This window comes from Streptomyces venezuelae, assembly GCF_008642275.1.
GTDB classification, from domain to species: Bacteria; Actinomycetota; Actinomycetes; order Streptomycetales; family Streptomycetaceae; genus Streptomyces; species Streptomyces venezuelae_E.
In genome coordinates, this window is the sequence record NZ_CP029189.1 from 4,867,783 (window position 1) to 5,094,914 (window position 227,132).

Sequence of the window (227,132 nt, forward strand, 5' to 3'; positions counted from 1 at the left end):
TACACCTGCGCCGCCAGCGCGGGCGACAGGTCCGCCTGCCGTACGCGGGCCAGCGCGTCGGCGACCGTCGCGTCCGGCCGCAGCACGATCGGCTCGGTGGTCATCAGGCCGCCCGCGGTGTTCTCCTCGTAGGACAGCAGGCGGCGCACGTCCGCCGCGTCGTCCGGCTGCATCAGCGTCAGCAGCCGCTCCTTGTCGTCCTCCGGCAGCTCGGACAGCAGGTCGGCGGCGTCGTCCGGGTCCATCGCCTCCAGGACGTCGGCGGCGCGCTCCTCCTTCAGCTTGCCGAGGATCTCCACCTGCTCGTCCTCGGGCAGCTCCTCCAGCACGTCCGCGAGCCGGTCGTCGTCGAGGGCGTTGGCCACCTCGGCGCGCCGCTTCGGCGTCAGGTGGTGCAGCACGTTCGCCACGTCGGCCGGGCGCATCTGCTCGAAGGTGGCGACCAGGTTCTCGGCGCCCTGCCCGTGCTCCTCCAGCGAGAAGCCCGTCACCGCCGACCACTCCACCGTCAGGGCCTCGCCGCGCCGGCGCAGCGCTCCCGACTTGCCCTTCCTCACGAAGATCCGGTCGATCTCCCAGTCCCGGCGGGCCGGCAGCTGCTGGATGGCCACGTCCAGGACGGTGACCTCCTCGCCGCTCGCGACCAGCGTCACCCGCCGGTCCAGCAGCTCGCCCAGGACCAGGCGTTCGGTCGGGCGCTGCTCGAACCGCCGCATGTTGATCACGCCGGTGGTGATGACCTGGCCGGACTCCACCCCGGTGACCCGGGTCATCGGCAGGAAGATCCGGCGCCGGCTGACGACCTCGACCACCAGGCCCAGCAGCCGCGGCGGTCGGCCGCCGACCCGGAGCATCGCGACGAGGTCGCGGACCCGGCCGACCTGGTCGCCGTTGGGATCGAAGACGGGCACACCCGACAGATGCGAGACGAAGATCCGCGGGGCGCCTGCAGCCATCCGAGCGCCTCCTAGTGCGTCGATCAAGAGTCGTGCCGCCCCTCAGGCTAGCCCGTGCCGCCCGGAAGCGTCCTGGTGGGGCGGTCCGGCCGGGGGCGGGCGAACAGCGGGGAGCGGTCGCGGGCGGCGACGTACGGGCGGGTACGCTGCCTGCTGCTCGCAGACGACCGACGAGAGGCACCCGCACGTGACCGCCTACTTCCCCGCCGCGCGGCTGCGCCGGGCCGCCTTCATCGGGGTGCTGTGCGCGGGCCTCGCCGTCACCGGTACGGGCTGTGGGGAGGACCCCGACGAGGGCACCAACGGCGTCGGCAAGCTGTCCGCGGACAAGATCGAGGCGAAGGCGAAGGCGGCCGCGACGGAGGCCGACTCGGTGCACCTGTCCGGCACGCTGGTGAGCGGCGGCAAGTCCTTCACCCTCGACATGCGGCTCAAGGCGGACGGCGGATCCGGCGAGGTGAAGTCCCACGAGGACACCTTCCAGCTGCTGCGCGTGGGGGAGCAGCTGTACCTGAAGGCGAGCGCGGCGTTCTGGGGCCAGTCCGACTCGGCCGGCAAGCTCGGCGACAAGTTCGTGAAGGTGCCCGAAGGCGACCCCTCGTACAAGCAGTTCCGCGGGTTCACCGACATGGACGTCCTGCTGGACGGGCTGCTCGGGCTGCAGGGCAAGCTCGCCAAGGGCTCGTACACCAAGGTCGGGCACACCCGTGCGGTCCAGGTCACGGCGGACGCGGGCAAGGGCGGCAAGCTGTCGGTCTCGCTGGAGGGCACCCCGTACCCGTTGATGATGGAACGCGCGGGCGGTGCGGGCCGGGTGGAACTCGCCGAGTGGGGCAAGACGTTTCCGCTGGAGGCACCCGCGCAGGACCAGACCGTCGACTACGGCTCCCAGCTGCCGACGACCAAGGACCAGGGCGGCGCCCCCGCCCCGGCCCCCTCCAAGGGCTCCGGCCAGGGCGCGAACCCCACCAAGCCGTAACGCTCCGCGGGTCGGCGGATCCGGTGGCGGTCGGGCCCGGCGCCGCCACGGCCGCCGGCCGGAGGCCGTCCTCCCCAGCCCGCCGACAGGCTAACGGCGCTTGAGCAGCAGCTTCGGCAGGCCCGCCGGGATCGCCCTGCGGGTCGTCGCCGGGGACGGCAGCGGGGTCGCGGCGAGCGAGCCGTCCGGGAGCTGCCCGCGGACCGTTTCGGGCTCCAGCCGCAGCAGTCGGCACTCCCGGGCCCACCGCTCGGTCATGTCCTCCGAGTCGGCGGCGTTCAGCCGCTTGCCCTTGAGCTCGGCGACCGCCGCCGCCCACTCCTCGCCGCGGGGCGGCAGCTCCCGTACGGTCGCGGTCCAGGCCACCAGCCGGCCGCCCTTGTCCTTGCTCCGTACGGTCACCTCGGCGCTCGCGCCGTCCGCCAGCCCCGGGAACGGCTGCTCGCCGGGCCCGTCGCCCAGCACATGGGCCGCGCCGTCCACCCAGGCGTGCCACAGGGCGCGGTCGGCCCCGCCGCCGCGCACCCAGATCAGGCCGGACTTCTTGGTGGCCTCCTCGACGAGGGCCAGGTCGAGCGCGCTGAGAGTCATGCCGACAGGGTAGGGGGTCGCTCCCCGCCCGCGGGCGGGCGTCCCGGTCCGCAGGACCCGGACGGGTGCGCCTCAGAGCCAGCCGTGGCGGCGCAGCGCGCGGTGGATGGTGAAGCAGGAGGCGGCGATCGCCACCATCACCATCGGATAGCCGTAGCGCCAGTGGAGTTCCGGCATGTGGTCGAAGTTCATCCCGTACACGCCGCAGATCATCGTCGGCACGGCGATGATCGCCGCCCAGGAGGTGATCTTGCGCATGTCCTCGTTCTGGGCGACGGTCGCCTGCGCGAGGTTGGCCTGGAGGATCGAGTTCAGCAGCTCGTCGAAGCCGACCACCTGCTCGTGCACCCGCGCCAGGTGGTCGGCGACGTCGCGGAAGTACTTCTGGATGTCCGGGTCCACCAGCCGCATCGGCCGTTCGCTCAGCAGCTCCATCGGACGCAGCAGCGGCGAGACGGCCCGCTTGAACTCCAGCACCTCGCGCTTGAGCTGGTAGATGCGGCCGGCGTCGCCTCCGCGCGCGCTGCCCTTGGAGGGGGCGGCGAAGACCTCGCTCTCCACCTCGTCGATGTCGTCCTGCACCGCCGCCGCGACCGCGATGTAGCCGTCGACCACGTGGTCGGCGAGGGAGTGCAGGACCGACGAGGGGCCCTTCGCGAGCAGGTCCGGGTCGTCCTGGAGGCGGTGGCGCAGCCCCCTGAGGGACCCCTGTCCGCCGTGCCGGACGGTGATGACGAAGTCGGGGCCGGTGAAGCACATCACCTCGCCGGTTTCCACCACCTCGCTGGTGGCGGTCAGTTCGGCGTGGTCGACGTAGTGGATCGTCTTGAAGACCGTGAAGAGGGTGTCGTCGTAACGCTCCAGCTTCGGCCGCTGGTGCGCGTGCACCGCGTCCTCCACGGCCAGCGGGTGCAGTCCGAAGGTGGCGGCGATCCCCGCGAACTCGGCCTCCGTCGGCTCGTGCAGGCCGATCCAGACGAAGCCGCCGTCCTCGCGGACCCGGCGGATCGCCTCACGGGGCGTCAGACACGCCGGACCCAGCACCCGCCGCCCGTCGCGGTACACGGCGCAGTCGACCACCGCGCTGCTCGCCGACGGGTCGCGGGTGGTGTCGTAGCCGGGCTGTACGGGGGTGGCCCTGCGCAGGGCGGGACGGACGGCCGCACGCAGGTAGGGCAGCATCGACATGGCAGGCTCCTTCTCGCGCACGGCTGCGGACCGTACGGGTGGGAGACCCTCCACCGCGAGCGGGCGGGCAGGCCCGGGCAGCGGGAGGGAACAGGACGGGAGGACAACGTTCTGCCGTCGCTCTTCTACTGATCAGCGGATCAGACGGATCGAGCAGATCAAAGGGGGCGGGATGCGCCCGTCACAGAAGTGGAAGAGCGATTGGTACTGCACGATCGACTTCGGTCCACCGCAGCCCCACCTCCTCCGGCCGGTCCCCCGTGAGGGACGTCCTGTCGCCGGGGCGCTGAAACACCGCTTCTGCGTGCGGCCCCGAACAGCTGTCAACACTATCAGCCGACGGATGGTCAAGACCCGCCCTTTACCCGCCTGATACGAGTTCTATGCTCGCTTCATGGCAGAAATTCTGGCCCTCGTGGAGGCCCGGCTGCGGACGGCGTTCGGTGAACCCGACGCGCGCGCCGCCGTCACCTTCCTGGGCACCGACCGCATCGAGGTACTCCGTTTCGCCGAGGGCGACCTCGTCCGGTACGCGACCCTCGGGATGTCCGCGCACCCGATGACCGATCCGACCGCCGTGGTCGCCGACCCCGTACGGGGCCCGCGCGCCGAGCTCGTGCTGACCGTACGGGCAGGCCTGGCGGCCACCGACAAACTCCTGCGGCCGCTCGCGGTGCTGGCCGCGTCCCCCCAGGTCGAAGGGCTGGTCGTGGCCCCGGGGGCCTCGCTGGACGTGGGTGAACCGCTGTGGGACGGGGCCCCCTTCAGCTCCGTCCTCGTGGCGGAGCCGGGCGGTCTGGTCGAGGACCTGGAGCTGGACGAGCCCATGGATCCGGTCCACTTCCTGCCCCTGCTGCCGATGACGGCGAACGAGGCCGCCTGGAAGCGGGTGCACGGAGCGGCCGCCCTCCAGGAACGCTGGCTCGCGCGCGGGACGGACCTGCGGGACCCTTTGCGTAGCGCCGTAGCCCTGGACTGAGGGCCCCGGACGGGTGAGCGTGCCTTGACGGGGGGCCGGGCGGGGAGGAGCGTGGCTTCTTATGAGGGGTGAACCAAGTTGCCCGAAGTGCGGCGGCCGGGTCAGGGCGCCCGGACTCTTCTCCGACTCCTGGCAGTGCGCGCTGCACGGCGCCGTCCACCCCCTGCAACCCGTCATCCCGCCGAGCGTCGAAGGCCTGAGCGTGGTGTCGCACCGGGCCCGGGTACCGGTGTGGATGCCGTGGCCGCTCCCGGTCGGGTGGCTGTTCACCGGGGTCGCGTCCGCCGGTGACGACCGCAGCGGCGGCCGGGCGACGGCGGTGGCCTGCTCCGGCCCCGGCCCGCTGGGCGGGATCGGCGAGCTGCTGCTGATCGCGGAGGAGCTGGGCGTGGGCCTCGGCGCCCGGTACGCGGGCATCGACGGCGTCGACCCCGGCTCGTCCATCGACGTGTCGGCGCCGCCCCACGCCAAGGTGGTCGCGGCGGGGCGCCCCACCCCGCTGTGGCACGTGAACGGCGGGCCGGACGACCGCGCCGTCTTCGCCGGCGAGGCGCGCGGCCTGTGGCTCTGGGCGATCGTCTGGCCGGAGCAGTCCGGCCTGCTGATGTACGACGAGCTCGTCCTCACCGACCTGCGCGACGCGGGAGCCGAGGTCGAGCTCGTTCCGTGCGGGGCCCTGAGCCCCCGCATCCTGGGCCCCGCCTGAGGGCTTGAGGGGTCCGCGGCCCGGTTATCCTGGAGTGTCCCCCGTACGTGCGACCCCTGGAGCAAGGCTGTGCGCATCGACCTGCACTGCCACTCCACGGCTTCCGACGGTACGGACACCCCCGCCGAACTGGTGCGCAACGCCGCCGGTGCCGGGCTGGACGTGGTCGCGCTGACCGACCACGACACCGTGCGCGGATACGGCCAGGCCCTCGCGGCCCTGCCCGCCGGCCTGACGCTGGTGACCGGGGCCGAACTCTCCTGCCGGCTGGACGGGGTCGGCGTGCACATGCTCGCGTACCTCTTCGACCCGGAGGAGCCCGAGCTGGCCCGGGAGCGGGAGCTCGTGCGCGACGACCGCACCCCGCGCGCCCGCACCATGATCGCCAAGCTCCAGGACCTCGGCGTCGACGTCACCTGGGAGCAGGTGGCCAGGATCGCCGGTGACGGCTCGGTCGGACGCCCGCACATCGCCACCGCCCTCGTCGAGCTGGGCGTCGTACCGACCGTGTCGGACGCCTTCACGCCCGACTGGCTCGCCGACGGCGGCCGCGCGTACGCCGAGAAGCACGAGCTCGACCCGTTCGAGGCGGTGCGCCTGGTCAAGGCGGCCGGCGGAGTCACCGTCCTCGCGCACCCCGCCGCCGTCAAGCGCGGCCGGTGCATCTCCGAGTCCGCGATAGCCGAGCTGGCGACCGCGGGTCTGGACGGCGTCGAGGTGGACCACATGGACCACGACGCGGACACCCGTGCGCGGATGCGCGGCCTGGCCGCCGAGCTCGGCCTGCTGGCCACGGGGTCCAGCGACTACCACGGCAGCCGCAAGACCTGTCGCCTCGGGGAGTTCACGACCGACCCCGAGATCTACGGCGAGATCACGCGCCGCGCGACGGGAGCCTTCCCGGTGCCGGGCGCCGGCGGACGCGAGCGCTGACCGGCCGGATCCGGCCCGCTCCACCCGTCCCCCTTTTCTTCTTCGCGACACCCCTCTCTTCTGCAAGGCATCACTGTGTTTGATTTCGCCGTCTTCGGATCCCTTTTTCTCACCCTTTTTGTGATTATGGACCCGCCGGGGATCACGCCGATCTTCCTGGCGCTGACCTCCGGCCGCCCCGTCAAGGTGCAGCGCCGGATGGCCTGGCAGGCCGTCTGCGTGGCCTTCGGCGTCATCGCGGTCTTCGGCATCTGCGGCCAGCAGATCCTGGACTACCTGCACGTCTCGGTCCCGGCGCTGATGATCGCCGGTGGTCTGCTGCTCCTGCTCATCGCGCTGGACCTGCTCACCGGCAAGAACGACGAGCCCAAGCAGACCAAGGACGTGAACGTGGCCCTGGTCCCGCTCGGCATGCCGCTGCTGGCCGGGCCCGGCGCGATCGTGTCCGTGATCCTGGCCGTCCAGAAGGCCGACGGCGCCGCCGGGCAGGTCTCGGTCTGGGCCGCGATCGTGGCCATGCACGTCGTGCTGTGGATCACCATGCGCTACTCGCTGGTGATCATCCGGGTCATCAAGGACGGCGGCGTCGTCCTCGTCACCCGGCTCGCCGGCATGATGCTCTCGGCGATCGCCGTCCAGCAGATCATCAACGGCGTGCTGCAGGTCGTCCAGGGCTCCTGAGGTCCGGCCGCTCACGCGAACGCCCCCGCACCGGGACCGGTGCGGGGGCGGAAGTGTCTTCGTGCGGTGCGTCAGCAGGACGCACTCTCGGCCGGTCGGATCAGGATGCGCTGGCCGACGGCTGCGGCCTGCTGCACGATCCGGTTGACGGAGGCCGCGTCGACGACGGTGCTGTCCACGGCGGATCCGTCGACGTCGTCCAGGCGCAGAATCTCGAAGCGCACGGGGCTTCTCCCTTCGTCAGTGTTTCTCCTTGCACTGGTCCAACGAAGTGTAGGCCGCAATCATTCCCTACGCTAAGGAAATTTTTTCACTGGCTAACTACAAGCTGGTGCAGGAGTCCCAGAACGCGGCCAGTTCGCGCGCCGTCGTGACCGGGTCCTCGGCGTTGGGCGAGTGATCCGTCCCCGGCACGACCACCCGCCGCGCGTCCAGGCGCCGGGCCGTCTCGTCCAGCAGCGGCACCGGCCAGGCCTGGTCCACGGCCCCGGACAGGACCATCTTCGGCAGGCCGACCCGGCTCAGCTCCGCCACCCGGTCCGGCTCGCAGATCAGCGTCCGACCGGTGACGACCAGCTGCTCGGGGACGGTGGCCAGCCACCGCTCGCGCAGGAAGTGCGCGAGCTCGGGGGAGTCCGCGGCCGCGTCCTCGGGATCGTGGGCCCGCATCGCCTCCCAGATCCCGGGCATGTCGTCGCCCATCGCCTCCAGCGCCGCGACCAGCAGCTTCGTCCGTGCCTGCTGCTCCTGCGAGATGGCGGCCGGGCCGCTGCTCATCAGGGTGAGGGAGGCGAAGGGCGAGGAGTCGCGCAGCACGGCGGCGCGCGAGATCAGCCCGCCGAGCGAGTGGCCGACCAGGTGCACCCGGTCCCCGCCCAGCGCGCGCACCTGCGCCAGGACGTCCCGCCCCAGTTCCTCCAGGGCGTACGGGGCCTCCTCGCGCGGGCCCGGACTCTCGTGCTGGCCCCGGCCGTCCACGGCGACGACCCGGTAACCGGCGGCCGCCAGCGGCTCCAGGAGGCCGATGAAGTCCTCCTTGCTGCCCGTGAAACCGGGGACCAGCAGGGCGGTGCCGCGTACGGGCTCGCCGGCCTCGTGCACGGCGAAGGAGCCGCGGTCGGTGGCGAGGAGGTACGCGCGGGCGGCGGCGGGCAGCGTGAGACGCGGGGGCTTGCTCATGGCCCGAGGTTACCGGCCCGTACGGTGTCCGGCGCGGCCCGGGCACACCGATGGCCCCGGCCCCCCGGGAAGGGGGCCGGGGCCATCGGCGGGGTACTGCGCGGGGCCTACGCCTCGGGCGCGGCCACGGCCTTGCGGGTGCGCGTGCGCTTCGGCTTCACCGGGGCCTCCTCGGCCACGGCGGCGGCCTCGGCGGCGACCGGAGCGGCCTCCGCGACCTTGCGGGTACGGGTGCGCTTCGGCTTGGCCGGGGCCTCCTCGGCCACTGCGACCGCGACGGCCTCGGCGACGGCCGGAGCGGCCTCCGCGACCTTGCGGGTACGGGTCCGCTTCGGCTTGGCCGGAGCCTCCTCGGCGGGAACCTCGGCGACCGGGGTCACCGCGGCGGCGGCCGGAGCCGCCTTGCGGGTGCGCCGGGCCCGGACGGGCTCGACGAGCGGCGCCATCTGGAAGTCCGGCTCCGGGGCGGTCTCGACGACCTTGCGGGCACGGACGCGCCTCGGCGGGGCCGGAGCCTCCTCGACGAGCGGGGTCACCGGGGTCACCGGACCGGTCTTGCGGGTCGGGACGCGCCTGGGCCTGGCCGGAGCCTCCTCGGCGACCGGGGTCACCGGCGCGGCGTCCGAGACAGGAGCCTCGACGGCCGACGCGGCCTCGACGGCCGGCGCGGCCTCGGCGACCGGCGCGGCCACGGCGCTCTGCACCGGCACCGCGGCCACACGGGTGCGGCGGCGGCGCGGACGGCGCGGCTCGTCGGCGGCCGGGGCCGCAGGAGCCTCGGGAGCCTGGGCCGGGGCCGCCGCGGCGGTGGCCTCGGCGCCCTCGGCGAGCTCCGCCCCGCCCCGGGTACGGCGGCGCTGGCGCGGCGTACGGGTACGGGCCGGACGCTCCTCGGTCACCACGGCCGCGGCCGCCGGACCGGAGCGGCCGCCACGGCCACCGCGGCCGCCGGTCTCGCCCAGGTCCTCCAGCTGCTCGGCCTTCAGGCCGGCCCGCGTGCGCTCGGCGCGCGGCAGGATGCCCTTGGTGCCGGCCGGGATGTTCAGCTCCTCGAACAGGTGCGGGGACGTGGAGTACGTCTCCACCGGGTCGTGGAAGTCCAGCTCCAGCGCCTTGTTGATCAGCTGCCAGCGCGGGATGTCGTCCCAGTCCACCAGGGTGACGGCGGTGCCCTTGTTGCCCGCGCGGCCGGTGCGGCCCACGCGGTGCAGGAAGGTCTTCTCGTCCTCCGGCGTCTGGTAGTTGATGACGTGGGTCACACCCTCGACATCGATGCCGCGTGCGGCGACGTCGGTGCACACCAGCACGTCGACCTTGCCGTTGCGGAACGCGCGCAGCGCCTGCTCGCGCGCGCCCTGGCCCAGGTCGCCGTGGACGGCGCCGGACGCGAAGCCGCGCTTCTCCAGCTGCTCGGCGATGTCGGCCGCGGTGCGCTTGGTACGGCAGAAGATCATGGCCAGGCCACGGCCCTCGGCCTGCAGGATGCGGGAGACGAGCTCCGGCTTGTCCATGTTGTGCGCACGGAAGACGTGCTGCGTGATGTTGGCGACGGTCGCGCCCTCGCCGTCCTCGGAGACGGCGCGGATGTGGGTCGGCTGCGTCATGTAGCGGCGGGCCAGGCCGATGACCGCACCCGGCATGGTCGCCGAGAACAGCATCGTCTGACGCTTCGCGGGCAGGTACGCCATGATCTTCTCGACGTCGGGCAGGAAGCCCAGGTCGAGCATCTCGTCGGCCTCGTCCAGGACGAGGGCCTTGACGCGCGAGAGGTCGAGCTTCTTCTGCCCGGCCAGGTCGAGCAGGCGGCCCGGGGTGCCGACGATCACGTCGACGCCCTTCTTGAGCGCCTCGACCTGGGGCTCGTACGCGCGGCCGCCGTATATGGCGAGGACGCGGACGTTGCGGACCTTGCCCGCGGTGAGGAGGTCGTTGGTGACCTGGGTGCACAGCTCGCGGGTCGGAACCACCACGAGGGCCTGCGGGGCGTCGGTCAGCTGCGCGGGGGTGGCGCGGCCGGCCTCGACGTCCGCCGGGACGACGACCCGCTCCAGCAGGGGAAGGCCGAAACCGAGCGTCTTGCCGGTTCCGGTCTTGGCCTGGCCGATGACGTCCGTGCCGGAAAGGGCGACGGGAAGGGTCATCTCCTGGATCGGGAAGGGGGACACGATGCCGACGGCCTCAAGGGCCTCGGCCGTCTCGGGGAAAATCCCGAGGTCTCGGAACGTAGTCAGGGTGCTGCCTCTTCTGTGAGACGCGGCGCGAGGCGGCGAGGGGGGTCGTACCGTGCCGTGCTTGCAGTACTGCCACGTACGAAGCTGCGCGGGACCACTAGCCTTCGCTCAAGCGCTTCTGCCGCTGAGGGGGCCCCTCGTGGTAGGCGGTACGCATGAACGTACGCACCTCACCGAGGGCGGTCGGTTGGAGCCGATCGGGCCACCGACCGGGCATCCTCATTCGGATGGCCCGCCGAGTATTCGGCAGGCGCATTACCACTGTACCCCGGAATCGCGCAGGTGTGTCGGGTGAATTCACCGGGTAGGCGCGTTTAGCTGGACAGGCAAGGATCCGGCGCGGTGACTTGGAGGGCCATTCGGCGGGCTATTGTGCGGAGCATGCCGACCGTAGAAAACGCCTCGCCCGCCGACGACAGCGCCCCCGCCGAAGCCGTGGGCATCGCCTCCCAGGACTGGGCCGCCGCCTCTGCCTCGCCGCAGTACCGGGCCGCCGTCGTGGACCTGCTCGGCGCGCTCGCGTACGGAGAGCTCGCGGCCTTCGAGCGCCTGGCGGAGGACGCGAAGCTCGCGCCCACCCTGGACGACAAGGCCGAGCTCGCCGCGATGGCCTCCGCCGAGTTCCACCACTTCGAGCGGCTGCGGGACCGGCTCGCGGCGATCGAGGTCGAGCCGACCGCCGCCATGGAGCCCTTCGCGAAGGGCGTCGACGACTTCCACCGCCAGACCGCGCCGTCGGACTGGCTGGAGGGCCTGGTCAAGGCCTACGTCGGCGACTCCATCGCCAGTGACTTCTACCGCGAGGTCGCCTCCCACCTGGACACCGACACCCGCGCCCTCGTGCTCGGCGTGCTCGACGACACCGGTCACGGCAACTTCGCCGTCGAGAAGGTCCGCGCGGCGATCGAGGCGGACCCGCGCTGCGGCGGCCGGCTCGCGCTGTGGGCCCGCCGGCTGATGGGCGAGGCCCTCTCGCAGGCCCAGCGCGTGGTCGCCGAGCGCGACGCGCTCTCGACCATGCTGGTCGGCGGCGTCGACGGAATGGCGGCCGGCTTCGACCTGGCGGCCGTCGGCGAGATGTTCACCCGCATCACCAAGGCGCACACCAAGCGGATGGCGGCCCTCGGCCTCGCCGCCTGAGCCCACGGCAGCCGCAGCCGGCCGCGAAGCCCCGTAGCGCTCCACACGCCGGCCCCGGCGCGCACACCGCGCGCCGGGGCCGGCGTACGTGGTGCGGAGGTCGTGGTGCGGGGGTCGTGGTGCGGAGGTCGTGGTTCAGGGCCGGCGCTCAGGGGTCGGGGTCACCCCCGCGACGGGAGTGAAAACGGAGTCCTGTGGGACGGCCTGCGGGGCCCTGCGGCCGGACGGAGCAGCAGGGACAGGACCACGGCCGACACCAGCACCGCGCCGATCAGCGTCGCGGTCAGGGTGTTGTGCCCGGGTCCCAGTGCGAAGTGGGTGAGATAGGCCCCGAACAGAGCCCCCAGCACCCCGCTGACCAGGACCACAGTGCGGGAAGGCAACCGGCGCGTGAGCACCCGGGCGGCTGTCGCGGACAGGGCGAGTCCCAGGAGTGCGGAGCCGAGCACTTCCATCAGCAGCATGAGGTCTCTCCCATACGTCAGGGCAAACCGGGTCACTGCGGTCCTACCCGAAGCGGAAGAAACAGAAACGGCCCGGTGGGATCAACCACCGGGCCGTTTCCAACAGTTCTCAGAGCGCGCCGAAACCGACCTTGCGCACGCTCGGCTCGCCCAGGTCGACATACGACAGGCGGTCGGACGGCACCAGGACCTTGCGGCCCTTGTTGTCGGTGAGGCTCAGCAGCGGCGCGGTGCCGGACAGAGCAGCGGTGACGATGCTCTCCAGCTCCTCGGCGCTCAGGTCGCTCTCCAGCACGATCTCCCGGGGTGCGTGCTGCACGCCGATCTTGACCTCCACGGCTTTGTCCCTCCGACGATCCGGTTCGCGCGATCAGCCGCGCCGTACGCGGTCCACATTAGCCCGGTGAGGGGACGCGGAACGCGCAGAGCGGACACGCTCGCAGCGAACAGCGGCCCCCGGGGGGCGGCCGGCGCCACGCGCGCCGGTCCCTGGCAACCGGTCCCTCAGGACTCCGTGCCGTGCAGCGGGAAACCGGCGATACCGCGCCAGGCGAGCGAGGTCAGCAGGCCGACCGCCGTCTCGCGGGCGACCGGGCTCTCGCTGGAGAGCCAGTAGCGGGCCACGACCTGCGAGACCCCGCCCAGACCCACGGCGAGCAGCATCGACTCGTCCTTGGACAGGCCGGTGTCCTCGGCGATGACGTCGGAGATGGCCTCGGCGCACTGGAGCGAGACGCGGTCGACGCGCTCGCGCACCGCCGGCTCGTTCGTCAGGTCGGACTCGAAGACCAGCCGGAAGGCGCCGCCCTCCTCCTCCACGTACGCGAAGTAGGCGTCCATGGTGGCCGCCACGCGCAGCTTGTTGTCCGTCGTCGAGGCGAGCGCGGTGCGCACGGCCAGCAGCAGGGCCTCGCAGTGCTGGTCCAGCAGGGCCAGGTACAGGTCGAGCTTGCCGGGGAAGTGCTGGTACAGCACCGGCTTGCTCACACCGGCCCGCTCGGCGATGTCGTCCATGGCCGCCGCGTGATACCCCTGCGCGACGAAGACCTCCTGGGCCGCGCCCAGCAGCTGGTTGCGCCGGGCTCGGCGCGGCAGTCGCGTGCCCCGCGGACGCGCTGCCTCGGTCTGCTCGATGGCTGTCACGCCGCCTCCCACTTTCTCTAAGAACACAGTGCGCTCTGCGCCGCGCCGCCATCGTACTTTTCGGTAACCGAATCTGGAGGGTCCAAGCCGAGTTTTCTCGCGGTACGGACGGCCCGGAGGCGCTGGTCAGCGGTTTGATCAGCAGGGTGATCAGGGGTTTGGCCGGTGCTCGGTCGGCTGGCGGTCAGCGGTAGTCGTCCTCGTCCAGCGGCACCACCCGTGCCTGCTCGACGGCGTCGCCGTCCGTGACCCCGTCGGCCGTCCGCTCGGTGATCGGGTCGTCCTCGTCCGGCCGGAGATCGGCCAGCTGCTCCGCCACATCAGCCTCGGGCGCCTCAGGATCGAGGGATTCCGGAAACTGTTCCCGGAAGGTGTCCGGCTCCGCAGGGTCGACAGTCATGCCGCTCCCCTCGCTTCCTTGTGTTCACTTACGAGCCTAGGAGGATCGCGGAGGCACCGCTATGCGGATCCGCTTGAATTTGTGACCGTGAACACAAGAAGTGGAACGTGATCGTCTCGTAACATTGCCCGCATGTCTTCGACCGAGCTGCCGGGCGTACGGTCCACCACAGAGCTGTCCTCCCAGGTGAGAGGCGTTCGGGTGGCCGAAGGGGAGCAGCTGCGCACCACTGCGCTGCCCGGCCTGGAACTGGCCGTCCGGGCCCGCCCACCACTGCGCGCGGGGCTGCCACCCGCTCTGTTCGTGCACGGACTCGGCGGTTCCTCGCAGAACTGGTCGGATCTGATGGCACAGCTGGCCGACACCGTCGACGGCGAGGCCCTCGACCTGCCGGGCTTCGGCTGGTCACCGCCACCCGGGGACCGGGACTACTCCGTCACCGCCTTCGCCCGCGCCGTCATCCGGCACCTCGACGCCGCCGGACGCGGCCCGGTCCACCTGGTCGGCAACTCCCTCGGTGGAGCCGTCTCCACCCGCGTCGCGGCCGTCCGGCCCGACCTGGTGCGCACCCTGACCCTCATCTCGCCCGCCCTGCCCGAGCTGCGCGTGCAGAAGTCGGCCGTGCCGACCGCGCTGCTCGCCCTGCCCGGCGTGGCCGGGCTCTTCAACCGGCTGACGCAGGGACTCAGCGCCGAGCAGCGCACCCGCGGGGTGACGGGGCTCTGCTACGGGGACCCCTCCCGGGTGACACCCGAGGGATTCCGCAACGCCGTCGAGGAGATGGAGCGGCGGATGGCCCTCCCGTACTTCTGGGAGGCGATGACGCGCTCCTCGCGCGGCATCGTCGACGCCTACACCCTCGGTGGCCAGCACGGACTGTGGCGGCAGGCGCAGCGGGTCCTCGCGCCCTCGCTGCTGGTCTACGGTGGCCGGGACCAGCTGGTCTCGTACCGTATGGCGCACAAGGCGGCCGCGGCCTTCCGCGGTTCGCGGCTGCTGTGCATGCCCGAGGCAGGACATGTGGCGATGATGGAGTACCCCGAAGCGGTCGCCGCCGCGTTCCGGGAGCTGCTGAGCGACACCGGAACGGGTGCCAGTGACCGATATACCGAAGACGGCAGAGGCTGAGGACCGTGGGACGACATAGTCGCAAGGGCCCTGCCCCAGCTCCGGCTCCGGCACCCGTCCGGCCGCAGCCGGAGCCGCTGCCCTACGAGGAACCGCCCGCCGCGTACCGGCCCGAACCGACCGTCACCCACCAGGGGTACGTGTCCCAGGACCGGCCCTACGCCGACGCGCGGACCGGGGGCCACCCCCAGCAGTACGAGTCCGGCGGTGCCTGGGGGGTCGGCCCCGACTCCGTGTACGGGGACTGGCACGGGGTGCGGCGCCCGCACGAGGCCACCGCCGCCACACCGGCCCCCACGGCGTTGCGTGACTGCGACACCCCGGCCTTCGGTACCCCCGCGGTGGGCTTCCCGCAGGTCACCCTGGCGCCGCCGGCCGCGTTCGGCACGGACCCCGATCCCGTCACCTCCACCGGCGCGCAGCGCCGGGTGCCCGGTCCGCGCAAGCCCGTCGATCCGGTCCCGCCCGTGTCCGCGTCCGCATCCGTAGGCGCACCCGCCGACGCCGATGCCGACGTTCCCGCCGAGGATCCGCCCGGCTCCGGCCGCGGCCGCAAGGCCCGTACGTTCACGGGCATCGCCGCCGTCGCCGTCACCACGGTCCTCGCCGTCGTCGTCGCCGGCCAGATGGCCTCGGACGCGGACGGCGAGAAGTCCGGCGCGCAGGCCGCCGTCGGCGACAGCCGCGCCGACGCGGGCGCCTCCCGGTCGGACGACCGCGCGACGCCGCAGGGAGCCATGCCCGCCGGGCCCGCCGCACCGGCCGCGGTCGCACCCGAGGCGGAGCTGACGTACGAACAGAAGATGGCCGTGCAGTTCCCGCTCGACGCGAAACTCGCCGGGCCCGGGACCTTCGACACCGTGCCCGGTGTGGCCAAGGCCCCCGGCAAGGGCAAGCTCGTGCGCTACCGGGTCGACGTCGAGCAGGGCCTCGGCCTGGACGCGCAGCTCTTCGCCGAGGCGATCCACCGCACGCTCAACGACGACCGCAGCTGGGGCCACGGCGGCACGAAGACCTTCGAGCGGGTGCCGGGCGGCAACGCCGACTTCGTGATCACCCTCGCCAGCCCCGGAACCACCGGGGTCTGGTGCGCCAAGTCCGACCTCGACACCGTCGTCGGCAACGTCTCCTGCGACTCGGCCAGGACCGAGCGGGTCATGATCAACGCCTTCCGGTGGGCCCAGGGGTCCGAGACCTACGGCCCGGACCAGATGTTCATCTACCGCCAGATGCTCATCAACCACGAGGTCGGCCACCGGCTCGGCCACGACCACGTCAACTGCCGCACCCCGGGCGCGCTCGCCCCGGTCATGCAGCAGCAGACCAAGTCCCTCAACATCGACGGCATCCAGTGCAAGCCCAACCCATGGGTGTTCCCCGAGAGTTGACCGACGCGCCGCCCTCCCCGCCCGCCCGTCGGGCGGGGATCCGCGTTGACAATCCGTCCGATCATCGGCAATCGTTCTCCGCATGTCGCACCGCCACACCATGACCGCGAGCGCCGCCATAGAGCTGGCGCTGCTTGGTGTGACCGCGCACAGCGTGGCCGACATCCTCTGTCGCTGACGCCTGCCCGCAAGCGCCGCGACCCCTTTTCAGGTTCCTTCGCCGCGCCCGGGCGTACGCACGCCCGCAGGCGCGGCTTCCTCATGCTCCGGTACCCCGTCGGTACCGCCGCCGACCGCTGCCCCTCGCGTGGCCTTCCCGCCTTCCTTCACGCCGAGAGGTCTTCACACCCATGTCTTCCGCCGGACCCGACCGTCATCTCACAGCGCGCCGCGTGGCCGCCGTCGCCGTCAGCCTCGTACTGGCCGGGGGCGCCGCGGCCTGCGGGCCCGAGGGCGGTGCGGACAAAGCCGGTTCGGGCGACAAGCCGGGCGCCGCGGGCGTCCCGCAGAAGGGCGGCACCCTGACCGTCCTCAACTCCGAGCCGCAGAGCGACTTCGACCCCGCCCGGCTCTACACCTCGGGCGGCGGAAACGTTCCCTCGCTGGTCTTCCGCACACTGACCACCCGCAACCGCGAGGACGGCCCGGCCGGCACCAAGGTCGTGCCCGACCTGGCCACCGACACCGGAAAGCCCAACGCCGACGCCACCGAGTGGACGTACACGCTCAAGGACGGGCTGAAGTACGAGGACGGCACCCCGATCACCACCGCCGACATCAAGTACGGCATCGAGCGGTCCTTCGCCGCCGAGCTCTCGGGCGGGGCCCCCTACCTGCGGGACTGGCTGGTCGGCGGGGAGGCGTACGAGGGTCCGTACAAGGACGGCGGCAAGGGACTCGACTCGATCACCGTGCCCGACCCTAAGACGATCGTCTTCAAACTCCGCAAGCCCGAGGGCGAGTTCCCCTTCGTCGCCACGCAGACGCAGTTCGCGCCCGTCCCCAAGGCCAAGGACACCGGGGTCACGTACGAGGAACACCCCGTCTCCTCCGGCCCGTACAAGGTCGTCAAGAACGACAACGACGGCGAACACCTCACCCTGGAGCGCAACGAGCACTGGGACGAGAAGACCGACGAGGAGCGCAAGGCCTACCCGGACAGGATCGACGTCCGGTCCGGTCTGGACGCCGCCGTCATCAACCAGCGCCTGACCACCAGCTCCGGCCCCGACGCCGCCGCCATCACCACCGACACCAACCTGGGCCCGGCGGAGCTCGCCCAGATCGGCGCGAACAAGGAGCTCGCCGGACGCGTCGGCACCGGCCACTTCGGCTACGTCAACTACCTGGCCTTCAACCCGAAGGTGGCCCCCTTCGACAACCCGAAGGTCCGCCAGGCCATCTCCCACGCCGTCAACCGCACCAGCGTGATCAACGCCGCCGGCGGATCCGCGCTGGCCGAACCGGCCACCACCTTCCTGCCCGAGCGCGAGGCCTTCGGCTTCACACCGTACGACCACTTCCCGGCGGGGAAGACCGGCGACCCGGCCAAGGCCAGGCAGCTGCTGGCGGAGGCGGGATTCCCCGACGGGATCACCGTCACCCTGACCCACTCCACCGCGCAGAACCGCCAGACCAGCCCCGAGGTCGCCACGGCCGTGCAGCAGGCCCTCGGCGCCGCCGGGATCACCGTCAAGCTGGAGGGCCTGGAGAACAACGCCTTCAACGAGAAGCGCTGGGACGTCAAGAACACCCCCGGCTTCTTCCTCTCCCGCTGGGGCGCCGACTGGCCGTCCGGCGCCCCCTTCCTCGCGCCGATCTTCGACGGCCGGCAGATCGTCACCAACGGCTCCAACTACAACCACGCGCAGCTGGACGACCCGGCCGTGAACGCCGAGATCGACGAGATCGCCAAGCTGACCGACCTCGCGGCGGCCGGCAAGCGCTGGGGCGCACTCGACAAGAAGATCGGTGAGCAGGCCCTGGCCGTGCCCCTCTTCCACCCGGTCTACAAGCGGCTCGTCGGCAAGGACGTCAAGAACGTCGTGATCAGCGACTGGACCGGCGTCCTCGACATCTCGCAGGTCTCCGTCAAGTGAGCGTCGCCCTGAAACGCCCCGTACCGCAGCAGCCGCTGCCCGCGCCCGGGGCCACCACCCCGGGCGCGGGCACCGCGCGCCAGGTCTGGCGGCGCCTGCGCCGCCGGCCCGCGGCCCTCGCGGCCGCCGGGGCCATCACCCTGCTCGTCCTCCTCGCCCTCGCCGCACCGCTGGTGGCCCAGCTCACCGGACAGGACCCGAACGCCTACCACGACGACCTCGTGGACTCCGCGCGCGGCGGGGTACCGCTCGGCTCCTTCGGCGGGATCTCCGCCGACCACCTGCTCGGCGTCGAGCCGGGCACCGGGCGCGACCTGCTGACCCGGCTGCTGTACGGGGCGCGGATCTCGCTGCTCGTCGCCCTGGGAGCCGTCCTCGTACAGACCCTCGTCGGGGTGGCGGTCGGACTCGCCGCAGGACTCGGCGGCCGGCTCACGGGCCAGCTCATCGGCCGGTTCACCGATGTGATGATCGCGCTGCCGATGCTGGTGATCGGCATCGCCCTCACCGCGGTCGTCCCGCCCGCCTTCCCGCGGCCACTGCTGCTGATCCTCGTCATCGGACTGCTCGACTGGGGCGGCACCGCCCGGATGGTGCGCGCCCAGACCCTCGCCCTGCGCGGTCTCGACTTCGTCGACGCCGCCCGCCTCTCGGGCAGGAGCACGCTCGGCATCGCCCGCCGCGAACTGCTGCCCTCGCTCGCCGCACCCGTCATCACCTACGCCGCGATCAAGGTACCCACCGCCATCGTGGCCGAGGCCTCGCTGTCCTTCCTCGGCGTCGGCGTCAAGCCGCCCACGCCCTCCTGGGGACAGATGCTCTCCAGCGCGCAGACCTGGTTCCGCGCCGACCCGGCCTACGTCCTGCTCCCCGCCGGACTGCTCTTCGTCACCGTGCTCGCCTCCACCGTGCTGGGCGACGCCGTCCGCACGGCCCTCGACCCGCGCGAAGGCTCCCGCCTGCGGGTCGGCACCAGAAAGGAGCTCCGGGCGTGACCCGCTTCCTCCTCAAACGGACCGGCGGCGCGCTGCTCGTGCTGCTCGCCCTGTCCGTCGTCGTCTACGCACTCTTCTACCTCGCCCCCGGCGACCCGGCCCGCCTCGCCTGCGGAGAGCGCTGCAACCCGGCGCAGATCGCCCAGGTCCGCGAACAGCTCGGGCTCGACGAGTCCGCCCTCACCCAGTACCTGCACTTCCTCCAGGGGCTGCTGGCCGGCCGGGACCACTCCGGCGGCGCCGGGCAGGTCCTGCACTGCGACGCGCCCTGCCTGGGATTCTCGTACCAGAACGACCAGCAGGTCACCGCCCTGGTCCTGGACCGGCTGCCCGCCACCCTGTCCCTGGCGCTGGGCGCGCTGGTGATCTGGCTGGTCGTCGGCGTCGGCACCGGACTGCTCTCCGCGCTGCGCCGCGGCGGAATCACCGAGCGGGTCCTGACCGTAGTGACCCTCGCCGGGACCGGCACCCCCGTCTTCATCCTGGGGCTGCTGCTGCTCATGACGGTGTGCGCCTACCTCCAGTGGCTGCCGTTCCCGACGTACGTGCCGCTGACCGAAGACCCCGAGCAGTGGGCCTGGAACCTGCTCCTGCCCTGGGTGACGCTCGGCTTCTTCGAGAGCGCCAAGTACGCCCGTCTCACCCGCAGTTCGACCCTGGAGACGCTCGCCGAGGACCACATCCGGACCTTCCGCGCCTACGGGGTGGGGGAGCGGGCCGTCGTCACCCGGCACGCGGTGCGCGGCGCCGTGGCCCCCGTGATCGCGCTCAGCGCCGTGGACTTCGGCACGATGATCGGCGGCGCGGTGCTGACGGAGTCGCTGTTCGGGATCCCCGGCCTCGGCAAGACGCTCATCGACGGCGTACGGGTCGTGGACCTGCCCGTCGTCGTCGGCGTCGTCCTCACGATCGGCACGGCCGTGGTCCTCGCGGGCGCGGTCGCCGACCTGCTGTACGCCGCCGCGGACCGAAGGGTGACCCTCGCATGACGCACGCACTGGTGGAGGTCACCGGCCTCGTCGTCGACTTCCCGGTCGGCGGATCGGGGGAGCGCCTACGGGCCGTGGACGGGGTCTCCTTCACCCTGGAGGCGGGCCGCGCCCTCGGCATCGTGGGCGAGTCCGGCAGCGGCAAGTCCACCGTGGCCGCGGCCCTGCTGGGCCTGCACCGCGGTACGGGCGCCCGCCTCGGCGGCACCGTCCGGGTCGGCGGCACGGACGTGGCCACGGCCTCGCCGGCCGAACTGCGCCGACTGCGCGGCGGAACCGCCGCCATGGTCTTCCAGGACCCGCTGAGCTCCCTGGACCCGTACCAGGCCATCGGCGACCAGATCGCCGAGGTCCACCGGATCCACGCGGACGTCTCCCGGCGGGCCGCCCGGGCCCGCGCCGTCGAGGTCCTCGACCGGGTGGGCATCCCGGACGCGGCACGCCGCTCCCGGGCGAGGCCGCACGAGTTCAGCGGCGGCATGCGGCAACGGGCCCTGATCGCGATGGCACTCGCGTGCGAGCCGCGGCTGCTGATCGCCGACGAGCCGACCACCGCCCTGGACGTCACCGTGCAGGCACAGATACTCGACCTGCTGCACGGGCTGCGCGAGGAGCGCGGGCTCGGCCTGCTGCTGGTCACCCACGACGTGGGGGTGGCGGCGGAGAGCGTGGACGAGGTGCTGGTGATGCGGGGTGGCTCCGCCGTTGAGCGGGGTCCGGTGGCTTCCGTGCTGGCCGCACCGGCGGAGCCGTATACGCGTGCGCTGCTGGCCGCCGTACCGAGGCTGGACGCGCCGCGCCACTCCCGGGGCTCCGCCCCGGACCCCGCGCCTCGAACGCCGGCGGGGCTGGGAGAGTCCCCGGCGGGGCAGGAACCGGCGGACGTGCCCGTCGTCGAAGCCGTCTCCCTGCGGCGGGAGTTCGGGCGGGGCCGGCGCAAGGTCGCCGCCGTCGCCGGGGTGTCCCTCGCCGTCCACGCGGGCGAGACCCTCGGGATCGTCGGCGAGAGCGGCTCCGGCAAGAGCACGCTCGGGCGGATGCTCGTCGGACTGCTGGAGCCCGGCTCCGGGCAGGTACGCCGCGACGGCGTCCCGGTCACCGGCATCGCGAGCGGCGTGCAGATGGTCTTCCAGGACCCGGTGGCCTCCCTCAACCCGCGCCGCAGCATCGGGGAGTCCATCGCCGACCCGCTGCGCGCGGCCGGGGAACGCGACGAGGCGGCCGTCCGGGCCCGGGTGCAGGAGCTGCTGCTGCGCGTCGGGCTGGAGGCCGGGCACCACGACCGCTACCCGCACGAGTTCAGCGGTGGCCAGCGCCAGCGGGTCGGCATCGCGCGGGCGCTCGCCCCCCGCCCCCGGCTGATCGTCTGCGACGAGCCGGTGTCCGCCCTCGACGTGACCACCCAGGCGCAGGTCACCGCCCTGCTGGCGGAGCTCCAGCGGGAGCTGGGCATCGCGCTGGTCTTCATCGCGCACGACTTGGCGGTGGTCCGGCAGGTCAGTGACCGGGTGGCCGTCATGCGGGCCGGGGAGATCGTCGAGGAAGGTCCCGTGGACGAGGTCTACGACCGCCCCGCCCACCCCTACACCCGGCAGCTGCTGGCCGCCGTACCGGCCCTGGACCCCGCGCTGGCGGCCGGCCGCCGCAGGACGCGGCAGGAGGTCCTCGCGTAGCGCGGCGCCGGCGGCCCGGGCCCGTCCCGAGGCTGTACTTCTAGCGTGCTCGAACGCGAACCGTACGGGAAAGTTACGACTCTTCACCCCTTCCGGTGGCGCGACGGACAACCGTCCGTCGCGCCACCGGCGTATCCGCTTGAGTTCTCCCGCGGCGGGTCGCCTGACCGAACGGCGACCGCCTGAACGGGAGATCGGGGGTGCCACTCGTGCGGATCGGACTGCTCACGGAAGGTGGTTATCCGTATGCGACGGGAGAGGCCAGGCTGTGGTGCGACCGGCTCGTGCGCGGTCTCCCGCAGCACGAGTTCGAGATCTACGCACTGAGCCGCAGCGCCGAGCAGGAACGCGCCCGGGTGCCGCTGCCCGAGCACGTCACCCGGGTCCGGACGGCCCCCCTGTGGGCCCCCGCCGACGACGGACGGACCTACTCCCGACGGGAACGCCGCCGGTTCGCCGACTGCTTCAAGGAGCTGGTCCGCGGGATCTGCGCCGGCGAGCCGGAGCCCTTCGCGGCCGGGCTGTACGGGCTCGCCGGACTCGCCCGGGAACAGGGCGGGATGTACGCGGCCCTGCGCTCCGAGTCCGCGGTGCGGGCCCTGGAGTCCGCCTGCCGGGCGCCGGGCGCCGCACGAACCGTACAGACCGCGCAGGTGGCCGACCTGCTGGAGTTCGTGGACGAACTGGAGGTCATGCTCCGGCCGTTGTCCCTCGACTGGTACGGGGAGGACACCCGGGGCGGCGGCGGTCTCGGCGGGACCGACATCTGTCACGCGGCCGCGGGCGGCGTGGCCGCACTCCCCGGACTCCTGGCCAAACGCTTCTTCGGGGTCCCGCTGCTGGTCACCGAGTACGGGGTCCAGCTCCGGGCCCACTACCTGTCCCAGCTCGACACCCGCGGCGAGCGGGAGACCCGCCCCGCCGTACGGGCCCTGCTCACGGCCTTCCAGCTGCGGCTGGCCACCGAGATCTACGCCCGGGCCGACTTCCTGACCCCCGGGAACGCGCACGCCCGGCGCTGGCAGGAGCGGTGCGGGGCCTCCCGGGAACGGCTGAGGACCGTCTACCCCGGCATGGAGGCGGACCGATTCACCACCGTCGGCGAGGCCCCCGACCGCGGGGACCCCGACACGCTGGTGTGGGTCGGCCGGATAGAGCCCGCCAAGGACCTCATCGCCCTGCTGCACGCCTTCGCCGAAGTCCGCCGGGCCGAGCCCGGCACCCGGCTGCGGATCTTTGCCACGGCCGAGGCTCCCGGCTACCTCGCCGACTGCCGCTCCCTGGCCGCCCAGCTCTTCCCCGACGAGGCCGCCGACTCGGTCACGGCCGGGGAGAACCCGGTCACCTTCGAGGAGATCGGCGGACCCGACGCCCCCACCACCGCCGACGCGTACGGCTCCGGGCGCGTCGTCGTCCTGTCCTCCGTGATCGAGGGCTTCCCCGTCACCCTCGCCGAGGCGATGCTCTGCGGGCGCGCCACCGTCTCCACCGACGTGGGCGCGGTCTGCGAGGTCATCGGGGGCACCGGGCTCGTCGTCCCGCCGCGCAACCCCCGCGCGCTCGCCGAGGCCTGCCTGTCCCTGCTGCAGGACCCCGAGCGCGCGCAGCGGCTCGGCGCCGCCGCCCGGGCGCGGGCCCTGGAGCTGTTCACCGTCGAGCAGAACGTGGCCGCCTTCGAGGAGATCTACCTGCGGCTGCTGGCCAAGGGCTCCGTACGGCCCGGCGGCGAGATCCCCTTCGCCCGGCCCCCGGAGGCCAGGGTGCCGGGCCACTGGACCAGCCCGACCTGGGCTCCCGCCCCGGAGCCGTCCTCGGAGGCCGCCGTATGACCACCGCCGACCCCCGACTCCCGGCTTCTTCAGACCCGACGGCGGCATTCTCCGCCCCGTTCTCAGCCTCGCCGGCCTTTGAGACGCGGGGTCCGGGGCGGAGCCCCGGCAGCGGTGCCGCAGACGTGATGCCGACGTCCCGTGTACGGTCCGGCGCGGCGCCGTTACCAGGGGCGCTGCCAACGGACCCCCGCGCCTCGAACGCCGGCGAGGCCGAAGCCGCACAGCGCGGGAGCGGGATCGCCATCGGCGGGGCCGGGACGGGTGCGCGGCCGGTCCGGCGGCGGGGCGGCGGGGATCCCGTCAAGGCCCTGCTGCACCGGCACCGGGAGCTGTGCGAGCGCGCGGTGGACCCCCTGGAGATCGCCGCCGGGCTGGAGGCCCACGGCATCACCGACCGCACCGCCGCGCGGTTCCGGCACCGGGACGTCTTCTCGCTCGCCGAGGAGCTGTACGCGCGCAGCCCCCACGAGGAGGTCACCGCCGCCGCGCCCACCCTGGGCCCGGCCGGCCCCGCCGCGTTCCGCGGCTTCGGCTACGCCCTGCTGCCCGCCGCCCTCGCCTGCGCCGCGGCCGCCGCCGGGCAGGCGTGGGCCGGGGCCGCCGCCGTGGCCGCCGTCGCCGCCGCCCTCGTCCTGCCCGGGCGGCCCGCCGGGGGCCGGTTCCCCTACGTGGCGCACGTACTGGCCGCGGCCGTCGCCGGCTGGGCCGTCTACCGGCACGGCACCGCCCTCGCCGTCGGCCTCGCGCTGGCCGTCGTACCCGGGCACCTGGCCGCCGTCGCCTTCGCCGCCGGGGCGCGGGCCCGGCTCGACGCCAGCCGGGGCCTGGAGGACTTCGCGGACCGGGCACGTCCGCTGCTGCTGGCGGCCGTCGCCCTGTTCACCGGGGCCGCCGCCGCGGCCGCCGTGCTCGCCGGGACGCCGCTCCCGGTGGCCGTGCCCCTCGCGCTGCTGCTCTTCCTGACCCGGCTCCTGCTGCGGCACGGAGCGCACCGCGTACCCGTCGGCGCGGCCCTCGCCCTCGCCCTGGTCCCCGTCCCGGAGGCGGCCCTCGCCGCCGCGCCGCGGCCGGACTCCTCGTGCACGCCGTACTCGCCCTGGCCCGCGCCTCCGCGCATGCGCGGCCCTGACGTCCGCCGGACGTCCCCAGACCTTCGGAGCCGACGCCGAGGCGCTTTGCCCGTACCCCGCCCCACCCACCCGTCCATCCGTCCGCAAGGAGAAACAGACATGACCGGCCAGCCAACCAACCAAGGGGTCACGCGATGAGGGTGCTGCTGATCGGAGCCAACGGATACCTCGGCCGCTACGTCGCCGACCGGCTGCTCGCCGACCCCGCCGTCCAGCTCACCGCGCTCGGCCGCGGCGACGACGCCGACGTCCGCTTCGACCTCGCGACCGGCAGCCCCGGAGCGCTGACCCGCTTCCTCGACGCCGTCCACCCGGGCGTCGTCATCAACTGCGCCGGAGCCACCCGGGGCGGGGCCCGGGAACTCACCCGGCACAACACCGTCGCCGTCGCCACGATCTGCGAGTCCCTGCGCCGCAGCGGCTGCGGGGCCCGGCTCGTGCAGCTCGGCTGCGCCGCCGAGTACGGGCCCAGCCAGCCCGGATCGTCCACGGCCGAGGACGCCGTGCCGAGACCGGGCGGACCGTACGGCGTGAGCAAACTGGCCGCCACCGAGCTGGTCCTGGGCTCCGGGCTGGACGCCGTCGTCCTGCGGATCTTCTCGCCCGTCGGTCCCGGCACCCCCGCCGGCTCCCCGCTGGGCCGGCTCGCCGAGGCCATGCGGCGCGCGATGCAGGCGGGCGACGGCGAGCTGAAGCTCAGCGGGCTCGGCGTGCAGCGCGACTTCGTGGACGTACGGGACGTGGCCCGGGCCGTGCACGCCGCCTCGCTGTCCGCCGCCCAGGGTGTGGTCAACATCGGCACCGGCCGCGCGGTCCGGCTGCGCGACGCGGCCGCGGTCCTGGCCCGGGTCGCCGGGTACGGGGGCGCCCTGCACGAGCTGGACGTCCCGCACGGACCCCAGCAGGCGCACGGGCACCCCGGCCGCCCGGCCGGACTGGCCGGCATCGGATCCCCGCGTTCCGAGGCCACCGCCGAGCAGATGGCCGCCACGGCCCCGCAGCCGTACCCCTACCCGGACGGCTGCGGAGCCTGGCAGCAGGCGGATGTCCGTACGGCCCGGGACCGGCTCGGCTGGCGGCCCCGGATCAACCTGGAGGAATCCCTCGCGGACATCTGGATGGAGGCGGCGTGCCGCATCTGACGACGCCGCCCGGGGCCATGACCGCCGCCGCGACCGAGGCCGGCCGCCTCGGTCTCGGCATCCCCGGCTACGCGCACCCGCTGCTCGCCCCCGTCGAGTGGGCCGAGCTGACCCGGCCCGGCACCCCCTTGCACTGGGCCGTGCTGAACGTCGCGGACGGCCCGGGCGGCCGGCCCGACCCGCACTGCACGGAAGCGGCCGCGAGGCTGCGCCGGGCGGGCGGCATGATCCTCGGCCATCTCGCGATGCGAGACGGATCACGGTCCTTCGGTGAGCTGGTCTCCGACGCCCACCGCTTCCGCGACTGGTACGGGGTCGGCGGCTTCTACCTGGCCGGAACCCCGGCCGACAAGGCCGAACTGGCCTCGGTGAGCCGGGTCGTGGACTCCCTGCGAGGTCTCGGAGAGGACCTGCGGATCGTGCTCGGGCACGGCACGCATCCGTACGAGGGCTACGCGGAGGCCGCCGACCAGCTGGTCACCTTCTCCGGAGCCTGGTCCGACTACCGCTGGTCGCAGGTGGCCGAATGGACCGCGGACCATCCGGCGGAGCGGTTCTGCCACCTCGTCCACGGGGTGCCGCGCGCACACCTGGAGGAGGCGATGCGGATCGCCCGCTGGCAGGGGGCGGGCACGATCTGGTTCACCGACCGGCTCGGGACGCGCGGCAGTGACCCCTGGGCCTCCATGCCCGCGTACTGGGACGAAATCGTCTCACGGATCGGGACAGGTGTCTTGGAATGAAGACGGCCGTGGCAGTGTTACGGAGAGAACAACCATTCAGTTCGCTCCCTGCACCTGCGGGGATGCTCCCACCTCCGGAGTGCCCGTGTCGCTGCCACCGCTGGTCGAGCCAGCAGCTGAGCTCACCGTTGACGAGGTCCGTCGGTATTCGCGGCACCTGATCATCCCGGACGTCGGGATGGACGGCCAGAAGCGCCTGAAGAACGCCAAGGTGCTGGCCGTGGGTGCCGGCGGTCTCGGCTCGCCCGCCCTCATGTACCTCGCCGCGGCCGGTGTGGGCACGCTGGGCATCGTGGAGTTCGACGAGGTCGACGAGTCGAACCTGCAGCGCCAGATCATCCACAGCCAGGCGGACATCGGCCGCTCCAAGGCCGAGTCGGCCCGCGACAGCGTGCTGGGCATCAACCCGTACGTGAACGTGGTCCTTCACGAAGAGCGGCTCGAAGCCGAGAACGTGATGGAGATCTTCAGCCAGTACGACCTCATCGTCGACGGCACGGACAACTTCGCCACGCGCTACCTGGTGAACGACGCCTGCGTGCTGCTGAACAAGCCGTACGTGTGGGGCTCGATCTACCGCTTCGACGGCCAGGCCTCGGTCTTCTGGTCCGAGCACGGCCCCTGCTACCGCTGCCTCTACCCGGAGCCCCCGCCGCCGGGCATGGTCCCGAGCTGCGCCGAGGGCGGCGTGCTGGGCGTGCTCTGCGCGTCCATCGGGTCCATCCAGGTCACCGAGGCGATCAAGGTCCTCACGGGTGTCGGCGAGCCGCTGGTCGGCCGCCTGATGATCTACGACGCCCTGGAGATGCAGTACCGCCAGGTCAAGGTCCGCAAGGACCCCGACTGCGCGGTCTGCGGTCCGAACGCGACCGTCACCGAGCTCATCGACTACGAGGCCTTCTGCGGCGTCGTGTCGGAGGAGGCCCAGGAGGCGGCCGCCGGTTCGACGATCACTCCCAAGCAGCTCAAGGAGTGGATCGACACCGACGAGCCCATCGAGATCATCGACGTCCGCGAGGTCAACGAGTACGAGATCGTCTCGATCCCGGGCGCGAAGCTGATCCCCAAGGGCGAGTTCCTGATGGGTACCGCCCTCCAGGACCTGCCGCAGGACAAGCGCATCGTCCTGCACTGCAAGACGGGTGTCCGCAGTGCGGAAGTCCTCGCGGTCCTGAAGTCCGCGGGCTTCGCGGACGCGGTGCACGTCGGCGGCGGCGTCATCGGCTGGGTCCACCAGATCGAGCCCGAGAAGCCGGTCTACTAGACCGGACGCCGGACGCCGGACGCCGGACGCCGGGCCCACCCGCTGTGACCCGAAGGGGCCGCACCTCGATCGCGAGGTGCGGCCCCTTCGGCGTGCGCGACTTCGGACCCGGGCCAGGACCCGGACCCCGGGCCGCGGACCGGATCAGGCGGGCGTCGGCTGCTCCGGCACCCCGGTCGGCGCCGTCGGGTCCGCGGCCGCGGTGCAGACGGTGCCCGACGCCGGGGCCCTGCCGTCCAGCAGGTAGGTGTCGACCGCCTTCTGCACGCACGGGTCGCCGCTGTTGTACGCGCCGTGCCCCTCGCCCTTGTAGGTGAGCTCCACGCCCACGCCCGGGCCGAGCCGCTCCACCATCTTGCGGGCGCCCTCGTACGGGGTGGCCGGGTCGCCGGTGTTGCCGATCACCAGGATCGGGTCGGAGCCCGGCGCCGAGACGTCGGGGGTCTCCCAGGTGCCCGGGACCGGCCAGCCGGTGCAGGACAGCATGGCCCAGCCGAGGAGGTCCCCGAAGACCGGCGACGCGGCACGGAACTCCGCGAGCTTGGCCTTCGTCTGCTCCAGGGTGTAGCGCTCCTTGTCGTCCACGCAGTTGACGGCGGTGTTGGCCGCGCCGATGTTGCTGTAACGCCCTTGCTGGTCACGGCCGTTGAGGGCGTCGGACAGGGCCATCAGCAGCTGGCCCTGGCCGCCCTCCGCCTCGTCGAGGCCCTGTTCCAGCAGCGGCCACAGCTCCTTCGAGTACAGGGCCTGGGCGATGCCGTTGGTCGCCTGGTTCTCGGTCAGCATCCGCTCCCCGATGCCCGGGATGGGCTTGGCGGCCAGCGCCTTCTGCAGCTTGATGATGCCGGCCTCGATCTCCTGGGGCGTGCTGCCCTGGAGCCGGCACTCGTCACCGCGGTCCACGCAGTCCTGGGCGAAGTTGCCGAGCGCGAGCTGGAAGCCCTTGGCCTGGCCCAGGGCGCTCTGTTCGGCCGTCTTGGTCGGGTCCACGACGGCGTCGAAGACGGCCCGGCCGACGTTCTTCGGGAAGAGGTGGGCGTAGACCCCGCCGAGCTCCGTGCCGTAGGAGATGCCGAAGTAGTTCAGCTTCTCGTCGCCGAGGGCCTGGCGGATGCGGTCCAGGTCGCGGGCGGCGTTCTCGGTGCCGACGTGGGGGAGCAGTGCGGCGGAGTTCTTCTTGCAGGCCTCCTGGTACTTGCGGATGTTCTCGACGAAGGCCTTCTCCTGCTCCGGGGTCTCAGGGGAGGAGTCCTCGGCGAAGTACTGGTCCAGCTGCTTGTCGTCCTGGCACAGGACGGGGTCGCTGCCGCCCACCCCGCGCGGGTCGAAGCTCACCAGGTCGTACCGGGCGCGCAGGGCCTCGTACTCCTTCGCGGCGCCCGGCAGCGTGCTGATCCCGGAGCCGCCGGGGCCGCCGAAGTTGAAGACCAGCGAGCCCAGCCGGTTCTTCTGGTCCCGCGCCTTGGCCCGGATCAGGGCGATCGGGATCGTCTCGCCCTCGGGTTTCGCGTAGTCGAGCGGGACGTCGAGGGTGGCGCACTGCCAGTCCTTGGGCGGGGCCTGACCACCGCCCTGGGCGGCGGTCGGGGCCTCGCAGTCGCCCCACTTCAGCGGTTTGACCTCCGGGGTGCCGTCGGCCGTCGTCTTCTTCCCGTCGCCGTCCCCGGAACAGGCGGCCGTGGCGAGCAGCCCGGCGGCGAGCGTGGCGGCGGCGGTGACCCGCCAGGCGTGTGTCGGCATGTCCCCATCCTGTGCGCCCCGCGGCGACCCCGCCCGTGCGCTGACCCGAACGGGGGGCGTGCCCGCCCGGTCCCGTCGGCCCGGGCTCCGGTCAGTAGCCGTACACGCTCAGCTCCGTGATCGCGGCGAACAGGTGCTCCCAGGTCTCGGCGGAGGGGGAGCCGTCGGCCTGCGCCCCGGGGTCCAGGGCCCGCACCGCCTCGTGGAAGGCCCCGATGCCGTCCTCGGCCGGGTACGGGGACCAGCAGGCGCCCATGTACCGGCGCACGCTCTCCAGGAGCCCGGTGAAGGCCGCCACGTCCCGGGCCAGCGGGATGACGGACTCCTGGTACATGCGCACCTCCCCGGTGACGCGGTGGACGCCCACCAGGCCCGGGTCCGTGTACCCGAAGTCGAAGGTCCCCAGGTGCAGGAGGTCCTCGTCGCCCGCCTCCGGGGCCGTCGAGGTCAGCGGCCGCAGCAACTCCGGGGCGGCCTCGAACGAGCTGACGCCCGCGGCCCAGTGGCGCGGCAGTCCGACCTCGCTCAGGAACTCCCGGGTGGCCCGGTGCTCCAGCGCGTCCGGGAGCTCTTCGCCGGGGACGCGGGTGACCCGTGCCTCGCCGAAGGTCCGGGCGAGCCCGGCCGCGGTGAGCGGACCGGAGCCGCGCGTGCCCGGGCGGAACCACGGGGCGTCCTCGGCGGATTCCCAGGAGCCGGTGTCGGCGCCGCCCCGGGGCCAGCCGGCGAGCGCGGCGGCGTTCTCCTCCACCACCACGACCCCGCGGTCCTCCACGTACAGGTACCGGCCGCCGCCGAGCGGGACCGGCTCCTCCCAGGTGCCGGGGCAGTGCAGCAGCCGGCCATCCTCGTCCGGGTCGAACAGCCGGGCGCCGTCGGGGTCGTCCCCGTCCCGTCTCACGGCCTCCCCGTCGGCCGGTGCGGGCAGCCGGCGGCCCGTGTCCAGGTCGAACCAGGTGTCCTCGCACCACAGGGCCCACACCTTCAAGGCCGCGCCCCCGTCGAGGTCGTACACCTCGGCGGTGTGGTCGCCGCTGAGGTTCGGTTCCGCCACGTAGGCGCCGACCGGCCGCCACCAGGCCCACACCGTCCGCCAGGGCAGTCCCGGTTCGGCCTCGGCGACGCGGGCGGCGTAGTCGTGGTGCCCGAGCACGGTCGCGGCGAAGTGCAGCCAGGAGGCGAACTCCGCGCGCCCCACCCCGGCCCGCCCGAAGACGGCCTCGGCCTGCGTGAACACCTCCCGCCCGACGCCCCCTTCACCGGCGGACCCACCTCGCAGAGCCGCCCGGTCCGCACGCAGCACCGCGGCCGGATCGTCGAACGGGCAACGGCTGTCCAGGTCTTCACTCATGGACGCATGCTGCCACCCATCTCGGACATCGCCCCCGCCGGGCGGCTCTCCCAGCCGCGCCGGCGTTTGAGGCGCGGGCGCGAAGCGCCGTAGCGGGTACGGGAGCGCCCCGGTGCCGAATCCGCCGGCCGGAGCCGGAGCCGGAGCCGGAGCCGGAGCCGGAGCCGAATCCGCCGGCCGGAGCCGGAGCCGGTGCCGAATCCGCCGACCGGAGCCGGAGGCTAGATGGCTTCCTTGCGGGTCAGGAAGTTGAAGGAGATCCATCCCGGCAGCACCGGCAGCCAGAAGGTCATCAGGCGGAACAGCAGCACCGCCGAGAAGGCGACCTCCTTCTCCAGCCCCGCCGCGATCAGACCGAGGGTCAAGGTGGTCTCCACCGCACCCATACCGCCCGGCGTCGGGGCCGCCGAGCCCAGCGCGTTGCCCGCCAGGAACACCACGGCGATGCTCGCGTAGCTGATGGCCTCGCCGCCGCCGAACGCCCGGATCGACGCGTCCAGGCACATCACGAAGCAGCCCGTCAGCAGCAGCATCCCGCCGATGCCGGTCAGCAGCTTCTTCGGCCGCTGGAGCACGTCGAGCATGCGCGGCACCACGCCCGCGAACAGCGCCCGTACCCGGGTCACGACGAACTTCCGCAGGAACGGGACGGCCGTCACCACCAGCACCAGTACGGCCACCGTCAGCAGACCCGCGATGACCGCCCGGGACGGGGTCATCTCCGGGGTCTTCTCGGTCCCGGTCAGATAGCCGAAGGACAGCAGCAGCACGATGTGGCTGGCCAGTCCGAACAGCTGGGAGGCGCCCACGCTCGCGACGGCCAGCCCGGGCCGGACACCCGCCCGCTGCAGGAACCGGGTGTTCAGCGCGACACCGCCGACGGCCGCCGGGGCCACCAGCTTCACGAACGACCCGGCCACCTGCGCGATCACGGTCCGCAGGAACGACACCCGCTCCGGCACGAAGCCCAGCAGGCTCATCGCCGCCGCGAAGTACGTCAGTGCCGAGAAGGCGAGCGCCGCCCCGACCCAGCCCCACTCCGCGTCGGCGATGATCGTCGCGAAGTCCACGTGGGCGAGCTGCGTGAGCAGGAAGTACAGACCGAAGGCGCCCGCGATGAACGAGACCAGTGTCCGCGGCCGGATCCGTTCCAGCCGGGCCGGCTCCACCGGCGCCTGCGGGCGGATCAGCAGTACCTGGTGGCGGATCTGGGTCAGCAGATCCTCCTCGCGGGCTCCGTCCAGCGCGTCCTCCAGGGCCTTCTTCTCGGCCTTGCGGTCGGCGGCCGCCGAGGCGGACACCGGGGTCGCGGAGGCCGCGGACTCCGCCTCGCGCGCCGCCTTCGCCGCCCGCGAGGACTCCAGCACGGCCTCCCTCTGCCGCTCCGCACGCTCCCGGGCCAGCTTGCGCAGCGTCGCCCGGGTGGAACGGCTCAGCGCGATCGGCTGGAGCAGCGGCAGACAGTCCGCCACCGCGTCCGGGCCGAGCACCGACACGGCCGAGGCCACCGCGCGCTCCGCGCCGACCCGCAGGCCGATCGTGGTCAGCAGCTGGGCGATGTCCATGCGCAGGACCAGATCGCCCGCGGCGATCTCACCGCCGCGCAGGTCGGTGAGGATGACATTGCCGGAACGATCCACCACGAGGGCGTCCCCGGTGAGCCGGCGGTGTGCGATCCGCCGCGACTGCAGGGCCCGTACCTGCTCCCACGTGTGGTGGATCAGCTCGTCGGTGATCTCCTCGTCGGCGAGCGCGTCGAGGGGCCGGACGTCCAGGTGCTCGTACACGAGCATCACCGCGTCCGGACCGAGCTCGGAGGTGGCGATCAGCTTCGGCGCGTTCGCACCGGCCGCGATGGCCGCGTACGCGAGGAGCGCCTCCTGCTCCAGCGCCTGGCGCAGCGACTGCAGGCTGCGCCCGGTGGTGATGCCGCGCAGGGTGAGCCGGCGCCAGACCCGGTAGAAGAAGCCGTGGGCCTGCTGCTCGCGGTCGACGATCGTGACGTCGAGCGGAGGCCCGTCCTCCAGGGTCACGTGGTAACGCCGGCCCCGGTCGTTGGCCTCGGAGGGCTCGGGGCCCTCGGGCATCTCGGCGCGCATCGCGCTGACCGGCTGGAAGCCGACCCGGCGCAGTCCGGCGAGCAGGTGCTGTCCGGTGGGGCGCACGTTGGGCGAGCCGACGGCGTACAGGGTGCCGTAGGCGACGCTCCAGCCGATCAGCACGGTGAGGATGATCGAGAAGGGGGTGGTGTACCCGTTGACCAGCATGGCGAAGGCGTTGAGCAGCAGGACCACCCACAGCGCGACGCGCCAGTGGGGTCTGCGGGTCATGCCGACGGCGGTCATGTACGCGATGACGGGCGCGAGGTAGCCGTGCACCGGGTCGGTGAGGGTCCCGCCGGCCGCGGGGCGGGTGAGAGCGTCCTGGATGGTTTCGGGGGCGGCCTGCGAGACCCACAGGTCGGTGGCGAGGGTGACGCCGTGCGCGAGGACGGCCGCGAGCACACCGTCGGCGATGCGCAGCCCGTCGCGTTTGATCAGCCGCTCGATGGCGAAGGCGACGGGCAGCAGCAGCACCGCGATGCTCGACACCAGCGCGGCGACCTTGATCAGCAGGGCGGGGGCCTGGCCGGTGCCCTTGCTGATGTCCTCCTCCAGACCCACGGTGGTGCCGTGGGCGAAGGCGGCGACGGCGAGGAGCACGGCGATACCGAGGATGCCGACGAGCAGGCGTACGAGGTCGGACGGCCGGTGCACGCGGGCGGCGAGCAGCGGTTCGTCGACCTCGACCCGGTCGGCGTCCGTGGTGGCGTGGCCGTGCGGGCCCCCGGCTTCGGCGGACCCGGCCCCGGCCGCCCCGGCTTCGGTGGCCTTCGCTTCCGCGGCGGGCTGGGCCTTGGCCCTGGCCCTCGCCCCGGCCCCGCCGTTGCGGCCGTCGGGCCGCGGGGGCTCCGGACGGGGCTCGGGGACGGGTTCGGGGCGGGCGGCGCGGCCGTCGTCAGGGCGTGCGCCGTCGTCGGTCGCCGCGCCGTCCGGAGGGCTCACACCCTGCTCCTTCGTCGTCACATCCGTCTCTTCTTGATCACGTATCACCAGTCACCGCCCGGAAGATGGTGGCACGGACCGACGGGCCGGCGGGGCATCAGGGTGCGCGCCGGTACGGAAGCGAGACTTCCGCCGCAGCGCGGCCGACGTACTGCACCATGTGCCGAATGAGTGAGGAGCTGCCCGCCTACGCGGAGCACGTACTGGAGGTGGCCGAGCGTATTCCGCCCGGCCGGGTGATGACGTACGGGGACGTCGCCGAGTGGCTCGGCGAGGGAGGACCGCGCCAGGTCGGGCGTGTCATGGCCCTGTACGGGGGAGCCGTGCCCTGGTGGCGCGTGGTGCGGGCGGACGGCCTGCCGCTGCCCGGCCACGAGGTGCGCGCCCTGGAGCACTACCGGACGGAGGGCACCCCGCTGCGCCTGACGGCGGGCGGCGAGCCGCGGCTGGACATGCGCCGGGCGCGCTGGGACGGGTCCCCCGGACAGGACGGCGGACAGGACGGCACGCGCGACGAGGCTCACACCTGACAGCTTCGGCCATGCGGGGCCCGGACGGGCGATCGGGCGACGGCCCGAACGCCCGTCCGGGGTACCCGGGGGGACTGCGCGGCGTCGGCCGGTTGCCGTAGCGTTGCCTCTTCGGCTTCCGCGGCGGCATCCGCGCGAGCCGTCACGGCAGCACCGCCACACCCCGCAGACCCACCAGGACCGGCACCCCACGTGATCACCTCTTCCTCCGACCGCACCGAACGGCGGCGTACGCGGACCCCCGACGCGTACCGCCTCGTGCGTACCGGGCCGGAACGGGTGGATCCCCCTGTGCTGGACGCAGCGCAGCGTGCGGTGGTTGACCACGCCGGCGGACCACTGCTGGTCCTCGCCGGACCGGGCACCGGGAAGACGACCACGCTGGTCGAAGCCGTCACCGCCCGGGTGGAAGCGGGCGCCGACCCCGCCCGGATCCTCATCCTCACCTTCAGCCGCAAGGCGGCGGTGGAGCTGCGCGACCGGGCCGCGCTGCGCCTCGGCGGCGCCCGCGCACCGCAGGCCACCACCTTCCACTCCTTCTGCTACGGACTGGTCCGCGCCCACCAGGACTCCGACCTCTTCGCCGACCCGCTGCGCCTGCTGTCCGGCCCGGAGCAGGACGTGATGGTCCGCACCCTCCTGGAGGGCCAGCGCCGGATCCGCTCCATCCGCTGGCCGGACGACCTGCGGGCCGCGCTGACCACGCGCGGCTTCGCGGACGAGGTCCGGGCCGTCCTGGCACGCGCCCGCGAGCTGGGGCTGGGCCCCGCGGCCCTGTCCTCGTTCGCCGACCGCATCGGCCGCCCGGACTGGAAGGCGGCGGCGGCGTTCCTCTCCGAGTACCTCGACGTCCTCGACATGCAGGGCACGCTGGACTACGCGGAACTCCTGCACCGGGCGGTGCTCCTCGCGGAGCGCACCCCGTCCCTCGCCTCCGCCTACGACGCGATCTTCGTGGACGAGTACCAGGACACGGACGCCTCGCAGCTGCGGCTGCTGCGCGCCCTGACCGGTCCGGGGGGCACGCTGGTCGCCTTCGGCGACCCCGACCAGTCGATCTACGCCTTCCGCGGCGCCGACATCAACAACGTCCTGGACTTCGAGTCGGCCTTTCCCGGCGCGCGGGTCAAGGCCCTCACCGTAGGCCGCCGCTCCGGTGCGGCCCTGCTGGCGGCCACCCGGCTGCTCACCACCCGGATGCCGGTTCCGCGACTGCCCGCCGAGTCGGTCCGCGCCCACCGGAACCTCGCGCCGGTCCGGGACGGCGGGCGGGTGGAGGTCTTCACGTACCCGACGGCGGGCGCCGAGCTGGACAACATCGCCGACATCCTGCGGCGGGCCCACCTGGAGGACGGGGTGCCCTGGCAGGACATGGCCGTGCTGGTCCGCGCGGGCGGCCGCACCCTCCCGGCGATGCGCCGTGCCCTGATCTCGGCGGGAGTCCCGGTGGAAACGGACGGCGCGGACACCCCCCTGCGCCACGAACCTGCGGTCAGCCCCCTGCTGACGGCCCTCCGCGTCGCGGCCACCTCGGCCGACGCCGATGCCGCGGCGCCCGGTCCGGTGGGCGGCTCCGACGGGGCCGAGCCGGGTTCGGGTGGCGCCGTGGGAGCGGGTGCGGAGGCTGTTGCCGGTCTGCTGGGCGGTTCCGACGGGGCCGAGGCTTCGACCGGCTCCGTCGGCACGGCGAGGGACGCGGGCCGGGGGACGGCCGGCGACACCGTCGGGCCGGTCCCCGGCAACCCCGCCGGAGGCGACCAGGTGGGCGAGCCGGCTCGCACGGTCGGGGCGGGTGGGCGGGAGACGTCCCCCGCCGGAGCCGAGCCCGACGCCGTCGACGCGGGTCCGGCGAACCCCGCCGACCCCGCCGGAGCCGAGCCCGACGCCGTCGGCGCGGGCCCGGGGCTGAGCCCCGCGAGCCCCGTCGACCCCGCTGGAGGCGACCCTGTCGGGGGCGAGACCGACGCCGTCGACGCGGGTCCGGGGCCGAGCCCCGCGCACCCTGCCGACCCCGCCGGAGGCGACCCCGCCGGAGGCGTCACGGTCGAGGCCGCGCTCACCCTGCTCGCCTCCCCCCTCGGCGGGATGGACGCCGCCGACCTGCGGCGTCTGGGCCGCGCCCTGCGTGACGAGGAGCGGGCCGCAGGCGTCAAGGTGCCCGCGCCCTCCGACGTACTGCTCGCGCGCGCCCTCGCCGAGCCCGAGCGGCTCACCGCCCACGACCCCGCCTACGCCCGCGGAGCGCAGCGCCTCGGCCTGCTCCTGCGCAAGGCCCGCGAGCTGCTCCAGGGCGGCGGCACCGCCGAGGAGGCCCTGTGGGTCCTCTGGGACGGCACGCCCTGGCCGCAGCGGCTGGAGCGCAGCGCCCGCCGCGGCGGCGCGGCCGGCCGCAACGCCGACCGCGACCTCGACGCGGTCTGCGCCCTCTTCGACACCGCCGCCCGCGCCGAGGAGCGCACCGGCGGCCGCGGCGCGCTCAACTTCCTCGAACAACTGGAGGCGGAGGACATCGCCGCCGACCTGTTGACGGCCCGCGCCACCCGCTCCGAGGCCGTCCGGCTGATGACCGCCCACCGCTCCAAGGGGCTGGAGTGGTCCCTCGTCGTCGTCGCCGGCGTCCAGGAGGGCCTGTGGCCCGACCTCCGCCGCCGCGGTTCGCTCCTGGAGGCCGACCGCATCGGCCGCGACGGCCTCGCCGAGCCCCTCACCCCCGGCGCTCTGCTCGCCGAGGAGCGCCGCCTCTTCTACGTCGCCGCCACCCGCGCCCGCGACCGCCTCGTCGTCACCGCCGTCAAGGCCCCCGCCGACGACGGCGACCAGCCCTCCCGTTTCCTCACCGAGCTCGGCGTCCCCCCGCGGGACGTCACCGGCCGCCCCCGCCGCCCCCTCGCCGTCGCCGCGCTCGTCGCCGAGCTGCGCGCCACCACCGTCGACCCCGACGCCTCGCCCGCCCTGCGCGACGCGGCCGCCCGCCGCCTCGCCCGCCTGGCCGCGCTCACCGACGACGAGGACCGCCCGCTGGTGCCCGCCGCGCACCCGCAGCGCTGGTGGGGCCTGTACGAGCCCACCCGCAGCAGCGTCCCCCTCCGCGACCGGGACCGGCCCGTCGCCCTGTCCGGCAGCGCCCTGGACCAGCTCGCCAACACCTGCTCCCTCCAGTGGTTCCTCGGCCGCGAGGTCAAGGCCGACACCCCCTCCACCGCCGCCCAGGGCTTCGGCAACGTCGTGCACGTCCTCGCCGACGAGGTCGCCTCCGGCCGTACCCCCGCCGACCTGGCCGTCCTCATGGAACGCCTCGACTCGGTGTGGGACGCCCTCGCCTTCGACGCCCCCTGGAAGTCCCGCCAGGAGAAGGACAACGCCCGCGCCGCCCTGGAGCGCTTCCTGCGCTGGCACACCACCGACCGCGGCGGCCGCGAGGCCGTGGCCACGGAGCACGAGTTCGACGTCACACTCGAAGCCGGCGAGGTCGCCGTCCGCATCCGGGGCTCCATGGACCGGGTCGAGTCGGACCCGCAGGGGCGTGCGTACGTCGTCGACTTCAAGACCGGCAGGTCGGCGCCCACCAGGGACGAGGTCGCCCGCCACCCCCAGCTCGCCGTCTACCAGCTCGCCGTGCGCGAGGGGGCCGTCGACGAGGTCTTCGACGGGCACCGCCCCGAGCCGGGCGGTGCCGAACTCGTCCAGCTCCGGCAGGCCGCGCCCCAGAAGGAGGGCGGCGACGCGGCGCCCAAGGTGCAGGCCCAGCAGCCGCTCGACGGGGAGTGGGTCGGCGACCTGCTGGCCACCGCCGCGGGCCGGGTCCTGGACGAGCGGTTCGCGCCCGCGGCGGGCCGCCACTGCGACCACTGCTCCTTCCGCAGCTCGTGCAGCGCCCGCCCGGAGGGCCGCCAGACGGTCGAGTGACCACCGGGGGCCGGCGCCGGAGCACGGCGGCCGAAGCCTGTCGGCCGCCCTGTCGATCCGGCCGTCGGCCGGGCCGTAGACCGGCCCGTAGATCCGGCCCGTAGATCCGGCCGTCGGTCGGGGCTGTCGGTGGGGGCGGCTAGCCTTTTTACGTGCCCGCGCGTCCGCCCGCCCTCTCCGACCCCGAGCAGCTCAAGGAGCTCCTCGGGATCCCTTTCACGCCCGAGCAGATGGCCTGTGTCACCGCCCCGCCCGCCCCGCAGGTCGTCGTCGCGGGCGCCGGCTCGGGCAAGACCACCGTCATGGCCGCCCGCGTCGTGTGGCTCGTCGGTACGGGCGCGGTCGCGCCCGAGCAGGTGCTCGGACTGACCTTCACCAACAAGGCCGCCGGCGAACTGTCCGAGCGCGTACGCAAGGCCCTCGCCCAGGCCGGCATCAGCGACCCGGACCCCTCCCCGGCCGACGCCGACGCGGCCGGCGGCGAGCCGCGCATCTCCACCTACCATGCCTTCGCCGGACAGCTCCTGAAGGACCACGGCCTGCGCATCGGCCTGGAGCCGAGCTCCCGGCTGCTCGCCGACGCCACCCGCTTCCAGCTCGCCGCCAAGGTGCTGCGCGAGGCCCCCGGCCCGTACCCCTCGCTCACCAAATCGGTCCCCGACCTGGTCGGCGACCTCCTCGCCCTCGACGCGGAACTCTCCGAGCACCTGGTCGAGCCCGAACGGCTGCGCCTGTACGACACCGGCCTGCTGGGTGTCCTCGCCGGCACCAAGCTCACCAACGAGGACCTCCGCAAGGTCCCGGAGGCCGTGCGCGGCCGCCTCGAACTGCTGGAACTCGTCGTCCGCTACCGCGCCGCCAAGCGCTCCCGCGACCTCTTCGACTTCAGCGACCAGATAGCCCTCTCCGCGCAGCTCGCCACCACCCGGCCCGAGGTGGGGGCGCTGCTGCGCGAGGAGTTCCGGGTGGTCCTGCTCGACGAGTACCAGGACACCTCCGTCGCGCAGCGGCTGCTGCTGTCCGGCCTCTTCGGCGCGGGCTCCGGCCACGCCGTGACCGCCGTGGGCGACCCCTGCCAGGCGATCTACGGCTGGCGCGGGGCCTCCGTCGCCAACCTCGACGACTTCCCGGAGCACTTCCCGCACGCCGACGGAAGCCCCGCCACCCGGCTCTCCCTCAGCGAGAACCGGCGCAGCGGCGGCCGCCTGCTGGACCTGGCCAACGGACTCGCCGCCCCGCTGCGCGCCATGCACGAGGGCGTGGAGGCCCTGCGGCCGGCGCCCGGTGCGGAGGCCGCCGGACAGGTCCGCTGCGCCCTGCTGGAGACGCACGAGCAGGAGCTGGACTGGCTGGCCGACTCCGTCGCCCACCTGGTCCGTACGGGGACGGAGCCGCGCGAGATCGCCGTACTGTGCCGCTCCGCCAGGGACTTCGCGCAGATCCAGGCCGTGCTGGTGGACCGGGACGTGCCCGTCGAGGTCGTCGGCCTCTCCGGGCTGCTGCACCTGCCCGAGGTCGCCGACCTCGTCGCCGTCTGCGAGGTCCTCCAGGACCCGGGAGCCAACGCCTCCCTCGTCCGGCTCCTGATCGGCCCGCGCTGGCGGATCGGTGCGCGGGACCTGGCCCTGCTCGGCCGCCGGGCGCGGCTCCTCGTGGGCCGCGCGCCCGCCGGGTCCGACCCGGACGAACGGCTCGCGGCGGCCGTGGAGGGCGTGGACCCGGCGGAGATCGTGTCACTCGCCGACGCCCTGGAGACCTTCCTCGACGGCGCCGGACAGGCCCCCGACGACCTCCCGTTCTCGGCGGAGGCCCGGATCCGTTTCGCGCACCTCGCCCAGGAACTGCGCGACCTGCGGCGCTCACTGGCCGATCCGCTGATGGACGTCCTGCACCGGGTGCTGACGGCCACCGGCCTGGAGGTGGAGCTGTCGGCCTCCCCGCACGCGCTGGCGGCCCGCCGCCGCGAGACGCTGTCGAACTTCATGGACGTGGCGGCCGGGTTCGCCGCCCTGGACGGGGAGGCCACGCTGCTGGCCTTCCTGGCGTTCCTGCGTACGGCCGCCCAGTACGAGAAGGGCCTGGACCACGCGCTGCCGGGCGGCGAGAACACGGTGAAGGTGCTCACCGCCCACAAGTCCAAGGGCCTGGAGTGGGACGTCGTGGTGGTCCCGGACCTGTGCGCGGGCGGCTTCCCGAAGGAGAAGCCCCCGGAGGCCTGGACCTCGTACGCGAAGGTGCTCCCGTACGCGCTGCGCGGCGACGCCCCCACCCTGCCCGAGGACCCGGCCTGGACCTCGGCGGGCCTGAAGGCCTTCAAGACCGCGCTCAAGGACCACAAGTCGGTGGAGGAGCTCCGCCTCGGCTACGTGACCTTCACCCGGCCGCGCTCCCTGCTGCTGGCCTCGGGCCACTGGTGGGGTCCGAGCCAGAAGAAGCGCCGCGGCCCGTCGCAGTTCCTGGAGGCCCTGTACGAGCACTGCGCGGCCGGTTTCGGCGAGATCGAGGCCTGGGCGGAGGAGCCCGAGCCCACCGCCGAGAACCCGGCGCTGTCCGGCGAGTCCACCGCGGACCACTCCTGGCCCCTCCCGCTCGACCCGCACTCCCTCACCCTGCGCCGGGCGGCGGCCGCCCTGGTGGAGTCCTACCTCGCGACCCCGCCGCCGCAGGAGGAGGAGTACCTCTGGCCCCCGGACTGCGAGGAGCCGTGGCCGGCCGAAGACCCCTGGGAACCCCCCTCGACGACCACCACCAGTCCCGGGGCCTTCCCCGTCGGTCCCGGGCCCGCGGGACCCCGGCCCGACGACACCCGGCGTCCAGAGCCCTGGACCGACGGCACGCGGCCCGAAGACCCTTCCACCGCCGGCACCCGGTCTGCCGGACCGGGCGTCGCGGCCTCGGCCGACGGCACCCCGCGTCCGGGGCCCCGGCCCGACGGCATCCGGTCCGCGGAGCCCCCCGCCGACGGGGGCACGCAGCCTGCCGGGTCCGGCGTCGCGGCCTCGGCCGACGGCACCGGCGCGCCGTCCGCGGCCGCGGCGGGGGCCGGCGAGGCCTGGACGACCGCGGTCGCCGGGCCGGGCTCCGACGACCTCTGGGCCGGCGGGACCTGGGTGCGCCCGGGGCGTGGCATCCCGTCCGCACCGCATGCCGCCGACGCCACCGGGGCGGCCTTCGACGACCCCTGGGCGGGCGAGGCCTGGGCCGAAGTCCTGCCCGGGGACGGCGCCGCCACGCGGGCTCCGCACGGGGTCCCGGGCAGCGCCCCGGTTCCGGGAAGGGGCGGGGCGGGGGACGAAACCCTCCCGCCCGGCCCCGCCGACCCGCCGTACGACGACGACCTCTGGGCCGCAGCCGCGCCCGCGCCCGGGGCTGCCGCGCGCCGCGTCCCCGCCGAGGGGCAGCCGTACGGCGACGACCCCTGGCCGGAGGACGACCTCTGGCCGGAGGCCGACCTCTGGGCCGGGGAAGCCGGGTCCGCCGCGGGCGCGGCCGTGCCCATGTCCGTTCCCGGCCTCCCCGCCGGAGGCGAAGACGCCCGGGCCATCGCCTCCTGGGACCGCGATCTCGACGCCCTGGAGGGCGAGCTCCGCCGGGCCCGCGCGGCCGTCCGCGACGTCGAGCTGCCCTCCGCCCTGTCCGCCAGCCAGCTGCTCCGGCTCGCCGCCGACGAGCAGGGCTTCGTACGCGACCTCGCCCGCCCCATGCCCCGCCCCCCGCAGCCCGCCGCCCGCCAGGGCACCCGGTTCCACGCGTGGGTGGAGTCCCGGTTCGACGAGCTGCCGCTGCCCTTCCTCGACGTCCTCGACCCCGTCACCGACCTCCCCGGCGCGGGCTCCGACCAGGAGATCGCCGACGAGGCCGATCTCGACTCCCTCAAGGCCGCCTTCGAACGCAGCCCGTACGCGGACCGGCCGCCCCACCGTATGGAGGCCCCGGTCCAGCTCACCCTCGCCGGCCGGGTCGTGCGCGGCCGGATCGACGCCGTCTACCGCAACGAGGACGGCTCGTACGAGATCGTCGACTGGAAGACCGGCCGCACCACCGAGGCCGACCCCCTCCAGCTCGCCGTCTACCGCGTGGCCTGGGCCGAGACCACGAACACGCCGCTCGACCAGGTCTCCGCCGCTTTCCTGCACGTGCGCAGCGGCCGCGTGATCCGCCCCCGAAACCTCCCGGACCGCGCCCGCCTTGAGCGGATCCTCCAAGGGGAACCGGACCCGGACGGTGACCACCAGGCGGACAGCTAGGCTCGTGGGCATGAGCGACACCCCGCCGGACAGCGTCGTCCGCACGTACATCGACACCCACCGCGCCGCCTTCCTCGACGATCTCGCCGAGTGGCTCCGCATTCCCTCCGTCTCGGCGCAGCCCGAGCACGCGGTCGACGTACGCCGCAGCGCCGAGTGGCTCGCCGCCAAGCTCAAGGAGACCGGCTTCCCCGTCGCCGAGGTGTGGGAGACGCCCGGCGCGCCCGCCGTCTTCGCGCACTGGCCGAGCGAGGACCCGCACGCCCCGACCGTGCTCGTGTACGGGCACCACGACGTGCAGCCCGCGGCCCTCGCCGACGGCTGGCACACCGACCCGTTCGAGCCGGTGGTCCGGGACGGCCGCATGTACGGGCGCGGCGCCGCCGACGACAAGGGGCAGGTCTTCTTCCACACCCTCGGGGTACGGGCGCACCTGGCGGCCACCGGCGCCGCAGCTCCCGCCGTGCACCTCAAGCTCCTCATCGAGGGCGAGGAGGAGTCCGGCTCCCCGAACTTCCGCGCCCTGGTCGAGGCCCGCGCCGCCGAGCTCGCCTCCGACGTCGTGATCGTCTCCGACACCGGCATGTGGTCCGAGACCACCCCCACCGTCTGCACCGGCATGCGCGGCGTCGCCGACTGCGAGATCGACTTCCACGGCCCGGACCAGGACATCCACTCCGGTGCGTTCGGCGGGGCCGTGCCCAATCCGGCCACCGTCGCCGCCCGGCTGGTCGCGGCGCTGCACGACGCCGACGGGCGGGTCACGATCCCCGGCTTCTACGACGGCATCGCCGAGCTGACGGACGCGGAGCGCGCGCTCATCGCCGAGCTGCCCTTCGACGAGTCCGAGTGGCTGCGTACGGCCAAGTCCCACGCGGCCGCGGGCGAGGCCGGCTACTCCACCCTGGAGCGCGTCTGGGCCCGCCCCACGGCCGAGGTCAACGGCATCGGCGGCGGCTACCAGGGCCCCGGCGGCAAGACCATCGTGCCCGCCTCCGCCCATCTGAAGCTGTCGTTCCGCCTGGTGTCCGGCCAGGACCCGTACGAGGTCGAGGCGGCCGTCCGGGACTGGGTCGCGGCCGCGATCCCGGACGGGATCCGGCACTCCATCACCTTCGGCGCGCCCACCCGGCCGTGCCTGACCCCGCTGGACCACCCGGCCCTGCAGTCGGTCGTCCGGGCCATGGGCCGCGCCTTCGGCGAGAAGATCCGCTTCACGCGGGAGGGCGGCTCCGGTCCCGCCGCGGACCTCCAGGACGTCCTGGACGCGCCCGTCCTCTTCCTCGGCATCTCGGTACCGTCCGACGGCTGGCACGCACCGAACGAGAAGGTCGAGCTGGACCTCCTGCTCAAGGGCGTCGAGACGACCGCGTACCTCTGGGGAGACCTGGCCGCCCACCACCGCACCACCGCCTGACACCTGACGCACACGCCTGCCGTACCGAGCCTGCCTGTCCCACCACCGGGGGAGTTGGAAGTACCTGTGAGCACCCATACCGAGCGCCCTCTCACCGAGCGCCCTCTTTCGCTCGCCGCGCCCAGCGGGATCGACCGCGCCGCGCACCACCGCCTCGACGAGGCGTGGCTCGCCGCGGCCTGGAGCCACCCGACGACCCGAGTCTTCGTCGTCTCCGGCGGCCAGGTCCTGATCGACGACACCCCCGACGGCGGCACGGGCATCGTGATGACCGCGGCCTTCGAGGCCCCGGTCACCGAGACCCACCGCTACTTCCTGGGCACCGACGAGGACGGCGTACGGTACTTCGCGCTCCAGAAGGACGCGCTGCCCGGCCGCATGGACCAGTCGGCCCGGCCGGCGGGCCTGCGCGAGGCCGGGCTGCTGCTGTCCCCGCGCGACGCGGGGCTGATGGTGCACGCGGTGGCGCTGGAGAACTGGCAGCGGATGCACCGCTTCTGCTCCCGCTGCGGCGAGCGCACGGTGGTCGCGGCCGCCGGGCACATCCGCCGCTGCCCGGGCTGCGGCGCCGAGCACTACCCGCGCACCGACCCGGCGGTGATCATGCTGGTCACGGACGAACACGACCGTGCGCTGCTGGGCCGCCAGGTGCACTGGCCGGAGGGCCGCTTCTCCACGCTGGCGGGGTTCGTGGAGCCGGGCGAGTCGATAGAGCAGTCCGTCGTCCGCGAGGTGTGGGAGGAGGCGGGCGTCCGGGTCGGTGAGGTCGAGTACGTGGCCAGCCAGCCGTGGCCCTTCCCGTACAGCCTGATGCTGGGCTTCACGGCCCGCGCCACCACCTCGGAGATCACGGTGGACGGCGAGGAGATCGAGGAGGCCCGCTGGTTCTCCCGCGAGGAGCTGCGCGCGGCGTTCGCGTCGGGCGAGGTGCTGCCCCCGTCGGGCATCTCCATCGCCGCCCGGCTGGTCGAGCTCTGGTACGGCGAGCCGCTGCCGAAGGCGGCCGCGTAGCCTCCGGCACCCACCCGGCGGGAGACAGCGGAGGGCCCCCGCCGTGGCGGGGGCCCTCCGCTGTACTCCGGTCCCGGCCGTTCCCGGCCGTTTTCACCCGGTCCTCGGGTCCTCGGGTCCTCGGGTCCTCGGGGCCTCGCGGCCTCGGGGACGATCAGACGGCGAGTGCCTGCTTGACCTGGGCCAGGCTCGGGTTGGTCATGACGGACTCGCTGCCCCCGGCGGACTTCACGAGGACGGTGGGAACCGTCTGGTTGCCGCCGTTGGCCTTCTCCACGAACGCGGCGGACTCCGGGTCGAGCTCGATGTTGATCTCGTTGTACGCGATGCCTTCCCGGTCCAGCTGGGTCTTCAGCCGACGGCAGTAGCCGCACCAGGTCGTGCTGTACATCGTGACGGTGCCCGTGTCCTGCATGCTGCGCTCTCCTTCGTGAGGGCTCGGTGGTCCGAGTACTCGAACGTACGGGACCCTGCGGCCATTCCCGTACGGCCGCCCTTGCGCACCCGGTGTGACTGATACGACTGATACGTGCTGCCTGTGGACAAATTTCCCGCCCGGCTCACCGGACCTGGCAGCATGGCGGGGTGACATCAGCAACGCACTCCTCACCGTTCCCGGGCGGCCAGGCCTCCGCCGACTCGGCCGACGCGGTGCTCCTGGGCCTCGACCCGGAGCAGCGTGAGGTCGCGACGACCCTGCGCGGGCCGGTGTGCGTGCTGGCGGGTGCCGGTACCGGCAAGACCCGCGCGATCACCCACCGCATCGCCTACGGTGTCCGGTCCGGGCAGCTCATGCCCGCCAGTGTGCTGGCCGTCACCTTCACCAACCGCGCCGCGGGCGAGATGCGCGGACGCCTGCGCACCCTGGGCGCGGGCGGGGTCCAGGCTCGCACCTTCCACTCCGCAGCCCTGCGCCAGCTCCAGTACTTCTGGCCGAAGGCGGTCGGCGGCGAGGTGCCACGGCTGCTGGAACGCAAGATCCAGTTCGTCGCCGAGGCCGGCGCGCGCTGCCGTATCCGGCTCGACCGCAACGAGCTGCGGGACGTCACGGGCGAGATCGAATGGGCGAAGGTCACCCAGACCGTCCCCGCCGACTACCCGGTGGCCGCCCTCAAGGCGGGCCGCGAGGCCCCCCGGGACCTGGCCGAGATCGCCCAGATCTACGGGACGTACGAACAGCTCAAGCGCGACCGCGGCATGATCGACTTCGAGGACGTGCTGCTCCTCACCGTCGGCATCCTCCAGGACCGCCACGACATCGCGGAGCAGATCCGCGGCCAGTACCAGCACTTCGTCGTCGACGAGTACCAGGACGTCAGCCCGCTCCAGCAGCGGCTGCTGGACCTGTGGCTCGGCGAGCGCGACAGCCTCTGCGTCGTCGGCGACGCCAGCCAGACCATCTACTCCTTCACCGGCGCCACCCCCGACCACCTGCTGAACTTCCGCACCCGCTACCCGCAGGCCACGGTGGTCAAGCTGGTCCGCGACTACCGCTCCACCCCGCAGGTGGTCCATCTGGCCAACGGGCTCCTGAACCAGGCCAAGGGGCGGGCCGCCGAGCACCGGCTGGAGCTGATCTCGCAGCGCGAGACCGGCCCCGACCCCGTCCACACCGAGTACGCGGACGAGCCCGCCGAGGCCGAGGGCGTCGCCCACCGGATCCGGGACCTGATCGCCGCGGGCGTCCCGGCGGGCGAGATCGCCGTGCTCTACCGCATCAACGCCCAGTCCGAGGTCTACGAGCAGGCCCTCGCCGACGCCGGGGTCCCCTACCAGCTGCGCGGAGCCGAGCGGTTCTTCGAGCGCCAGGAGGTCCAGAGGGCGATCCTCGCGCTGCGCGGAGCCGCGCGCTCCGGCGGCAACGACCCGCTGCTCGACGACGTCGTGGAACTGGGCTCCCAGGTGCGGGCGGTGCTCAGCTCCACCGGCTGGGCCGCCGAGCCGCCGGCCGGTTCCGGCGCCGTGCGCGACCAGTGGGAATCGCTGGCCGCGCTGGTCCGGCTCGCCGAGGACTTCGCCCGCGGCCGGCCTGGGGCCACGCTGGCGGACCTCACGATCGAGCTGGACGAGCGCAAGGCCGCCCAGCACGCCCCGACCGTCCAGGGCGTCACCCTGGCCTCGCTGCACGCGGCGAAGGGTCTGGAGTGGGACTCCGTGTTCCTCGTCGGGCTCACCGACGGCATGATGCCGATCACCTATGCGAAGACCGACGAGCAGGTCGAGGAGGAACGGCGGCTGCTCTACGTCGGCGTCACCCGGGCGCGGATCCATCTGAGCCTGTCCTGGGCGGTCTCCCGCGCCCCCGGCGGCCGGGCCTCCAGACGCCCCAGCCGCTTCCTGAACGGCCTGCGGCCGGGCTCCGCGGCCCGGGGAGCCGGAGCGGGCTCCGGGGTCGAACGCGGGGTGCGCAAGCGCGTGCGCCGCGGTCCGGCGCTCTGCCGGGTCTGCGGCAGGACCCTGACGGAGGCCGGCGAGCTGAAGCTGATGCGCTGCGAGGACTGCCCGTCCGACATGGACGAAGGCCTGTACGAGCGGTTGCGGGACTGGCGCGCGGTCCAGTCGAAGGAGCAGGGTCTGCCCGCCTACTGCGTCTTCACGGACAAGACACTGATGGCCATCGCGGAGGCCGCGCCGTCCGAGGCGGGGGAGCTCTCGATGATCTCCGGAGTGGGCGGTCGTAAGCTTGACCGGTACGGAGCCGAGGTCCTGGCCATCTGCGCAGGTCAGGAGGTTGGGGCTGGGCATCCTGACGACGCGTAGAAAATCGTCGGAAAAATAGTTTGCACATGCCCAGCGAAGACCCATAGGTTCTTAGCAACGGAAACGGTGGCTTCTCCGAAGCCCTGGATCCGTGCTGTACTTATCCGAATACGTATGGGACAGGCCCCCGGGCCGAGTCCCCGAGACGCCGAGAGGAGGCGAGACCAGTGACCAGCTTCATGACCTTCACCGAAATGACCGATCGCTCGGTCGACGCTTCCTGCCTGCTCGGTTCCGTCTCCACCCTGGGTACCGGTGTGTCCGCGATTTCCGCCGACCGCCCCGCCCTGCTGGCGATCCTTCCGGTCAGTGAGCGCAATGAGCGACCGACCAAGGCACCGGTGGCAGTGCTGGCAGCAGAAGCGCAGGCGCATGGCGCCTATGGATTCGCTGCCGCAGCCGGTGCCGGATCCCAGAAGAAGCAGACGAAGCAGCAGCACCACCTGATGTGGGCCTTCCGCGGGCTCGAACCCTGGAGTGATCCAGCCTGATCGCATGATCAGGCCGGCGCCTTCAGGGCCGCGGAACCCCACCCGGGATCCGCGGCCCTTCTGTTTTGTCCCGAACAGGGACGACGGAACGAAGGGGCCACGGGACTGGCAGCCAGGTACCAGCCGAACCCGGCCAACCGGCCGGAACGACTAGCCGAACAAGACGAGGAAGAAAACACCGTGCAACTCGAAGCGCACGCCCCGTCCGTACCGCAGACCCAACTGATCTCCCCGCCCGCAGTCCCGGAGGACCACGCCTTGACCCCGCTCACCGCGCTGACCGCGCTCGACGACGCCATCGAGAACCTCGGCGTACCCGTCCCCTGCCGTACCTTCGACCCCGAGGTCTTCTTCGCCGAGTCCCCGGCCGACGTCGAGTACGCCAAGTCCCTCTGCCGCACCTGCCCGCTGGTCGAGGCCTGCCTCGCCGGAGCGGTCGAGCGCCGCGAGCCCTGGGGTGTCTGGGGTGGCGAGCTGTTCGTCCAGGGTGTCGTCGTCGCCCGCAAGCGTCCCCGTGGCCGTCCGCGCAAGAACCCGGTTGTCGCGGCATGACCGCCATCGGAACCATCGACCGCCCCCTGACGCACGACCCCTTGAAGCAGGCCCTCATGACCTCCTACACCACGAGCGAGCAGCCCCACGGCGCCGCCCACGCAGACTTCATCACCACCGGCGCGATCACCTCGCGTCAGAACAGGACCCGCGAAATGCAACTCATCCCAGAAGCCCTGGCTCGCGCCCATATGGACGAGCGCATGCGTGAGGTGGACGCCGAGCGTCACGCCGTGCGCCTGGTCGCCGCCCGCCGCATGCAGCGGCGTGCCGAGCGCGTCTCCATGCGCGCCCGGCGTGCGCTGGCCATGGCCGTCATGCAGTAAGAGCTGAAAGCAGCATCCCCCGGGGGGACCGGTCCGCACGGACCGGTCCCCCCGGTGCGTTGCGCGGGCCTGGCCGCCCGGACGGGGATATCGTCTGGAGGTGGACCAGCCGACTCCCCGCCCCGGCCCGTCGGGATCCGAGGCCCAGCCCGTCGTCTGCACAGGCTGTGGCGCCAAGTCCCCGGGCGAGATCCCACCCACCTGGACCTGCTCCGTGGAGAACGGGACCAGACAGTACTTCTGCGTCGACTGCGCGCGCGCCAACCTCCGGGCGATCGAGGGCAGGCTCGACTCGTCCTGGTGGTGACGCCCCTACGCGATCACTCGGCGGAGGCGAACCCCGGCAGCCAGGTGTCCAGTTCGTCCCGCAGCCGCACCGTCGCGCCCAGCTGGCACAGCACCCCGATGGTGCTCAGCGTCACGCGGTGGATCAGCAGATAGGACGGCGGCAGGTTGATCTGCCGGCCCAACTGGTGCGCGGGGGAACGGGGATCGGCGATCCGCGCAGCCTGGCCGCGCAGCCACGGCCGGGTGAAGGTGAACTCCTCCGCCTCGGCGGGCTCGATGATCGGCTTCAGGTAGTCCAGCACCGCGCCGGGATCGAGCTCGACGGACTCCCTCACGAACCCCTCGGCGCGCAGGTGCCCGTAGACCCCCTCGGCGTCACCGTCCAGCGTCATCCGCAGCGACCTGCCGATGGGCTTGGGCCAGCCCCCGGGCAGCCGGTCGACCGTGCCGAAGTCCAGGACGCCCAGCCGCGTCCGGCCGTCCGCCCCCGGTATCAGACGGAAGTTGCCCGGGTGCGGGTCGGCGTGCAGCAGGCCGGTGCGCGCCGGACCCGAGAACAGGAACCCGGCCAGCAGCTGTCCGGCACGATCCCGCTCCTCCTGCGTCCCGTCGGCTATCACCTCCGACAGCGGGGTCCCTTCCATCCACTCGGTCACCAGCACCTGGTCGCCCTGGTGCACGACGTCCGGCACGACCACGTCCGGGTCGTCCACGAAGGCGTCCGAGTGGGTCCGCTGGGCCTCGGCCTCCAGCTCGTAGTCGAGCTCCTCCGCGACCCGGTCGCGCAACTCCTTGATCAGCGGCTTGATCTCCATCCCCGGGATCAGCGGCCCCAGCAGGCCCGCGAACCGGCTCAGCTGCTTCAGGTCCGACAGCAGCGCCTCACCGGCGCCCGGGTACTGGACCTTGACGGCCACCTGCCGGCCGTCGTGCCACACCGCCCGGTGCACCTGCCCGATCGAGGCCGCCGCGGCCGGCTTGTCCTCGAACTCCTCGAACAGGTCCCGCCAGTCCGCGCCGAGACGGTCCGTCAGCACCTGGTGCACCGTCGCCGCGGGCAGGGGCGGAGCCGCCTCCTGAAGCTTGGTCAGCGCCGCCCGGTAGGGCCCGGCGACCTCCTCGGGCAGAGCCGACTCGAAGACCGACAGGGCCTGCCCGAACTTCATGGCACCGCCCTTCAGTTCCCCGAGGGTGCGGAACAACTGCTCGGCGGTGCGCTGCTGGAGCTCGCGCGCCACGATCTCCGCGGACTTGCCTCCGATCCGCTTGCCCAGCCCCCACGTGGCCCGGCCCGCCATGCCGAGCGGCAGCGCGGCCAGCTTGACGGTACGGGTGACCGCCTTCCGGGGAAGATCAGACATACGCCCCTCCAAGTCCCAGACAGCTGCGCCGCGAACGGCGATTCAGGAAGGGCTCCGCCGCCCCGACAGCCTCAACGCATCCTGTCATGGCTGTCGCGGGCGCCACCCGCCCGATCCTCCTGCGGTGACCCGCCCGCACCGCAGGGGCAGTCCGGATGCGGGGGGACCGGGGTGGACTCCCAGTGCAGTGCGGGCAGCGCCGCCTCCCAGCGGGAGGCGGTGGACGCGGGCAGCTGTCCGTCGAGGAAGGCCAGCGCGTGGGCCGCGGCCAGCCCGGCCACCGCCGTGGACAGGCCCAGGTCGCAGGACGCGCCCGCGCGGCGGCGGTGGGCCGAGCGCCACTGCACCAGCATCCTCGGCCAGGCCGCGTCCCGGTCCACGCGGTCGCGCTCCATGCACCCCGCGCAGGCCGTCGACCCCGGCAGCACGAGCGGACCCACCAGCCCCGTCCCCTCCAGCACCCCCGCGTACAGGTGCGGGACGCCCGCGGCGATCCAGTCGGCCGCGGTGTCCGGATCGGGGGCCCAGGCGTGCAGCCCGTCCCGGGGCGCGACCACCACCAGGGCCAGTCCCGGCTCGGCCCCCTCCTCTTCCCCGGCCCGCGGGCCGGGCCCCGGGGCCGCCCCGCGCACCAGCCTGCCCGCGGACTCGGCCCGCGGCCGGCCCACACTCCCGGGATCCAGCCCGCCCGGTGCCACGTCCGCCGGCTCCACCCGGCCGCCGTCCAGCACCTCCACCCGGCCCACGCCGGCTCCCGCCAGGACCGCGGCGATCACCGCCCCCACCCGGCCGCTCCCGCGCACCCGGACCCGTATGGCCCGGCGGGCCGCGATCCCCCGTAAGTCCCCGCCGGGCTCACGGTGGACCAGGGACAGCGAACCCAGGTCGGGCCCCAGCCGCTCCACGGTCTCCGGATGCCCCCGCAGGGCCTGGGCCCGCGGGCCGCCCGCCGTGGCGTCGTCGAGCAGCCCCGCCCCGGCCAGCGTCCTGACCACCTCGTCGGCCCGGCCGTCCGGCAGCCCCATCCCCGAGGCCTCGGCCCGCAGCAGCTCCATCCCCCGGGTGCCGTCGATCCGGTCGATCAGCGTGCCCGTCGCCGTGTCCACGGGGCCCAGCACCACCGCGTGGGCGGGCGTCACCCCGAACTGAACCGTCTGCAGATCCCGCCATGCCCGCGCCAGCGCCGGCTTCACCTTCGGATACATGTTCCGACCCCCTCGATATCCGGTGCGCATGCGCGCCACCCGTTTCCCGCTCTTCCGCAACAGTGCCCGCCCCCCGGAATCCATGCCGGAATTTGTCCACAGGTGCGAGGTATTAGGCATATGAGATGAAGGGAAATGGGGTTCCGGAAATCGGCCGCGAATCCCTCGTGTTCGAACCGCGGACGGGCGGGACTTCCGCCACCACGACCGGGTACCGTCGTGGCGTGTCCGCCGACCCACCGCAGCGCGCCGTCGAAGTCCGCCGGAGCGCGCGCCGCCGCAGGACCGTATCCGCCTACCGCGAGGGTGACCGTACGGTCGTGCTCATCCCTGCCCGGATGTCCGAGGCGGAGGAGCAGCGCTGGGTGGGGGTCATGCTCGACAAGCTGGCCGCCCAGGAGAGCCGGCGCACCTTCGGGGACGCGGAACTCACCGAGCGGGCCGCGCAGCTGTCCGAGCAGTACTTCGACGGCCGCGCCCGCCCCCGGACGGTCCGCTGGGTCACCAACCAGAACACCCGCTGGGGTTCCTGCACCCCTGCCGAAGGCAGCATCCGGCTCTCGCACCGGCTCCAGGGGATGCCGGAGTACGTCGTCGACTACGTGCTCCTGCACGAGCTGGCCCACCTCCTCGTACCGGGCCACGGGCCCCGCTTCTGGGAGCTGCTGGAGGCCTACCCGCGCACCGAGCGGGCCCGCGGCTACCTGGAGGGCGTGGTCGCCGCCGAGCGGCTGCCGAAGGTCCCCGCCGCCCGCGAGGAATGACCCCGCCGGCCCGCAGGCCGCCCCGCGTGCCGCACGCAGTGTTTTGTACCGGGTCGGTACCGGCTTGGCCGGATGTCGGCAATTGCCGTTAGCCTGAGCGCCACGCATTCACAGTCGGGATGGGGGACGGTCGTACGTATGGCCAGGGAATTCCAACGCGGCCACAAGGCCAAGATCAGTGATCTCACGGCGGGCACCGATCTGTACGTAGGTGTCCAGATCGCAGGATCCGGACTCGCCTTCGACATCAGCTGTTTCGGCCTCGACGCCAACGAGCAGCTGTCGGACGACCGTTACTTCGTCTTCTTCAATCAGCCGAAGTCGCCGGAAGAGTCCATTCAGCTACTCGGTGCGCAGTCGGGCGACACCGAATCCTTCCGGGTGACGCTGGACCGCGTTCCGGCATCCATCCACAAGCTGTCCTTCACCGCCACCATCGACGGTGCCGGACAGATGTCGCAGATCGGTCCCGGCTACATCCGGATCGTGGCCGGCGGCGAAGAGGTGGTCAGGTACGCGTTCACCGGCTCGGAGTTCACCACCGAGCGGGCCGTGATGCTCGGCGACTTCTACCTGAAGGACGTGTGGCGCTTCGCCGCCGTCGGCCAGGGCTTCGACGGCGGCCTCGACGCACTGCTGCGGAACTTCGGCGGCGAGGTCGCCGAGGACCCCCAGCCGGCGCAGCAGGCCCCGGCCGCGGCCTCGCCCGGCTTCGCCCCGCCGCCGCAGGCGGCCGCCCCGGCCCCGGCCTTCGGCGCCCCGGCCCCCGCCCCGCAGGCCCCGCAGCCTCCGGCCCCCGCGCCGTCCTTCGGCGCGCCCGTGCCCGCGCCCGGCGCCGTACCGCAGCCGCAGTACCAGCAGCCCGCGGCCCCCGCCCCGGTGCACGCCGCGCCCACCATGGCCGCGCCGCTCGCCCCGCCGGCCCCGGCCCCGTACGGCCAGCCGCCGCAGCCCTCGTACGGCCAGGTGCCGGGCCAGTACCCGGGCCAGGTCCCGCCGCCGGCCCCGGCCCCCGCTCCCTACGGGCAGCAGCCGGGCTACGGCCAGGTCCCCGGCCAGCCCCCGGGCCAGTTCCCGGGACAGCAGCCCGGCTACGCCCCGCAGGGCGTGCCCGCCGCCGGTGCCGGTCTCGCCGCCGCGCTCCAGCCGTACAAGGAAGCCCCCACCGGCACCCGCTGGACCCCGCAGAACCAGCAGCTCATGCGGGTCGACCTGGCCATGGGCGGCCAGGCCGTCCTCGCCCGCCAGGGCAGCATGGTCCTCTACCAGGGCAAGGTCGACTTCAGCTACAAGGGCGCGGGCTTCGCCGGCCGCATCGTCGGCAATGCCACCGGCCAGGAGATGCAGCTCATGCGCTGCACCGGCCGCGGCCAGGTCTTCCTCGCGGAGAACGGCGCCCACCTGCACGCCATCGAGCTCCAGGGCGACGCGATCTGCGTCTCCGCCGAGGCCGTCCTCGCCTTCGACGAGTCGCTGCAGCACGAGGTCCGCCGCATCGAGGGCCACGGCATCCCCGGCGGCGCCCTGTTCACCATGCAGTTCCAGGGCACCGGCACGGTCATCGTCAAGACGCACGGCGTCCCGGTCGTCCTGCCCGTCACCCCGACCACCTTCGCGGACAGCAACGCCATCGTCGCGTGGTCGGCCGCCTCGCAGGTGATCCTTTCCAGCCAGGTCCGGCTGCGGCGCAACGCCTACCCCGGCCACAGCGGGGAGACCGTGAACCTCCAGTTCCGCGGCGCTCCCGGCAACTTCATCGTCGTCCAGCCGTACGAGGTCTGAGGGAGCCCGACATGAACGCAATGAACCAGCAACTCGCGGGCTTCGCCCCGACCCCCGTCACGGCCCGCATGGAGAACCACGGCCGGGCCATGCTCAAGGTCGCCATGCAGAGCGGCCAGGACCTCTTCGCCCGCACCGGCTCGATGGTCGCCTACGAGGGCTTCGTCCAGTACGAGCCGAACCCGCCGGCCGTCCGCCAGATGGCCTCGCAGTGGATCACCGGCGAAGGCGCGCCGCTGATGAAGTGCACCGGCGACGGCCTGCTCTACCTGGCCGACTACGGCGCGGACGTGGTCGTCATCAACCTCAACAACGACTCGCTCTCGGTCAACGGCACCAACCTGCTCGCCTTCGACGCGCACCTCCAGTGGGGCGTCGAGCGGGTCAAGGGCCTCGCCAAGTTCGCCGGCCAGGGCCTGTTCAACGTGCAGATCGCGGGCACCGGGTGGGTCGCCCTGACCTCCCGCGGCACCCCGATCGTGGTCGACTGCGGCCGCGGCGAGGACGAGACGTACGTCGACCCCGACGCGCTCGTCGCCTGGTCGCCGAATCTCAAGGTCAAGGGCAAGCGCAGCTTCAAGGCCTCGTCGATGATCGGCCGGGGCAGCGGGGAGGCCTACCAGATGGCCTTCTCCGGCCAGGGCATCGTCGTCGTACAGCCCAGCGAGGACAGCACCGACCGGCTCCGGGCCCGGGGCTGAGGGGGAGCGGACACATCATGCAGAGTGCACTTTTCGCCCACGCAGAGGCGCAGTCCCAGGAGCGGTACGCGATCCAGAACCCGCAGCTGCTGCGGGTCTCGCTGACGGGCTCCGACGACGTGCTCGCCCGTAAGGGCGCCATGGTCGCCTACCAGGGACTCATCGACTTCGACGGCGAGTACCAGACCACGAGCCAGCGCAATGCCCGCCGCCGCACCGGCGAGGGCCTGGACCTCATGCGCTGCTCCGGGCAGGGCACGGTCTACCTGGCCAACCTGGCCCAGTACGTCCACGTCGTCGACGTGGACCAGGAAGGCCTCACGGTCGACAGCAGCTACGTGCTCGCCCTGGACTCCACCCTGCACACCGAGGTCATCGCGGTGGACAGCCAGTACGGGATCTCCGGCTCCGGCAAGTACCAGCTCAACATCTCCGGCCGCGGCAAGGTCGCGCTGATGACCTCCGGGCAGCCGCTGATGATGCAGGTCACGCCCGACAAGTACGTCAACGCCGACGCGGACGCGATCGTGGCCTGGTCCACCTCGCTGCGGGTCCAGATGCAGGCCCAGACGCACTCCAGCGGCGTGTGGCGGCGGCGCGGCAACACCGGCGAGGGCTGGGAGCTGAGCTTCCTCGGCACCGGGTTCGCCCTGGTGCAGCCCAGCGAGGTGCTGCCGCCGCAGAACGCCCAGCTCGGCCAGGGCGTCGCCGCGCAGTTCGGCATGGGCCAGCACGGCTCCCACGCGCAGAACCAGAACAACGCCTGGAACTGATCCCTCCCGGCACGGCGAAGGGGCGGTCCCCCCAGGGACCGCCCCTTCGCCGCATCCGCACCGGCTCCGGGGCCTCAGCCGCCGAGCCGGGCCAGGGTCGCCTCCAGCAGCCGTACGACGGACGCGTCGGCCACCGCCGCCACCTCCTCGTACGGGAACCAGCGCAGGTCCAGGGACTCCTCGCTGATCTCCGCCACCGCACCGGCCGGCGCCAGCGCCGCGTACTGCACGTCCAGGTGCCAGTTGCACGGAGCCGGGATCGGATGCCGGTCCAGGCGCACCGGGCCGCCGTCCAGCAGGGTCAGCCCCGACGCGATCCCCGACTCCTCGCCGGCCTCGCGCAGCGCCACGTCGGCGAGGGTCCGGTCACCGGGCTCGCAGTGCCCGCCCATCTGGAGCCACATGCCGAGCTTCTTGTGCAGGGTCAGCAGTACGCGCCCGCGCGCCGGGTCGATCACCAGCGCGCTGCCCGTGACGTGCCCGGCCGTACAGGGCTTGTAGACCCCGTCCGGGTGGGCCGCCAGGTGCTCCAGATACAGGTCGCGCAGCTCCGTCTGGTCCTCGTACGCCTTCAGGACGAGGACCGCGTCTTCGTGCAGGCTCACTGCTTCTCGTCGCCGTCCTGCTCGCGCTTCCGGGCGGCTTCGCCGAGCATCTTGTCGATCTCGGAGAAGTCCAGCTGCTCGCGGTGCACGAACCCGTCCGGGTCGTCCAGGTCGGAGGCCGTCGGCAGCATGTCCGGGTGCTCCCAGAGGCCGTCGCGGCCGTCCACCCCACGCGCGTCCGTGAGCGAGGCCCACAGCCGCGAGGCGTCGCGCAGTCGGCGCGGGCGCAGCTCCAGGCCGATCAGCGTCGCGAAGGTCTGCTCCGCCGGGCCGCCCGAGGCGCGCCGCCGGCGCATGGTCTCGCGCATCGCGTCCGCCGAGGTCAGCCGGGGCTTGGCGGCCTCGTGCACCACCGCGTCCACCCAGCCCTCGACCAGCGCGAGCGCGGTCTCCAGGCGGGCCAGGGCGGCCTTCTGCTCGGGGGTGTCCTGCGGCTGGAACATGCCGCCCTGCAGCGCTTCCTGCAGCTGCTCCGGGTTGGACGGGTCCAGCTGGCCGACGACGTCCTCCAGCTTCGAGGTGTCGACCTTGATGCCGCGGGCGTAGCCCTCCACCGCGCCGAACAGGTGCGAGCGCAGCCACGGCACGTGGGCGAAGAGCCGGGCGTGGGCCGCCTCGCGCAGGGCCAGGTAGAGCCGCACCTCGTCGGAGGGCACGCCCAGGTCCTTGCCGAAGCCCTCGATGTTCAGCGGCAGCAGCGCGGCCTTCCCGGCCGGACCCAGCGGCAGCCCGATGTCCGTCGATCCGACGACCTCGCCCGCGAGGGTGCCGACGGCCTGGCCGATCTGCTGGCCGAACATGGCGCCGCCCATGGAGCGCATCATGCCGAGCAGCGGGCCCGCCATGGCCTGCATCTCCTCGGGCAGCACGCCGCCCATGGCCGCGCCGACCCGCTCCGCGACCGGGTCCACGAGCTCCTTCCACACCGGGAGGGTCGCCTCGACCCACTCGGCGCGGCTCCAGGCCACGGCGGTGGTCGCGCCCGAGGGCAGCGAGGTCACACCGTCCAGCCAATGGTCGGCGAGGCGCACGGCCTCCTCGACGGCGGACTTCTCGGCGACGCCGACGCTCGTGTCCTTCACACCGTCCGCGGTGCCCTGCGCGACGGTCTGGCGGGCGATGTCCTTGGCCATGTCCCAGTTCACGGGACCGCCCTCGTAGCTCAGCATCTGACCGAGCTGCTGGAAGGCCGCGCCGAGGTCGTTCGGGTTCATCGCACCGAACATCGCGGCGAACGGGTTGTCCGCTCCCGGAGCGCCCGCCCCGCCCGGCAGACCCATGCCGGGGAACCCGAAGGGATTCGCCGGGCCGCCCTGACCGCCCTGGTTGCCCTTCTTCTTGCCATCGTCGCCGTTCTCCGGCTCCTCCGGCGGAAGGCCGAATCCGAATGGGGTGTCGCTCACGGGTTTCCTCGGCTCGTAGGGCCGCCGGCGGGAGCCGACGGGCAATGGTCCGACAACACCACCCAGCGTAGACACCGTGGCCGTATCCGGGCTCGGTGCTCCGCCGACTCCTGGGCTGCGGCAGGATGGACATCACCTGGTGGGTACGCGTCACGACGCGTCCCTACTGAAGACAACCGCTGGAGACGCCCGGTGAGTTCCCCAGATCCGCAGTTTCGCGCGATGCACGACGACGAAAACAGCTCCGAGCACGGTGACGGCGCCCACGGCGTTCGCCAGCCGCGAAACCCGGAGGGAATCCGCCGGCGCAGCCCGGTGATCGCCGTGACCGGCGCCGCCTCGGGAGTCGGCGCGGCCCTGGTGAGCCGCCTGGCCTCCTCCGAGGAGGTCAAGCAGGTCGTCGCCATCGACGAGCGACGGGGGGACTGCGCTGCCGCGCAGTGGCACATCCTCGACGTGCGGGACCCCGCGATCGCCGAGAAGCTGCGCGGGGCGGACGTCGTGGTCCACCTCGCGCTGGACCTCGACCTGGAGACCGACCCGGCCGCCCGTACGGCATACAACGTGCGCGGCACCCAGACCGTGCTGACGGCCGCCGCCGCGGCCGGCGTGCACCGGGTCGTGCTCTGCACCTCGGCGATGGTCTACGGGGCCCTGCCGGACAACGACATCCCGCTGTCGGAGGACTCCGAGCTGCGGGCCACCGCCGAGGCGACCGGTGTCGGCGACCTGCTGGAGATCGAGCGGCTCGGCCGCCGGGCCCCCCGCGCGCACCCCGGGCTGAACGTCACCGTGATCCGCCCGGCCGTCCTGGTCGGCGGCACGGACACCGCCCTGACCCGGTACTTCGAGTCCCCGCGGCTTCTCGTGGTGGCCGGGTCCCGTCCCACCTGGCAGTTCTGCCACGTGGACGACCTGGTCAGCGCCCTGGAGTACGCGGCCCTGGAAAAGGTCGAGGGCGAGCTGGCCGTCGGCTGCGAGGGATGGCTGGAGCAGGAGGAGGTCGAGGAGCTGAGCGGCATCCGCCGGATGGAGCTCCCCTCGGCGGTGGCCCTGGGAGCGGCGGCCCGGCTGCACCGGATCGGCCTGACCCCGTCCCCGGCCGGGGACCTCGCCTACACGATGCACCCGTGGGTCGTCAGCGTCAGCGGACTGCACGCGGCGGGCTGGCGGCCGCGCTGGACCAACGAGGAGGTGCTCGCCGAGCTCCTGCAGGAGGTCTCGGGCCGCCACACGGTCGCGGGCCGCCGGCTCGGCCGCCGGGACGCGGCCACGGCCGCCGGAGCGGCCGGCGCGACGGTGGCCCTGCTGGGCGCGGCCGCCGCGGTCCGCCTGGCGCGCAAGCGCCGCGGGATCTGACCGGATCCCCGGCGCCGTCCGGCGGGCGGACCGCGGGATTGTGCGGCGCGCCCTGTAGGAGGCTCCCAAGGCGGCGCCCGTGCCCCGGGCGAATCTGCTATTTCGCCGTGTCAGCGGCTGAGGCACGATGAGGGCATGGCACCGCACTTCGACCACCCCGGCGAGCAGGCCGCTCCGGACCCGATCCGGCTGCTCCAGATCCGCGAGACCGCCCTGTCGATCGACGAGGTCTTCCAGGCCGTCGGCGACGACGCGTCGGGCGGTACGACGCTCTTCGTCGGCACGGTGCGCAACCACGACGGCGGGGCGGACGTCGACTCGCTCGGCTACTCCTGCCATCCGACGGCCGAGGCCGAGATGCGCCGCGTCGCCGAGCGCGTCGTGGCCAAGTACCCGGTCCGCGCCCTGGCGGCCGTGCACCGCGTCGGCGACCTGGCCGTGGGCGACCTGGCGGTCGTCGTCGCCGTGTCCTGCCCGCACCGCGGCGAGGCCTTCGAGGCCGCCCGGATGCTCATCGACGACCTCAAGCACGAGGTCCCGATCTGGAAGCACCAGACCTTCAGCGACGGCACGGAGGAGTGGGTCGGCGCCTGCTGACCCCCGGACGGGGCGCCGGACGGAGTCCGGCAGGCCGGGCGAAGCTCGTGAGGCGCTCCGGCGCCGGGGAGCGGGTCGGCCGCTATTCAACCCCCGGTCACAGAGCGCCACCCGGAAGGCGGTAGCCTCGCACCCGTTCGGCCGCGCAACACGCCCTCGATTTGCGTAACCCCCCCACGGGCACGAGCGTTGAAGCCACCAACGAAACGTACTTCGGGGCAGGGAGGCACGCCCATGGCGTCTTTGGCGTGGTTGCTGATTCCGCTGTTCGCCGCGATCGGAGCGGCGATATGGGGCAGCTGGGCGGCACGCGACCGCACACAGGGTGACATATCCGAGCTCGCGGGATACGCGCGCTTCCGGGAAGCCATGGCCAATGCCGATCAGGCCAGGGTGAAGGCCGAGGCCCATTCCTCCCCGTCCGCCCACTCCGCCTCCGACGCCGTCTGACACGCCCCGCCGCCGTTCGACGTTCGACGCTCCGCGTCCGTCCCGCTCCGGTCCGCCGCCGTCCGTGAGATTCCGCTGAGAGTTTCGCCCACGGACCCCGTACGGACCGGCCCCGAGGGCCGCCCGGCAGGGCCGTCCCGTACTGTCGGATCCATGCCACGCCGCACCGCGACGATGCTCGCTTCCACCCTGGTGCTGTTCGCGCTGCTCTGCGCAGGGGTGTTCATCAAGGTCCCGTACTCCGAGATGAGCCCCGGCCCGACCGTGAACACGCTCGGGGACTCGCACGGCGCGCCCGTCCTCAGCATCGCGGGGCGCAAGACGTACCCGACCAGCGGTCACCTCAACATGACCACGGTCCGCGTCACCGGTGCGGACTACGACATGAGCCTGGTGGAAGCGGTCTACGGCTGGCTGGCCGGCGACAACATCGTCGTCCCGCACGAGAACCTCTACCCGAACGGGAAGACGGAGGCGGAGTCCACCCAGGAGAACGCCGAGGAGTTCAGCCAGTCGCAGCAGAGCGCCAAGGTGGCCGCCCTGAAGCAGCTCGGCATCCCGGTCACCGCACGGGTGATCGTCTCCACCGTGGTCAAGGACAGCCCCTCCGAGGGCCGGCTCCACGCCGGGGACGTGATCAAGGCCGTGGACGGGACCGCCGTCACCGCCCCCGAGGACGTCGCCAAGCTCGTCACCAAGCACAAGCCGGGTGAGCCGGTGGAGTTCACGATCGTCCCCGCCAAGGACGCGGCCGAGGCGGCGAAGTCCGGCGGAAACGACCCCGCCACCTCGAAGCTGACGATCACCGCGGGCAAGGCGGAGGGCGACGGTCACGCCATCGTCGGCATCCGGGCGGGCACCGACCACGCCTTCCCGTTCACGATCGACATCAAGCTCGCCGACGTCGGCGGCCCGAGCGCCGGGCTGATGTTCGCCCTCGGCATCGTCGACAAGCTCACGCCGGAGGACCTGACCGGCGGGAAGTTCGTCGCGGGCACCGGCACCATCGACGACGCGGGCAAGGTCGGCCCGATCGGCGGCATCCAGATGAAGACCATCGGTGCCCGCCAGGCCGGTGCCGAGTACTTCCTGACGCCCGCCGAGAACTGCGCCTCCGCGGCCTCCCACGTCCCCGACGGCCTCACGCTGGTCAAGGTGTCCACGATCGACGACGCCACGAAGGCACTGGAGAAGATCAGCAAGGGGGACAAGGCCGGGCTGCCGAGCTGCACCGGCTAGAGAGCCGGCCGGCCCCTGCGGGCCGGCCCCGGCCGGTCCGGCCCGGCCGCCCCGTCCCCCGGCGGACGGCGCTACGAGAAGGTCGCCGCCAGGGCATCCGCCAGGCCCGGTACCAGGCCCGCGCCGGTGAGGACCTCCGTCGAGGAGTCCTTCTCGCGCAGCCGCACCGCCGACTCGCGCGAGCCGTCGCGCAGCACGGCCACGGTGAGGCGCACCTCCTGCCGTTCCGGGTGCCCGGCGACCCACTTCGACAGCTGCTTGTCGTTCAGCCCCTCCGGAACGGAGGCCTCCGCGGACGGCGGCAGCATCAGGCGCTCCACCGTCAGAGCGCAGCCGACGACGGCGTCGGGCCAGGCGATGGTGCCGAGGAACTTGTCGAGCGGCGTCCCCTTCGGGACCTCGTCCTGCTCGATGGGGGTCAGGGAGGACTTGCCGGCGTCGTCCTGGTCGAGGCCGAGCTGGCTCGCCAGCCGCGGCTCCTGCTTCTTGAGGCGGGCCGTGTCGACGAGGGCGAAGAGCCGCGCGGGCTTGTCCCAGCCGAGGCCGGCCGCGTACTCGTCGATCTCGAGGCAGGCGCGGGTCAGCGGACCGGCCGCCATGGGGGTGCCGGGGGAAGGCGAAAGGTTGGACATGGACAACATCCTGCCTCCTTTCCATCGATAACCGGGAACTGACCAAAGCCTCAGTAAGTTGCATGAGTGGGCTCTACGATCGGGGGCCCGTTCAATACCAGACTCAGCGACTTTCGAGGTGCGCACCTTGGCTTTCCAGATGCCGGACCGCGGCGGAGGCCCTTCCGGGCCACGGATGAGAGTCGGCCGCCCCTCCCGGCGGGCCCGAACTCTCCTGATGACCTTGGGCGTGCTGGCCGTCCTGGCCATGCTCTTCATCATGTTCGCGGGCTTCTGGACTGACTGGCTCTGGTTCCGCTCCGTGAAGTACTCCACCGTCTTCACCACCACCCTGTGGACCAAGATCGGCCTCTTCGCCGTCTTCGGTCTGCTGATGGCCGGTGCGGTGGGGCTGAACATCTGGCTGGCCCACCGGCTGCGGCCGCCGCTCAGCGCGATGTCGTTGGAACAGCAGAGCCTCGACCGCTACCGGATGAGCATCGCCCCGTACAAGAAGTGGCTGCTCCTGGGCATCGCGGTGCTCGTCGGCCTGATCGCGGGCGCCTCCGCGGCCGGCCAGTGGAAGACCTGGCTCATGTACGTGAACGGAGTGCCCTTCGGTTCGAAGGACCCCCAGTTCCACATGGACGTGTCCTTCTACACCTTCGACCTGCCCTGGTACCGCTTCCTGCTCGGCTTCGGCTTCGCCGCCGTCGTCCTGTCGGTGATCGCCGCGGCCGTCGTGCACTACCTGTACGGCGGACTGCGCGTGACCAGCCCGGGCGCGCGGGCCACCGCCGCCGCCACCGGTCACCTGTCGGTGCTCCTCGGCCTCTTCGTCACGCTCAAGGCGGTCGCCTACTGGCTCGACCGGTACGGGCTCGCCGTGAAGTCCAGCGACTTCAAGGCCGCCGACAACTGGACGGGCCTGCGGTACGTCGACGCGAACGCCTACCTGCCGGCGAAGACGATCCTCGTCGCCATCGCCGCGATCTGCGCCGTGCTGTTCTTCGCGACGCTCTGGCGCCGCACCTGGCAGCTGCCGGTCATCGGCTTCGGCCTGATGGTGCTTTCGGCGATCCTGATCGGCGGGCTCTACCCGGCGATCGTGCAGAAGTTCCAGGTCCAGCCGAACGAGCAGGCCAAGGAATCCCCGTACGTCCAGAAGAACATCAAGGCCACCCGCGACGCCTACGGGATCGCGGGCGCCCAGGTCTCGGACTACCCGGGCGTCCCGCAGACCGAGGACCGGACCAAGCTGCGGCCGCAGGCCGACACCACGGCCAGCATCCGCATCCTCGACCCGAACATCGTCTCGCCGGCCTTCCAGCAGCTCCAGCAGGTCAAGGGCTACTACGCCTTCCCGTCCACGCTCGCCGTGGACCGGTACAGCGGCCAGGACACGGTCATCGGGCTGCGCGAGCTGAACATCGGCGGCATCCCGAAGAACAACTGGATCAACGACCACTTCAAGTACACGCACGGCTACGGCGTGGTCGCGGCCAAGGGCACCACCGTGAAGGAGGGCGCTCCCGACTTCACCCAGTCCGACCTGCCCTCCAAGGGCGTGTTCGGCACGGACTTCGAGCAGCGCATCTACTACGGCGAGCAGACCAAGCAGTACTCGATCGTCGGCGGTCCGCAGAAGGAGCTCGACTACTCCGACGACAAGGGCGAGAAGGAGACCAGCTACAAGGGCAACTCCGGCGTCAACCTCGACAACCCGGTCAACCGGGCGGCGTACGCGCTCACCTTCAACGAGCCGCAGATCCTCTACTCCGGCGCCATCGGCGACGGCTCGCGGATCCTCTACAACCGCACGCCCAAGCAGCGCGTCGAGGCCGTCGCCCCGTGGCTGACCATCGACGGCGCGCCCTACCCGGCCGTGATCGACGGCCGGATCAAGTGGATCGTCGACGCGTACACGACCACCAACGGCTACCCGTACGCCTCGCGCACCACGCTGGGGCAGAGCACCGCGGACTCGCTGACCAACAGCCAGCGCGCGGTGGTCGCCCAGGAGAACCAGGTCAACTACATCCGCAACTCGGTCAAGGCCACCGTCGACGCGTACGACGGCTCGGTGGACCTGTACCAGTGGGACACCCAGGACCCGGTCCTGAAGACCTGGATGAAGGCGTTCCCGGGCACGGTGAAGCCCAAGGCGGACATCAGCAAGCCGCTCATGGACCACCTCCGGTACCCGCAGGACCTCTTCAAGGTCCAGCGCGAGCTGCTGACCCGCTACCACGTCACCGACCCGCAGACCTTCCTCAGCGGCAGTGAGGCGTGGGCGGTCCCGGACGACCCGACGACCAAGGCCGGTACGGCCGTTCCGCCGTACTACCTGTCGATGAAGATGCCGGGCCAGAAGGAGAAGGACCAGGTCTTCTCGCTCACCACGACGTTCACGCCGAACGAGCGGCCCAACCTGAGTGCCTTCATGGCGGTCAACGCCGATCCGGGCACCCCGGAGTACGGCAGCATCCGCATTCTGAAGATGCCGACCAGCAAGCCGCCGGACGGCCCGAGCCAGGTGCAGAGCAAGTTCCAGTCGGAACCGAAGATCGCCGAATCCATCCGCCTGCTGCGCGGTGGTGACTCGGAGATCGAGTACGGCAACCTGCTCGCGGTGCCGCTCGACGGCGGGATGCTCTACGTGGAGCCGGTCTACGTCCGCAGCTCCACGCTGAAGTACCCGCTGCTGCGCAAGGTGCTCGTGACGTACGGCAACCAGACCGCCTTCGAGGACACCCTGGAGAAGGCGCTGAACGTGGTCTTCGGGGCCGAGGCGCCGACGGTTCCGGTACCCCCGGACCAGCCGCCGGGCACGGTCACGCCGCCGACCGCCCAGGACCCCACGGTCAAGGCGGCGCTCGGCGACGCACAGAAGGCCATCGAGGATGCCGAGAAGGCCCGTCAGGCGGGCGACTGGGCAGCCTTCGGCAAGGCCCAGGAGGAGATCAAGGCCGCGCTGAAGCGGGCGATCGAGGCCGAGGCGAAGCTGACCGCGCCCACACCGGCCGGCCAGTGATCAACGGGTAATGGCTCCACCCCGTGTCGTGATACTGTGGTTTCACCGACGCGGGGTGGAGCAGCTCGGTAGCTCGCTGGGCTCATAACCCAGAGGTCGCAGGTTCAAATCCTGTCCCCGCTACTGAAGATGAAGGCCCGGATCCATGGGATCCGGGCCTTCGTCATGTCCGGAGCGGACACGCGGTAGCCGGGGAGGGTGACTTGTGGGTGGAGCGTGTTTGACTTACCCCACTGTGGGCATGTCGACAAAACGCTGTAGTGACCTCACTGGCTGCGACATACCAGGTGTACGCGGGTAGCAGGTGATGCGACGATGGGATTTATGGGGGAGAGGTCAACTCTGCTGGAGACAGGGCGGTTTGTGAGGGCGGAGTCCGGGGCGGACGCAGAGGCCGAGGGGGCGGCTCCGGTCGTCGACGCGCAGACCGCACTGACCGATGCGGATTTCTTGGACAAGCACGGCGCGGAGGAGATGTTCGCCGAGACCGACGCGGCAAGTGACGCCGAGCTGGAAGCACGGCACCGGGTGGCCGCCGACAAGGGCGACCCCGGGGCCATGAGCGTGCTCGGCGCGCTGCTGCTGCGCCGCGGCGACCTCGACGGCGCCGAACCGTACCTGCGCGGAGCCACCGGCGAGGGGGACCGGGCCGCCGCGAACAACCTCGGCGTGCTGCTCCACCAGCGGGGCTACCCCGAGGACGCGGCCGGCTGGTGGCGGGTCGCCGCCGTCGCCGGATCCGCTCCCGCCGCGCACGCCCTGGGCCGCTACTTCCGCGAGCGCGGCGACGAGCCCGCCGCCGAGTACTGGATGCGCCAGGCGGCCGAGTCCGGCCACGCGCTGGGCGCGTACGGGCTGGCCGACCTGCTGGAGCACCGCGGCGACAAGGGCGTCGAGCGCTGGTTCCGCGCCGCCGCCGAACAGGGTCACCGCGAAGCCGCGTACCGGCTGGCGAGGCACCTGCGCAAGGGCGACCCCACCGAGGCCGAGCAGTGGTACCGGCAGGCCGCTGCGCGCGGGCACCGGCGCGCCGCCCTGCACCTGGGCGCCCTGCTGGAGGCGCGCGGCGAGCTCAAGGAGGCCGGGCGCTGGTACCTGACCTCCGCCAAGCAGGGGGAGGCCCGGGCGGCGTGCGCGCTCGGCTTCCTGCTGCGCGACGCCGGCGACGAGGAGAGCGCCGCGGTGTGGTGGCACCGGGCGGCGCAGGACGGCGACGGCAACGCCGCCAACGCGCTGGGCGCGCTGCACGCGGCACGCGGCGAGACCCAGACCGCGGAGCGCTGGTACCGGACCGCCATGGACGCGGGCGACCAAAACGGGGCGTACAACCTTGCTCTGCTCTGTGTCGCACAGGACCGGACCGCACAGGCCGAGCAGTGGTACCGGCGAGCGGCCTACGCCGGGCACCGCGAGGCGGCCAACGCGCTGGCGATCATGCTGCTGCAGGTCGGGGACGCGGCGGGCGCGGAACCGTGGTTCTCGAAGGCGGCCGAGGCGGGCAGTGTCGACGCCGCGTTCAACCTCGGGATCCTGTTCGCCAGCCGCGACGAGGACCGTACGGCGCTGAAGTGGTACGAGCGGGCCGCCTCGGCCGGTCACACCGACGCGGCGCTGCAGGTCGGCATCGCGCTGGTGCGGGACGGCGAGGACCGGGCGGCCGAGCGGCACCTGCGCTGCGCGGCCGGCGGCGGCAGCGCGGAGGCGGCGTTCCGGCTGGCCGCGCTGCTGGAGTCGCTGGCCCCGCCGCCGGAGCCGGTGGCCCTGGGCGAGCCCGTGGGCGGCGCCCCGCGCACCGAGAGCGAGGAGTGGTACGAGCGGGCCGCCGAGTTGGGGCACCGCCGGGCCCAGGTGCGGGTCGGCATGCTGGCCGCCGCCCGTGGCGACCTGGCGGTCGCCGCACGCTGGTACCGGGAGGCGGCCGAGGCCGGCTCGCGCAACGGCGCCTTCAACCTCGGGCTGCTGCTGGCCCGGGAGGGGAACGAGCCCGAGGCCGCCCTGTGGTGGACCCGCGCGGCGGTGGCGGGCCACGGCCGCGCCGCCCTGCGCCTCGGACTGCTCGCGGCCCGCCACGGGGACCTCGCGGAGGGCCAGAAGTGGTGCGTGCGCGCCATGGAACTGGGCCCGGCCGAGGTCTCGCAGCGCGCGGCCCGGCTCCGCGAGGCCCTGGCCGAGGAACTCTCGGCCTGATCCGCCGGAGCCGACGCCGGGCCGCGCGCCGCGAGGTCCCGCCTGCCCTGAGGCGCGCCCTCCGGGCGTTCGGCGCTGCTTCGCCGACGGGCCCCGGTCAGCGGTAGAGCCAGGAGGTGGAGCGGGCGTAGACGTGCCGGAAGGCGAGCGGCATCAGCAGGTCGTTGACGCGGCGCTGCACCGTGCCCGGGGTCTTCGAGTCGCGGTTCGTCGACGCGGCACGGGTCATCCGGGCCACCCGGGGCCGGCGCAGCCGGGTGTACTCGGCCAGGGCGTCGTCCACGCGCGGAACCGAAGCCACGCACCGCGCCAGGGCCACCGCGTCCTCGATCGCCATCGACGCGCCCTGCCCGGCCCCGACCGGGTGGGCCGCGTCGCCGATCAGGACGGTGCGCCCGTCGTGCCAGACGGGCACGTCCGCCAGCCGGTGCATCGGCATCGGGCGGTCGACGCGGGTGGCCGCCCTGATCAGGGACAGCGGCAGCTCCTCCCGGCCGTACAGCTCCGCCAGCAGGGCCCGGGTGACCCCGGCGGGGTCCGGGGGCTCCGGTGAGGGCACCTGGGCCGACCACCAGACCGTGCCGTCCGCCGCCGGGACGCAGAGGAACGCCCCCCGCCGGCCGAAGACGAAGTGGTAGGTGCCGGGTGTGAGGCGCACGCCTTCGGAGACCCCCGACACGCTGTAGAGCCCCGCGTACCGGACCTGCGGCGCTGCCGGGTCCAGCGCCGTACGGGTGGCGGACCAGATGCCGTCGGCCGCCACCACCAGGTCCGCGTCCAGGTCCGCCGGGTCCACCCGCCGTCCCGTCTCGATCCGGGCCCCGGCCGAGGCCGCTTCGGCGCGCAGGACCTCCACCAGCCGCCCGCGCAGCAGCGTCGTGCTGTGCAGGCCGTCCGAGGCGAGCCGGCCGCGCGGCACCTCCCCGAGGAGCTTGCCCGAGGCGGACCACATCCGCTGCAGGGCGACCGGGAACCCGGCGGCCTGGACCCCGGCCAGGCAGCCCAGCGAGTCCAGCCCGCGCAGCCCGTTGACGGCGAGGCTGAGGAACGAGCCCACCTGCCCGGCCGGGTCCTCGTACGCCTCGTGGACGGTGACCTCCGCGCCGGTCGCGCGGCGCAGCGCGATCGCGCTCGCCGCTCCGGCGACACCGCCCCCGATGACTGACACACGCATGCCCGACCCCTTTCGCTGAATCCGTATTCACTGAATCCCGATTCGGTGAAACTTGGTTCAGTATGATGAGGCCGACAAGACGGCGTCAAGTGGGATCGGGGATCGCGGTGGGAGTGCGCAAGGAGCGGGCGGCCGGCACGGAGGCGGCGCTCAAGGAGGCGGCCCGGACGCTCTTCCTGGAGCGCGGCTACGTCCAGACGAAGATCACCGACATCACCAAGGCCGCCGGCCGGTCCACCGGGTCCTTCTACGAGCACTTCGCCGGCAAGGACGAACTGCTGGACGCGCTCCTCGCGGACATGGGGGCCCAGGTGGACGAGGAGGTCGGCGCCCACGGCCACCCGGGCGGCCACTCCCGCGAACACGACCTCGCCGACCGGGTCCAGCTGCGGACGCATGTGGCGGCCACCTGGGGTGTCTTCCGGGATCACCTGCCGGTCGTGGTGGCCCTCTTCCAGAAGTCCATGGCCGAACCGCCCGGCTCGGGACTGGTCTGGGGGCGCCTCCTCGGGGACACCGCCCCCCTGCGCGAGCACCTCGCGCACATGCGCGAACAGGGCCGTGAGCTGCCCGGGGACCCCGAACTGGTGGCCGCGGCGATGGGGGCGATGATCTCGATGCTGGGGTACGCGGCCATGACCGGCGGGGCCGGCCTCGACGACGACGAGGTGGTCGAGACGCTGACCGCGCTCCTGCACCGCGGGCTGGCCGGTTAACCGATTTGCATCTGCCGTGGGCCGTCACGTAACGTTGGGTTCACCGACGCGGGGTGGAGCAGCTCGGTAGCTCGCTGGGCTCATAACCCAGAGGTCGCAGGTTCAAATCCTGTCCCCGCTACTGAAGACTCAGGGCCCGGATCCCATGGATCCGGGCCCTGAGTCGTTCGCGACCGTTCGCGATCCGTTTCCGCCTGCAAGAGGGCGAACGAGAAGGGCCCGGACCCCCCGAGGGGGTCCGGGCCCTTTCGTGTGCGTGCGCTCAGGCGGCCGCGCAGTTCGGGCAGACGCCGCGGTACGTCACCTCGACCGCCGACACCACGAAACCGAAGCGTTCCGCGTCGGGGAGGTCGGCCAGCGGGTTGCCCGCCGGGTGCACGTCGCGGATCGCACCGCACTGGGCGCAGACCAGGTGCTGGTGGGGACGGTGGGCGTTCGGGTCGTAGCGCTTGGCGCGGCGGTCCGTGGAGACCTCCAGCACCTCGCCCAGGGTGACGAGCTCGCCCAGGGTGTTGTAGACGGTCGCACGGGAGATCTCGGGCAGCCTGGCCACCGCGAGCGCGTGCACCTCGTCAGCCGTCAGGTGCACGTGGTCACCGTCGAGCACCTCGGCCACGACACGCCGCTGCGCCGTCATGCGCCAGCCGCGTCCGCGAAGTCGATCCAGCAGGTCACTCATGGACATCAGCCTAACAGTGAGGGGATCCGGTGTAACTCCCGAACCGGTGCGGACTTGGATGCTTACTTGACTTAGACAAAGTCCATCGTAGGATCGGTTTCGGCACAGGCCAAGGACAGGACACGCAGGGATGACGCAGGAGGCGCACGTGACGCAGGGACCGCTCACCACGGAGGCCGGAGCGCCGGTCGCCGACAACCAGAACAGCGAGACCGCGGGCGTCGGCGGCCCCGTTCTGGTCCAGGACCAGCTGCTGCTGGAGAAGCTCGCGCACTTCAACCGTGAGCGCATCCCGGAGCGCGTGGTGCACGCCCGCGGCGCCGGTGCGTACGGCACCTTCACGCTGACCCGCGACGTCTCGCAGTGGACCCGGGCGAAGTTCCTGTCCGAGGTCGGCAAGGAGACCGAGACCTTCCTGCGCTTCTCCACCGTCGCCGGCAACCTCGGCAGCGCGGACGCGGTCCGCGACCCCCGCGGCTGGGCGCTGAAGTTCTACACCGAGGAGGGCAACTACGACCTCGTCGGCAACAACACCCCGGTGTTCTTCATCAAGGACGCCATCAAGTTCCCCGACTTCATCCACACCCAGAAGCGCGACCCGTACACGGGCTCGCAGGAGGCGGACAACGTCTGGGACTTCTGGGGTCTGTCGCCCGAGTCGACCCACCAGGTGACCTGGCTGTTCGGCGACCGCGGCATCCCGGCGTCCTACCGCCACATGAACGGCTACGGCTCGCACACGTTCCAGTGGAACAACGAGGCCGGCGAGGTCTTCTGGGTCAAGTACCACTTCAAGACCGACCAGGGCATCAAGAACCTCACCCAGGCCGAGGCCAACGCCCTCGCCGGTGAGGACCCCGACTCGCACCAGCGCGACCTGCGCGAGTCCATCGAGCGCGGCGACTTCCCGACCTGGACCGTGCAGGTCCAGATCATGCCCGCGGCCGAGGCGGCCCAGTACCGCTTCAACCCGTTCGACCTCACCAAGGTGTGGCCGCACGAGGACTACCCGCCGATCGAGATCGGCAAGCTGGAGCTCAACCGCAACCCGGAGAACGTCTTCGCCGAGGTCGAGCAGTCCATCTTCTCCCCGGCGCACTTCGTCCCCGGCATCGGTCCGTCCCCGGACAAGATGCTCCAGGGCCGCCTCTTCGGCTACGGCGACGCCCACCGCTACCGCGTCGGCATCAACGCCGACCACCTGCCGGTGAACCGCCCGCACGCCACCGAGGCGCGCACCAACTCCCGCGACGGCTACCTGTACGACGGCCGCCACAAGGGCGCGAAGAACTACGAGCCGAACAGCTTCGGCGGCCCGCACCAGACGGACCGCCCGCTGTGGCAGCCCGTCGCCGTGACCGGTGGCACGGGCAACCACGCCGCCCCCGTCCACAGCGAGGACGACGACTTCGTCCAGGCGGGCAACCTCTACCGCCTGTACTCGGAGGACGAGAAGTCCCGTCTGATCGAGAACCTGTCCGGCTTCATCGCCAAGGTCTCCCGCGACGACATCGTCGAGCGGGCGATCGACAACTTCCGCCGGGCGGACGGTGACTTCGGCAAGCGTCTCGAAGCCGCGGTCCAGGCCCTCCGCGGCTGACCGGAGCGCTCGCCGCAGCAGGACGCCGGGCCGCGGCCCTCTTCGGAGGGCCGCGGCCCGGCGTCGTCTCACGCGGGGACGCCTCGTCTCACGCGGCGACGGTCCGCCGCGCCGGGACCCAGCAGCGGATGACGTCGCGCACGGACACGATGCCGACGGGCCCGCCGTGCTCCAGCACGATCAGGTGCCGGAAGCCGCCGTGGGCCATCGCCTCGGCGGCTTCCTGCACGGTGGCTTCAGGGGTGCAGAACACGACGTTGTTGGTGGTGTGCGCGCCCACGGACTCCCGGTCCGGGTCGTGGCCCGCGCCGATCGAGTTGAGGATGTCGCGCTCGGTCAGGATGCCGATTCCGCTGTGGTCGGGGTCGAGGACGACGGCCGCGCCGACGCGCCGGCCGGACATCAGGCAGGCCGCCTGCCGGAGGGTGTGTGCGGGTCCGAGGGTGAGGATCACGGTGCTCATGGCGTCACGGACGAGCATGAAGAGAGCCACCTCCTGGGGTGAGTCCCCCCGCCTGGGTGGGTGCGCCTGAGGAACCGCCTCAAGAGAAATGCTTCACAAGCGCACAAGCGTGGGGAGTATCAGATTCCCATGGACCCGCGGGGCCGACAAGAAGGCGCGCAACGGAGCGCGGACAGCGCGCGGCGGGCTCAGGCGCGCGGGCGCAGCCGCTCCAGCATCTCCTCGTGGAGCAGCCCGTTCGAGGCCGCGGCGTTCCCGCCGTGCACCCCGTCCACGCCGTCCAGGCTGGTGAAACGGCCGCCCGCCTCCTGGACCACGACCGCGATGGCCGCCATGTCCCAGAGGTTGAGTTCGGGCTCGGCGCACAGGTCCAGCGAGCCCTCCGCGACCATCATGTACGGCCAGAAGTCCCCGTAGCCGCGGGTCCGCCAGCACGCCCGGGTCAGGTCCAGGAAGCCGGCGAGGCGGCCCTGCTCCTCCCAGCCGCTCAGCGAGGAGTACGCGAACGAGGCGTCGCCCAGCCCGCCCACCTTGGACACGCCGATGGCGCAGGTCTCGCCGAGCGCGCCACCCGCGTACGCGCCCCCGCCCCGGGTCGCCCACCAGCGGCGGCCCAGCGCCGGCGCGGACACCACGCCGACCACCGGGCGGAACTCGCCGTCGGGGTCCTCGGCCATCAGGGAGATCAGGGTCGCCCACACGGGAACCCCGCGGACGTAGTTCTTCGTGCCGTCGATCGGGTCCACGACCCAGCGCCGCGGACCGCTGCCCTTGAGCCCGTACTCCTCGCCCAGGATGGCGTCGTCCGGCCGCGCGGCCGCGATGCCGGCCCGGATGACCTCCTCGGCGGCCTTGTCCGCCTCGCTCACCGGGGTCATGTCCGGCTTCGTCTCGACCTGCAGGTCGAGGGCGCGGAAGCGCTCCATCGTGGCGGTGTCCGCCGCGTCGGCGAGTTCGAGGGCAAGGCGCAGGTCATCGTCATACTCGGGCATGCCCGAACAGTATCGAGACTCGCGGGGCCCGACCAACGCTGTCCACGGTACGGCCCGGACGCGCCCTTGACAGGATCTGGCGACCCGTCAACTCTGGCCGGAGAGAGCCGAACGGGGAGGCGCGGATGCCGGCAGCCCGGGAGTCCTTGCTGGAGGCGGCAGGAGCGGCGCTCTCGGCGCGCCCCTGGCCGGACGTGCGGATGGTCGACGTGGCCGCCGCCGCCGGGGTGTCCCGGCAGACCCTCTACAACGAGTTCGGCGGCAAGGCGGGCCTGGGCCGCGCCCTGGTCCGCCGCGAGGCCGACCGCTTTCTCGACGGGGTGGACCGGGTGCTGTCCGCTCCGGCCCAGGCTGCCGAGCGGCTCGCCGCCGTCGCGGAGTGGACCGTACGCGCGGCCCGCGCCCAGCCCCTCGTACGGGCCCTGCTCACCGGCGCCTGGGACCCGGGCCTGCCCGCGGCGGGCGGCCGGGCGCCGGGGCCCGGCGACCTGGCCCGGGCCGTCCGGGACCGTGCGGCCGCCGCGCTGACGCCGGGGGAGGGCCCGCAGCGCTGCGAACTCGCCGTGCGTCTCGCCCTGTCCTACGTGATCGCCCCGGGGGAGGAGCCGGGAGCGGGCGAGCTGCGCCGGCTGCTCAGTGCGCCGACCCGGACAGCTGGAGCCCGATGACGCCCAGGATGACCAGCGAGATCGAGACGAGTTTGAGGGTGGAGACCAGATCGCCGAGGAAGACCATCCCGTAGATCGCCGTACCGGCCGCCCCGATGCCCGTCCACACCGCGTAGGCCGGCCCCACGTCCAGCTTCTTGAGCGCCAGGGTCAGCAGGCCGAAGCTGCCGAGCGCGAAGCAGGCGAAGGCGACGGTCGGCCACAGGCGGGTGAATCCGTGGGAGAGCTTGAGGCAGACCGCGAAGCCGGTCTCCAGGAGTCCCGCGACCACCACCAGCAGCCACGCCATGTCGAATGCCTCCCCGCGTCACGTGACAGCACGTCACTTGGTGCGATTATGCATTTATCCAGACAGAGCGCTCGACAAACGCGGCCGCGCCACCACCGGACGGTCAGTCGCCCTCGCGCCGCTCGCGCGTCTGCAGCAGCCGACGCAGCGAATACAGTCGCGCCGGGTCCGCATGGCCGTCCTCGACCCACGCGTCGAGCGCGCAGTCCGGCTCGTCGTGGCTGCACGCCCGCGGGCACTCCTCCGTACCCGGCACCAGGTCCGGGAAGGCCAGGATCACCCGGGACGGGTCCACGTGGTGCAGACCGAAGGAGCGCACCCCCGGGGTGTCGATGACCCAGCCGTCGCCGCTCGGCAGCGGCAGCGCGAGCGCCGAGGTGGTGGTGTGCCGACCGCGGCCGGTCACGGCGTTGACGTGGCCGGTGGCACGCTGGCGGCCCTCGGCGACCAGGGAGTTCACCAGGGTGGTCTTGCCGACGCCCGAATGCCCGACGAAGGCGGTGATGCGGCCGTGGAGCCGCTCGCGCACCCGGTCGGCCGCATCACCGGTGGCCAGCTCCTCGCGGTTGGTCACCACGTAGTTCAGGCCGAAGGTGGAGTAGATCTCCAGGATCTTGTCCGCGGAGGTCAGGTCGGACTTGGTGAGCACCAGCAGCGGCTCCAGGCCGGCGTCGTACGCCGCGACCAGACAGCGGTCGATCATCCGGGGCCGCGGCTCCGGGTCGGCCAGGGCCGTGACGATGGCCAGCTGGTCGGCGTTGGCGACGACCACCCGCTCGTACGGGTCGTCGTCGTCGGCGGTGCGCCGCAGGACGGACTTGCGCTCCTCGATCCGCACGATGCGGGCCAGGGTGTCCTTCTTGCCGGACAGGTCACCGACGATCCAGACCCGGTCACCGACCACCGCGGCCTTGCGGCCCAGCTCGCGGGCCTTCATCGCGTGCACGGAACGGCCCTCGACCAGGCAGGTCAGCCGGCCCCGGTCCACGGTGAGGACGAAGCCCTCGGCCGCGTCCTCGTGCTTGGGCCGGATGCTGGTCCGCGGCCGGTTGCCCTTGGGGTTCGGGCGCTGGCGGATGTCGTCCTCGTCGGTGTGCTTGCCGTACCTGCGCATGACCGGCCCTACGCTCCCGCACCCGCTCCGGGTGCCCCCGGGCCGCCGGCGTCCCCGGCGAGCATGTCGGTCCACATCCTCGGGAAGTCCGGCAGCGTCTTCGCGGTCGTCGCCACGTTCTCGATCTGCACGCCCTCCACGGCCAGGCCGATCACCGCACCCGCGGTGGCCATCCGGTGGTCGTCGTACGTGTGGAACACCCCGCCGTGCATCCGGCGCGGCCGGATGCGCAGACCGTCCTCGGTCTCGGTGACGTCACCGCCGAGCGCGTTGATCTCCTTGGTCAGCGCGGCCAGCCGGTCCGTCTCGTGCAGCCGCAGGTGCGCGACACCGCGCAGCACCGACTCGGAATCGGCCAGGGCGGCCACGGCCGCGATGCCCGGGGTGAGCTCGCCGACCTCGCTCAGGTCCACGTCGATGCCGTGGATCTTGCCGGTGCCGGTGAAGACCAGCCCCGCGTCGGTCAGCTCGCAGGAACCGCCCATCTCCGTGAAGATCCGGCGCAGCGCGTCGCCCGGCTGCGTGGTGCGGCGCGGCCAGTCCGGGACGGTGACGGTGCCGCCGGTGATCAGGGCCGCGGCCAGGAAGGGCTGCGCGTTGGAGAGGTCCGGCTCCACGACCATGTCGCGGCCCAGCAGCGCGCCCGGGGCGACCCGCCACACGTCCTTCTCGCCCCCGGCCTCGGGGGTGTCGACCTGGGCGCCCGCCGCGCGCAGCATCTCCACGGTCATCCGGATGTGCGGCATCGACGGCAGGTTGCCGCCCACGTGCCGGACCTCGACGCCCTGGTTGAAGCGCGGGGCGGACAGCAGCAGGGCGGAGACGAACTGCGAGGAGTTGCTGGCGTCGATCTCGACCGTGCCGCCCTCCAGGGCCCCGCCGCCCTGGACGGTCATGGGCAGCGCGCCGCGGCCGTCGTCGTCGATCCGGGCGCCGAGGGTCCGCAGGGCGGTGATGACCTGGCCGAGCGGGCGCTCGTAGGAACGCGGGTCACCGTCGAAGCGGATGTCGCCGTCGGCGAGGGTGGCGACGGGCGGCAGGAAGCGCATGACCGTGCCCGCGTTGCCGACGTCCACGGTCGTCGGACCGTGCAGGGCCGCGGGAATGATCCGCCAGGCCTCGCCGCCCACCGCGCCGTCGGCGGAACCGGCGGAGCTGGACGAGACGGTCTCCTCGATGCCGACGCCCAGCGCCCGCAGCGCGTCGGACATCAGCTGGGAGTCGCGCGAGCGCAGCGGGCGGCGCACCCAGCCGGGCTCGGCGGCGAGCGCGGCGAGCACGAGGGCCCGGTTGGTGACCGATTTGGACCCCGGCACCGTGACGGTGGCGTGGACGGCCCCATCGGCGAGCGGAGCGGGCCAGAGGGCAGGGAGCGCGGGGGTCTCGGTCATGGCCCCCACTTTAGTGGCTTCCCCCGATGCCAGATCTTGATCCCGGTCCCGTCTCAGGGAGCGGTCACAGGGCGAGCAGCCAGCGGGCGCCGCCGATCAGCGAGCACAGCGCGACGACGTGGAAGAAGAGCAGCCACACCACCGGGTGAAGGTGGGTGAGCCGGCCGAGCTGGTCGGCGTCGGAATCGGGTGCCCCGCCGCCCCGGCGCTTGGCCCCCAGCTCGAAGACCGGCCGGACCCCGCCCAGCAGCAGGAACCACACCACCAGGTAAGCAAAACCGGCCTGTACCTCCGCCGGCGCCAGCCAGGACACCAGCAGGAAGGTTCCGCCGGTCAGGATCACCGTCAGCGCCCCGTACGCGTTCCGGATCATCACCAGCATCGCCAGCAGCAGGGCGGTGGCCACCCACAGCAGCAGCGTGATCCGGTGCGCGGACAGCAGGGCCGCCCCGCCCAGCCCGAGCAGCGACGGCGCGGTGTACCCGCCCGCCGCGGTCAGGATCATCCCGAGGCCCGTCGGCTTGCCCCGGCTGACGGTGACCCCGCTGGTGTCGGAGTGCAGCCGTATCCCGCTCAGGCGCCGCCGGGTGAGCAGGGCCATCAGCCCGTGCCCCCCCTCGTGCGCGATGGTGATGGTGTTGCGCGAGATCCGCCACAGCGGGCGGGGCCCCACCGCGGCCAGCGCGACGACTCCCGTCACGATCACCAGCCACAGGTCGGGCGCGGTCTGTATGCCCGTGAGCCGGTCCCACAGACCGGCCGTCGTGCTGCTGTCCATAAGGTGGCGGACTCCTTGCGGTGGGGTTGGGGCGACATGGCAGTGTGGCAGCCATGTGCGGACGGTATGCGGCGAGTCGTAGGCCCGAGGACCTCGTGGAGGCCTTCGGCATCGAGAGGTGGGAGCCGGAGGAGGCCCTGGCCCCCGACTTCAACGTGGCGCCGACGAAAGAGGTCCACGTGGTCCTCGACCGTCCCCTCAAAGACGCCTCGCACCCGCGTCCGGTTCGCCAGCTGCGCGTCCTGAAATGGGGGCTGGTCCCCTCCTGGGCCCAGAACCCCGACGGCGCCGCCCGGATGATCAACGCCCGCTCCGAGACCCTCCACGAGAAGCCGTCCTTCCGCCGTCCCTTCGCACAGCGCCGCTGCATCGTCCCCGCCGACGGCTACTACGAGTGGGTCACCGCCCACGACGAGCGGCAGCTGGAGGTGGAGGGCAAGAAGAAGCGGGCCCGCAAGCAGCCCTATTTCGTCCTCCCCTCCGACGGCTCCGTCTTCGCGATGGCCGGGATATACGAGTTCTGGCGCGACCGGACCCTGCCCGACGAGCACCCGCTGTCCTGGTGGGTCACCTGCTCGGTGATCACCACGGAGGCCGAGACCGGCCCCCTGGGCGTGGCCCCCGCCGAGGGGCCGCGCTCGCTCGCCGACATCCACCCCCGGATGCCGCTGATGCTCACCCCGGACCGCTGGGACGCCTGGCTGGACCCGGCGAACACCGACACCGAGCGCTCGCTGCGGGAACTGCTCGCCCCGCCGCCCGGCGGGCTGATGCGGGCCTACCCGGTGTCCACGGCGGTGAGCAGCGTGCGCAACAACGGCCCGGAGCTGCTGACGGAGCTGGCCGCGCCGGAGGAGGGCACCCTCTTCTGACCCGGGCAGGATGGGACGCATGACCACGCGTACCGAGAGTGTCGACACCCCGGCGGGCGAGGCCCGCATCACCTGGCACCGGGCGCCGGAGCCGCGGCTCGTGCTCGCCGTCGGCCACGGCGCGGGCGGCGGCATCGAGGCCCGGGACCTCCGGGCGCTGGCCGCCGCCCTGCCCGCCCGCGGGATCACGGTGGCGCTGGTCGAACAGCCCTGGCGGGTCGCCGGGAAGAAGGTCGCCGCCGCTCCCAAGGTGCTGGACGAGGGATGGCGCGGGCTGTGGCCGGCGCTCGTGGAGCCCGGACTGCCCGTGGTCGCGGGCGGGCGCAGCGCCGGGGCCCGGGTGGCCTGCCGGACCGCCGCCGGACTGGGGGCGGCCGGGGTGCTGGCGCTGGCCTTCCCGCTGCACCCGCCGGGCCGGCCGGAGAAGTCCCGCGCCGGGGAGCTCACCGGGGCCGGCCGGCCCGCCCTCGTGGTCCAGGGCGACCGGGACCCCTTCGGGCGGCCCGAGGAGTTCCCGCCGCCGGGCGAGGGGCAACCGTACGAGCTGGTGGAGGTGGCCTACGCCGATCACGGCTTCGCGGTGCCGAAGAAGGCGGACACCACCCAGGAGGCGGCGCTCTCGACGATCACCACGGCGGTGGGGGAGTGGCTCGCACGGCTCCCCGTGTGAAGCCCGCCGGCCGCCTCCCGGAGAAAGCCCGAAACCCGCCGGGCGCCCGGGAATGCGCCGCCCGCCCCCTTCGTTGTCTCGGATGTCGGAACGTAGGAGAACGCGTCGGAGGAGAGGGAGCGCATGACCCAGGTCATCAGCCAGAACCGTCGGCAGGCCGCTGACCTGGACTGGACCGTGCTGCCGGCGCCCAAGCGCAGCTCGCTTCGGGCGGCGGAGGGCCGGGAAGGTCGACTATTCTCCGATTCGAGCGGATCCGCTTTCGGGTCCGCCACGCTGTCGGAGGAGGTGGGTCCTGTCGCTGGGACCGACGAAGGCCACGCGGAGGAGACGACCCTGGAGCGCAACGCGCGCTTCGAACGGGACGCCCTCGGCTACCTCGACCAGATGTACTCGGCCGCGCTGCGCATGACGCGCAATCCGGCCGACGCCGAGGACCTGGTCCAGGAGACGTACGCGAAGGCGTACGCGTCGTTCCACCAGTTCCGCGAGGGCACCAACCTGAAGGCGTGGCTCTACCGCATCCTGACCAACACCTTCATCAACTCCTACCGCAAGAAGCAGCGCGAGCCGCAGCGCAGCGCCGCGGAGGAGATCGAGGACTGGCAGCTGGCGCGCGCCGAGTCGCACATGTCGACCGGACTGCGTTCCGCCGAGTCGCAGGCACTCGACCACCTGCCCGATTCGGACGTGAAGGAAGCCCTGCAGGCCATTCCGGAGGAGTTCCGCATCGCGGTCTACCTTGCCGACGTAGAGGGCTTTGCGTACAAGGAGATCGCGGACATCATGGGTACACCCATCGGTACGGTCATGTCGCGACTGCACCGTGGCCGCCGTCAACTCCGCGGAATGCTGGAGGACTACGCCCGTGAGCGTGGGCTGGTTCCCGCGGGCGCGGGAGAGTCGAACGACCGGAAAGGCTCGGACTCATGAGTTGCGGAGAGCCGCACGAGACAGAGTGCTCTGAGGTCCTGGATCACCTGTACGAGTTCCTCGACCAGGAGATGCCGGACAGTGACTGCACGAAGTTCGAGACGCATTTCGGCGAGTGCAATCCCTGCCTGGAGAAGTACGGGCTCGAACAGGCCGTGAAGAAGCTGGTGAAGCGCTGCTGCGGCTCGGACGACGTGCCGACCGACCTGCGGTCGAAGGTGATGGGCCGGATCGAACTGATCAGGTCCGGTCAGGCGGTGCCCGACCACGATGTCACCGCCGACAATCCCGCACCCGGCTGACCGGCGCCGGCCGCCCGTCAGACGCGTGAACAGCCGCCCCCGGAAGAGCACTTCATTCACCCGAATGTGCTAATCCGGGGGCGTCCGCATGGCCCAATGCGGAAATGTGGCCCACCTCGCTGCGGGCCCCACCTATTCTCCCCATTCGGTGCTGGTTCGATTCGGCACCCGGTGTGCACGGCACAACGGCACAGGGGAGGAGAGCGCCATGCGGGCACTTCCGCCGGGGGCGCGCGGATACCTCCTGTGCGCCGTTCTCACGGCCGTCGCGTGCGTCACCCCCGCCTTCACGGATTCCGGTACGCCCTGGCCGGACGTGGCCCTGCTCGCCGTGCTCTACCTCGGCTGCGAACTGGTCAAGGCCTGCCCGCTGCGAAGCGGCCGGGTGCCCGAGGGCATCGGCTCCTTCTTCCCCGTCGTGCTCGCCGCCGTCTTCCTGCTGCCGCCCGCCGCCGCCGCGCTCGTGGCGCTGCCCGGGGGACTCGCGGGCACCGTCGTCCAGCGGCCGGCCGGGGTGCGCCGCCTGTGGCACGCCGCGCAGCAGGCGACCGCGGCCTGGACCGCGGGGCAGGCCTACGGGCTGCTGCACGGCCCGGCCACCCTCGGCGGCGGCCCCTCCGACGGCCCCGGGCCGCTCCTGGGGCCGGCCGACTTCCCCTACGCACTGCTTCCCGCGACGGCGGCCGCCGTCACCTTCTGCCTGCTGCTCACCGCCCTCGACGGCGGCATCCTGGTCACCGCCGAACGCCGCCCGGCCGCCACCGCCTGGCGCGGGCTCGCGGGCTCCTCGCTCGCCCCCCACTGCGTCCACGGCCTCGCCGGTCTGATGATGGCGGTCATGTGGCGCAGCCCCTACGGCCCCCCGGCCGCCCTGCTCGTCCTGCTGCCCGTGTACATCTCCTGCTGGATCTTCGCCCAGTACCACCGCGAGCGCACCGCCCACCAGGCGACCATCCGCGCCCTCGTCCAGGCCGTCGACATCAAGGACCGTTACACGCGCGGACACAGCGAACGGGTCGGCCAGGCCTCCGCGATGATCGCCCGGGAGCTGGGCATGACGGAGGACCGGCTGGAGACGGTGCGCATCGCCGGGATCCTGCACGACGTGGGGAAACTGGGCGTCCCCACCCGGCTGCTGCGCAAGGACGGACCGCTCACCCCGCAGGAGCGCCGGATCATCGAGCTGCACCCCGAGTACGGGCACGAGATGGTGCGCGGCATCGGCTTCCTCGGCGAGGCCCGCGCGGCGATCCTGCACCACCACGAGCGGGTCGACGGCTCCGGCTATCCGTACGGGCTGACCGGTGAGCAGATCCCGGTGCTGGCCCGGGTGGTGGCGGTGGCCGACGCCTTCGACGCGATGACCTCGACCCGCTCGTACAGCCGGGCCAGGCCGGTGCCCGTCGCCCTGGCGGAGCTGGAACGGTGCGCGGGGGCGCAGTTCGACCCGTCGATGGTGCGGGCACTGACCGACGCGATCGGCCGCACCGGCTGGCATCCGGTGGTGACCTCGGACGAGGACCTCCAGGTGATCCCGGCCGGTGCCCCCGGGGCGGAGCGCGGACCGGGCCCGGCGGTCCTGGCCGGGATGCCCGAGCAGGGCACCCGCCCCCACGCACCGGCCCCGCCGCCGGACAGGGTCCCGGCGGTCCCCGGCCCGGGCGGCGGAACCGGGCCGGACGCGGACGGCACCGGGGCGGGCGGCGCCGGGGCGGGCGGATGAGGGTCCCGGCCGCGTGGACCGTGCGCGGAGCCGCCGCGGTGCTCACCGGAGCCGCACTCGGGCACACCCTGTGGCACGGCGTCGCCGAGCCCGGCGCCGCCCTGGCCTTCGCCGCCCTGATCACCGTCGGGGAGCTCGCCCGCCGGGACCGCCAGGACCCTCTCGGCCGCCGCCCCGCACCGCTCGGCTCCGCCGGAGCCCTGGCCTACGCCCTGCTCGGAGAGAGCGCCGGCCGGCCCACCCACCACGGGGTGCTCCAGACCGTCGCGGTCGTCGTCGCCGCCGTCCTCGCCGGGATCGTCCCGCACGTCGCCCGCGGCCGCGGCCCCGCCCTGGACCACCTGTCCCGCCGGGTGCTCACGGTCGCCTTCGCCGCCGCCTGTTTCCAGCCGCTCTACAACTCGGGCCGGCTGGAGCAGTGGGTGGGCCAGGGCCCGTACCTCGTCGGCTACCTGCTCTGCCTCCTCGGCCTCACCGCCCTGTGCGACGCCGTGCTCGCCGCGGCGCTCGCCGGGGCCCGGACCAGCCGGCCGTACGGTCCGCTGCTGCACGACGAACTGCGCGCCCAGCTCGGCATCGGCTCGGCGATCTGCGCCACCGGGGTCGTGATGGCGCTCGGCGCGGCCGTCGCGGGCCCGTGGGCCCTGCCCGCCCTCAGCGTGCCCCTGCTGCTGACCCAGCTGTCCTTCCACCGGATCTCCGCGATCCGCACCACCTACCGCCAGACCATCACCTCCCTGGCCCGCGCCACCGAGATCGCCGGCTGCACCCGCCCGGGCCACGCCCGCCGGGTGGCCGCCCTGAGCTGCGCCGTCGGCCGGGAGCTCGGCCTGTCGGAGCGGGAGCTCACGGTGCTGGAGTACGCCGCCCTGATGCACGACATCGGCCAGCTGTCCCTCGTCGACCCGGTCCCGGACGGGGCCACGGCCGGGCTGCCGGGCGCGGAGGCCCGCCGGATCGCCGAGCTGGGCGGGGAGGTGGCCCGGCAGACCGGGGTGCCCGCCGAGGTCGCCGTGGTGGTGGAGCGGCAGGCGGATCCGTACCGTGAGCAGCCCACGGCGGCCCGGATCGTGCGTACGGTGAATGCGTACGACGATCTGGTCGGCGGAAACCGTCACCCGGGTGGCTCACTGGCCGCCCTGGAGCGGCTCCGCCTCGGCACCGGGCACGATTACCAGCCGGAGGTCGTTGAGTGCCTCGCAAGGGTTCTGGCCAGGGGCGGACGTGGCAGAGTGGTGCCCGTCCCACCTGGGTAACCCATGGGTAATGAGCGGCCGTCCGAGTGGGCATGGTTGGATGCCAGTAAGAGGGACCGTAGGAGTGTCCGCAAGGCTGCACCGTTGTCCCCCAGCGACCGCTGGGAGGTGCCCCCAGGCAGGCGGGAATCGTGAGGATCTTCGGGAAGGTACGGCATCGGCCCTCCGCCTCGTGGCGGCAGGCCACCGACCGCGCGTTCACGCTGATCGGCGACGGGCGGTACGAGGACGCGGGCGCGCTCCTGACGAGAGCGGCGGACCTGGAGCCCTGGCTGTCCGAGTCCTGGTTCAATCTGGCCCTGCTGCACAAGTTCCGGCACGACTGGGAGCAGGCGCGGGCCGCCGGGCTGCGCGCCGTGGCCCTGCTGGACCGTGAGACGGGCGCCCCGGACTGGTGGAACGTCGGGATCGCCGCCACCGCGCTGCAGGACTGGCCGCTCGCCCGGCGGGCCTGGCAGGCGTACGGGCTGAAGGTGCCCGGGGACGCGGCCGGGGCGGGCGAGCCGGTCGGGATGGAGCTCGGCAGTGCCGCCGTGCGGCTCTCGCCCGAGGGCGAGGCGGAAGTGGTCTGGGGCCGTCGGCTGGACCCGGCCCGGCTGGAGGTCCTGTCGATCCCGCTGCCCTCCTCGGGGCGGCGCTGGGGCGAGGTCGTGCTCCACGACGGGGTCCCGCACGGCGAGCGGGTCACCGCGGCCGGACCCTCCTACCCCGTGTTCGACGAGATCGAACTGTGGGCGCCGTCCCCGGTGCCGACCTGGGTGGTGCTGCTGGAGGCGGCCACCGAGGCGGACCGCGACGCGCTGGAGCAGCTGGCCTCGGACGCCGGGTTCGCCGCCGAGGACTGGTCCTCGTCGGTGCGGCTGCTGTGCCGGACCTGCTCGGAGAGCGAGATGCCGAGCGACGAGGGCGACGGCGAGCAGCACCTCGATCCGCACGACCACAGCGAGCCCGGACACCCCGGACCGCTCGGGCACCGTACGGCCGGCTCGGGCTCCCTGTGGGTCCCCGAGCGCGAGTGCGGGATCGCGGCACCGGCCGGGCTGGTGCGCGGACTGCTCGACGGCTGGGTCGCGGACAGTCCCGGCACCCGCGAGTGGCGGGATCTCGAAGAAGTCTGCTGACCCGGGGCCGTAGGCTGTACGGGCACATCGGTGGCCACGACGACCATCGGTGACCGGGACTTACGGAAGGCGTACGGCGGACATGGCGCAGCAGGAGAACGAGGTTGTCGAGAGCGTGAACGACGGGTACGTCGTGGACACCGAGGACTGTGAGGCGCGCGAGCTCGCCCACCGTCAGCGCGGCACGGCCCGTCCCATCACCGTGGTCGGCAACCCGGTCCTGCACCGGGAGTGCAAGGACGTCACCGAGTTCGGCGACGAGCTGGCGCAGCTGATCGACGACATGTTCGCCAGCCAGAAGGCCGCCGAGGGCGTGGGCCTGGCCGCGAACCAGATCGGCGTGGACGCCAAGGTCTTCGTCTACGACTGCCCGGACGACGACGGCAAGCGCCACACCGGTGTCGTCGTCAACCCGAAGCTGGTGGAGCTGCCGGCCGCCGGGCGGGTGCTCGACGACTCCAACGAGGGCTGCCTGTCGGTCCCGACCGCCTACGCCTCGCTGGCCCGCCCCGACTACGCCGAGGTCACCGGCCAGGACGCGCAGGGCAACCCGATCAAGGTGCGCGGCACCGGCTACTTCGCCCGCTGCCTGCAGCACGAGACCGACCACCTGTACGGCTACCTCTACATCGACCGCCTCTCGAAGCGGGACCGCAAGGACGCCCTGCGGCAGATGGAAGAGGGCACCCCGCGCTACGAGACCGTCCCCAACGCCTGAGTCCCTCAGGCGGCCTGCGGGCCCCGGAACGCGCGCCGGAAGGAGTTCGGCGTGGTGCCCAGGGTCCGCAGGAAGTGGTGGCGCAGGGCGGCCGCGTTGCCGAAGCCGCAGCGCCCGGCGATCGCGTCCACCGTCTCGCCGGTCGACTCCAGCAGCTCCTGCGCGAGCAGGACCCGCTGCCGCAGCACCCACTTGTACGGGGTGGTGCCGGTCTCCTGGAGGAAGCGGCGGGCGAAGGTGCGCGGGGACATGTGCGCTCGCTCCGCGAGCTGCTCGACGGTGATCTCCTCGTCCAGGTGGCGGGCCATCCACTCGATCACCTCGCCCACCGTGTCACAGGCCGTGCGCGGCAGGGGCCGCTGGATGAACTGGGCCTGCCCGCCGTCCCGGTGCGGTGGTACGACCATCCTGCGCGCGATGACGTTGGCCACCTCGGCCCCGTGCTCCTGGCGGACCACGTGCAGGCACGCGTCGATGCCCGAGGCCGTGCCGGCGGCCGTGATCACCGGGCCCTCGTCGACGTAGAGCACGTCCGGGTCGACCACGGCCCGCGGGAAGCGCCGGGTCAGGGCCGCGGCGTGCATCCAGTGCGTGGTGCACCGGCGGCCGTCCAGCAGCCCGGCGGCGCCGAGGATGTAGGCCCCGCTGCACACGCTGAGGACCCGCGCGCCCCGGTCCACGGCCCGGCGCAGGGCCGCGAGCAGCGGCTCGGGATAGACGCGCACGCCGGCGTCACTGGCGGCGGGCAGGCAGATCAGCCCGGCCTCCTCCAGCCGCTCCAGGCCGTGCGCGGGGGTGATCCCGAAGGCGCCCCCGCCCACGGTCAGCGGCCCCTCCTCCGCCGCGCACACGGCGAAGTCGTACACCGGAACGCCCATGTCACTGCGGTCGATTCCGAACACCTCGCAGAAGATCCCCAGCTCGAAGGGGGCGACTCCGTCGACGAGGGCCACGGCCACGTTGGTCAGCATGACCATAGTGTGGCAGTAATTCGGTCTTTCATGACAGTACTGCCACTGTCGATCATGGGCGATCGGGCGGACAGTAGAGCTATGACCACTTTCGTGAACTACCTCGCCGTCCTCGCCCTCGTCGCCCTCGTGCTCGGGCCCAGCCTGTACGGGATCCTCCGCGACCGCCGGATCGACCGGCAGCTGCGGGCCGTCGCGACCCGCCTGGTGTGGCTGCCCCGCCAGCGTGCGGGCGGCCTGCCGCCCACCCCGCGGCGGCGCACCCTCCGGCCCGCCCGGCGGTACTGGGGCCCCATCGCCCACTGAACGCCGGGGGAACGCGCGAAGCCGGGACACGGAAACCTCCGCATCCCGGCTCCCCGGCAGAGCCGGACGAGGCCTTAGAAGTCCTCGTCCAGGTCGACCGTGCCCTCGACCGCGACCTGGTAGGCCGACGGACGGCGCTCGAAGAAGTTCGTCAGCTCCTGGACGCCCTGCAGCTCCATGAAGGAGAACGGGTTCTGCGAGCCGTACACGGGCGGGAAGCCCAGACGGACCAGGCGCTGGTCCGCGACGCACTCCAGGTACTCGCGCATCGACTCGGTGTTCATGCCCGGCAGGCCGTCACCGCACAGGTCGCGGCCGAACTGCAGCTCCGCCTCCACGGCCTCCTTGAGCATGTCGGTGACCTGCTGCTGAAGGGCGTCGTCGAAGAGCTCCGGCTCCTCCTTGCGGACCGTGTCCACGACCTCGAAGGCGAAGTTCATGTGCATGGTCTCGTCGCGGAAGACCCAGTTGGTGCCGGTGGCCAGGCCGTGCAGCAGACCGCGCGAGCGGAACCAGTACACGTACGCGAAGGCACCGTAGAAGAACAGACCCTCGATGCACGCCGCGAAGCAGATCAGGTTCAGCAGGAAGCGGCGCCGGTCGGCGGCCGTCTCCAGACGCTCGATCTTCTCGACCGAGTCCATCCACTTGAAGCAGAACTGGGCCTTCTCGCGGATGGAGGGGATCTCCTCGACCGCGTCGAAGGCGGCCGCGCGGTCGTCCGGGTCGGGCAGGTAGGTGTCGAGCAGCGTCAGGTAGAACTGGACGTGCACGGCCTCCTCGAACAGCTGGCGCGACAGGTACAGGCGCGCCTCCGGGGAGTTGATGTGCTTGTAGAGCGTCAGCACCAGGTTGTTCGAGACGATCGAGTCGCCCGTCGCGAAGAACGCGACCAGCCGGCCGATCATGTGCTGCTCGGCGGCCGTCAGCTTCGCGAGGTCCGCGACGTCCGAGTGGAGGTCGACCTCCTCGACGGTCCAGGTGTTCTTGATCGCGTCCCGGTAGCGCTCGTAGAAGTCCGGGTAGCGCATCGGGCGGAGCGTGAGCTCGAAGCCCGGGTCCAGGAGATTCTTCTTGTCGTCGGAGCTCATTACTGGCATGCCTCGCAGGACTCGGGGTTCTCAAGGGAGCAGGCGAGCGCTTCCGCGGCCGCGGCGTCGGCGGCGGCGTCGGCCAGGGGGAGCGCTGCGGGGGTGGCGGCCTGCGCGGCGCGGGCGATCTTCGTCGCCGGACGCGAGCGCAGGTAGTACGTGGTCTTCAGGCCCTGCTTCCAGGCGTACGCGTACATCGAGCTGAGCTTGCCGATGGTGGGCGTCTCCAGGAACAGGTTCAGCGACTGCGACTGGTCCAGGAACGGCGTACGGGCCGCCGCCATGTCGATCAGACCGCGCTGCGGGATCTCCCACGCCGTGCGGTACAGCTCGCGGACCTCGGCCGGGATCCAGCCGAAGCCCTGGACCGAGCCGGAGGAGTCGCGCAGGGCCTCGCGGGTCTGGGCGTCCCACACGCCGAGCTGCTTCAGCTCCTCCACCAGGTAGCCGTTCACCTGGAGGAACTCACCGCTGAGCGTCTCGCGCTTGAAGAGGTTGGAGACCTGCGGCTCGATGCACTCGTACACGCCGGCGATCGAGGCGATCGTGGCCGTCGGGGCGATCGCGAGGAGCAGGGAGTTGCGCATGCCGGTCTCGGCGACCCGGGCGCGCAGCGCGTCCCAGCGCTCCGGCCAGTTCAGCTCGACGTCGTAGTGGTCCGGGTGCAGGACACCGCGGGCGGTACGGGTCTGCTCCCAGGCCGGCAGCGGGCCGCTGCGCTCGGCGAGGTCGCAGGAGGCCTCGTAGGCGGCCAGCATGATGCGCTCGGAGAGCTTGGTGGACAGGGCCTTCGCCTCGGGGGAGTCGAAGGGCAGCTTCAGCTTGAAGAAGACGTCCTGGAGGCCCATCGCGCCCAGGCCCACCGGGCGCCAGCGGGCGTTGGAGCGGCCGGCCTGCTCGGTCGGGTAGAAGTTGATGTCCACCACGCGGTCGAGGAAGGTCACGGCGGTGCGGACGGTCTCGTCGAGGCGCTCCCAGTCGATCTCACCGGTCTCGGTGAGCACGAAGGCGCCCAGGTTGACCGAGCCGAGGTTGCAGACGGCCGTCTCGCCGTCGTTGGTGACCTCGATGATCTCGGTGCACAGGTTCGAGGAGTGCACGACCGTGCCCGGCTCGGCGGTCTGGTTCGCCGTGCGGTTGGAGGCGTCCTTGAAGGTCATCCAGCCCTGGCCGGTCTGCGCGAGGGTGCGCATCATCCGGCCGTACAGGTCACGGGCGGGCATGGTCTTGCGGGCCAGGCCGTCCGCCTCGGCCTTGCGGTAGGCGGCGTCGAAGTCGTCGCCCCACAGGTCGACCAGCTCGGGCACGTCGGCCGGGGAGAACAGCGACCACTCGGCGTCGGCGTTCACGCGGCGCATGAACTCGTCCGGCACCCAGTGGGCGAGGTTCAGGTTGTGCGTACGGCGCTGGTCCTCACCGGTGTTGTCGCGGAGCTCCAGGAACTCCTCGATGTCCGCGTGCCAGGTCTCCAGGTAGACGGCGGCGGCGCCCTTGCGGCGGCCGCCCTGGTTCACGGCCGCGACGGAGGCGTCGAGGGTCTTCAGGAACGGGACGATGCCGTTGGAGTGGCCGTTGGTGCCGCGGATCAGCGAACCGCGGGCGCGGATGCGGGAGTACGAGAGGCCGATGCCACCGGCGTGCTTGGAGAGGCGGGCCACCTGGTGGTAGCGGTCGTAGATCGAGTCGAGCTCGTCCAGCGGCGAGTCCAGCAGGTAGCAGGAGGACATCTGCGGGTGCCGGGTACCGGAGTTGAAGAGCGTCGGGGAGGACGGCAGGTAGTCCAGACGGCTCATCAGCCGGTAGAGCGAGGCCACCTCCTCCACCGCCTGGACGCTGTCGTCGGCGGCCAGACCACAGGCCACGCGCAGCATGAAGTACTGCGGCGTCTCGATGACCTGACGGGTGATCGGGTGGCGCAGCAGGTAGCGGCTGTGCAGGGTGCGCAGGCCGAAGAAGCCGAAGCGGTCGTCGGCGCCCTCGGCGAGGGTCAGGTCGACGAGCGAGTCGAGCCGGGCCGCGTGCGTGCGGACGAACTCGGCCGTGCGGTCGGCGATGAGGCCCTCGCGGTGGCCGACCTCGACGGAGGCCGAGAAGGAGGTGGAGCCCTGGCTCGCGGCCTCGTCGCGCACGGCCAGCGTCAGCAGGCGGGCGGCGAGCCGGGAGTAGGCCGGGTCCTCGGAGATCAGGCCGGCGGCGGCCTCGGTGGCCAGCCCGCGCAGCTCGGCGTCGTCGGCGGCGGCGCTGCGACCGCGCAGCGCGGAGGCGGCGACCCGGCCGGGGTCGGTGTCGGGGAGGTCCGCCGTCAGTTCGGTGAGGGTACGCAGCAGCGTGGCCCCCGGGCCCTCGGTGTTGTCGCCAGAAGTGGACTCGGCGCGCGGTGCGGAAGGCGCGATGGTCACGGCGGGAGCTCTCCCTCGCTCGGCCCGGTCATCGGCGGGGCGGGGCGCGAGCGGGCGCATGCGGGCGCGACGAGAACGCGTACCCCACATGGCGTCCACCGGCCCAACCGCGAGGCCCGGACGAATCGGCACCCGGTTCGGTCGAGCCGGGCACGCTGTCGGCAGGTCATCGGACTTGGCGTCCGGTAGCCGGACACTTCATACCGTTGCGGGACAGTTCCGGATTCGCACCGGATTCCCCTGCAGCGACAGCAGGCATGAGCATACATGTGGGGGCGGCCCTGTGCGGTAACCCCCACATGTAGTGTCGGCGTGGCTACAGCTTGAGCCGGAAAGTGAGGAGCGTCAGGCCCTCGATCGGCGCCCAGTCCCGCTCCGGAGTGCGTACGAAGCCCAGGCGCGCGTAGATCCGCTGGGCGCCGGCCATGCCGCGCTGGGTGGAGAGAACCAGGCCGGTCACGCCCTCCAGGGCCCGCGCGCGCTCGACGCAGGCCCGCACCAGAGCCTCGCCGGCGCCCTGGCCGCGCGCCTCCCGGGCCACCGCGAGCATCCGGAACTCGGCCTCGTCGGGGGCCGCGATGTCGGCGAGCGGACTGCCCGGAGCGGCGAAGGTCACACCGCCCAGGAGTCGTTCGTCCCGCACGGCGACGAGCACCTCGCCCTGGGCGGCGCGGCCGGCCACGTCGCGCAGCACGTTCAGGTAGTGGTCGTCCTCGTTGAAGTCCAGATGCCCGTCGGTGAGGTAGGCCCGCGCCGTGATCTCCCCCAGCTCCGCGTACTCGGCGGGCAGTGCCGCCCTGATCACCATGTCCATGCGGTCGAGTGTGCAGGACGGGTGTCGGTGCCCTGCGGCAGGGACCTTCACCTTCCCGAACCCGTCGGCATCACCCTCTCGACCGAGGCCCTCAAGGGCTGGGTGCGCTGAACAGCGCGGAGGCCCCGCCGGATCGATCCGGCGGGGCCTTCGGAGTGCGGGTCGGGCTCAGCAGCAGCGGAAGCCCTCGCGGGGGTCCGCCTCGCGGGCGTCCGTACGGGCGCGTTCGAAGGCGCGGCGGGTGAGGACCTCCGCGTCCGGGTCGTGGGAGCGGGCGTGGGCCACGTACCGGTCGTACGCGGCCTCCCCCGAGAACTCCCGTACGTAGAACCGGGCCCGGGCCAGCACGCTGCGTACGGTGCTCACGCCACGGGCTCCTTGACCTGCCCGCCGCCGGAGTCGGGGCCCGCGGCCGCGAGCTCCGCCCGTTCCTCGGCGGTCGCGATCAGCCCGGCCGGGGCGACGATCTTCGACTTGGTCCACGGGGTCTCGGAGAGGGTCGCCGACCCCGGGTCGCGGACGGCCTTGAGGCAGGTCCGGGCCGCGTCCGCGAGGACGACGATGATCAGGGCGGCGAAGAGGGCGCACAGGACGCCGTCGACCGTGGCGTTGGTGACGATCGTGTGCATGTCGTCCATGTTCTTCGCGGGAGCCAGCACCTTGTCGGCGTCGATGCCCGCCTGGTACTTGTCGCGCTGGGCGAAGAAGCCGACCTTCACGTCGTCGGAGAAGACCTTCTGGTAGCTCGCGGTGAGGGTCACCGTGGCGTCCCAGACCAGCGGGACTCCCGTCACCCAGGCCCACTTGAGCCGGCCGGACTTGACCAGCAGCGTGGTGCAGACGGCCAGGGCGACCGCGGCGAGCAGCTGGTTGGCGATGCCGAAGAGCGGGAAGAGCTGGTTGATGCCGCCCAGCGGGTCCTTGATGCCGACCCACAGGAAGTAGCCCCACGCGCCGACCACGATCGCGCTCGCGAACCACACGCCGGGCTTCCAGCTGACGTCCTTGAAGGACTTGTGCACGTTGCCGAGGGTGTCCTGGAGCATGAAACGGCCCACGCGCGTGCCCGCGTCGAGCGTCGTCAGGATGAAGAGCGCCTCGAACATGATCGCGAAGTGGTACCAGAAGGCCTTCATCCCGGCGCCGCCGACGACGGAGGAGAAGATCTCCGACATTCCGAGTGCGAAGGTCGGCGCGCCACCCGTGCGCGAGAGCAGGCTGGCTTCTTCGACGTCCTTGGCGGCCTGGGCGAGCAACTCGGGGGAGATGGCGAAACCGAAGTTGGACACCGCCTGGGAGGCCGACTCGACCGTGGTGCCGATGATGCCGGGAGGCGAGTTCACCGCGAAGAAGAGGCCGGGCTCGATGATGCAGGCCGCGATGATCGCCATGACGGCGACGAAGGACTCGGTCAGCATGGCGCCGTAGCCGATCATGCGGACCTGGGTCTCCTTCTGGATCATCTTCGGGGTGGTACCCGAGGAGACCAGGGCGTGGAAGCCGGAGAGCGCGCCGCACGCGATGGTGATGAAGACGAAGGGGAACATCGACCCGGCGAAGACCGGCCCGTCGCCGCGGGCCGCGAAGTCGGTGACCGAGGGCATCTTCAGGGTGGGCATCGCGACGACCACGCCGATGGCGAGGAGCGCGATGGTACCGACCTTCATGAAGGTGGAGAGGTAGTCGCGGGGCGCGAGCAGCATCCACACCGGCAGCACCGATGCCAGGAAGCCGTAGACGACCATCCAGATGACCAGCGTCTCCTTCTCCAGGGTGAAGGTCCCGGCGAAGGAGGACTCGGCGACCCAGCCGCCCGCGACGATGGCGAGCAGCAGCAGCGCGACGCCGATGACGGAGACCTCGGTGACCCGGCCCGGACGCAGGACGCGCAGGTAGAAGCCCATGAAGACGGCGATCGGGATGGTCATGCCGATGGAGAAGACGCCCCAGGGCGAGTGTGCCAGGGCGTTGACGATGACCAGGGCCAGCACCGCCAGCAGGATGATCATGATGGCGAACACGGCGACCAGGGCGGCGGCGCCGCCGACGGGGCCGATCTCGTCCCGGGCCATCTGGCCGAGCGAACGCCCGTCGCGGCGGGTGGAGAAGAACAGCGTGACCATGTCCTGGACGGCCCCGGCGAAGATGACGCCGGCGACGATCCAGATGGTGCCCGGCAGATAGCCCATCTGCGCGGCGAGCACGGGCCCGACGAGCGGGCCGGCGCCGGCCACGGCCGCGAAGTGGTGGCCGAAGAGGACCCGGCGGTCGGTGGGGTGGAAGTCGACACCGTTGTCGAGGCGTTCGGCGGGGGTGGCCCGGGTGGCGTCCACCTTGAGGACGCGGTCCGCGATGAAGCGCGCGTAGAAGCGGTAGGCGATCGCGTACGAGCCCAGTGCGGCGGCGAGCAGCCAGGCGGCGGAGATCTCCTCGCCGCGCGAGAGCGCCAGCACGCCCCAGCCGATGGCGCCGACGAGTCCGACGAGCACCCACGCGGCGACGGACCGGGGAGACGGCGAGCCCGACGCGCTGCCCGGACTCGCCGTGTCCCGTTCTGTCCCTGTTGCTTCCGGTTCAGGCATGACCTCGTCCCCTCGTCGATCATCTGCGTAAGCGCAGGGAATCTACGGGGGATTGCCCGCTGAACGTAAGACCCCGTCCGCATTCCGGTATGTGAAGGAATTACGGATACGGGGTCCGGCGGACCGGGTCGGGCGGGGTCGGACGGTCCAGGTCAGACGGCGGGGCGCTTGAGGCGGGCCACGAACTTGTACCGGTCGCCCCGGTAGACGGAGCGCACCCACTCCACCGGTTCGCCGTCGCGGTCGATCGAATGGCGCGAGAGCATCAGCATCGGCAGCCCGACGTCCGTGCCGAGCAGGCCAGCCTCGCGCGGGGTGGCCAGCGAGGTCTCGATCGTCTCCTCGGCCTCGGCGAGGTGGACGTCGTAGACCTCGGCGAGGGCCGTGTAGAGGGAGGTGTACTTGGCGAGCGAACGGCGCAGGGCGGGGAAGCGCTTGGCCGACAGGTGCGTGGTCTCGATGGCCATCGGCTCGCCGCTGGCCAGGCGCAGCCGCTCGATCCGCAGCACCCGGCCCCCGGTGTTGATCTTGAGCAGGCCGGCGAGGGTGTCGTCGGCCGTCACGTAGCCGATGTCGATGAGCTGCGAGGTCGGTTCCAGACCCTGGGCCCGCATGTCCTCCGTGTACGAGGTGAGTTGCAGCGCCTGGGAGACCTTGGGCTTGGCGACGAAGGTGCCTTTGCCCTGGATCCGCTCCAGTCGTCCCTCTACGACCAGTTCCTGGAGGGCCTGCCGGACGGTGGTCCGGGACGTGTCGAATTCGGCCGCGAGCGTGCGCTCCGGCGGCACCGGTGTGCCGGGCGGCAGTGTCTCGGTCATGTCGAGCAAGTGCCGCTTGAGCCGGTAGTACTTGGGAACGCGAGCCGTGCGGGTGGCTGCCCCGCCGTCCGGCTCCGTGGTCGCCCCTTCGGTGGCCATCGCCGCCCGCCTTCCCGACTCCAGTTTCGCTGCCGTCACCGGCTCCTCCGATATGTGCGGTCACATCGTGACACGAGTGGGGGGACAGGCCTTCTCTCTCCCCAGGTGTCGGTCCGATAACGGACCGGGCACCCGCTCATTAGACCCTTGACACCCCTAAAGGTCTAGGCCAAGCTCCAGCTACTGGTCTAAACCAATATGGATCAGATCCCGGCCCCACGGCAGTACTTCGCGTATGTCACCGCGGCGGGCGAGGGAAGTGCAGGCAGCATCCCTGAGGAGGGTGGCGTGAAGCGCAAGCTCATCGCGGCGATCGGTGTCGCGGGCATGATGATCGGCCTGGCGGCGTGCGGTGACTCCGACGGCAAGGGGGGCGACGGCAAGGCCTCCGGGGCGAAGGAGCTCACCGTCTGGCTGACGGTGGATGCTCAGAAGAACTGGCCGGAGCTGGTCAAGGCGGCCGATGACGCCGTCGTCGCGAAGTACCCGGGCCTCACGGTCAAGCACGAGTACTACGGCTGGCCGGACAAGAACGCCAAGCTGGATGCCGTGCTCGCCACGGACAAGGCGCCGGACGTTGTCGAGATGGGCAACTCCGAGATGATCGGCTACATGTCGACCGGCGCCTTCGCCGAGGTCGACCCCTCGAAGTTCGAGAACTCCGCCGCGTGGCTGGACGCCCTCAAGGAATCCGTCACCTACGACGGCAAGACCTACGGTGTCCCCTACTACGCCGGTGGCCGCGTCGGCACCTGGCGCAAGGACATCGCCGGCGAGGCGGGCGTCACCGCCGCCCCGAAGACGTGGGCCGAGTACACCGCCGCCCTGGACAAGATCCAGGCCGCGAAGGGCGACAAGTTCAGTGCCCTGTACCAGCCTTCTCCCGACTGGTACGCGGCGATGTCGTTCGTGTACGACGCCGGCGGCGCCATCGCCAAGAAGGACGGCGACAAGTGGAAGGGCACCCTGTCCTCCCCCGAGTCGCTGAAGGGGCTGAAGCAGTACAAGGAGCTCCTCGACAAGTACATGCACGCCGACAAGACCAAGGACGAGTCCGACCGTCCGGTCGTCTTCGGCCAGGGCAACTCCGCTGCGATCTTCGCCGCCGCCTGGGAGGGCAGCACCGCCGCGACCCCGGAGAACGACAAGGTCGGCGGTCTCACGGACAAGCTGGAGAACTTCGTCCAGCCCGGCCCGAACGGCAAGAACCTGCCCGTCTTCCTCGGCGGTTCGGACCTGGCCATCCCGGCCAAGTCCAAGGCCAAGGACGTGGCGGCCGAGTGGATCAACGTCTTCACCGGCGCCCAGGGCCAGAAGGGCCTCATCGCCAAGGGCAACCTGCCCAACAACAAGACGGACCTCGGTCCGCTGAAGGCCGACCCGAAGACCCAGGTCGCCGCCACCGCGGCCGAGTCCTCCTGGTTCGTGCCGACCGCCTCCGGATGGGGCCAGATCGAGAAGGCCAAGATCCTCCAGACGATGCTCCGGGACCTCGGCACCGGAAGCAAGTCGGTCGAGGACGCGGCCAAGGCCGCCGACTCCGAGATCGACAAGGTCATCAACACCAAGTGACCTGATGCCGGCAGGGCCCCGCCGAACGGCGGGGCCCTGCCGCCGGTCCAGAGAGGGACTCCCGAGGAGCGCGCGATGAGTGCCGCACAGACAACCACCGCCGACCTGCCGCCGGCGAAGCAGAAGACTTCCCCCGGAGCGGGCAGAGCACGTGCCGGTACGCCGGGCACGCCCCGCCGGAAGGGGCCCGGCGCGGCCCCCTGGCTGCTGTTGGCGCCGTGCCTGCTGATCATCGTTCTCATCATGGGATACCCGCTCTTCAGACTGGTGTCCCTCTCCTTCCAGAACTTCGGCAAGTCCGAGCTCTGGGGCTTCAAGGAAGCCGAGTTCGTCGGCTTCGACAACTTCTCGAAGGTCCTGGGCGACGGGGAGTTCTGGGCGGTCGTCGCACGCACGGTGGTCTTCGCGGCGGGTGCGGTCATCCTGACCATGGTCATCGGCATGCTCATCGCACTGCTGCTGCAGAAGGTGTCCGGCTTCGTGAAGATCCTCATCAGCGTCGCCCTCGTGGCGAGCTGGGGGATGCCCATCATCGTCGCCACCGCCGTCTTCAAGTGGCTCTTCGACGCCGACTACGGCGTCCTCAACTACTTGATGAGCAAGCTGCCCGGCGTGGACATGATCGGCCACAACTGGTTCGCCAGCGGCCCCCAGGGCCTCGCGGTGATCATGCTCCTGGTCATCTGGGGCGCGGTGCCCTTCGTGGTCATCACCCTGAGCGCCGGCCTGACACAGGTGCCCAAGGAACTGGAGGAGGCCGCGCGCCTCGACGGAGCCGGCGCCTGGGGCGTGTTCCGCCACGTGACCCTCCCGATCCTGAAGCCGATCATCGTCATGCTGACGACCCTCTCGGTGATCTGGGACATGGGCGTCTTCCCGCAGGTCTTCGTGATGCGCAACGGCAACCCCGAAGCCGAGTTCCAGCTGCTGACCACCTACTCGTACCAGCAGGCCTTCGTGGTCAACGACTACTCGGGCGGCTCCGCCATCGCCCTGGTGACCGTACTGCTGCTGCTCGGGGTGGTCGCCGTCTACATGCGTCAGATGCTCAAGATCGGAGAGGTGGAATGACCTCGACCACCGCGCCCGTCGCGCCGCTCAAGCAGAAGACGAAGTCCAAGCTCGGCTGGAACCTCCTCGGGCTGCTGGTCTTCGTGACGATGGGCTTCCCGGTCTACTGGATGCTCAACACCGCGTTCAAGCCGGCCAAGGACGCGATCGACCCGAACCCGCGGTTCTTCCCGACGAACTTCACCTTGGACAACTTCAGGCGGGCCCTGGAGATCTCCGACTTCTGGGGTCCCGTCGGACGGAGCCTGATCGTCTCGCTCGTCGTGGTGGTCATCGGCATCGCCGTCGGCATGCTGGCGGCCCTGGCCATCTCCCGGTTCGCCTTCCGGGGCCGCAAGATCGTGATCGTCGGCATCCTGGCGGTCCAGATGATCCCGCTGGTCGCGATGATCATCCCCGTCTTCCTGCTGCTGAACGACCTCGGGCAGTACGACAAACTCAGCGGCCTGATCATCACCTACCTCACCTTCATCCTCCCCTTCACGGTGTGGACCCTGCGCGGCTTCATCGTGAACATCCCCAAGGAGCTGGAGGAATCGGCTCAGGTCGACGGCTGCACCCCGACCGGCGCCTTCATCCGGGTGGTCTTCCCGCTCCTGGCCCCCGGCATGGTGGCCACGTCCGTGTACGGCTTCATCCAGGCGTGGAACGAGTACCTCTACGCCCTGATGCTGATGAGCCAGCAGAACCAGACGGCCACGGTGTGGCTCGGGAACTTCACCACCAAGCACGGCACCGAGTTCGCCCCCATGATGGCCGGCTCCACCATGATGGCGGTCCCGATCGTCGTCCTGTTCCTCATCGTCCAGCGCAAGATGGCAGCGGGCCTCACCGCCGGCGCCGTGAAGGGATGACGGCCCCATGACTGTTCTCGCGCACCGCACCGATACGGTCACCCGGGACGCCCTCGCCGTCCTCCAGCCCGGCTTCGAGGGCACCACCGCCCCCGAATGGCTGCTCCGGCGGGTCGGCGAAGGCCTCACCGCCGTCGGCCTGTTCGGCCGCAACATCGCCTCGCCCGAGCAGCTCGCCGCGCTGACCGCGCAGCTGCGCACCGAGCGCGACGACGTGCTCGTCGCCATCGACGAGGAAGGGGGCGACGTCACCCGCCTGGAGGTACGCGGCGGCTCGTCCTTCCCCGGCAACCTGGCCCTCGGCGCCGTCGACGACACCGGTCTCACCCGGGACGTGGCCCGCGAGCTGGGCCGCCGCCTCGCCGAGTGCGGGGTCAACCTCAACTGGGCGCCGTCCGCCGACGTCAACTCCAACCCGGACAACCCGGTGATCGGCGTACGGTCCTTCGGCGCCGACACCCACCTGGCCGCACGCCACACCGCCGCCTACGTCCAGGGCCTGCAGGCCGCCGGCGTGGCCGCGTGCACCAAGCACTTCCCGGGCCACGGCGACACCAACGTCGACTCGCACCACGCCCTGCCGCGCATCGACGTGGACCTGGACGTCCTCCAGGCCCGCGAACTCGTCCCCTTCAAGGCGGCGATCGAGGCCGGCACCAAAGCCGTGATGAGCGCGCACATCCTGGTGCCCGCCCTCGACCCGACCCGCCCGGCCACCCTCAGCCCGCAGATCCTGACGGGCCTGCTGCGGGGGGAGCTCGGCTACGAGGGCCTCATCGTCACCGACGGCATGGAGATGAACGCCATCGCCGGGACCTACGGGATCGAGCGCGGCTCGGTCCTGGCGATCGCGGCCGGCGCCGACGCCATCTGCGTCGGCGGCGGACTCGCCGACGAGGCCACCGTCCTGCGGCTGCGCGACGCACTGGTCGCGGCCGTCCGCGAGGGGGCACTGCCCGAGGAGCGCCTCGCCGACGCCGCCGCCCGCGTCCGCGCGCTCGCCGCATGGACCCGCGGAGCCCGGCCGGACGCGCAGCCGGAGGGGAGCCGCGCGTCCGGCATCGGGCTGACGGCCGCCCGCCGTGCCGTGCTCGTCACCGGCTCGACGAAGCCGCTCACCGGGCCCTACGTCGCCACGCTCGCGCCCGTCGCGAACATCGCGGTGGGGGACGAGACCCCGTGGGGAGTGGCGGCGGAACTCGCCGAGCTGCTCCCGGGCACCGGGTCGGGCGTCTTCCCCGAGGGCTCCTCGGCCGGGGACGTCCTGGCGGCGGCGGGGGACCGTACCGTCGTCGCGGTGGTCCGCGACGCGCACCGGCACCCCTGGATGACCGAGGCCCTCGACGCGCTCGTCGAGGCCCGGCCGGACACGGTCGTGGTCGAGATGGGCCTGCCGCGGACGGAGCCTCGCGGGGCGCTGCACATCGCCACGCACGGAGCCTCGCGCGTCTGCGGCCGTGCCGCCGCCGAGGTGATCGCGGGAGCCTGATCCCGCCCGGAACCCCTGACCAGGGCCACGGCCCCCGCTCCGGCCACCTCCGGGGCGGGGGCCGTCGGATGTGGCTCGGGGCGCCGTACGGCCGGGGGCCGGACGCCCCGTCAGGGTGTCCGGCCCCCGGCCGTACGTGTGCGTGCGGGTCCTACAGCCCCTGCCAGGAAGGCTTGTTGGCGTAGGTGTGGCGGAAGTAGTCGGCCAGCTTCAGCTTCGAGGCGGCGGCCTCGTCCACGATCACGGTGGCGTGCCGGTGCAGCTGCAGCGCGGAGGCCGGGACCAGCGCGGACAGCGGGCCCTCGACGGTCTGCGCGACGGCCTCGGCCTTGCCCTCGCCGGTGGCCAGGAGGACCAGGTGGCGGGCGTCGAGGATGGTGCCGATGCCCTGGGTGATGACGTGGTGCGGCACCTGCTCCAGGTCGTCGTCGAAGAAGCGCGCGTTGTCCACGCGGGTCTGCTCCGTCAGCGTCTTGATGCGGGTGCGGGAAGCGAGTGAGGAACAGGGCTCGTTGAAGCCGATGTGGCCGTCCGTGCCGATGCCCAGCAGCTGGAGGTCGACGCCGCCGGCCTCGGCCAGGGCACGGTCGTAGGCCTCGCACGCGCCGACGACGTCCTCGGCCGAACCGTCGGGGCCCATGAAGGAGGCCTCGGACAGACCCAGCGGCTCGACGACCTCGCGGAGCACGACCGCGCGGTAGGACTCGGGGTGCCCGGCCGGCAGGCCGACGTACTCGTCGAGCTGGCAGATCCGGGCCCGGGAGACGTCGACCTGCCCGGCGCTGGCCTTGGCGGCGAGGGCCGCATAGACGGGCAGCGGGGTAGAGCCGGTCGCCACGCCGAGCAGGGCGTCGGGCTTGCGCCGCACCAGGGCGGCCATGGCCTCCGCGATGAGCTCGCCGCCTGCCTTGGCGTCCGGGACGATGACAACTTCCACGACGGGCCTGCCGATCTGGAGTGGGTCGGGTGGTATAGACCAATCTAGCAGAGGTCACCCCTGCGGCGGGGGCCTCTCCGTCATCCGGAGAACCTTCAACGTCTTGGTTGCCCTGTCTACAACTCCATTCTCCTTTACGGTGGTTTATGTAGGTAAAACATGGTATGTGCGATTGGAGTGGTCGTCATGGGCAGGCACACCACCTATGCCTTCGAGACCTACAGAGCTGTCGCGGATGCCGGTCGCGCCGAGGTCCTCGCCGCGACCACCTCCCCCTTCCAGATCGAGGTCCGGTTCGTCGGAGGGCTGACCAGCGGCCAGCGGGACGTCTTCGCCCAGGCCGCCGAACGCTGGGCCCGGGTCATCGTCGGTGACCTGGAGACCGCGATCGTCCGTGACTTCACGGGCGACGTCGTCATCGACGACCTCTTGATCGACGCCGAAGGCGTGGCGATCGACGGTGTCTTCGGCACGCTCGGGGAGGCGGGGCCGATCCGCTTCCGGCGGGATACCGCGGTCACCGGAGCGCGCCTGCCCGCCACGGGCATCATGCGGTTCGACAAGGCCGACCTCGGCCAGATGGAGGACGACGGCTCGCTGCTCGACGTCATCACGCACGAGATGGGCCATGTGCTGGGGATCGGGACCGTCTGGAGCATCTTCGGCCTGCTGAAGGACTTCCCCGGACCCAACCCCACGTTCGTCGGCCCCGGCGCCATGAAGGAGTTCGGCGACCTCATCGGAGCCGGGCAGCCCACTCCCGTGCCGGTCGCCAACGTCGGCGGTGCGGGAAGCGCCGGCGGCCACTGGCGGGAACGGGTCTTCGGCACCGAGCTGATGTCGCCGAACATCGGGGGCCCCGGCAATCCGATGAGCAGGCTGACCGTGGCGAGCCTCGGGGACCTCGGCTACCAGGTCGACCTCGATGCCGCGGAGCCCTACGCGCTTCCCGACCCGCTCGTCATCGCCATGGGCGGCCCCGGCGAGTCCGCGGCCCCGAGGGGCGTCATGCTCCCGACCGTCCCCAGCAGCATCCCCGCCGACCGGCCCTGAACGGCGACCCCCGCCGGGTCCGGCCTCGGCGGTCTCTTTCGGATCTTGCCGGGCGACAAGATCCGAAAGAGACGACCTAGATCAGCGCCAGCTGCAGGCCGCCCGTCGCGTCCAGGTGCTGTCCCGTCACCCAGCGGGAGTCCGGCGAGGCCAGGAAGGCCACCACGTCGGCGACCTCCTGGGCCGTGCCCACCCGGTGGAAGACGGAACGGGCGGCCAGGTGGGCCCGGGTCGCCTCGTCCGCGAGGAGGTCCGCGTTGAGGTCGGTCTCGGTGATGCCGGGGCCGACCGAGTTCACGGTGATCCCGCGCGGCGCCAGCTCCGCGGCCAGTGACCGGGTCAGCGCGTTCGCGGCGCCCTTGGCCATGACCGTGGCCAGGATGGCCGGCAGGGCGATGTCGGGGGTACCAGTCACGTTCACGATCCGGCCCCCGTCGCGCAGCCGCTCCAGCCCGTGCTTGATCACGAAGAACGGCGCCTTGGCGTTGAGCGCGTGCACCCGGTCGTAGGTCTCCTCGTCCGTGTCCCCGATCCCCGCGAAGGCCGCCGCCCCGGCGTTGTTGACCAGGATGTCCACGCCCTCGGTGTGGTCGGGATGGGCCGCGTACGCGGCCCAGAGGGCCTGCGCGTCACCGGGGACGCCGAGCTCGGCCCCGACGGCGAAGGCCCGTCCGCCCGACGCGCCGATCGCCGCGACCGTCTCCTTCGCCGCCGCCGCGTCGCGTCCGTAGTGCACCGCCACGAGCGCCCCGTCCCGTGCCAGCCGCTCCGCCACGGCCCGCCCGATGCCGCGGCTCCCGCCGGTGACCAGTGCCGTCTTCCCCTTGAGCACGCCCATGACGCGCCCCCCTCCGATATTCGCTAGTGGTCGCTACAGAAGTGAACGTACCAGATTCCCTAGCGGCCGCTATAGAATGCGGGCATGGTGACCGGACAGCGCGGCAGACCCCGTTCCTTCGACCGCGACGCCGCTCTCGACAAGGCGATGCTCGCCTTCTGGGAGCGCGGCTACGAGGCCACCTCCATCGCCGACCTGACCGCCTCGCTGGGCATCAGCGCCCCCAGCCTCTACGCGGCCTTCGGCGACAAGCGCAAGCTCTTCGACGAGGTCGTGGTGGTGTACGGCGGCCGGTACGGGGACTTCGCGAGCGTGGCCCTCGCCGAGGAGCCGACGGCCGGGGCCGCCGTCGCCCGCATCCTGCGCGAGGCCGCCGAGGTCTACACCGACCCGGCCCACCCGCCGGGCTGCATGGTGATCAGCGCCGCGATCAACACCACCTCGGACGAGGTGGCGCAGGCGCTGCGCGAGCGCCGCAACGCCAATCTGCTCATGTTCGAGAGCCGGATCCGGGCCGACGTGGCCGGTGGCGTGCTGCCCGCGGACACGGACGCGCGGGCGCTGGCCCGGTACGCCGGAGCGGTGCTTCAGGGGATGTCCCAGCAGTCGCGCGACGGGGCGAGCCGGGAGGAGCTGGAGGCGGTGGCGGAGCGGGCCCTGCTGGCCTGGCCCACGGCCTGACCGGCCGGGGTTCCGGGGTCCGGGTGTGCCACCCGGAGCGCACCCGCGCGTCTTCGCGGAGGAGTTCCTCTGGGCCACGGTGCACGACGGGACCCTCGACCCGCCCGGCACCGTAGCCCGGAGTACTTACGGCCGACAGGTGTGCGGTTCCCGACGGCCGGTGGAGGAGCCTGCGCGGTCAGGGCAGAGCGCGCGGCTTACCTCGATCCGTCCTCCTGTGCGGGGAGGGCGGAGGTTCTGAAATCAATTGTGGACTAGACCATTCTGTTCTGTCCATCCAATGACAGGGCCTGGAAACCCGTCACTTCCTCCAACAGTACGCGGCCTGCGCCCCCCTTGGATACTCCTGAGTACCGCCGTGGGGAAAGTCATGGCACGTACCCGGGGTACGCTCGCAAGGTGCCCTCCATGAACGATCTCGTACGCCAGCACACCGCTCTCGGTGAAACCGACCTGGAGTGGCTCCACCTGCTGGTCTCGGAGTGGCAGCTGCTCTCCGACCTGTCCTTCGCCGACCTCGTCCTGTGGGTGCCGACCCTCGACGGCACGCGGTACGTCTCGGTCGCGCAGATGCGTCCGAACACCGGCCCGACCTCGTACCAGGACGACATGGTCGGCCATCTGGTGCCGCGCGGCCGCCGCCCGCTGCTGGACGCCGCCCTCGACGAGGGCCGGATCGTGCGCGAGGGCGACCCCGAGTGGCGCGAGGAGGTGCCGGTCCGCGTCGAGTCGATCCCCGTCCGCCGCGAGGGACGGGTCCTGGGCGTGATCGCGCGCAATACCAATCTGCTCACTGTGCGTACACCGAGCCGGCTGGAGCTGACCTACCTCCAGTCCGCCTCCGACCTGGCCCAGATGATCGCGGCGGGCTCCTTCCCGTACCCCGGCCAGCAGGTCGACATGGACGCCTCCCCGCGCGTCGGGGACGGCCTGATCCGCCTCGACGCCGAGGGCGTGGTCACCTACGCCTCGCCGAACGCGCTCTCCGCCTACCACCGGCTCGGCCTCGCCTCCGACCTCGTCGGCCAGCACCTGGGCAAGACCACCGCCGAACTCGCGCCCTCCCGCGGACCGGTGGACGAGGCCCTGGTCAAACTCGCCAGCGGCTGGGCCCCCCGGGAGACCGAGGTCGAGGGCAACAGCGGGGTCATCCAGCTGCGCGCCATCCCGCTCAAGCCGAAGGGCACCCGGATCGGCTCCCTGGTGCTGTGCCGCGATGTGACGGAACTGCGTCGTCGCGAACGTGAACTGATCACCAAGGACGCGACCATCCGGGAGATCCACCACCGGGTGAAGAACAACCTCCAGACCGTGGCCGCGCTCTTGCGGCTCCAGTCCCGCCGGATGGATTCGCCGCAGGGCCGCGAGGCGCTGAACGAAGCCGTTCGCCGTGTCGGATCGATCGCGATCGTGCACGAGACGCTGTCTCAGAACCTCGACGAGCGGGTCGAGTTCGACGAGATCGCCGACCGGGTCATCGCGATGGTCTCGGAGATCTCACCGGGCAAGGTCGACTGCCGACGCACCGGCAGGTTCGGGATCCTGGACGCGGAGGTCGCCACTCCGCTGTCGATGGTGCTGACCGAGATCCTGCAGAACGCACTTGAGCACGCCTTCACCCAGGGGGAGCGGGGCACCGTGGAGGTGGCCGCCATCCGCACCGGAACCGGCCGTGCCGACGGCCGGCTGCTGATCACCGTGCTCGACGACGGCAGCGGTCTGCCCGAGGGATTCGATCCCCAGCGGGCCGGCAACCTCGGGCTGCAGATCGTCCGGACCCTCGTGGAGGGCGAGCTCGGCGGCACCTTCGACATGCTCCGGGCCGAGCCGCGCGGCACCAAGGTCGTCCTCGACATCCCGTCCAGCCCGCAGAAGTAGCAGCGCAGTCGTGACTCAGCGTGACGACCGGTGTCGCGCCCCGCGTCACGCCCCGCACAGCACTGAGCCCCGGACCGAATGATTCGGTCCGGGGCTCAAGAGCACGTTGCTGAGCGCTTGTTCGGTTACTACGCGCTGCGCGTCGAGGCTCGAAAGTCGTTGTCAGGCGCTGGCGTTGCGCGCCCGGTTGCGAGCGGCGCGGCGCTTCATGGCGCGGCGCTCGTCCTCGCTGAGACCGCCCCAGACGCCGGAGTCCTGACCGGACTCGAGCGCCCACTGCAGGCACTGCTCCATGACGGGGCAACGGCGGCAGACGGCCTTGGCTTCCTCGATCTGCAGCAGCGCAGGACCGGTGTTGCCGATGGGGAAGAAGAGTTCCGGGTCTTCCTCACGACAAACGGCGTTGTGACGCCAGTCCATGGCTGCTCCATCTCCTTGTATTGCGGGCAAGTTGCTTGTGAATGTGAACGCTTTCACGAATCCCCCCGTGAGGGAAGCGCGACCGCCCGGTTTCACGCGGGTGATCAGTCAGAGATTCGTGGAGGGGTTCTGGCGGTCTGTGTGGGTGCCGGGTGCTGCGGGCTGTCCCGATCGCCATGAAGAGATTCGCAAACCTCGGACGGGGATACAACCCCTTCCGGAAAGTTTTTTTTGATTCGTCGGTGTCTACTAGGTCACAGCCCTACATCGTGAGGGTGGACCGACGTGTAAACGTTCGAGTGAAAGGCCTCCGGGCCGTTCCACTCACACAATCACACGCAGTGCACGGCGTACGCCTGTGAACCGAACGCTGGTGCGCAGTCCGAGGTGATCGCCGTCCATCTGGAAGGGAAGCGGAACCTTCGAATGCAAGGTGAAGTCGGTCAGATCGTGCAGAGACACCGCGTGCTTGCCGTGTGGACCCCGCTCAGGAGTGGAGGTCAGGAGCTGTGTCGCGTACCGCGCGACCGCCGGAGTTGACAAACGGTCCAGGGCCAATACGTCAAGCGCAGTATCGAACGAGGCTTCGGGGGAGGCGTAAAGCGGACGATTCCCCAGATACGTCCACGGTGACGTATTGCACACTATCGACAGCACCAGATCGGTCACCGGGTCCGCGCCGGGGCGCTCCAGCGTGACCGTGCCGTGACGCCGGTTCGGCTCCTCCCAGAACTGGCGCATCAGCTGTCGCACGTACAGGGCGTGCGTCGAACGCTTGCCGCGCTCGCGCTGCTGCTCCACCCGGCCCACCACACCCGCGTCGAAGCCGAAGCCCGCGCAGAAGGTGAACCAGCGGGCCGGGACCGACTCGTCCTCCGTACCCGGGGTGCCGGCCGCCAGTCCCAGACCGACCGTCCGCTCGCGCTGCTCCCGCAGTGCGTCGAGCAGGGCGCCGGTCGCCTCGACCGCGTCGTTGGGCAGTCCCAGGGCGCGCGCGAACACGTTGGTGGAGCCGCCGGGCACCACCGCGAGCCGCGGCAGCCGATCCGGATCGGGCCCGTTGTGCAGGAGCCCGTTGACCACCTCGTTGACCGTGCCGTCGCCACCGAGGGCGACGACGAGGTCGAGCCCCTCGTGCGCGGCCTTGCGTCCCAGGTCCCGCGCGTGCCCGCGGTACTCGGTGGTGACCGCCTCCAGCTTCATCTCGCTGGCCAGGGCGTGGGTCAGGACGTCGCGCGTGCGCGCACTGGTGGTCGTCGCTGCTGGGTTGGCCACGAGAAGTGCACGCATGAGCGCCAGACTACCCACCCCTTCGAAGGCCGACCCTACTGCCCGTCCCCTCCGGGGTCAGGAGCGCGCCGCTACCCTGCTGGAGTGAGTAAGAAGCAGCCCGCGAACGCCCCCGCCCCCGCCGCCGTCCCGACCGCCGCGCTGCCCGGCCGGCTGACCGCGGCCGCCGCGCTCACCGCCCTGGAGGGCCTGGCCCTGGCCGGCCTCGGGCTCTACATGCTGTTCGTGGGGATCGCCGGTGACCCCGACTCCCCGCAGCAGGCGGAGACGGGCGGGATCACCCTGCTCGCACTCGCCGCGCTGCCGCTGATCGCGGCCCGGGGTCTGCGCCTGGGCCGCCGCTGGAGCCGTGGCCCGGCCCTCATCACCCAGCTGATGGCCCTGCCGGTGGCCTGGACCCTCTACAGCACCGGCGGCGCGATGATCGCCGCCGCCGTGGCGCTGGCCGTGGCCGCGTCGGCCGTCGTCGTGCTCCTGGTGAATCCGACGGCGACCGAGGCTCTGGGTATCGGGCCCGGGGAGCAGGCCCGATAACCGGTCGTCCGGTTCTTCCCGCGCTCGCCTACTCCTCGACGAGGAGCTTGTCGCGGAGCTGGGCCAGAGTGCGGGCCAGCAGCCGGGAGACGTGCATCTGGGAGATGCCGACCTCCTGGGCGATCTGCGACTGGGTCATGTTGCCGAAGAAACGAAGCAGCAGGATCCGCTTCTCCCGCGGCGGCAGGCCCTCCAGCAGCGGCTTGAGGGACTCGCGGTACTCGACGCCCTCCAGGGCCTCGTCCTCCGCGCCCAGGGTGTCCGCGACCGCCGGCGACTCGTCGTCGGTGTCCGGGACGTCGAGCGAGAGCGTGCTGTAGGCATTGGCCGATTCCAGCCCCTCCAGGACCTCCTCCTCGGAGATCCCGAGCCGCTCGGCCAGTTCGTGCACCGTGGGGGAGCGGCCGTGCTGCTGGGACAGTTCGGCCGTGGCCGTCGTCAGCGAGAGCCGCAGCTCCTGCAGACGGCGCGGCACCCGCACCGCCCAGCCCTTGTCGCGGAAGTGGCGCTTGATCTCGCCGACCACCGTGGGCGTGGCGTACGTGGAGAACTCGACCCCGCGGTCCGGGTCGAACCGGTCCACCGACTTGATCAGGCCGATCGTCGCGACCTGCGTCAGGTCGTCGAGCGGCTCGCCGCGGTTGCGGAAGCGCCGCGCCAGGTGTTCCACCAGCGGCAGGTGCATCCGTACCAGCCGGTTGCGCAGCTCGGCCTTCTCCACCGACCCGTCGGGCAGCGCCCGCAGCTCGATGAACAGGGCCCGGGCGCCGCTGCGGTCGCGCGGATCCGGCAGCGCCGGGGTCGCGGCGAACGCCGGCACCGGCACCGCCACGGGGGCCTCGGCCCCGGCCTCGGCTCCCGTGGTGGCCGGCCGGTCTGGTTGTGGTTGTTCCTGCTGGTTCTCGCTCATAGGGCCCGCCCGTCGCTCCGCCGAGTCCAAAAAGCCGTCTTCCGCATCCGCGTCAGCCGGGTGCGGCCGGGCGTGCTGCTGTTGCGGGATGCCGCCGTCGACCTCGTGCCGTACCCGGGGCCGATCCCCGCCCCGCACCGGGATCTCCCCGCCGCTCACGCCGGGCCTGGTCCCGCGCCGCGCTGTTTGTAGAGGCTGATGCTCACCGTCTTGTTCTCCTCGACCGTGGCCTCGACCTTGCCGGCCAGGGCCGACAGGACCGTCCACGCGAACGTGTCACGCTCCGGTGCGCGCCCGTCGGTGGTCGGCGCCGAGACGGTCACCTCCAGCGAATCGTCGATCAGCCGGAACACGCAGCTGAGGACGGAGCCCGGCACGGCCTGCTGGAGCAGGATCGCGCAGGCCTCGTCCACCGCGATGCGGAGGTCCTCGATCTCGTCGAGGGTGAAGTCCAAACGTGCCGCGAGGCCGGCCGTGGCCGTCCGCAGCACCGACAGGTAGGCACCCGCAGCGGGCAGCCGGACTTCCACGAAGTCCTGAGTCCCGGGCTCGCCTGCGATCTGGGACACCCTCACCTCCAAGGTGGTACGAGCTCTGTTCGCCGGTGACGCTATCGCGATCCGGGCGATCGTGTCGCGGCACCCCTCTAGGTGCCCGCTTCGAGCACCCCGCCTGCGAGCCAGTGACTGATGGTAAGCCCATGGGTACGCACAGTGGCTAGGGGTCTGCGGGGCCCAAATCAGGGGAACCGGCGGAGGGTTGAACTACCCCGCTTCAGACGATCGAACCGTCGACAAAACACCAGCGCCAGGTCTCACCCGGTTCGAAGCTCCGCATCACCGGATGTCCGGTCTCCTGGTGGTGCGCCGTCGCATGCCGGTGGGGCGAGGAATCACAGCAGGCCACCTGCCCGCACACCAGGCACATCCGCAGCTGGACGGGGTGGCTTCCGAGGGCCAGGCACTCGGGGCAGGTGTGGTGCGAGGGCACCGGTTCGGGACGCGGCAGTTCGGCAACGTGGGTGCACTCGCTCATCGCATTCTCCTTGTACCGGAACCCCGGCCTTCAGTCTCGGGGCGAACCGCGCGCACGGGCCGGAGCTGCGATGCAGCGGAGTGTCGATGCGTCACGCTTTGACCGGAGCTTGATCTCGTACAGAATACGTTCCCGCCGTGCGAGTCATGGGGATCTCCTCGGCCAAGCCCGCGCGTTCGGGGCGAGCGGCCGACGATTGAGGTGGATCTTCGATGGAGGTATTGCCGCTGGTGGCGCTGATCGCCGGCAGCGCGGCCGTCGCGGGGCTGGCCCGCCGGACCCCGGTGCCCGCGCCGCTGCTGCTGGTCGCCGCCGGTCTGCTGGCCGGCTACGTGCCGGGGGTGCCCGCCTACACGCTCGACCCGCACATCGTGCTGCCGTTGCTGCTCCCGCCGCTGCTCTACACGGCCGCCGTGGACAGCTCGTACCTGGACCTGCGCGCGAACATCCGGCCCATCGCGATGCTCTCGGTGGGCTACGTGCTCTTCGCGACGCTCGCCGTCGGGTACGCGGCGTACCTGCTGGTGCCGGGGCTCTCCGTGCCGGTCGCGCTGGTGCTGGGCGCGGTGATCGCCCCGCCGGACGCCGTCGCCGCCACCGCGATCGCCCGCAAGCTCCGGCTGCCGAACCGGATCACGACCATCCTGCAGGGCGAGTCCCTGGTCAACGACGCCACCGCGATCACCGCCTACAAGGTGGCCCTGGCGGCCGCGGTCGGGGTGAGCGCCGGCTGGGCGGGCGGGGTCGCGGAGTTCCTGCTCGCCTCGGTCGGCGGTATCGGCGTGGGCCTGCTGCTGATGGTGCCGATCCACCACCTGCGCACCCGGCTGAAGGAGCCCCTGCTCCAGAACACGCTGTCGCTGCTGATCCCCTTCGTGGCCTACGCGGCCGCCGAGCGGGTGCACGCCTCCGGGGTGCTCGCGGTGGTCGTCGTGGCGCTGTACCTCGGGCACCGGAACTGGCAGGTCGACTTCGCCACCCGGCTCCAGGAGGAGGCGGTGTGGAGGGTGGTCGCCTTCGTGCTGGAGTCGGTGGTCTTCGCGCTGATCGGGCTGCAGCTGCCCGTGGTCCTCAAGGGGCTCGGCGAGTACGACGGCGTCCACGCGGCCTGGTACGCGATCGCCGTGTTCCTGGCGGTGGTGGTGGCCCGGTTCCTGTGGGTGTTCCCGGCGACCTTCGTGCCCCGCTGGATGTCGCCGCGGATCCGGGACCGGGAGCCGGAGACCGACTGGAAGGCCCCGGTGATCGTCGGATGGGCCGGGATGCGCGGCGTGGTCTCGCTGGCCATCGCCTTCTCCGTGCCGATGTCGGTGCCGCACCGGAACCTGATCCTCTTCCTGACCTTCACCACGGTCATCGGGACGCTGGTGGTGCAAGGGCTGACGCTGCCGCCGCTGATCCGGGCGCTGAAGCTGCCGCCGAAGGACGTGCAGGCCGAGACCCTGGCGGAGGCGCAGGCACAGTCCGAGGCCTCGCGGGCGGCCGAGGAGCGGCTGGCGGAGCTGCTGGAGGAACCGGAGAACAGCACGCTGCCGCCGCCGCTGGCGGACCGGCTGCGGACGGTCATGGAGCGTCGGCGCAACGCGGTGTGGGAGCGGCTGGGCGAGGTCAACCCGGAGACGGGGGAGTCGGCGGACGACGTCTACCGGCGGCTCGCGCGGGAGATGATCGCGGCCGAACGGGAGGTCTTCGTGACGCTGCGGGACCAGCGGCGGATCGACGACGAGATGCTGCGGGCGCTCCTGCGCAGGCTGGACCTGGAAGAGGCCGCGGCCTACCGCGAGGAGGGCTGAGCGCGGTCACGGACGGCCGGTGACCACCGCGGCGAGGGTCGTACCGCGCGGGAAGGCGCCGGCCGCGGTGAGCTCGGTCAGGGCCCAGAGCAGCTTGGCCACGTAGATCCGCTCCACCGGGAGGCCGTGCCGGGACCCGAACTCGGCGGCGAAGGCCTCCAGCGCGTCGGGGACCCGGGCGTAGCCGCCGTGGTGGAAGTCCTCGGCGAGGGTCCAGGAGCCGGCCGGTCCCCCGAAGGCGGCCGCCTGGAGGGAACGTATCTCCGCGGCCAGGAACCCGCCCGCCAGGACCGGGACCCCGAGCGCCCGCTGCCCGGGGTCCAGTCCGGCCGCGAGGCCCGCCAGCGTCCCGCCGGTGCCGCAGGCGACCGCCACCACGTCGGCGGCGCCGCGCAGCTCCCGGCCGAGCTCGGCACAGCCGTGCAGGGCCGGGGCGTTGCTCCCGCCCTCGGGGACCACGTACGCACCGCCCGCGCCCGCCGCGTCCACCAGCCGGGCCAGCTCCTGCGGCTCGGCCTTGCGGCGGTACTCCGACCGGGACACGAAGTGCAGCCGCATCCCGTCGGCGGCGCACCGGGCGAGCGAGTCGTTCAGGGGCCGCCCGGCCAGCTCGTCCCCGCGCACGATGCCGACCGTCCGCATGCCGAGCAGCCGCCCGGCGGCGGCGGTGGCCCGCAGGTGGTTGGAGTACGCCCCGCCGAAGGTGACCAGGCCGTCGTGGCCGGCGTCCCGGGCCGCGCGCAGGTTGGGTGCGAGCTTGCGCCACTTGTTGCCGGGCAGCTCCGGATGCACGAGGTCGTCCCGCTTGAGCAGCAGCCGTACGCCGTGCCGCTCGAACCTGTCGTCACGGACCTCCTGCAACGGCGACGGCGGGCGCGGCTGCAGGAGGGCGTCGGGACCAGGGGAACGTTCCACCCGTCCATTGTGGCCCGGGGCCGCGGCAGCCCGGGCTCAGCGGGCCATCCAGGGGACGCGGCAGGCGTGGGGGGCCGAACCCTCGGGGCAGAGTGTCCTGAGCACCGTCCCGCGGATCGAACGCCAGGTCCGCAGGGAGCACGTCAGGCGGACGCGGAGCTCGACCGGCCGGCGGGCACCCGGCGGGCGGCCGGGGTTCTCCACGGCCCACTGTTCCGCGAGGAAGTCGTACATGTCGGCGGTCGTCAGCTCGCCCTCCGGCATGGTGTCCACGACGGTCCGGCCGACGATCCGGGCGCACCTGGGGCCCACCGCGTCATCGACGAGCCGGTCGACCCAGGCCAGGCCCTCGTCGTCCGCATAAAGGCCGAACCGAAGCTCGCGCGTCCTCATCGGGCCGCTCCTTCGAGGGCGGCGGTGAACCAGGAGTGGACGGGCGCGGTGGTGGGCGCGGCCGGCCAGCCGTTGACGGTGGCCAGGAGCTGCCAGTAGCGCTCGGTGTGCGGGTCGCCGGTCGGCCGCAGGCGGGCGAGGAGCCAGCGGCGCAGGTCGCCCGCCCCGGCGCGCCCGAAGGCTTCCGCGTAGAGGGCCGCCAGCGAGGCGGGGAGGGACTCGCCCACGGCGGACGCGGGAGCGAGGCCGGAGGCGACGGCCTCGTCGAGCCGGTCGCGCAGCGCGCGGTCGATGGCGTCCTGCAGGGCGGCGACGTCCTCCTGCCCGGAGGGCTCCCGTGCCTGTTCCTCGGCCGTGCGGCGCAAGGCGCCGCGGAAGTCCGGGTCCTCGCACATCCCGGCGAGTTCCACCCAGGCCTCGACCTGTCCGGGTGTCGGGTCGTCGGGGAGCTCGGGCAGGGCGGAACGCAGCAGGGCCACGAACTCGGGGTTCGCGTGCGGGCCCTCGAAAGCGGCGTCGACGAAGCCGGAGACCAGGCGGCGCCGTTCGGCCCGGGAGAGCGTGGCGAGTCGGTGCATGAGGTCCATCTCCATGGGGGTGGGGGTGCGTCCGGCGACCGTGCGGAGCAGCGCGCGGCGCAGGAGCAGGGTCCGGATCTGTACGTCCAGGGCGTCGGCGAGGGCTTCCGCGGCCTCCGGTACGGACGCCTCGCGGTCCAGCACCTTGCGTACGGTCGCCAGGTCCAGCCCGAGACCGCGCAGGGTGCGGGTCAGCTCCAGGCGGGCGAGCGCGCCGGCGTCGTAGAGCCGGTACCCGGCCGGGCTGCGCCCGGTCGGCGGGACGATGCCCTGGTCGGAGCAGAACCGGACGGTCTTCACCGACAGGCCGGTGCGGCGCGCGAGTTCGCCGATGGAGTGGAGCGGTTCGCTGTCCATGCCCCCACTCTGGGGTCTCCCCCCACGGGAGACTCAACCGGGGCCGGGGAACCGTCCTGCGGCCCGGTTCCGGAGGACCTTCTTCCAGGAACCGGGCCGCGTGGCCCCTGGGGGCTACTGCTTCAGGCGCTCGGCGATACGGCCGCGCATGGCGTCCATCGTGAAGCCCCTCGGATCGACCTTGCCGGGCTGCCATTCGCGGTGCCCGATGACCGAGCGGGCCGTCCAGCGGTGGAAGCGGCAGATGGCCGCCGACACCCTGGCGATGGCGTCGAGCTGGACCGCCGGCCAGGGGTCCTCGCCGTCGCCGAGGTTCTCGCACTCGAAGCCGTAGAAGTACCGGTTGCCGTCGGTGTCCGTCTCGTTGTCCGGCGGCAGCCGCTTCTCCGCGATCACGGCTGCCAGGACGTCGGAGTCGCCGGCGCCCGCGTGGTTGGCGCGGCCGTAGCCCACGAGGTGGACACGGCCGTCCTTGGCGATCACGCCGTGGCACAGCGGACCGGGCAGGGCGCTGTAGCCGTCCCGGCAGAGCTCGACGGTGTACGCGGTGCCGCGGGTGACCGTGTGGTGGATCATCACCCCGTGCACGGGCCCCCAGGGGCCCTTGTGGTTGCGGTTGTGGGTGCGCCAGGCGCCGACCTCGACGACGGTCAGTCCCTCGTTGCGCAGTGCGTTGATGAAACGGTCCGCGGACATGGGTGCGGCCATGGCCGCCTCCTTCGTGCGGGCGCGACGGGCACCCTGTGTGCCCGTGTCGTCACCCTCCGGTTTAGTGGAGGCGACCCTTCCGCGGCTAGTGCATTCGTACACCGAGCGAGCCGATCCAGCCAGGCGTCACGGTTCAGGCCGATGCGAGCCAGAGGTCCGGCCCGAAGACCTCGTAGTGGATGTCGGCGGCCGGCAGACCCTTGGCGATCAGCTGCCCGCGCACGGCCCGCATGAAGGGGAGCGGCCCGCACAGGTAGGCCCGGGTGCCCGGGGCGAGGGGGACCGCCGAGAGGTCCATGCGGCCCTCGCCGTCGCCCGGCTCCGCCGACTCCTCGTACCAGAACCGGGCCGAGGCGTCGGGCAGCTTGTGCGTCAGCGCCCGGTGGTCGCCCCGCAGCGGGTGGTCGGCGGGGGAGCGGTCGGCGTGCAGCACGGTCACCGGGGCGGTGTGCCCGGTGTCGGCCAGGTGTTCCAGCATCGAGAGCATCGGGGTGCAGCCGATGCCGGCCGAGGCGAGCAGTACCGGGGCGGCCGAATCCGCCAGGACCAGGTCGCCGTACGGGACCGAGACCCGCAGGGTGTCGCCGACGCGGACACGGGCGTGCAGGTGGTTGGACACCTCGCCGTCGGGGCCCCCGGCGGCCGGGCCGTGGACCCGCTTGACGGTGATCGCGCGGACCGCGGAGCCCGGGGCGGTGACGAGGCTGTACTGGCGGATCTGGCGGGCGCCGTCCGGGAGTTCGACCTGGACCGAGACGTACTGGCCGGGCTTGTGCGCGGGCGCCGGCGCGCCGTCCGCGGGGGTGATCCGGAAGGTGGTGCAGTCGGCCGTCTCCGCCACCCGGCCGGTGACGGTCCACTCGCGCCACACGTCGCCGGCGACGACCCGCTGCTCGGCGTAGAGGCGCTCCTCCAGGGTGATCAGGGCGTTCGCCATCAGCCAGTAGACCTCGTCCCACGCCTGGGCGACCTCGGGGGTGACGGCATCGCCGAGCACCTCGGCGATCGCCGCGAAGAGGTGCCGGTGGACGACCGGGTACTGCTCGCGGGTGACGCCGAGACTGGCGTGCTTGTGCGCGATGCGGCCGAGCATCACGTCGGGCCGGGTGTCCGGGTGGGCGAGGAGGTGGGTGGCGAAGGCGGCGACGGAGCCCGCGAGGGCCTGCTGCTGGAGGCCGGCCTGCTGGTTGCCCCGGTTGAAGAGGTCGCGGATCAGTGCCGGGTGGGCCGCGAAGAGCTTGGTGTAGAAGAGCTCGGCTATGTCGCCGATCGCCGCTCCGACGGCGGGCAGGGTGGCTCGTACGATCGCGCTCGACTTGTCGGACAGCATGCGGAACTCCTCGCGGGATGAACGTGACTGTGTGAATTTGCATCTGAGATGCGTATTTTTGATCGCAGAAGGACCGCGGTGATGCGGACTTCTGTTCGGCCTTGCCGCCGGTCCGGCTCTGCGGGCGGCGGTTGTCGGCCATCCGGCCCGGACGGGTCAGGGGCTCCCGGACCCGGTCGGCGCCCTGCTCGAAATGCCCAGCAGGAGCGGACCGGTCGGGGACGCCACCAGGTCGTTCACCGTGAGCGGGTCCAGTGCGGCGTAGAAGGCCTCCTGGGCACGGCGCAGCGCGCCGCGCAGGACGCAGGCCCCGCGCAGCGGGCAGGGGGTGGCGCCTTCGCAGTCCACGACGTCCCCCTCGCCCTCCAGTTCGCGCACCACCGCGCCGACCGGCGCGGCGCGCCCGGCGGCGGTCAGGGCGAGCCCGCCGCCACGGCCGCGCCGGGCCTCGACCAGGCCGAGATGCTGCAGCCTGGCGACCACCTTGGCGGTGTGCGTGTAGGGGACCTCCATGGTCGCCGCCACGTCACGGGTCGTCGGGAGGTCCGCCTCCTCGACGGCCAGGCGCATCAGGACGCGCAGCGCCAGGTCGGTGAATCGGGTCAGCCGCATGGGGCCACCGTAGGGAAACTTGCATCTTCTATGCAAGTTAGGTGGTCGCGGGGTGCGCGCATGGCCGGAATTGATGGGGTGGGTGAGGCTGATGGGGCTCGCGGGGGAGATGGGGGACCCCAAAGAGTGCCCCGCACCCAGAAGGAGTAGTCCCACCCTTTTGTGTAATGGTCCGACCACGTTCCGTGCTGACAGGCTGCACCCGCAGATCCATGGAGTGATCGAAAGGGAAAGACATGTCGGTCCAGGCGGGTTCCGAGTCCGAGGCCCAGACACCGCAGCGCAGTCTTGGGACGACGGCCGCACGGAACTTGGCAACCACGACCAAGTCCGCGCCGCAGATGCAGGAGATCACCTCGCGGTGGCTCCTGAAGATGCTGCCGTGGGTGCCGGTGCAGGGCGGCACGTACCGCGTCAACCGCAGGCTGAGCTACTCCGTCGGCAACGGCGTCGTGGAGTTCGTCAAGACCGGCACCCAGGTCCAGGTGATCCCGGCCGAACTCGGCGAGCTCCCGCTGCTGCGCGACTACGAGGACCTCGACGTCCTCGGGGAACTCGCCCGGCGCTGCCGGCAGATCGACTTCGAGCCCGGCCAGGAGCTGACCTCCTTCGGCAGCCCCGCCGACCAGGTCTTCCTGCTCGCCCACGGCCGCATCGAGCAGATCGGCCCCGGCCCCTACGGCGAGGACGCCGTCCTGCGGACCGTCGCCGACGGCGCCTACTTCGGCGACGACTCCCTCGTCGACGAAGAATCGATTTGGGAGTACACCGCCCGCGCCGCCACCTCCGGCACCGTCCTCGCCCTGTCCCGGCAGGACTTCCAGATCCTCGCCGACCGGGTCGAGTCGCTGCGCGCGCACGTGGACGACGTACGGACCCGCCCCGACCGGGAGACCAACAAGTACGGCGAGGCCGCGATCGAGCTCTCCGCCGGCCACCAGGGCGAGGCCGTCCTCCCCGGCACCTTCGTGGACTACGAGGCCCGGCCGCGCGAGTACGAACTCTCCATCGCGCAGACGGTCCTGCGGGTGCACAGCCGCGTCGCCGACCTCTACAACCACCCGATGAACCAGACCGAGCAGCAGTTGCGGCTCACGGTCGAGGCGCTGCGCGAGCGCCAGGAGCACGAGATGCTCAACAACCGCGACTTCGGCCTGCTCCACAACGCCGACTACGACCAGCGCATCCAGCCGCACGACGGCGCGCCCAGCCCCGACGACATGGACCAGCTCCTCAGCATGCGGCGCGGCTCCAACCTCTTCCTGGCGCACCCCAAGGCGATCGCCGCCTTCGGCCGCGAGTGCAACAAGCGCGGCATCTACCCGGAGTCGGTGGACGTCGGCGGCAACCGGGTGCCCGCCTGGCGCGGTGTGCCGATCTTCCCGAGCAACAAGATCCCGATCAGCGACGCCCGCACCACGTCCATCCTGTGCATGCGCACCGGCGAGGACGAGCAGGGCGTGATCGGCCTGCACCAGCCGGGCATCCCGGACGAGATCGAGCCGAGCCTGTCGGTCCGTTTCATGGGGATCAGCGAGCAGGCGATCATCTCCTACCTGGTCACCGCCTACTTCTCGGCCGCGGTGCTGGTGCCGGACGCGCTCGGCGTGCTGGAGAACGTCGAGATCGGCCGCTGGCGCTGACCGCCGTGAACGCCATCGCGACCGGTGAGGGCCAGGACGCCGCGGCCCTGCTGGAACGGACGAGAGAAGCGGTCGACCCGCAGCTGCGCCGCACGGTCGAGAGCCTGCCGGGCTCGATGCGGCGCGTGGCGATGTACCACTTCGGCTGGGAGGACGAGGGCGGCAGCCCCGCCGCGGGCGGGGCCGGGAAGGCCATCCGGCCGGCCCTGGTGCTGGCCGCCGCCCAGGCCCTGCGCGGTCCGGGGGCCGGCCCGGCCGAGGACGCCGTGCGGGCGGCGGCGGCCGTGGAGCTGGCGCACAACTTCACGCTGCTGCACGACGACATCATCGACAAGGACGTCCGGCGCCGCGGCCGGCCCACGGCCTGGACCGTCTTCGGGACGCCGGACGCCCTCATCACGGGCGACGCGATGATGGCGCTCGCGCTGCGGCTGCTCGCGGAGGATCCGCATCCGGCCGCCGCGGCGGCCTCGGCCCGGCTCGCGGCCTGTGTCATCGAGCTGTGCGCGGGCCAGCAGGCGGACTGCGCGTTCGAGCGGCGTCCGCAGGTCTCGCTCGACGAGTGCCTGACCATGGCCACGGCCAAGACCGGGGCGCTGCTGGGCTGCGCGTGCGCGCTGGGCGCCCTGTACGCGGGGGCGGGGCCGGACGAGGTCGACGCCATGGACGCCTTCGGGCGGGAGGCCGGGCTGGCCTTCCAGCTGATCGACGACCTGATCGGCATCTGGGGGGATCCGGGACACACCGGCAAGCCCGCCGGGGCCGACCTGATCGCCCGCAAGAAGTCCCTCCCGGTCGTGGCCGCCCTCACCTCGGACACCGCGGCGGGGAAGGAGCTGGCCGAGCTGTACGCCGGGCCCATGACCGGGGACGACGTGCGCCGGGCGGCCGACGCGGTGGACCGGGCGGGCGGGCGCGACTGGGCGCAGGCGCAGGCCGCGGACCGGATGGGGCGGGCGGTCCAGCAGCTGTCCCGGGCCGTTCCGGACCTCGGGGCGGCGGGCGGGCTGCTGGCGCTCGCGGAGTTCGTGACGCGCCGTACGAGGTGAGCGCGCGGGGGCGCGCGTAGGTCCGGGGAGCCCGAGGGGGGGCTCGGCCGACGGGACCGGCAGGAGCCGGCCAGGCCCGTTCCGGCACCGCACGGTGCCGGAACGGGCCTTACTGCATCTCTGTGTCAACTCTAGGATCACTCAGGTTTGTTGACGCTTGAGTGAAGGGTGTGACCCATGGTGCTGGAGATACGTCAGGCGGATCAGTCGGACCGGGACGCCGTGGCACGGCTGCTCGACGAGGCCTTCCGTACCGACCCGGTGAGCAGCTGGGTCTTCCCGGACCCGGAGCACCGGGCCGCGGTGCACGGGAAGTTCCTGGGCGTGTTCGTGGACGTGGCGCTGGAGGAGGGCCGGATCGACTACGCCGCGGACGGTTCGGCGGCGGCGCTGTGGCTGCGGATCCCGGCGGGCGTCCCCGAGGGCGAGGACGAGGTCCCGGCGCGGATGCGGGCCGTGGCGGACCCGGACAACGAGCGGTGCGAGCTGGTCGGGCGCCTCACGGGCGCGGTGCACCCGACGGCGGAGGAACACGAGTACCTGCTGATGATCGCGGTCGCCCCGGGCCGCCAGGGGCAGGGGCTGGGGAGCGAGCTGATCCGGCCGGTGCTGGAGCGCTGCGACCGCGAGGGCGTGCCGGCGTACCTGGAGGCGAGCAGCGAGCGCAGCAAGGGGCTGTACGAGCGGCTCGGCTGGGAGTTCACGGGGGAGGCGGTGCGGCTTCCGGACGGGCCGCTGATGTGGCCGATGTGGCGCAAGCCGCGCGGCTGAGGGGGCCGCGGTCCCGGCGCGGAGGATCCCCCTTGCCTAACCACTGCAAGCGAAGTACTTTATGCGACGTGCTCCGATGCGGCGGCACTCCCGAGTGAAAGAGAATCGCTTGCGCAAGCTCACGTACTTCATCGCCACCTCGGTCGACGGGTTCATCGGTGACCCGACCGGCGACGGCGATTTCTTCTACAGCCACGTCGACGCCGAGTTCCTCGGACATCTCGTGGCCGAATACCCCGAGACCATCGCGACCCCGGGACGCGTCCAGCTCGGCATCACCGATGCGCCGTCCCGGCGCTTCGACGCTGTGATCATGGGCCGCACCACCTACGAGGCGGGCCTGAAGCAGGGCGTGACCAACCCCTACGGCCACCTGCCCGAGCAGTACGTCGTCTCGCGCTCCCTCGCCACCCCACCGGACCCGCAGGTCCGGCTGCTCAGCGGGGACCTCGCGGCGCAGGTCCGCGAGCTGAAGGCCCGGGACGGTCTCGGGATCTGGCTCTGCGGCGGAGCCGACCTCGCCACCCAGCTGATCGACGAGATCGACGAGATCATCGTCAAGACCTACCCGGTCTTCGCGGGCACCGGCATGCCGATGTCCCGCGCCGGCTTCGACACGCGCCTCCTGGAGCTCACCGGAGTCAAGAGCTTCGGCGGTGGCCAGATCATCAGCACGTACGACGTCCGGGAGAGCTGACCCGCCGCAACGCACGGAACCGGCCTACCGTGGAGGTATGGCCGGTGAACAGCAGCAGCACCACGTGCACGAGACGGTGGCCCCGCAGGCCGGGCACGAACAGCAGACGTGCCCGGCGTGCGGGCGCCGCGTCGACACGGTCGTCAGACGGCGCAAGTCCCTCGGGATCTTCATTCCGGTGTGGGGCCGGGGTCCCTGCCGGAACCCCGACTGCTCCGACTACGCGGATTCCGAGGAGCGGTGACTCAGCCCTTGGTGGCAAGATCCTTCGCACCCAGACCGGAGGCGAAGCCGTTGGCCCAGAGCTGGTTCACCCGTGCCCGCTCGGCGGAGTTCGGGTTGGCGTTCGTGCACGACGTGCCCGGACCGCCGCCCGACATCAGCTCGCTGCACGGGCCCGAGTAGTGGTCCGGCAGACCCAGCACGTGGCCGGTCTCGTGCGCCGTCACCCGGGTGGAGTTGTACTGCTGGTTCTGCCGGTAGTCCAGGAAGATGTAACCCCGGCCGTGCCCGTCCGTGCTCGCGTACGAGCCACGTGAGTCGTTGCCCTCGCGGTACGAGAAGTTCCCGCCCGAGGACACCTCCTGCAGCTTGACGTTGGACACCGAGCTGTTCCAGATCTGCGTGGAGCGGGCTATCTGGCTGCGGAAGCTCGGGGCGCTGCGGGTGTTGTACGTGACGGTCACGGCCAGGACGCCCGGGTTCGCGGCGCGCTGCTCGGCGACCGAACGCTGCACGGCCTCGAAGAAGGCGGCGTTGGCGGCCTCGTTCTCCGGCGAACGCTCGTACGCGGCGTAGCTCACGGCGTTTCCGGCGGGGGCGGGCGCGGCGGTGGCGGTGGGGACGACACCCAGGGTGGCGGCGAGGCCGAGGCCGACGGTGGTGGCCAGCATGGCCTTACGGGAGTGGCGCATGTGGGGGAGCTCCTACTCGTCCGGTGCGGTGGGGGGTGGGTCTTTCGAACCGGAGTCTGCGGGAGGGGAAGTGCCCGGCGGATGATGTCACTCCCCGATAGCGCGGTCCTATCGTAGAGATTTCGGCAGCCCAACTAGCGTGAGAATGGCGGGATTCGGGGGGCTATCGGTGGCTGGTGCGGTCCACCGGGACCGGCCTACCCTCGGGGCATGGAGCTTGAGGTCAGGCATTTGCGCGCACTGTGCGCCATCGCCGACGCCGGGAGCCTGCACAAGGCCGCCCGGCAACTCGGCGTGAGCCAGCCCTCCCTGACGACCCAGCTGCGCCGCATCGAACGGGCCCTCGACGGCGAGCTGTTCCTGCGCGAGCGGACCGGCTGCCGCCCCACGCCCTTCGGCCGGACCGTGCTGGGCCGGGCCCGCCCCCTGCTCGCCGAGATGGCCGCGCTGGTGGCGGAGGCCCGCGAACTGGCCCACGCCTCGCGACTGCGCATCGGCTCCACCGCCAGCAGCGCGCTGCCGGGCTGGCTGCGGCGGATCCACCGGCGGCTTCCGGACACCGAGACCTCGCTCGTGGTCGACGTCTCCGCCAACGCGCTGCTCAGGATGGTCGCCGCGGGACAGCTGGACGTGGCGTTCGTGCACGAGGTGGAGGGCAGCCCGCTGCGGGTGCCGTCCGGGCTGCAGATGCACGTACTGATGGAACGGGAACCGCAGTTCGTGTCGATGGCCCGGGACCATCCGGCCGCCGGGCAGGCGGTGGTCTCCTTACGGGACCTGGCCGCCGACCGCTGGATGGTCGACCCCTCGGTCGACGGCGAGTGGGACGGCCTGCGCCGGGTGTTCGCCGGGGCCGGACTGGACCCGCCGGTGCTGCACGCCGACTACCACACGGCGACCTCGCTGATCATCTCCGGCGAGGCCGTCGCCCCGTGCCAGCCGACCTCCGGGCCGCGCGAGGACATGGCGATCCGGCCGCTCTGCGGAGACCCCCTCGCCGTACGCCTGCTGCTGGCCACCCGGCCGGGCGCCCACGCGGAGGTCTACGAGGACCTGCGCGCCGCCTATCGCGAGGCAGCCCTGCGGACGCCCCCTTACCGGGCATGGCTCCACCACCATGCGAGCCCGCTGCTGGAGGCGGCGTAGCTCCGCGCGCCGGACCTCGCCCCGCCCGGGCCGTCTAGGCTCTGCCTGCCGCGCCGGGCCGAGGTGGACGTGACGCAGGTCACGGGAACTCCGCGCCGGGTGCCGGACAGCCGACAGGAGTGACGACAGACATGCGAACCCGGGTGCGGTCCGGGGATCCGGACGCCTATGCGGAGCTGTTCGACGGCTACGCACGCACCCTCTACAACCACGCCTTCCGGATGACCGGCGACTGGGCCGCCGCCGAAGACGTCATGTCGGCCGCCTTCCTGGAGGCGTGGCGGCTGCGCGGCACGGTCGACCCCGAGGGCGGCTCGCTGCGGCCCTGGCTGCTGGGCATCGCCACCAACCTCGCCCGCAACCACTGCCGCGGCAACCGGCGCTACCGGGCCGCCGCTGCTGCCGCCACGGCGGCAGCCGGCGCCGCATCCGTGCCCGACCACGCCGAAGAAGTGGCCGGCCGGCTGGACGACCGGCGGCGGATCGCGGTCACGCTCGGGCAGCTGAGTGCGCTGCGCGGACCCGAGCGCGAAGTGCTCCTGCTGTGCCTCGCGGAAGGCCTGGAGTACGCCGAAGTCGCCCGGGTTCTCGGCATCCCGGTCGGAACAGTCCGTTCCAGGCTGTCCCGGGCCCGTACGAAGCTACGCAAACTCGCTGAAACAGAAATGAAGAAGAAAAAGCGGGAACTCGTGGCCCCGCCCCGACAGGCATATGGCGACCGCACGAACACGGTCCGGTCCGCACAGGAAGGAACCCGATGAACCCCGACCTCTCCCGGCCCCGCCCGGCCGGCGGTGAGGAGCACCCGCTCCTGGCGCCGTTCGCCGAACGGGAACTGCCCGCGGGCCGCCACCAGTTCCTCAAGGAGCGCCTGATGGCCCAGATCCACGAAGACCTCCGCGCCACCGATGCAGCCGCCACGGCCACCGCCACCCCCACCGCCCGGGCCGGCCGTGCGCGCAACCCGTTCCTGCGCCGGGCCGTCCTCGTGCCCGCCGCGGCCCTCGCCCTGGCCGGCGCACTCGCCGTCGGCTTCCTGTCCTACGCGGAACGCGGCGCCCCGGACGGACCCGGCTCCACGCTGGCCACCGGGCCGGCGCTGACCACCCGGATCGGCGCCGCCGACCCCAAGGGCACGCCGCAGCTCCTGGACCGGATCTCGCTGGCGTCCTTCTCCGCCTCCGGCCCGGCGGTGCGCCCGGACCAGTTCATCTACATCGGGAGCAGGACGGCCACCACGTACGTGAAGACCGTCGGCGACAAGAGCACGCTGGTCAGCGAGGAACTGCACATGCGCCACCAGTGGAACTCGCCGGACGGCACCAAGGGCTGGCTGATCGAGCCCGGCAACACCGGCCCGAAGGGCGTGACCCTGGCGGGCACCGACGAGAAGGGCAACGCCCGGACCCCGTACCTGAACGCGCCCACCTACGACTACCTCGCCACCCTTCCCACCGATCCCGACGTGCTGCTCCGGCGGATCTACGAGGAGACCAAGGGCATGGGCAACGGCCCCGACCAGGAGGCCTTCACCACGATCGGCGACCTGCTGCGCGCCAGCTATCCGCCGGCCGAGCTCACGGCCGCGCTGTACAAGGCCGCGGCGAAGATCCCCGGCGTGGTGACGGTGGACGACGCGGTCGACGCCGCGGGCCGCACCGGGATCGCGGTCGCCCGGCTCGACGAGCGCTCCGGCCAGCGCGAAGAGTGGATCTTCGACCGGGGGACCCTCGCCTTCCTCGGCGAGCGCAGCGTCCAGGTGCGGGGTGAGGCCGGCGAGCAGGGCCTGATCAAGCCCGGGACGGTGGTGTTCACCAGTGCAGTGGTGAACCGGACCGTCGTCGACCGGATGAAGGAGCTGCCCCCCGAGGCCCGCTGACATCGCGCCCACAGGCCCCTGCCCGCCCGGCCCGTGCCTGCCCGGTCCCTGCCTGCCTCGCCCGTGCCTGCCCGGCTCATGCCCGGCGGCGGTCCCGGCGGCGGGGCCGGTGGTCCGGCCCGTCGGACGGGCCCCGGCGCGGCGTCCGGGCCCTGTCGTACGCCAGGGACGCGGCCCCCTGCGCCACCAGGACCGCGCCCGCCGCCGCCCAGCCCGGGCTGCGCCGGTGGGCCGCCCAGGCCAGCAGGGGCGCGCCGGCCGCCACGTGGGCCGCCCCCAGCAGCCGGGCCCGGGGGCCGCGGACCCAGGGGCCGAGCGGGCCCCGTTCCATCGCGTCCAGCCCGGCCCGTATCGCGTCGCGCCGGCCCGACCACTCCAGGGTCTCCACACCGGGTGCCACCCGGGCCGCACCGCGCAGCCGGTCGGCCGGTTCGCCCGGGGCGAGCCCCGGCGGCAGGCGCAGTCCGGCGCGCACGAGCAGGGCGACCAGTGCGAGCAGCCGGGCCTCCCCGTCCACGGCGGGGTCCGCGTCGGCGCGGGCGAGGCGCTCCAGCTCCTCCAGGTCGAGTACGGGGTCCAGGCCGAGCCGTGCCGACAGGGCCCGCAGGGCATCGGGCTCGCCGGCCGGACGCCCCGCCGCGTCCCACGCGTAGGCGATGGTCCGCCGGAACCCGCCGGCCAGGGCGAATCCGGTCCGGCCGGCCTCCCACCACAGGCTCAGCACCGGCCGGCCGGTGCCGGTCGCGAGCGCCGAGCCCCAGCCGGCGAGGACCTCCGTCACGGACTCCGGGCCGTCCCGCCACGGCTTGTCCTCGGGGACGAGCACGCTCCACTCGCCCGCCGGGGCAAGCAGCAGGCGTACGCGCAACAGGTGTGCCGGGGGCCTGACGGCAAGGGGTTCGGCGCGGCAGAGCAGCATGCCACCGGTCGCGGCCCTGGATATTGACATGCCCACACAATAGTGCAAAACACCCTGAATCGTGGGGTTCCGGAAGGGCGCTTGACTTCCCTCAACCGCGATATATCGTGTTAGCAGAAGACGCGATATGTTGCGTGCGTCGAGCCCGGTCCGTGAACGCACGAGGAGGATCAGCACCATGGCAGAGCAGTCGCCCGAGTCGTCGTCGCCGTCGACGTGGCACTTCGCCGCACCGCAGAAGCTCACCTTCGAAGAGCCGGTGACCGAGCTCCGCGTCCGCCTCGTGAGCGGCACGGTGAACGTGGTCGCCGCCGACGAGGGACCGGCCCGCCTGGAGGTGACGGAGGTGGAGGGCCCGCCGCTGTACGTCGTGCAGGACGGCGGCACCCTGACCGTCTCCTACGAGGACCTGCCCTGGAACGGCTCCCAGGGCCTCAAGCAGTGGTTCGAGACCAAGCCCTGGAAGGCCTGGGCCGGTTCCGCCTCCGGCCGCAAGGCCTGGGAGCGCAGCGTCGCGATCACCCTCACGGTGCCCGCCGCCACCCAGGTGCACGTGGCCGCGGTCGGCGCCGCCGTCTTCGTCTCCGGCATCTCCGGCGGCACGGACGTCAACGGGGTCTCCGGCGACGCCACGCTGGTCGGCCTGTCCGGCCGGGTCAAGGCGCACACCGTCTCCGGCAGCGTCGAAGCCCAGTCCGTCTCCGGCGAGTTCGGCTTCCACTCCGTCTCCGGCGGCCTCACGGTGGTCGACGGCTCGGGCGGCAACGTGCGGGCGGACTCGGTCAGCGGGGACATGCTCATCGACCTCGCCGCGGACCCCGCCGCCCCCGAGCCGGTGGACGTCTTCCTCAACTCCGTCTCCGGGCAGGTCGCGATCCGCCTCCCGCACCCCGCCGACGCCAAGGTCGAGGCCAACACCGCCACCGGCCGCGTCTCCAACGCCTTCGAGGACCTGCGGGTCTCCGGCCAGATGGGCGCCAAGCGGATCACCGGAACCCTCGGGTCCGGCGCCGGCGCCCTGCGGGCGACCACGGTCTCCGGCTCGATCGCGCTGCTGCGCCGCCCGCAGGCCGACGCCGACCGTCCCGCCCCCCTCGCGCTCGACAAGAAGGTGCTCTGACATGCCGCCCGTCTTCGCCCACGGCCGACTCCGCCTGTACCTCCTCAAGTTGCTGGACGAGGCCCCGCGCCACGGGTACGAGGTGATCCGCCTGCTGGAGGAGCGCTTCCAGGGCCTGTACGCACCCTCCGCGGGCACCGTGTACCCGCGGCTGGCGAAGCTGGAGGCCGAGGGCCTGGTCACGCACGCCACCGAAGGCGGGCGCAAGGTGTACTCGATCACCGATGCCGGCCGGGCCGAACTGGCCGACCGCGGCGGCGAACTGGCCGACCTGGAGCTGGAGATCCGCGACTCGGTCACCGAGCTCGCCGCCGAGATCCGCGACGACGTCCGGGGCGCGGCGGGTGACCTGCGCCGCGAGATGCGGGCCGCGGCCTCGGCGTCGGCGACCCAGGTCGAGGACGAGTCCTGGAAGGCCGCCAAGGAGGACCTGCGCAAGGCGCGGCAGGAGTGGAAGGAACAGGCGCGGCGGGCGAAGGACGAGAGCCGGCGCGCCCGCGAAGAGGCGCAGCAGGCCCGCCGCCAGGCCAAGGAGGCCCAGGAGCGGGCCCGCGAGGAGGTCCAGCGGATCGCGGGGCAGCTCCAGGAGCAGTTCGCCAAGTCCGGTGGGGTGCTCGGCAGTCTGGCCGGAGCGTGGCTCGGGGGCGGGGCGCCGGCCGCGGGCTCGGCCGATGCCTCGGCTGCGGCTGCGGCTGCGGCTGCGGACGGGGGGCGGGCTTCGGAGTGGGCTGCGGATCTCGCGGCCACCGGTGACCCGGCCCGTGACCTGGACCGGCTGCTGGACCGCTTCCGCGACGAGGTCCGCGACGCGGCGCGGGACCGCGGGGTGACCGCGGCGCAGGTGGCCGAGGCCCGCGGGCACCTCGAAGCCGCCTGCGGCCGACTGGGAACCACGTTCGGGGCCAGGCCGTAGTTCGTGCGCGGCACCGCTGCCGGGGCGCCGCCCCGGACCCCGCGCCTCAAACGCCGGCGAGGCTGAAAGAGCGGGGCTCCGGCCCGGGTCGCGCGGGTCAGGCGTCGGCGGGCTGGAAGGGCGGGGCGCCGGCCCGGACCCCGCGCCTCAAACGCCGGCGAGGCTGGAAGGGCGGGGCTCCGGCCCGGGTCGCGCGTCTCAGGCGTCGGTGGGCTGGAAGGGTGGGGCGCCGCCCCGGACCCCGCGCCTCAAACGCCGGCGAGGCTGAAAGAGCGGGGCTCCGGCCCGGACCCGCGGGTCAGGCGTCGGTGGGGCTGGGGGAGTGGTCAGGCGGCCAGGGTGGTTTCGGCCGTGTCGTAGGTGACGCCGTGGTCCGAGAGGACCTCGGAGACGGTGCCGGGGCGTGAGATGAGGGCCAGCAGCAGGTGCAGGGTGCCGATGTGGTGGTCCTTGCGGCCCAGCGCGATGCGCAGGGACTGCTCCAGCACCTTCTTCGCGCCCTCGGTGAACGGCACCCGGTAGCTGCCGGTGCGGTCGTCGGCGGCCTCGCGGCCGAGGACGGAGCGGATCGAGGCGCCCAGGGTCCGCCTGCGGGGTGCGGGGGCCGCGAGGGCGCCCTCGCCGTGGGTCTCCTCGATGCGGGAGACGATCTCGGTGAGGTCGATGCCGAGCCCGGCGAGGGCCTCCTCGTCCGCCCGGGACATGCCGCCCCGGCGGCGGGCCGCCGCGAGGTCGGCGGCCACCGCCGTGCGGTCCACGCCGAGGGGGTCCAGCGTGCCCAGGGTGAGCAGGGAGAGCAGCAGGTGCTCCTCGGTGACGGTGGCGGCCCCGGTCTGCCGGGCCTCGGTCACCGCACCGGTCACGGTCGACCGGGCGTCGCGGGTGAAGCGTTCGAACATCAGAGCCTCCCGTACTTCTTGTGCACGGCCTGCCGGCTGACGCCCAGCTCGGCCGCGATCTCCTGCCAGGACCACCCCTGCGCGCGGGCGCTGCGTACCTGTACGGCCTCCAGCTGCTCCAGCAGCCTGCGGAGGGCGGCCACGGCGCGCAGGCCCACGCGCGGGTCGCGGTCACCGGCCCGCTCGGCGAGATCAGTGGCTTCGGTCATGGGTGTCAATGTAGGTTGACGCGAGAGGTTCGTCAACCCTGGTTGACGTCCAGGGTGGTCAGGGCTTGAGGACGATCTTGCCGAACAGGTCGCCCGACGCCAGCTTCTCGAATCCCTCCCGCGCCCGGTCCAGCGGCAGCACCTCGTCGATGACCGGCCGCAGCCCGGTGGCCGCACAGAAGGCGAGCAGGTCCTCCAGCTCGTCCTTCGAGCCCATCGTCGAGCCGACCACCTTCAGCTCCAGGAAGAAGATCCGGGTCAGCTCGGCGTGCGCGGGGCGGTCGCCGCTCGTGGCGCCGGAGATCACCAGGGTGCCGCCCGGGCGCAGGGACTTCACGGAGTGCGACCAGGTCGCGGCGCCCACCGTCTCGATCACCGCGTCCACCCGCTGCGGCAGCCGTGCACCCGGCTCGTACGCCTCCACCGCGCCCAGCTCCACGGCCCGCTTGCGCTTGGCCTCGTCCCGGCTGGTGGCGAAGACCCGCAGGCCGGCCGCCTTGCCGAGGGCGATCGCGGCCGTCGCGACACCGCCGCCGGCCCCCTGGACCAGGACGGAGTCCCCGGGGCGGACCCCGGCGTTGGTGAACAGCATCCGGTACGCCGTCAGCCAGGCCGTCGGCAGGCAGGCGGCCTCCTCGAAGGAGAGCTCGGCGGGCTTGCGCAGCACGTTCCAGGCGGGGACGGTCACCTGCTCGGCGAAGGTCCCCTGGTAGCGCTCGGTCAGGATCGAGCGCGGCTCGTCCGGGCCGACCCCGTGGCCGCTCTGGCCGATCACGGAGTGCAGGACGACCTCGTTGCCGTCCTGGTCGATCCCGGCGGCGTCGCAGCCGAGGATCATGGGGAGTCTTTCCTCGCCCAGGCCGACCCCGCGCAGCGACCACAGGTCGTGGTGGTTGAGGGAGGCGGCCTTGACGTTCACGGTCACCCAGCCGGGCCGTGGCTCGGGGGCCGGGCGGTCGCCCAGCTCAAGGCCGTTCAGCGGCTGGTCACGGTCGATTCGGGCGGCGTAGGCAGCGAACATGCGGCGACGCTACCGCTCGGTAGGGCCCGGTTCCAGACCTCCCGCGACCGCACGGGTGAGGCCTTCGTCGCACCCGTGCGGTGACGGGGACACGCAGAGGCCCGACCGGAGGGGTCCGGTCGGGCCTCTGCGTACTGCTCAGCTCCGGTCTCAGACCAGGCGGGCCACTCCGTCGGCCTTGGCCGCGGCGGCCACGGCCGTGGCGACGGCCTCGGCCACGCGCTCGTCGAACGGCGACGGGATCACGTAGTCGGCGGCGAGCTCGTCACCCACGACACCGGCGATGGCGTCGGCGGCGGCGATCTTCATGCCCTCGGTGATCCGGGTGGCGCGCACCTTGAAGGCACCCGCGAAGATGCCCGGGAACGCCAGCACGTTGTTGATCTGGTTCGGGAAGTCCGAACGGCCCGTGGCCACGACCGCCGCGTACTTGTGCGCGACGTCCGGGTGGACCTCCGGGTTCGGGTTGGCCATGGCGAAGACGAACGCGTCCTTCGCCATGGTGGCCACCGCCTCCTCGGCGACGGAGCCGCCGGAGACGCCGATGAAGACGTCCGCGCCGTTCAGCGCGGTCTCCAGGGAGCCCGTCTGACCGGTCTTGTTGGTCAGGCCCGCGATCTCCGCCTTGACGTCCGTCAGGTCGGAGCGGTCCGCGGACACGACGCCCTTGCGGTCGGTGACGCAGACGTCGCCGATGCCCGCGTCCACCAGGATCTTGGCGATGGCGATGCCCGCCGCGCCCGCGCCCGCGATCACGGCGCGCAGGTCGCCGAGGGTGCGACCCGTGAGCTTGGCGGCGTTGCGCAGCGCGGCCAGCGTCACGATGGCCGTGCCGTGCTGGTCGTCGTGGAAGATCGGGATGTCCAGCGCCTCCTGGAGGCGGCGCTCGATCTCGAAGCAGCGGGGCGCCGAGATGTCCTCCAGGTTGACCCCGCCGAAGGACGGGGCCAGACGGATGACCGTCTCGACGATCTCGTCCGTGTCCTTGGTGGCGAGCGCGATCGGAACCGCGTCCACACCACCGAACTGCTTGAAGAGGATGGCCTTGCCCTCCATCACGGGGAGGGAGGCTTCCGGGCCGATGTCACCGAGGCCGAGCACGGCCGTGCCGTCGGTGACGACGGCGACCACGTTGGACTTCCAGGTGTACTCGTTCACCAGCTCCGGCTGCTCGGCGATGGCCGTGCACACCTTCGCCACGCCCGGCGTGTACGCGAGGGACAGGTCGTCCTTGTCGTTCACCGGAACCGTGGCCTGGATGGCCATCTTGCCGCCCCGGTGCAGTGCGAACACCGCGTCGGGGTTGTTGTCCGTCGCGCTGTCGCTGCGAGGGTTGACGATCTCCGCTGCCACTTCGTGTGACCCCTTAATTCCTTTTGTTCGTTGAGGGTGGCCACTCCTGGTTAAGGGGTGGGCGGGCACCGCGTCCGTACTCCGCGTCAACGGTTGGCCCGTCTCCGCGAAGGGGAGGTTCGTACGCGCGGGCGCGCCGCACGCGCGCCCTGAGCCCCGGATGAGGGGTGTAAGGATCTGTTCTACCCGAAGAACGCTCGCCCAGACGAGTCGATTCCCGCTCAACTGTAGGCCTGCTGCCCGGCTTTTGGCGAAAAGTCCAAACCTTGCCGTCCAGTGGGCGAGACGCCCCGGAGAAACTGCGGCAAAACCAGCAGGTCACAGCAGTATCTGCGGCCTCGAAGCCCCTTCCCCGCAGTCCTGTTGGGCTACCCGGGGCGCCCGTTATGCGATTTTGACCTGACGGGCACCCTGAATGTCTCAGTCCGAATGGCAAGATGCCGTAATCACACAAGGTCGCGACACTCGATGGTGCGTGTTCGACCGTTTTTCGTTGCTTTTCCACCAGCGCCGGAGGAACCAAGCCATGACCGCTAGCACCACCCGTCGTACGACCGCCGCACGGTCCCGGATCGCCGCGGTCGGCGCGATCGCGGTCGCGGGCGCCCTGATCCTCACCGGTTGTGGTGACCAGACCGACAAGGCCTCCAGCACCCCGTCGGGCGCGGCCGCCAACAGCAGCGCGCCGCTCTTCTCCAAGCTCCCGAAGAAGATCCAGGACGCCGGTGTCATCAAGGTCGGCACGGACGCCACCTACGCGCCGATGGAGTTCACCGAGGGCGGCAAGATCGTCGGTGTCGACCCCGACGTGGCGGCGGCCCTGGCCAAGCAGCTCGGCGTGCAGTTCAAGTTCGAGTCCGGCACCTTCGACACCCTGATCGGCAGCATGCAGACGGGTCGCAGCGACCTGGTCATGTCCTCGCTCACCGACACCAAGGCCCGTCAGGAGGGCCTGGACGACAAGGGCGCCAAGACCGGTGCCGGTGTCGACTTCGTCGACTACTTCTCCGCCTCGACCGGCATCCTGGTCAAGAAGGGCAACCCCCAGGGCATCAAGACCCTCGACGACCTGTGCGGCAAGACGGTCGCCGTGCAGCGCGGCACCACGTACGAGGAGTCGGCCAAGACCCAGGCCGAGAAGTGCAAGACGGACGGCAAGGGCGAGCTCAAGATCGAGTCCTTCCCGACCGACGCCGAGGCCCAGACCCGCGTGAAGGCCGGTGGCGCCGCCGCCGACCTGAACGACTCCCCGGTCGCCGCGTACATCGCGCAGACCGCCGGTGGCGGCAACGACTTCGAGGCCATCGCCAACCCGACCGACGCCGGTCTCTTCGGCATCGCGGTGGACAAGAAGAACACCCAGCTGCGCGACGCGCTCAAGGAAGCCCTCGACGCGGTCATCAAGGACGGCAGCTACAAGGCCGCCCTGGACAAGTGGAACGCGGGCTCCGGCGCCGTGACCGAGGCCAAGATCAACGCCGGCTCCTGACCTCCGCGTACCACCGCAGCACACTGAAGGGCAGTCACTGTGACTGACAAGCTCGACAAGGTCCCGGACCCGGCGGACACCCCGCCGGCCGGGGCCGTCCCCCCCGAGGCCATCAAGGCCATCCCGGTGCGCCACTACGGCCGCTGGATCAGCGCCGTGGTCGTCATCGGCCTGGTCGTGGCGCTCGTCTTCGCCTTCTCGCAGGGCAACGTGCGCTGGGCGACCGTTCCGGAGAAGCTGTTCGACCCGTCGATCCTGCGCGGCGTCGTCAACACGGTCTGGATCAGCATCACCTCGATGGCCCTGGGCCTGGTCCTCGGCATCCTCTTCGCCGTCATGCGGCTCTCGAAGAACCCGGTGACCAGCACCATCGCCTGGTTCTACATCTGGCTGTTCCGCGGCACCCCGGTGTACGTGCAGCTGCTGATCTGGTTCAACCTCGCCCTGATCTTCCCGATCCTGAACCTCGGGTTCTACAAGGACGAGATGACGCAGGTCATGACCCCGTTCCTGGCCGCCCTGCTGGGTCTGGGCCTGAACGAGGGCGCCTACATGGCGGAGATCGTCCGGGCCGGCATCCAGTCGGTCGACGAGGGCCAGACGGAGGCCTCGCACGCGCTCGGCATGACCCGCACCCAGACGATGCGCCGCGTCGTGCTGCCGCAGGCCATGCGGGTGATCGTGCCGCCGTCGGGCAACGAGTTCATCAACATGCTCAAGACCTCCTCGCTCGTGGTCGCCGTGCAGTACTTCGACCTGCTGCGCGCCGCCCAGGACATCGCCTCGACCTCGTTCGCGGTGATGGAGATGTTCTTCGTCGCGTCGATCTGGTACCTCGCCCTGACCTCGGTGTTCAGCGTCGGCCAGTACTACCTGGAGCGCCGTTACGCCCGTGGTGCGCTCCGCTCGCTGCCGCCGACACCGCTGCAGAAGATCAAGGCGAAACTGTCCAGCTTCTCGAACCGCAAGGCGGTGGCCTGATGACGACTGCCATGGTGAAGGCCGAGGGCGTCCACAAGTCCTACGGTGCGGCGCACATCCTCAAGGGCATCGACCTGGAGGTCGCCCCGCGTGAGGTCTTCTGCCTGGTCGGCCCGTCCGGCTCCGGCAAGTCGACCTTCCTGCGGTGCATCAACCACCTGGAGCAGATCAACGCCGGACGGCTGTACGTCGACGGGGACCTCGTCGGCTACCGCCAGAAGGGCGACAAGCTCTACGAGCTGAAGGACAGCGAGGTCGCGGCGCAGCGCCGGGACATCGGCATGGTCTTCCAGCGCTTCAACCTCTTCCCGCACATGACGGCCATCGAGAACGTGATGGAAGCCCCGGTCATGGTCAAGGGCGAGTCCAAGTCGGTCGCGCGGGAGCGCGCGATCAAGCTCCTGGACCGGGTGGGTCTCGGCGACAAGGGCGGGAACTACCCCACCCAGCTCTCCGGCGGCCAGCAGCAGCGCGTGGCGATCGCCCGCGCGCTGGCCATGGAGCCCAAGCTGATGCTCTTCGACGAGCCCACCTCGGCGCTCGACCCGGAGCTGGTCGGTGACGTCCTGGACGTCATGCGGGACCTCGCCGAATCGGGCATGACCATGATCGTGGTCACGCACGAGATGGGCTTCGCCCGCGAGGTCGGCGACAACCTCGTCTTCATGGACGGCGGCGTGGTCGTGGAGTCCGGCCACCCCCGTGAGGTCCTGGGCAACCCCCAGCACGACCGGACGAAGGCATTCCTGTCCAAGGTGCTGTAGTTCCGCACCCGCGGGACGGACGAGGGGCGGTACGGGATCCCGTACCGCCCCTCGGGCGTTGCGAAGTCCCTACTTCAGACCTAGGACCAGTGCGTCCGAGGGGGAGCGCCAGACCGTACGGGCCTCCGCGAAGCCCGCGGCCCGCAGGGCCTCGGCGTGCCAGGCCTCGGAGGGGGTGTCGCCGTCCGCGTGCTCCCCGTAGATCTCGAAGCGCCGCTTCACGTGCTCGGTCAGCGCCGGGTCCGCGCCCGCCAGGTCCCACCACTCGCGCCAGTCCACCGCCCCGGCCGCCTTGGCCCGGTCCATGCCGGCGTGCCGGTGGGCGCGCTCGGCGGCGCCGATGCGCGGGGTGGCCGGGTCGGGCATGTGGTCGGCGTTCATGAACACCCCGCCCGGGGCCAGCAGCGGGGCGAGCTGCCCGTACAGCACGGCCAGGTCCTCGCTGTGCAGCCAGTGCAGGGCGGTGGCCGTCAGGATCGCGTCGTAGCGGTCGTGGGGGAGGGCGGCGCGCCAGTTCGGGTCCTTGAGGTCGGCGGTCACGAACGTGACCCGCCCGTCCCCCGCGAAGTGCCCCTCGGCGATGGTCAACAGGGCCGGGTCGAGATCGACGCCCGTACTGGTGGCTTCCGGGAACCGCCGCAGGACGCGGTCCGTGATACTTCCCGTACCGCATGCGAGATCCAGCACCCGGGGGGCGGGTCCCACCAGTGCCTCGACCATGTCCAGCATCACGCGGAACCGCTCCTCGCGGTCGGGCATGTACCACTCCTGCTGCCGGTCCCAGCTGTCCTGCCAGGCCTGCCAGTCGGTCGTGCCCGCCGCTTCGGTCGTATCCGCCGTATCCGTCATCCCGAACCCCTCCACACGTAATACCCTCGAAGACGTCTCAGCCGTTACCAGAGACATTAATCCGCAGCCGTAAGGACTACAAGTGGAACTGGCCCATTACTCGGACTTCGCCGTGCGCCTGGTCAACACCGAGGAGCCGGCCCGCAACAAGGACGCACTCACCTCGGTGGACGCCGTCCGCGACCTGTTCGGCGCAAGTCAGCAGATGGCGCGCCGCGTCACCGACGGCGACGTCACCCGCTTCCGCAACGTCCGCGGCCGGCTGCGCTCCGTCTTCGAGGCCGCCGACGGGGGCGACCACGTCCTCGCGGTCGACCTGCTGAACTCGCTGCTCATGGAGTTCCCCGTCAGCCCCCAGGTGTCCGGCCACGAGATCCTCGACGACGACGGCCGGCCCGACTGGCACATCCACCTCGCCGAGCACCCCTCGAACGCCTCCGCCGGCTACGCCGCCATGGCGTCCATGGGCCTGGCCTTCGCCCTCACCGAGCACGGCCCCGACCGCCTGGGCCTGTGCCAGGCCGCGCCCTGCCGCAACGCCTACCTCGACACCTCCACCAACCGCTCCCGGCGCTACTGCTCCGACCGCTGCGCCACCCGGGCGAACGTCGCCGCCTACCGCGCCCGCAAGCGGCTGGAGGCCGAGGAGTCCGCCCGCAGCGGGCGCACCGCCGACGCCGCCCAGGACAACCGGGCCCTCAGCGACCGCTGATCCTCCTCGCGCGGCCGGAAGCGGACCAGCGCCGTCGCCAGCACCAGTTCCGCGGGCACCGGCCCGAAGACGGTGCTGTCGCCGGGCGCCTCGTTGTACGGGTTGTCCCCGAGCACCCACCAGGCACCGCCCGGCCGCCGCTCCACCGCCCGCTTGACGACCAGCAGGTCCTGCTGGAACGGATGGCGCAGCACCACCACGCCACCGGGACGGACGGCCGCCCCGTACCGGACCAGCACCTGGTCGCCGTGGGCCAGCGTCGGCGCCATCGACGGCCCCGTCACCTCCACGATCCCGAACTGCTTCCGCGGGCGCCCGTTCTCCACCATGCGCGTCCTCCTCGTCACCCCCGCATGCTGCCGCACGGGTCCGTACATTCGCTCACCGGTCCGGCCGAGCCCCTGGACTTTTGTCCTAAGCCCATGGGGGCGCCCGCGAAATCCGGTTGTTCAGCGAGTAATCTCCCCCTTGAGAAGACGATCACGAGGAGGACAAACTCCATGCTTTCCCGCCTCTTCGCCCCCAAGGCGAAGGTCTCCGCCCACTGCGATCTTCCGTGCGGCGTGTACGACCCTGCCCAGGCCCGCATCGAGGCCGAGTCCGTCAAGGCCGTGCAGGAGAAGTACCAGGCCAACGAGGACGCCGACTTCCGCGCGCGCGCCATCACCATCAAGGAGCAGCGCGCCGAGCTCGCCAAGCACCACGTCTCGGTGCTGTGGAGCGACTACTTCAAGCCCCCGCACTTCGAGAAGTACCCGCAGCTGCACACCCTGGTCAACGACACCCTGAAGGCCCTCTCGGCCGCCAAGGCGTCCAACGACCCGGCGACCGGCGCGAAGGCTCTTGAGCTCATCGCCGAGATCGACCGCATCTTCTGGGAGACCAAGGCCGCCTGAGCCTTCCCTTCCCGCGCAGAGGGGCCCGTCCGCACCGGCGGACGGGCCCCTCTGCGCTGGGCGGGCCTGGGCGGGCCTGGTCTGGCCCTCAGGTCGCGGTCCGGACCCGGGGGGTCACTCGTCGTCCTCGTCCTCGTCGTCGTCCAGTCGGGCCAGCCAGGTGGCCAGGCGCTCCACCGGGACCTCGAAGTCCGGGTTCAGGTCGACGAAGGTGCGCAGCTGTTCGGCGAGCCACTCGAAGGTGACCTCCTCCTCGCCGCGCCGCTTCTCCAGCTCCTCGATGCCGCGATCGGTGAAGTACAAGTCGGGCTCCGTGCCGTGATGGGGGTGTGCAGGGGGTGTTTCCCGCCAGGATAATCCGCCTTAAGGCGAGACCTCCCGCCTGCGCCCTCCCCGGGTCTAGCCTGGATGCCCAACGAGCGGGGGGTGCGGATGACGGACGGGCGCACGACAGGGTCCGCGCGCGCCTTCGAGCTTCTGGAGCCTCTCGTCCAGGCGGCGACCGTACGCGTTCACGCCCCGCCGGGCGGGTATGACACCCCTCGCAGTCATCGGACCGGTCCCACGTGGGGGAGCGGCTTCTTCATCGCCCCCGGCTGGGTCCTGACGTGCGCGCACGTGGTCGGCGAAGGGGGTGCTGCGGTGCGTCTGACGGGACGCGAGGTCGGCATCACCTTTTCCGCCGGGAACACCACCGGGACGGTCACCGGGCGCGTGGACTGCGTCCTGCCCGACCGGCTGGAGGAGCGGCGGCCCGGCCGGCACGCCCTGTGGGACCTGCCCGACCTGGCGCTGGTCCGGGTCCTGGCTCCCGTCTCGCACGCCTGCGTGTGGCTGACCGACCGCTCCAGACCACGCTTCGACGAGGTCGCCTACTTCGGCTGCACCGAGGACCTCGGCACCCCCGAGATCACCGGCCGCACCACCCGGCTGCGCGGCACCGCCGGGAACGGCGCCGCCATCCGGCTCGGCGACGACGACGAGATCGAGCCCGGCATGTCCGGCGGGCCCGTGGTCGACCTCGCCCGCGGCGAGGTCGTCGGCGTGCTCAAGGCCCGGCGGCAGACCGGGGGCGGCGGGCTCGCCGTCTCCGTCGTGCAGCTGCGCACCCTGCCGATGGCCGCGCGCGGCCAGGTCGGGCTCTACCGCCGGATCATGCAGGCCCACGACCGGTACCACTACGACCGGCACCTCAGCGATCTCGACAACCGCCGGACCTGGACGGACGTGCAGGGCGAACTCCCGCCGGAGGAGGGCGACCCGTACGCCGGCCGGGGCCGGCTCACCCCCGGCGAGCGCACCACCCTGTGCGGGCTGCTGGCCGAACTGCCCCCGCCCGGCTCCTCCGAGGTCGTACGCGCCCTGGTCGAGGAGGCGCGCGGCGAGGAGCCGGACCCGCTGCCGCCCGCCCCGCTGAGCTGGCGCGACGGTCTGGGGCTGCTGCACGACCCGCCGGGCGGCACCGGGGAGGCCGCGGCGATGCTCCGGTACGCGACGGACGTGAGCGTGGCCGAGTACCGGGAGCCGGCCACGCCGGGCGCGGACGAGGAGCTGTGGGACTGGGTACGGGCCACGGCCGAGCGCCTGTGGCGACCGCTGCGCCGCGAGCTCGGCGAGCGCCACGAGCGGGGCCTCGCCGAGCGCGAGCGCCGCCGCCGGGCCTCCACCGGGCGGACGGTGTACGGCCCGGCCCGCCGGTCCGGCGGACTGCCGCCCGGGGCGTCGGTGCTGCTGGAGGTGTGGGCGCACGGCTGGGAGGACGTCTACGATTGGCGGGTCTCGGTGCTGGCCGGTCCCGCGCACGCCGGACGGGTGACGCCCGTGGACTCCGGCGTACGGGCCACCCTGGCGGGCCTGCCGGAGGCGCTGCGGGCCCCGCTCGCCGAAGGTTTCCGGCGCTGCGACACCCACGAGGCGGCGGCCCTGCTCGAAGTGGCCGTGGAACCCGCGCTGTTCGGGCTGGCGGTGGACGAATGGGTGGTCGTGGGCGGCGTACCGCTCGGCGTGCAGCGCCCGGTGGTGCTCCGTCACCCGGCCGGCGCGCACCAGGGCGTGCCGAACCCCGCAGGCGCGCGGGAGCACCCCGCCGACCGCGAGGGCGGCGACGCGGCCGCCCGCTGGGCACGGGTCCAGACGGGACCGCTGCAGGACGAACGCGCCGACTGCATAAGGGGACGCCCGCGCAGCCCCGCCACCGAATGGCTGACGGGACTCCCCGACAACACCGTGCCGGTGCACTGCCGGGCCGCCGACCAGGAGCCCACGCTCGGATCGCTGCACGCGGTACGGGACGCCGGCTACGGGGTGGTGGTGACCCGGCGCCCACCGCCCGACCCCGGGGCCTCCTGCGCGCCCTTCCACCGCGGGCTGCGGGAGGAACTGGCCGCCGCCGGACGGGCGGAGGTGCTCCCGGTCCGCCTGCAGAACCTGCGGGGGCGGGCGTACGGGGCGGATCCCGACGCCTACTGGGCGGCCGGCACGGGGCTGGTGTGGGAGGACCCGGCGCGGCCGCTGCCGGACGAGGAGCCGCTCCAGGGCGACCTGTGACGCGACCTGTGACACGGCCGGCGCGCACGACGCGAGGGAGGGAGCAGGAGCACCATGAATGACGAGTGGCTCATTTACCGCGGGGTGGGCGAACCTCACGACGGGATCGACGCCCTGCCGGACCCGCCGCCCTGGCGCGACTTCGACGGCGGCCCCGTGGCGGAGCCGGGCGGCCCGGCCCGGGTCGCCGACGGCAACGTGGCCCGGCGGCTCGGCGCGCACCGGCAGGCCGCCGAGCTCCACCGGCCCGAACCGGAGGAGCTGGAGGCCATCAACGCCGCCCTCTACCTGCGGCGGCCGCTGCTCGTGACCGGCTTCCCCGGCACCGGGAAGTCCACCCTCGCGCACGCCGTCGCCCACGAGCTGAAACTGGGGCGCGTGCTGCGGTGGCCGGTGGTGTCCCGCACCGTGCTCCAGGACGGCCTGTACCGGTACGACGCCCTGGCCCGGCTGCAGGACGTCCAGATCGCCGCGAGCGGCGCAGGCGGCCCGGCCGCCGCCGCGGACTCCGCGACCGCGCCCGGCATCGGGAAGTACATCCGGCTCGGCCCGCTCGGCACCGCCCTGCTGCCGACGGCCAGGCCCCGCGTCCTGCTCATCGACGAGCTGGACAAGAGCGACATCGACCTCCCCAACGACCTGCTGAACGTGCTGGAGGAAGGGGAGTTCGCCCTCCCCGAGCTGGAACGGGTCGCCGACACCGAGCCCGAGGTCCAGGTGCTCACCGACGACGGGACCAAGGTCACCGTCCGCGGCGGCCGCGTGCGCTGCCGGGCCTTCCCCTTCATCATCCTCACCAGCAACGGGGAACGGGACTTCCCGGCCGCCCTGCTGCGCCGCTGCATCCAGCTGAAGCTCGGACAGCCCGGCGAGAAACGGCTCGCCACCATGGTCCGCGCCCACCTCGGCGAGGAGGCGGCCCGCCTCGGGGCCGACCTGATCCGGGAGTTCCTCAGCCGCTCCCAGTCCGAACTGGTCGCCGCCGACCAGCTGCTGAACGCCGTCTACCTGACCCACTACGCCGCCCCGCCCACCCGGGAGGACCTCGCGGACCTGCTCATCCAGCGCCTCGACCGCCCGAGGTGATCGGCCGTGGCATCCGCCGGGACGCCCGGCGTCCGTGAACTGGCCGCGCTGCTGCGCGCCGCCGGGCTCGACCCGTCCGCGGGGGAAATCGCCGACGCGCTGTGGCTGGCCGGGCACATCGGCCCGCCCGGGCAGGCCGCCCGGGGCGGCCCGGCACCGGCCCGCCCGGAGACCGGACCCGGGGAGCCGGGCGGGGAGCCCGCCGGGCCCGTACGCACCGACACGGAGCCCGACGCCCCGGTCGGGCTCTACGCGCCCGGAGCGGCCCGGGCCGACGGCTCCGGCGGGGAACCGCCCGGGGAGTCGCCGGAGGAGTACGGAGTGCCCGTACGGGTCCCCGGAGCCGCGGCGCTGCCCCGCATCCTGGACATCCAGCGGGCCCTGCGCGCCCTCCAGCGGCACCGCCCGCCCGGCCCGCCGACCCGGCTCGTGATCGACGAGGCAGCCACCGCCGAGACCAGCGCCCGCGCCCTCGGACTGGTCATCCCCGTGCTCCGGCCTGCGAGCCGGCGCGAGGCGACCGTACGGCTGGTGATGGACGCGTCCCCGTCGATGGCCGTCTGGCAGGACATGTTCGAGGAACTGCGGTCCGTGTGCGAGCGGCTGGGCGCCTTCCGGGACGTCCAGGTGCACTACCTGCACCGCCTCGCCGACGGCACGGCCGCGCTCGGCCGCAGCCCCGCACCCGGCTGCGTACGCGCCTCGGGCCTGCGTTCCGGCGACCAGTTACGGGACCCGACCGGCCGGGCCCTGACCATGGTGGTATCCGACTGCGCCGGGCCGCTGTGGCGCGAGGGCACGGCACAGCGGCTGCTGCACCGGTGGGCCGAATGCACCCCGTGCATGGTCGTCCAGCCGCTGCCGCAGCGGCTGTGGGGGCGCAGCTGGCTGCCCACCGAGCGGGGCACGCTCACCCGGCCGGAGGGCGGCGGGCAGCAGCTCGCCTTCCGGCCCGACCGGCCGCCGCTGCCCGGGCGGCCCACGGGCGGGCTGACGGTGCCGGTACTGCCGCCGAGCGCGACCGCCCTCGGCGCGTGGGCCCGGCTGCTGGCCGGGCTGACGGCCGGGCCGGTACCGGCCGAGGTGGGCCGGGTCCTGGCCGACCATCCGGCCGCACCCCTGCCGCCGCCGCGCGCGATGCGCCCGCCGCGCGAGCTGGTGGCCCGGTTCCGGTCCTCGGCCGCGCCCCGGGCCGTACAGCTCGCGGTGTACCTGTCGGCCGCGCCCCTGACCCTGCCCGTGATGCGGCTGGTGCAGCGCACGATGCTGCCGGACTCCGAGCCCTCCGACCTGGCGGAGGTGCTGCTGAGCGGGCTGCTGCGGCGCAGCGGGCCCGAGCCGGGACACTGGTACGAGTTCGCCCCCGGGGTGCAGGACGTCCTGCTGGGGCCGCTGGGGCGGGACGAGGCCGCACTGGTGCTCAAGCACTGCTCGGAGTACGTACGGGCGCACTTCGGCCGGGGCGTACGGAACTTCCCCGCGCTCGCGGTCTCCCAGCTGACCGGGACCCCGCCGGCGGTGGCCGACCCCGGACCCGAGGAGGACGAGCGGGCACCGGAGGGGCGGCTGCCGCAGGCCTTCGCGCAGGTTTCGGCCAAAGTCGTACGGCGCTACCTGCCCGGGATGCCGCAGCAGGGCCCCGCGGTACGCCGGCCCGCCGCGGTCCCGGCGCCCACCCGGGCCGGGGCGGTGCGCGCCGCCCGCGACCGGCTGGCCGACGCCGACGGGGACGGCGGCGCGCGGGCCCTGTACGAGGCCGTGGCGGTGCTCCGGCGGGCGGTCACGGCCCCGGCGGGGCCCGGCGACCAGCCCGAGGAGGCGGAGACCGAGCTGGCGGGGGCACTGCTGCGGCTGTGGGCGGCCCAGCGGGACCCGGAGCTCCTGGCCGAAGCGGAACGGACCGTGACGGGGCTGCGGACGGCACGGGCGGGGGCGGCGCTCGGCCGGGTGCTGTACGAGCGGGCGCTGGCCGCCGGACCGGACGCCGAGCTGCTGGCGGCGGCGGACATCGAGTTCGCGGCGGCCGGAGCCGCGGCCGACCCGGAACTGCGCCGGGACTGCGCGGTACGGCGGGCCGAGACCCTGATCCGGCTCAGCGGCCTCCGGGACGAGGCGGGCGCGCTGCGCGAGGCCCGGGCGGCCCTGGAACCCCTGGCGGGCCGGGCTCCCGGCACGGAACCCGGCCCCGGTGCGGACGGCCCCGGCTCCGGCGCGCAGAACGGCGGGGACGGCGGCCCGGCCCCGTACCCCGAGCTGCATCTGGCCCTGGGCCGCGTCCTGCTGGCCCTGCTGCCCCGCACCCCGGACCCGGCCGAGCGCACCGCCCTGGCCGAACAGGCCGCGGCCCGCCTGACCGCGGCCCTGACCACCCCGCCCGAAGCCCCCGGCCGCACCGGTCCGGGCACCGCACAGGTCCGGGTGGAGCTCGCCGACGCGCTGCGCCACCTCCCCGCCCGGCTGGAGGAGGCCGCCGCGCACCTGGACACGGCCCTGGCGGAGGCGGGCGGGGACCCGGAGCTGCGGGTGGCCGCCCTGGTGTGCCTGGCGCGCGTGCACCGGGAGCGGTACGCGCGGGACGCGGACCCGACGGCTCTGGAGGACGCGGCCGAGGCGTACGGCCGGGCCCGGCGGCTGATCCCCCGTGACGCGGAGGCCTTCGGGGAACTGCTGCCCGAGTGGGGCGACGTGCTCCTGGACCGGGCCCGGGCCGCCGACGGGCGGCGGTTCACCGGGGCCGCCGTACGGGTCCTGCGCGAGAGCCGGGCCGCCGTCCCGCAGTCCGACTCCGGTGCGGCCCACCGGCTGCTGCGGCTGGCCACCGGACTCCGGCTGCGGCACACCTACGAGGGCGACCCGGTGGACCTGCGGGAGGCCGAGTACCTGCTGGAACTGGCCGTCCGGCACAGCCGCAACCCCCTGGAACAGGCCCGTCTGTGGCGGGACCACGGCGACGTCCAGCAGGAACTCCACGGCCACACCCGGGCGCTGGAGCGCCTCGACCGGGCGGCGGACTCCTACCGGCGGGCCTGGCGGGCCGCCCTGGAGGCCGACGTGGAGGAGCGCGAGGACACCGCCGTCCAGCTGGCCGCCCGTGTCCAGCAGTTGCGCGGCGACGTACTGGAACGCCTGGCCCGGCCCCGCGCGGCCCTGGACGCGTACCGCTCGGCGCTGGAGCTGTGGACGCGGACCCGGGAGGGCGAGGCAGGGCGCTCGGAGGCGGTCCGCGCGCGGATCCTGGCCCTGGAGGCCGGGCTCTGACGCGGTGGCCGGGGGTGCGGCCGGGGCCGGGGGCCGCTGTTTCCACGGACCGGCCGACGGGAAAGGGAAGTGGACCATCCGGTGTGCGACGCGACAGGGGGCCCGGCGGCACATGGTGACGAAGCAGCAGGAAGTGGCGGCGGCGACCTCGGGATGCCCGGGGCGGCTGCCGGATCTCTCCGGGCTGGACCTGGCGGCGCTGCGCGGGATCGACCATCCCGTGCTGGCCGGGGTGATCGAGGGCATGGTCGAGCGGGTGACCCATCCCGCGGAGATCCTCAACGCCTTCGACTCCAGCGTGGCCTGATCGCACCATGCCTGATCCGTCCTACCTTGAAACCGAGTTGACCACTTTCCGCCGTTAGCCGGGACCGTCCCCAGGGCAGGGATGGACCGTCCGCCGGGGTGTCCCCGGGCGGTTGTTGCCGGGGGAGGGAGTGCGGTGATGCGGCGAGCGGTCACGAGCGGAACCCCGCTGCCCGCACCCGGCACCCCGGACCCCACCCCGCCCCCCGACCGCGCGAAGCCCGTCCCGTCCCCCGACCGCGCGAAGCCCGTCCCGTCCCCGGCCCCCGCGCTGCCCACCTCGCCCCCCGGCCCCGTACAGCCCGCCGGAGCCGCACGCCCCGACGCCACTGCGCCCCCCGACCCCGCGCAGCCCGACGCGCACGACGGCGGCACGGCGTCCCCGGATGCCGCCGGGCCGGCCGATCCCGCCCGGCAGGCCGCCGCAACAGCGCGCGCCGCCACCACGCCCCCCGACCCTGCCGACCCCGCGCAGCGGGACACGGCGGCGGACGTCCAGCAGCTGCGGCACGCCCGGCACGCGCCCTGGCCCTACACCCGGCTCGACGTGGCCGCCGCGCGGGCCGCAGGCCACCGGCCCCACCCGATACGCCAGTTCGTCCTCAAGACCCGCAGCCGCTGCAACCTCGCCTGCACCTACTGCTACGTCTACGAGATGGCCGACCAGGGCTGGCGCGACCAGCCGCCCGTCATGACCCCGGCCACCACCGCCCGCGCCGCGCAGCGCATCGCCGAGCACGCCGCCGCCCACGACCTGCCCCGGATCGACCTCGTCCTGCACGGCGGCGAACCGCTGCTCACCGCCCCCGCCCGACTGGCCGAGCCCGTCGACGCCGTCCGGGCCGCCGTGGCCCGGGCCGCCCCCCGCACCCGGGTCACCGCCACCGTCCAGACCAACGGAACCCTGCTCACCCGTGGCCGCATCACCGCCCTGGCCGCCGCCGGAATCCGGGTCGGCGTCAGCCTCGACGGCGGTCTCCCCACGCACAACACCCGCCGCGTGGACCACGCCGGACGGCCCGGCTTCGCGTCCGCCGCCCGGGGCCTGCGGCTGCTGGCCCGCCATCCGCAGAGCTACGCCGGGGTGCTGTGCGTCGTCGATCTCGACCACGACCCGGTGGAGACCTACGAGTCCCTGCTCGCCTTCGCCCCGCCCAGCATCGGGCTGCTCCTGCCGCTCGCGAACTGGAGCGACCCGCCCCCCGGCCACCGGCCGGGCCGGACCCCGTACGCGGACTGGCTCCTCGCCGTCTTCGAACGCTGGTGGCACGACGGCGTACGGCGCACCCGGATCCGGCTCTTCGAGGAGATCATCGCCCTGTTGCTCGGCCTGCCCACCACCACCGAGACCCTCGGGCTCACGCCCGCCGCCACCGCCGTGATCGAGACCGACGGCTCCATCGAACAGGCCGACTCACTGAAATCCGCGTACGAGGGGGCCGCCGCGACCGGGATGGCCCTCGACACCCACAGCTTCGACCAGCTCCTCGAACACCCCGGACTCGCCGCCCGCCAGCTCGGCCGGGAGGCGCTCGCCTCCCGCTGCCGCGCCTGCGAGCTGGTCGACGTGTGCGGCGGAGGGCACTACCCGCACCGCTACCGCGCCGGCGAGGGCTTCCGGCAGCCGTCCGTGTACTGCGCCGACCTGCAGCCGCTGATCCGGCACATCGCCGCCGCCGTCCAACGGGCCGCGCAGCCCCGTGCCACCGGGGCCACCGCCCACCCCCCGGCGGTCGCCTCATGACCGGGGCCCTCACCGCGTTCACCGTCTCCACGCCCACCCTGCGCGCCCTCGCCTCCACCGAACCCTCCATGGAGGGCACCCGCCTGGTCCGCGACGTACGCCGCTCCAAACGCCTGATCCTGCTGCGCGCCGTCCTCGACGCCGCCCCCGGCGGCCGGTCCGGGGAGACCGCCGACCACTGGGCCCTGCTGGAAGAGGCCGAGCGCCGCGACCCGGGCGCCGTGCGCGACGTACTGCACTACCCGGCCACCGGGGTGTGGGCCGAGGAGACCCTGCGCCGGCTGCACGCACCCTGCGGGCCCCCGCCCGACCTCGGGCACCTCGGGGCCCTGGCCGTCGCCGCCGCCCTGCGCGCCAGGATCCCCTTCAGCCACACGCTGCGCCCCCTGCACGGCCGGCTCGTGCTGCCCACCCTCGGCCTGCTGCGCCCGGACCGCCCCGGGCCGCTCGCCCTCTCCGAGGGCTCCTGGGACCCCGACGATCCGGCCACCGTTCCCCTGCACGTCCTGCCCGGCGGCCGGACCGCCCTGGACGACCTCGACCCCTACCGGGCGCCCGGCCCCGCGCAGCCCGCCCCGGTCCGCCCCGCCCGCCGGCTCACCCCCAAGGGCCACAAGCGGTGGGACACCCAGTGGTCCGGGGCGCTCACCCTGCTCCAGCGGTACGACACCGTTCGCGCCGAGGAGACCGTCCAGCTGCTGCGCTCCGTCGTACCGCTGGCCGGCGGCTCCCGCTCCAGCGGTGCCACCCTCCCCGCGGCCGCCGGTTCCGTACTGGCCCGGGCCCAGGCCCCGCCCGCGCTCGCCGCGACCCTCGTCCACGAGGTCCAGCACGGCAAACTGACCGCCCTCACCGACGTACTGACCCTGCACACCGCCGACCACACGCCCCGCCACTGGGCGCCCTGGCGCAGCGACCCCCGCCCCCTGGAGGGCCTGCTGCACGGCGCCTACGCCCACCTGGCCCTCGCCGGGTACTGGCAGCGCGCCGCCCTCTACGGGGCCCGCGGCGCCTGGGCCCAGCACGCCCGGATCCGCGCACAGGTGGCCGCCGTCCTGCCCGTCCTGCGGTCGCACGAACAACTGACGGACGCGGGGCGGGAGTTCGCCGACGCGATGGGAGCCGCCGAACGCGCCATGGACGACCTCCCGCCACCCGGCGACCAGCACACCGCGGCCCGCCGGGCCGTCGACCGCGAACGCCGCGCCTGGTGCGAGGCGCACCCCGAACTCGCGCCGTTCGCACAAGGCTGACGGACCGTCCGCTGCGGTACCTTTCAAGCCCGTCCACCGCCCGGATTCCAGGGAGACGGCCCGATGACCACCGGTAGTCGCCAGGACCGTGAACCGGCGGCGCAGCAGCCGCCCCAGCCGCCCCAGCCGCAGCGATTCGTCATCAGCTTCGCGGGGTTCAACCGCCCCTGGGCGGTGTGGATCGCGCACCGCCTGGAGGAACACGGCCACCGCGTCACCCTCCAGCGCTGGGACCCGCAGAACAGCCCCGGCATCGACCAGGCCCTCGACGACCTGGCCCGCTCCGGCAGCCGGGTCCTCCTCGTCCTCAGCGAACGCTACTTCTCCGCCGGCACCCACACCGACGAGCAGTGGAACACGGCCCTGCGCGCCGTCACCGACCGCCACCCCGAACGGTTCGCGGCGGTCTGCCTCACCGACGCCCCGCTGCCCAGCGCCGTCGCCGTACTGGAGAAGACCGACCTGTGGGGCCTGGACGCGTACGAGGCCGAGTACCGCGTGCTGCGCCGCCTGGAGCTGCCCACCGACCGGATCGGCACCGAGACCGGCCGCCGCGGCCCCCGCTTCCCCAACGACCCGCCGGAGATCTGGGGCCGGGTCCCGCGCCGCAACCCGCGCTTCACCGGCCGCAACGACGTCATCGGCAACCTGCGCGAGGCGCTGACCGACGCCCCGCCCGGCGCGTCCACCGTCACCCTCCTCGGGCTCTCCGGTGTCGGCAAGACCCAGGTCGCCACCGAGTACGCCTACCGCTTCGCCTCCGAGTACGACGTGGTGTGGTGGGTCCCGGCCGAGGACCGGCCCACCCTGCGCGAACGCCTCGCCGACCTGGCCCCCGCGCTCGGGCTGCCGCGCGGCGCGGGCAGTTACGGCGAGCAGATCCGGGCCGTCCTCGAAGCGCTGCGGCGCGGAAACCCGTACGGCCGCTGGCTGATGGTCTTCGACGGCTGCGACAACCCGGACGACCTGATCGACCTGCTGCCCTCCGGCGCGGGCGACGTCATCATCACCTCCCGCAACCGCGAGTGGGCCGCCCGGCACACCAGCCTGGTCGAGGTCCCGCTCTACGCCCGCCCCGAGTCGGTCACCTTCATCCGCCGCCGGGCCCTGCGCCTGACCGCCGACGAGGCCGACCAGCTCGCCGAGGCCCTGGAGGACTATCCGCTCGCCCTCGACCAGACCGCCGGCTGGCTCGCCGACTCCCCGCTGCCGGTCGGCGACTACCTCGTCCTGCTCCAGCGCCGGATGGACTCCCACGAGGCGGTCACGGTCTCCGAGGACTACCCCCTGCCCTTCCCCACCGCCCTCGCGATACTGCTCAACAACGTCCGGGAGAACTTCCCCGACGCCCTCGCCCTGCTGCGGCTGTTCGTCTTCTTCGCCCCCGGCCCGGTGCCGCTGCGCCTGCTGCGCGAGTTCCCCGCCGACGACGTGCCCGAGCAGCTCGCCGGGCTGATCAACGACCAGATCCGGTGGAACGCCGCCCTCAACAAGCTGGTCCAGTTCTCCGTCGTCCGGCTGGAGTACTCCGACCTGGCCGTGGAGGAAGGCGGCGGCGGGCTGGAGACCGTACAACTGCACCGCATGGTCCACGGCATCGTCCGCGAGGACCTCTCCGAGGCCGAGGCCGAACCGCTGGCCCGCGCCGTGCGCCAGGTCCTCGCCGCCGCCGACCCGGGCCGCCCCTCCGACTCCCGCCTGTGGCCCCGGTACGCCGAACTCATCCCGCACCTGGCCACCTCGGGGGTGCTCACCAGCAGCAACCCGCGCATCCAGAACTTCCTGCTGCACTGCCTGCGCTACCTGATCCTCGCCGGGGAGTACCGCACGTGCCTGCGGCTCTGCGAGGAGACCGACCTGATCTGGCGGGCGCTGCTCGGCGAGGACCACCCCAAGGTCCGCGAACTCAGCTACCACTACGGCGAGGCCCTCCGTAACCTCGGCCTGTTCCGGCGCGCCGAGTCCCTCACCCGCGCCCGCGCCGACCGGCTCACGGAGGAACGCGGCGACCGCGACCTGGAAACCCTGCGCGCCACCAGTTCGTACGGCGGGGTCCTGCTGTGCATCGCCCGCTTCGAACCGGCCCGGGAGATCTTCGAGCACTGCCTGGCCACCTACCGCGCCCTGCTCGGCGAGGACGACTCCACCACCCTCGCCGCCCAGAACAACCTGGCCGCCACCTACCGCCTGCTCGGCCGCTACCAGGACGCCTACGACCTCGACCTGGACACCCTGCGCCGCCGCGAACGGGTCCTTCGGACCCATCACATCTCCACCCTGTCCTCCGGCATCGCCTGCGCCATGGGGCTGCGGCTGATGGGCCGCTACCACGAGGCCCAGACCCGCCAGGAACAGGGCGTGAAGATCAACACGCAGGTGCTGGGCCTGGAACACCCGCAGACCCTGCGCGCCGAGCACAACCTCGGGATGTGCCTGCGCCGTTCCGGGGACATCCCCGGTGCAGGCCTGCGGCTACGGACCGTCTGGGAGCGGGCGACCAGGGTCTTCGGGGCCGACTACCCGTGGACCCTGATGGTCGCCTCCGACTACGCCACCTACCTCAGGGAGTACGGGGACATCGGCGAGGCCCGCCGGATCTCCGAGGACGTGGTCCGCGGCTACCAGTCCCAGCTCGGCCTCGCCCACCCGTACAGCATCGGCACGGTGGGCAACCTCGGCCTCGTCCTGCGGGCCCAGGGGGAGCGGGCGGCGGCCCTCTCGCTGGCCGAGCAGGCGCTGGTGGGCATGCGGGGCGCGCTCGGCGACCGGCACCCCTGGACACTGGGCTGCGCCCTGAACGCCACCGGCCACCGCAACATCACCGGGCGGCTGGAGGACGCGCTGGACCTGAGCCGGGAGACGCTGCGCACGGCGGAGCGGGTCCTGGGCCCGGACCACCCGATGGCCCTGAGCGCCCAGATCGCGCTGGCGGCGGACCTGCGGTCGGTACGGGAGTACGAGGAGGCCGCGAAACACGAGGACGCCGGCATCAAGGGCCTGACCCGCACCCTGGGCCCGCAGCACGTCCACACGGTCTCGGCGAAGCAGCAGACCAGACCGTACTGGGACTTCGAACCGCAGCCGTAGCGGGTCCGGTGACGCCTCCGGGGCCCACTAGCCCGGCACCGGGATGAGGTTGGGGCCGTTGTCGAACACCTGGTCCTTCCACCGTTCGCGTTCCTGCGGCGTGACGCACTTGACGTCGCCGTCGAACATCTCCCGCCATACGTAGCCGGGCTTGCAGGTGGACGGCCCGTAGGCGCCGCCGCCGGGCTGGCGGTGGGGGTTCTGCGCGTGGACCCGGTCGCGGACCTCCGGCGTGGTGCAGAGGGTGTCCCCGTCGAAGCTGTCACGCCAGACGTAGCCGGGCTGACAGGTGTACGGCCCGTAGGCGCCGCCGTCGGGCTCCTGGTAGGGGTTCGGGAAGACGTCGGAGCGGACGCCGGCCGCCGACTGCGGCGGATGGGCGACCGTCGCCGATGCCGGCAGCGCGACGGCTCCGCAGATGAAGGCGGCCGAGGCGACGGGCATCACGAAGCGGGCGATCCGCCGCTTGGGCCGGGTGGGCGTCGGGGTGTGGACGTCGTAGGACATGGGGGCTCCTCTAGGGCGGGGGTCCGGCGGCGAGGGGGCGCCGCCGGACCTCTGTCGGGTCCGTGGCCCCGCGGCCGGCGCCGCGTGGTCACGTCTCCAGTAGAGGTGCCGGTACCGGTCCCGGTCATGTCCCGGAAGGACGTGGCTTGACGGGACGGAGCAGAAGTGCGGGGCGACCCGAGAGGAGGCACCGACCCGGAATCCGGACCCGCTACGCCGGAAGGCCCGGCCCCCGTGCGGGGACCGGGCCTTCCGGGAGGTGAGGGGCTTAGGCCTCGAAGACCTCGTTCAGCAGGAGCTGCTGCTCCGCCTGGTGGCGCTTCGCGGAGCCCACCGCCGGGGACGAGCCGTGCGGACGCGAGATGCGCCGCAGGCGCTCGCCCGCCGGGACGTCCGCGCCGACCGCCAGGTCGAGGTGGTCGATCAGGTTCAGCGCGATGAACGGCCACGCACCCTGGTTCGCCGGCTCCTCCTGCGCCCAGATGTACTTGGCCGCGTTCGGGAACTTCGCGATCTCCGCCTGGAGCTCCGCACCGGCGAGCGGGTACAGCCGCTCGATGCGGATGATCGCGGTGTCCGTGATGCCGCGCTTCTCGCGCTCGGCCTCCAGGTCGTAGTAGACCTTGCCGGCGCAGAAGACGACCTTGCGGACCGCGTTCGCGTCCACCGTGGTGTCGCCGATGACCGGACGGAACGAACCGGTCGTGAACTCCTCCGCCTTCGACGCCGCGGCCTTCAGACGCAGCATCGACTTCGGGGTGAAGACGATGAGCGGCTTGTGGTGCGGGTTGTGGACCTGCCAGCGCAGCAGGTGGAAGTAGTTCGAGGGGAGGGTGGGCATGGCCACCGTCATGTTGTCCTGCGCGCACATCTGCAGGAAGCGCTCGGGACGCGCGGACGAGTGGTCCGGGCCCTGGCCCTCGTAGCCGTGCGGGAGGAGCAGCGTGACGCCGGAGGTCTGGCCCCACTTCTGCTCGGCCGAGGAGATGAACTCGTCGACGACGGTCTGCGCGCCGTTGACGAAGTCACCGAACTGGGCCTCCCAGAGGACCAGCGCGTCCGGACGGGCCAGCGAGTAGCCGTACTCGAAGCCCATGGCCGCGTACTCGGAGAGCAGCGAGTCGTAGACGTTGTAGCGGGCCTGGTCCTCCGACAGGTAGAGGAGCGGGGTGTAGTCCTCGCCCGTCTCCCGGTCGATGAGGACCGCGTGGCGCTGGCCGAAGGTGCCGCGGCGGGAGTCCTGGCCGGACAGCCGGACCGGGGTGCCCTCCATCAGCAGCGAGCCGAAGGCGAGCGTCTCGCCCATGCCCCAGTCGATGGTGCCCTCGTCGATCATCGCCGCACGGCGCTGCAGCTGCGGCAGCAGACGCGGGTGGACGGTGACGCCCTCGGGGATGGTGACCTGGGATTCGGCGATCCGCTTGACGACGTCCTGGGAGATTGCGGTGTTCACGGCGACCGGGAAGACCGCGGACGTGCCCGGGGCTGCCGGCGCGATGGCCGCGGGCTGCGTGGCGGCCTCGCGGACCTCCGCGAAGACCTTCTCCAGCTGGCCCTGGAAGTCCTGGAGCGCCTGCTCGGCCTCTTCCAGGGTGATGTCGCCGCGACCGATGAGGGACTCGGTGTAGAGCTTGCGCACCGAGCGCTTCTTGTCGATCAGGTCGTACATCAGCGGCTGGGTGAAGGCCGGGTTGTCGGACTCGTTGTGGCCGCGGCGGCGGTAGCAGATGAGGTCGATGACCACGTCCTTGTTGAACGCCTGGCGGAACTCGAAGGCGAGCCGCGCGACACGGACGACGGCCTCCGGGTCGTCGCCGTTCACGTGGAAGATCGGCGCCTCGATCATGCGGGCCACGTCGGTCGCGTACATGGACGAACGCGAGGACTCCGGGGCGGCGGTGAAGCCGACCTGGTTGTTGATGACCACGTGCACGGTGCCGCCGGTGCGGTAGCCGCGCAGCTGCGACATGTTCAGCGTCTCGGCGACGACGCCCTGGCCCGCGAAGGCCGCGTCGCCGTGGAGCGCGAGCGGGAGGACGGTGAAGTCCGTGCCGCCCTTGTTGATGACGTCCTGCTTGGCGCGGGCGACACCCTCCAGGACCGGGTCCACGGCCTCCAGGTGCGAGGGGTTCGCGACGAGCGAGACCTTGATCTGCTCGCCGTCCAGGCCCGTGAAGGTGCCCTCGGCGCCCAGGTGGTACTTGACGTCGCCGGAGCCGTGCATGGACTTCGGGTCGAGGTTGCCCTCGAACTCGCGGAAGATCTGCGCGTACGACTTGCCGACGATGTTCGCGAGGACGTTCAGGCGGCCGCGGTGGGCCATGCCGATGACGACCTCTTCGAGGCGGGCCTCGGCGGCCGAGTCGATGACGGCGTCGAGCAGCGGGATGACGGACTCGCCGCCCTCCAGGGAGAAGCGCTTCTGGCCGACGTACTTCGTCTGCAGGAAGGTCTCGAAGGCCTCCGCCGCGTTCAGGCGGCGCAGGATGCGCAGCTGCTCCTCGCGCTCCGGCTTGGAGTGCGGGCGCTCGATGCGGTCCTGGATCCAGCGGCGCTGCTTCGGGTCCTGGATGTGCATGAACTCGACGCCGGTGGTGCGGCAGTACGAGTCGCGCAGCACGCCGAGGATGTCGCGGAGCTTCATCATCGACTTGCCGGAGAAGCCGCCGACCGCGAACTCGCGCTCCAGGTCCCACAGGGTGAGGCCGTGCTCGGTGATGTCGAGGTCGGGGTGCTTGCGCTGCTTGTACTCCAGCGGGTCGGTGTCGGCCATGACGTGGCCGCGGACCCGGTAGGAGTGGATCAGCTCGAAGACGCGGGCGGCCTTCGTGACGTCGTCGTCGTGCGAGGCGTCGATGTCGCGGTTCCAGCGGACCGGCTCGTACGGGATGCGCAGCGACTCGAAGACGGCGTCGTAGAAGCCGTCCTCGCCGAGCAGCAGGTTCGCGACGATGCGCAGGAACTCGCCGGAGGCCGCACCCTGGATGACCCGGTGGTCGTAGGTCGAGGTCAGGGTCATGACCTTGGAGATGCCCAGCTTGTTCAGGGTGTCCTGCGAGGTGCCCTGGAACTCGGCGGGGTAGTCCATGGAGCCGACGCCCATGATGACCGACTGTCCGGGCATCAGACGCGGCACGGAGTGCACGGTGCCCAGGCCGCCGGGGTTGGTGAGGGAGCACGTCACGCCGGTGAAGTCGTCCATCGTCAGCTTGCCGACGCGGGCGCGGCGGACGATGTCCTCGTAGGCCTGCCAGAACTCGAAGAAGTTGAGGGTCTCGGCCTTCTTGATGCCGGCGACGACGAGCTGGCGGTCGCCGTTGGGCTTCACCAGGTCGATGGCGAGGCCGAAGTTCACGTGGTCGGGCTTGACCAGGGTCGGCTTGCCGTCCTTCTCCGCGAAGGAGTAGTTCATCGACGGCATGGCCTTGATGGCCTGCACCATCGCGTAGCCGATGAGGTGCGTGAAGGAGATCTTCCCGCCCCGGGCCCGCTTCAGGTGGTTGTTGATGACGATGCGGTTGTCGAACAGCAGCTTCACCGGGACGGCGCGGACGGACGTGGCCGTCGGGACGTCGAGGGAGGCGTTCATGTTCTTCGCGACGGCAGCCGCCGGGCCGCGGAGCGTCACCAGCTCGGGGCCCGCGGGGGCCTCGGTGGCGGGCGCGGCCGTCTGGGGGGCTACGGAGGAGGGGGCGGGCGCGGCCGGTGCGGCGGCCGGGGCCTGGGAGGTGACAGTCACAGCAGGGGCACCAGAGGGGGTGGCAGGAGCAGGGGCAGGAGCTGACACAGGCGTGGGCGCGGCCGTCGGGGCAGGCGCTGCGGCGCGCGCCGCCCCCGTGGCGGCGGCGTCGGTGGCCTGCGGCGCCGCGGTGACGGTGGCGGCCTGTGCGGAGGCGCCGTCCGTCGTCGCGGGCTTCTCGGGACCGTCCGACTTCACCGGAGCGACAGCGCCCCCCGGCTTGTAGTCGGCGAAGAAGTCCCACCAGGCCCGGTCGACCGAGTTCGGGTCCTGGAGGTACTGCTGATAGATCTCGTCGACGAGCCACTCATTGGCGCCGAAGCCTGAGGCAGGGTTCTTCCCGCCCTCTGCTGCTTCGGTCGTGGTGCTCGGGTTACTGGGGGACTGTGGCGACACGGCGGCAACCGCCCTCTTCCGCTTCACAAGGTATGGACAGCGGGAATAAAGGCTACGCCTCCTCGGGCGCTGCATGCAGGCCGGGCGGGACTTACGTCGCGCAGGTCACATCGAACGGCGGGTTTCGGCACGTGGAATGGCGGGAAACGAGCCTGGTTCGGGTAGGGGGCACCGAGGTTGCGGCCCCCTTGGCTTCGCACCCCTGACGGACCCCGGGTACGTGTGGCCGAGATCATGTCCTTCCCACTCGAACCCTACGTCAACACGGGACCTACGAGCTGCCCGGAAGCGTGACGAGGATGCGGCAGCCGCGTGACGATTCGGCCACTCCGATCCGGCCCCCGTGCAGCTCCACGGCCCAGCGGGCGATCGCCAGGCCCAGTCCGGTGCCTCCGTCGCCGCCGCGCGCGCTGCCCCGGTTGAACCGCTCGAAGACCCGGTGGCGCTCGGCCTCGGGGATGCCCGGGCCCTCGTCCCGTACCTCCAGCACCAGGCTTCCGGGGGCGTCGCCCGTCCGGGCGCGTACCGTGACCCGGCCGTGCGGAGGGCTGTGCTTGACCGCGTTGTCGATCAGATTCGCGACGACCTGGTGCAGCCGCTCGGCGTCCGCGTGGGCCCACAGCTCGGGCGGGAAGACGTCGAGGTGCAGGTGCACGTCGTTGCGGGTGTGCCCGCCCGAACCGGAGAGCAGTCCCGGCCGGCCGGCGGCCGCCAGCCGCGATTCCTTCAGGACGCCCGACAGGTACGGCCACACCTCGAAGCGGCGGGCGCGCAGCGGCACCACGCCGTTGTCGACCCGGGACAGGTCCAGCAGGGTCTCCACGAGCCCGCCGAGCCGCTCGGTCTGCTTCAGCATCGTGCGCATGGTCTCCGGATCGGCGGCCGAGACCCCGTCCACCACGTTCTCCAGCACGGCCCGCAGCGCCGCGATGGGCGTGCGCAGCTCGTGCGAGACATTGGCGACGAGCTCCTTGCGGTGCCGGTCCACGGCCTCCAGGTCGTCCGCCATCAGGTTGATGGTGGCGGCCAGGTCGCCCAGCTCGTCGCGGCGGCCCGCCCCGCGTACCCGCCGGGTGAAGTCGCCGTGGGATATCGCGCGGGCCACCGTCGTCATGTCGTCCAGCGGCGCCGTCAGGCTGTGCGCCACGAACTGGGTGATCAGCATCGAGGCGATCACCGAGAAGACCGTGATGAAGCGCAGCTCGGTGTCGGTGCGCAGGGCCACCAGCAGCAGGCCCGTCGTGATGAAGACCGAGACCACGACGAGCGTGCCCAGCTTGGTCTTGATCGAGAAGGGCGAGAAGGGACGCAGCCCCGCCGGAGGCCGCTGGCGCGGCCGCAGCCGGTTCGGCGGGCCGCTCATGCCTGGGCCGGGGTCTCCAGGGCGTACCCGACGCCGTGGACCGTACGGATCCGCTCCGCGCCGATCTTGCGGCGCAGGGCCTTGATGTGGCTGTCGACGGTACGGGTCCCGGACGCGTCGGCCCAGTCCCACACCTCGGCCAGCAGCTGCTCGCGGGAGAGCACCGCCCGCGGGGTCCCGGCCAGGCACACCAGCAGGTCGAACTCGGTGGGGGTCAGGTGCACGTCCTCGGTGTGCACCCGGACCCGGCGCTGCGCGTGGTCGATCTCCAGGTCGCCCAGGCGCAGGGTGGCCCCGCGCGGGGTGTGCGCGGCCATGGTGGCCCGCTCCACGCGCCGCAGCAGTACGTGGACCCGGGCGGCCAGCTCGCGCATCGAGAACGGCTTGGTCATGTAGTCGTCCGCGCCGACCCCGAGCCCGACCAGCAGGTCGGTCTCGTCGTCGCGCGCGGTGAGCATGAGGACCGGCACGGGCCGCTGGGCCTGGACCCGGCGGCAGACCTCCAGGCCGTCGAAGCCGGGCAGCATGATGTCGAGGACCAGCAGCTCGGGCAGCCAGCTCTCGGCCGCCGCGACGGCCGAGGGGCCGTCTCCCGCGGTCTGCACCTGGAAGCCCTCGGCGCGCAGACGGGCCGCGATGGCCTCGGCGATGGTGTGGTCGTCCTCGACGACCAGCACACGCCGCTGGGCGCCGGGTGTCGCCGCGGCGCTCTGATGGGTGGTGTGTGTCTGTTCCATGTCCGCCCCTGAAGATCCCGCGTGAATGGGGTGCAGCGTAGAGGAGGCGTCGGCCTGCGGCTACGTGGGGTTCGGACATGGCATATGTGCTGGACCACAGTAAACGGAATGTGTGGTACCGGGTGCCGGTGCCCCCGCGGGACCGGCACCCGGCGGGCGAGACCGGTCAGGTGCCTCGCCGTCCTTGCCCTCCGGGGGGCGTCCGGAGGTGTTCGGGGGGTGCCCCGGGTGGTGCCCGTGGGGTGCCCGGGGAGGCCTACAGGGTCAGCCCGTGGCCGTGCGGGAAGACGGGGTCGAGGGTGTCGTTCGGCACATCCGGACGGGAGGCTTCGACGGCCTTCATCGAGCGCGGGAGCTCGAAGGGGAGCCGGCCCTCGGGGGTGGCGCGGCCGAAGGCCACGTCCAGCAGGGCGGCGTCGCCGGCGCCGTAGTCGGCGATCAGGGCCGCCGCGCGCTCGGCGATCTCCGGGATGACGGCGGCCCGCTCCAGGTTGATGCAGACCAGGGTCGGGATCCGGTCCAGGAGGGCCAGGATCTCCGCCAGCTCGGGCTCGGGGAAGGCCAGCGAACCCGAGTGGAAGTAGGACTCGAAGACGTTCTCGCGCGGCTCGTACGGGGTCCGCAGCCGCAGGACGGCGAGATCCGCGTCGGCCGGGTCGGTGACGACCTCGCCGTACCCGGCGGCGACGGCCGCGTCCACGTTCCGCACGTACAGCCTGGGCCCCGTGGTGAGCGGGAGCAGGCCGTCCGGGTTGGTCAGCACGGTGAGGGAGCGGCGCTGGGCCGCGGCCCCCAGGGCCGTGAAGTCGGACCGGCCGACGATCTCGGCCGCCGCGTCCGGGTCCACGTACGGGTCCTCGAACAGGCCGAGCGTGAACTTCTCCCGCAGCAGGCGGCGCACCGACTCGTCGATCCGCGACTGCGTGACGCGGCCCGAGCGCACCAGCTCCACGATCACCTCGGGGCACTGCTCGCCGCCGAACTGGTCGCAGCCGGCCTCCAGACCGCGTGCCGCCCGCTCGGCCACGCTCAGGTGCTCCAGGCCCCAGGCGCGCGCCGGGTGCACCTGCCCGAAGATCGTCGCGTCGTTGAGCAGCCCCCAGTCGCTGCAGACGATGCCCTCGAAGCCGAGCTCCTCGCGGAGGAGACCGGTGACCACGCCCTTGTTGAAGCCGAAGCCGACCTCCTCCCAGTCGGTGCCCATCGGCTGCCCGTAGTACGGCATCATCTGCGCGCACCCGGCGGCGATCGCGGCCCGGAACGGCTCCAGGTGGTGCTCGCGCATGCCGCCCGGGTAGACCTGCTCCTTGCCGTGTGCGAAGTGCGGGTCCTCGCCGTCCTTCTGCGGGCCGCCGCCGGGGAAGTGCTTGACCATGGCGGACACCGAGCCGGGCCCGAGGGCCGGGCCCTGCAGGCCCCGTACGTACGCGGCCACGAGCTCGCCCGTCAGCCGGGCGTCGGAGCCGAAGGTGCCGGACTGGCGGGCCCAGCGCGGTTCGCTGGCCAGGTCGATCTGCGGGTGCAGGGCGACGCGGAAGCCGACGGCGAGGTACTCGCGGCGGACGGTGTCCGCGAACCGCCGGACGAGCCCGGGATCACCGATGGCGGCCAGGCCCAGGGCCTCCGGCCAGGCGGAGAAGGCGCCGGAGTTGAAGGACGCGCCGATGTTGTCGGTGAAGGTGTGGCGCGGATCGGTGGAGAGGGTGACCGGGATGCCGAGGCGGGTGGCCGCGGCCATCTCCTGGACGGCGTTCTGCCAGCGGGCCATCTCGCGGGGCCCGTAGGTGCCGAGCAGGTTGAAGTGGGTGAGGGAGCGGTCCTCGATCAGCTCGGGCGTGGTGAAGGGCAGCATCGAGCCGTCGGTCTCGGTGACCGGGGTGCCGTCCGCGTTCATCATCAGCATCGAGTGGAAGAGCTGGCCGGCCTTCTCCTCCAGGGTCATCCGCGAGAGCAGGTCCGCCACGCGGCGCTCGACGGGCAGGGCGGCGTCTTTGTAGTCGGGCGTCGCGTTCATGGCGGGGCTCCTGGAGCACGGGACCGGGCGGATCGGCACGGTCACGGTAGAGCCGAAAACCGTGCACCTGCTAGGTTTTTGAAAAGTGAGCCGGGTCACACCGGTCGGGTGGCCGAAAAGGGCCGCGGCTTAAGGTGGCGCCATGGCACAGGAAACGGGGCGGCCGCAGCGCAAGGCCTCGAAGGGATCGGCCCGGGGGACCTACGCCGTCGGTGACGCCCGGCGGCAGAAGATCCTCGACACCGCCGTCGAGCACTTCGCGCAGTGGGGCTTCAACGCGTCCTCACTCGCCCGCATCGCCGCCGACTGCGGGATCACCCAGGGCGGACTGCTGCACCACTTCCGCGGCAAGGAGGACCTGCTGCTCTCGGTCCTCGCCCAGAGCGAGCAGCACGACGTGCAGCGGCTCTTCAGCGAGCCCGCGGAGTCGGTCGCCGCCCACTTCGCCACCGTCGTGGAACTCGCCGCCGACAACGAGCGGCGGCCCGGCATCGTCCGGATGTTCAACACCCTGGTCGGCGAGTCCGGCAACCCGGAACACCCGGCGCACGCGTACTTCGCCCAGCGCTACGACCGGGTGCTCGGCTACACCGTCGACCTGCTGGAGGCGGGCGTCGCACGCGGCGAACTGCGCCCGGACACCGACTGCGAGGCCGTCGGCAGGGAGACCCTCGCCGTCATGGACGGCCTGCAGATCCAGTGGGTGCTGGCGCCCGCGAGCGTGGACATGCCGGCCCGGCTGCGCGGATTCCTGGACCGGCTGCTGCGGGACGTCTCGGCCACGGGTACGGGCCTGCCGGCGCCGGGCGCGGACGTGCCGGCGCCGGGTGCGGGTGTGCACCCGGCGTGAGCTGCTCCGTACGCGGCCGGGCCGGCCGCCTGCGCGGGACCGCTGGTCCCGGACCGGCTCAGGGGGCGTCCTGGCCGCCGGTGAACGGGGGCAGCGCGTCCAGCACCCGGGTCAGGGCCTCCGGCATGGACCCCTGGTCCGCGGCCACCTCGTGCCCGTCGTGCACGAAGGCGTAGAAGAAGCCGTCGTAGATCGTGGGGCCGCCGCTGGCGATCCGGGGCAGCCGGGCGAAGTCGGCGTCCCGCAGGGCGGTGCGCAGGCCCGTGAGCTCCGCCGCGGTCAGCTTGCCGGTGCCCGTCGGCTTCGCCTGGGCGTCCAGCCGGGTGAAGGAGCCGTCGCCCTTGACGACGAGGGTGTGGGTCCGCCCGGCGAAGCCGCCGGTGCGGGTGACCCGGACCAGGGTCTCGCCGGGGGCGGGGACCCGGCCGGCGGTGGGGCTGGTGGTGGGGTCGGCCGTCGCGCCCGGGTCTGCGGACGCGCTCGTACCCGTACTCGTACCCGGACTCGGGCCACTCGGACTCGTGCCCGGACTCGTCGTCGTGCCCGGCTGCGTGGAGGGCTTCGGGGCCGGGTCGTCACCGCCGTCGGACCCCGAGGGCCCGCAGCCCGCCAGGACCACCGTGCTCAGCACCGCCACCGCCACCGCTCGTAACGCGCGCACACCCACCTCCGGGGGACTCGTGTCCAACCCCGAGTATGGAGTCCGCACACCTGTTGCGACACCTGTCCCGACCGCACGCGGAGGCCGACATCAGCCGGATCGCCCCCTGGCGCCCGATCCCGCCGCTGCTGGCCGTGCTCCTCGGCCTGTGGGGCCTGGAGCGGGGCGGCAGCATGTGGCGCGACGAGTCCGTCACCTGGCAGGTGGCCCACCGGCCGCTCGGCGGGATCGTGGAACTGCTGGGCCGGGTCGACGCCGTCCACGGCCTGCACTACGTGCTCCTGCACGGGGTGTTCCAGGTGTGGGAGGGCGGCCTGTGGGCGCTGCGGCTGCCCTCCGTCGCCGCCACCGCCCTCGCAGCCGCCGGAGTGGCCGCCGTCGCCCACCGGCTCGCGGGGGAGCGGGCCGCACTGCTCGCGGGCTGTGTCTACGCCGTGCTGCCCCCCGTGCAGATGTACGCCCAGGAGGGGCGCTCGTACGCGCTGGTCGCCGCCGCGGTGGTGTGGGCGACGTACCTGATGCTGCGCGAGCGGTGGCCGGCCTACACGGTGGTGCTGCTGATCGGCTGCTGGCTGCACGAGTTCGCCGCGCTCGCCCTGCTCGCCCACGCGTTCACGGCGTGGCGCTCGCGAGGCTGGCGCCGCAGTGCCGTCGTCGTGGCGGTCCTGCTGCTGCCGCTCGCCGTGGTGAGCGCCCGGCAGGCCGAGCAGCAGCTCGGCTGGCTCGGACGGCCGAGCTGGCAGGACTGGGTGGCGTACGCGGTGGTGGGCGCCGCGGCCCTGCTGCTCGCCCGGGGCGCCCCGGGCGACCTCGTACGGGTGGCGCTCCCGCTCGTCCTGCTGCCGCCCGGGCTGCTGATGGTGGTCTCCCTGTTCAACCCCTGGTACGTCGACCGGTACGTGATCTACGCGCTGGCCGGGCTCGCCCTGCTGGCGGGGGTCCGGCTCGCGCAGGCCGCAGGGTGGTGGCCGTGGCTGCTGGCGGGCGCGCTCCTGGTGCCGTTCGGCATCTGGTCGGTGTGGCTGCGTACGCCCGAGAGCCGCAAGGACGACGTGCTCGCGGTGGCCGCCGCGGTCCGGGAGCGGGCCCGGCCGGGGGACGCGGTGCTGTTCATGCCCTCCCGCAGGCGCGAGTGGCTGCTGTCCTCGCCCGAGCTCTACGGGGAGCTGCACGACGTGGCCCTGGACCGGAGCCCGGCGGCTTCGCACAGCCTCCAGGGCACCGAGCTGCCCCCGGACCGGATCCGCTCGGCGCTGCTGTCCTCGCCCCGGGTGATCGCCCTGCTGGACCCGGCGGGTCAGCCGCTGGACCCGTACCCCCGGGAGGCGGTCAAGCGGGAGGAGCTGGCCGCCCGCTTCGACCTCTGCTCGATCACCGGGGTGCGCGGCGCCCGGGTGGCGGTCTACGCCCGCCCGGGCACCTGCGACTGACCGTGCCGGGCTCGGGCCCACCGGCCGGGCTCGGGCCCACCGGCCGGGCTTCGGCCCACTGTCCGGGCTCCGGCCCACCCGCCGGAGCCCACCGGCCGGGCTCGGGCCCACCCGCCGTGGTGCCGCGCCGCCCGGGGTGCCGCGCCGCCCGGGAGCCGGTGCGCCGCGCACCCCCGCCCCGCGGGCCGGAGCGCGGCGGGGCGCAGGATGGGGGCGACCCGTGTCGTCCAGCCGGAGGTGCCTGCCGCATGACCACACCGCAGAACGCGCCGCTCGAAGCCCTGCCCGGAGCCCTGCCCGAGGTCCTTCCGGAAGCCCTCCCCGGACCGCTCGTCGGGGTCGACTGGCTCGCCCACCGGCTGGGAGCCCCCGGCCTGGTCCTCTTCGACGCCTCCGTCGGCGCCCACCGCGCCGCGGCCCGCAGGATCCCGGGCGCCCGCCCCTTCGACCTCGACGGACCCCTGTCCGACCACACCGCGCCCGCCCCGCACACCATGCCCGGGGCCCCGGAGTTCACCGAGGCGCTGCGTACCCTCGGCGTCGAGGACTCCGACACCGTCGTCGTCTACGACGGGGCCGGTGTCTACTCCAGCGCCCGTGCCTGGTGGATGCTGCGCGCCATGGGCTTCGACCGGGCCGCCGTCCTCGACGGGGGACTGCCCGCCTGGACCGCCGCCGGACTGCCCGTCGAGGCCGCCGCCCCCGCGTACGGGGGCCCGCGCGGCTCGTTCAGCGCACGGCCCCGGGCCGGGCTGCTGGTCGACAGCGCCACCGTCGCGCGGGCCCTGGACGACCCGGCCGCCGCCGTACTCGACGCCCGCACGCGGGAACGCTTCGCCGGTACCGCCCCCGAACCGCGCCCGGGCCTGCGCGGCGGCCACATGCCCGGCGCGGTCAACCTGCCGTTCGCCGAACTCCAGGACGCGGACGGCCTGATGCGGCCGGCCGGAGAACTGCGCGCCGCCTTCCGGGCGCTGGCGGGGGACCGGGAACGGCTCTACCTGAGCTGCGGTTCCGGTGTGACCGCCTGCGTCCTGGCCCTCGGCGCCGACCTCGCCGGATACGAGGAGATCGCGGTGTACGACGGCTCCTGGAGCGAGTGGGGCGCGCCCTCGGAACTCCCCGTGACCACCGGCGGGTGGCCATCGGCGAGCGGGGGATAGCCCCACCGGAGGCCCGGGTACGTGCCCCATCGGCCCGGGGGGCGTTCGCGACCCAGAATCGGGCCATGACCACTCACAGCACGTCCGCCCGCACGGCCCGTACCGCCCGCACCGGCCGCAACGCGCTCGCCGCGCTCGCCGCGCTCGGCGCCGGCCTCCTCCTCGCGGGCTGCTCCTTCCCGGGCGGCGCCTTCGCGGACGACGCCTACAAGACGGCGGCCGCCGACGCCACGGTCACCGAGGCGGTCAAGGCGGTGAAGGTGACGGGGGCCCGGTCCGGCTCGATCGACGTCACCCCCGGGACCGGCCCCGGCGTCACGGTCCACCGCACCGTCCACTACCGCGGGGACACCGTCCCGGCGACCGGCCAGAACGTCACCGCAGGCGTACTGACCTTCAGCGACAGCTGCACCGGGAACTGCTTCATCGACTACCGGCTGGAGGTGCCCGCCGCGGCCACGGTCGAGCTGGAGAGCTCCAGCGGCGACATCACGGTCACGGGCGTGGCGGGCGCCGAGGTGAAGGCCGACTCCGGGACGGTCACGGCCGGCCGGATCGGCGGCCCGCTGAAGGTCGGCACCTCCTCGGGCGGGATCACCGCCACCGAGCTGTCCGGCCCGAGCGCCGAGATCCGCACCTCCTCGGGCAACGCCCGCCTGGCCTTCACGAAGGCCCCGGGCTCGGTGCTCGCCGAGACCAGCTCGGGCGACGTGACCGTGGAGGTCCCCCGGGCCCCCTACCGGATCAAGGTCTCCACCGACTCCGGCGACCGTGACGTCACCCTTCCCGACGACGCCTCCGCCCCCTCCCAGCTCTCGGTGGAGACCAGTTCGGGCGACATCCGCATCTCCGCGGTCTGACGCGTTCGCCCCGGGCGAACGCGGCTCGGGGAACATCGGGAGGCGCACATGCATTGAGTCGGCAGAGCTCAACTTCACTGCCGGAGGGAAGATCATGGCTTCGACGTCCGTCACACTCACCCTGCCCGTGCTGCCGCTCGACGACGAGGTCGTGCTGCCCGGAATGGTCGTACCGCTGGACCTGTCCGACACCGAGGTGCGCGCCGCCGTGGAGGCGGCGCAGGCCGCCGCCGGCAAGAGCGGCAGCGGCAAGCCCCGGGTCCTGCTCGTGCCGCGCATCGACGGCACGTACGCCGGGACCGGTGTGCTCGGCACCGTCGAGCAGGTCGGCCGGCTCTCCGGCGGGGACCCCGGAGCGCTCATCCGCGGCCTCGGCCGGGTCCGCATCGGGGCCGGGACCACCGGTCCCGGGGCCGCGCTCTGGGTCGAGGGCGAGACCGTCGACGAGTCGGTGCCCGATCCGCTGCCCGGGGCGGTCACCGAGCTCGTCAAGGAGTACAAGGCCCTCGCCACCAGCTGGCTCAAGAAGCGCGGCGCCTGGCAGGTCGTGGACCGGGTCCAGCAGATCGAAGGCGTGTCCGCGCTCGCCGACAACTCCGGCTACTCGCCCTTCCTGACGGTCGAGCAGAAGGTCGAACTGCTGGAGACCGCCGACCCGGTCGCCCGCCTCAGACTCGCCGTCAAGGCGCTCAGCGACCACCTCGCCGAGCAGGACGTGGCCGAGTCCATCGCCAAGGACGTCCAGGACGGCGTCGACAAGCAGCAGCGCGAGTTCCTGCTCCGGCGTCAGCTGGAGGCCGTACGCAAGGAACTGCGCGAACTGAACGGCGAGAAGGACGGCGAGGAGTCCGACGACTACCGGGCCCGCGTCGAGGCCGCCGACCTCCCCGAGAAGGTACGGGAGGCCGCGCTCAAGGAGGTCGAGAAGCTGGAGCGGTCCAGCGACCAGAGCCCGGAGGGGTCCTGGATCCGCACCTGGCTGGACACCGTGCTGGAACTGCCCTGGAACGAGCGCACCGAGGACGAGTACGACATCCGGGGAGCCAGGGCCGTGCTCGACGCCGAGCACGCGGGGCTCGGCGACGTGAAGGACCGCATCACCGAGTACCTCGCCGTCCGCAAGCGGCGCGGCGAGCGCGGCATGGGCGTCATCGGCGGCCGCCGCGGCGGCGCCGTGCTGGCCCTGGTGGGGCCGCCCGGTGTCGGCAAGACCTCGCTGGGCGAGTCCGTGGCCCACGCCATGGGGCGCAAGTTCGTCCGCGTCGCCCTCGGCGGCGTCCGCGACGAGGCCGAGGTCCGCGGCCACCGCCGGACCTACGTCGGCGCCCTGCCCGGCCGGATCGTCCGGGCGATCAAGGAAGCCGGGTCGATGAACCCGGTGGTCCTGCTCGACGAGATCGACAAGGTGGGCTCCGACTTCCGCGGAGACCCGGCGGCCGCCCTGCTGGAGGTCCTCGACCCGGCGCAGAACCACACCTTCCGCGACCACTACCTGGAGGTGGAACTGGACCTCAGCGACGTCGTCTTCCTGGCCACCGCCAACGTCCTGGAAGCCATCCCCGAGGCCCTGGCCGACCGCATGGAGCTCGTCCGGCTCGACGGGTACACCGAGGACGAGAAGGTCGTCATCGCCCGCGACCACCTGCTGCCGCGCCAGCTGGAACGCGCCGGGCTCGGCGCCGACGAGGTGGTCCTGGGCGAGGACGCCCTGCGCAAGCTGGCGGGGGAGTACACCCGCGAGGCGGGCGTACGCACCCTGGAGCGGTCCCTCGCCCGCCTGCTGCGCAAGGTGGCCTCGCAGCACGAACTCGGCGAGCGGGAGCTGCCCCTGAGCATCGGCGCCGACGACCTGCGGGCCCTGATCGGGCGCCCGCACCACGTACCGGAGTCCGCCCAGGACCCCGCCGAGCGGCGCACCGCCGTCCCCGGCGTGGCCACCGGCCTCGCGGTGACCGGCGCGGGCGGCGACGTGCTGTTCGTCGAGGCCTCGCTGGCCGACCCGGAGACGGGCGCGGCCGGCCTGACCCTCACCGGCCAGCTCGGCGACGTCATGAAGGAGTCGGCGCAGATCGCCCTGAGCTTCCTGCGCTCCCACGGCGCGGAACTGGAGCTCCCGGTCGCCGACCTGAAGGACCGGGGCGTGCACATCCACTTCCCGGCGGGCGCCGTGCCCAAGGACGGCCCGAGCGCGGGCATCACCATGACCACCGCCCTGGCCTCGCTGCTCTCCGGACGGCAGGTGCGCACGGACGTGGCCATGACCGGCGAGGTCTCGCTGACCGGACGCGTCCTGCCCATCGGCGGGGTGAAGCAGAAGCTGCTCGCCGCGCACCGGGCCGGACTGACCACCGTCATCATCCCCAAGCGCAACGAGGCGGACCTGGACGACGTCCCGGCGGAGGTGCTGGAGAAGCTGGAGGTGCACCCGGTGACGGACGTGCGCCAGGTCCTGGAGCTCGCCCTGGCCCGGGCGCAGGCCCCGGCCGTCGCGGCGGCCTGACGCCGGCGCCGGCGCCCGGACAGGCTGCACCGCACGGCCGCACGGCACCGCACACGGCACGGCACACGGCCCGGTACCCCGCTCCGGCGGGGTCCCGGGCCGTCGGCGCACCCGCTGCGAAATACTGGCCCCGCACCACCGGGGTGCCACACATCAGCGAAGGAGCGGGACGTGCACGGGAGTGAAGACCAGGAGTTCCTTGCCCTGGAGCGGGAGCTGTCCGTCTTCCTCCGGCGGGCCCGTGCCTCCTCGGGCGAGATGGCCCGCGAGCTCCACCCCGAGCTGGAGCCCGCCGCGTACGGGCTCCTCGTACGCCTGGAAGCGGCCGGCCGGCAGCGCGCCACCGAGCTGGCCGCCTACTTCGGGGTCGGCAAGGCCACCATGAGCCGGCAGCTGCGGGCCCTGGAGGTGCTCGGCCTGGTGGCCCGCGAACCGGATCCCGCCGACGGCCGGGCCTCGCTGGTCGGCCTCACGGAAGAGGGCCGCGAGCGCTTCCTGCGGGTCCGCGGAGCGCGGCGCGAGCAGTACATGCGCAAGCTCGCCGACTGGGACCGCGGCGAAGTGGCGGAACTGGCCCGGCTGCTGAACCAGCTGAACGCGGGCGGGGAGTAGGGCGCTTCGCGGCGGCGTCCGGGCGGACCCGCTCAGAGCTCCGCGTAGACCGCCGACGCGTCGTCATGCCGCTTGTACCGGGCCGACGGGCGGTCCGGGTCCGACTCCACGGCGCGCACCCGGCCGATCAGGCCCTGCGCACCCTCCTCGCGCAGTACGGCCATGCAGTCGGCCCAGTCGCCCTGCCCGAAGGTGTCGGTCCACCGGCTCGCCCCGTCCGTGAGCGCGGCCACCGCCCGCACCCGCTCGCGCGGGGTGCGGCCCGTGACCGCCCGGGCGGCCACCGCCGGGTCCGCGGCCGCCGTGAAGAAGCCGCCCTCCGCGTTGCGCAGGGCGTCCGTGGCGGCCACCGAGCCCAGCACCTCCCGCGGGATCCGGTCCAGCCGGTCGTCGAGCACCGCCGACACCTCGCCGCCGGGCGCCTGCAGGAGCAGTACGGAGTCGGACAGGACGAGGTGTTCCACGTGGTCCGCGTCCCAGCGGACCAGGACGACCGTCGCCTGCGGGGTCCGCGCGTGAGAAAGGTCACAGGTGTCGCGGTGTGCGTCGGCCGCGGCGCGGACGGACTCGGCCAGAACCTGATCGAGCGGCATGTCCCGCCGCGATCCGGACAGTTCGGTCAATCGGCCGCCGAGGCGGGCCGTGAACCAGGGCACTCCGTGCACACATCCGTCGTCGCCGCGCGGCGGGGTGACCCCGTCCAGGAGCACCAGCACGCCGCCGCCCGAAGCGGGGATCGCGGCCGACACCCAGTCCTCATTGGGGCGTTCCTGGTGGCCGGGGGCCGAGGCGAGGTCGATGCGCATACCCGCATTCTGCCGCGCGAGAGGCACCGGGCGCGGGCAGGTCCGTACCAAATCGGACGCGCCCCGGCGGCGCCGCGCGCCGGCCGCCCGGGACGGCCGGCGGGAGCCGGGGCGGCGGGTCGGCCGTGTGGGCGGGCATACTGCCAAAGCCCGTATCGATCTTTCAACCACCTGTCCACGGAGGCGCTCCGGCACGGGGTGCCCGAGTTGGTCGGCAACTCATCCGTGATGTTCACTCGTTCGAGTGGCCGGTTGGGCGATGTGCGGCTCTCTCCCCAGCACGCTGCAAAGGTCTGAGGCGGTACGAGGGGGCAGGGGGCGTTTACTTGTTGACCGGCCGTTACCTCGGCCACACGAGTAGACGAGCAAGAGCACACGTACAGGATTGCGAGCACCGGTGCAGAAGAAGCGGTCTCGGAAGAACGGCACCGCCGCCGACGGCCCGGCCCCCGCAGGACGCCGCGTCCGCGTGCGCCGCAGGCTGGTCGTCGGCGTGGCCGTCGCCGGCCTCACCGTCCTCGCGGCAGGCGCGCCCGCCGTCGTCTCCGCGTCGAGGGAACTGAACGACTCCCAGCGCCTGGTCACCCTCGCGGACCAGACCCGGCAGACCCTCACCCTCGCGCACCTCCTCGGTGACGAGCGTGACGCGGTCGTCGAGTACGCCGCCAAGGGCCGTCCCGGCGGCGCCAAGGGGCCCGTCCAGGAGCGCATCGCCGGGACCGACCGGCAGCTCGCCGAGGTCCAGGCCGAGGCCGACGAGACGACCGCCCGGGCCCTCGCCCGCGTCCGGACCGTCCGCGCCGAGGCCGTCGACGGCAAGGGCAGCGCCCTCGCCGCCGAACAGGCCTACGCCGGAGTCATCGCGGAACTCCTCGCCCCGGGCCGCCGGCTCGCCGAGCTCACCCCGCCGCGCGCCGAGGCCGCCCTCGCCACCACCCGCCCGCTGGCCCCGCTGGGCCAGGCCGTGGAACAGGCCTCCGCCACCCGCGGACTGCTGCTCGCCGCCCTGGCCGTCCCCCGCGGCGAGCAGCCTCCCAACTCCGCCGTGGTCGACGAACTCACCACCGCCGCCCAGCGTGCGCGCGTACGGGAGCAGGCCGCCCTCGACGACTTCGCGCGGGCCGCGCGTCCCGACGTGCGCCAGACCCTGGCCGCCACCGTCACCGGCCCCGAGGTCAAGACGGCCGACGACTTCCTCAAGCGCCTCACCGACCGGCCCACCCTGACGCCCGCCGACCGCAAGACCGACGGGGCCACCGTCGCCGCCGCGCTCACCGCCCGCATCGACCGCATGCGGACCGTGGAAGCCACCCTCGCCAGTGAACGGGCCTCCGCCCTGGCCGCGCAGCGCGACGACGACGTGACCCGGCTCGAAATCGTGATCGCCCTGATGGGCGTGCTCTTCCTGCTCGCCGTCGGCGTCTCGACCGCCGTCGCGCGGTCGCTGACCCGGCCGCTGTCGGTCCTGCGCCGCGGCGCGGAACGGCTGGCCACACCGGAGGGCTCGGTGGAACCGGTCCGGTTCACCGGCCGCAACGACGAGTTCGCCGAGGTCGTACGCCACCTGAACGCGGTGCGCGACCAGACGGTCTCCCTGCACACCCGGATCGCCGGACTCGACGCCGACCGGCGCCGGATCATCGGCCGCAGCGAGGCGCTGGCCGCCGGCCGGGACGTGCTGGAGGAGGAGCTGACCAAGCTGCGCGCGGGGCTGGAAGAGCACCGGCGCATCATGTCGACGACCTCCGTCTCGCTGTCGCTGCGGACCCTGGGCCTGGTGGAGCGCCAGCTCGCGGTCATCGAGGAACTGGAGTCCAGGGAGCAGGACCCCGACCGGCTCGCGACCCTCTTCAAGCTGGACCACCTGGCCACCGTGATGCGCCGCCACAACGAGAACCTGCTGGTCCTCGCCGGGCAGGAACACGGCCACGGGCAGGGCCTGCCGGTGCCGCTGGTCGACGTGATGCGGGCCGCCGTCAGCGAGATCGAGCGCTACGAGCGCGTCGAACTCGCCGCGATGCCCTCGTACACCCAGATCGCGGGGCACGCCGCAGACGACATCTCGCACGTGCTCGCCGAGCTGCTGGAGAACGCGACCACGTTCTCCCCGCCGGACGTCAAGGTGAAGGTGTCCGGCTGGCTGCAGGGCTCCGGTGACGTGGTGCTGTCCGTCGTGGACGAGGGCATCGGCGTCACCGGGGACCGCCTGGAATCGCTGAACACCCGCCTGTCCACGCCCGATGCCTATGACGAGGAACCCGAGTCGGAACACGGCCTCGGCCTCGGCCTGTACGTGGCCGGGCGGCTCGCGGCCCGGCACGGCGTCACCGCCGAACTGCGCACTCCGAAGCACGGCGGGACCGAGGCCCTGGTGGTCGTCCCGGCGGCGCTGCTGCCCGCCACCCCGGTGGTGTCCCCGGTGCACACCCTGGCCATGCCGGGCGTGCCCGAACTGCGGCTGCCCGGCGTGATAGCGGAGGCGAACGAGAACACGCTGCCGCAGCGGCGCCGAGGGGCGCATGCCGCTCCGGACCCGGACATGGACGCGGATGCGGAGACCGGGACCGGCGCGGAGGCCGAAGCGCAGGCGCAGGCCGAGGCTGCCGCCGGGGCCGTCGCCGAGGAGGCCGCCGAGCCGGTCGTCCCGGCCGCCCCCGAGCCCGAGCCCGTGGCGGACGCCGAACACGAGCCGGCTCCGGAGTCGGAGCCGACCCCGGAGCCGACCCCGGCCCCGGAGCCCGCCGTCGCGGCGGTCCCGATCACGCTCGCCGAAGCACTGGCGGGCCCCGCCGTCGTCGCCGGGACCCCGGCGGAGCCGGAGGAGCAGGTGCCCGCCGGGGCGGAGCCGCTCGTCGACGGCCCCGCCACGGCCGGACTGCCGTCCGCCGACCAGGTGTTCGTCGCAGGACCCCCGGCAGGGGACGGGCTCAGCCCCGAGGAGCAGCTGCTCGCGCGGGTCGTCCCCGACGCGGAGCCGGCCCCCTCCGGCATGACGGACCCCGCCGGGGACCTCCCGGCCGCGGCGCACACCGCCGCACCCGTGGCCGACGTACGGGAAACCGAGCCGGAGCCGGAGCCGGAGCCGCACACCCACGCCCCGGCCGAGGGCAACTGGCTCCCCCGCCAGGGCAGCCACCCGGCCGACCAGGCCGAAGGCGAAGGCGCCGTCACCGACAAGGGCCTGCCCCGGCGGACCCCGCGTGCCGTCCCCGCCAAGCGCGCGGCCCGCGACGACGCGCGGCCCGAACCACCTCGCCGCGTCGACGCCGAGGAGCTGCGGCGCCGACTCGGAGGCTTCTACCAGGGAGCCCAGGACGGACGGCGCGTCGTCGCCGCCGAACTCGCCCGGGAGCAGGGGCCCGACCAAGCCCCTGACCAGGAGCTCGACCAGGCCCGCGACCAGGGGCCGGCGCAGCGCCAGGGCCAGAGCAAGACCGACCGGGGGGACACCGCACAGGAGGCACGCACATGACCGCGCCCAGTACGTACGGACTGAGCACCCAGGCCCGCAACCTGCAGTGGCTGCTGACCGACCTGGTCGAGGAGGTGCCCGGCGTGAACTCCGTCGCCGTCGTCTCCTCGGACGGGCTGCTGCTCCTGTCCTCCGACCCGGGAGCGGGGGCCGCCGCGGCGGAACCGGCCGACCTGCCCAGGCCCAGGGGCCCGCGCGGCGCGTCCGCCGACCTCGCCACCATCGTCTCCGGCCTCGGCAGCCTCACCACGGGCGCCGCCGCCCTCATGGAGACCGGCGCGGTGAAGCAGACCATGGTGGCGATGGAGCACGGCTCCGTCTTCGTCATGGCCATCAGCGACGGCTCACTGCTGGGCGTGCACGCCACCCCCGACTGCGACATGAGCGTCATCGCCTACCACATGGCCCTGTTCGTCGGCCGCGCCGGCCACGTCCTGACCCCCGAAGTCCGCAGTGAGCTGCGCCAGTCGATGGAGAACACCCCGTGAGGAGTACGGCCTCCGAACGGCTGCCGATACGCGGCGCCGACCGCCGCCCCGCCCGCGTCCGCCCGTACTCCCTCACGGGCGGCCGCACCCGCTTCACGCAGGTCCTGCACGTCGAGACGTTCGTCGCCGCCCTGGACTCGAAGGTCTCCGAGCCGCAGAAGCCCGACCGCATGCCCGAGATGCCCGCCATCGTCGAGGTCTGCCGCCGCATGCGGACGATCGCCGAGATAGCCGCCCTGCTGAAGCTCCCGCTCGGCGTGGTCCGGGTCCTGGTCAGCGACCTCGCCGACCAGGGACGGATCCGCGTCTACGCCACGGGCCACGGCAGCGGCCGTCCCGAACGCGCGCTGCTGGAAAGGGTGCTCAGTGGTCTTCGCCGTCTCTGACAACCCGGTGGTCCTGCCGCAGTCGGACGACGAGCCGGCCCAGCCCTGGCAGTACGACCGCTCCCGCGCGCCCGTCGCCGTCAAGGTGCTGGTCGCGGGCGGCTTCGGCGTCGGCAAGACCACCTTCGTGTCCTCCGTCTCCGAGATCACCCCGCTGCGTACCGAGGCGGTGATGACGGAGGCGAGCGCCCCGACCGACGACCTGTCGGGCACTCCCGACAAGAACACCACCACCGTCGCGATGGACTTCGGCCGCGTCACCCTCGACGACGACCTCGTCCTCTACGTGTACGGGACCCCCGGCCAGGAGCGGTTCTGGTTCATGTGGGACGACCTGGTGCGGGGTGCCATCGGCGGTCTCGTCCTGGCCGACACCCGCCGCCTGCGCGACTGTTTCCCGGCTCTGGACTACTTCGAGACCTGCGGACTCCCGTACGCCGTCGCCGTCAACCACTTCGACGGTTCGCAGTCGTACGAGCCCGACGACGTGCGCGAGGCGCTCAGCGTCCCGCCCCACGTACCCGTCGTGATCATGGACGCGAGGCGCCGTGACACGGTCGTCGAATCACTGCTCGCCCTGGTGGGCCACGCCCTCGACACCACTCCCGAATAGAGCACCCGAACAGAGAGCGTGAGAGATGCGCAAGATACTCGTCGTGGGAGCCGGCCAGTCCGGTCTCCAGCTCGCCCTCGGACTCCAGTCGAAGGGGTACGAGGTCACCCTCATGTCCAACCGGACCGCGGACGAGATCCGCACCGGGCGGGTGATGTCCACGCAAGTCATGTTCGACACGGCCCTGCAGCACGAGCGTGATCTCCAGATCAACTTCTGGGAGCAGCAGGCACCGAAGATCGAGGGCCTCGGCGTCTCCGTCGCCACCCCCGACGCGGGCCGCGCCATCGACTGGCTCGGCAAGCTCAAGGGGTACGCACAGTCCGTCGACCAGCGCGTGAAGATGGCCGGCTGGCTCGACACCTTCGTGCAGCGGGGCGGCCAGCTGGTCATCCACGGCGCCTCGGTCGCCGACCTCGACTTCTTCTCCCGCACGTACGACCTGGTGCTGGTCGCCGCAGGCAAGGGCGAACTGGTCTCGATGTTCGGGCGGGACGCCGCGCGTTCCCCCTACGACGCCCCGCAGCGCGCGCTCGCCGTCGCCTACGTCCACGGCCTCGGCCCGCGCCCGGAGCACCCGGAGACCGAAGCGGTCCGCTGCAACCTCGTACCGGGCGTCGGCGAACTGTTCGTCATGCCCACCCTGACCACCTCGGGCCGGGCCGACATCCTCTTCTGGGAGGGCCTCCCGGGCGGTCCGCTGGACGTCTTCAAGGGGATCAAGGACCCTGCGGAGCACCTCGCGCTCACGCTGGAGCTGATGGAGAAGTTCGTGCCGTGGGAGTACTCCCGCGCCACGAAGGTGGAGCTGACGGACGCGGGCGCCACGCTCGCCGGCCGCTACGCGCCGGTCGTCCGCAACCCGGTCGGGCGCCTCCCGGGCGGCGGACTGGTCCTGGGCGTCGCCGACGTGGTCGTCGCCAACGACCCGATCACCGGACAGGGCTCGAACTCCGCCTCCAAGTGCGCGGCCTCGTACCTCTCCTCGATCCTCATGCACGGGGACAAGTCGTTCGACGAGGCGTGGATGAAGGCCACCTTCGACAAGTACTGGTTCACCACGGGCAAGCCGGTGACCCAGTGGACCAACGCGATGCTGGGCGTCCCGCCGGAGCACGTGCTGAACCTGATCGGCGCGGCCGGGCAGCTCCAGCCGGTGGCGAATCGATTCGCCAACGGCTTCGACAACCCGGCCGACTTCGATGCGTACTTCTACGACCCCGAGGACACCGCCGACTACCTGGCGGAGGTCGCCTCCTCCGTCGGAGCCTCCTCGGCGGAGTAGCCCGTGTCGTCCCCCGCCCCCGCCGCCGGTGCCTCCGGCAGCGCGGGCGGGGTGAACTCCGCGAGCGGGGCCCCCTCCGGGTCCGGCCGGACCGCCCCCAACAGCGGGTTCGCGGCGATCGGCGAGACCTTCACCACGGCCCCCGGCCGCGGCGCCTGGATCACCTTGCCGTCGCCGACGTACAGGCCCACGTGCGTGGCCTTCGGGAAGTAGACCACCAGATCCCCGGGCCGCAGCTGATCCAGCGGCACCTTGCGCAGCTGGGCCCACTGCTCCTCACTGGTCCGCGGAATGGCACGCCCGGCGTGCGCCCAGGCCTGCGAGGTCAGCCCGGAGCAGTCGAAGGACCCCGGCCCCTCGGCCCCCCACACGTACGGCTTGCCGATCTGGGCCGCCGCATAGGTCAGAGCACGGCCACCGGCCGCCGTGGGGGTGCCCGTACGGGTCGGCAGACGGCCCGAATCGACCAGGCTCCGCTGCGCGACCGCGGTGTTCTCGGCCTCCTGCGCGCCGAGCCGGGTGAGCTGGTCCGGGGTCAGGGCCGCCAGCACCCGCTCGACCTCCTTGAGCTGCGCGGCGACCTCGTCCTTGTGGAGCTTCTGCTGTGCGGCCAGGGCCTGCCGGGTGTCCAGGGCCTCGCGGGCCCGCGCCGCGAGCGCGTCGGCCTCCTTCTCGCCCCGGGTGAGCCGGGCCAGTACGCCCGCCCGCCGGGCCCCTTCGCGGGCGGCGAGCCGCCGCTGGTCCAGGGCGGCCTGGGGGTTCCCGGCGAGCAGCATCCGGGCGTACGGGGAGAGCCCTTGGCCGCCCTGGTACTGCTCCCGGGCGAGCCGCCCGGCGACGGCCCTCTCCGAGTCGAGCGCCGTACGGACCCTGCCGAGCGCGGCGGCGCGCAGCCGCTCCTCGGCCTGGCCGGCCCGGAGCGCCTCGTCGGTGGCGTTGTAGGCCTCGGCGGCCTCCTCGGCCTTCTGGTACAGGCCCTGCAGCCGGGTCAGCAGCACCCCGACGGACTCCCCTTCGGGAAGCCCCGGCTCGGCCCCGGCCCCGGGGACCGGCCCGGCGACGACGAGCACCGCGGCGATGCAGATGGCGCGAAGCGGCCGATATGACAGCCGATAAGACAGCCGACGTGACAGCCGATGTGACATGGAATCACCTCCGAGGCGGCCGATGCTGCCACGCCCGGTATGACAAATCGCCCAGCGGAGTCGGCCGGTCGCGGGGCCTCACCCGGTTGGGGGCGGGCCGGCGACTGCCGCTTCACCTCGCCGCGCGACGGGCCTCGCGGACTTCGCGGTCGACCGCCCAGGCGTCGGCGACCGGGCCCAGGTGGGCGAGCTTGTCGGGGTTGACCACCGAGCGGATGGTGCGGATCAGGCCCCCGGACAGCTCGAAGGCCAGGACGTGGAGCACCCTGCCGTCCGGGTCGCGGACGATCGCGCCCGGCTCGCCGTTCACGTCGTGGGGTTCGGCGCTCACGCCGATCCGGAACAGCCAGGGGAAGGCCGAGGCGAGCAGGCGGGCCACGTTCTCCGCGCCCGTGACGGCCTTGGCCAGCCGCGGGGCCTTGCCGCCGCTGTCCCCGACCAGTCGGACGTCGGCGGCCAGCAGCCGCTGCAGCCCGGTGATGTCGCCGTCCTTCATCGCGCCCAGGAACCGGGTCGCGAGCTCCTGCCGCTCCCGGCGGTCCGCCTGGAACCTCGGCTGCCCGGCTTCCATGTGCCGCCGGGCCCGTACCAGCAGCTGCCGGCAGGCGGCCTCCGACCGGCCCACGGCCGTGGCGACCTCGTCGAAGCCGAAGGCGAAGACCTCCCGCAGAACGAACACCGAGCGCTCCAGCGGGCTGAGCCGCTCCAGGAGCAGCAGCGCGGCCATCGACACCGAGTCCGCCAGCTCCGTCGACCGCGCGGGGTCCTGGTACGGGTCGCTGAGCAGGGGCTCGGGGAACCACGGCCCGACGTACTCCTCGCGCCGCACCCGCGCGGAACGCAGTACGTCGATCGAGAGCCGGGTGACCGTGGTGGAGAGGAAGGCCTTGGCGGACGTGGCGCGGGTCGCCGAGGCGTCGAAGCGCAGCCAGGTCTCCTGCACGGCGTCCTCGGCCTCGCTCACGCTGCCCAGGATCCGGTAGGCGATCGAGAACAGCAGTGACCGCAGATCCTCGAATTCCTCGACCTTGCTCATGCCGGCTGCCCTCCCCCTTGGCCCTGCATGATCATCAGGGACGCCGCGGGGGAGGGCAAGCCCGCGCCGGCGCCTTCAGTGGAACTGTCCGGCCACGTAGTCGCCACCGGGCTGCTGGGTGATGAGGTTGATCCGGTTCGCCATGTTCATGAAGGCGATCAGCAGTACCAGGGCGTTGAGTTCCTCCTCGTCGTAGTGCTTGGCGGCGCGTGCCCACACCTCGTCGGCCACCCCGCCGGCCCCGTCCGCGGTGCGGGTGCCCTCCTCCGCCAGCTCCAGCGCGGCACGCTCGGCCGCGGTGAAGACCGTGGCCTCGCGCCACGCCGCCACCAGGTGCAGCCGCACCGGGGTCTCACCGGCGGCGGTGGCTTCCTTGGTGTGCATGTCGATGCAGACGGCGCAGCCGTTGATCTGGCTCACGCGCAGCGACACCAGCTCCTGCGTGGTGGCCGGCAGTGACGAGTCCTTGATCACCTTCCCGGCGGACATGAGGTGCTTCAGGGCCTTGCCGGTGGTCGGGCTGGCGAAGAGGTTCAGTCGCGCGTCCATGGGGTGCTCCTCGGTGGTCGTCGTCGGCTACAACCCTGAGACGAGGTGGCCCGGCCCCCTGTGACATGCGTGCGTGTGACCTACGTCTCCCGGTCCCCGGGCTGTGCGAGGACGCGGCGGAGCCAGCGGGTGCGGGCGTCGCGCGCGTCCCGGCTGAGCGCCGCTTCCGGGGCCAGGCCGTCGAACCCGTGGAAGGCGCCCGGCCACACGTGCAGTTCGGCCTGTCCGCCGACCCGCCAGATCGCGTCGGCGTAGGCCACGTCCTCGTCCCGGAAGGTCTCGACCGACCCGACGTCGATGAAGGCCGGGGGGAGCCCGGACAGGTCGGTGGCGCGGGCGGGCGCGGCGTAGGGCGAAAGGTCCGGGGCGCCGTACCGGTCGCCGAGCAGTGCCTGCCACCCGGTGGCGTTCGAGGTGCGGTCCCAGATGTCGACGCCCGCCATCTGGTGGCTGGAGAAAGTGGCGTTGCGGTCGTCGAGCATCGGGCACAGGAGCAACTGGCCGATCGGCACGGGACCGCCCCGGTCTCGGGTGAGCAGGGCGAGCGCCGCCGCGAGGCCGCCGCCCGCGCTCTTGCCGCCGATGACGATGCGGTCCGCGTCGATGCCGAGCTCGCGGGCGTGCTCGGCCGCCCAGACGAGCCCGGCGTAGCAGTCCTCCAACGGCTCCGGGTACCGCACCCGGGGCGCCAGGCCGTACTCGACGGAGATGACGGCCAGGCCGAGGGGGAGGGCCCATTCCTGCAGCAGCTGCGGGACCACGGACGGGGCGTTGCCCACGACCATGCCGCCGCCGTGCATGTAGTACAGCAGGGGCAGCGGGCCGGTGGCCCCGGCGGGCCGGGCGCTCACGAGCGTGACGCCGCGTCCCGGTACGCGCAGCTCCTCCACCTCGAAGAGACCGCCGGCCCGGAGTTCCCCGACCGTCGGCCGGGGCCGCGTCGCGATGTCCTGTTCCTGCTGGGCCGCGAGGTTCTCGGGGGTGAGCGGCTCGCGTACCGCCTCGCCCGCGGCAGACAGTATTCGGTCCAGTTCTGGGTCGACGGGGGGCGCCGCGCCGACCGTACGGGGGATGTCCATGTGCCGTAGTCAAGCAGCCGCCCCGCGGGGGCGACGGCCGAACCGGACGGTTCACGGCGCTCGGCTACCCGAAGGTCACCCGGTCCGGCCGCCCGCTCGCGCGGACGTCGACCACGTCGAACCCGTCCTCATGGCGCAGGAGGTGCTGGACCGCGTCCGAGCCGGAATGCCGCAGGAAGCCGACCCACCCCCGGGTGCTCGCGAGTTCGAGCACCCATGCGACGACCTCCATCACGATCCCGAACTCGTCCTCGTGGACGCACGTCCGGACGGTCAGGGCCCAGGGCGTGCTGCCGTCCGCGTACGTCTGCTCGGTCCGCAGCAGGGACGAGCTGTCCACCCCGTCGAAGGCGTGGCTCGGGACGCCGCCGTCGAAGACCTGCCACGGGTATCCCCAGGTCTCCCAGTCGGCCGACGCGAGCGGTGTCGGCGCCTCCGCCTCGCCCAGGAGCCACCTCAGCTCCCGCATCGCCGGCTCGGGCAGGTCCTGCGGCAGTTCCACCGTCAGGAACAGGTCGTAGTAGTCACTCATACGGCCGATTCTGGATCCGGCCACCGACAAAGCGCCGTGGCGGTGTCGACGGGTCATGCCCGGCTTCCGGCGCCGCCGTTCGTGCCGCGCGCCGCTGGACCGCGCGGAGGGCGTCCGCGCGTCCCCGCGTCCCCGCGTCCCCTCTCGGTCGGTCGCCCGGTCCTGGCGGCAGCCGGCAGTCGGCTGCCCCGACCGGTCGGTGCGGGTCAGCCGCGCAGGAGGCGGGCCTTGGCCGTCGTGAACTCCTGGGGGGTCAACAGGCCTTCGCGGGCCAGGACGGCCAGCTGGGTGAGCTCCGCCACCAGGCCGGCCGGGGCCGGACGGTCCGGCGTGGTCGCTGCCGTCGGCTCCGGTTCGGCCTGCGCCCCGGCCGGCGGTTCGGTGCGGCCCGGCGGGCCGTCCGGGGCGCCCGCCGGGCCCGTGGTGGTCGCCGGGTCCGCCGGTCCGACCGGGCCCGGTGCCACCGGGCCCGGTCCGACCGCGCCCGTCGTCGCCTCCGTCGCTCCGGAGGCCCGCGCCAGCAGGCCCCGCAGCAGCGGGTGCCCCGGCGGACGGTTCGCCGCGTGGACCGTTACTCCGATCGGGCGGATGAACATCAGGCCACCCCCGCGCGCGGGTCCGCCGGCACCCGGTCCGGCGGGATGCGGACCGAGCCGACGATCCGCCCGCCCGCCGCCCGTACGGCGATCGCCGCGTCCTCGGCCCACAGGTGCTCGACGACGAGCAGCAGTGCGCAGCTCCCGCGTTCCAGCAGTCCCGCCGCCTCCTGGATGTCCTCCGGGCCGATCAGCCGCGCCACGTCCCGGCCCGTCAGGAGGCCGTGCAGCTCCACGAACTCGTCGAACTCGGCCGCCAGTACGTCCCCCGAAGCCGTCCTCGTCGCCACGATCCCGTCGATCAGCCGGACCACCCCGGTCTTGCGCAGCCCCATCACGGCTTCGACCGCCGGGGCCCGCAGCTGTTCCTCCGGGAAGGCGAGGACGATGAACTCCACAGGTCCCATGCGTCTCGGCTCCTCACCTTCGATACTTCCGACCGTTTGTGACGACTCTTCGGCACACTATGGCATAAGCGGACATATCATCCGCCTGCTTGCTACGTTTCGGTGCATGACCGCTCTGACGGCAAAGGTGGCGGAGCCCGCCCCGCCCCCGCCCCCCGGCGACGGCGCCCCCAAACGGCGCGGCGTCGAGCTCACGCTCCTGGCCGGAGCCGTCCTCATCTCCGTCCTCGGTCACCTCCACGTCGGTCTCGTGACCACCGGCCACGTCCCCGGCCCCGCCGCCCGCTACGCCACCGGGCTGTGCGTGGCCGCCCTGCTCGCACACCTCGCCGTCCGCCTCCGGGCCCCGTACGCCGATCCCCTCCTGCTCCCCATCGCCGTCCTCCTCAACGGCCTCGGCCTCGTCCTCATCCAGCGGCTCGACGTGACCACCCCCGGGCACCTCACCGCCGGGGACCAGCTCCTGTGGTCCGCGCTGGGCGTGGTGCTCTTCGTGCTCGTCGTGGCGCTGCTCGGCGACCACCGGGTGCTCCAGCGCTACGCGTACCTCTCCGTCGCGGTGGCCCTGGTCCTGATGCTGATCCCCGTCTTCTTCCCGGCGGTCAACGGCGCGCACATCTGGATCCGGTTCGCCGGGCTCTCCTTCCAGCCGGGGGAGTTCGCCAAGATCCTGCTCGCGGTCTTCTTCGCCGCCTACCTCGCCGCGAACCGCACCGCGCTCGCCCTCACCGGCCGCCGGCTGTTCTGGAAGCTCCGGCTCCTTCCCGGCCGGGTCCTCGGCCCGATCCTCGCGATCTGGCTGCTGAGCGTGGGCGTACTGGTCCTGGAGCGGGACCTCGGCACCTCGCTGCTGTTCTTCGGACTGTTCGTGATCATGCTGTTCACCGCCACCGGGCGGATCGGCTGGATCGCGATCGGGCTGCTGCTCGCGGCCCTCGGCGCCTACGCCGTCGGGACCTTCGAACCGCACGTCCACGGCCGGGTCGAAGACTGGCTGCACCCCTTCGCCTCCATCGAGCGGGGCGAGGGCCCCGGCCAGCTCGCCCAGTCCCTCTTCGCCTTCGGCGCCGGCGGCCTCCTCGGCGCGGGCCTCGGACACGGCCAGTCCTTCCTCATCGGGTTCGCCGCCAAGTCGGACTTCATCCTCGCCACCGCAGGAGAGGAGCTCGGTCTCGTCGGCCTCGCCGCGATCCTGCTGCTCTACGGGCTCCTCGTGGCCCGCGGATTCCGCGCCGGGCTCGCCCTGCGCGACCCCTTCGGGCGGCTGCTCGCCACCGGGCTCGCCTCGATCGTCGCGCTCCAGGTGTTCGTCATCGCGGGCGGTGTCAGCGGCCTGATCCCGCTCACCGGCATGGCGATGCCCTTCCTCGCGCAGGGCGGCTCCTCCGTCGTCACCAACTGGATCATCGTCGCCCTGCTGGTCCGGCTCAGCGACAGCGCCCGCAGACCCCGCCCCGCGAAGGAGCCGGCCGAGTGATCCGCTACATCCGCTGGTGCGCGTACTTCTGCGCCCTCCTGCTGGTCGCCCTGCTGGTCAACATCGCCCGCGTCCAGGTCTGGGAGTCCGCCGCCTACGGCGCCAACCCGGCCAACAAGCGCCCCGCCATCGAGCGCTACGCCGAACCCCGCGGGGACATCCTGGTCGACGGGCGCCCCGTCACCGGCTCCCGCGACAGCGGCCAGCTGCTGCGCTACGAGCGGACGTACGCGAACGGGCCGCTCTACGCCCCCGTCACCGGCTTCTCCTCCCAGACCTACGGCGCCAGCTTCGTCGAGCGCGCCGAGGACGCGATCCTGTCCGGCACCGACCCGGGGCTCTCGGCCTTCCCGCTCTGGTACGAACTGGCCCGCGGCCGCCCCGCCGGCGGGAACGCCGCCACCACCGTCCGCTCCGGCATGCAGCTGGCCGCGTACGCCGGACTCGCGGGCAAGCGCGGCGCGGTGGCCGCCGTCGAGCCGGCCACCGGGAAGATCCTCGCGCTGGTCAGCAGTCCGTCCTACGACCCCGCCGTGCTCTCCGGCACGGGTACGGGGGTCAAGAAGGCCTGGACCGCCCTGAACGCGGATCCCGCCCGGCCGATGCTCAACCGGGCGCTGCGCGAGACCTACCCGCCCGGCTCCACCTTCAAGATCGTGACGGCCGCGGCCGCCCTCGACGCGGGGGTGGTCACCGACGTGGACGCACCGACCCGGACCCCCGACCCCTACCCGCTGCCCGGGACCAGCACCCTGCTGCCGAACGCGGGCACCGGCTGCGAGGACGCCTCGATGGCGGAGGCGGTGCAGTGGTCCTGCAACACGGTGATGGCGAAGATCGGGGTGCAGGTCGGGCTGCGCGGGATGGTGGAGGCGGCGCGGCGTTTCGGCTTCAACAGCGAGGGGCTGCGGGTGCCCTCGTGGGTGTCCCGGTCGAACTTCGACACCGACATGAGCCAGGACCAGCTGGCCCTCTCCTCGATCGGACAGTTCAACACCACGGCGACACCGCTGCAGATGGCGATGGTGGCGGCGGCCGTCGCGAACGGCGGCGAGCTCACCTATCCGTACCTGGTGGAACGGACGACCCAGGACGACGGATCCCAGGTCCGGCGCGGCGACCAGCGCAGCCTGGGGCGGGCGATGAACCCGGCCACCGCGCTCCGGCTGCAGGAGCTGATGGTCAAGGTGGTGGAGGACGGGACGGGCCGCAACGCCGCGATCCCGGGCGCGGTGGTCGGCGGCAAGACCGGCACCGCGCAGCACGGGGTCGGCAACGCGGGCACACCGTACGCCTGGTTCATCTCCTGGGCCAGGGCCGAGGGCGCGCCGATGGCGAAGGTGGCGGTCGCGGTGGTGGTCGAGGACGCCTCGGCGGACCGCGGTGACATCAGCGGCAACGGCGCGGCGGCGCCGATCGCGCGGGCGGTGATGCAGGCGGCACTGGCCGCCCGCTGACGCCCGGCGCCTTCCCGCTCCCGGTCCCGCTCCCGGTCCCGCTCCCGGTCCCGGTCCCGCTCCCGGTCCAGGCCATGGCCCGGGAGCCCGGGCCGTGTCCCGGTCGTCGCCGGGGAGTGCCCGCACGACGGTCAGGGGGCGTCCGCCCCCTCCGAGATCGCGGCCTCGACCTCCGCCACCCGCGCCGACTCCTCGGCCGCGAACCGCTCCCGGTCCAGGGCCTCGGCGATCTCCTCGTCCTGGCTCATCAGCAGGTCCAGGTTCGAGTCGCCCATGTCGAAGACGCCCAGGTCCAGATAGGCCCGCTGCAGCCGCTCGCCCCACAGCCCGATGTCCTTCACGCACGGCACGATCCTGCTGAACAGCAGCTTGCGGAACAGGTGCAGGAACTCCGACTGCTCGCTGAGCAGCGTCGCCTCCTTCGCCCCGATGCCGAAGTTCTCCAGCACCTCCACCCCGAGCAGCCGGTCCCGCATCAGGTAGCAGCCCTCGATCACGAACTCCTCGCGCTCGCGCAGTTCGGCGTCGGTGAGCTGTTCGTAGTAGTCGCGCAGCGCCATCCGGCCGAAGGCCACGTGCCGGGCCTCGTCCTGCATCACGTACGCCAGGAGCTGCTTCGGCAGCGGCTTGGTGGTCGTGTCGCGGATCATCCCGAAGGCGGCCAGGGCCAGCCCTTCGATGAGCACCTGCATGCCCAGGTACGGCATGTCCCAGCGGGAGTCGCGCAGGGTGTCGCCCAGCAGCCCCTGGAGGCTGTCGTTGATCGGGTACAGCATCCCGATCTTCTCGTGCAGGAAACGCCCGAAGATCTCGGCGTGCCGGGCCTCGTCCATGGTCTGCGTGGCCGAGTAGAACTTCGCGTCCAGGTCCGGCACCGACTCCACGATGCGCGCCGCGCACACCATCGCACCCTGCTCGCCGTGCAGGAACTGGCTGAAGTTCCAGGAGGCGTAGTGCCGGCGCAGCTCGCCCTTGTCCTTCGCGGTGAGCTTGGCCCAGTGCCGCGTCCCGTACAGCGGCAGGGCCTCTTCGGGGGTGCCCAGCGGATCGTACGGGTCCACCTCGGTGTCCCAGTCGATGCGCTTGGCGCCGTCCCACTGCTTGTCCTTGCCCTTCTGGTAGAGCGCCAGCAGCCGCTCGCGGCCGTCGGCGTACTCCCAGCTGAAGCGGGCCGAACCGGCGGCGGGAACCTGCCAGACCGGCTCGCCCGGGTTCCGGGTGTAGAGCTCGTGCGTCGACACTGACGCCCCCTCGTCTCACGTACTGCCGTGTGGGACCGGACAGTTGGCAGCGTCACACGTTGGTAGACACGGGGTCAACAAGTCGTGCGTGAGGGATTGACGACCTTGCTGACAGGCAGTCTCATAAGAACAGACCGCCGGTAACTCGACGACGAGGTGTCCGAACCCATGACGACCGTGACCGAACGAGCCGTGCTCCAGGACGCCCTCGGCCTGCTCAAGGACCGCGAGCAGATAGCCGAGCGACTGCTCGAATCCTCCGCCAAGCACTCCTTCGACCCCGACAAGGAACTCGACTGGGACGCCCCGGCGATCGAGGGCAAGTACTACTGGCCGCCGGAACTGCTCTCCCTCTACGACACCCCGCTGTGGAAGAAGATGGGGGAGGAGCAGCGCATCGACCTCTCCCGCCACGAGGCCGCGGCGCTCGGCTCGCTCGGCATCTGGTTCGAGATCATCCTCATGCAGCTCATGGTCCGGCACATCTACGACAAGTCCCTGACCAGCAAGCACGTTCGCTACGCGCTCACCGAGATCGCCGACGAGTGCCGCCACTCGATGATGTTCGCCCGCATGATCCAGAAGGCCGGTGCCCCCGAGTACCCGGTCTCCCGCCTCAACCACAACCTCGCGCGGATCCTGAAGACCGTCTCCACCACCCCCGGATCCTTCGCCTGCACCCTCCTCGGCGAGGAGATCCTCGACTGGATGCAGCGCCTGACCTTCCCGGACGAGCGCGTCCAGCCGCTGGTCCGCGGCGTCACCCGGATCCACGTCATCGAGGAGGCCCGGCACGTCCGGTACGCCCGCGAGGAACTGCGCCGCCAGATGGTGACGGCCCCGCGCTGGGAACAGGAACTCACCCGGATCAGCTGCGGCGAGGCCGCCCGCGTCTTCTCGCTGGCCTTCGTCAACCCGGCCGTCTACGACAACATCGGCCTGGACCGCCGCGAGGCCGTCGCCCAGGTGAAGGCGAGCGGCCACCGCCGCGAGGTCATGCAGAGCGGCGCGAAGCGGCTCACCGACTTCCTCGACGACATCGGCGTGCTGCGCGGCGTCGGCCGCAGGCTGTGGAAGAGCTCGGGGCTGCTGGCGTAGCACGCGGCCGGGCCCGGAACGGGGGCCGGCCGGCGGGATCCTGCCCGATCGCCGGGACACCCACCCGTCCGAGGTGCGCGGGGCTACGCTGCGGACATGACCGTACGCGCGTACCGCAGGCTGAGCGTCGAGGAGCGGCGAGCCCAGCTCCTCGACGCCGCCCTCTCGCTGTTCGCGCACCGGGCACCGGAGGAGGTCTCGCTCGACGACGTCGCCGAGGCCGCGGGAGTGTCCCGTCCGCTCGTCTACCGGTACTTCCCGGGCGGCAAGCAGCAGCTCTACGAGGCCGCCCTCCGCTCGGCCGCCGACCTCCTCGAACGGTGCTTCGCCGAACCCCAGCAGGGCCCCCTGACCCGGCGCCTGTCCCGGGCCCTGGACCGCTACCTCGCCTTCGTCGACGAACACGACGCCGGCTTCGCCGCCCTCCTCCAGGGCGGCAGCGTCGTGGAGACCTCCCGCACGACGGCCACGGTCGACGGCATCCGGCGGTCCGCCGCCGAGCAGATCCTCTTCCACCTGGGCGTCCCGGCCCCCGGCCCCCGGCTGCGCATGATGGTCCGCACCTGGATAACGGCCGTCGAGGCGGCCTCCCTCATCTGGATCGACGAGGGCAAACAGCCCGAGGTCGAGCACCTCCGGGACTGGCTGCTGGACCAGTTCATCGCCCTGCTGACGGCCACCGCCGCCACGGACCCGGAAACGGCCGCGGCCGCCCGGTCCGCCCTCGCCCTGGAATCGCCGGACGGCCCGGTCGGGGTCCTGGCCCGCCGCGTGATCCCCGTGGTGTCCGAGGCCGCCCACCTGCTGTGACACTGGTGGGGTGAGAAGCCAACCGACCCCGTTCGAGGGCGGCCCGATGGACGGCCGGGTCCTCCCCGTCCTCCTCGGCCCGACCGGGCACCCCCCGAAGTGGTACGAGATCCCCGTCCCGGCACCGGACGGCGGCCCGCCCACGGTCCTGCTGTACGAACGCGTCCCCGCGGGCTACTCCAAGCGGCTCGGCCTGCAGAAGGGATGGAAGTACGACTTCCGCCCCTCGGGCACCAAGCCCAAGGTCCGCTGGCCCTGGACGAAGACCCCGCGCCCCTGACACCGTCCGGCGCGCGGGGGAGGCGGGGGCCGCGCGCTCCCCGCAATGCCCGGGCGGGTCCGGGCCGGTGGTCGTGCCTTCGGCGAGTGCTTCGGGGCTGGGTGTGTGTCCTGCGGGGGAGGTCGGGGCCGGGTGTGTGTCGGGGTGCTCCCCGCAGGGCGCCGAACGCACTGCCGCCGGGCGCTGCGACGCCTCGTCAGGTTCGGCGTCCGAGGAGACGCCCCGGCGCGCGCCCGGTTCCGGCCGCGGCCCGCGCAGGCCACCGCCGCCCGGGCGGATCCGGGCCGGTGGCCGTGCATCGGCCGGGCCTCAGGCTGAACATCCGCCTACGGCCAAAGCCAAGGACAGGTCCGGGCCTCCGGCCGAGCACCCCGTCGAGCCTCCGGCCAGGAAGCCGGCCTCCGGCCAGGAACCGACCCCCAGCCAGGAACCAGCTAGTGGCCCGGCAGGCGGAGGACCGCCAGCCCGCCGCCGCCCTGCGCCGCACGGAACTCCAGCCGAGCCCCGATCACCCCCGCCTGCCCCACGGCGATGGTCAGCCCCAGCCCGTGGCCCTTGCCGCCGCTGCGGAAGCGCTGCGGGCCGTGCGCCACCAGGTACTCGGGGAACCCGTCCCCGTGGTCCCGTACGGTGACCACCGGCCCGTCCACCGTCAGCACCACCGGCGGCCGCCCGTGCTTGTGGGCGTTGGCCACCAGGTTCCCGAGCACCCGTTCCAGCCGCCGCCGGTCCGTCTCCACGTGCACGTCCCGGACGACCACCACCCCCGAATCCGTCCCGGACGCCCGCACCACCCGGCGTACCAGCCGCCCCAGCTGGTGCAGATCGTTCTCCACCACCTCGCTGCCCGAGTCCAGCCGGGAGATCTCCAGCAGGTCCTCCGTCAGCTGCCGCATCGTCCGGACCCGCTCGCGCACCAGCTCCGTCGGCCGCCCCTCCGGCAACAGCTCCGACGCCGCCTGCAGGCCCGTCAGCGGTGTGCGCAGCTCGTGCGCCACGTCCGCCGTGAACCTCCGCTCGCTCTCCAGCTTCGACTGCAGGCTGCCCGCCATCGTGTCCAGCGCCGCGGCCACGGTCGCCACCTCGTCCTGGTGCCGCGAGGGGGTCCTCGTCCGCGGGTCGTCCACCCGCGCGTCGAGGTCGCCCTGGGTGATCCGGCGGGCCACGGCCGCCGTGAGGTGCAGCCGCCGGGTCACCCGGGTCACCGCGAAGGCGCCCACCAGCAGCGTGCCGCCGATCGCCAGCAGCGAGGATCCGATGATCGCCTTGTCCAGGCCGCTGATCGTGCGCGCGCTCTGCCCGTAGTCGACGGTGGTCGCCAGGGCCCGGCCGTCCGCCGGTCCGGCCGCCCACATGGTCGGGCGCCCCCGGTGGTCCGCCACCAGGGTGCCCCGGTGCCCGCTGACGGCGAGCGCCCGCAGCTCGGGCGGCAGCCCGACGGGATCCAGCCAGGAACCGCGGGGAAGGGGATCGCCCGCCTCGTACGCGCGCGAGACCTCCAGCAGTTTGCCGAGCGCCTTCTCCCGCGCCGTGGCCACCGTCTGCCGGGTCACCTCCACGTGCACGAGCGCACCCAGCACGGCCGCCAGCGAGCAGCACATCACCACGATGAAGCACGCCGACTTCCAGGTCAGCGTGGCCGTCCAGGCGGGCAGCCGCAGCCGCACGCGCGTCACGGCCGGCCCGGCGCGGGAGCGGGCTCCCGGCTCCCCGGGGCCTGCGGATTGCCGGGCACCCGTACGATCTGCTCGCGCGTCGGCAGCATGGTGAGCTGCTTCTCGTCCCAGGACCAGGCGGTGATCAGCTCGTAGCCGCGGTTGCCGCTGGGCACGCGCAGGATCACGTCACGCCCGGCCAGTTCCACCGTGATGACGGTCTCCGTGGTCGCCATGATCCGGTTGAGCCGTCCGTCCGGGTCGGCCGTGTACACCCGTACGGACATCATCTTGTCCGGGAACTCGATGCCGACGATCAGCTCGTCCTTGCCGTTTCCCGTGAGGTCCCGGTAGTACGGCTTCAGCACCGGACACGCCTCCGGCTCCTGCTCGGCCTGCCCGGCCCGGTCCGTCGCGCACTCGCGGATCGCGGCCGCCGTCCGGGGCGGCATCCCGTCCGCGCCGACCTCGGTGTCCGGATGGGCGCGCAGCTCCGCCTGGACGAGGGCCACCGGGTCGACGGCGTGCACGTCCTGGTCGCGGACCGGCGGGATCCCCTTGATGTACTCGGGCGGGGCCCCACCCGGATCGGCGGGCGGTACGGAGGCCCCGCGGTGGTCGGGCCACAGATGTACGGGCCCGCTCGCGGTCGGAGTGGAGCCGGCGCTCACGAGTCCGCCGGTGTCCCCGCAGCCCGCCAGCAGCGGGACCAGGGCGAGGAGGGGGAGCAGCGGGCGCGCGGCCACACGCAAGCGCAACCTGTTCACAGCTCCAGTGCCCTTCTGCCCGCGGTCCGCCGACGGTCGACGACGTCAACCATATGCGGAGGTACATCCGTTTTTCCCCGCGGTCTCAGCTGTCGGTACGTCCTCGGCGCAGCATCGCGAAGCCCAGCCCGGCCGCGCCGACGGCCGCGATCCCGCCGGCGGCGCCGAGCAGCAGCACCCCGTCGCCCGGAGCGTCCGCCAGCGTACGCAGCCGCCGCCCACCGCCGGAGCCGTCGGCGACGACGGGGGTGTCCCCGGTGGCGGCCTTGCGCGGAACGGAGGCCGGGACGACCTGCCCGCCGCGGGCCTCGGCGCGGGTGCCGGTCTTGTGGCCGTCGCCCGCCACGGTGTGGTCGCCGTCCTGGGCCGGGACGCCACCCACCCAGGAGGTCAGCCGTCCGGAGGAGTCCAGCGCGGCGTGCAGGTCCCCGGAGCCGCCGACGTCGGTGACCCCGTCCCGGCTGGTCAGGGTGGCCGCCCTGGTGCCGTCGGCCGCCAGGATCTCGGCCTGGAAGGCGCCGTCCGGCGTGCGGTACACCTTCGCCGTGGAGAGACCGTCCGCCAGCGAGAGGCTCTTGACGAGGATCGACCGCGGGGCCGCGGAGTGCGCGGAGGAGGCCGCGGGCACCCCCTCGGCCAGGGCGGCGGCGGTGGGCAGCGCCAGCAGACTTCCGGCGCATGCGGTCACGGCGGCGGCGCGAACGAGAGTGCGGCGGCTGACGGTGCTCACGGGGAAGTCCTTCGGTGCCGGTCAGGGCCTGGGCCATCCAGGTGGGTCAAACCTAGGGCCGGGCCGTTGCGGCGGCGCCCCGTTCGTGTAACAGCGGAGTCGCAACGTTCCGTCGGAGTCGTTACACATCCGAGGGATTGCCCTGCGGCGCCCCGGCTGCTCCCATGGACGGCGGGGGTGAGGGCGATGCGCGGACTCAAGGTACTGCCGAGCGGCCGGCCCGGCCGCGGCCGGCTGTATGTCAACCTGCCCGACGGGCAGGCGGTGGCCTGGTACGACCGGCAGTCCAACCGGATCAGCGTCCTCGCGGACGACCACCGCGAAGCGGTCCTGGCGGTGCTCCGGCCCTACCTCAGCGGGACGGTCTCGATCGGCCCGCCCCCGGTCCCCACCGCCTCCGACCTGCGACGTCTCACACTGCCGCCGGACGCGGACCTGGCTCCGAACCGCCCGGGGGAGACCCTGCTGGGCGAACTGGAACACGGCCCGGCGGGCACCAGGGCCCGGCACCGGCTGCGCCAGGAACTGACCGCGCAGCAGCGGATGGGCGACGCCTTCGACGCGCTGGAGCCGGAGGGCTGGCGGACCCTGCACTGCGTCCCGCTCCCGGGGCTGGGCCGCGTCGACCACCTGCTCATCGGCCCGGCGGGCGTCTTCTGCGTGCGTACGGTCCCGGGCCGCCGCCAACGCGCGGTGATCGGCGACCTTTTGCTCACGGTGGGCCGTACGGAACCCCGCCCGGACCCCCGCTGGATCCGCCGCGCGGCCGCCTTCGCCGCCACGGCCCTGGCCGCGAAGGTCACCCCGGCGCTGGCGCTGGTCGACGCCTCCCGGGTCGAGACGGCCCCGACGGTCCGCGACATCCGCATCCTCCAGCCCCCGACGGCGACCCCGAACCTCGCCGCGTCCCCCACGGTGCTGAAACCCCCCGAGGTCGAAGCCCTCTTCGCCCAGGCCCGCGACACCACCACCTGGCTCTCCCGCCCCACCGCAGCCTGAGCACACGGCCCGACGCGGCCCCCCGCCCGCCCCGCCGGTGCGGCCACCGCTCAGGCGGAGGTTCGTTTGCGTGGTGTCGCCGTCTTCTTCGCTGCCGCGGCGGTCTTCTTCGTGGTCGCCGTCTTCGCCGTGCTCTTCGAACTCGACTTGCCCGCCGTCGACTTGCCGGTGGTCGTCTTCTTCTTGCTCTCGGCCGACGCCGCCGCCTTCCTGGCCGAAGCCGCCGTCGACTTCTTCCCGCCGACCGCCTTCGGCGCGGCCGCGCCCGTGCGCCCGCCCGTACCGGTACCCGCCTTCCGCCGGATCGGAGTCACCTCGGCCTCGGCCTCGGCCTCTCCCGCCTCCCCCCGGGAAGCCTTCGCGGCCCGCACGCTCTTCTCCAGCGCCGCCATCAGGTCGATCACCTGTCCGCCGGCCGGTTCCACCACGGCCTCCGTCGGCTCGAACGCCCCTCCCGACTTCGCCACGATCAGCGCCTCCACCGCCTCCCGGTAGTCGTCGTGCAGCGAGGCCATCTCCACCTCCCCCAGCGTCGCCATCAGCGCGTCCGCCAGGTCGAGTTCGGCGTCCCGTACGGTCACCTCGGCCTCCGGCGCCACCCCCTCCGGTGCCCGGATCTCGTCCGGCCACAACAGCCCGTGCATCGCGATCACGTCGTCGACGACCCGCAGCATGCCCAGCCGCTCCCGCCCCCGCAGCGCGTACTTGGCGATGGCGACCTTCCGGCTCCGCTTGAGGGCCTCCCGGAGCAGCGTGTACGGCTTCGCCGCCGTCGCCCCGTTCGCCGCGAGGTAGTACGCCGCGTCCATCTGCAGCGGATCGATCTCCTCCGCCGGCACGAACGACATGATCTCGATCGTCTTCGCGGTCGCCAGAGGCAGCTGCGCCAGGTCCTCGTCGGTGATCGGGACGATCGACCCGTCGGCCTCCTCGTACCCCTTGCCGATCTCGGCGCTCGGCACCTCCTCCCCGTCCAGCTCGCACACCTTGCGGTAGCGGACGCGCCCGCCGTCGTTCACATGGATCTGGCGGAAGGAGATCGAGTGGCTCTCGGTGGCGTTCACGAGCTTGATCGGGATGCTGACCAGGCCGAAGGAGATCGCCCCGTTCCAAATGGATCGCACGGTTCCTCCTGTTTCGTGGCAGTCTCATCGTATGACGCCGATCACATTGGTGGAGGGCCGTCGCATCGCGCTCAGCAATCTCGACAAGGTCCTCTACCCGGAGACCGGCTTCACCAAGGGCGAGGTGCTCCACTACTACGCCACCGTCGCGGAGCCGCTGCTCGCCCACATCCACGACCGGCCGGTGTCCTTCCTGCGCTACCCCGACGGGCCGGACGGGCAGCTCTTTTTCACCAAGAACCCGCCGCCCGGCACGCCCGACTGGGTGAGGACCACCCCCGTGCCCCGCTCCGAGGACCTCTCCGCCGCCCAGGTGGTCGTCGCCGACCTGGCCACCCTCATGTGGTCCGCCAACCTCGTCGTGGAGTTCCACACCCCCCAGTGGACCGCCGGCCATCCGGCCCTCGCCGACCGCATGGTCCTCGACCTCGACCCCGGCCCGCCCGCCACCGTCGTCGAGTGCTGCGCCGCCGCGCTCTGGCTGCGCGAGCGGCTCGCCGCCGACGGCCTGCACGCCTACGCCAAGACCTCGGGCTCCAAGGGCATGCACCTGGCCGTCCCGCTGGAGCCGACCCCGTCCGAGCGGGTGTCCGCATACGCGAAGCAGCTCGCCCAGGAGGCCGAGCGCGAGCACCCCGACCTGGTCGTCCACCGCATGGCCAAGGCGCTGCGCCCCGGCAAGGTCTTCGTCGACCACAGCCAGAACGCCGCCGCCAAGACCACCGCCGCCCCCTACACCCTGCGGGCGCGGGCCCGGCCCACGGTGTCCGCGCCCGTGTCCTGGGCCGAGGTCGAGACCTGCCGGACCGCAGCCGGGCTCGTCTTCCTCGCCGGCGACATCGCGCCGAGGCTCGCCCGTGACGGGGACCTCTTCGGCCCGCTGACCGACCCCGGGCAGGCGGGGCGGCTGCCGTGATCCGCGTCGCGCTGGCCGCCGCCGTACGCACCCTGCCGCGCGGTGCGGGACTGGCGTACGAGCCCAAGTTCGACGGCCACCGGCTCGTCGTCCTGCGCTCGGCGACCGACGTGACGCTCCAGGCACGCTCCGGCCGGATCGTGACCAGCGCCTTTCCCGACCTGGCGGCGGCCGCGCTGCTGCTGCCCGCCGACACGGTCCTCGACGGCGAAGTGGTGGTCTGGCACGCGGGGCGCACGGACTTCGCCCTGGTGCAGCGCCGCGCGGCGGCCACCGCCGCCCGGGCCGCCGTGCTCGCGCAGCGCCTGCCCGCCTCGTACGCGGCCTTCGACGTCCTCGAACTGGCCGGGCTCGACCTGCGCAACCGCCCGTACGAGCGCCGCCGGGCCCTCCTCGTCGACCTGCTGCTGCCGTTGGGGCCGCCGCTCCAGCCCGTGCCGATGACGACCGACCCGGAACTGGCCGCCACCTGGTACGAGACCCTGCCGGCCAGCGGGATCGAGGGCCTCGTCGTGAAACGGCTGGACCAGGTCTATCCGTCCGGCCGGCGCGGCTGGCGGAAACTGCGGCACACCGACGTCCGGGACGCGGCCGTGGTCGGCTACACCGGCTCCCCGCGCCGGCCGCTCGCCCTGGTGCTCGTCCTGCCGGTCGGGGACGAGATCCCGCTGGTGTCGAGCCCGCTGAGCGCCGCCCTGCGTGCGGAGGTGGCGGCCGAAGTGACCGCCCGCGGGGCGGCGGCGCCGCCCCTGGCCACGGTCACGGCGATCGGGCTCGGCGAGGTCCCGTTCCGGGTGCTCGACCCACCGCTCACGGCGGAGGTGCGGTACACCTCGACCCGGCATCCGCCGCCGGAGGTGCTGCGGCTGCGGACGGACCTCTGACCCGCGCGGGAGGCGCGGGTCAGAGGTCCAGAGGCAAGACGAGGGGCAAGACGACGGGTGCGGTGGACTCAGGCGTGTGCGCCGCGCCCGGCGTCCGGCGGGGCCCCCGGCTGCGGATGCGGTCCCGGACCCTCCGGCAGCTTGTAGCCGGACTCCCGTTCCGCCCGGACCTCGTCCGGGTGGGTGGAGGTGGTGGAGCCGAAGTTCCCGTAGCCCTGCATCTCGTGCGGACGCAGACCACCCTCGGGGATCTCCACGGAATCCCGCTCCTCGCGGACCTCGTAGACCGCTCCGCCCTCCGGCAGATGTGGCTGGCTCTCGGCGGTGGGCGGGGGTGGCTCCTTCGCCCGTACCTTCTTGCCCAGCAGGAAGCCGCCCAGCAGGAAGCCGGCGACGAGGATGCCGACCACCAGGAACCAGGCGATGTCGGCGAGGGTCGCGTCCACGCTCAGGGTCGTGTCCATACCGACCATTTTCACGCACACGCGTCCGATGTGCGTCGCTATGACCGGATGCCGTGGGCCATCCGGGGTACACGCCCGGTGTCCGTACCCGCCGAACGAGCAGGAGGCCGGCCATGCCCCGCGGATCTTCCCCGAAGCGCGAACGACAGTACGAACACATCAAGGAGGGCCTGGAACAGCGCGGAGAGCCCGAGAAGAAGGCGAAGGAGATCGCCGCCCGGACGGTGAACAAGGAACGGGCCCGGGCCGGTGAGTCCCGGACCGCGAGCAGGGAATCCGTCGAGGACATCTCCTCGTCCCGCCGCGGGGGCCTGCACTCCCACTCGGGCGCGCAGGGACCCACCTACGAACAGCTCTACGCCGAGGCGCGGCGCCGCAACGTCCACGGCCGCTCGGACATGAACAAGACCCAGCTGAAGCGGGCCCTCGGCATGTGAAGCTCCCCGGACACGCCCTAGCTAGGGGTTGATGGGGCCCTCCGCGTCCCGCAGGGCCCCCGACGCCTTGCGTTCCCCGAGCGCCCCCAGGATCTCGGCGCAGATCGCCAGCGCGGTCTCCGCCGGGGTGCGGGCGCCGAGGTCCAGGCCGATCGGTCCGTGCACCCGCGCCAGCCGGGCCTCGCTGACCCCGGCCGCCAGCAGCCCCTCGCGCCGCCGGGCCGTGGTCTTGCGGGAGCCCAGCGCGCCGACGTACGGCACCTCCTGCGCCAGGGCCACCCGCAGCGTCGGCACGTCGAACGACTCCTCGTGGCTCAGCATGACCAGGCACGCGGCGTCCCGGCGCGCCTCCAGCGCCGCACAGGCCTCCTCCGGGCCGGTGACCAGCACGGCCTCCCAGCCCAGCAGCAGAGCCTGCCGCTCGATGATCTCGGCGAGCTCACCGCCGCCACCGATCACTACGTACGGGGCCGAGGGGAACGCCTCCACCAGCACCAGGCCCGACTCCGCGTAGAGCGCGTCCCGCCCGGCCCGCCGGGTCGCCAGCAGCTCGCCCGCCCGCCGCCCGGCATCGTCACCGGGCGCGTCCGCGGCCCGTACGACCTCGCTGGCGGCCTGGTTCGCGGCCTCGTTCAGCCGGGTCACCAGCGCCACCCCGACCCCTTCGCCGAGCAGCTCCCACCACTGGGCCGGGATCGCCGAGAGCGGCTGCAGCAGCACCTCGGCCTGGCCGCCGCAGGTCAGCTTCGCCTCCACGGCCTCGGCCGCGCGCACGGACACCTCGCACACCCGGGCCGAGACCCCGGCCGGCAGGGCCGCGACCTCGGCGGCGAGTTCCGCGTCAAAGACCCCGCGGTAGAGCGTGCCGACACACTCCCCCCGGGTGTCGACGAGCACGGCCCCGGCCGGATCCCGCGGCCCGAACCCCTGCTCGGTCACGGGCCGGGCCAGATACCCCGCCCGCCCCTCGGCCACCCACCGCTGCGCCGTCTCCACCAGCTCACGCATCCCGCCGCCCCATCCACTCCGAGCTCACTGAGAGCTCCCTCCCCACAAAGCACCAGGTCAACGGCACTATGCGGGCTCATGACCAGCCTAAGCACGCCCCTCACCCCTACCCACACCCCAAAACCCACAGACCCCGCCCCACCTCCCTCGTACGGACCACCGGAACGAGGGGAGCGGACGGAACTCCGGGACACGGCGGGACACCGGCAGGAGGCCGTGCGCCCGCCGGACCGTTCCGCCCCGCGACGGCGCCGGATTCGGGCACCATGGGCGAGCAGCTTGATCAACACCGCCCGCGCCCGCGCAAGGAGCCGCCGTGAGTGACCAGCCCAGCCCCTCCCTCCGCGACCTGCTGCTCGGCCGCCTCGCGGCGTCCGCACTGACCCCCGCGGCGCAGCAGCTCGCGGCCGGGCTGCTGCCCGAGGCGCGGCCCAGGAGCACCGGGCGGTCCGGGCCGCTGTACCTGCGCTCGATATCGGCCGCCGGCTGGCGCGGCATCGGACCGGCCGTGACCCTCGACCTCGAACCACGCCCCGGCCTCACCATCGTCACGGGCCGCAACGGGTCGGGGAAGTCGAGCTTCGCCGAGGCCGCCGAGATGGTGCTCACCGGAGACAACTTCCGCTGGCAGGACCGGACCCAGATCTGGAAGCAGGGCTGGCGCAACCTCCACCACCCCACCGCGCCCCAGGTGTCGGTAGCGCTGGGCCCCGACGGCGGGGGTGATCCGCTGACCGTCCGCAGGAGTTGGCACGGAGACGGACTGGAGGACTCCCGGACGGTCCTCCACCGGCCGGACGGACCCGAGCAGGACCCCCGCGAGATCATCGACGCCGAGGACCTCTCCCTCTACCGGCCGTTCCTCTCGTACAGCGAACTCGGCGCGATGATCAACGGGCGGATGAGCGCCCTGCACGACGCGCTCGCGCAGATCCTCGGGCTGGACCTGCTCGGCGACGCCGACAGGGAAGCCCGCGCCCGGTCGAAGAAGCTCACCGACACGGTCTCCGGAGCCGGTGACCTGATCCGCGCCGTGACCGCCGAACTGTCGGAGTCGGACGACCCGCGGGCCGCCGAGGCCGTGGCGGCGCTCGGCGGACGGCTGCCGGACCTCGACCGGCTGCGCGGGCTGCTCAAGGTCCAGGCCGCGGCGGACGGCGGCGAACTCGCCCGGCTGCGGCGCCTCGCCGACCTCGAAGGCCCCGACCCGCGCGCGGTCGAGGGCGCGGTCGCCCGGCTCCGGGAGGCCGCGGCCACCGCCGAGGACGCCCGGAGCGGCACCGCCGAGGACGCCCTGCAGCTGATCGAACTGCTGGAGCGCGCCCAGGACCACCGACGCCGCCACCCGGGGTCCGCCGACTGCCCGGTGTGCGGCGCCGGAGGCCGGCTCGACGAGGACTGGTCGGCGCGCGCCCGGGAGCAGGCGGACCGGCTCCGGCGGGAGGCCGCCGAGGCGCAGGGCGCCCGTACGGGCCTGGAGGCCGCGGCACGGGCCGTACGGGACCTCGTACGGCCGGTTCCGGGCCGGCTCCAGGACGATGCCCCGCCGCTCGCCCGGCTCTGGGACGAGTGGGCCGCCTGCCGTGACGTCACCGACCCGCGCGAACTCGCTGACCGCATCGAGCGCGTGGCGGCAGCACTGGCCGACGCGTGTCGGCGACAGGGCGAGGAGGCCGCGGACCGCATCGCAGAGCAGGACGGCCGGTGGCAGCCCCTCGCCCTGCGCCTGGCCGAATGCCTACGCGCCGCGGAGGCGGCGGAGGCCGCCCGCCCACTCGTCAAGCAGATCAGGGAGGTTCGGGCCTGGCTGAAGGAGGCCACGGACGAACTGCGTGAGGAACGGCTACGGCCCTTCGCCGACCAGTCCCAGGGCATCTGGAAACTGCTGTGCGAGCGCAGCAGCGTCTCGCTCGGCTCGATCGCCCTCGCGGGCACCGCCAACGCGCGCAAGGTCATGCTGGACGCCTCCGTGGACACCGTCGACGCACCCGCGTTCGGCGTGATGAGCCAGGGCGAACTCCACTCGCTCGCGCTCTCGTTGTTCCTCCCGCGGGCCACGCACGCCGACAGCCCCTTCGGCTTCCTGGTGATCGACGACCCCGTGCAGTCCATGGACCCGGAGAAGGTCGAAGGACTCGCCCGCGTCCTCCACTTCTGCTCCCTGCGCCGGCAGGTGGTCGTCTTCACCCACGACACCCGGCTCCACGCGGCCGTCCGCCGGCTGCGCGCGCCCGCGACGGTCCTGCACGTCACCCGGCGGACCGGCTCCGTCGTACGGGTCACCCGGACCGACGACCCGGTCTCCGTCGCGCTGGACGAGGTCCGGGCCGTGGCCGGAGACCGCGACATGCCGCAGGACGTCGCGGAACGGGTGCTGCCCCGGATGTGCCGGGGAGCGCTCGAAGCCGCGTACCTGGAGCCCGCACGCCGCAGGCTGCGCGCCGACGGCCACGGCCACGACGAGGTCGAGGCGCGGGTCGCCGGGGCGTACGCGCTCACCGGGCTGGCCGCGCTGGCGTTCTACGACGCCGGGATGGCGCCGGCCGAGGTGCTCGCCGCGGTCGCCCGGGACCACGGGCCTTGGGCGCGCACCCTGATCGAGTGGTGCGACGCGGACGCCGACCGGGTCCCCGCACCGTCCGGGGACCCCGCCGACCTGGTCCGGGACACCGAACGGCTCGTCGGGGAGGTGCGGGGCCGGCGCCGGTGACCGGACGGTCCCGGATCAGCGCCAGCTGTGCGGGGCGCGGAAGCCGGGGGTGCGCTCCAGGCGGCGCCAGCCGGCCCGGGAACGGAGGGCGCGGAGGGAGGGCTGGGCCGGGACGGTGGCGGCGCGGGCGAGCAGGACGGCGGTGATCGCGGCCAGTTCCTCGGGTGCGACGTCGCCCTTCACGACCTTCAGCAGTGGGCCTGCGGTGCCTGCGGTGCCTGCGGTGCCTGTGCTGCCTGCGGTGATGCTCATCGGTGCTGGGTCTCCTTCGCGGTTACTGCGGGGGGTTGCCGTGTTTGCGGGACGGCAGGTCGGCGTGCTTGTTGCGGAGCATGGCGAGGGCGCTGACGAGGACTTCGCGGGTTTCGGCGGGGTCGATGACGTCGTCGACGAGGCCGCGTTCGGCCGCGTAGTACGGGTGCATCAGTTCGGCCTTGTACTCCTTGACCATCCGCGTGCGCATGGCCTCGGGGTCCTCGGCGTCGGCGATCTGCTTGCGGAAGATGACGTTGGCCGCGCCCTCGGCGCCCATCACGGCGATCTCGTTGGTCGGCCAGGCGTAGGTGAGGTCCGCGCCGATGGACTGGGAGTCCATGACGATGTAGGCGCCGCCGTAGGCCTTGCGGAGGATCAGGCTGATCCGCGGGACGGTGGCGTTGCAGTACGCGTACAGGAGTTTCGCGCCGTGGCGGATGATGCCGCCGTGTTCCTGGTCGACGCCGGGCAGGAAGCCGGGGACGTCGAGCAGGGTGATGATCGGGATGTTGAACGCGTCGCACATCTGGACGAAACGTGCGGCCTTCTCGGAGGCCTCGATGTCCAGGACACCGGCGAGGTGGCCGGGCTGGTTGGCGACGATCCCGACGACCTGGCCGTCCATCCGGGCCAGCGCGCAGATGATGTTGCGGGCCCACCGCTCGTGGACCTCCAGCACGTCGCCCTCGTCGACGAGCTCCTCGATGACCTTGAGCATGTCGTAGGGGCGGTTGCCGTCGGCGGGGACCAGGTCCAGGAGGACCTCGCTGCGCCGGTCGGCCGGGTCGCCGTTCTCGTGGACGGGCGGGTTCTCGCGGTTGTTGGAGGGGAGCATCGAGATGAGGTAGCGGACCTCGGAGATGCAGGTCTCCTCGTCGTCGTACGCGAAGTGCGCGACACCGGAGGTCTCGGCGTGCACGTCCGCGCCGCCGAGCCCGTTCTGGGTGATCTCCTCGCCGGTCACCGCGCGGACCACGTCCGGGCCGGTGATGAACATCTGCGAGGTCTCCCGGACCATGAACACGAAGTCGGTGAGGGCCGGGGAGTAGGCGGCGCCGCCCGCGCACGGGCCCAGCATCACGGAGATCTGCGGGATGACACCCGAGGCCCGCGTGTTGCGCTGGAAGATCCCGCCGTAACCGGCCAGCGCCGAGACGCCCTCCTGGATACGGGCACCGGCACCGTCGTTCAGGGACACCAGCGGCGCACCCGCCGCGATCGCCATGTCCATGATCTTGTGGATCTTCGTGGCGTGGGCCTCGCCCAGCGCGCCGCCGAAGATCCGGAAGTCGTGCGCGTAGACGAAGACCGTCCGGCCCTCGACCGTGCCCCAGCCCGTGATCACACCATCGGTGTAGGGCTTCTTGCTCTCCAGGCCGAACCCGGTCGCCCGGTGCCGGCGCAACTGCTCGACCTCCTTGAAGGAACCCTCGTCCACAAGCAGCGCGATGCGCTCGCGCGCGGTCAGCTTGCCCTTCGCGTGCTGGGCCTCGGTCGCACGCTCACTCGGTCCACGCCGCGCCTGCTCCCGCAGGGAATGCAGCTCGCTGATCCGGTTCCTCATCGTCCGGCCCCCCAGCCGTCGCCGAGCCGCTGGACCACGAGGCAGGACCAGGTGAAGCCGCCGCCGCCCGTGAGGACGAGGGCGTATGCGTCCGGTGCCAGCAGGTCCCGGGACGCGCCGATCTCCGCGAGGTTGGCGACCGGGTCGCCGCAGCCCAGGTGCCCGGTCCGGGCGCCGAGGCGTACCGGCTCCACCGGTACGAGCTCGCGCAGGGCCGGGAGGTACATCAGTTCGAGGACCTTGGGGCCCAGCCGGGGCAGGGCGACGCACCCGATCCGCGGGTCGTCGGGGGCCAGGCCCGCTTCCGCCAGGGCCTGCAGCACCACCGAACGCACCGCCTCCGGGCCGGTCTTGGCGAACCGGTCCATGCCGCCCGCCTCCAGGAACGCGCGCTTGGTGCGGCGTACGTCGATGGGCCGGCCGTGCGCGAGCGGGGCGGGGCTGAACGGGTCGGCCCCGCGGTACATGGACTCCATCTCGGGCGCGGCCAGCACGGCGTGTGCCACCAGGCGCAGTCCCCGCCCGGACCGGCCGAGAACGGCGGCGGTGGCGCCGTCCCCGTAGGCGACCTGGTAGTCGCCGCGCCAGCGGTCGAAGCCGGCGGGGTCGAAGCGGTCCGCGGTGGTGATCAGGGCGGTGCCGAGCGTGGGATCCGCGGTGAGGTAGGCCGCGGCCGTGTGCAGGGCCATCGCCCCCGCGTGGCACATCTGCTGGATGCCGAAGGGGAGGGCCGACGAGGCTCCCACCCGGTCGGCCACGTAGTGGGCCGGGGACCAGAAGTCGTGGCCCTGGTGGTAGATCCAGTTGTGCAGCAGGAGGCCGACGTCGGCGGCGTCGACTCCCGCCAGGCCCAGGGCCTTCAGCCCGGCCGACACGGCCATGTCGGGGGCCGACGCGTCGTAGGAGACCGGTACTTCGACCACTCCGGCCGCCTCCGGGACGTCAGGGTCGAGGATGCCGTCCGCCACCAGCGCGTACGCGCTCTGGGTGGTGGCGGGCAGCCAGGTGGCGGCCGCCTCGACCGTCAGGCCGTCGCTGAAGCGCATCGCGGGCTCTCCTGTCCTGGGCTTCGCCCATCGCTGTGCCGGCCCTCCAGGGCCGTCGTCTTCCGACAGACCGCCGGGGCGCGACCGCAGATACACCGGCCCGGGGTGTACGCGGGGCGGTGTGGCGCGGCTCTGTGGCGATGGGGCCCCGTTCCGGGCCCCGGCTGCGAGCTAGCGAGCGAGAAGGACGGGCTTATGGAGTCGAGGACGCGTACGGCGGCCGAACTGTGGGACGGCTGGCTGGAGATGTGGAACGAGGACCCCGGCGCCGCACACAAGATCATCAGTGCGGACTACCGGCTGCACCTGCCCACCGCGGGGGCGACGATCGACCCGGACACGATCCGGGACCCGGCCACTATGGCCGACTGGGTCGCCGGCTTCACGGGCAAGTTCGAGGGGCTGCGCTACGAGACGGACCTGGGGCCGGTGGTCGACGGCGAGCTCGCGGTGTGCCGCTGGTTCGGCACCGCCACCTGCCTGGGGCGGACCGGCTGGCCGTCCGACGTGCCCGGAAAGCGGATCACCTGGGTCGGCGTCGACATCCTGCGGATCGTCGACGGCTGGATCGTGGAAGCCTGGACGCAGGGAGCGGAGACCGACGAGCGGCCGCCCTCCGCGAGGTGACACGGAGGTGTCCCGGAGGCGGCCGCCGGCCGCCCCCTCGTCGTGAGGGGGTGGCCGGCGACCGCCCCCGAGGGGGCGGTGTCAGCCCGCCCAGCTCTCCACGGGGAGGGATGCGACGCACGCCTTGGCCCAGGGTTCGTCCAAGTTCCAGAGATCCATGGCAGCCATGTCATTCAGCATCATGCCCAAGGCCAGGAACCGCTTGACGGTGACGTCATCGGCTCCGGAATTATTCTGGATGGCATTCCACATGCGTCCGAATCCGGTTTGGACCGCGGATCGGATGTCCGGGTCGTCGGATGCGGCGAAACCGTGGAGCTGAATCAGTAGAAAGAGTCGGTCGCGCACCAGGGAGCGGTATCGGTCACCCATCGCGACGAGGGCATCGACGCCGGTCAGGCCCTCTGCCGACTCGTCGAAGGATGCCACGACCCGGTCGAATGAATTTTCGACAACGGAAATGAAGAGCCCTTTTTTCGTGTCGAAGATACGAAACACGTAAGGCTGGCTGATTCCTGCCTTCCGGGCGATCGTCTCCACCGAAGTTCCGTAATAGCCTCCGTGCGAGAACTCCTCGGAGGCGATTTCCAGAATTTGTTTGCGGCGCTCGCCGCCCGTCATTCGTTCCATGGTCCACATGAAACCACGCGGCGGGCCTAAATGTGACCCGCGAGGGGGAAGCGGTGTCGTTGACTGAGTAGTTAGTCACTGCTACCTTGCAGGCGTAGCCCGCCCAGCGAAGGGAAAGAGAAGAGATGACTCAGACCGCAGGGGACGCCGTCCCCGCGAACGACGTGGCGGCGGCGCCACCCGAGTCACCGGAGGCCCGGCGCCACCGCACACTCGTCTTCCTGGTCGTGTGCGCCGGCTTCGTCATGTCGAGCCTCGACATGATGATCGTCAACGTCGCGTTCCCCGCCCTGGAGGAGGACTTCCACGGCACCACCGCGGCGGCGCTGTCCTGGACCCTCAACGCCTACTCGATCGTCTTCGCCGCGGCCCTCGTGCCCGCCGGCCGGCTCGCGGACCGCTCCGGCCGCAAAGGCGGATTCCTGCTCGGGCTCGGCCTGTTCACCCTGGCCTCCGCGCTGTGCGCGGCATCGCAGGGGGTCCCCATGCTGGTGGCCGCCCGGGTGCTGCAGGCCTTAGGCGCCGCCGCCATGGTCCCCACCTCGCTCGGTCTGCTGCTGGCCACCTATCCGCCGGAGCGGCGCGGTGGCGCCGTACGGGCCTGGACAGCGGTGGGGGGCGTGGCCGCCGCGCTCGCCCCGATCGTCGGCGGCGCGCTGGTCAACCTCGACTGGCGGTGGATCTTCCTCATCAACCTGCCGTTCGGCATCGCCGCCCTGCTGGTCGGCCGCCGCGTCCTGCCGACCGCCGCGCAGCCCGACCGCGGTCCGCTGCCCGACCTGCTCGGTTCGGTCCTCGTCGTCATCGCGGTCGCCGCCGCCTCGCTGGCCCTCATCAAGGCGCCGGAGTGGGGCTGGGACTCGGCACGCGTCCTCGGCTGCTTCGCGCTGACCGTCGTCTGCCTCGCCGAGTTCTTCCGGCGCTCCGCGCGGCACCCCAACCCCGTCGTCGCCTTCTCGCTGCTGCGGGTACGGTCCTTCAGCCTGGCCAACCTGACCGCGCTGGTCTTCAACTCCTGCTTCGGCGCGATGCTCTTCTCGTTCATGCTCTGGTGCCAGAACATCTGGGGCTACTCCGCGCTGGAGACCGGGCTCGCCCTCGCGCCGGGCACCTTCCTGATGCCGGTCATGGCCATGGCCACCGGCCCGCTGGTGAAGAAGCTCGGCGCCACCACCGTCGTCGTCCTCGGCTGCGCCCTGCTCGCCGCAGGCGTCCTGTGGTGGGGCATCGCCGCCCAGAGCGAGCCCGACTACGTCACCATGCTGCTGCCCGGCGCCCTGCTGACCCCCGTCGGCACCATTCTGGGCACCACCGCGCTCGTCGGCCTCGTCACCAAGGACCTGCCCCCGGCCTCCTTCGCCACCGGGTCCGCCGTCAACATGATGGTCCGCCAGGTCGGCCTCGTCATCGGCATCTCGGTGTTCATCGCCGTGCTGGGCACCCCCGGCCCCGGCGCCGACACGCTGGAGGCCTTCCGGCACGCCTGGTTCATCGCGGCCGGGATCGGAGTCCTGGCCCTGCTGGTCGGGCTGCTGATGGCCCGGCGCACCGAGACGGACGCGGCGTGAGGCCGCCCGGCGCCGCATGACGCCGCCGCCCGGCGCCGCATGACGCCGCCGCCCGGCGCCGCGTAGGGCCGCCCGACGCGCCCGAAGGCGCCCGACGCCACGCGGAGCCACCACCGACCGCCGCCTGGAGCCCGGAACCCCCGCCGGACTCCAGGCGGCTTTCCCGTCACCGCCCCGGCCACCGCCCACCGGCCGCCCAGGCCACGCCCACGCCCACGGCCGCGGCGAGGATCCCGCAGAACCCTTTGCCGCCGCCTGTATCCATCCGGTCCCCGACCCGCTCTGTACGGGCGTAAACCAGCGGCCGACGGAGGGAACCAGGCGATGAAGTTCGAGGGCGGACTGGGCGTGAAGGCGGTCACCACCTGGCTGCCCGGCACCACGGAGACGACGCGGGACCAGATCGCCGCGGGCCGCCTCACCCCGGAGCGCGCCGAGCAGCTCGGCGTCACGGAGCTTCCCGTGACCGCCGACCTGGCCGCGCCCCAGATGGCGGTACGAGCCGGCCGCAAGGCCCTCGACCGCGCGGGATGGGACCCCGGGCGCATCGGCTTCCTCGCCCACGCGCGCGTCTTCCACCAGGGGCACGAGAAGTGGTCGTACGCCCACTACATGGCGAACGAGCTCGGCCTGCCGCCCACCGCCCTGCCGTTCGGCATCGAAGCCCTGTGCACCGGCGGCGCGACGGGGCTGCTGGTGGCCGGCACCCAGCTGCTGGGCGACCCCTCGCTGTCCGCGGCCCTGGTCACCACCGGCGAGCGCTACCACGCACCGGCCTGGGACCGCTGGAGCATGCACTCCGACATCGGCTACGGCGACGGCGCCACCGCCGCGCTCCTGCACCGGCGCGACGGCGGACAGGACGATCTGCACCTGCTGTCCCTGACCCACTCCACGGCCGCCGGCCTCGAAGGCATGGAACGCGGCGACCGGCCCTTCACCCAGCTGCCGATGCAGGACCGCACCACCTGGGAGACGAACGTCGAACGCAAGGCGTTCTACGAGGCCGCGGGCAAGGACGTCTTCCCCCAGGCGGCCCGCGTCCACGTCCGCGCCTCCCTCGACCAGGCCCTGGACGAGGCCGGACTGCACCCGCACGACCCGCGCATCCGGCTGTTCACCATGCCCCGCATGGGTCCCCGCCTCGTCGACGTGATGTACGGCTCCCTCACCGGAGTACTCAAGGCCGAGACCGTACTGCTCGGCGGCAGGACGGGACACCTGGGCGCCGGGGACATGCTCGCCAACATGGCCGACATCGTCAGCGGCGGCATGCTCCGGCCCGGCGAGTTCGCAGTGGTCGCGGGCGCCGGCGGCGGCTTCACCTGGTCCACCGCGGTCGTCCAGGCCCCCGAGAAGTGACCCCACCGGGCACCGAGCCCGCGTCGGCATACCCCGTGAGCGGCCCTCGCGGGCAGGAAGGCACGTACATGAACCACATCTCGTACCCGCGCGGATCGAACCGGATGGTGGTGGGCATCAGCGGTGCCACCGGCATCGCCTACGGCATCCGCACCCTGCAGGTCCTCAGAGCGGCGGGCATCGAGACGCACCTGGTGATGTCACGGTCCGCGCGGCTGACCCTCTCCTACGAGAGCGACCTGAGCACCGCGCAGGTTCAGGACCTCGCCGACTTCCACTACTCGCCCGACGACGTCGGCGCGCCCATCGCCAGCGGATCGTTCCGCACCCGGGGCATGATCGTGGCCCCCTGTTCCGTGAAGAGCCTCGCCCAGATCGCCGTCGGCACCTGCGACACCCTGCTCGCCCGGGCGGCCGACGTCACCCTCAAGGAACGCAACCGGCTCGTCCTCATGGTCCGCGAGACCCCGCTGACCCTCACCCACCTGCGCAACATGACGACCGTGACGGAGAACGGCGGCATCATCGCGCCCCCCGTCCCGGCCTTCTACACCCGCCCCAAGGGTCTGGAAGAAGTCGTCGACCAGTCCGTGGGCCGGGCACTGGACCTCTTCGGAATCGACTCCGAGACCTTCCCGCGCTGGGGCGAGCCGCCCGCAGGGGCCGAGGGCCCCGCCCCCACCCACACCACCACGCGACCCCTCGCGCAGAGCGCGATCCACGTCTGAGGAAGCACATATGACGAAGCACCTGACGAGCCTGCGCGAGCACCTCGCCGCTCTCGCCGAGCTGGGCGACGTGCGGGAGCTGCACACGCCGGCCGACACCCACCTGGAGATCGGCGCCGTCATCCGGCGCAGTGCCGAGAACCGCGACCCGGCTCCGCTGTTCACCGCGGTCAAGGGCTACGCACCCGGCTTCCGGGTCCTCGGCGCCCCCGCCGCGCTCAGCTCGGCGCCCGGCGCCCCCTGGGCCAGGGTCGCCCTCTCCCTCGGCCTCGACGCCGCCGCCCACCCGCTGGACATCGTCGAGGAGCTGGCCGCGGCGCGCGGCCGCGAGCCCATCGCGCCGGTCGTCGTCGACCACGGGCCCTGCCAGGAGAACGTGCTGCTCGGCGAAGACGCCACGCTGGACTCCTTTCCCGTACCGCTCATCCACGACGGGGACGGCGGCCGCTACATCAACACCTGGGGGGCGATCGTCGTCCGCACCCCCGACGGCAGCTGGACCAACTGGTCCATCGCGCGCGTCATGATGATCGACGGCCGCCGGATGGCCGGCATGGTCCGGCCGCTCCAGGACGTCGGGAAGATCTTCAAGCTGTGGCGCGACCGCGGTGAGCCCATGCCCTTCGCCCTGGTCCAGGGCGCCGAGCCGGCCGTCCCCTTCGCCTGCGGCATGGGACTCCCTTCCGGGACCGACGAGGCCGGCTACCTCGGCGCCCACTTCGGTGAGCCCCTGGAACTCGTGCGCTGCAAGACCGTCGACCTGGAGGTGCCCGCCACCGCGGAGATCGTCATCGAAGGGCACGTCTCCCTCGACGAGACCGCGCCCGAGGGACCCATGGGCGAATACGCGGGCTACCTCACCGGCAAGGCGAACCCCTGGCCCGTCTTCCACATCAGCGCCATCACCCACCGCGACAACCCGATCCTGCCCGTCGTCTCCGCGGGAAAGCCCGTCGAGGAGGACCACACCGCGGTCGGTACGACGTACTCGGCCGAGGCCCTGCACCAGCTCCGCGCGGCCGGGCTCCCGGTCACCGCCGCCTGGATCGTGCCGGAGACCGCCATCAACCTGCTGGCCGTCACCGTTCCGCGCGACTGGCGCGAGCGCTCCGCGTTCACCAGCACGCGCATGCTCACGCGCGCCATCGCCCATCTGGCGCTGCGCCCCAAGGTCGGCTACTGGGTCACCCGGATCATGGTCCTCGACGACGACATCGACCCCACCGACCTGCGCGACCTGATGTGGGCGTTCCACACGCGCAGCCATCCCACGCGCGGTCAGATCCTCATCGAGGACCAGAAGGTCACCCCGCTGCACGTCGTCTACTCGCCCGAAGAACTCGCCGAGGGCGGCCCGAAGATCGCGTACGACTGCCTCCTGCACCCCGACGAGGACAAGCGGGCCCGCAGCACCGCGTTCAAGGACAACTTCTCCGCCGACATCCAGGCCCGCGCCCTCGCCATCTGGGAGAACCGATGACCGCGTCGCACACCGTCACCAGCACCGGCACCCGCCCCGCCGCCCCCGCGGACCAGGAGGCGCCGCGGCGCATGGTCATGGTCAGCGGGGGCACGCGCGGCATCGGCCGGGCCGTCGCCGTCCACCTCGCCGCCGAGGGGTACGACATAGCCTTCTGCGGCAGGTCCGCCTCGGCGGCCGCCGAGGAGACGGCCGAACTGGTCCGCGCCCGGGGCGTCTCCTGCTTCCACGAGCCGTGCGACGTGGCGGATCACCAGGCGGTCGAGACGTTCGTCCAGCGGGCCGAGGACGCGCTCGGGCCGGTGTACGGCCTGGTCAACTCGGCCGGGATCGTCAAGGACAACCACCTCGTGATGATGCCCGTCGACGACTGGACCTCGGTGATCGACACCAACCTCACCGGAACGTTCAACTTCTGCCGGACCGTCGGATTCGGCATGCTCAAGCGGCGCGCGGGCGCGATCGTCAACATCTCGTCGGTGGCCGGCGTCTACGGCCACGCCACACAGGCCAACTACGCCGCCTCCAAGGGCGGCGTGAACAGCCTCAGCCGCACCCTCGCCAAGGAGCTCGCCCGGCACGGCATCCGGGTCAACGTCGTGGCTCCCGGCTTCATCGAGACCGACATGACGGACGACCTCAGCGACAAGGCACGCAAGGAAGCCCTCGCGGCGGTCCCGCTCCGGCGCTTCGGCACCGCCCGGGAAGTCGCCGACCTGACGGGCTTCCTGCTCTCCGACAAGGCGTCCTACATCACCGGACAGATCCTCCAGGTGGACGGAGGCGTGGCGCTGTGACCACGCCGTACCCGCCGGTGCGCCCCGGCGAGCTGCACCTGTGGTGGCTCACCGTGCCGCCGGCGGGTACGGACACGGACACGGCCGCGCGGCTCCTCGACCCGCAGCAGCGGGCGCGCGCCGAGCGGCTGAACCGGCCGCTGCACCGGCACCGCAAGATCATGGCCCACGCCGGCCTGCGCGTCCTGCTCGCGGGACACCTGGGTGCCCACCCGTCCGAGGTCCGGTTGCGGCGGGCGCCCTGCCCGCGGTGCGGCGGACCGCACGGCCGCCCCTACGCGGAAGGCGGGCACGGCCTGGAGTTCTCGATGGCCCACGCGGGCGACGGGGTCCTGTACGGCTTCGCCCTGGGCCCCGTCGGCGTGGACCTGGAATCCACCGAGGTGCGGCCGCGTACCGCCGCCGCCCGGCTGCTGCCGGCCGCGCAGCGGCGCACGCTCGACGCCCTGCCCGAGTCCGAGCGCTTCCGTGCCTTCCTGGGCTGCTGGGTCCGTACGGAGGCGTACCTGAAGGGAATCGGTACGGGGCTCGCGCACGGCCTGGCGGCGGCGGAGGACGCGCCGGCCGACCCCGCCTGGCAGTTCGTGGATCCCGAGGTGCCGGGCGGGTTCGTCGCGGCTGCGGCCGTGACCGGTCGCGCCCTGCCGGCGGCGGCCGGTTCCGCTCGGGGCCGCCTGCGGACGCTGACCGGTAGATTGCCCGCGGCGTCCGTCCTCGGCGCCGCCGAGTCGGCTCGAACAGGAGAGGGGCGGGGAATGCGCGACACCGATCCCGGCCGGCGCGCGGCGCCGCGCGCGGACGCGGAAGAGGGCCAGGACACGGACGCGGGCCAGGACGCAGACGCGGTCCAGGACGCAGACGCGGTCCAGGACGCGCTGCTGGACGAACTGCGCACCGCGACGGGCCGGCCGCCCGAGGCGCTCGTCGCGGCCATCGCCGCGTGGCCGGCGCCGCACGCGTACGCGTCCACCGCGCCCGGAGCCTACGGGCGGACCGATACGGAACAGGCCGACGCGGAACGGACTGATGCGGGGCAGGCCGGTGCGGAACGGGCCGACGCGGAACGGGCCGACGCGGGGCAGAGCGGTGCCGGCCCGGTCGGCGGCGGGTGGGCCGGGGCCTCCGCCCGTTTCACACCGCGGCCCGGTACGCCCCGCTGACGCCGTACTTCTTGTGCAGCTGTTCCCCGAGGCGGCGCAGCGCCCGGCCCCGCAGCGGGCCCACCGAGCCGCGGGCGATCCCGAGGCGGCGGCTGACCTCGTCGTACCCCGGGGCGGGGTCCGAGCTCAGGAGCGCCAGGAGCTGCTGGTCCCGCTCGGGCAGTTCCGCGAGGGCCGACAGGACCTCCGCGCTGCGCTCCCGGCTGAGCAGGGCGTCCTCCGGCCCGGCGTGCGCGGTGACGGGACGGTCCAGGCTCCCCGTGTCACCGACGGGAACGTACCGCCCCGAACGTTCGTACTGCTTGAGGCTCTCCCGGCGCGCGCAGGTGGTGAGCCAGGCCGGGAACCGCTCCGGCGTGTGCATCCGGGGCAGGCTCTGGTACACCCGCAGCCAGGTCATCTGGAAGACCTCCTCACAGTCGGCCGAGCTCAGCCGGTGCGAGCGGGCCACCGTCCACACCACCGGGGCGTAGCGCTCGACGAGCGCCGCCCACGCCTGCTGGGAACCGGACAGGGCCGCGGCGACCAGCTCACCGGGGCCGGGAGCTCCGGGGGCCGCGTCCGCCGGGCGCGTTCGCGTCGTAGACATGGGTTCCTTCCTGGGTAGTGCGGGGCGGTAGCGGGGCGCGGTTGCGGGCCGGTTGGCGGGCGCCTGCGCGGACCCGTACGTGTCGTGTCCGCGCAGGCGCCCGTCCCGGTGCCGGTCAGCCGGGGGAGCCGGCCGTGTCGAGGACGGCGCAGCCCACCAGGCCGTCCCCGGACACCGACGTGACGACCGCCGTGCCGCCGTGGGTGCGGCCCTCGTGCTGCCACACACCGAGCACCGCCGCGATCTGCAGGACCCCGTCGGCGCTGAAGCACTCGCCGACCGTTTCCTTGACCCGTACGACCTGTCCGGGCAGCGCTCCGCCCAGGGCGAGGCCCAGGGCGCTCTCCTCCACACGGTCCAGGCCGGTCCGGCCGGTGCACCCCAGGGAGACCGTGGTCACCTCGGCCGGGTCCTTGCCGCTGCGCCGCAGCGCCGCGGCGATCACCGACGCCAGCCCCTCGGCAAGGCGCTCCCGCGGTGCGAAACCCGTCTCGCAGGCCAGTACCCGGGCGAGGGCCGTCCGCCCCGCGGCCAGCGCCGCGTCCTGCGGCTCCACCACCAGCACCGCGGCGCCCTCACCCACGGGAGCCTGCGGGTCGAGCGCCCCCGACAGGTGCCAGCCCCACGCGCCCTGCGGGCTGAACTCCTCCACGCCGCCGACCAGGAGACGGTCGGCGTGCCCCTGGCGCAGCGCGTTGCGCGCGTAGCGCAGCGCCTGGACACCGGCCAGATGACCGCCGGCCAGCGTGGCGTTCACCCCGCGCAGTCCGTGCCGGATGGCGATCTGGCCGGCCGCGCAGTTCATCACCGTGTTGGGGAAGAGGCTGGGGTTCACCAGGTAGGGGCGCTCCTGGCGCAGCGTCTCCATCGAGTACTCGCTGGAGCTGCGGATGCTCCCCGTGCTGGTGCCGAGCACGACACCCGTACGCTCACCGACCGGGTCCGGCTGCGCGTCCAGCGCCAGCCGGCAGGCCACCAGACCCAGTCGGGTGGTCCGGTCGAGATGGCGCACGCCCTTGCGGCCGATCAGTTCCTCGGTCCGCAGATCGGGTACGGTCCGCACCGGCCGCGGCGGCGGCGTCTCGTCGCCGGGCAGCGCCTCGGGGTGTCCCGTGAGGCCCTCGGCCACGGCCCGCCCCAGGGCTTCGAGCCCGAGCCCGGCGGGCGTCGCCACGCCGACCGCGGTGACGGCCAGCGGAAGGACGGCGAGCGTGGGGCGGTCCGCGGCCGCTTCGGCGATGGCGGTGCTCATGAGGCCCTTCCGAGAATGGTGATGGCGTTGTTGCCGCCGAAGGCGAACCCGTGGTTCTGCACGACCCGCGGGCTGGCGGGGCGGGCCACGCCCGCCACCGGGTCGACGCCCGCGCCCAGCGCGGGGTCGACGTTCTCGACACCGGCGGTGGGCGGCAGGAAGCCCTCGTACAGGGCCATGCAGCAGATCAGCGCGCCGAAGCCGCTGGCCGCGCCCATCGTGTGGCCGATCATCGACTTGATCGAGCTGATCGGCGGGATCCTGTCGCCGAAGACCTCGCGGGCCGCCGCCACCTCGGTCGCGTCGTTGGTGCGGGTGCCGGTGCCGTGGGCGCAGATGTAGTCGATGTCCTCGGGTGTGACGCCCGCGCTGCGGTGCGCCGCCCGGATGCACGAGGCGATGCTGCCCGGATCGGGGTGCACCATGTGCTCGGCGTCGCAGTTGACGCTGTACCCGAGCACCTCGGCGTAGATGCGCGCCCCGCGGGCGACGGCGCGGTCGTACGGCTCCACGAGCAGCGCGACCCCGCCTTCCGCGGTGAGGATGCCCGCGCGGTCCGCGTCGAAGGGACGGCAGATCTCCTCGGCCAGCGCACCGAGGCGATAGAACCCGGCGTGCGCCCAGCGGTTCAGCGAGTCCGCGCCGCCGGCCAGCATGTAGTCGGCCTCACCGCTCGCCACCATGTCGTAGGCGTAGCCGAGCGCGTAGTTGCTGGCCGAACAGGCGGTGGCCAGCGTCAGCGCCTCGCCCGACAGCCCGAGCTCGCTGTTGACCGCGGCGGCGATCCGGCCCGCCGGGACGGCGCCGACCCGGCTGCCGTCCAGGGACTTCAGCCCGTCCGCCGCCCAGGCGGAGACGAGCTCCTCGATGACGGCCGACTCGCCGCTGGTGGTGCCCATCACGGACCCCGAACGGGCCCCGGCCAGGGCCGACTCGGTGAGATCCGCGTCGGCGACCGCCAGCCGGGCGGCCGACGCCGCGAACTGGGAGCTGCGGCCCCACCGCGCGGGTTCGATCCGGCGCAGCCACGCGGCGGGGTCGAAGTCGTGCACCTCGCCCGCGTGGGTGTGGGGGAAGCCGGTGGTGTCGAAGCCGCTGATGGGCGAGGTGGTGCGGCGGCCGGCCCGGATGGAGGCGGTGAACTCGGCGGCGCCGATGCCGGCGCTGCTCACCGCCCCCAGACCGGTGATGGCGACGCGGCGGGTGCCCGGCTCAGGCATCGCTACCGGCCTCCAGGGAGCGCGTGACCACGGCCCGGACGCCGTCGAGGTTGACCATCTCGACCAGGGCGTCCTGGGGGATCTTGACGCCCAGGTCCTTCTCGATGCGGGCCAGGATCTCGATGGCGAGGAGGGAGTCGGCGTCGTGGTCCTCGATGAAGCTGCTCGTGTCGGTGAGCTCGGCCTGGTCCAGTTCCAGGACTTCCAGGACGATCTCCCGGAGCTGGCTGTCCTGCTCGGCGGTGAGGGTGACGGTGTCGGCGCTCATGGCGTCTGCCTTTCGTTCGTGGTGGTTGCGGTTGCGGTTGCGGTGGTGGTTGCCGTTGCGGTGGCCGGCCGGGGGCCGGCGGCCGTACGGGTGCCGGGCGCGGGCCGGGCGGCACCCGCCGCGGCGGTCGGCCGGGGCAGGTGCGCGGGCGGTGCGGGGCGCGGCCCCCGGTGGCGCAGGTTGACGACCGACGCCTGGGCCAGCGCCACCGGGTTGAGGAAGCGCAGCGGCCCGATGAGCCGGGAGGCGAACAGGTGCATGTGGCGGGCCATGGCCTCGTCGCGGGCCGCCGCCGAGAACATCAGCCGCTCGAAGGGGTTGAAGGGCCGGCCCTTGGCGTAGTCGATGGCCAGGTGCTGGTGGCCGCCGAGACCGCGCCGGTGGCGGCGTACGTAGGCCGCGAGCGCCTGGTCCAGGTCACCGCGACCCGTCGCGGCCGTGGCGGTCGCCTCGGCCAGCCACTGGGCGGACTGCAGCGCCCAGCCGCAGCCGACGCCCCACAGCGGGTCGCTGGTGGTGGCGGCGTCGCCGATGAGCGCGACGCCCGGCGCGCCCGGCCGCCGCGAGTGCAGCGGGTAGTTGACGGTTCCGGTGATCTTGGTGATGCGCTCGGCGGCGTCGATGTCGGGGCCGCCGGGCAGGGCCCGGACGAACTCCGTGAAGGCGCCCTCCAGATCCTCGCGGAAGGCCGGCAGCCGGTCCTTGCCGGGGATCACCGCGACGACCGTGACCCCGTCGTCGTTCGGCATCGCGTACGCCACGTCCGGCTCCAGGAACCAGGAGTGCGTGATCCCGTCGCGCAGCGGGAGGTTCCGGAAGTGCGCGAAGTAGCTGAACCGCTCGTTTTCGTACGTCCGCGTCTCGATCCCGGCGAACCGGGCGACCGGCGAGTCCTTGCCGTCCGCGCCCACGACCAGGCGCGCCCGCAGTTCGACCTCCCCGTCGGGCCCCGAGACCCGCGCGCCCACCGTGCGCCCGCCCTCCTGGACCAGGCCGGTCACGGTGTGCCCGGTCAGCAGGTCGACGCCCGGGGTCCGGGCGGCGTGGGCGCGGATCAGCGGATCGAGGGTGCTGCGCCGGACGTTGTACGAGTACGGCAGTTCGGGGCCGGCCGGTGCGGCCTTGGGCTCGATCCAGCCCCAGCGCGTGTACCAGCGCGCCTCGTTGCGCACGGCGCCGGCCTTCTCCAGATCGGGGATGAGCCCGAGCTCTTCGAGGACCGGGTAGGAGCAGGGCTGGAGGTAGTGGGTGCACAGCACCTTGTGGGCCGCGGGGTCCGAGCGGCGTTCGAGCAGGGCGACGCGTACGCCCCGCCGGGCGAGGAGGATCGCGGCGGCACTGCCGGCAATGCTCGCTCCGCTGATGACGACGTCGTACACGCGGTCTTCGAGCGCGGTCATGCGCTGATCGCCTCCTTGGCGTAGTGGTGCGGGGATGTCGCCTTGAGGAAGGCGATGACGTGCTCGGCGACCTGTGCCGGCTGTTCCAGCTGGCAGAAGTGGGTGAGCCCGGGATCCTGGTGGAGCCTGACGTCGGGTATCGACGCCATCAGGGCGTCGATCGCGGACGGCGGCGCCGACGGGTCGTGCGTGCCGCTGACCAGCAGTACGGGAGCCTCGATCCGGTGGAGCGCAAGGCCCGGACCACGTCCGAGCGTCACGTAGAACTGCAGGAAGCCGTGCGGCTCCACGCGCTCCCGCACCTTGCCGATCATGGCTTCGACGATGTCGTCGGGGATCTTCTCGGCGCGCGGGCCCAGCTGGGCCCGCAGGCCGTCGGCGAGCACCCCGCGGAACCGGCCGATCGCCTCGTGGAAGAAGCGGGCGTCGACGGGCTGGTCGTGGGGCCGGAAGACGGGCGCCACCAGCACGGTGGGGACCGAGGCGCCCGGTGCGCGCCGGGTGAGCAGTTCGAGCTGGGTGCTCGCGCCGAAGGAATGCGCCACCACCGCGTCGGGACGGACGGGCAGCAGTTCGAGAGCGCGTTCCAGCCATGCGGTCGAGGCGCCCCGGTCCGCCCAGAGATGGCGTGAACCGCTCCGCCAGGGCAGGTCGAGGGCGAACAGCCGGAGGTCGGCCGGCAGGTACCGCGTGAGTGCCTGCCAGTCCTTCCAGCTCTCCTCGAAGCCGTGGACGAGGACGACGGCCCGCCCCTGATCGGCGAGCGCGAGCCGTCCCTGAGCGGGGTGTGTGAGGTGTGCGGGGTGTGCGGGGTGCACGGGGTGTGCAGGGTGTGCGGGGCGCTCCCACACGCGGAGGTACTCGCCGTCCACCTCGTGGTCCACGGCCTGCCGCCATGGACCGCCACGCGGCGTTCCTCGGTCTGCCAGCAGCACTCGCCTCACCTTTCGCCATGCGGTCGGACCGGACGGGAAGGACGATAGGGAGCTTCCGAGCCGTCGCCGGAGTCCTCAAGAGGTCGCCTGGAGGTCTGAAGCAGCAGGTGAGCAGCGGGACTTCAGCCGGGCTTCAGCAGGACGACAGGCGGTCTCCAGCCACGCTCCGCGATGGCTGGAGACCGACGCTGTCCATTTCTTGACCGAGCCTTGGGGATTACCTCCCCGCACTCCTCTGACCTGCGGAAATAAGGTCAAGTCAAAGGGTGTGAAGGGGGGTTGACGATTGACAAACCGACCGACGGATTTTTAGGGTCGAAGTGACTGGTAACTAACGACTATCCGGGGGTAAGTCGAATGGACGTCTCAGTACTAGGATCATTTGATGTCCGCATATCAGGGGTCAATGCGACGCCAACCGCATTAAAACCGGCCAAACTGCTCGCCCTGCTCTCCATGAGCCGCAACCAGCCCGTCTCGGTGGCCGAGAGCGTGCAGGAGCTGTGGGCCGGAGACGCGCCGCGCACCGCGGGATCGGCCATCCACACGTACGTACGTCACCTGCGCGAGCTGATCGCGACCGCGGAACCGGACCTCGACCCCAAGACCGTCATCTGCACCCGCCCCGGCGGCTACCTGCTCGACCTCGCGCCGGGTGAGGTCGACTCCGAGGAGTTCGGCCGGCTGGCGGAGCGCGGCCACCGCGCCGTGAGCCTCGGTGACGACGTGCTCGCCTCCAGCCGCTTCCGCCAGGCCCTGGCCCTCTGGCGTGGTCCCGTCCTCGCCGATCTGCCCGTCGGCCCCATCCTGGCGATCCGCAAGAAGGAACTGGAAGAGCGGCGCCGCTCCGCCCTCGACCGGTGCATCAGCGCCGAACTCCGGCTCGGACGCCACTACGAGCTGCTGGGCGAGCTGGTCGCCCATGCCGCCGACGACCGCACCCACGAACCGCTCCACGCCCAGCTGATGCTCGCCTTTTACCGCGCCGGACGCCGGGTGCAGGCACTGGAGGTCTACCGCGAACTGCGGCACGAGCTCTCCAGCCGCCTCGGTCTGGAACCCTCCCCCCGCATCCAGGCACTGCACCGCGCGATCATCGCGTCGGACCGTTCGCTGCAGCGGGAGCCGGGGGAGCGGCGGGAGACCCGGACGGCATAGGCAGGGCCCGCGGGCAGAACCGACCAGGGGGAGACAGGAAACACGTGGATCATGCAAGAACGAGCCGCCAGGACCAGGGAGCGCCTCGTGCGCGCCGCGGCGGAGGCATTCGACGAACACGGACTCGGGGCGTCCACCATGCAGGCCGTCAGCCGGTCGGCGGGCGTGTCCAAAGGGGCGCTCTACTTCCACTTCCCGTCCAAGGAGCACCTGGCCGATGCCGTGCGCGGAGCGTGCGGTGACCGCTTCACGGCGTCGGCCTCCCGCCTGACGGCAGCGGGCGCGTCGCCGATCCAGGTGCTCATGCGCCTGCCGGGACTGACGGTCGAATGGCTCGGGGAGGACGTGATCGTACGGGTCGGCCTGCGTCTTGGGCGCGAGCAGGACCGGCGGGGCGACCGGGGCTGTGACGGACCGAGCCTCCACCGGGACCTGCACGACCTCCTCTCCCGGCTGCTGACCAGCGCCGCGGAGCGGCGGGAGATACGGGCCGGCCTCCCGCTGCGCACCTGCGCCTCCCTCCTCGTCGGCTTCCTGTTCTCGCTCGAATGCCGGGCTGCGGAGTCGGCGCCGCGCGAGGAACTCCTCGAATCGATCACGGAGCTGTGGAGCATCCTGACGCTGGGCATGGCGCCGGCGGCGGAGAAGGAGTAGCGGGAGCGGCGACCGGGGAGCGGCGGCCGGACGGCGGCCGGGACCAGAACCGGGGCCACCGACCGCCGCCCCCTGTATCCGGACGGCACCGGCCGGGCTCTGTCCTGCGTGCGGCCGCCCGCGGAATGCCGCGGGCGGCCCGGTGCGGAAAACGGCGCAGGAGAAGGGGCAAGGGTGGACGTGATGAACGCATTCGACACCAAGACGCTGGTGGAACAGTGGCTGGCCATGTGGAACGGTGATCTCCAGATCGCCGAACGGATCATCGCGCCGTCGCTGCGCGTGCACCTCCCGGCCTTCGGGATGCCCCCGGAGGAGACCGTCAACGACCCTGAGACGATGGCCCGCTGGATCGGGCTGTTCCGCAGCTCCTTCTCCGTGGCCTCCTTCCACTGCGAGCTGGGCCCCTTCACTGACGGGGACCACGTGATCTCCAGGTTCCGCTTCACCGGCACCTGGACGTCGGGCCGCCCCGCGGTCGCATCCGCCCCGCCCGGCACCGAGGTCAGCTTCGCCGGCGTGGACACCCTGCGGATCGAACACGGCCGGGTCGCCGAGTACTGGCTGACGGACGACCAACTCGACCTGTACGCCCAACTCGGCGCGGTCCGCGGCGTGGCCCCCCAGCCCGTCCCCCAGCACAACTGACGACCACACGGACCCCCCCACGGAGGGCATCCGGGACCCCCGCCACCGGCGAAACGGCTGCTGGCGGGGCCTTCGGACACCTGCTGCGACCTGCCCCGGCAGGGGGACGAACCGTCGCGCTTTCCCCCACCCGGTCCACCTGACTGCTCCAGAATGGTGAAGGAAGAACGTGGCCGGTGAGGTGTGCGTCTGGGGGGGGCGTGGTGAGCGGTGGGCGGCACGGGCCGAGTCGGGCTGGTGATGCTTCGGGGGTCGCCCCCGCACCGCCAGGACGAGCTGCTCTCGTTTGTCCGGTAGCAGCTGGAGAAAACGGGAGTACGGAGCCTGTGGGGCGAGGGCCATGGGTACTCGTTCGCGGCGGCCCGGACCCGGTCGGAGGCATTCGGCGTCTCCGGGCCGCCCCGCAACCAAGGCGTTGCGGGGCAGTGCGTGTGTGGGATCAGCCGCAGTGGCCGAACCCACTCATCCAACTGAGCCGGTTCGACCCTCCACCCCACTGCACGCACTTGCCGGCGGCCGGGACCATGACCGGCCCCATGTACGAGGCGTGCTGACCGTCCTTCTGGACCCAACTGCCGCCGGACACCCGGACTTGCACGTGCATGTGGACTTCCTTGCGCGGGTTCGGGTTCTGGCGGATGACCGTCACGCAGTTCCGGCCGGTACGGGCGTCGTAGATCAGGTAGATGATGGCTGCGTCTGCATCGCGTGGCGAGCCCAGGGCGTGCTTGTCAACGACGGAGCCCGGCCCGCAGATGGCCCCCGGGCTGTGGGCCGGGGACGCGTACGCCGTCGGCGCCGTTCCCACGAGTGCGACCGCGCTCAGCGCTGCGGTGATCGCGACGGATGTCGAGACTTTCTTCAAGGAGCCCACCCACTGGTTGATCTGATGATCTGTCGGTTCAGCAAAGCAGACACCCTTCGCGGCCGGGCCATCAGGTCAGCCGGGGTGCGTTCCGATCCGGCGTCGTCGGGCAGCGGACGGACTCGACGGCAACGGCCTGGAGAACCGGCCCGCCGGATTCCGATCCGTCGTAGCTGATCGACCCGCCCCAGGGCCGTGTCACCACCTGGGCAACCCGACGGCGAGGCGTGATGCCGGGGCGAGACCCCAGCCACGCAGGCCGCACAGGCCATCACCCGCCCACACGGTCCGGCGCGAAGACCTCACCGCAGCGCATCGATGACGGCGGGGTCGATAGATGCGGAAGGCTCGGTGTCCCGAACGTTCCAAGCGGTCAACGGCCTGTTGCCGCTACGCCGTCGTCGCGGCCGGGGGTGATCCTGAGGCGGCTCGGCTTGAGCGACTCCCTCACGCAGTCCACGTCCGGACGGGCCAGCCGCGGTCACGCGGACCGCTTCAGGACCTCGGCTCGACGGCTCGGGACCCGCCGCCCCCGTACAGTTCCTCGATCTGGCTCTCTGCGCGAGGGCAAGCGGCCATCACCCCGTTCGGCGTCTCGTAGCTGCTGGCTGGCCGTTCTGTGCACCCTTCCTGACCGTGCCACGAACAGCCGCCCCGCCTTCCCACAGTCCCCTGGTTGTGCAGTCTGGGGTCGTACGTGTGCTTTACGAAGGGCATGAGAGCTCCTGGAGTCCCGACACCGAGGTGCACGCCGTTCGACTGTAGAGGGGCCTTGGTCCACCGAGGGGCCGGTGGCTGGGGACGAGTCCCGCCCCTCGGCGCCGACCGTCCCTCGCCGGTAGAAGCGCGGGTCAGGGGTCCGAACCGGGGTATGGCTCAGACCCCTGAGCTGGTTTCAGGACGTCGACGCTGCGAGATCCGGGCCCTTTGCCCGAAGGAACTCGGTCGCGGCCCCATCTGCCCTCGCACGGTCTTCCACCTGCGGCGACGCTCCACGGTCGCCCGCGTCGGTCCACTGCCGTACGTCGCCGTCACGCGGTCAGACACCCACCCCGAGCGTTCGAGGTGCGCGAATCAGAGTGGAGCACTCTGAGTGGTTGTCTTGCCGCGGCAGTCCTAGCTTCGAAGTGAGGCGAAGGGAGTACGAGGTGGTAGACCCAGACTGGCAGAACCAGCCGCGGCCAGACCCGGCGCGTTCGCCGCGGCAACCAGCTCCAGCGCCTCCGCGTCCGTCGGGGCCACCTTCGGCGCCGTGGGGACCGACGCACAGTCCGCCCCCGCTGCCATCCCCGCCCCCTCTGCCCCGTGCCAGGTGGCGTCGGCAGGCAGAGGGAGGGGATGAACTGATCGACGTAGCGTATGAAGCGGCAAAGGCGAGATTGGCGAGTCAGACGAGCGCATTTGAGAGCCTGAGAACACGAGCGTCAGGCATCCTGAGCGTCGCTGCGCTTGTGACGTCTTTCTCTGCGGGTCTCGGGTTGCTCAATGTGGACCCGGCCAGGGGGAAGATGCTTCCTGATTGGGCGCCGTGGATCCTTTTGGGGCTGCTCTTGGCCCTAGGGTGCTGTGCATTTGTGATTCTCCTTCCGACACGTCAATGGCTGCACGGCCCGTCAGCTCGGATCATCATGGAAATGTGGGCGGCCGGTGCGACTCGGCAGGAGGCGCTGGCGGCGTTGACCGACGCCATGGTGGATGCTCAGCTGAAGAACACCAAGGAGTTGGGTATTCGCTCTCGCGCCTACCGGGTAGCTGTACTTCTTCTCTTGGCTCAGGTTCTGGTGCTCGTCGCGGCGATCACTCAATCCTCAGTGTCATAGAGGCTGGACATCGGGGAAGCGTGAGTGGCTCCCGAGGGAGCACTGCGCCGGCCACAGCGCCGCTTGCCTCTATCCCGGAGCCTGCGCCCCCCGCCGGAGGCATCTGTCGTGACTCAGAGACGACCGACCTGGCCGGTCCATCCAAGGGGGGTTGGGAAGCAGCGACAACCGCTGACTCGCGTGGCGCTGTCCGGAGAGCAGCGAAAGCATCGCCTGCTGGCTGTCCGTGAGCTGCAGAAGATCCTCGGCCAGGACGGCGGCTGGCCGTTTCATCTTCGCAGCGGCCCGTTGCTGGTAGGGGCGGGCCAACCCCGCTACTTCGGACGCACCCGCGCGACCAGCTTGAGTAGGCCTTCGTCCGTCAACGACAAGGGAGGGTCGTCCCACCACTTCGCCGTAGTGACGGCGTTGCAGGCTCCGGCGCCACTGAAGAGGCGTGCGATCACTTTTGCCGGCGTTACAGGGACGGCAGGCGGGGACGAGATCGGGGACGTTGTCTGCCCCGCCCCACTCCAAGGGCTCCACGTGGTCAACGACCTCTGCCCGCGTTCCGTCGCTGTTGCAGTACGTGCAGTAGCCGCCATTGGCGGAGAGCACGACACGACGTACCCAGGTCGGCAGACGCCTGGGCGACCTTGGCATGCTGGGGAGGAGCGAGCGCACCGGATCATGACGGCCGTTCACGCGGGCAGGTGAAGAGGGTCCGGTCCTGGCGTTGCACCCGCACACCCCTCACACGGGGCCAGTGCGTGACAACGACAAAGGCCCGGACTCAGCTGGGCTGAGTTCGGGCCTTCATACTGGCGCTTCAGCTGGTCAACCACACTTACACACTGCTAGCTGGAGTGCGTTCGGCAGGATTCGAACCTGCGCCCACGGCTCCGGAGGGCCCTTCGGTCTCAGACATGTGCGCAGGTCACAAGCGTCTGATTGATTCGTGAGACGCGGTTCGTCCACGGATGGTCCGTGGACTGTCTTCTGATCCGTGGCTCGATGTGGATCGGCGGGTGACGGTCACACAGACACAGCGCGGCTCCGGAGGCCGTACATGCTTCAGCAGACGTGAGGACGTGGTGGAGGAACCGGAATGACATCCGCACGGCAGAGAGGGCGGTCTAGTAGTTGTATGAACTCTTTATGTTGCGCTGGTGAGGGGGTGATATGAAGGCCATCACCATTAAGACCTATAGTTACCGTGCCGGCGCAACACGACCCTGCCGAGCTACCTGCCGCCGCATGAAGGTTGAGGTGTGCTTTCTGGGTCGGCAGGCGTGTCTCTCGGTGGCAATGTGTCGAAAGTTGCGTACAGGCGATGTGAGCCTGAGGTCGCGCCGCGCGCACTCCCGCAACCATTTCAGGGTCGGGGTTCGAAAAGCGGCCACCGCGAGCCATCGAAAAAAGAACGAACTCTGGCTGTACAGCCTGACATATCGCGGTAGCGAACTGTCGGGAATCAGACGTCTTCGCCTTCCCCCCGTGATGAGGGAAGACCAGAACATGAGCTTTCAGGTCAGCGTTGAGAGAAATCATGCGCTGAAGGGCCAGGGCGTCAATGTCAGCCGGCAAGAGTACCGCGGGGTTGTCTTGCAGGGAAATCCGAAGAACGGCCGACAGCGTGTTCGCGGTAAGTCGCCCCAGTGGGGTTGCAGCGTCAGAGGGGCCGAGTGTTGCCATTTCTAGGTCTGGATGTAAGACTTCGATCTTCACTCGATTACTGAACGATAAGTCTGCAGTCGAAGCAGTGTTGAGGTTACGTTGCCCATTAAGCAATCGTCCTTCCCGGTGGCGCAAATAGGCTTGCCTAGCCAGGTTCTGCCAGGCTTTGCTCTGCTTAGTGCCATCCGGGTTGTACCAGATCATGCCGATGATGAAACGGGTATCCCAGAGAAGTTTGACGGCACTGCCCATGTGGTCCAGGTCGCTGTGAGAAAGTACCAGGTGATCAATGTGGGTAATCCCGCAGCGTTCCAACTCGTCGAATAAAGTTGGACCGGGAGGGGCGTCAACGACCACGCACCGATCGCTATCTCGCACCACAGCGCAATTCCCATGTCCAACATCGAGGACAATCACTTCCAGAGTGTCCGTGATTTGCCCAGTAGCTGTGCTGGTCACGGGCGCATCCAATCCTCTGGAAGCTCGGGGCTAAGTGAAAAGTTCTTGAAAAACAGGTCTCGCTCCCTCTCGGCGTGACAGTTCACCTCGGCTTCGACCCAACGGTTCCGTAATTCGCGAAGCGCTAGACCGGTACCTTCTGTAATCAGGCCGGCAGGCAACTGAATGGCCACCGAAGGTCGCCACGCAGGGACAAGCACCTCCGCAGTCGGCATTTCCTCGTTGGCATGTACTCCGAGAACCTCGATGACTGTGGGAAGGGCCAGCCGCGTCCGCGGCACGTCACCATGAAACTCTGCGACAATCGCCTCGAACGCTGACTGAATCGCTTCAGCACTCTGCTCGTCCTTGTCGAGGAGGCATGGAATTTCGGCCCTCCGCAACCGTATTGTGGTTGCCTGGTCTCGGGAGATGTACGTACTACTCAGGACGGCGGGGAACCCTCTCTGGGACGCAAGACTGGCGAGTTCGGCGCCATCGAACGGGACATTGATCCTGCCGTTAAGCCTGTGATCGAAGACTGCTGCAACGCAGTTGTCAGTCACGCGCTGCAGCATCCGCTCAGCCGCTTCCCTTTGCGGCGAGATCTCAACGGGCTCGTATCCCGCCAGACACAGTACCATTCCAGTTGCGTAAGCTTCCTCGGGGTCGTCATCGACTACCGCTACACGTGACCCCGCTTCAGGTACCTGAGCGCAAGGAAAGAGCTTTTCTAGAGGTCGCCTGGTGTCCTGCTCCACATTCATGACAGTGCTCCGGGGGGTTTGATAGCGGCGGGAGCAGGTTGGGCGGGTAGGCGGACCATAATTCGAGCACCGCCGAGCTCACCCGTCTCGAAGGCGAGGTTCTTACCCTTTAGCTCTTCCACTACGTCTCGCACGATGGTCAGGCCCAGCCCAGTGCCGTCGGTGCGTGATGTCCTACCAGGTGACCAGATCTCGTCAATAGGCATGTCTCGAATTCCGGGCCCTGAGTCATCGATAGTGAGTACGACACTCTCTTCACCACTCTGGGTCCGGATGAGGATTTCACGGTCGCGATCCGGCATGTCTTGACGCAATAGAGCATGCGCAGAGTTAGTCAGTAGGTTCGCCCAGATTGCCTCAATCTCTGCGACTGTGCTACGAACCCTCATCGTCTGTGTGTCGAACTCGGTCTTCACTGAAATGTTACGGTCATTGAAATATGGTGAGAACAGTTTCACTACCTCCCTGCATACTTCGTCAACATCGACATCAGCGGCATCTCGCTTGCGCTTCTTCACCATCTCCAACGAGAGATTGGCGAATGCTTGCACGGTGTCGAGCGATCGCCCGATGCGGGACATAGGCTCATCAAAGACGGCGTCATATGTTTCCTGGCCGACTTTGTTTCCTATTAGTTGACCCAGCGCCCTGACCATCCGAGTGAGTCGACTAGCAGGTCCCAATACTTCGTGTGCGAAAACCGCGGTGCTTGTGCCGAGAGTGCTTAGTGTTCGGTATAGCCTCAGATCTCGCTCCACAGCTCTAACGTGCTGCTGTGTTTCGCCGCGATATGTATTTACTTGGCGCTCTACTATTTCCCTGTACCTCGGCGGGAGACTGCGCACAGTCTTGCGGAGCTCGTCCTCGGCAGTCTTCATTCGGGTGCGTGTCTTGGGTACTTGCTCGCGACGCCTGACTTCGGCATCTTTCAATCGGACCGCAGCTGCCCAGTCTGTTGCCCTGATGGCGAATTCCCTGAGGTCAACGAAGGACGGTGTTTCAACGAAGCCTGTTCGGTCGGTTTTGGGCTGCAGAATCTGAGCATCGTCGCCGACGACAACGCGCCCAACGGCCGTTCGAGTTGAAGGGCGCTCCTCGGGGCTACCAGTGCGGCGAGCATTAAGCTCCAGCCAGTCGTTTCCTGGATCGCCGTACGGTGTGACCCTGAGCCCTCGGTGAATTAGGTGCACGCCTCCCACAACGTCAAGCCAAGGCCATACGCGGTCTCTGTCAGGAGAGTTTTTCAAAGGGGAAAGCGACTTTCCGCCTTTGAGGAACATCCAGAGCTCAAGGCTAGCTCGTGGGGCGAGCTCGAAAGGTAAGTGCACATCGCGCCCGCCTCGCTTTCGATTCAGGGCTACCAGTTCGTGGCCCGCTTCGTGAATTACTTCACCGCGCCAGTCATGCAGCGTCGCTTTGGCGTACCCTTCTGGGTCTATTTCCGCGAACAGTCGAAAGTCCGCTTGGTCCAAGTAGGCGCGAGATGTGTCAGCGAGCAGCTTGTCGAACTCCTCCGAAACGAAAATTGCCCGGAAGGGCGAATTCTCGGGAAAGGGTCCAGTGAGAAGCAGGACCGAGCGAGCCATCCGCTTTATGTCCGCTTCAGCGAATGGCTCGCGGAGTCTACTAATCGTGACGCGCGTCCCCGGAGGTTCCGAAGTCGTTTTGTTGATGACTGTAAGTGGCACGTCTTCTACAGCGTGCACGGAGTCGTACTTCGTCCAGTCAATCACGAGCACATGTGCGTGCCCGGGAGTGTTGGCTGGTCGTGTCTCTAGTTCAACGTGCGCTCCGAGTCGCAGCGCCGCCAGCCGACCAAGGCCCTTCTCGCCCACCTTTTGTCGTCCGCCCGGCGTGATAGGAGACGAGGTTTTAGCGGAGCGGCCTAAGAGGAGGAAGCTGTCATAGATGCTGTCCTCGTCCATGCCTGTACCGTCATCTTCAACGATGAGGGTGCCACCAGCGCGATCAGCCTCAAGTAGGCGGATGGTGCAAATGGTTGCGTCGGCGTCGTAGGCGTTGCGGACCAACTCCATGACGCCGAGGTCCGGATGTGGGACCAGCTCTTCACCCAAGCGCGCAAGGATCTCCGGCGCGAATCGCAGATGTCGACTCATCCTTGCCTCCCCATAGTGGCCGTGGAACGGCCACAGTCCCAGTCGCCTGGCCAGCTGATCGCATGTTATCTATCGTGCCCAGTTAGCAACAGAGGGTCATGTTGCCAACAGGCTAGGCCTCGTTCCAGGGGATCTCGCGCACGGCTCGCACGGTGAGGTGCCTACACCGGATGCGCTCGTCCAGCCAGGCCGTCACGGGTGGTGAGGCCAACACTTTCAGGAGGTTTCGGCATGTTTCCTCGCGTCCGTCCAATGGTCGCGCTGTGATGATGTGGTTGTCGACAGCAACGGGAGCATGCCCTGTCAACAGCACTCCGACGCCGCGACTGTGTCCCCCCGCGCCCTGGCCCGGCCGCGACGTGCGCCGTATAGCCACAAAAGGTGGCTCTATCAGGCGCCCCGAGAAGCGACGAGCTTGCTTGGGCACGCCAACATCCCCGGCGGGAGGCAGTGCTCGGGCCTTGAGGAACGGCACCTCAGGACCTTCGTGTGGATCACGGTTGTCCACGACGGGCCCGACTCGCACCTCAAACAGATCTCCCAGGCTCTGCGTAGCTCGCTCGGCTGTCCACCAGGCTGCATCTGCGCCAGTTCGTTCCTTCGAACGCCGGTGACGCGTTCCCGACATCAGAAACACATGGATATCCGTGTGCGGGTCGAACTGCCCCTGTGTCTGGACAGCTTGCACGCTGAGGTGCTCGGCAACTTGCTGTCGCCATCGCTCGTAGCGACTGCCGCTGCGTAGAACGTCTGGGAGCACGGCGGTTAGTTGACTACCCACGGCGAGCGCCTTGGAAGCTGCAAGGGTGAACACGGCGGCTTGAGACACTGCGCCTGAAGCCCAACTCCAGCGCGTGTCGGCCGGCATGGCGCCAAAAGGCGGGTTGAGGAGCACGTTGCCGGTGAAGCTGCGAGCTGAGTGCAGTGCAGCCAGGCCGTCCTCGACTCTGAGTGAGCGCAGCAGGTTCGAGCGAAGGTGGCCATTGCTCGGTCCCGGTTCGGCTCCTGCTGCGCGTGTCCTGTGGGCCGCAGCGAGGAACAGGCGTAGTCGTGCGGCAGCTACAAACTCGGGCTGCAGATCGCTGCCCCGCAGGCTCCGCGACCAGATGGCTAACGTCTCGTCGGTACTTTTTCCCAAAGGGAGAAGGTCGGATGCGGCAAGCAGTAGATCCCCTGCACCGCAGGATGGGTCCCAGAACCTGCGTGTAGATGAGGGCAGGTCTTGCAGCACCTTGCTGAACGACGTGCGTACTGCGCCCGTGGTGAAGAAGGCGCCGTGTGTGCGTCTCGTCGTCAAAGGGACGAGCTGGCGTAGCCGTTCGGAAGCCTGACCGTTCAACGCCAGGCTCACGTCCTCTTCGATCCGTCGCCATGAGCCACTTGCTACATCCTGTGCGAGGAGAGCTAGCTCATCGACGTAGGCGGAGTAGGGGCTGGTAGTGCCTCGCATGTGGGCGATGCGCCTTTCTGAGTCGCCAACACTGTAGGCACTTCAGGGCGTGCCCGGTGGTCAGATTCTGCAGCAGGGAACTCGGCGCGTCTACGTGGTGGCGCACGCTGGGGATTTGAGGGTGGACCAGGCAACACGTGGTCGGCGTAGCGACTTTGGCCAGGAGTTGCTTTGGTGCGAGTGATCATGGCCCCGTAAGCTTCCGGCGCGTCGGGCAGTCTGTGGACCTGCCCGGTAAAGCACGATGTTGGGGCCATGATCTTCGAGGCTCGCGCCAAAGCAGCTCCTGGCCAAAGTCGCGGAGCCGACCGCCCCAGCCACGACGGATTTCTCCCCTCATGGCCGCGCCCGCCGTCCGGCCGGTGGCCCGGTGCGGGATCAGCGGGCCCTGTGAGCGCCCGCGCATCTGGCAGTGTCGGCCCGCATGCCACCGCCACCACGATCCGGCCTCTTTCGATAGCACAAAGTGTCTTTGACCTGCAACGTTGGGGATCACCGTTCGTCCCCGTGCTCGTGTTGGAATGTGGTCGCTGCGTGTGGCGACGGACGGGCGGCGACGTGCGGCCGGTGGCGAAGACATGGAGGCGGCGCGGCGGCGGCCGGCCGGCGCCGCCGCGCTTGCGCGGCCCTCGGTTGGTCCGACCTACTGGTGTAGACAACCGGGTGGAAAGGGGTGCGTGGTGGCCCCAGAAGCAGGGCTTTGAGGTCCGACCGCTGTTGCGTCTTTCCCCTTCCAGGGCCGGATCGTGGTGGCGGTGGCATGTGGGCCGGGAGCGGCCGTTGATGCGCCTGGGCGGAGTGTGCGGCGGTCGGGTTGGCGATGATCGACAAGCACCGTCGACCGCCGGACGAGCGAGCGAAGCGAGCCTTGATGAAGTAGGGAAACTTTTGCCGCGCCCGGTTCAGAGCGCGAAGGGTTCTTGTGCCAGTGCTCGGTTTACGACCTTCTCGGCAGTCAGGTCGGGGTCGAAGTCCCAGAAGATGTAGTCGGTGATGTGCGGACACCTGAGTCCGACTTTGAGGGACTCCAGGGCTGTGTCTGCTTCGGCCTCGTTGGTGATGCTGCCGTTCATGAGGCGTTGGACGAGTTGCACGGCTTCGTCGCGTGTCACGTCGTGAGGAACTGGCGGCCGTCGTGGCTGCGGACGTGGGGGTCTGCTTCGTCCAGGGCGTCCAGGAGGTGGATCGCGTAGATCGCGGACATCTGGGCTGCGACCTCGTCGGGAGTGAGCCACGCGCTTGCGGTCGATTCCGCTGAGGCGGGCTCTGTGCCGCCAGTCGGCTCGCAGCGGCTGCCGGGACCGTACGGCGGAAGCGGCGCACGCTGGTGAACGCCCTGCTCTACGCCGTCGACCTCAGAGAGTTCCGGGAAATCCCCCTGGCGGCCATCCGCTGGCAGAAGCCCAAGGTGTCGAATGAGGTCGGTCCCCGGGTGGTGGCCGAACCGGAGCAGGCCCGCTCGCGTTTGCACGCGGTCTCGTACGTCGGTGGCTACCGCCGGGCCCGCGACCGGCGTCTGGTGGGCCTCTATGCCGGTACTTCGGGGGCTTTCGGCCGGCCGAAGCCGTGGGGCTGGCCGAGCCGGACCTGACCCTGCCGGACTCCGGTTGGGACACCGCGCTGCTGCACCGGACCCGGCCGAGCGTCGGGAAGCAGTGGACCCACTCCGGGCAGAGTCACGACGATCGCGGCCTGAAGAACCGGCCCACCGCAGACGTCCGCCCGGTGCCGATCCCGCCCCGGTTCGTGTCCATCCTCCGCGACACCTGGACACCTTCGGCACGGCCGCGGACGGCAGGCTGTTCGCCAGCGTGGGTGGGGGAGTGGTGTCCTCCTCCACGTGCTACCGGGTGTGGCAGGAAGCTCGGACCCTGGCCCTGCCGCCGGCCGTCGTCGCCACTCCGCTCGCCAGTCGGGCGTACGACCTCCGGCACTCGGCGCTCTCCCCGTGGCTCAACGCCGGCGTCGACCCGACCGAGGTCGCCGAGCGGGCGGGCAACAGCGTGGAGGTGCTGCTCAGTCGGTACGCGAAGTGCCTCGACGGGCGCCAGGAGGTGGCCAACCGCCGGATCGAAGATCTGCTGCGCGAGTACGAGTGATCGCTAGCCGGTGATGCGGTGCGAGTGCGAGGCCCCTGGACCTGTCCGGGGGCCTTCCGCGTTTCTCCGGCTGACCTGCGGCGATGCGTCAAGATCCTGTCCGTGAATAGTCCACAGGGTCTGACATACGGGTGCACAGGGCGGCAGTTGGCTGTACATACGCGAAGACCCCGGCTTCAGCGTTGCCGCTGATGGCGGGGTCTTTGGGCACTTCATGCGAAGTGCCCCCGGCAGGATTCGAACCTGCGCACACGGCTCCGGAGGCCGTTGCTCTATCCCCTGAGCTACGGGGGCGCGTCGTCGGTGTTGCGGCGACG

At 72.3% G+C, this 227,132-nt stretch carries 206 protein-coding genes, 3 tRNA genes, 1 pseudogene and 1 riboswitch (1 of these 211 running past the window's edge); of the genes and pseudogenes, 116 read left to right on the forward strand and 94 right to left on the reverse strand.

Features of this window, described 5'->3' with window-relative positions:
• Positions 1–956 carry the 5' portion of a magnesium transporter MgtE N-terminal domain-containing protein gene (locus tag DEJ51_RS21825; protein ID WP_053613292.1) on the reverse strand. It extends 316 nt beyond the left edge of the window, so 956 of the gene's 1,272 nt are visible here — the first part of the coding sequence; it begins with the start codon at positions 954–956; its stop codon lies beyond the left edge, outside the window.
• A 187-nt stretch (positions 957–1,143) separates the two neighbouring features.
• Here DEJ51_RS21825 and DEJ51_RS21830 point away from each other — a divergent pair, with 187 nt between their 5' ends.
• The gene (locus DEJ51_RS21830; RefSeq protein ID WP_223835923.1) at positions 1,144–1,935 is read left to right on the forward strand and encodes a hypothetical protein; all 792 of its coding nucleotides are present in this window, start codon (positions 1,144–1,146) and stop codon (positions 1,933–1,935) included.
• 90 nt (positions 1,936–2,025) lie between these two features.
• Here DEJ51_RS21830 and DEJ51_RS21835 read toward each other — a convergent pair whose 3' ends face one another.
• Positions 2,026–2,526, reverse strand: coding sequence for a hypothetical protein (locus tag DEJ51_RS21835; RefSeq protein WP_150259095.1), 501 nt, complete (start codon positions 2,524–2,526; stop codon positions 2,026–2,028).
• Positions 2,527–2,598: 72 nt separating this feature from the next.
• Positions 2,599–3,714, reverse strand: a complete 1,116-nt coding sequence (locus DEJ51_RS21840; RefSeq protein WP_150259096.1) for a magnesium and cobalt transport protein CorA — start codon at positions 3,712–3,714, stop codon at positions 2,599–2,601.
• A 394-nt stretch (positions 3,715–4,108) separates the two neighbouring features.
• On the opposite strand from DEJ51_RS21840, the gene DEJ51_RS21845 reads away from it, so the two are divergent.
• From DEJ51_RS21845 to DEJ51_RS21860, 4 genes are all read left to right on the forward strand, one after another.
• Positions 4,109–4,693, forward strand: a complete 585-nt coding sequence (locus DEJ51_RS21845) for a suppressor of fused domain protein (RefSeq protein ID WP_150259097.1) — start codon at positions 4,109–4,111, stop codon at positions 4,691–4,693.
• A 61-nt stretch (positions 4,694–4,754) separates the two neighbouring features.
• The gene (locus tag DEJ51_RS21850) at positions 4,755–5,399 is read left to right on the forward strand and encodes a DUF6758 family protein (RefSeq protein ID WP_150259098.1); all 645 of its coding nucleotides are present in this window, start codon (positions 4,755–4,757) and stop codon (positions 5,397–5,399) included.
• A 69-nt stretch (positions 5,400–5,468) separates the two neighbouring features.
• Positions 5,469–6,332, forward strand: coding sequence for a PHP domain-containing protein (locus DEJ51_RS21855; RefSeq protein WP_150259099.1), 864 nt, complete (start codon positions 5,469–5,471; stop codon positions 6,330–6,332).
• 75 nt (positions 6,333–6,407) lie between these two features.
• On the forward strand, positions 6,408–7,013 hold the full coding sequence (locus DEJ51_RS21860; RefSeq protein WP_030764671.1) for a MarC family protein: 606 nt from the start codon (positions 6,408–6,410) through the stop codon (positions 7,011–7,013).
• 71 nt (positions 7,014–7,084) lie between these two features.
• Here DEJ51_RS21860 and DEJ51_RS34625 read toward each other — a convergent pair whose 3' ends face one another.
• The 3 genes from DEJ51_RS34625 to DEJ51_RS21870 all read right to left on the reverse strand — a co-directional run bounded on the left by DEJ51_RS34625 (position 7,085) and on the right by DEJ51_RS21870 (position 10,333).
• Positions 7,085–7,237, reverse strand: a complete 153-nt coding sequence (locus DEJ51_RS34625; RefSeq protein WP_167745535.1) for a hypothetical protein — start codon at positions 7,235–7,237, stop codon at positions 7,085–7,087.
• 97 nt (positions 7,238–7,334) lie between these two features.
• Positions 7,335–8,192 carry an alpha/beta fold hydrolase gene (locus DEJ51_RS21865; protein WP_150259100.1) on the reverse strand — a complete coding sequence of 286 codons (858 nt, stop codon included), beginning with the start codon at positions 8,190–8,192 and terminating at the stop codon, positions 7,335–7,337.
• Between the two features lie 107 nt (positions 8,193–8,299).
• Positions 8,300–10,333, reverse strand: a complete 2,034-nt coding sequence (locus tag DEJ51_RS21870) for a DEAD/DEAH box helicase (RefSeq protein ID WP_223835924.1) — start codon at positions 10,331–10,333, stop codon at positions 8,300–8,302.
• Positions 10,334–10,804: 471 nt separating this feature from the next.
• Here DEJ51_RS21870 and DEJ51_RS21875 point away from each other — a divergent pair, with 471 nt between their 5' ends.
• Positions 10,805–11,563, forward strand: coding sequence for a ferritin-like fold-containing protein (locus tag DEJ51_RS21875; RefSeq protein WP_150259102.1), 759 nt, complete (start codon positions 10,805–10,807; stop codon positions 11,561–11,563).
• Positions 11,564–11,724: 161 nt separating this feature from the next.
• Here DEJ51_RS21875 and DEJ51_RS21880 read toward each other — a convergent pair whose 3' ends face one another.
• The 4 genes from DEJ51_RS21880 to DEJ51_RS21895 form a co-directional block, all read right to left on the reverse strand.
• The gene (locus DEJ51_RS21880) at positions 11,725–12,027 is read right to left on the reverse strand and encodes a hypothetical protein (protein ID WP_190620551.1); all 303 of its coding nucleotides are present in this window, start codon (positions 12,025–12,027) and stop codon (positions 11,725–11,727) included.
• A 109-nt stretch (positions 12,028–12,136) separates the two neighbouring features.
• Positions 12,137–12,364 (reverse strand): DUF3107 domain-containing protein, encoded by a 228-nt coding sequence (locus DEJ51_RS21885; RefSeq protein ID WP_030011334.1) that lies wholly within the window; start codon positions 12,362–12,364, stop codon positions 12,137–12,139.
• 167 nt (positions 12,365–12,531) lie between these two features.
• Positions 12,532–13,170 (reverse strand): TetR/AcrR family transcriptional regulator, encoded by a 639-nt coding sequence (locus tag DEJ51_RS21890; RefSeq protein ID WP_030011335.1) that lies wholly within the window; start codon positions 13,168–13,170, stop codon positions 12,532–12,534.
• Between the two features lie 184 nt (positions 13,171–13,354).
• Positions 13,355–13,570 (reverse strand): hypothetical protein, encoded by a 216-nt coding sequence (locus tag DEJ51_RS21895; RefSeq protein ID WP_150259103.1) that lies wholly within the window; start codon positions 13,568–13,570, stop codon positions 13,355–13,357.
• Between the two features lie 132 nt (positions 13,571–13,702).
• Here DEJ51_RS21895 and DEJ51_RS21900 point away from each other — a divergent pair, with 132 nt between their 5' ends.
• The 12 genes from DEJ51_RS21900 (at position 13,703) to moeZ (ending at position 27,953) form a co-directional block, all read left to right on the forward strand.
• Positions 13,703–14,698, forward strand: coding sequence for an alpha/beta fold hydrolase (locus tag DEJ51_RS21900; protein ID WP_150259104.1), 996 nt, complete (start codon positions 13,703–13,705; stop codon positions 14,696–14,698).
• Positions 14,699–14,703: 5 nt separating this feature from the next.
• On the forward strand, positions 14,704–16,086 hold the full coding sequence (locus DEJ51_RS21905) for a DUF3152 domain-containing protein (protein ID WP_150259105.1): 1,383 nt from the start codon (positions 14,704–14,706) through the stop codon (positions 16,084–16,086).
• 82 nt (positions 16,087–16,168) lie between these two features.
• Positions 16,169–16,264, forward strand: a complete 96-nt coding sequence (locus DEJ51_RS35755; protein WP_317852414.1) for an Ms4533A family Cys-rich leader peptide — start codon at positions 16,169–16,171, stop codon at positions 16,262–16,264.
• Positions 16,265–16,436: 172 nt separating this feature from the next.
• Positions 16,437–18,185 (forward strand): ABC transporter substrate-binding protein, encoded by a 1,749-nt coding sequence (locus tag DEJ51_RS21910; RefSeq protein WP_190620553.1) that lies wholly within the window; start codon positions 16,437–16,439, stop codon positions 18,183–18,185.
• Positions 18,182–19,180, forward strand: coding sequence for an ABC transporter permease (locus DEJ51_RS21915; protein ID WP_411757336.1), 999 nt, complete (start codon positions 18,182–18,184; stop codon positions 19,178–19,180). Before DEJ51_RS21910 ends, DEJ51_RS21915 begins: the two co-directional genes overlap by 4 nt.
• Positions 19,177–20,169, forward strand: coding sequence for an ABC transporter permease (locus DEJ51_RS21920; protein WP_150259106.1), 993 nt, complete (start codon positions 19,177–19,179; stop codon positions 20,167–20,169). Before DEJ51_RS21915 ends, DEJ51_RS21920 begins: the two co-directional genes overlap by 4 nt.
• On the forward strand, positions 20,166–21,842 hold the full coding sequence (locus tag DEJ51_RS21925; protein WP_150259107.1) for a dipeptide ABC transporter ATP-binding protein: 1,677 nt from the start codon (positions 20,166–20,168) through the stop codon (positions 21,840–21,842). Before DEJ51_RS21920 ends, DEJ51_RS21925 begins: the two co-directional genes overlap by 4 nt.
• Before the next feature lie 209 nt (positions 21,843–22,051).
• Complete coding sequence (locus DEJ51_RS21930) at positions 22,052–23,671, forward strand: DUF3492 domain-containing protein (RefSeq protein ID WP_150259108.1); 1,620 nt, start codon at positions 22,052–22,054, stop codon at positions 23,669–23,671.
• A 128-nt stretch (positions 23,672–23,799) separates the two neighbouring features.
• Complete coding sequence (locus DEJ51_RS21935; protein ID WP_150259109.1) at positions 23,800–24,942, forward strand: hypothetical protein; 1,143 nt, start codon at positions 23,800–23,802, stop codon at positions 24,940–24,942.
• Positions 24,939–25,946: an NAD-dependent epimerase/dehydratase gene (locus DEJ51_RS21940; RefSeq protein WP_150259110.1), complete on the forward strand. Its 1,008-nt coding sequence runs from the start codon at positions 24,939–24,941 to the stop codon at positions 25,944–25,946. Before DEJ51_RS21935 ends, DEJ51_RS21940 begins: the two co-directional genes overlap by 4 nt.
• A complete protein-coding gene (locus DEJ51_RS21945; RefSeq protein ID WP_150259111.1) occupies positions 25,934–26,689 on the forward strand; it encodes a spherulation-specific family 4 protein in 756 nt (251 codons plus the stop codon). The genes DEJ51_RS21940 and DEJ51_RS21945 overlap by 13 nt, the downstream gene beginning before the upstream one ends.
• A gap of 85 nt (positions 26,690–26,774) precedes the next feature.
• Complete coding sequence (gene moeZ / locus DEJ51_RS21950) at positions 26,775–27,953, forward strand: adenylyltransferase/sulfurtransferase MoeZ (RefSeq protein ID WP_150259112.1); 1,179 nt, start codon at positions 26,775–26,777, stop codon at positions 27,951–27,953.
• A gap of 144 nt (positions 27,954–28,097) precedes the next feature.
• Here the strand turns inward: moeZ and DEJ51_RS21955 are convergent, their stop codons facing one another.
• The 3 genes from DEJ51_RS21955 to DEJ51_RS21965 all read right to left on the reverse strand — a co-directional run bounded on the left by DEJ51_RS21955 (position 28,098) and on the right by DEJ51_RS21965 (position 34,088).
• Positions 28,098–29,693 (reverse strand): alpha/beta hydrolase, encoded by a 1,596-nt coding sequence (locus tag DEJ51_RS21955; RefSeq protein ID WP_150259113.1) that lies wholly within the window; start codon positions 29,691–29,693, stop codon positions 28,098–28,100.
• A gap of 91 nt (positions 29,694–29,784) precedes the next feature.
• Positions 29,785–31,044, reverse strand: coding sequence for an SUKH-4 family immunity protein (locus DEJ51_RS21960; protein ID WP_150259114.1), 1,260 nt, complete (start codon positions 31,042–31,044; stop codon positions 29,785–29,787).
• 221 nt (positions 31,045–31,265) lie between these two features.
• Positions 31,266–34,088: a YbhN family protein gene (locus tag DEJ51_RS21965; protein ID WP_223835925.1), complete on the reverse strand. Its 2,823-nt coding sequence runs from the start codon at positions 34,086–34,088 to the stop codon at positions 31,266–31,268.
• A 167-nt stretch (positions 34,089–34,255) separates the two neighbouring features.
• Here DEJ51_RS21965 and DEJ51_RS21970 point away from each other — a divergent pair, with 167 nt between their 5' ends.
• The 5 genes from DEJ51_RS21970 to nudC all read left to right on the forward strand — a co-directional run bounded on the left by DEJ51_RS21970 (position 34,256) and on the right by nudC (position 45,199).
• Positions 34,256–34,618 (forward strand): MGMT family protein, encoded by a 363-nt coding sequence (locus DEJ51_RS21970; protein WP_411757337.1) that lies wholly within the window; start codon positions 34,256–34,258, stop codon positions 34,616–34,618.
• 258 nt (positions 34,619–34,876) lie between these two features.
• Positions 34,877–38,524 carry a UvrD-helicase domain-containing protein gene (locus DEJ51_RS21975; RefSeq protein ID WP_411757395.1) on the forward strand — a complete coding sequence of 1,216 codons (3,648 nt, stop codon included), beginning with the start codon at positions 34,877–34,879 and terminating at the stop codon, positions 38,522–38,524.
• A gap of 152 nt (positions 38,525–38,676) precedes the next feature.
• Positions 38,677–42,771 (forward strand): ATP-dependent DNA helicase, encoded by a 4,095-nt coding sequence (locus tag DEJ51_RS21980; RefSeq protein ID WP_223835927.1) that lies wholly within the window; start codon positions 38,677–38,679, stop codon positions 42,769–42,771.
• Positions 42,772–42,781: 10 nt separating this feature from the next.
• Positions 42,782–44,188 (forward strand): dipeptidase, encoded by a 1,407-nt coding sequence (locus tag DEJ51_RS21990; RefSeq protein WP_150259118.1) that lies wholly within the window; start codon positions 42,782–42,784, stop codon positions 44,186–44,188.
• 54 nt (positions 44,189–44,242) lie between these two features.
• The gene (gene nudC, locus DEJ51_RS21995) at positions 44,243–45,199 is read left to right on the forward strand and encodes an NAD(+) diphosphatase (protein ID WP_190620554.1); all 957 of its coding nucleotides are present in this window, start codon (positions 44,243–44,245) and stop codon (positions 45,197–45,199) included.
• Between the two features lie 154 nt (positions 45,200–45,353).
• Here nudC and DEJ51_RS22000 read toward each other — a convergent pair whose 3' ends face one another.
• Positions 45,354–45,614 carry a mycoredoxin gene (locus DEJ51_RS22000; RefSeq protein WP_150259120.1) on the reverse strand — a complete coding sequence of 87 codons (261 nt, stop codon included), beginning with the start codon at positions 45,612–45,614 and terminating at the stop codon, positions 45,354–45,356.
• Positions 45,615–45,724: 110 nt separating this feature from the next.
• Between DEJ51_RS22000 and DEJ51_RS22005 the strand changes: the two genes are divergently transcribed.
• The 5 genes from DEJ51_RS22005 (at position 45,725) to DEJ51_RS22025 (ending at position 49,635) form a co-directional block, all read left to right on the forward strand.
• Complete coding sequence (locus DEJ51_RS22005) at positions 45,725–47,959, forward strand: ATP-dependent DNA helicase UvrD2 (protein WP_150259121.1); 2,235 nt, start codon at positions 45,725–45,727, stop codon at positions 47,957–47,959.
• A gap of 179 nt (positions 47,960–48,138) precedes the next feature.
• Complete coding sequence (locus DEJ51_RS22010) at positions 48,139–48,450, forward strand: hypothetical protein (RefSeq protein WP_190620986.1); 312 nt, start codon at positions 48,139–48,141, stop codon at positions 48,448–48,450.
• 180 nt (positions 48,451–48,630) lie between these two features.
• Positions 48,631–49,002 carry a WhiB family transcriptional regulator gene (locus DEJ51_RS22015; protein WP_150259123.1) on the forward strand — a complete coding sequence of 124 codons (372 nt, stop codon included), beginning with the start codon at positions 48,631–48,633 and terminating at the stop codon, positions 49,000–49,002.
• Positions 48,999–49,328 (forward strand): hypothetical protein, encoded by a 330-nt coding sequence (locus tag DEJ51_RS22020; protein ID WP_150259124.1) that lies wholly within the window; start codon positions 48,999–49,001, stop codon positions 49,326–49,328. Before DEJ51_RS22015 ends, DEJ51_RS22020 begins: the two co-directional genes overlap by 4 nt.
• A 100-nt stretch (positions 49,329–49,428) precedes the next feature.
• Entirely contained in the window at positions 49,429–49,635 is a 207-nt protein-coding gene (locus tag DEJ51_RS22025; RefSeq protein ID WP_150259125.1) for a hypothetical protein, read from the forward strand.
• 13 nt (positions 49,636–49,648) lie between these two features.
• Here DEJ51_RS22025 and DEJ51_RS22030 read toward each other — a convergent pair whose 3' ends face one another.
• On the reverse strand, positions 49,649–50,977 hold the full coding sequence (locus DEJ51_RS22030) for an ABC1 kinase family protein (protein ID WP_150259126.1): 1,329 nt from the start codon (positions 50,975–50,977) through the stop codon (positions 49,649–49,651).
• A gap of 71 nt (positions 50,978–51,048) precedes the next feature.
• Positions 51,049–52,182, reverse strand: a complete 1,134-nt coding sequence (locus tag DEJ51_RS22035) for a ThiF family adenylyltransferase (protein ID WP_150259127.1) — start codon at positions 52,180–52,182, stop codon at positions 51,049–51,051.
• Positions 52,183–52,307: 125 nt separating this feature from the next.
• Here DEJ51_RS22035 and DEJ51_RS22040 point away from each other — a divergent pair, with 125 nt between their 5' ends.
• The 4 genes from DEJ51_RS22040 to DEJ51_RS22055 all read left to right on the forward strand — a co-directional run bounded on the left by DEJ51_RS22040 (position 52,308) and on the right by DEJ51_RS22055 (position 56,202).
• Complete coding sequence (locus DEJ51_RS22040; RefSeq protein ID WP_411757338.1) at positions 52,308–52,946, forward strand: M48 family metallopeptidase; 639 nt, start codon at positions 52,308–52,310, stop codon at positions 52,944–52,946.
• A gap of 138 nt (positions 52,947–53,084) precedes the next feature.
• On the forward strand, positions 53,085–54,728 hold the full coding sequence (locus DEJ51_RS22045; RefSeq protein ID WP_150259128.1) for a TerD family protein: 1,644 nt from the start codon (positions 53,085–53,087) through the stop codon (positions 54,726–54,728).
• Positions 54,729–54,748: 20 nt separating this feature from the next.
• Positions 54,749–55,429, forward strand: coding sequence for an AIM24 family protein (locus DEJ51_RS22050; RefSeq protein WP_030011152.1), 681 nt, complete (start codon positions 54,749–54,751; stop codon positions 55,427–55,429).
• Positions 55,430–55,446: 17 nt separating this feature from the next.
• On the forward strand, positions 55,447–56,202 hold the full coding sequence (locus DEJ51_RS22055) for an AIM24 family protein (RefSeq protein ID WP_150259129.1): 756 nt from the start codon (positions 55,447–55,449) through the stop codon (positions 56,200–56,202).
• Between the two features lie 74 nt (positions 56,203–56,276).
• On the opposite strand, the gene DEJ51_RS22060 is transcribed toward DEJ51_RS22055, so the two are convergent.
• Together DEJ51_RS22060 and DEJ51_RS22065 are read right to left on the reverse strand one after the other, a co-directional pair.
• Complete coding sequence (locus tag DEJ51_RS22060; protein WP_150259130.1) at positions 56,277–56,807, reverse strand: NUDIX hydrolase; 531 nt, start codon at positions 56,805–56,807, stop codon at positions 56,277–56,279.
• Positions 56,804–58,210: a zinc-dependent metalloprotease gene (locus DEJ51_RS22065; RefSeq protein WP_150259131.1), complete on the reverse strand. Its 1,407-nt coding sequence runs from the start codon at positions 58,208–58,210 to the stop codon at positions 56,804–56,806. Before DEJ51_RS22065 ends, DEJ51_RS22060 begins: the two co-directional genes overlap by 4 nt.
• A gap of 222 nt (positions 58,211–58,432) precedes the next feature.
• Here DEJ51_RS22065 and DEJ51_RS22070 point away from each other — a divergent pair, with 222 nt between their 5' ends.
• The 4 genes from DEJ51_RS22070 to DEJ51_RS22085 all read left to right on the forward strand — a co-directional run bounded on the left by DEJ51_RS22070 (position 58,433) and on the right by DEJ51_RS22085 (position 61,855).
• Positions 58,433–59,569 carry an SDR family oxidoreductase gene (locus DEJ51_RS22070; RefSeq protein ID WP_411757339.1) on the forward strand — a complete coding sequence of 379 codons (1,137 nt, stop codon included), beginning with the start codon at positions 58,433–58,435 and terminating at the stop codon, positions 59,567–59,569.
• A gap of 135 nt (positions 59,570–59,704) precedes the next feature.
• Positions 59,705–60,166 (forward strand): molybdenum cofactor biosynthesis protein MoaE, encoded by a 462-nt coding sequence (locus tag DEJ51_RS22075; protein WP_150259133.1) that lies wholly within the window; start codon positions 59,705–59,707, stop codon positions 60,164–60,166.
• Positions 60,167–60,400: 234 nt separating this feature from the next.
• Positions 60,401–60,616 carry a hypothetical protein gene (locus DEJ51_RS22080; RefSeq protein ID WP_150259134.1) on the forward strand — a complete coding sequence of 72 codons (216 nt, stop codon included), beginning with the start codon at positions 60,401–60,403 and terminating at the stop codon, positions 60,614–60,616.
• 153 nt (positions 60,617–60,769) lie between these two features.
• On the forward strand, positions 60,770–61,855 hold the full coding sequence (locus DEJ51_RS22085) for a PDZ domain-containing protein (protein WP_150259135.1): 1,086 nt from the start codon (positions 60,770–60,772) through the stop codon (positions 61,853–61,855).
• A gap of 71 nt (positions 61,856–61,926) precedes the next feature.
• Here DEJ51_RS22085 and DEJ51_RS22090 read toward each other — a convergent pair whose 3' ends face one another.
• Positions 61,927–62,496, reverse strand: a complete 570-nt coding sequence (locus tag DEJ51_RS22090; RefSeq protein WP_190620557.1) for a PPA1309 family protein — start codon at positions 62,494–62,496, stop codon at positions 61,927–61,929.
• 130 nt (positions 62,497–62,626) lie between these two features.
• On the opposite strand from DEJ51_RS22090, the gene DEJ51_RS22095 reads away from it, so the two are divergent.
• From DEJ51_RS22095 to DEJ51_RS22105, 3 genes are all read left to right on the forward strand, one after another.
• Positions 62,627–65,500 (forward strand): UPF0182 family protein, encoded by a 2,874-nt coding sequence (locus DEJ51_RS22095; protein ID WP_223836203.1) that lies wholly within the window; start codon positions 62,627–62,629, stop codon positions 65,498–65,500.
• A gap of 49 nt (positions 65,501–65,549) precedes the next feature.
• A tRNA-Met gene (locus DEJ51_RS22100) sits at positions 65,550–65,623 on the forward strand.
• Positions 65,624–65,824: 201 nt separating this feature from the next.
• Entirely contained in the window at positions 65,825–67,687 is a 1,863-nt protein-coding gene (locus tag DEJ51_RS22105; RefSeq protein WP_223835929.1) for a tetratricopeptide repeat protein, read from the forward strand.
• 97 nt (positions 67,688–67,784) lie between these two features.
• Here DEJ51_RS22105 and DEJ51_RS22110 read toward each other — a convergent pair whose 3' ends face one another.
• Entirely contained in the window at positions 67,785–68,861 is a 1,077-nt protein-coding gene (locus DEJ51_RS22110) for an FAD-dependent oxidoreductase (RefSeq protein ID WP_150259139.1), read from the reverse strand.
• Positions 68,862–68,968: 107 nt separating this feature from the next.
• Here DEJ51_RS22110 and DEJ51_RS22115 point away from each other — a divergent pair, with 107 nt between their 5' ends.
• Together DEJ51_RS22115 and DEJ51_RS22120 are read left to right on the forward strand one after the other, a co-directional pair.
• Positions 68,969–69,577 carry a TetR/AcrR family transcriptional regulator gene (locus DEJ51_RS22115; protein ID WP_150259140.1) on the forward strand — a complete coding sequence of 203 codons (609 nt, stop codon included), beginning with the start codon at positions 68,969–68,971 and terminating at the stop codon, positions 69,575–69,577.
• Positions 69,578–69,624: 47 nt separating this feature from the next.
• Positions 69,625–69,698 (forward strand) — tRNA-Met (locus DEJ51_RS22120).
• Positions 69,699–69,839: 141 nt separating this feature from the next.
• Here the strand turns inward: DEJ51_RS22120 and DEJ51_RS22125 are convergent.
• Complete coding sequence (locus tag DEJ51_RS22125) at positions 69,840–70,256, reverse strand: Fur family transcriptional regulator (RefSeq protein WP_150259141.1); 417 nt, start codon at positions 70,254–70,256, stop codon at positions 69,840–69,842.
• Between the two features lie 130 nt (positions 70,257–70,386).
• Between DEJ51_RS22125 and DEJ51_RS22130 the strand changes: the two genes are divergently transcribed.
• Positions 70,387–71,856, forward strand: coding sequence for a catalase (locus DEJ51_RS22130; RefSeq protein WP_150259142.1), 1,470 nt, complete (start codon positions 70,387–70,389; stop codon positions 71,854–71,856).
• Between the two features lie 88 nt (positions 71,857–71,944).
• On the opposite strand, the gene DEJ51_RS22135 is transcribed toward DEJ51_RS22130, so the two are convergent.
• A complete protein-coding gene (locus DEJ51_RS22135) occupies positions 71,945–72,337 on the reverse strand; it encodes a cyclic nucleotide-binding/CBS domain-containing protein (protein ID WP_030010856.1) in 393 nt (130 codons plus the stop codon).
• 170 nt (positions 72,338–72,507) lie between these two features.
• Entirely contained in the window at positions 72,508–73,311 is an 804-nt protein-coding gene (gene hisN / locus DEJ51_RS22140; RefSeq protein WP_150259143.1) for a histidinol-phosphatase, read from the reverse strand.
• A 125-nt stretch (positions 73,312–73,436) separates the two neighbouring features.
• Here hisN and DEJ51_RS22145 point away from each other — a divergent pair, with 125 nt between their 5' ends.
• Positions 73,437–73,979, forward strand: a complete 543-nt coding sequence (locus DEJ51_RS22145; RefSeq protein WP_150259144.1) for a TetR/AcrR family transcriptional regulator — start codon at positions 73,437–73,439, stop codon at positions 73,977–73,979.
• Here DEJ51_RS22145 and DEJ51_RS22150 read toward each other — a convergent pair.
• From DEJ51_RS22150 to DEJ51_RS22165, 4 genes are all read right to left on the reverse strand, one after another.
• Positions 73,945–74,268, reverse strand: coding sequence for a DMT family transporter (locus DEJ51_RS22150; RefSeq protein ID WP_030011402.1), 324 nt, complete (start codon positions 74,266–74,268; stop codon positions 73,945–73,947). The two genes, DEJ51_RS22145 and DEJ51_RS22150, sit on opposite strands and share 35 nt — an antisense overlap.
• 103 nt (positions 74,269–74,371) lie before the next feature.
• A complete protein-coding gene (rsgA, locus tag DEJ51_RS22155; RefSeq protein ID WP_150259145.1) occupies positions 74,372–75,382 on the reverse strand; it encodes a ribosome small subunit-dependent GTPase A in 1,011 nt (336 codons plus the stop codon).
• Between the two features lie 8 nt (positions 75,383–75,390).
• Entirely contained in the window at positions 75,391–76,773 is a 1,383-nt protein-coding gene (aroA, locus tag DEJ51_RS22160; protein WP_150259146.1) for a 3-phosphoshikimate 1-carboxyvinyltransferase, read from the reverse strand.
• Between the two features lie 64 nt (positions 76,774–76,837).
• The gene (locus DEJ51_RS22165; RefSeq protein ID WP_150259147.1) at positions 76,838–77,551 is read right to left on the reverse strand and encodes a M50 family metallopeptidase; all 714 of its coding nucleotides are present in this window, start codon (positions 77,549–77,551) and stop codon (positions 76,838–76,840) included.
• A gap of 53 nt (positions 77,552–77,604) precedes the next feature.
• Between DEJ51_RS22165 and DEJ51_RS22170 the strand changes: the two genes are divergently transcribed.
• The 8 genes from DEJ51_RS22170 to def all read left to right on the forward strand — a co-directional run bounded on the left by DEJ51_RS22170 (position 77,605) and on the right by def (position 85,146).
• Positions 77,605–78,423: an SOS response-associated peptidase gene (locus DEJ51_RS22170; protein ID WP_150259148.1), complete on the forward strand. Its 819-nt coding sequence runs from the start codon at positions 77,605–77,607 to the stop codon at positions 78,421–78,423.
• Positions 78,424–78,442: 19 nt separating this feature from the next.
• Complete coding sequence (locus DEJ51_RS22175) at positions 78,443–79,093, forward strand: alpha/beta family hydrolase (protein WP_150259149.1); 651 nt, start codon at positions 78,443–78,445, stop codon at positions 79,091–79,093.
• Positions 79,094–79,381: 288 nt separating this feature from the next.
• A complete protein-coding gene (locus DEJ51_RS22180) occupies positions 79,382–80,026 on the forward strand; it encodes a sigma-70 family RNA polymerase sigma factor (protein ID WP_030012983.1) in 645 nt (214 codons plus the stop codon).
• Positions 80,023–80,328 carry a mycothiol system anti-sigma-R factor gene (rsrA, locus tag DEJ51_RS22185; protein ID WP_030012982.1) on the forward strand — a complete coding sequence of 102 codons (306 nt, stop codon included), beginning with the start codon at positions 80,023–80,025 and terminating at the stop codon, positions 80,326–80,328. The genes DEJ51_RS22180 and rsrA overlap by 4 nt, the downstream gene beginning before the upstream one ends.
• Positions 80,329–80,536: 208 nt before the next feature.
• Positions 80,537–82,051: an HD-GYP domain-containing protein gene (locus DEJ51_RS22190; protein WP_150259151.1), complete on the forward strand. Its 1,515-nt coding sequence runs from the start codon at positions 80,537–80,539 to the stop codon at positions 82,049–82,051.
• Entirely contained in the window at positions 82,048–83,307 is a 1,260-nt protein-coding gene (locus tag DEJ51_RS22195) for an HD-GYP domain-containing protein (RefSeq protein WP_150259152.1), read from the forward strand. Before DEJ51_RS22190 ends, DEJ51_RS22195 begins: the two co-directional genes overlap by 4 nt.
• Before the next feature lie 131 nt (positions 83,308–83,438).
• Positions 83,439–84,428 carry a tetratricopeptide repeat protein gene (locus tag DEJ51_RS22200; RefSeq protein WP_030011692.1) on the forward strand — a complete coding sequence of 330 codons (990 nt, stop codon included), beginning with the start codon at positions 83,439–83,441 and terminating at the stop codon, positions 84,426–84,428.
• 82 nt (positions 84,429–84,510) lie between these two features.
• Entirely contained in the window at positions 84,511–85,146 is a 636-nt protein-coding gene (gene def / locus DEJ51_RS22205; RefSeq protein WP_150259153.1) for a peptide deformylase, read from the forward strand.
• A gap of 5 nt (positions 85,147–85,151) precedes the next feature.
• Here def and DEJ51_RS22210 read toward each other — a convergent pair whose 3' ends face one another.
• Positions 85,152–86,117, reverse strand: a complete 966-nt coding sequence (locus DEJ51_RS22210; protein ID WP_150259154.1) for a helix-turn-helix domain-containing protein — start codon at positions 86,115–86,117, stop codon at positions 85,152–85,154.
• A gap of 81 nt (positions 86,118–86,198) precedes the next feature.
• Here DEJ51_RS22210 and DEJ51_RS22215 point away from each other — a divergent pair, with 81 nt between their 5' ends.
• Positions 86,199–86,423 (forward strand): hypothetical protein, encoded by a 225-nt coding sequence (locus tag DEJ51_RS22215; RefSeq protein WP_150259155.1) that lies wholly within the window; start codon positions 86,199–86,201, stop codon positions 86,421–86,423.
• A 74-nt stretch (positions 86,424–86,497) separates the two neighbouring features.
• On the opposite strand, the gene DEJ51_RS22220 is transcribed toward DEJ51_RS22215, so the two are convergent.
• The 6 genes from DEJ51_RS22220 to DEJ51_RS22250 all read right to left on the reverse strand — a co-directional run bounded on the left by DEJ51_RS22220 (position 86,498) and on the right by DEJ51_RS22250 (position 94,226).
• A complete protein-coding gene (locus DEJ51_RS22220) occupies positions 86,498–87,514 on the reverse strand; it encodes a ribonucleotide-diphosphate reductase subunit beta (protein ID WP_150259156.1) in 1,017 nt (338 codons plus the stop codon).
• Positions 87,514–89,913 carry a ribonucleoside-diphosphate reductase subunit alpha gene (locus DEJ51_RS22225; protein ID WP_150259157.1) on the reverse strand — a complete coding sequence of 800 codons (2,400 nt, stop codon included), beginning with the start codon at positions 89,911–89,913 and terminating at the stop codon, positions 87,514–87,516. Before DEJ51_RS22225 ends, DEJ51_RS22220 begins: the two co-directional genes overlap by 1 nt.
• Before the next feature lie 142 nt (positions 89,914–90,055).
• Positions 90,056–90,185: riboswitch (cobalamin riboswitch) on the reverse strand.
• Positions 90,186–90,229: 44 nt separating this feature from the next.
• A complete protein-coding gene (locus DEJ51_RS22230) occupies positions 90,230–90,727 on the reverse strand; it encodes a GNAT family N-acetyltransferase (protein ID WP_150259158.1) in 498 nt (165 codons plus the stop codon).
• Between the two features lie 168 nt (positions 90,728–90,895).
• Complete coding sequence (locus tag DEJ51_RS22240; RefSeq protein WP_030016682.1) at positions 90,896–91,093, reverse strand: YbdD/YjiX family protein; 198 nt, start codon at positions 91,091–91,093, stop codon at positions 90,896–90,898.
• A complete protein-coding gene (locus DEJ51_RS22245) occupies positions 91,090–93,309 on the reverse strand; it encodes a carbon starvation CstA family protein (RefSeq protein ID WP_223835931.1) in 2,220 nt (739 codons plus the stop codon). The genes DEJ51_RS22240 and DEJ51_RS22245 overlap by 4 nt, the downstream gene beginning before the upstream one ends.
• Positions 93,310–93,461: 152 nt before the next feature.
• Positions 93,462–94,226, reverse strand: a complete 765-nt coding sequence (locus DEJ51_RS22250; RefSeq protein ID WP_150262080.1) for a GntR family transcriptional regulator — start codon at positions 94,224–94,226, stop codon at positions 93,462–93,464.
• 288 nt (positions 94,227–94,514) lie between these two features.
• On the opposite strand from DEJ51_RS22250, the gene DEJ51_RS22255 reads away from it, so the two are divergent.
• From DEJ51_RS22255 to DEJ51_RS22270, 4 genes are all read left to right on the forward strand, one after another.
• Entirely contained in the window at positions 94,515–95,798 is a 1,284-nt protein-coding gene (locus DEJ51_RS22255) for an extracellular solute-binding protein (RefSeq protein WP_150259159.1), read from the forward strand.
• 75 nt (positions 95,799–95,873) lie between these two features.
• Entirely contained in the window at positions 95,874–96,869 is a 996-nt protein-coding gene (locus DEJ51_RS22260; RefSeq protein WP_150259160.1) for a carbohydrate ABC transporter permease, read from the forward strand.
• A complete protein-coding gene (locus DEJ51_RS22265; RefSeq protein WP_150259161.1) occupies positions 96,866–97,723 on the forward strand; it encodes a carbohydrate ABC transporter permease in 858 nt (285 codons plus the stop codon). Before DEJ51_RS22260 ends, DEJ51_RS22265 begins: the two co-directional genes overlap by 4 nt.
• Before the next feature lie 7 nt (positions 97,724–97,730).
• On the forward strand, positions 97,731–99,212 hold the full coding sequence (locus DEJ51_RS22270; protein ID WP_150259162.1) for a glycoside hydrolase family 3 protein: 1,482 nt from the start codon (positions 97,731–97,733) through the stop codon (positions 99,210–99,212).
• 151 nt (positions 99,213–99,363) lie between these two features.
• Here DEJ51_RS22270 and nagB read toward each other — a convergent pair whose 3' ends face one another.
• Positions 99,364–100,149, reverse strand: coding sequence for a glucosamine-6-phosphate deaminase (gene nagB / locus DEJ51_RS22275; RefSeq protein ID WP_150259163.1), 786 nt, complete (start codon positions 100,147–100,149; stop codon positions 99,364–99,366).
• 186 nt (positions 100,150–100,335) lie between these two features.
• Between nagB and DEJ51_RS22280 the strand changes: the two genes are divergently transcribed.
• Positions 100,336–101,202 (forward strand): leishmanolysin-related zinc metalloendopeptidase, encoded by an 867-nt coding sequence (locus tag DEJ51_RS22280; RefSeq protein ID WP_223835932.1) that lies wholly within the window; start codon positions 100,336–100,338, stop codon positions 101,200–101,202.
• 76 nt (positions 101,203–101,278) lie between these two features.
• Here the strand turns inward: DEJ51_RS22280 and DEJ51_RS22285 are convergent, their stop codons facing one another.
• The gene (locus tag DEJ51_RS22285) at positions 101,279–102,040 is read right to left on the reverse strand and encodes an SDR family oxidoreductase (protein ID WP_150259165.1); all 762 of its coding nucleotides are present in this window, start codon (positions 102,038–102,040) and stop codon (positions 101,279–101,281) included.
• Between the two features lie 84 nt (positions 102,041–102,124).
• On the opposite strand from DEJ51_RS22285, the gene DEJ51_RS22290 reads away from it, so the two are divergent.
• Both DEJ51_RS22290 and DEJ51_RS22295 read left to right on the forward strand, forming a co-directional pair.
• Positions 102,125–102,721, forward strand: coding sequence for a TetR/AcrR family transcriptional regulator (locus tag DEJ51_RS22290; RefSeq protein WP_150259166.1), 597 nt, complete (start codon positions 102,125–102,127; stop codon positions 102,719–102,721).
• Positions 102,722–103,129: 408 nt separating this feature from the next.
• Entirely contained in the window at positions 103,130–104,599 is a 1,470-nt protein-coding gene (locus DEJ51_RS22295; RefSeq protein ID WP_150259167.1) for a sensor histidine kinase, read from the forward strand.
• Between the two features lie 162 nt (positions 104,600–104,761).
• Here DEJ51_RS22295 and DEJ51_RS22300 read toward each other — a convergent pair whose 3' ends face one another.
• Both DEJ51_RS22300 and DEJ51_RS22305 read right to left on the reverse strand, forming a co-directional pair.
• On the reverse strand, positions 104,762–105,019 hold the full coding sequence (locus DEJ51_RS22300) for a WhiB family transcriptional regulator (protein WP_003953983.1): 258 nt from the start codon (positions 105,017–105,019) through the stop codon (positions 104,762–104,764).
• A 324-nt stretch (positions 105,020–105,343) separates the two neighbouring features.
• Positions 105,344–106,309: a diacylglycerol/lipid kinase family protein gene (locus tag DEJ51_RS22305; RefSeq protein ID WP_150259168.1), complete on the reverse strand. Its 966-nt coding sequence runs from the start codon at positions 106,307–106,309 to the stop codon at positions 105,344–105,346.
• Between the two features lie 84 nt (positions 106,310–106,393).
• Between DEJ51_RS22305 and DEJ51_RS22310 the strand changes: the two genes are divergently transcribed.
• Positions 106,394–106,843 (forward strand): hypothetical protein, encoded by a 450-nt coding sequence (locus DEJ51_RS22310; protein WP_150259169.1) that lies wholly within the window; start codon positions 106,394–106,396, stop codon positions 106,841–106,843.
• Between the two features lie 28 nt (positions 106,844–106,871).
• Here the strand turns inward: DEJ51_RS22310 and DEJ51_RS22315 are convergent, their stop codons facing one another.
• The 3 genes from DEJ51_RS22315 to DEJ51_RS22325 all read right to left on the reverse strand — a co-directional run bounded on the left by DEJ51_RS22315 (position 106,872) and on the right by DEJ51_RS22325 (position 108,788).
• The gene (locus DEJ51_RS22315; RefSeq protein ID WP_411757396.1) at positions 106,872–107,897 is read right to left on the reverse strand and encodes an RNA polymerase sigma factor SigF; all 1,026 of its coding nucleotides are present in this window, start codon (positions 107,895–107,897) and stop codon (positions 106,872–106,874) included.
• An 11-nt stretch (positions 107,898–107,908) separates the two neighbouring features.
• Positions 107,909–108,322 (reverse strand): anti-sigma regulatory factor, encoded by a 414-nt coding sequence (locus DEJ51_RS22320; protein ID WP_033218654.1) that lies wholly within the window; start codon positions 108,320–108,322, stop codon positions 107,909–107,911.
• A gap of 205 nt (positions 108,323–108,527) precedes the next feature.
• Positions 108,528–108,788, reverse strand: a complete 261-nt coding sequence (locus tag DEJ51_RS22325; protein ID WP_150259170.1) for a UBP-type zinc finger domain-containing protein — start codon at positions 108,786–108,788, stop codon at positions 108,528–108,530.
• 212 nt (positions 108,789–109,000) lie between these two features.
• On the opposite strand from DEJ51_RS22325, the gene DEJ51_RS22330 reads away from it, so the two are divergent.
• Positions 109,001–110,581 (forward strand): Na+/H+ antiporter, encoded by a 1,581-nt coding sequence (locus DEJ51_RS22330; RefSeq protein WP_150259171.1) that lies wholly within the window; start codon positions 109,001–109,003, stop codon positions 110,579–110,581.
• Positions 110,582–110,587: 6 nt separating this feature from the next.
• Here DEJ51_RS22330 and DEJ51_RS22335 read toward each other — a convergent pair whose 3' ends face one another.
• The 6 genes from DEJ51_RS22335 to DEJ51_RS22360 all read right to left on the reverse strand — a co-directional run bounded on the left by DEJ51_RS22335 (position 110,588) and on the right by DEJ51_RS22360 (position 115,474).
• Positions 110,588–111,496, reverse strand: coding sequence for a 1-aminocyclopropane-1-carboxylate deaminase/D-cysteine desulfhydrase (locus DEJ51_RS22335; RefSeq protein ID WP_150259173.1), 909 nt, complete (start codon positions 111,494–111,496; stop codon positions 110,588–110,590).
• Positions 111,497–111,532: 36 nt separating this feature from the next.
• Entirely contained in the window at positions 111,533–111,889 is a 357-nt protein-coding gene (locus DEJ51_RS22340) for a hypothetical protein (RefSeq protein ID WP_150259175.1), read from the reverse strand.
• The gene (locus DEJ51_RS22345; RefSeq protein ID WP_150259177.1) at positions 111,886–112,824 is read right to left on the reverse strand and encodes a MerR family transcriptional regulator; all 939 of its coding nucleotides are present in this window, start codon (positions 112,822–112,824) and stop codon (positions 111,886–111,888) included. The genes DEJ51_RS22340 and DEJ51_RS22345 overlap by 4 nt, the downstream gene beginning before the upstream one ends.
• A 114-nt stretch (positions 112,825–112,938) precedes the next feature.
• Positions 112,939–113,532, reverse strand: coding sequence for an N-acetylmuramoyl-L-alanine amidase (locus DEJ51_RS22350; protein WP_190620561.1), 594 nt, complete (start codon positions 113,530–113,532; stop codon positions 112,939–112,941).
• A 133-nt stretch (positions 113,533–113,665) separates the two neighbouring features.
• A complete protein-coding gene (locus DEJ51_RS22355) occupies positions 113,666–114,862 on the reverse strand; it encodes a globin domain-containing protein (protein ID WP_150259179.1) in 1,197 nt (398 codons plus the stop codon).
• 156 nt (positions 114,863–115,018) lie between these two features.
• Complete coding sequence (locus tag DEJ51_RS22360; RefSeq protein WP_150259181.1) at positions 115,019–115,474, reverse strand: RrF2 family transcriptional regulator; 456 nt, start codon at positions 115,472–115,474, stop codon at positions 115,019–115,021.
• 236 nt (positions 115,475–115,710) lie between these two features.
• On the opposite strand from DEJ51_RS22360, the gene DEJ51_RS22365 reads away from it, so the two are divergent.
• The 5 genes from DEJ51_RS22365 (at position 115,711) to DEJ51_RS22385 (ending at position 119,878) form a co-directional block, all read left to right on the forward strand.
• Complete coding sequence (locus DEJ51_RS22365) at positions 115,711–117,117, forward strand: family 2B encapsulin nanocompartment shell protein (RefSeq protein WP_150259183.1); 1,407 nt, start codon at positions 115,711–115,713, stop codon at positions 117,115–117,117.
• Positions 117,114–118,166 (forward strand): family 2 encapsulin nanocompartment cargo protein polyprenyl transferase, encoded by a 1,053-nt coding sequence (locus DEJ51_RS22370; RefSeq protein ID WP_411757397.1) that lies wholly within the window; start codon positions 117,114–117,116, stop codon positions 118,164–118,166. Before DEJ51_RS22365 ends, DEJ51_RS22370 begins: the two co-directional genes overlap by 4 nt.
• A 177-nt stretch (positions 118,167–118,343) precedes the next feature.
• Positions 118,344–118,937, forward strand: a complete 594-nt coding sequence (locus DEJ51_RS22375; protein ID WP_150259185.1) for a GNAT family N-acetyltransferase — start codon at positions 118,344–118,346, stop codon at positions 118,935–118,937.
• Positions 118,938–119,046: 109 nt separating this feature from the next.
• Positions 119,047–119,634, forward strand: a complete 588-nt coding sequence (locus DEJ51_RS22380) for a dihydrofolate reductase family protein (RefSeq protein WP_150259187.1) — start codon at positions 119,047–119,049, stop codon at positions 119,632–119,634.
• 37 nt (positions 119,635–119,671) lie between these two features.
• Positions 119,672–119,878, forward strand: coding sequence for a hypothetical protein (locus DEJ51_RS22385; protein WP_150259189.1), 207 nt, complete (start codon positions 119,672–119,674; stop codon positions 119,876–119,878).
• 1 nt (position 119,879) lies between these two features.
• Here DEJ51_RS22385 and snpA read toward each other — a convergent pair whose 3' ends face one another.
• The gene (gene snpA, locus DEJ51_RS22390) at positions 119,880–120,548 is read right to left on the reverse strand and encodes a snapalysin (RefSeq protein ID WP_190620562.1); all 669 of its coding nucleotides are present in this window, start codon (positions 120,546–120,548) and stop codon (positions 119,880–119,882) included.
• A 210-nt stretch (positions 120,549–120,758) separates the two neighbouring features.
• Here snpA and DEJ51_RS22395 point away from each other — a divergent pair, with 210 nt between their 5' ends.
• The 3 genes from DEJ51_RS22395 to DEJ51_RS22405 all read left to right on the forward strand — a co-directional run bounded on the left by DEJ51_RS22395 (position 120,759) and on the right by DEJ51_RS22405 (position 123,573).
• On the forward strand, positions 120,759–121,694 hold the full coding sequence (locus DEJ51_RS22395) for a LysR family transcriptional regulator (RefSeq protein ID WP_150259191.1): 936 nt from the start codon (positions 120,759–120,761) through the stop codon (positions 121,692–121,694).
• 131 nt (positions 121,695–121,825) lie between these two features.
• Entirely contained in the window at positions 121,826–122,455 is a 630-nt protein-coding gene (locus DEJ51_RS22400; RefSeq protein ID WP_190620564.1) for an RNA polymerase sigma factor, read from the forward strand.
• Positions 122,452–123,573 carry a CU044_5270 family protein gene (locus DEJ51_RS22405; protein WP_150259195.1) on the forward strand — a complete coding sequence of 374 codons (1,122 nt, stop codon included), beginning with the start codon at positions 122,452–122,454 and terminating at the stop codon, positions 123,571–123,573. The genes DEJ51_RS22400 and DEJ51_RS22405 overlap by 4 nt, the downstream gene beginning before the upstream one ends.
• Positions 123,574–123,649: 76 nt before the next feature.
• Here DEJ51_RS22405 and DEJ51_RS22410 read toward each other — a convergent pair whose 3' ends face one another.
• On the reverse strand, positions 123,650–124,522 hold the full coding sequence (locus DEJ51_RS22410; RefSeq protein WP_223835934.1) for a hypothetical protein: 873 nt from the start codon (positions 124,520–124,522) through the stop codon (positions 123,650–123,652).
• 148 nt (positions 124,523–124,670) lie between these two features.
• On the opposite strand from DEJ51_RS22410, the gene DEJ51_RS22415 reads away from it, so the two are divergent.
• The gene (locus DEJ51_RS22415) at positions 124,671–125,612 is read left to right on the forward strand and encodes a DUF4097 family beta strand repeat-containing protein (protein ID WP_150259197.1); all 942 of its coding nucleotides are present in this window, start codon (positions 124,671–124,673) and stop codon (positions 125,610–125,612) included.
• 1 nt (position 125,613) lies between these two features.
• Positions 125,614–126,525, forward strand: a complete 912-nt coding sequence (locus DEJ51_RS22420) for a PadR family transcriptional regulator (RefSeq protein WP_150259199.1) — start codon at positions 125,614–125,616, stop codon at positions 126,523–126,525.
• 326 nt (positions 126,526–126,851) lie between these two features.
• Here DEJ51_RS22420 and DEJ51_RS22425 read toward each other — a convergent pair whose 3' ends face one another.
• The 4 genes from DEJ51_RS22425 to DEJ51_RS22440 all read right to left on the reverse strand — a co-directional run bounded on the left by DEJ51_RS22425 (position 126,852) and on the right by DEJ51_RS22440 (position 130,007).
• Positions 126,852–127,424 carry a Clp protease N-terminal domain-containing protein gene (locus tag DEJ51_RS22425; protein WP_150259201.1) on the reverse strand — a complete coding sequence of 191 codons (573 nt, stop codon included), beginning with the start codon at positions 127,422–127,424 and terminating at the stop codon, positions 126,852–126,854.
• Complete coding sequence (locus DEJ51_RS22430; RefSeq protein ID WP_030013034.1) at positions 127,424–127,633, reverse strand: helix-turn-helix domain-containing protein; 210 nt, start codon at positions 127,631–127,633, stop codon at positions 127,424–127,426. The genes DEJ51_RS22425 and DEJ51_RS22430 overlap by 1 nt, the downstream gene beginning before the upstream one ends.
• 58 nt (positions 127,634–127,691) lie before the next feature.
• Entirely contained in the window at positions 127,692–128,654 is a 963-nt protein-coding gene (locus tag DEJ51_RS22435) for a zinc-binding dehydrogenase (RefSeq protein WP_150259203.1), read from the reverse strand.
• A gap of 150 nt (positions 128,655–128,804) precedes the next feature.
• On the reverse strand, positions 128,805–130,007 hold the full coding sequence (locus DEJ51_RS22440; RefSeq protein ID WP_150259204.1) for an NADP-dependent malic enzyme: 1,203 nt from the start codon (positions 130,005–130,007) through the stop codon (positions 128,805–128,807).
• 526 nt (positions 130,008–130,533) lie between these two features.
• Between DEJ51_RS22440 and DEJ51_RS22450 the strand changes: the two genes are divergently transcribed.
• From DEJ51_RS22450 to DEJ51_RS22460, 3 genes are read left to right on the forward strand one after another with little or no spacing between them, the layout of a single operon-like run.
• Entirely contained in the window at positions 130,534–131,496 is a 963-nt protein-coding gene (locus tag DEJ51_RS22450) for an ABC transporter substrate-binding protein (protein WP_150259208.1), read from the forward strand.
• A gap of 39 nt (positions 131,497–131,535) precedes the next feature.
• Positions 131,536–132,477, forward strand: a complete 942-nt coding sequence (locus DEJ51_RS22455) for an amino acid ABC transporter permease (RefSeq protein WP_150259210.1) — start codon at positions 131,536–131,538, stop codon at positions 132,475–132,477.
• Positions 132,477–133,241 (forward strand): amino acid ABC transporter ATP-binding protein, encoded by a 765-nt coding sequence (locus tag DEJ51_RS22460; RefSeq protein ID WP_150259212.1) that lies wholly within the window; start codon positions 132,477–132,479, stop codon positions 133,239–133,241. Before DEJ51_RS22455 ends, DEJ51_RS22460 begins: the two co-directional genes overlap by 1 nt.
• A 69-nt stretch (positions 133,242–133,310) precedes the next feature.
• Here the strand turns inward: DEJ51_RS22460 and DEJ51_RS22465 are convergent, their stop codons facing one another.
• Complete coding sequence (locus tag DEJ51_RS22465) at positions 133,311–134,090, reverse strand: class I SAM-dependent methyltransferase (RefSeq protein ID WP_150259214.1); 780 nt, start codon at positions 134,088–134,090, stop codon at positions 133,311–133,313.
• Between the two features lie 82 nt (positions 134,091–134,172).
• Between DEJ51_RS22465 and DEJ51_RS22470 the strand changes: the two genes are divergently transcribed.
• Positions 134,173–134,802, forward strand: a complete 630-nt coding sequence (locus tag DEJ51_RS22470; protein WP_150259216.1) for a CGNR zinc finger domain-containing protein — start codon at positions 134,173–134,175, stop codon at positions 134,800–134,802.
• On the opposite strand, the gene sodX is transcribed toward DEJ51_RS22470, so the two are convergent.
• Positions 134,706–135,131 (reverse strand): nickel-type superoxide dismutase maturation protease, encoded by a 426-nt coding sequence (gene sodX / locus DEJ51_RS22475; protein WP_150259218.1) that lies wholly within the window; start codon positions 135,129–135,131, stop codon positions 134,706–134,708. The genes DEJ51_RS22470 and sodX overlap by 97 nt on opposite strands.
• Positions 135,132–135,302: 171 nt before the next feature.
• Between sodX and sodN the strand changes: the two genes are divergently transcribed.
• Positions 135,303–135,698 carry a superoxide dismutase, Ni gene (gene sodN, locus DEJ51_RS22480; protein WP_030009413.1) on the forward strand — a complete coding sequence of 132 codons (396 nt, stop codon included), beginning with the start codon at positions 135,303–135,305 and terminating at the stop codon, positions 135,696–135,698.
• A gap of 114 nt (positions 135,699–135,812) precedes the next feature.
• Here the strand turns inward: sodN and DEJ51_RS22485 are convergent, their stop codons facing one another.
• Positions 135,813–136,001 (reverse strand): DUF6104 family protein, encoded by a 189-nt coding sequence (locus DEJ51_RS22485; protein WP_150259220.1) that lies wholly within the window; start codon positions 135,999–136,001, stop codon positions 135,813–135,815.
• A 129-nt stretch (positions 136,002–136,130) separates the two neighbouring features.
• On the opposite strand from DEJ51_RS22485, the gene DEJ51_RS22490 reads away from it, so the two are divergent.
• The 7 genes from DEJ51_RS22490 to fxsT all read left to right on the forward strand — a co-directional run bounded on the left by DEJ51_RS22490 (position 136,131) and on the right by fxsT (position 148,979).
• Positions 136,131–138,245: a trypsin-like peptidase domain-containing protein gene (locus tag DEJ51_RS22490; protein ID WP_223836205.1), complete on the forward strand. Its 2,115-nt coding sequence runs from the start codon at positions 136,131–136,133 to the stop codon at positions 138,243–138,245.
• Positions 138,246–138,299: 54 nt separating this feature from the next.
• The gene (locus tag DEJ51_RS22495) at positions 138,300–139,331 is read left to right on the forward strand and encodes an AAA family ATPase (RefSeq protein ID WP_150259224.1); all 1,032 of its coding nucleotides are present in this window, start codon (positions 138,300–138,302) and stop codon (positions 139,329–139,331) included.
• Between the two features lie 6 nt (positions 139,332–139,337).
• On the forward strand, positions 139,338–142,589 hold the full coding sequence (locus tag DEJ51_RS35595; protein ID WP_150259226.1) for an SAV_2336 N-terminal domain-related protein: 3,252 nt from the start codon (positions 139,338–139,340) through the stop codon (positions 142,587–142,589).
• A 112-nt stretch (positions 142,590–142,701) separates the two neighbouring features.
• Positions 142,702–142,896 carry an FxSxx-COOH cyclophane-containing RiPP peptide gene (gene fxsA / locus DEJ51_RS22505; protein ID WP_150259228.1) on the forward strand — a complete coding sequence of 65 codons (195 nt, stop codon included), beginning with the start codon at positions 142,702–142,704 and terminating at the stop codon, positions 142,894–142,896.
• A 546-nt stretch (positions 142,897–143,442) separates the two neighbouring features.
• Positions 143,443–144,639, forward strand: a complete 1,197-nt coding sequence (locus DEJ51_RS22510; protein WP_150262085.1) for an FxsB family cyclophane-forming radical SAM/SPASM peptide maturase — start codon at positions 143,443–143,445, stop codon at positions 144,637–144,639.
• Positions 144,636–145,892, forward strand: coding sequence for an HEXXH motif domain-containing protein (locus DEJ51_RS22515; protein WP_150259229.1), 1,257 nt, complete (start codon positions 144,636–144,638; stop codon positions 145,890–145,892). Before DEJ51_RS22510 ends, DEJ51_RS22515 begins: the two co-directional genes overlap by 4 nt.
• 63 nt (positions 145,893–145,955) lie before the next feature.
• Entirely contained in the window at positions 145,956–148,979 is a 3,024-nt protein-coding gene (fxsT, locus tag DEJ51_RS22520) for an FxSxx-COOH system tetratricopeptide repeat protein (protein ID WP_150259231.1), read from the forward strand.
• 27 nt (positions 148,980–149,006) lie between these two features.
• Here the strand turns inward: fxsT and DEJ51_RS22525 are convergent, their stop codons facing one another.
• From DEJ51_RS22525 to DEJ51_RS22545, 5 genes are all read right to left on the reverse strand, one after another.
• Positions 149,007–149,486 carry a hypothetical protein gene (locus DEJ51_RS22525; RefSeq protein ID WP_150259233.1) on the reverse strand — a complete coding sequence of 160 codons (480 nt, stop codon included), beginning with the start codon at positions 149,484–149,486 and terminating at the stop codon, positions 149,007–149,009.
• Between the two features lie 268 nt (positions 149,487–149,754).
• Entirely contained in the window at positions 149,755–153,621 is a 3,867-nt protein-coding gene (locus tag DEJ51_RS22530; RefSeq protein WP_150259235.1) for a multifunctional oxoglutarate decarboxylase/oxoglutarate dehydrogenase thiamine pyrophosphate-binding subunit/dihydrolipoyllysine-residue succinyltransferase subunit, read from the reverse strand.
• 271 nt (positions 153,622–153,892) lie between these two features.
• Positions 153,893–154,984, reverse strand: a complete 1,092-nt coding sequence (locus DEJ51_RS22535) for a sensor histidine kinase (RefSeq protein WP_190620566.1) — start codon at positions 154,982–154,984, stop codon at positions 153,893–153,895.
• Positions 154,981–155,721, reverse strand: a complete 741-nt coding sequence (locus DEJ51_RS22540) for a response regulator transcription factor (protein ID WP_030011297.1) — start codon at positions 155,719–155,721, stop codon at positions 154,981–154,983. The genes DEJ51_RS22535 and DEJ51_RS22540 overlap by 4 nt, the downstream gene beginning before the upstream one ends.
• A gap of 256 nt (positions 155,722–155,977) precedes the next feature.
• Positions 155,978–157,735 carry a glycoside hydrolase family 3 protein gene (locus tag DEJ51_RS22545; RefSeq protein ID WP_150259237.1) on the reverse strand — a complete coding sequence of 586 codons (1,758 nt, stop codon included), beginning with the start codon at positions 157,733–157,735 and terminating at the stop codon, positions 155,978–155,980.
• 142 nt (positions 157,736–157,877) lie between these two features.
• Here DEJ51_RS22545 and DEJ51_RS22550 point away from each other — a divergent pair, with 142 nt between their 5' ends.
• Positions 157,878–158,585, forward strand: a complete 708-nt coding sequence (locus DEJ51_RS22550; protein ID WP_150259238.1) for a TetR/AcrR family transcriptional regulator — start codon at positions 157,878–157,880, stop codon at positions 158,583–158,585.
• 58 nt (positions 158,586–158,643) lie between these two features.
• On the opposite strand, the gene DEJ51_RS22555 is transcribed toward DEJ51_RS22550, so the two are convergent.
• Positions 158,644–159,246: a hypothetical protein gene (locus DEJ51_RS22555; protein WP_150259240.1), complete on the reverse strand. Its 603-nt coding sequence runs from the start codon at positions 159,244–159,246 to the stop codon at positions 158,644–158,646.
• A gap of 35 nt (positions 159,247–159,281) precedes the next feature.
• Here DEJ51_RS22555 and DEJ51_RS22560 point away from each other — a divergent pair, with 35 nt between their 5' ends.
• From DEJ51_RS22560 to DEJ51_RS22580, 5 genes are all read left to right on the forward strand, one after another.
• Positions 159,282–160,676 (forward strand): glycosyltransferase family 39 protein, encoded by a 1,395-nt coding sequence (locus DEJ51_RS22560; protein WP_150259242.1) that lies wholly within the window; start codon positions 159,282–159,284, stop codon positions 160,674–160,676.
• 248 nt (positions 160,677–160,924) lie between these two features.
• Positions 160,925–161,839, forward strand: a complete 915-nt coding sequence (locus DEJ51_RS22565; RefSeq protein ID WP_150259244.1) for a sulfurtransferase — start codon at positions 160,925–160,927, stop codon at positions 161,837–161,839.
• Positions 161,840–161,904: 65 nt separating this feature from the next.
• Positions 161,905–162,699 (forward strand): DUF4097 family beta strand repeat-containing protein, encoded by a 795-nt coding sequence (locus tag DEJ51_RS22570; protein ID WP_150259245.1) that lies wholly within the window; start codon positions 161,905–161,907, stop codon positions 162,697–162,699.
• A 94-nt stretch (positions 162,700–162,793) separates the two neighbouring features.
• Positions 162,794–165,199: an endopeptidase La gene (gene lon / locus DEJ51_RS22575; RefSeq protein WP_150259247.1), complete on the forward strand. Its 2,406-nt coding sequence runs from the start codon at positions 162,794–162,796 to the stop codon at positions 165,197–165,199.
• 171 nt (positions 165,200–165,370) lie between these two features.
• Positions 165,371–165,811 carry a MarR family winged helix-turn-helix transcriptional regulator gene (locus tag DEJ51_RS22580; protein WP_033218751.1) on the forward strand — a complete coding sequence of 147 codons (441 nt, stop codon included), beginning with the start codon at positions 165,371–165,373 and terminating at the stop codon, positions 165,809–165,811.
• Positions 165,812–165,843: 32 nt separating this feature from the next.
• On the opposite strand, the gene DEJ51_RS22585 is transcribed toward DEJ51_RS22580, so the two are convergent.
• Positions 165,844–166,617 carry a protein phosphatase 2C domain-containing protein gene (locus tag DEJ51_RS22585; protein WP_150259249.1) on the reverse strand — a complete coding sequence of 258 codons (774 nt, stop codon included), beginning with the start codon at positions 166,615–166,617 and terminating at the stop codon, positions 165,844–165,846.
• A 397-nt stretch (positions 166,618–167,014) separates the two neighbouring features.
• On the opposite strand from DEJ51_RS22585, the gene DEJ51_RS22590 reads away from it, so the two are divergent.
• Genes DEJ51_RS22590 through DEJ51_RS22610 form a run of 5 tightly spaced genes read left to right on the forward strand, consistent with a single transcriptional unit; the run spans position 167,015 to position 172,861 of the window.
• The gene (locus DEJ51_RS22590; RefSeq protein ID WP_150259251.1) at positions 167,015–170,089 is read left to right on the forward strand and encodes a nitrate- and nitrite sensing domain-containing protein; all 3,075 of its coding nucleotides are present in this window, start codon (positions 167,015–167,017) and stop codon (positions 170,087–170,089) included.
• Positions 170,086–170,577, forward strand: coding sequence for a roadblock/LC7 domain-containing protein (locus DEJ51_RS22595; RefSeq protein ID WP_150259253.1), 492 nt, complete (start codon positions 170,086–170,088; stop codon positions 170,575–170,577). The genes DEJ51_RS22590 and DEJ51_RS22595 overlap by 4 nt, the downstream gene beginning before the upstream one ends.
• A complete protein-coding gene (locus tag DEJ51_RS22600) occupies positions 170,574–170,963 on the forward strand; it encodes a DUF742 domain-containing protein (RefSeq protein ID WP_150259255.1) in 390 nt (129 codons plus the stop codon). Before DEJ51_RS22595 ends, DEJ51_RS22600 begins: the two co-directional genes overlap by 4 nt.
• A complete protein-coding gene (locus DEJ51_RS22605) occupies positions 170,944–171,576 on the forward strand; it encodes a GTP-binding protein (RefSeq protein WP_150259257.1) in 633 nt (210 codons plus the stop codon). Before DEJ51_RS22600 ends, DEJ51_RS22605 begins: the two co-directional genes overlap by 20 nt.
• Before the next feature lie 25 nt (positions 171,577–171,601).
• Positions 171,602–172,861: a styrene monooxygenase/indole monooxygenase family protein gene (locus DEJ51_RS22610; protein WP_150259258.1), complete on the forward strand. Its 1,260-nt coding sequence runs from the start codon at positions 171,602–171,604 to the stop codon at positions 172,859–172,861.
• On the opposite strand, the gene DEJ51_RS22615 is transcribed toward DEJ51_RS22610, so the two are convergent.
• The 7 genes from DEJ51_RS22615 to DEJ51_RS22645 all read right to left on the reverse strand — a co-directional run bounded on the left by DEJ51_RS22615 (position 172,813) and on the right by DEJ51_RS22645 (position 178,205).
• Complete coding sequence (locus DEJ51_RS22615) at positions 172,813–173,970, reverse strand: C40 family peptidase (protein WP_150262087.1); 1,158 nt, start codon at positions 173,968–173,970, stop codon at positions 172,813–172,815. The two genes, DEJ51_RS22610 and DEJ51_RS22615, sit on opposite strands and share 49 nt — an antisense overlap.
• Before the next feature lie 148 nt (positions 173,971–174,118).
• Complete coding sequence (locus DEJ51_RS22620; protein ID WP_150259260.1) at positions 174,119–175,042, reverse strand: RNA polymerase sigma-70 factor; 924 nt, start codon at positions 175,040–175,042, stop codon at positions 174,119–174,121.
• A 75-nt stretch (positions 175,043–175,117) separates the two neighbouring features.
• Positions 175,118–175,591, reverse strand: a complete 474-nt coding sequence (locus DEJ51_RS22625; protein WP_150259262.1) for a carboxymuconolactone decarboxylase family protein — start codon at positions 175,589–175,591, stop codon at positions 175,118–175,120.
• Between the two features lie 80 nt (positions 175,592–175,671).
• Positions 175,672–176,670: an alpha/beta hydrolase gene (locus tag DEJ51_RS22630; protein ID WP_150259264.1), complete on the reverse strand. Its 999-nt coding sequence runs from the start codon at positions 176,668–176,670 to the stop codon at positions 175,672–175,674.
• 64 nt (positions 176,671–176,734) lie between these two features.
• The gene (locus DEJ51_RS22635) at positions 176,735–177,202 is read right to left on the reverse strand and encodes a hypothetical protein (RefSeq protein ID WP_150259266.1); all 468 of its coding nucleotides are present in this window, start codon (positions 177,200–177,202) and stop codon (positions 176,735–176,737) included.
• Positions 177,203–177,408: 206 nt separating this feature from the next.
• Positions 177,409–177,798 (reverse strand): SHOCT domain-containing protein, encoded by a 390-nt coding sequence (locus DEJ51_RS22640; RefSeq protein ID WP_150259268.1) that lies wholly within the window; start codon positions 177,796–177,798, stop codon positions 177,409–177,411.
• On the reverse strand, positions 177,798–178,205 hold the full coding sequence (locus DEJ51_RS22645) for a DUF6325 family protein (protein ID WP_150259270.1): 408 nt from the start codon (positions 178,203–178,205) through the stop codon (positions 177,798–177,800). Before DEJ51_RS22645 ends, DEJ51_RS22640 begins: the two co-directional genes overlap by 1 nt.
• A 106-nt stretch (positions 178,206–178,311) precedes the next feature.
• On the opposite strand from DEJ51_RS22645, the gene DEJ51_RS22650 reads away from it, so the two are divergent.
• Complete coding sequence (locus DEJ51_RS22650) at positions 178,312–179,682, forward strand: FtsW/RodA/SpoVE family cell cycle protein (RefSeq protein WP_223835935.1); 1,371 nt, start codon at positions 178,312–178,314, stop codon at positions 179,680–179,682.
• Positions 179,679–181,139, forward strand: coding sequence for a penicillin-binding transpeptidase domain-containing protein (locus DEJ51_RS22655; protein ID WP_150259272.1), 1,461 nt, complete (start codon positions 179,679–179,681; stop codon positions 181,137–181,139). Before DEJ51_RS22650 ends, DEJ51_RS22655 begins: the two co-directional genes overlap by 4 nt.
• Positions 181,140–181,270: 131 nt before the next feature.
• Here DEJ51_RS22655 and DEJ51_RS22660 read toward each other — a convergent pair whose 3' ends face one another.
• On the reverse strand, positions 181,271–182,380 hold the full coding sequence (locus tag DEJ51_RS22660; RefSeq protein WP_150259274.1) for a ferritin-like domain-containing protein: 1,110 nt from the start codon (positions 182,378–182,380) through the stop codon (positions 181,271–181,273).
• 168 nt (positions 182,381–182,548) lie between these two features.
• Between DEJ51_RS22660 and DEJ51_RS22665 the strand changes: the two genes are divergently transcribed.
• From DEJ51_RS22665 to DEJ51_RS22675, 3 genes are all read left to right on the forward strand, one after another.
• On the forward strand, positions 182,549–183,478 hold the full coding sequence (locus DEJ51_RS22665) for an AurF N-oxygenase family protein (RefSeq protein WP_150259275.1): 930 nt from the start codon (positions 182,549–182,551) through the stop codon (positions 183,476–183,478).
• Positions 183,479–183,574: 96 nt separating this feature from the next.
• Positions 183,575–184,288, forward strand: coding sequence for a TetR/AcrR family transcriptional regulator (locus DEJ51_RS22670; protein WP_150259277.1), 714 nt, complete (start codon positions 183,575–183,577; stop codon positions 184,286–184,288).
• Between the two features lie 10 nt (positions 184,289–184,298).
• A complete protein-coding gene (locus DEJ51_RS22675; RefSeq protein ID WP_150259279.1) occupies positions 184,299–184,568 on the forward strand; it encodes a hypothetical protein in 270 nt (89 codons plus the stop codon).
• A 434-nt stretch (positions 184,569–185,002) separates the two neighbouring features.
• On the opposite strand, the gene DEJ51_RS22680 is transcribed toward DEJ51_RS22675, so the two are convergent.
• From DEJ51_RS22680 to DEJ51_RS22690, 3 genes are all read right to left on the reverse strand, one after another.
• Positions 185,003–186,235: a sensor histidine kinase gene (locus DEJ51_RS22680; RefSeq protein WP_150262089.1), complete on the reverse strand. Its 1,233-nt coding sequence runs from the start codon at positions 186,233–186,235 to the stop codon at positions 185,003–185,005.
• A 5-nt stretch (positions 186,236–186,240) separates the two neighbouring features.
• Positions 186,241–186,969 (reverse strand): hypothetical protein, encoded by a 729-nt coding sequence (locus DEJ51_RS22685; protein WP_223835936.1) that lies wholly within the window; start codon positions 186,967–186,969, stop codon positions 186,241–186,243.
• 106 nt (positions 186,970–187,075) lie between these two features.
• A complete protein-coding gene (locus DEJ51_RS22690) occupies positions 187,076–187,720 on the reverse strand; it encodes a hypothetical protein (protein WP_150259283.1) in 645 nt (214 codons plus the stop codon).
• Between the two features lie 186 nt (positions 187,721–187,906).
• Between DEJ51_RS22690 and DEJ51_RS22695 the strand changes: the two genes are divergently transcribed.
• The gene (locus tag DEJ51_RS22695; protein ID WP_150259285.1) at positions 187,907–188,719 is read left to right on the forward strand and encodes a nuclease-related domain-containing protein; all 813 of its coding nucleotides are present in this window, start codon (positions 187,907–187,909) and stop codon (positions 188,717–188,719) included.
• A 50-nt stretch (positions 188,720–188,769) separates the two neighbouring features.
• Here the strand turns inward: DEJ51_RS22695 and DEJ51_RS22700 are convergent, their stop codons facing one another.
• Positions 188,770–189,843, reverse strand: a complete 1,074-nt coding sequence (locus tag DEJ51_RS22700) for a Ku protein (RefSeq protein WP_150259286.1) — start codon at positions 189,841–189,843, stop codon at positions 188,770–188,772.
• A gap of 31 nt (positions 189,844–189,874) precedes the next feature.
• Here DEJ51_RS22700 and ligD point away from each other — a divergent pair, with 31 nt between their 5' ends.
• Positions 189,875–190,759: a non-homologous end-joining DNA ligase gene (gene ligD / locus DEJ51_RS22705; protein WP_150259288.1), complete on the forward strand. Its 885-nt coding sequence runs from the start codon at positions 189,875–189,877 to the stop codon at positions 190,757–190,759.
• A complete protein-coding gene (locus DEJ51_RS22710; protein WP_150262090.1) occupies positions 190,759–191,643 on the forward strand; it encodes an ATP-dependent DNA ligase in 885 nt (294 codons plus the stop codon). Before ligD ends, DEJ51_RS22710 begins: the two co-directional genes overlap by 1 nt.
• Positions 191,644–191,711: 68 nt before the next feature.
• Here the strand turns inward: DEJ51_RS22710 and DEJ51_RS22715 are convergent, their stop codons facing one another.
• The gene (locus DEJ51_RS22715; protein ID WP_150259290.1) at positions 191,712–192,107 is read right to left on the reverse strand and encodes a DUF6479 family protein; all 396 of its coding nucleotides are present in this window, start codon (positions 192,105–192,107) and stop codon (positions 191,712–191,714) included.
• Between the two features lie 113 nt (positions 192,108–192,220).
• Between DEJ51_RS22715 and DEJ51_RS22720 the strand changes: the two genes are divergently transcribed.
• Positions 192,221–192,544, forward strand: a complete 324-nt coding sequence (locus DEJ51_RS22720; protein WP_150259292.1) for a plasmid stabilization protein — start codon at positions 192,221–192,223, stop codon at positions 192,542–192,544.
• Positions 192,545–192,565: 21 nt separating this feature from the next.
• Here DEJ51_RS22720 and DEJ51_RS22725 read toward each other — a convergent pair whose 3' ends face one another.
• Complete coding sequence (locus DEJ51_RS22725; RefSeq protein WP_150259294.1) at positions 192,566–193,552, reverse strand: XdhC family protein; 987 nt, start codon at positions 193,550–193,552, stop codon at positions 192,566–192,568.
• 316 nt (positions 193,553–193,868) lie between these two features.
• Between DEJ51_RS22725 and DEJ51_RS22730 the strand changes: the two genes are divergently transcribed.
• Complete coding sequence (locus DEJ51_RS22730; RefSeq protein ID WP_150259296.1) at positions 193,869–196,262, forward strand: AAA family ATPase; 2,394 nt, start codon at positions 193,869–193,871, stop codon at positions 196,260–196,262.
• 15 nt (positions 196,263–196,277) lie between these two features.
• Here the strand turns inward: DEJ51_RS22730 and DEJ51_RS22735 are convergent, their stop codons facing one another.
• From DEJ51_RS22735 to DEJ51_RS22745, 3 genes are read right to left on the reverse strand one after another with little or no spacing between them, the layout of a single operon-like run.
• Complete coding sequence (locus tag DEJ51_RS22735) at positions 196,278–196,514, reverse strand: acyl-CoA carboxylase subunit epsilon (RefSeq protein ID WP_150259298.1); 237 nt, start codon at positions 196,512–196,514, stop codon at positions 196,278–196,280.
• Positions 196,515–196,536: 22 nt separating this feature from the next.
• Positions 196,537–198,081, reverse strand: a complete 1,545-nt coding sequence (locus DEJ51_RS22740) for an acyl-CoA carboxylase subunit beta (protein ID WP_150259300.1) — start codon at positions 198,079–198,081, stop codon at positions 196,537–196,539.
• Positions 198,078–199,127: a ketoacyl-ACP synthase III family protein gene (locus DEJ51_RS22745; RefSeq protein WP_150259302.1), complete on the reverse strand. Its 1,050-nt coding sequence runs from the start codon at positions 199,125–199,127 to the stop codon at positions 198,078–198,080. Before DEJ51_RS22745 ends, DEJ51_RS22740 begins: the two co-directional genes overlap by 4 nt.
• 195 nt (positions 199,128–199,322) lie before the next feature.
• Here DEJ51_RS22745 and DEJ51_RS22750 point away from each other — a divergent pair, with 195 nt between their 5' ends.
• Positions 199,323–199,754: a nuclear transport factor 2 family protein gene (locus tag DEJ51_RS22750; protein ID WP_150259304.1), complete on the forward strand. Its 432-nt coding sequence runs from the start codon at positions 199,323–199,325 to the stop codon at positions 199,752–199,754.
• 81 nt (positions 199,755–199,835) lie between these two features.
• On the opposite strand, the gene DEJ51_RS22755 is transcribed toward DEJ51_RS22750, so the two are convergent.
• A complete protein-coding gene (locus tag DEJ51_RS22755) occupies positions 199,836–200,384 on the reverse strand; it encodes a TetR/AcrR family transcriptional regulator (RefSeq protein ID WP_190620567.1) in 549 nt (182 codons plus the stop codon).
• Between the two features lie 125 nt (positions 200,385–200,509).
• On the opposite strand from DEJ51_RS22755, the gene DEJ51_RS22760 reads away from it, so the two are divergent.
• The 6 genes from DEJ51_RS22760 to DEJ51_RS22785 all read left to right on the forward strand — a co-directional run bounded on the left by DEJ51_RS22760 (position 200,510) and on the right by DEJ51_RS22785 (position 207,479).
• Entirely contained in the window at positions 200,510–201,952 is a 1,443-nt protein-coding gene (locus DEJ51_RS22760; protein ID WP_150259308.1) for an MFS transporter, read from the forward strand.
• 324 nt (positions 201,953–202,276) lie between these two features.
• Entirely contained in the window at positions 202,277–203,314 is a 1,038-nt protein-coding gene (locus DEJ51_RS22765; RefSeq protein WP_150259311.1) for a ketoacyl-ACP synthase III family protein, read from the forward strand.
• Positions 203,315–203,382: 68 nt separating this feature from the next.
• The gene (locus tag DEJ51_RS22770) at positions 203,383–204,042 is read left to right on the forward strand and encodes a UbiX family flavin prenyltransferase (RefSeq protein ID WP_150259313.1); all 660 of its coding nucleotides are present in this window, start codon (positions 203,383–203,385) and stop codon (positions 204,040–204,042) included.
• 10 nt (positions 204,043–204,052) lie between these two features.
• The gene (locus tag DEJ51_RS22775; RefSeq protein ID WP_150259315.1) at positions 204,053–205,522 is read left to right on the forward strand and encodes a UbiD family decarboxylase; all 1,470 of its coding nucleotides are present in this window, start codon (positions 204,053–204,055) and stop codon (positions 205,520–205,522) included.
• A gap of 71 nt (positions 205,523–205,593) precedes the next feature.
• Entirely contained in the window at positions 205,594–206,319 is a 726-nt protein-coding gene (fabG, locus tag DEJ51_RS22780; protein ID WP_150262091.1) for a 3-oxoacyl-ACP reductase FabG, read from the forward strand.
• On the forward strand, positions 206,316–207,479 hold the full coding sequence (locus DEJ51_RS22785) for a 4'-phosphopantetheinyl transferase family protein (RefSeq protein WP_150259317.1): 1,164 nt from the start codon (positions 206,316–206,318) through the stop codon (positions 207,477–207,479). Before fabG ends, DEJ51_RS22785 begins: the two co-directional genes overlap by 4 nt.
• Here the strand turns inward: DEJ51_RS22785 and DEJ51_RS22790 are convergent.
• From DEJ51_RS22790 to DEJ51_RS22815, 6 genes are all read right to left on the reverse strand, one after another.
• A complete protein-coding gene (locus DEJ51_RS22790) occupies positions 207,451–208,068 on the reverse strand; it encodes an RNA polymerase sigma factor (RefSeq protein ID WP_150259319.1) in 618 nt (205 codons plus the stop codon). The two genes, DEJ51_RS22785 and DEJ51_RS22790, sit on opposite strands and share 29 nt — an antisense overlap.
• Positions 208,069–208,183: 115 nt before the next feature.
• Positions 208,184–209,320: a beta-ketoacyl synthase N-terminal-like domain-containing protein gene (locus DEJ51_RS22795; RefSeq protein ID WP_150259321.1), complete on the reverse strand. Its 1,137-nt coding sequence runs from the start codon at positions 209,318–209,320 to the stop codon at positions 208,184–208,186.
• The gene (locus tag DEJ51_RS22800; RefSeq protein WP_150259323.1) at positions 209,317–210,540 is read right to left on the reverse strand and encodes a beta-ketoacyl-[acyl-carrier-protein] synthase family protein; all 1,224 of its coding nucleotides are present in this window, start codon (positions 210,538–210,540) and stop codon (positions 209,317–209,319) included. Before DEJ51_RS22800 ends, DEJ51_RS22795 begins: the two co-directional genes overlap by 4 nt.
• Positions 210,533–210,808, reverse strand: a complete 276-nt coding sequence (locus tag DEJ51_RS22805; RefSeq protein WP_150259325.1) for an acyl carrier protein — start codon at positions 210,806–210,808, stop codon at positions 210,533–210,535. Before DEJ51_RS22805 ends, DEJ51_RS22800 begins: the two co-directional genes overlap by 8 nt.
• Positions 210,805–212,208 carry an NAD(P)/FAD-dependent oxidoreductase gene (locus DEJ51_RS22810; RefSeq protein ID WP_190620569.1) on the reverse strand — a complete coding sequence of 468 codons (1,404 nt, stop codon included), beginning with the start codon at positions 212,206–212,208 and terminating at the stop codon, positions 210,805–210,807. The genes DEJ51_RS22805 and DEJ51_RS22810 overlap by 4 nt, the downstream gene beginning before the upstream one ends.
• Complete coding sequence (locus tag DEJ51_RS22815) at positions 212,205–213,143, reverse strand: alpha/beta fold hydrolase (protein WP_190620572.1); 939 nt, start codon at positions 213,141–213,143, stop codon at positions 212,205–212,207. The genes DEJ51_RS22810 and DEJ51_RS22815 overlap by 4 nt, the downstream gene beginning before the upstream one ends.
• A gap of 456 nt (positions 213,144–213,599) precedes the next feature.
• Here DEJ51_RS22815 and DEJ51_RS22820 point away from each other — a divergent pair, with 456 nt between their 5' ends.
• The 3 genes from DEJ51_RS22820 (at position 213,600) to DEJ51_RS22830 (ending at position 215,603) form a co-directional block, all read left to right on the forward strand.
• On the forward strand, positions 213,600–214,301 hold the full coding sequence (locus DEJ51_RS22820; protein ID WP_411757340.1) for an AfsR/SARP family transcriptional regulator: 702 nt from the start codon (positions 213,600–213,602) through the stop codon (positions 214,299–214,301).
• A gap of 51 nt (positions 214,302–214,352) precedes the next feature.
• Positions 214,353–214,955, forward strand: a complete 603-nt coding sequence (locus DEJ51_RS22825) for a ScbR family autoregulator-binding transcription factor (RefSeq protein WP_223835937.1) — start codon at positions 214,353–214,355, stop codon at positions 214,953–214,955.
• A 183-nt stretch (positions 214,956–215,138) separates the two neighbouring features.
• Positions 215,139–215,603 (forward strand): ester cyclase, encoded by a 465-nt coding sequence (locus DEJ51_RS22830; protein WP_150259332.1) that lies wholly within the window; start codon positions 215,139–215,141, stop codon positions 215,601–215,603.
• Between the two features lie 439 nt (positions 215,604–216,042).
• Here DEJ51_RS22830 and DEJ51_RS22835 read toward each other — a convergent pair whose 3' ends face one another.
• Positions 216,043–216,468 carry an acetyltransferase gene (locus DEJ51_RS22835; RefSeq protein ID WP_150259334.1) on the reverse strand — a complete coding sequence of 142 codons (426 nt, stop codon included), beginning with the start codon at positions 216,466–216,468 and terminating at the stop codon, positions 216,043–216,045.
• Between the two features lie 1,574 nt (positions 216,469–218,042).
• Between DEJ51_RS22835 and DEJ51_RS22840 the strand changes: the two genes are divergently transcribed.
• Entirely contained in the window at positions 218,043–218,288 is a 246-nt protein-coding gene (locus DEJ51_RS22840; protein ID WP_150259336.1) for a hypothetical protein, read from the forward strand.
• A gap of 69 nt (positions 218,289–218,357) precedes the next feature.
• Here the strand turns inward: DEJ51_RS22840 and DEJ51_RS35860 are convergent, their stop codons facing one another.
• The 5 genes from DEJ51_RS35860 to DEJ51_RS22865 all read right to left on the reverse strand — a co-directional run bounded on the left by DEJ51_RS35860 (position 218,358) and on the right by DEJ51_RS22865 (position 225,828).
• Entirely contained in the window at positions 218,358–218,930 is a 573-nt protein-coding gene (locus DEJ51_RS35860) for an HNH endonuclease (protein WP_150262092.1), read from the reverse strand.
• Between the two features lie 411 nt (positions 218,931–219,341).
• Positions 219,342–220,403, reverse strand: a complete 1,062-nt coding sequence (locus DEJ51_RS22850) for a ComEC/Rec2 family competence protein (RefSeq protein WP_190620575.1) — start codon at positions 220,401–220,403, stop codon at positions 219,342–219,344.
• Entirely contained in the window at positions 220,400–221,149 is a 750-nt protein-coding gene (locus DEJ51_RS22855; protein WP_150259340.1) for a hypothetical protein, read from the reverse strand. The genes DEJ51_RS22850 and DEJ51_RS22855 overlap by 4 nt, the downstream gene beginning before the upstream one ends.
• The gene (locus DEJ51_RS22860) at positions 221,146–223,224 is read right to left on the reverse strand and encodes a sensor histidine kinase (RefSeq protein WP_190620577.1); all 2,079 of its coding nucleotides are present in this window, start codon (positions 223,222–223,224) and stop codon (positions 221,146–221,148) included. The genes DEJ51_RS22855 and DEJ51_RS22860 overlap by 4 nt, the downstream gene beginning before the upstream one ends.
• Positions 223,225–225,618: 2,394 nt before the next feature.
• Positions 225,619–225,828, reverse strand: a complete 210-nt coding sequence (locus DEJ51_RS22865) for an e9imm peptide (protein WP_150259344.1) — start codon at positions 225,826–225,828, stop codon at positions 225,619–225,621.
• Between the two features lie 173 nt (positions 225,829–226,001).
• Between DEJ51_RS22865 and DEJ51_RS22870 the strand changes: the two are divergent.
• Positions 226,002–226,815, forward strand: a pseudogene (locus DEJ51_RS22870) (site-specific integrase); the annotation flags it as partial.
• 222 nt (positions 226,816–227,037) lie between these two features.
• Here DEJ51_RS22870 and DEJ51_RS22875 read toward each other — a convergent pair.
• Positions 227,038–227,109, reverse strand: a tRNA-Arg gene (locus tag DEJ51_RS22875).
• Between the last annotated feature and the right edge of the window lie 23 nt (positions 227,110–227,132).

Coding starts and splice junctions, on each gene's coding strand:
- DEJ51_RS21835 (WP_150259095.1), bottom strand. CDS start 2,526: ATGACTCTCAGCGCGCTCGACCTGGCCCTCGTCGAGGAGGCCACCAAG.
- DEJ51_RS21840 (WP_150259096.1), bottom strand. CDS start 3,714: ATGTCGATGCTGCCCTACCTGCGTGCGGCCGTCCGTCCCGCCCTGCGC.
- DEJ51_RS21845 (WP_150259097.1), top strand. CDS start 4,109: ATGGCAGAAATTCTGGCCCTCGTGGAGGCCCGGCTGCGGACGGCGTTC.
- DEJ51_RS21850 (WP_150259098.1), top strand. CDS start 4,755: ATGAGGGGTGAACCAAGTTGCCCGAAGTGCGGCGGCCGGGTCAGGGCG.
- DEJ51_RS21865 (WP_150259100.1), bottom strand. CDS start 8,192: ATGAGCAAGCCCCCGCGTCTCACGCTGCCCGCCGCCGCCCGCGCGTAC.
- DEJ51_RS21870 (WP_223835924.1), bottom strand. CDS start 10,333: ATGACCCTTCCCGTCGCCCTTTCCGGCACGGACGTCATCGGCCAGGCC.
- DEJ51_RS21875 (WP_150259102.1), top strand. CDS start 10,805: ATGCCGACCGTAGAAAACGCCTCGCCCGCCGACGACAGCGCCCCCGCC.
- DEJ51_RS21880 (WP_190620551.1), bottom strand. CDS start 12,027: ATGCTGCTGATGGAAGTGCTCGGCTCCGCACTCCTGGGACTCGCCCTG.
- DEJ51_RS21895 (WP_150259103.1), bottom strand. CDS start 13,570: ATGACTGTCGACCCTGCGGAGCCGGACACCTTCCGGGAACAGTTTCCG.
- DEJ51_RS21900 (WP_150259104.1), top strand. CDS start 13,703: ATGTCTTCGACCGAGCTGCCGGGCGTACGGTCCACCACAGAGCTGTCC.
- DEJ51_RS35755 (WP_317852414.1), top strand. CDS start 16,169: ATGTCGCACCGCCACACCATGACCGCGAGCGCCGCCATAGAGCTGGCG.
- DEJ51_RS21910 (WP_190620553.1), top strand. CDS start 16,437: ATGTCTTCCGCCGGACCCGACCGTCATCTCACAGCGCGCCGCGTGGCC.
- DEJ51_RS21925 (WP_150259107.1), top strand. CDS start 20,166: ATGACGCACGCACTGGTGGAGGTCACCGGCCTCGTCGTCGACTTCCCG.
- DEJ51_RS21935 (WP_150259109.1), top strand. CDS start 23,800: ATGCCGACGTCCCGTGTACGGTCCGGCGCGGCGCCGTTACCAGGGGCG.
- DEJ51_RS21940 (WP_150259110.1), top strand. CDS start 24,939: ATGAGGGTGCTGCTGATCGGAGCCAACGGATACCTCGGCCGCTACGTC.
- DEJ51_RS21955 (WP_150259113.1), bottom strand. CDS start 29,693: ATGCCGACACACGCCTGGCGGGTCACCGCCGCCGCCACGCTCGCCGCC.
- DEJ51_RS21960 (WP_150259114.1), bottom strand. CDS start 31,044: ATGAGTGAAGACCTGGACAGCCGTTGCCCGTTCGACGATCCGGCCGCG.
- DEJ51_RS21970 (WP_411757337.1), top strand. CDS start 34,256: ATGAGTGAGGAGCTGCCCGCCTACGCGGAGCACGTACTGGAGGTGGCC.
- DEJ51_RS21990 (WP_150259118.1), top strand. CDS start 42,782: ATGAGCGACACCCCGCCGGACAGCGTCGTCCGCACGTACATCGACACC.
- DEJ51_RS22000 (WP_150259120.1), bottom strand. CDS start 45,614: ATGCAGGACACGGGCACCGTCACGATGTACAGCACGACCTGGTGCGGC.
- DEJ51_RS22010 (WP_190620986.1), top strand. CDS start 48,139: ATGACCTTCACCGAAATGACCGATCGCTCGGTCGACGCTTCCTGCCTG.
- DEJ51_RS22020 (WP_150259124.1), top strand. CDS start 48,999: ATGACCGCCATCGGAACCATCGACCGCCCCCTGACGCACGACCCCTTG.
- DEJ51_RS22030 (WP_150259126.1), bottom strand. CDS start 50,977: ATGTCTGATCTTCCCCGGAAGGCGGTCACCCGTACCGTCAAGCTGGCC.
- DEJ51_RS22035 (WP_150259127.1), bottom strand. CDS start 52,182: ATGTATCCGAAGGTGAAGCCGGCGCTGGCGCGGGCATGGCGGGATCTG.
- DEJ51_RS22040 (WP_411757338.1), top strand. CDS start 52,308: ATGAAGGGAAATGGGGTTCCGGAAATCGGCCGCGAATCCCTCGTGTTC.
- DEJ51_RS22045 (WP_150259128.1), top strand. CDS start 53,085: ATGGCCAGGGAATTCCAACGCGGCCACAAGGCCAAGATCAGTGATCTC.
- DEJ51_RS22050 (WP_030011152.1), top strand. CDS start 54,749: ATGAACCAGCAACTCGCGGGCTTCGCCCCGACCCCCGTCACGGCCCGC.
- DEJ51_RS22055 (WP_150259129.1), top strand. CDS start 55,447: ATGCAGAGTGCACTTTTCGCCCACGCAGAGGCGCAGTCCCAGGAGCGG.
- DEJ51_RS22070 (WP_411757339.1), top strand. CDS start 58,433: ATGCACGACGACGAAAACAGCTCCGAGCACGGTGACGGCGCCCACGGC.
- DEJ51_RS22075 (WP_150259133.1), top strand. CDS start 59,705: ATGGCACCGCACTTCGACCACCCCGGCGAGCAGGCCGCTCCGGACCCG.
- DEJ51_RS22080 (WP_150259134.1), top strand. CDS start 60,401: ATGGCGTCTTTGGCGTGGTTGCTGATTCCGCTGTTCGCCGCGATCGGA.
- DEJ51_RS22085 (WP_150259135.1), top strand. CDS start 60,770: ATGCCACGCCGCACCGCGACGATGCTCGCTTCCACCCTGGTGCTGTTC.
- DEJ51_RS22090 (WP_190620557.1), bottom strand. CDS start 62,496: ATGTTGTCCATGTCCAACCTTTCGCCTTCCCCCGGCACCCCCATGGCG.
- DEJ51_RS22095 (WP_223836203.1), top strand. CDS start 62,627: ATGCCGGACCGCGGCGGAGGCCCTTCCGGGCCACGGATGAGAGTCGGC.
- DEJ51_RS22105 (WP_223835929.1), top strand. CDS start 65,825: ATGGGGGAGAGGTCAACTCTGCTGGAGACAGGGCGGTTTGTGAGGGCG.
- DEJ51_RS22110 (WP_150259139.1), bottom strand. CDS start 68,861: ATGCGTGTGTCAGTCATCGGGGGCGGTGTCGCCGGAGCGGCGAGCGCG.
- DEJ51_RS22125 (WP_150259141.1), bottom strand. CDS start 70,256: ATGAGTGACCTGCTGGATCGACTTCGCGGACGCGGCTGGCGCATGACG.
- DEJ51_RS22130 (WP_150259142.1), top strand. CDS start 70,387: ATGACGCAGGAGGCGCACGTGACGCAGGGACCGCTCACCACGGAGGCC.
- DEJ51_RS22135 (WP_030010856.1), bottom strand. CDS start 72,337: ATGCTCGTCCGTGACGCCATGAGCACCGTGATCCTCACCCTCGGACCC.
- hisN (WP_150259143.1), bottom strand. CDS start 73,311: ATGCCCGAGTATGACGATGACCTGCGCCTTGCCCTCGAACTCGCCGAC.
- DEJ51_RS22145 (WP_150259144.1), top strand. CDS start 73,437: ATGCCGGCAGCCCGGGAGTCCTTGCTGGAGGCGGCAGGAGCGGCGCTC.
- DEJ51_RS22150 (WP_030011402.1), bottom strand. CDS start 74,268: ATGGCGTGGCTGCTGGTGGTGGTCGCGGGACTCCTGGAGACCGGCTTC.
- rsgA (WP_150259145.1), bottom strand. CDS start 75,382: ATGCGCAGGTACGGCAAGCACACCGACGAGGACGACATCCGCCAGCGC.
- aroA (WP_150259146.1), bottom strand. CDS start 76,773: ATGACCGAGACCCCCGCGCTCCCTGCCCTCTGGCCCGCTCCGCTCGCC.
- DEJ51_RS22165 (WP_150259147.1), bottom strand. CDS start 77,551: ATGGACAGCAGCACGACGGCCGGTCTGTGGGACCGGCTCACGGGCATA.
- DEJ51_RS22170 (WP_150259148.1), top strand. CDS start 77,605: ATGTGCGGACGGTATGCGGCGAGTCGTAGGCCCGAGGACCTCGTGGAG.
- DEJ51_RS22175 (WP_150259149.1), top strand. CDS start 78,443: ATGACCACGCGTACCGAGAGTGTCGACACCCCGGCGGGCGAGGCCCGC.
- rsrA (WP_030012982.1), top strand. CDS start 80,023: ATGAGTTGCGGAGAGCCGCACGAGACAGAGTGCTCTGAGGTCCTGGAT.
- DEJ51_RS22190 (WP_150259151.1), top strand. CDS start 80,537: ATGCGGGCACTTCCGCCGGGGGCGCGCGGATACCTCCTGTGCGCCGTT.
- DEJ51_RS22195 (WP_150259152.1), top strand. CDS start 82,048: ATGAGGGTCCCGGCCGCGTGGACCGTGCGCGGAGCCGCCGCGGTGCTC.
- def (WP_150259153.1), top strand. CDS start 84,511: ATGGCGCAGCAGGAGAACGAGGTTGTCGAGAGCGTGAACGACGGGTAC.
- DEJ51_RS22210 (WP_150259154.1), bottom strand. CDS start 86,117: ATGCTGACCAACGTGGCCGTGGCCCTCGTCGACGGAGTCGCCCCCTTC.
- DEJ51_RS22215 (WP_150259155.1), top strand. CDS start 86,199: ATGACCACTTTCGTGAACTACCTCGCCGTCCTCGCCCTCGTCGCCCTC.
- DEJ51_RS22220 (WP_150259156.1), bottom strand. CDS start 87,514: ATGAGCTCCGACGACAAGAAGAATCTCCTGGACCCGGGCTTCGAGCTC.
- DEJ51_RS22230 (WP_150259158.1), bottom strand. CDS start 90,727: ATGGACATGGTGATCAGGGCGGCACTGCCCGCCGAGTACGCGGAGCTG.
- DEJ51_RS22245 (WP_223835931.1), bottom strand. CDS start 93,309: ATGCCTGAACCGGAAGCAACAGGGACAGAACGGGACACGGCGAGTCCG.
- DEJ51_RS22250 (WP_150262080.1), bottom strand. CDS start 94,226: ATGGCCACCGAAGGGGCGACCACGGAGCCGGACGGCGGGGCAGCCACC.
- DEJ51_RS22260 (WP_150259160.1), top strand. CDS start 95,874: ATGAGTGCCGCACAGACAACCACCGCCGACCTGCCGCCGGCGAAGCAG.
- DEJ51_RS22265 (WP_150259161.1), top strand. CDS start 96,866: ATGACCTCGACCACCGCGCCCGTCGCGCCGCTCAAGCAGAAGACGAAG.
- DEJ51_RS22270 (WP_150259162.1), top strand. CDS start 97,731: ATGACTGTTCTCGCGCACCGCACCGATACGGTCACCCGGGACGCCCTC.
- DEJ51_RS22280 (WP_223835932.1), top strand. CDS start 100,336: ATGGGCAGGCACACCACCTATGCCTTCGAGACCTACAGAGCTGTCGCG.
- DEJ51_RS22285 (WP_150259165.1), bottom strand. CDS start 102,040: ATGGGCGTGCTCAAGGGGAAGACGGCACTGGTCACCGGCGGGAGCCGC.
- DEJ51_RS22290 (WP_150259166.1), top strand. CDS start 102,125: ATGGTGACCGGACAGCGCGGCAGACCCCGTTCCTTCGACCGCGACGCC.
- DEJ51_RS22295 (WP_150259167.1), top strand. CDS start 103,130: ATGAACGATCTCGTACGCCAGCACACCGCTCTCGGTGAAACCGACCTG.
- DEJ51_RS22300 (WP_003953983.1), bottom strand. CDS start 105,019: ATGGACTGGCGTCACAACGCCGTTTGTCGTGAGGAAGACCCGGAACTC.
- DEJ51_RS22305 (WP_150259168.1), bottom strand. CDS start 106,309: ATGCGTGCACTTCTCGTGGCCAACCCAGCAGCGACGACCACCAGTGCG.
- DEJ51_RS22325 (WP_150259170.1), bottom strand. CDS start 108,788: ATGAGCGAGTGCACCCACGTTGCCGAACTGCCGCGTCCCGAACCGGTG.
- DEJ51_RS22330 (WP_150259171.1), top strand. CDS start 109,001: ATGGAGGTATTGCCGCTGGTGGCGCTGATCGCCGGCAGCGCGGCCGTC.
- DEJ51_RS22340 (WP_150259175.1), bottom strand. CDS start 111,889: ATGAGGACGCGCGAGCTTCGGTTCGGCCTTTATGCGGACGACGAGGGC.
- DEJ51_RS22345 (WP_150259177.1), bottom strand. CDS start 112,824: ATGGACAGCGAACCGCTCCACTCCATCGGCGAACTCGCGCGCCGCACC.
- DEJ51_RS22350 (WP_190620561.1), bottom strand. CDS start 113,532: ATGGCCGCACCCATGTCCGCGGACCGTTTCATCAACGCACTGCGCAAC.
- DEJ51_RS22355 (WP_150259179.1), bottom strand. CDS start 114,862: ATGCTGTCCGACAAGTCGAGCGCGATCGTACGAGCCACCCTGCCCGCC.
- DEJ51_RS22360 (WP_150259181.1), bottom strand. CDS start 115,474: ATGCGGCTGACCCGATTCACCGACCTGGCGCTGCGCGTCCTGATGCGC.
- DEJ51_RS22365 (WP_150259183.1), top strand. CDS start 115,711: ATGTCGGTCCAGGCGGGTTCCGAGTCCGAGGCCCAGACACCGCAGCGC.
- DEJ51_RS22375 (WP_150259185.1), top strand. CDS start 118,344: ATGGTGCTGGAGATACGTCAGGCGGATCAGTCGGACCGGGACGCCGTG.
- DEJ51_RS22385 (WP_150259189.1), top strand. CDS start 119,672: ATGGCCGGTGAACAGCAGCAGCACCACGTGCACGAGACGGTGGCCCCG.
- snpA (WP_190620562.1), bottom strand. CDS start 120,548: ATGCGCCACTCCCGTAAGGCCATGCTGGCCACCACCGTCGGCCTCGGC.
- DEJ51_RS22395 (WP_150259191.1), top strand. CDS start 120,759: ATGGAGCTTGAGGTCAGGCATTTGCGCGCACTGTGCGCCATCGCCGAC.
- DEJ51_RS22400 (WP_190620564.1), top strand. CDS start 121,826: ATGCGAACCCGGGTGCGGTCCGGGGATCCGGACGCCTATGCGGAGCTG.
- DEJ51_RS22405 (WP_150259195.1), top strand. CDS start 122,452: ATGAACCCCGACCTCTCCCGGCCCCGCCCGGCCGGCGGTGAGGAGCAC.
- DEJ51_RS22410 (WP_223835934.1), bottom strand. CDS start 124,522: ATGTCAATATCCAGGGCCGCGACCGGTGGCATGCTGCTCTGCCGCGCC.
- DEJ51_RS22415 (WP_150259197.1), top strand. CDS start 124,671: ATGGCAGAGCAGTCGCCCGAGTCGTCGTCGCCGTCGACGTGGCACTTC.
- DEJ51_RS22420 (WP_150259199.1), top strand. CDS start 125,614: ATGCCGCCCGTCTTCGCCCACGGCCGACTCCGCCTGTACCTCCTCAAG.
- DEJ51_RS22425 (WP_150259201.1), bottom strand. CDS start 127,424: ATGTTCGAACGCTTCACCCGCGACGCCCGGTCGACCGTGACCGGTGCG.
- DEJ51_RS22430 (WP_030013034.1), bottom strand. CDS start 127,633: ATGACCGAAGCCACTGATCTCGCCGAGCGGGCCGGTGACCGCGACCCG.
- DEJ51_RS22435 (WP_150259203.1), bottom strand. CDS start 128,654: ATGTTCGCTGCCTACGCCGCCCGAATCGACCGTGACCAGCCGCTGAAC.
- DEJ51_RS22450 (WP_150259208.1), top strand. CDS start 130,534: ATGACCGCTAGCACCACCCGTCGTACGACCGCCGCACGGTCCCGGATC.
- DEJ51_RS22460 (WP_150259212.1), top strand. CDS start 132,477: ATGACGACTGCCATGGTGAAGGCCGAGGGCGTCCACAAGTCCTACGGT.
- DEJ51_RS22465 (WP_150259214.1), bottom strand. CDS start 134,090: ATGACGGATACGGCGGATACGACCGAAGCGGCGGGCACGACCGACTGG.
- sodX (WP_150259218.1), bottom strand. CDS start 135,131: ATGGTGGAGAACGGGCGCCCGCGGAAGCAGTTCGGGATCGTGGAGGTG.
- sodN (WP_030009413.1), top strand. CDS start 135,303: ATGCTTTCCCGCCTCTTCGCCCCCAAGGCGAAGGTCTCCGCCCACTGC.
- DEJ51_RS22490 (WP_223836205.1), top strand. CDS start 136,131: ATGACGGACGGGCGCACGACAGGGTCCGCGCGCGCCTTCGAGCTTCTG.
- DEJ51_RS22495 (WP_150259224.1), top strand. CDS start 138,300: ATGAATGACGAGTGGCTCATTTACCGCGGGGTGGGCGAACCTCACGAC.
- fxsA (WP_150259228.1), top strand. CDS start 142,702: ATGGTGACGAAGCAGCAGGAAGTGGCGGCGGCGACCTCGGGATGCCCG.
- DEJ51_RS22515 (WP_150259229.1), top strand. CDS start 144,636: ATGACCGGGGCCCTCACCGCGTTCACCGTCTCCACGCCCACCCTGCGC.
- fxsT (WP_150259231.1), top strand. CDS start 145,956: ATGACCACCGGTAGTCGCCAGGACCGTGAACCGGCGGCGCAGCAGCCG.
- DEJ51_RS22525 (WP_150259233.1), bottom strand. CDS start 149,486: ATGTCCTACGACGTCCACACCCCGACGCCCACCCGGCCCAAGCGGCGG.
- DEJ51_RS22535 (WP_190620566.1), bottom strand. CDS start 154,984: ATGAGCGGCCCGCCGAACCGGCTGCGGCCGCGCCAGCGGCCTCCGGCG.
- DEJ51_RS22540 (WP_030011297.1), bottom strand. CDS start 155,721: ATGGAACAGACACACACCACCCATCAGAGCGCCGCGGCGACACCCGGC.
- DEJ51_RS22545 (WP_150259237.1), bottom strand. CDS start 157,735: ATGAACGCGACGCCCGACTACAAAGACGCCGCCCTGCCCGTCGAGCGC.
- DEJ51_RS22550 (WP_150259238.1), top strand. CDS start 157,878: ATGGCACAGGAAACGGGGCGGCCGCAGCGCAAGGCCTCGAAGGGATCG.
- DEJ51_RS22560 (WP_150259242.1), top strand. CDS start 159,282: ATGGAGTCCGCACACCTGTTGCGACACCTGTCCCGACCGCACGCGGAG.
- DEJ51_RS22565 (WP_150259244.1), top strand. CDS start 160,925: ATGACCACACCGCAGAACGCGCCGCTCGAAGCCCTGCCCGGAGCCCTG.
- DEJ51_RS22570 (WP_150259245.1), top strand. CDS start 161,905: ATGACCACTCACAGCACGTCCGCCCGCACGGCCCGTACCGCCCGCACC.
- lon (WP_150259247.1), top strand. CDS start 162,794: ATGGCTTCGACGTCCGTCACACTCACCCTGCCCGTGCTGCCGCTCGAC.
- DEJ51_RS22585 (WP_150259249.1), bottom strand. CDS start 166,617: ATGCGCATCGACCTCGCCTCGGCCCCCGGCCACCAGGAACGCCCCAAT.
- DEJ51_RS22595 (WP_150259253.1), top strand. CDS start 170,086: ATGACCGCGCCCAGTACGTACGGACTGAGCACCCAGGCCCGCAACCTG.
- DEJ51_RS22610 (WP_150259258.1), top strand. CDS start 171,602: ATGCGCAAGATACTCGTCGTGGGAGCCGGCCAGTCCGGTCTCCAGCTC.
- DEJ51_RS22620 (WP_150259260.1), bottom strand. CDS start 175,042: ATGAGCAAGGTCGAGGAATTCGAGGATCTGCGGTCACTGCTGTTCTCG.
- DEJ51_RS22625 (WP_150259262.1), bottom strand. CDS start 175,591: ATGGACGCGCGACTGAACCTCTTCGCCAGCCCGACCACCGGCAAGGCC.
- DEJ51_RS22630 (WP_150259264.1), bottom strand. CDS start 176,670: ATGGACATCCCCCGTACGGTCGGCGCGGCGCCCCCCGTCGACCCAGAA.
- DEJ51_RS22635 (WP_150259266.1), bottom strand. CDS start 177,202: ATGAGTGACTACTACGACCTGTTCCTGACGGTGGAACTGCCGCAGGAC.
- DEJ51_RS22640 (WP_150259268.1), bottom strand. CDS start 177,798: ATGTTCATCCGCCCGATCGGAGTAACGGTCCACGCGGCGAACCGTCCG.
- DEJ51_RS22645 (WP_150259270.1), bottom strand. CDS start 178,205: ATGGGACCTGTGGAGTTCATCGTCCTCGCCTTCCCGGAGGAACAGCTG.
- DEJ51_RS22650 (WP_223835935.1), top strand. CDS start 178,312: ATGACCGCTCTGACGGCAAAGGTGGCGGAGCCCGCCCCGCCCCCGCCC.
- DEJ51_RS22665 (WP_150259275.1), top strand. CDS start 182,549: ATGACGACCGTGACCGAACGAGCCGTGCTCCAGGACGCCCTCGGCCTG.
- DEJ51_RS22670 (WP_150259277.1), top strand. CDS start 183,575: ATGACCGTACGCGCGTACCGCAGGCTGAGCGTCGAGGAGCGGCGAGCC.
- DEJ51_RS22695 (WP_150259285.1), top strand. CDS start 187,907: ATGCGCGGACTCAAGGTACTGCCGAGCGGCCGGCCCGGCCGCGGCCGG.
- ligD (WP_150259288.1), top strand. CDS start 189,875: ATGACGCCGATCACATTGGTGGAGGGCCGTCGCATCGCGCTCAGCAAT.
- DEJ51_RS22715 (WP_150259290.1), bottom strand. CDS start 192,107: ATGGACACGACCCTGAGCGTGGACGCGACCCTCGCCGACATCGCCTGG.
- DEJ51_RS22720 (WP_150259292.1), top strand. CDS start 192,221: ATGCCCCGCGGATCTTCCCCGAAGCGCGAACGACAGTACGAACACATC.
- DEJ51_RS22725 (WP_150259294.1), bottom strand. CDS start 193,552: ATGCGTGAGCTGGTGGAGACGGCGCAGCGGTGGGTGGCCGAGGGGCGG.
- DEJ51_RS22735 (WP_150259298.1), bottom strand. CDS start 196,514: ATGAGCATCACCGCAGGCAGCACAGGCACCGCAGGCACCGCAGGCACC.
- DEJ51_RS22740 (WP_150259300.1), bottom strand. CDS start 198,081: ATGAGGAACCGGATCAGCGAGCTGCATTCCCTGCGGGAGCAGGCGCGG.
- DEJ51_RS22745 (WP_150259302.1), bottom strand. CDS start 199,127: ATGCGCTTCAGCGACGGCCTGACGGTCGAGGCGGCCGCCACCTGGCTG.
- DEJ51_RS22750 (WP_150259304.1), top strand. CDS start 199,323: ATGGAGTCGAGGACGCGTACGGCGGCCGAACTGTGGGACGGCTGGCTG.
- DEJ51_RS22755 (WP_190620567.1), bottom strand. CDS start 200,384: ATGGAACGAATGACGGGCGGCGAGCGCCGCAAACAAATTCTGGAAATC.
- DEJ51_RS22760 (WP_150259308.1), top strand. CDS start 200,510: ATGACTCAGACCGCAGGGGACGCCGTCCCCGCGAACGACGTGGCGGCG.
- DEJ51_RS22765 (WP_150259311.1), top strand. CDS start 202,277: ATGAAGTTCGAGGGCGGACTGGGCGTGAAGGCGGTCACCACCTGGCTG.
- DEJ51_RS22770 (WP_150259313.1), top strand. CDS start 203,383: ATGAACCACATCTCGTACCCGCGCGGATCGAACCGGATGGTGGTGGGC.
- DEJ51_RS22775 (WP_150259315.1), top strand. CDS start 204,053: ATGACGAAGCACCTGACGAGCCTGCGCGAGCACCTCGCCGCTCTCGCC.
- fabG (WP_150262091.1), top strand. CDS start 205,594: ATGGTCATGGTCAGCGGGGGCACGCGCGGCATCGGCCGGGCCGTCGCC.
- DEJ51_RS22790 (WP_150259319.1), bottom strand. CDS start 208,068: ATGTCTACGACGCGAACGCGCCCGGCGGACGCGGCCCCCGGAGCTCCC.
- DEJ51_RS22795 (WP_150259321.1), bottom strand. CDS start 209,320: ATGAGCACCGCCATCGCCGAAGCGGCCGCGGACCGCCCCACGCTCGCC.
- DEJ51_RS22800 (WP_150259323.1), bottom strand. CDS start 210,540: ATGCCTGAGCCGGGCACCCGCCGCGTCGCCATCACCGGTCTGGGGGCG.
- DEJ51_RS22805 (WP_150259325.1), bottom strand. CDS start 210,808: ATGAGCGCCGACACCGTCACCCTCACCGCCGAGCAGGACAGCCAGCTC.
- DEJ51_RS22810 (WP_190620569.1), bottom strand. CDS start 212,208: ATGACCGCGCTCGAAGACCGCGTGTACGACGTCGTCATCAGCGGAGCG.
- DEJ51_RS22820 (WP_411757340.1), top strand. CDS start 213,600: ATGAGCCGCAACCAGCCCGTCTCGGTGGCCGAGAGCGTGCAGGAGCTG.
- DEJ51_RS22825 (WP_223835937.1), top strand. CDS start 214,353: ATGCAAGAACGAGCCGCCAGGACCAGGGAGCGCCTCGTGCGCGCCGCG.
- DEJ51_RS22830 (WP_150259332.1), top strand. CDS start 215,139: ATGAACGCATTCGACACCAAGACGCTGGTGGAACAGTGGCTGGCCATG.
- DEJ51_RS35860 (WP_150262092.1), bottom strand. CDS start 218,930: ATGCCAAGGTCGCCCAGGCGTCTGCCGACCTGGGTACGTCGTGTCGTG.
- DEJ51_RS22855 (WP_150259340.1), bottom strand. CDS start 221,149: ATGAATGTGGAGCAGGACACCAGGCGACCTCTAGAAAAGCTCTTTCCT.